195 protein-coding genes (1 of these 195 cut by a window edge) are annotated in these 230686 nt (G+C 33.8%); 115 read left to right on the top strand and 80 right to left on the bottom strand.

The genetic code is table 11. The features are described 5' to 3' along the window. From lacZ to PK35_RS02660, 16 genes are all read left to right on the top strand, one after another. A protein-coding gene (gene lacZ / locus PK35_RS02735; RefSeq protein WP_044625081.1) for a beta-galactosidase, LacZ type crosses the window boundary here: on the top strand, window positions 1-97 show its 3' end. The gene continues 3032 nt to the left of window position 1, outside the view; 97 of the gene's 3129 nt are visible here — the last part of the coding sequence; its start codon lies off the left edge, out of view; it ends in the stop codon at window positions 95-97. Window positions 98-225: 128 nt separating this feature from the next. Further along, entirely contained in the window at window positions 226-3468 is a 3243-nt protein-coding gene (locus PK35_RS02730; RefSeq protein WP_044625080.1) for a SusC/RagA family TonB-linked outer membrane protein, read from the top strand. A 12-nt stretch (window positions 3469-3480) separates the two neighbouring features. After that, the gene (locus PK35_RS02725) at window positions 3481-5448 is read left to right on the top strand and encodes a RagB/SusD family nutrient uptake outer membrane protein (protein WP_044625247.1); all 1968 of its coding nucleotides are present in this window, start codon (window positions 3481-3483) and stop codon (window positions 5446-5448) included. 14 nt (window positions 5449-5462) lie between these two features. Then, window positions 5463-6680, top strand: a complete 1218-nt coding sequence (locus PK35_RS02720; protein WP_044625079.1) for a DUF4959 domain-containing protein — start codon at window positions 5463-5465, stop codon at window positions 6678-6680. A gap of 18 nt (window positions 6681-6698) precedes the next feature. After that, a complete protein-coding gene (locus tag PK35_RS02715; RefSeq protein ID WP_044625078.1) occupies window positions 6699-7892 on the top strand; it encodes a DUF4998 domain-containing protein in 1194 nt (397 codons plus the stop codon). Between the two features lie 127 nt (window positions 7893-8019). Next, entirely contained in the window at window positions 8020-8808 is a 789-nt protein-coding gene (locus tag PK35_RS02710) for a glycoside hydrolase family 16 protein (protein WP_052825801.1), read from the top strand. 15 nt (window positions 8809-8823) lie between these two features. Continuing rightward, a complete protein-coding gene (locus tag PK35_RS17055; protein WP_052825800.1) occupies window positions 8824-10041 on the top strand; it encodes a fibronectin type III domain-containing protein in 1218 nt (405 codons plus the stop codon). A 108-nt stretch (window positions 10042-10149) separates the two neighbouring features. After that, the gene (locus tag PK35_RS02700; protein WP_044625077.1) at window positions 10150-12582 is read left to right on the top strand and encodes a glycoside hydrolase family 2 TIM barrel-domain containing protein; all 2433 of its coding nucleotides are present in this window, start codon (window positions 10150-10152) and stop codon (window positions 12580-12582) included. Window positions 12583-12606: 24 nt separating this feature from the next. Continuing rightward, window positions 12607-14766, top strand: coding sequence for a glycoside hydrolase family 43 protein (locus PK35_RS02695; protein ID WP_044625076.1), 2160 nt, complete (start codon window positions 12607-12609; stop codon window positions 14764-14766). A 9-nt stretch (window positions 14767-14775) separates the two neighbouring features. Beyond that, window positions 14776-15834, top strand: a complete 1059-nt coding sequence (locus tag PK35_RS02690; protein WP_202903799.1) for a glycoside hydrolase family 43 protein — start codon at window positions 14776-14778, stop codon at window positions 15832-15834. A 2-nt stretch (window positions 15835-15836) separates the two neighbouring features. Then, window positions 15837-17726 (top strand): family 43 glycosylhydrolase, encoded by a 1890-nt coding sequence (locus PK35_RS02685; RefSeq protein ID WP_082048497.1) that lies wholly within the window; start codon window positions 15837-15839, stop codon window positions 17724-17726. Between the two features lie 130 nt (window positions 17727-17856). Then, window positions 17857-18399 carry a hypothetical protein gene (locus tag PK35_RS02680; protein WP_044625075.1) on the top strand — a complete coding sequence of 181 codons (543 nt, stop codon included), beginning with the start codon at window positions 17857-17859 and terminating at the stop codon, window positions 18397-18399. 175 nt (window positions 18400-18574) lie between these two features. Continuing rightward, entirely contained in the window at window positions 18575-19564 is a 990-nt protein-coding gene (locus PK35_RS02675; RefSeq protein WP_044625074.1) for a glycoside hydrolase family 43 protein, read from the top strand. A 10-nt stretch (window positions 19565-19574) separates the two neighbouring features. Beyond that, window positions 19575-21416 (top strand): NPCBM/NEW2 domain-containing protein, encoded by a 1842-nt coding sequence (locus tag PK35_RS17660; RefSeq protein WP_044625073.1) that lies wholly within the window; start codon window positions 19575-19577, stop codon window positions 21414-21416. A gap of 36 nt (window positions 21417-21452) precedes the next feature. Further along, window positions 21453-21986 (top strand): hypothetical protein, encoded by a 534-nt coding sequence (locus tag PK35_RS02665; RefSeq protein WP_044625072.1) that lies wholly within the window; start codon window positions 21453-21455, stop codon window positions 21984-21986. A 64-nt stretch (window positions 21987-22050) separates the two neighbouring features. Then, window positions 22051-23067 (top strand): glycoside hydrolase family 43 protein, encoded by a 1017-nt coding sequence (locus tag PK35_RS02660; protein WP_082048496.1) that lies wholly within the window; start codon window positions 22051-22053, stop codon window positions 23065-23067. Here PK35_RS02660 and PK35_RS02655 read toward each other — a convergent pair. Beyond that, on the bottom strand, window positions 23064-24485 hold the full coding sequence (locus tag PK35_RS02655) for a DUF1593 domain-containing protein (protein ID WP_044625071.1): 1422 nt from the start codon (window positions 24483-24485) through the stop codon (window positions 23064-23066). The two genes, PK35_RS02660 and PK35_RS02655, sit on opposite strands and share 4 nt — an antisense overlap. A 267-nt stretch (window positions 24486-24752) precedes the next feature. Here PK35_RS02655 and PK35_RS02650 point away from each other — a divergent pair, with 267 nt between their 5' ends. Next, on the top strand, window positions 24753-27212 hold the full coding sequence (locus tag PK35_RS02650; protein ID WP_044625070.1) for a glycoside hydrolase family 2 TIM barrel-domain containing protein: 2460 nt from the start codon (window positions 24753-24755) through the stop codon (window positions 27210-27212). Between the two features lie 124 nt (window positions 27213-27336). Here the strand turns inward: PK35_RS02650 and PK35_RS02645 are convergent, their stop codons facing one another. The 4 genes from PK35_RS02645 to PK35_RS17050 form a co-directional block, all read right to left on the bottom strand. Next, a complete protein-coding gene (locus PK35_RS02645; protein ID WP_117624641.1) occupies window positions 27337-29955 on the bottom strand; it encodes a glycoside hydrolase family 31 protein in 2619 nt (872 codons plus the stop codon). A 10-nt stretch (window positions 29956-29965) separates the two neighbouring features. Beyond that, window positions 29966-30337, bottom strand: a complete 372-nt coding sequence (locus PK35_RS02640; RefSeq protein WP_082048495.1) for a DUF1349 domain-containing protein — start codon at window positions 30335-30337, stop codon at window positions 29966-29968. Next, window positions 30298-32559: an alpha-L-fucosidase gene (locus tag PK35_RS02635; protein ID WP_082048494.1), complete on the bottom strand. Its 2262-nt coding sequence runs from the start codon at window positions 32557-32559 to the stop codon at window positions 30298-30300. Before PK35_RS02635 ends, PK35_RS02640 begins: the two co-directional genes overlap by 40 nt. A gap of 147 nt (window positions 32560-32706) precedes the next feature. Beyond that, window positions 32707-36303, bottom strand: a complete 3597-nt coding sequence (locus tag PK35_RS17050; protein WP_162182420.1) for a family 43 glycosylhydrolase — start codon at window positions 36301-36303, stop codon at window positions 32707-32709. 208 nt (window positions 36304-36511) lie between these two features. On the opposite strand from PK35_RS17050, the gene PK35_RS02625 reads away from it, so the two are divergent. Then, on the top strand, window positions 36512-40303 hold the full coding sequence (locus PK35_RS02625; RefSeq protein ID WP_044625068.1) for a LamG-like jellyroll fold domain-containing protein: 3792 nt from the start codon (window positions 36512-36514) through the stop codon (window positions 40301-40303). A gap of 93 nt (window positions 40304-40396) precedes the next feature. Further along, on the top strand, window positions 40397-43066 hold the full coding sequence (locus PK35_RS02620) for a 3-keto-alpha-glucoside-1,2-lyase-like domain-containing protein (protein WP_044625067.1): 2670 nt from the start codon (window positions 40397-40399) through the stop codon (window positions 43064-43066). Window positions 43067-43268: 202 nt separating this feature from the next. Here PK35_RS02620 and PK35_RS02615 read toward each other — a convergent pair whose 3' ends face one another. Further along, on the bottom strand, window positions 43269-44984 hold the full coding sequence (locus tag PK35_RS02615; protein ID WP_044625066.1) for a LamG-like jellyroll fold domain-containing protein: 1716 nt from the start codon (window positions 44982-44984) through the stop codon (window positions 43269-43271). 356 nt (window positions 44985-45340) lie between these two features. On the opposite strand from PK35_RS02615, the gene PK35_RS02610 reads away from it, so the two are divergent. From PK35_RS02610 to PK35_RS02580, 7 genes are all read left to right on the top strand, one after another. Further along, complete coding sequence (locus tag PK35_RS02610; RefSeq protein ID WP_044625065.1) at window positions 45341-48133, top strand: LamG-like jellyroll fold domain-containing protein; 2793 nt, start codon at window positions 45341-45343, stop codon at window positions 48131-48133. Between the two features lie 8 nt (window positions 48134-48141). Continuing rightward, on the top strand, window positions 48142-50151 hold the full coding sequence (locus tag PK35_RS02605) for a DUF2264 domain-containing protein (RefSeq protein ID WP_052825792.1): 2010 nt from the start codon (window positions 48142-48144) through the stop codon (window positions 50149-50151). 6 nt (window positions 50152-50157) lie between these two features. Further along, window positions 50158-54195 (top strand): FG-GAP-like repeat-containing protein, encoded by a 4038-nt coding sequence (locus tag PK35_RS17045; protein WP_052825790.1) that lies wholly within the window; start codon window positions 50158-50160, stop codon window positions 54193-54195. A 16-nt stretch (window positions 54196-54211) separates the two neighbouring features. Continuing rightward, window positions 54212-58237 carry an FG-GAP-like repeat-containing protein gene (locus PK35_RS02595; RefSeq protein ID WP_044625236.1) on the top strand — a complete coding sequence of 1342 codons (4026 nt, stop codon included), beginning with the start codon at window positions 54212-54214 and terminating at the stop codon, window positions 58235-58237. 54 nt (window positions 58238-58291) lie between these two features. Beyond that, entirely contained in the window at window positions 58292-59143 is an 852-nt protein-coding gene (locus PK35_RS02590; protein ID WP_044625064.1) for a PPK2 family polyphosphate kinase, read from the top strand. A gap of 256 nt (window positions 59144-59399) precedes the next feature. Further along, the gene (locus tag PK35_RS02585; RefSeq protein ID WP_044625063.1) at window positions 59400-60803 is read left to right on the top strand and encodes a M20/M25/M40 family metallo-hydrolase; all 1404 of its coding nucleotides are present in this window, start codon (window positions 59400-59402) and stop codon (window positions 60801-60803) included. A gap of 23 nt (window positions 60804-60826) precedes the next feature. Then, the gene (locus PK35_RS02580) at window positions 60827-61375 is read left to right on the top strand and encodes a hypothetical protein (protein ID WP_052825788.1); all 549 of its coding nucleotides are present in this window, start codon (window positions 60827-60829) and stop codon (window positions 61373-61375) included. 19 nt (window positions 61376-61394) lie between these two features. On the opposite strand, the gene PK35_RS02575 is transcribed toward PK35_RS02580, so the two are convergent. Together PK35_RS02575 and lysA are read right to left on the bottom strand one after the other, a co-directional pair. Next, a complete protein-coding gene (locus PK35_RS02575; RefSeq protein WP_044625062.1) occupies window positions 61395-62576 on the bottom strand; it encodes an acetyltransferase domain-containing protein in 1182 nt (393 codons plus the stop codon). Window positions 62577-62730: 154 nt separating this feature from the next. Next, window positions 62731-63966 (bottom strand): diaminopimelate decarboxylase, encoded by a 1236-nt coding sequence (lysA, locus tag PK35_RS02570; protein WP_044625061.1) that lies wholly within the window; start codon window positions 63964-63966, stop codon window positions 62731-62733. A 196-nt stretch (window positions 63967-64162) separates the two neighbouring features. Here lysA and sucC point away from each other — a divergent pair, with 196 nt between their 5' ends. Next, window positions 64163-65353 (top strand): ADP-forming succinate--CoA ligase subunit beta, encoded by a 1191-nt coding sequence (gene sucC / locus PK35_RS02565; protein WP_044625060.1) that lies wholly within the window; start codon window positions 64163-64165, stop codon window positions 65351-65353. A 41-nt stretch (window positions 65354-65394) separates the two neighbouring features. On the opposite strand, the gene PK35_RS02560 is transcribed toward sucC, so the two are convergent. Then, window positions 65395-65703 (bottom strand): DUF1456 family protein, encoded by a 309-nt coding sequence (locus PK35_RS02560; protein ID WP_238320861.1) that lies wholly within the window; start codon window positions 65701-65703, stop codon window positions 65395-65397. Between the two features lie 327 nt (window positions 65704-66030). Between PK35_RS02560 and PK35_RS02555 the strand changes: the two genes are divergently transcribed. Beyond that, on the top strand, window positions 66031-66444 hold the full coding sequence (locus PK35_RS02555; protein ID WP_044625058.1) for a hypothetical protein: 414 nt from the start codon (window positions 66031-66033) through the stop codon (window positions 66442-66444). 96 nt (window positions 66445-66540) lie between these two features. Here the strand turns inward: PK35_RS02555 and uvrB are convergent, their stop codons facing one another. Then, entirely contained in the window at window positions 66541-68544 is a 2004-nt protein-coding gene (gene uvrB, locus PK35_RS02550; protein ID WP_044625057.1) for an excinuclease ABC subunit UvrB, read from the bottom strand. 247 nt (window positions 68545-68791) lie between these two features. On the opposite strand from uvrB, the gene PK35_RS02545 reads away from it, so the two are divergent. Continuing rightward, window positions 68792-69148 carry a hypothetical protein gene (locus tag PK35_RS02545; protein ID WP_044625056.1) on the top strand — a complete coding sequence of 119 codons (357 nt, stop codon included), beginning with the start codon at window positions 68792-68794 and terminating at the stop codon, window positions 69146-69148. A gap of 60 nt (window positions 69149-69208) precedes the next feature. Next, complete coding sequence (locus tag PK35_RS02540) at window positions 69209-69763, top strand: response regulator (RefSeq protein ID WP_044625055.1); 555 nt, start codon at window positions 69209-69211, stop codon at window positions 69761-69763. Window positions 69764-69886: 123 nt separating this feature from the next. Here PK35_RS02540 and PK35_RS02535 read toward each other — a convergent pair whose 3' ends face one another. From PK35_RS02535 to PK35_RS02515, 5 genes are all read right to left on the bottom strand, one after another. Then, a complete protein-coding gene (locus PK35_RS02535) occupies window positions 69887-74767 on the bottom strand; it encodes a T9SS type B sorting domain-containing protein (RefSeq protein WP_044625054.1) in 4881 nt (1626 codons plus the stop codon). Window positions 74768-74907: 140 nt separating this feature from the next. After that, window positions 74908-77349: a T9SS type B sorting domain-containing protein gene (locus tag PK35_RS02530; RefSeq protein ID WP_044625053.1), complete on the bottom strand. Its 2442-nt coding sequence runs from the start codon at window positions 77347-77349 to the stop codon at window positions 74908-74910. A 3-nt stretch (window positions 77350-77352) separates the two neighbouring features. Continuing rightward, window positions 77353-80061 carry a T9SS type B sorting domain-containing protein gene (locus tag PK35_RS02525; protein ID WP_044625052.1) on the bottom strand — a complete coding sequence of 903 codons (2709 nt, stop codon included), beginning with the start codon at window positions 80059-80061 and terminating at the stop codon, window positions 77353-77355. Window positions 80062-80090: 29 nt separating this feature from the next. After that, complete coding sequence (locus PK35_RS02520; protein ID WP_044625051.1) at window positions 80091-80915, bottom strand: ABC transporter permease; 825 nt, start codon at window positions 80913-80915, stop codon at window positions 80091-80093. A gap of 7 nt (window positions 80916-80922) precedes the next feature. After that, window positions 80923-81825, bottom strand: coding sequence for an ABC transporter ATP-binding protein (locus tag PK35_RS02515; protein ID WP_044625050.1), 903 nt, complete (start codon window positions 81823-81825; stop codon window positions 80923-80925). A 121-nt stretch (window positions 81826-81946) separates the two neighbouring features. On the opposite strand from PK35_RS02515, the gene PK35_RS02510 reads away from it, so the two are divergent. Continuing rightward, the gene (locus PK35_RS02510) at window positions 81947-83008 is read left to right on the top strand and encodes a hypothetical protein (protein WP_044625049.1); all 1062 of its coding nucleotides are present in this window, start codon (window positions 81947-81949) and stop codon (window positions 83006-83008) included. A gap of 6 nt (window positions 83009-83014) precedes the next feature. Here the strand turns inward: PK35_RS02510 and PK35_RS02505 are convergent, their stop codons facing one another. The 7 genes from PK35_RS02505 to PK35_RS17330 form a co-directional block, all read right to left on the bottom strand. Next, on the bottom strand, window positions 83015-83533 hold the full coding sequence (locus PK35_RS02505) for an IS1096 element passenger TnpR family protein (protein WP_044625048.1): 519 nt from the start codon (window positions 83531-83533) through the stop codon (window positions 83015-83017). Window positions 83534-83570: 37 nt separating this feature from the next. Beyond that, window positions 83571-84524, bottom strand: a complete 954-nt coding sequence (locus tag PK35_RS02500) for a COX15/CtaA family protein (RefSeq protein ID WP_238320876.1) — start codon at window positions 84522-84524, stop codon at window positions 83571-83573. Between the two features lie 87 nt (window positions 84525-84611). Beyond that, a complete protein-coding gene (locus tag PK35_RS02495; protein WP_044625046.1) occupies window positions 84612-85076 on the bottom strand; it encodes a GNAT family N-acetyltransferase in 465 nt (154 codons plus the stop codon). 2 nt (window positions 85077-85078) lie between these two features. Then, window positions 85079-86497, bottom strand: a complete 1419-nt coding sequence (locus PK35_RS02490) for a CCA tRNA nucleotidyltransferase (RefSeq protein ID WP_044625045.1) — start codon at window positions 86495-86497, stop codon at window positions 85079-85081. Between the two features lie 68 nt (window positions 86498-86565). Beyond that, entirely contained in the window at window positions 86566-87126 is a 561-nt protein-coding gene (locus PK35_RS02485; protein ID WP_044625044.1) for an L-threonylcarbamoyladenylate synthase, read from the bottom strand. A gap of 2 nt (window positions 87127-87128) precedes the next feature. Continuing rightward, on the bottom strand, window positions 87129-88079 hold the full coding sequence (locus tag PK35_RS02480) for a glycosyltransferase family 2 protein (RefSeq protein WP_044625043.1): 951 nt from the start codon (window positions 88077-88079) through the stop codon (window positions 87129-87131). After that, on the bottom strand, window positions 88058-88837 hold the full coding sequence (locus PK35_RS17330) for a glycosyltransferase (protein WP_157841051.1): 780 nt from the start codon (window positions 88835-88837) through the stop codon (window positions 88058-88060). The genes PK35_RS02480 and PK35_RS17330 overlap by 22 nt, the downstream gene beginning before the upstream one ends. 358 nt (window positions 88838-89195) lie before the next feature. On the opposite strand from PK35_RS17330, the gene PK35_RS02475 reads away from it, so the two are divergent. Continuing rightward, entirely contained in the window at window positions 89196-89954 is a 759-nt protein-coding gene (locus tag PK35_RS02475) for a lipopolysaccharide kinase InaA family protein (RefSeq protein WP_044625042.1), read from the top strand. On the opposite strand, the gene PK35_RS02470 is transcribed toward PK35_RS02475, so the two are convergent. Beyond that, window positions 89951-90712, bottom strand: a complete 762-nt coding sequence (locus tag PK35_RS02470; protein ID WP_044625234.1) for a glycosyltransferase family 2 protein — start codon at window positions 90710-90712, stop codon at window positions 89951-89953. The genes PK35_RS02475 and PK35_RS02470 overlap by 4 nt on opposite strands. Before the next feature lie 41 nt (window positions 90713-90753). Between PK35_RS02470 and PK35_RS02465 the strand changes: the two genes are divergently transcribed. Both PK35_RS02465 and PK35_RS02460 read left to right on the top strand, forming a co-directional pair. Further along, entirely contained in the window at window positions 90754-91578 is an 825-nt protein-coding gene (locus PK35_RS02465) for a glycosyltransferase family 2 protein (protein ID WP_044625041.1), read from the top strand. Then, complete coding sequence (locus PK35_RS02460; protein ID WP_044625040.1) at window positions 91571-92395, top strand: glycosyltransferase family 2 protein; 825 nt, start codon at window positions 91571-91573, stop codon at window positions 92393-92395. Before PK35_RS02465 ends, PK35_RS02460 begins: the two co-directional genes overlap by 8 nt. Here the strand turns inward: PK35_RS02460 and PK35_RS02455 are convergent. After that, window positions 92392-93447: a glycosyltransferase family 9 protein gene (locus PK35_RS02455; protein ID WP_044625039.1), complete on the bottom strand. Its 1056-nt coding sequence runs from the start codon at window positions 93445-93447 to the stop codon at window positions 92392-92394. The genes PK35_RS02460 and PK35_RS02455 overlap by 4 nt on opposite strands. An 83-nt stretch (window positions 93448-93530) precedes the next feature. Next, the gene (locus PK35_RS02450) at window positions 93531-94346 is read right to left on the bottom strand and encodes a 2,3,4,5-tetrahydropyridine-2,6-dicarboxylate N-succinyltransferase (RefSeq protein WP_044625233.1); all 816 of its coding nucleotides are present in this window, start codon (window positions 94344-94346) and stop codon (window positions 93531-93533) included. Window positions 94347-94664: 318 nt separating this feature from the next. Between PK35_RS02450 and PK35_RS02445 the strand changes: the two genes are divergently transcribed. From PK35_RS02445 to PK35_RS02420, 6 genes are all read left to right on the top strand, one after another. Next, window positions 94665-94964, top strand: coding sequence for a hypothetical protein (locus PK35_RS02445; RefSeq protein ID WP_044625038.1), 300 nt, complete (start codon window positions 94665-94667; stop codon window positions 94962-94964). Window positions 94965-95056: 92 nt separating this feature from the next. Further along, window positions 95057-95467, top strand: a complete 411-nt coding sequence (ruvX, locus tag PK35_RS02440) for a Holliday junction resolvase RuvX (protein WP_044625037.1) — start codon at window positions 95057-95059, stop codon at window positions 95465-95467. 52 nt (window positions 95468-95519) lie between these two features. Then, complete coding sequence (gene def, locus PK35_RS02435) at window positions 95520-96110, top strand: peptide deformylase (protein ID WP_044625036.1); 591 nt, start codon at window positions 95520-95522, stop codon at window positions 96108-96110. 50 nt (window positions 96111-96160) lie between these two features. Further along, the gene (locus PK35_RS02430) at window positions 96161-96589 is read left to right on the top strand and encodes a DUF5606 family protein (RefSeq protein ID WP_044625035.1); all 429 of its coding nucleotides are present in this window, start codon (window positions 96161-96163) and stop codon (window positions 96587-96589) included. Between the two features lie 122 nt (window positions 96590-96711). Further along, complete coding sequence (locus PK35_RS02425; protein WP_044625034.1) at window positions 96712-97392, top strand: Crp/Fnr family transcriptional regulator; 681 nt, start codon at window positions 96712-96714, stop codon at window positions 97390-97392. A gap of 64 nt (window positions 97393-97456) precedes the next feature. After that, window positions 97457-98326 carry an anti-sigma factor gene (locus tag PK35_RS02420; RefSeq protein ID WP_044625033.1) on the top strand — a complete coding sequence of 290 codons (870 nt, stop codon included), beginning with the start codon at window positions 97457-97459 and terminating at the stop codon, window positions 98324-98326. 46 nt (window positions 98327-98372) lie between these two features. Here PK35_RS02420 and PK35_RS02415 read toward each other — a convergent pair whose 3' ends face one another. The 5 genes from PK35_RS02415 to PK35_RS02395 are packed head-to-tail and all read right to left on the bottom strand — an operon-like array spanning window position 98373 to window position 102757. Then, the gene (locus tag PK35_RS02415) at window positions 98373-99059 is read right to left on the bottom strand and encodes a lycopene cyclase domain-containing protein (RefSeq protein ID WP_044625032.1); all 687 of its coding nucleotides are present in this window, start codon (window positions 99057-99059) and stop codon (window positions 98373-98375) included. Between the two features lie 2 nt (window positions 99060-99061). Further along, the gene (locus PK35_RS02410) at window positions 99062-99511 is read right to left on the bottom strand and encodes a sterol desaturase family protein (RefSeq protein WP_044625031.1); all 450 of its coding nucleotides are present in this window, start codon (window positions 99509-99511) and stop codon (window positions 99062-99064) included. A gap of 10 nt (window positions 99512-99521) precedes the next feature. Then, the gene (locus PK35_RS02405; protein ID WP_044625030.1) at window positions 99522-100361 is read right to left on the bottom strand and encodes a phytoene/squalene synthase family protein; all 840 of its coding nucleotides are present in this window, start codon (window positions 100359-100361) and stop codon (window positions 99522-99524) included. Further along, on the bottom strand, window positions 100358-101827 hold the full coding sequence (locus PK35_RS02400) for a phytoene desaturase family protein (RefSeq protein WP_044625029.1): 1470 nt from the start codon (window positions 101825-101827) through the stop codon (window positions 100358-100360). The genes PK35_RS02405 and PK35_RS02400 overlap by 4 nt, the downstream gene beginning before the upstream one ends. Before the next feature lie 39 nt (window positions 101828-101866). Continuing rightward, entirely contained in the window at window positions 101867-102757 is an 891-nt protein-coding gene (locus PK35_RS02395; protein ID WP_316930158.1) for a MerR family transcriptional regulator, read from the bottom strand. 554 nt (window positions 102758-103311) lie between these two features. On the opposite strand from PK35_RS02395, the gene PK35_RS02390 reads away from it, so the two are divergent. The 18 genes from PK35_RS02390 (at window position 103312) to PK35_RS02305 (ending at window position 123262) form a co-directional block, all read left to right on the top strand. After that, on the top strand, window positions 103312-104667 hold the full coding sequence (locus PK35_RS02390; protein WP_044625028.1) for an undecaprenyl-phosphate glucose phosphotransferase: 1356 nt from the start codon (window positions 103312-103314) through the stop codon (window positions 104665-104667). A 10-nt stretch (window positions 104668-104677) separates the two neighbouring features. Then, window positions 104678-105148: a UpxY family transcription antiterminator gene (locus tag PK35_RS17040; protein ID WP_131474389.1), complete on the top strand. Its 471-nt coding sequence runs from the start codon at window positions 104678-104680 to the stop codon at window positions 105146-105148. 243 nt (window positions 105149-105391) lie between these two features. Then, entirely contained in the window at window positions 105392-107668 is a 2277-nt protein-coding gene (locus PK35_RS02380; protein ID WP_044625027.1) for a GumC family protein, read from the top strand. 78 nt (window positions 107669-107746) lie between these two features. Further along, on the top strand, window positions 107747-109087 hold the full coding sequence (locus tag PK35_RS02375; protein WP_044625026.1) for a UDP-glucose dehydrogenase family protein: 1341 nt from the start codon (window positions 107747-107749) through the stop codon (window positions 109085-109087). Between the two features lie 36 nt (window positions 109088-109123). After that, a complete protein-coding gene (locus PK35_RS02370) occupies window positions 109124-110248 on the top strand; it encodes a glycosyltransferase family protein (protein ID WP_044625025.1) in 1125 nt (374 codons plus the stop codon). Between the two features lie 63 nt (window positions 110249-110311). After that, window positions 110312-111472 carry an acyltransferase family protein gene (locus tag PK35_RS02365; RefSeq protein ID WP_044625024.1) on the top strand — a complete coding sequence of 387 codons (1161 nt, stop codon included), beginning with the start codon at window positions 110312-110314 and terminating at the stop codon, window positions 111470-111472. Beyond that, window positions 111462-112421: a glycosyltransferase family 2 protein gene (locus PK35_RS02360; protein WP_052825781.1), complete on the top strand. Its 960-nt coding sequence runs from the start codon at window positions 111462-111464 to the stop codon at window positions 112419-112421. Before PK35_RS02365 ends, PK35_RS02360 begins: the two co-directional genes overlap by 11 nt. Further along, a complete protein-coding gene (locus PK35_RS02355; protein ID WP_044625023.1) occupies window positions 112421-113227 on the top strand; it encodes a glycosyltransferase family 32 protein in 807 nt (268 codons plus the stop codon). The genes PK35_RS02360 and PK35_RS02355 overlap by 1 nt, the downstream gene beginning before the upstream one ends. 29 nt (window positions 113228-113256) lie before the next feature. After that, the gene (locus PK35_RS17035) at window positions 113257-114168 is read left to right on the top strand and encodes a glycosyltransferase family 2 protein (RefSeq protein WP_052825779.1); all 912 of its coding nucleotides are present in this window, start codon (window positions 113257-113259) and stop codon (window positions 114166-114168) included. Between the two features lie 81 nt (window positions 114169-114249). Beyond that, window positions 114250-114792 (top strand): acyltransferase, encoded by a 543-nt coding sequence (locus tag PK35_RS17925; RefSeq protein WP_044625022.1) that lies wholly within the window; start codon window positions 114250-114252, stop codon window positions 114790-114792. 51 nt (window positions 114793-114843) lie between these two features. After that, a complete protein-coding gene (locus PK35_RS02340) occupies window positions 114844-115749 on the top strand; it encodes a glycosyltransferase family 2 protein (RefSeq protein ID WP_052825777.1) in 906 nt (301 codons plus the stop codon). 166 nt (window positions 115750-115915) lie between these two features. Beyond that, a complete protein-coding gene (locus tag PK35_RS02335) occupies window positions 115916-117175 on the top strand; it encodes a glycosyltransferase family 4 protein (protein ID WP_238320858.1) in 1260 nt (419 codons plus the stop codon). A 6-nt stretch (window positions 117176-117181) separates the two neighbouring features. Further along, window positions 117182-118516 carry a membrane protein gene (locus tag PK35_RS02330; protein ID WP_044625020.1) on the top strand — a complete coding sequence of 445 codons (1335 nt, stop codon included), beginning with the start codon at window positions 117182-117184 and terminating at the stop codon, window positions 118514-118516. 13 nt (window positions 118517-118529) lie between these two features. Continuing rightward, complete coding sequence (locus PK35_RS02325) at window positions 118530-119705, top strand: glycosyltransferase (protein WP_044625019.1); 1176 nt, start codon at window positions 118530-118532, stop codon at window positions 119703-119705. After that, complete coding sequence (locus tag PK35_RS02320) at window positions 119702-120892, top strand: glycosyltransferase (RefSeq protein ID WP_044625018.1); 1191 nt, start codon at window positions 119702-119704, stop codon at window positions 120890-120892. The genes PK35_RS02325 and PK35_RS02320 overlap by 4 nt, the downstream gene beginning before the upstream one ends. A 26-nt stretch (window positions 120893-120918) precedes the next feature. Beyond that, window positions 120919-121491 carry a WcaF family extracellular polysaccharide biosynthesis acetyltransferase gene (locus PK35_RS02315; RefSeq protein ID WP_044625017.1) on the top strand — a complete coding sequence of 191 codons (573 nt, stop codon included), beginning with the start codon at window positions 120919-120921 and terminating at the stop codon, window positions 121489-121491. Window positions 121492-121536: 45 nt separating this feature from the next. Then, on the top strand, window positions 121537-121953 hold the full coding sequence (locus tag PK35_RS02310; protein WP_052825775.1) for a VanZ family protein: 417 nt from the start codon (window positions 121537-121539) through the stop codon (window positions 121951-121953). 61 nt (window positions 121954-122014) lie between these two features. Further along, window positions 122015-123262 (top strand): WcaI family glycosyltransferase, encoded by a 1248-nt coding sequence (locus PK35_RS02305; RefSeq protein ID WP_044625016.1) that lies wholly within the window; start codon window positions 122015-122017, stop codon window positions 123260-123262. 258 nt (window positions 123263-123520) lie between these two features. On the opposite strand, the gene PK35_RS02300 is transcribed toward PK35_RS02305, so the two are convergent. The 3 genes from PK35_RS02300 to PK35_RS02290 are packed head-to-tail and all read right to left on the bottom strand — an operon-like array spanning window position 123521 to window position 129562. Further along, on the bottom strand, window positions 123521-128317 hold the full coding sequence (locus tag PK35_RS02300) for a fibronectin type III domain-containing protein (RefSeq protein ID WP_044625015.1): 4797 nt from the start codon (window positions 128315-128317) through the stop codon (window positions 123521-123523). Beyond that, window positions 128314-129045, bottom strand: a complete 732-nt coding sequence (locus PK35_RS17030) for a hypothetical protein (protein ID WP_131474388.1) — start codon at window positions 129043-129045, stop codon at window positions 128314-128316. Before PK35_RS17030 ends, PK35_RS02300 begins: the two co-directional genes overlap by 4 nt. Before the next feature lie 4 nt (window positions 129046-129049). Then, window positions 129050-129562, bottom strand: a complete 513-nt coding sequence (locus PK35_RS02290) for a T9SS type A sorting domain-containing protein (RefSeq protein WP_044625014.1) — start codon at window positions 129560-129562, stop codon at window positions 129050-129052. Window positions 129563-130194: 632 nt separating this feature from the next. On the opposite strand from PK35_RS02290, the gene PK35_RS02285 reads away from it, so the two are divergent. From PK35_RS02285 to PK35_RS02255, 7 genes are all read left to right on the top strand, one after another. Beyond that, window positions 130195-131724, top strand: a complete 1530-nt coding sequence (locus tag PK35_RS02285) for an MATE family efflux transporter (protein WP_044625013.1) — start codon at window positions 130195-130197, stop codon at window positions 131722-131724. A gap of 31 nt (window positions 131725-131755) precedes the next feature. Then, the gene (locus PK35_RS02280) at window positions 131756-132730 is read left to right on the top strand and encodes a polysaccharide pyruvyl transferase family protein (protein ID WP_044625012.1); all 975 of its coding nucleotides are present in this window, start codon (window positions 131756-131758) and stop codon (window positions 132728-132730) included. 33 nt (window positions 132731-132763) lie between these two features. Next, window positions 132764-133675 (top strand): glycosyltransferase family 2 protein, encoded by a 912-nt coding sequence (locus PK35_RS17025; RefSeq protein WP_052825771.1) that lies wholly within the window; start codon window positions 132764-132766, stop codon window positions 133673-133675. A gap of 60 nt (window positions 133676-133735) precedes the next feature. After that, on the top strand, window positions 133736-134548 hold the full coding sequence (locus PK35_RS02270) for an LbetaH domain-containing protein (RefSeq protein WP_044625011.1): 813 nt from the start codon (window positions 133736-133738) through the stop codon (window positions 134546-134548). A gap of 9 nt (window positions 134549-134557) precedes the next feature. Further along, window positions 134558-135778 (top strand): DUF2264 domain-containing protein, encoded by a 1221-nt coding sequence (locus PK35_RS02265; protein ID WP_052825769.1) that lies wholly within the window; start codon window positions 134558-134560, stop codon window positions 135776-135778. Window positions 135779-136098: 320 nt separating this feature from the next. Continuing rightward, a complete protein-coding gene (locus PK35_RS02260; RefSeq protein WP_044625010.1) occupies window positions 136099-137142 on the top strand; it encodes an acyltransferase family protein in 1044 nt (347 codons plus the stop codon). A gap of 126 nt (window positions 137143-137268) precedes the next feature. Next, the gene (locus tag PK35_RS02255; protein WP_044625009.1) at window positions 137269-138417 is read left to right on the top strand and encodes an acyltransferase family protein; all 1149 of its coding nucleotides are present in this window, start codon (window positions 137269-137271) and stop codon (window positions 138415-138417) included. Window positions 138418-138565: 148 nt separating this feature from the next. Here PK35_RS02255 and PK35_RS02250 read toward each other — a convergent pair whose 3' ends face one another. The 10 genes from PK35_RS02250 to PK35_RS02205 form a co-directional block, all read right to left on the bottom strand. Next, a complete protein-coding gene (locus PK35_RS02250; RefSeq protein ID WP_044625008.1) occupies window positions 138566-138982 on the bottom strand; it encodes a DUF6691 family protein in 417 nt (138 codons plus the stop codon). Window positions 138983-138986: 4 nt separating this feature from the next. Further along, complete coding sequence (locus PK35_RS02245; protein WP_044625007.1) at window positions 138987-139544, bottom strand: YeeE/YedE family protein; 558 nt, start codon at window positions 139542-139544, stop codon at window positions 138987-138989. 73 nt (window positions 139545-139617) lie between these two features. Further along, window positions 139618-140637, bottom strand: a complete 1020-nt coding sequence (locus PK35_RS02240) for a cytochrome d ubiquinol oxidase subunit II (RefSeq protein WP_044625006.1) — start codon at window positions 140635-140637, stop codon at window positions 139618-139620. 2 nt (window positions 140638-140639) lie between these two features. Beyond that, entirely contained in the window at window positions 140640-141941 is a 1302-nt protein-coding gene (locus PK35_RS02235; protein ID WP_044625005.1) for a cytochrome ubiquinol oxidase subunit I, read from the bottom strand. Between the two features lie 123 nt (window positions 141942-142064). Beyond that, complete coding sequence (locus PK35_RS02230; protein ID WP_238320857.1) at window positions 142065-142433, bottom strand: rhodanese-like domain-containing protein; 369 nt, start codon at window positions 142431-142433, stop codon at window positions 142065-142067. Window positions 142434-142442: 9 nt separating this feature from the next. Continuing rightward, window positions 142443-143852: an MBL fold metallo-hydrolase gene (locus tag PK35_RS02225; protein ID WP_044625004.1), complete on the bottom strand. Its 1410-nt coding sequence runs from the start codon at window positions 143850-143852 to the stop codon at window positions 142443-142445. Window positions 143853-143930: 78 nt separating this feature from the next. Beyond that, window positions 143931-144740, bottom strand: a complete 810-nt coding sequence (locus tag PK35_RS02220; RefSeq protein WP_044625003.1) for a sulfite exporter TauE/SafE family protein — start codon at window positions 144738-144740, stop codon at window positions 143931-143933. Window positions 144741-145016: 276 nt separating this feature from the next. After that, window positions 145017-145646 (bottom strand): Crp/Fnr family transcriptional regulator, encoded by a 630-nt coding sequence (locus PK35_RS02215; protein WP_044625002.1) that lies wholly within the window; start codon window positions 145644-145646, stop codon window positions 145017-145019. A 202-nt stretch (window positions 145647-145848) separates the two neighbouring features. Further along, window positions 145849-147456: a M56 family metallopeptidase gene (locus PK35_RS02210; protein ID WP_044625001.1), complete on the bottom strand. Its 1608-nt coding sequence runs from the start codon at window positions 147454-147456 to the stop codon at window positions 145849-145851. A 1-nt stretch (window position 147457) separates the two neighbouring features. Further along, the gene (locus tag PK35_RS02205; RefSeq protein WP_044625000.1) at window positions 147458-147817 is read right to left on the bottom strand and encodes a BlaI/MecI/CopY family transcriptional regulator; all 360 of its coding nucleotides are present in this window, start codon (window positions 147815-147817) and stop codon (window positions 147458-147460) included. A 221-nt stretch (window positions 147818-148038) separates the two neighbouring features. Here PK35_RS02205 and PK35_RS02200 point away from each other — a divergent pair, with 221 nt between their 5' ends. Continuing rightward, window positions 148039-148989, top strand: coding sequence for a calcium/sodium antiporter (locus PK35_RS02200; protein WP_044624999.1), 951 nt, complete (start codon window positions 148039-148041; stop codon window positions 148987-148989). 98 nt (window positions 148990-149087) lie between these two features. Continuing rightward, the gene (locus tag PK35_RS02195) at window positions 149088-149513 is read left to right on the top strand and encodes an META domain-containing protein (protein WP_044624998.1); all 426 of its coding nucleotides are present in this window, start codon (window positions 149088-149090) and stop codon (window positions 149511-149513) included. A 110-nt stretch (window positions 149514-149623) separates the two neighbouring features. Here PK35_RS02195 and PK35_RS02190 read toward each other — a convergent pair whose 3' ends face one another. Then, window positions 149624-150646, bottom strand: a complete 1023-nt coding sequence (locus tag PK35_RS02190) for a glutamine synthetase beta-grasp domain-containing protein (protein ID WP_044624997.1) — start codon at window positions 150644-150646, stop codon at window positions 149624-149626. A 253-nt stretch (window positions 150647-150899) separates the two neighbouring features. Here PK35_RS02190 and PK35_RS02185 point away from each other — a divergent pair, with 253 nt between their 5' ends. The 3 genes from PK35_RS02185 to PK35_RS02175 all read left to right on the top strand — a co-directional run bounded on the left by PK35_RS02185 (window position 150900) and on the right by PK35_RS02175 (window position 155380). Beyond that, the gene (locus PK35_RS02185) at window positions 150900-153086 is read left to right on the top strand and encodes a glutamine synthetase III family protein (protein ID WP_044624996.1); all 2187 of its coding nucleotides are present in this window, start codon (window positions 150900-150902) and stop codon (window positions 153084-153086) included. A gap of 71 nt (window positions 153087-153157) precedes the next feature. Next, the gene (locus tag PK35_RS02180) at window positions 153158-154336 is read left to right on the top strand and encodes an AIR synthase related protein (protein WP_044625222.1); all 1179 of its coding nucleotides are present in this window, start codon (window positions 153158-153160) and stop codon (window positions 154334-154336) included. 75 nt (window positions 154337-154411) lie between these two features. Then, window positions 154412-155380, top strand: a complete 969-nt coding sequence (locus PK35_RS02175; protein WP_044624995.1) for a DUF3078 domain-containing protein — start codon at window positions 154412-154414, stop codon at window positions 155378-155380. Window positions 155381-155407: 27 nt separating this feature from the next. Here PK35_RS02175 and PK35_RS02170 read toward each other — a convergent pair whose 3' ends face one another. Continuing rightward, window positions 155408-155698: a hypothetical protein gene (locus PK35_RS02170; RefSeq protein ID WP_044624994.1), complete on the bottom strand. Its 291-nt coding sequence runs from the start codon at window positions 155696-155698 to the stop codon at window positions 155408-155410. A 93-nt stretch (window positions 155699-155791) separates the two neighbouring features. On the opposite strand from PK35_RS02170, the gene prfA reads away from it, so the two are divergent. After that, entirely contained in the window at window positions 155792-156868 is a 1077-nt protein-coding gene (gene prfA / locus PK35_RS02165) for a peptide chain release factor 1 (RefSeq protein WP_044624993.1), read from the top strand. Window positions 156869-157027: 159 nt separating this feature from the next. Beyond that, complete coding sequence (gene pyrF, locus PK35_RS02160; RefSeq protein WP_044624992.1) at window positions 157028-157837, top strand: orotidine-5'-phosphate decarboxylase; 810 nt, start codon at window positions 157028-157030, stop codon at window positions 157835-157837. A gap of 6 nt (window positions 157838-157843) precedes the next feature. On the opposite strand, the gene PK35_RS02155 is transcribed toward pyrF, so the two are convergent. From PK35_RS02155 to PK35_RS02135, 5 genes are all read right to left on the bottom strand, one after another. Beyond that, a complete protein-coding gene (locus tag PK35_RS02155) occupies window positions 157844-158248 on the bottom strand; it encodes a response regulator (protein ID WP_044624991.1) in 405 nt (134 codons plus the stop codon). Further along, complete coding sequence (locus PK35_RS02150) at window positions 158241-159533, bottom strand: phytochrome family protein (protein WP_131474387.1); 1293 nt, start codon at window positions 159531-159533, stop codon at window positions 158241-158243. The genes PK35_RS02155 and PK35_RS02150 overlap by 8 nt, the downstream gene beginning before the upstream one ends. A gap of 543 nt (window positions 159534-160076) precedes the next feature. Next, window positions 160077-160223: a hypothetical protein gene (locus PK35_RS17575; protein ID WP_157841050.1), complete on the bottom strand. Its 147-nt coding sequence runs from the start codon at window positions 160221-160223 to the stop codon at window positions 160077-160079. A gap of 77 nt (window positions 160224-160300) precedes the next feature. Further along, window positions 160301-160504: a Lacal_2735 family protein gene (locus tag PK35_RS02140; RefSeq protein WP_044624988.1), complete on the bottom strand. Its 204-nt coding sequence runs from the start codon at window positions 160502-160504 to the stop codon at window positions 160301-160303. 89 nt (window positions 160505-160593) lie between these two features. Continuing rightward, window positions 160594-161301, bottom strand: a complete 708-nt coding sequence (locus tag PK35_RS02135; protein ID WP_044624987.1) for a DUF4197 domain-containing protein — start codon at window positions 161299-161301, stop codon at window positions 160594-160596. Window positions 161302-161391: 90 nt separating this feature from the next. Here PK35_RS02135 and PK35_RS02130 point away from each other — a divergent pair, with 90 nt between their 5' ends. Beyond that, complete coding sequence (locus PK35_RS02130) at window positions 161392-162519, top strand: TlpA family protein disulfide reductase (RefSeq protein ID WP_044624986.1); 1128 nt, start codon at window positions 161392-161394, stop codon at window positions 162517-162519. 38 nt (window positions 162520-162557) lie between these two features. Here the strand turns inward: PK35_RS02130 and PK35_RS02125 are convergent, their stop codons facing one another. Next, window positions 162558-163652 carry an OmpA family protein gene (locus PK35_RS02125; RefSeq protein WP_044625221.1) on the bottom strand — a complete coding sequence of 365 codons (1095 nt, stop codon included), beginning with the start codon at window positions 163650-163652 and terminating at the stop codon, window positions 162558-162560. A 143-nt stretch (window positions 163653-163795) separates the two neighbouring features. Further along, window positions 163796-164650, bottom strand: coding sequence for a formyltetrahydrofolate deformylase (purU, locus tag PK35_RS02120; RefSeq protein WP_044624985.1), 855 nt, complete (start codon window positions 164648-164650; stop codon window positions 163796-163798). Between the two features lie 141 nt (window positions 164651-164791). On the opposite strand from purU, the gene PK35_RS02115 reads away from it, so the two are divergent. The 3 genes from PK35_RS02115 to PK35_RS02105 all read left to right on the top strand — a co-directional run bounded on the left by PK35_RS02115 (window position 164792) and on the right by PK35_RS02105 (window position 169380). Beyond that, window positions 164792-168325, top strand: coding sequence for a methylmalonyl-CoA mutase family protein (locus PK35_RS02115; RefSeq protein WP_044624984.1), 3534 nt, complete (start codon window positions 164792-164794; stop codon window positions 168323-168325). A gap of 88 nt (window positions 168326-168413) precedes the next feature. Continuing rightward, window positions 168414-168917 carry a type II RES/Xre toxin-antitoxin system antitoxin gene (gene parS, locus PK35_RS02110; protein WP_044624983.1) on the top strand — a complete coding sequence of 168 codons (504 nt, stop codon included), beginning with the start codon at window positions 168414-168416 and terminating at the stop codon, window positions 168915-168917. 7 nt (window positions 168918-168924) lie between these two features. Then, window positions 168925-169380: an RES family NAD+ phosphorylase gene (locus PK35_RS02105; protein WP_044625220.1), complete on the top strand. Its 456-nt coding sequence runs from the start codon at window positions 168925-168927 to the stop codon at window positions 169378-169380. Window positions 169381-169390: 10 nt separating this feature from the next. Here the strand turns inward: PK35_RS02105 and PK35_RS02100 are convergent, their stop codons facing one another. Further along, window positions 169391-169786, bottom strand: coding sequence for a hypothetical protein (locus PK35_RS02100; protein WP_044624982.1), 396 nt, complete (start codon window positions 169784-169786; stop codon window positions 169391-169393). Window positions 169787-169909: 123 nt separating this feature from the next. Between PK35_RS02100 and PK35_RS02095 the strand changes: the two genes are divergently transcribed. Then, a complete protein-coding gene (locus PK35_RS02095) occupies window positions 169910-170353 on the top strand; it encodes an Lrp/AsnC family transcriptional regulator (protein ID WP_044624981.1) in 444 nt (147 codons plus the stop codon). 8 nt (window positions 170354-170361) lie between these two features. On the opposite strand, the gene PK35_RS02090 is transcribed toward PK35_RS02095, so the two are convergent. The 3 genes from PK35_RS02090 to PK35_RS02080 are packed head-to-tail and all read right to left on the bottom strand — an operon-like array spanning window position 170362 to window position 173040. Further along, on the bottom strand, window positions 170362-170838 hold the full coding sequence (locus PK35_RS02090; RefSeq protein ID WP_044624980.1) for a hypothetical protein: 477 nt from the start codon (window positions 170836-170838) through the stop codon (window positions 170362-170364). A gap of 22 nt (window positions 170839-170860) precedes the next feature. Next, on the bottom strand, window positions 170861-171829 hold the full coding sequence (locus PK35_RS02085; protein ID WP_044624979.1) for a YpdA family putative bacillithiol disulfide reductase: 969 nt from the start codon (window positions 171827-171829) through the stop codon (window positions 170861-170863). Further along, the gene (locus PK35_RS02080) at window positions 171805-173040 is read right to left on the bottom strand and encodes an MFS transporter (protein ID WP_044624978.1); all 1236 of its coding nucleotides are present in this window, start codon (window positions 173038-173040) and stop codon (window positions 171805-171807) included. Before PK35_RS02080 ends, PK35_RS02085 begins: the two co-directional genes overlap by 25 nt. 269 nt (window positions 173041-173309) lie before the next feature. Between PK35_RS02080 and PK35_RS02075 the strand changes: the two genes are divergently transcribed. Continuing rightward, window positions 173310-173915 carry a DUF1684 domain-containing protein gene (locus PK35_RS02075; protein WP_044625219.1) on the top strand — a complete coding sequence of 202 codons (606 nt, stop codon included), beginning with the start codon at window positions 173310-173312 and terminating at the stop codon, window positions 173913-173915. A gap of 1 nt (window position 173916) precedes the next feature. Here PK35_RS02075 and PK35_RS02070 read toward each other — a convergent pair whose 3' ends face one another. From PK35_RS02070 to PK35_RS02055, 4 genes are all read right to left on the bottom strand, one after another. Beyond that, window positions 173917-174894 (bottom strand): hypothetical protein, encoded by a 978-nt coding sequence (locus tag PK35_RS02070; RefSeq protein ID WP_044624977.1) that lies wholly within the window; start codon window positions 174892-174894, stop codon window positions 173917-173919. Window positions 174895-175068: 174 nt separating this feature from the next. Next, complete coding sequence (locus PK35_RS02065) at window positions 175069-175692, bottom strand: hypothetical protein (RefSeq protein ID WP_044624976.1); 624 nt, start codon at window positions 175690-175692, stop codon at window positions 175069-175071. A 118-nt stretch (window positions 175693-175810) separates the two neighbouring features. Continuing rightward, window positions 175811-177259 carry a glyceraldehyde-3-phosphate dehydrogenase gene (locus PK35_RS02060; RefSeq protein ID WP_044624975.1) on the bottom strand — a complete coding sequence of 483 codons (1449 nt, stop codon included), beginning with the start codon at window positions 177257-177259 and terminating at the stop codon, window positions 175811-175813. A 152-nt stretch (window positions 177260-177411) separates the two neighbouring features. After that, a complete protein-coding gene (locus tag PK35_RS02055; protein ID WP_044624974.1) occupies window positions 177412-178821 on the bottom strand; it encodes a trypsin-like peptidase domain-containing protein in 1410 nt (469 codons plus the stop codon). 202 nt (window positions 178822-179023) lie between these two features. On the opposite strand from PK35_RS02055, the gene dapF reads away from it, so the two are divergent. The 5 genes from dapF to PK35_RS02030 all read left to right on the top strand — a co-directional run bounded on the left by dapF (window position 179024) and on the right by PK35_RS02030 (window position 183034). Beyond that, a complete protein-coding gene (dapF, locus tag PK35_RS02050; protein ID WP_044624973.1) occupies window positions 179024-179797 on the top strand; it encodes a diaminopimelate epimerase in 774 nt (257 codons plus the stop codon). Further along, window positions 179794-180318 carry a GNAT family N-acetyltransferase gene (locus tag PK35_RS02045; protein ID WP_044624972.1) on the top strand — a complete coding sequence of 175 codons (525 nt, stop codon included), beginning with the start codon at window positions 179794-179796 and terminating at the stop codon, window positions 180316-180318. Before dapF ends, PK35_RS02045 begins: the two co-directional genes overlap by 4 nt. After that, entirely contained in the window at window positions 180319-181362 is a 1044-nt protein-coding gene (gene mltG / locus PK35_RS02040; protein ID WP_044624971.1) for an endolytic transglycosylase MltG, read from the top strand. Window positions 181363-181365: 3 nt separating this feature from the next. Beyond that, on the top strand, window positions 181366-182262 hold the full coding sequence (locus tag PK35_RS02035; protein ID WP_044624970.1) for a DUF2279 domain-containing protein: 897 nt from the start codon (window positions 181366-181368) through the stop codon (window positions 182260-182262). A gap of 115 nt (window positions 182263-182377) precedes the next feature. Further along, a complete protein-coding gene (locus tag PK35_RS02030) occupies window positions 182378-183034 on the top strand; it encodes a peptidoglycan-binding protein LysM (protein ID WP_044624969.1) in 657 nt (218 codons plus the stop codon). Between the two features lie 14 nt (window positions 183035-183048). Here PK35_RS02030 and PK35_RS02025 read toward each other — a convergent pair whose 3' ends face one another. The 3 genes from PK35_RS02025 to dnaA are packed head-to-tail and all read right to left on the bottom strand — an operon-like array spanning window position 183049 to window position 185656. Then, window positions 183049-183762, bottom strand: coding sequence for an SAM-dependent methyltransferase (locus tag PK35_RS02025; RefSeq protein ID WP_044624968.1), 714 nt, complete (start codon window positions 183760-183762; stop codon window positions 183049-183051). 1 nt (window position 183763) lies between these two features. Beyond that, window positions 183764-184216 (bottom strand): low molecular weight protein-tyrosine-phosphatase, encoded by a 453-nt coding sequence (locus tag PK35_RS02020; RefSeq protein WP_238320856.1) that lies wholly within the window; start codon window positions 184214-184216, stop codon window positions 183764-183766. A gap of 12 nt (window positions 184217-184228) precedes the next feature. After that, on the bottom strand, window positions 184229-185656 hold the full coding sequence (gene dnaA / locus PK35_RS02015) for a chromosomal replication initiator protein DnaA (protein WP_044624967.1): 1428 nt from the start codon (window positions 185654-185656) through the stop codon (window positions 184229-184231). A 193-nt stretch (window positions 185657-185849) separates the two neighbouring features. Between dnaA and PK35_RS02010 the strand changes: the two genes are divergently transcribed. Then, window positions 185850-186257 (top strand): acyl-CoA thioesterase, encoded by a 408-nt coding sequence (locus tag PK35_RS02010; protein WP_044624966.1) that lies wholly within the window; start codon window positions 185850-185852, stop codon window positions 186255-186257. Here the strand turns inward: PK35_RS02010 and PK35_RS02005 are convergent. Continuing rightward, window positions 186250-186858 carry an IMPACT family protein gene (locus tag PK35_RS02005; RefSeq protein ID WP_044624965.1) on the bottom strand — a complete coding sequence of 203 codons (609 nt, stop codon included), beginning with the start codon at window positions 186856-186858 and terminating at the stop codon, window positions 186250-186252. The genes PK35_RS02010 and PK35_RS02005 overlap by 8 nt on opposite strands. Window positions 186859-186863: 5 nt before the next feature. Further along, window positions 186864-187847 (bottom strand): bifunctional diaminohydroxyphosphoribosylaminopyrimidine deaminase/5-amino-6-(5-phosphoribosylamino)uracil reductase RibD, encoded by a 984-nt coding sequence (gene ribD, locus PK35_RS02000; RefSeq protein WP_044624964.1) that lies wholly within the window; start codon window positions 187845-187847, stop codon window positions 186864-186866. Window positions 187848-187880: 33 nt separating this feature from the next. Between ribD and PK35_RS01995 the strand changes: the two genes are divergently transcribed. The 4 genes from PK35_RS01995 to PK35_RS01980 all read left to right on the top strand — a co-directional run bounded on the left by PK35_RS01995 (window position 187881) and on the right by PK35_RS01980 (window position 192045). Further along, window positions 187881-188372 carry a GNAT family N-acetyltransferase gene (locus PK35_RS01995; protein ID WP_044625217.1) on the top strand — a complete coding sequence of 164 codons (492 nt, stop codon included), beginning with the start codon at window positions 187881-187883 and terminating at the stop codon, window positions 188370-188372. Further along, window positions 188369-189226, top strand: a complete 858-nt coding sequence (gene prmC / locus PK35_RS01990) for a peptide chain release factor N(5)-glutamine methyltransferase (RefSeq protein ID WP_044624963.1) — start codon at window positions 188369-188371, stop codon at window positions 189224-189226. Before PK35_RS01995 ends, prmC begins: the two co-directional genes overlap by 4 nt. Continuing rightward, window positions 189223-191223, top strand: a complete 2001-nt coding sequence (gene ligA, locus PK35_RS01985; RefSeq protein WP_044624962.1) for an NAD-dependent DNA ligase LigA — start codon at window positions 189223-189225, stop codon at window positions 191221-191223. The genes prmC and ligA overlap by 4 nt, the downstream gene beginning before the upstream one ends. 75 nt (window positions 191224-191298) lie before the next feature. Continuing rightward, entirely contained in the window at window positions 191299-192045 is a 747-nt protein-coding gene (locus tag PK35_RS01980) for a hypothetical protein (protein WP_052825766.1), read from the top strand. Here the strand turns inward: PK35_RS01980 and PK35_RS01975 are convergent. Beyond that, window positions 192042-192407 carry a DoxX family membrane protein gene (locus tag PK35_RS01975; RefSeq protein ID WP_044624960.1) on the bottom strand — a complete coding sequence of 122 codons (366 nt, stop codon included), beginning with the start codon at window positions 192405-192407 and terminating at the stop codon, window positions 192042-192044. The genes PK35_RS01980 and PK35_RS01975 overlap by 4 nt on opposite strands. Before the next feature lie 165 nt (window positions 192408-192572). Here PK35_RS01975 and PK35_RS01970 point away from each other — a divergent pair, with 165 nt between their 5' ends. After that, window positions 192573-193358: a hypothetical protein gene (locus PK35_RS01970; protein ID WP_044624959.1), complete on the top strand. Its 786-nt coding sequence runs from the start codon at window positions 192573-192575 to the stop codon at window positions 193356-193358. Here the strand turns inward: PK35_RS01970 and PK35_RS01965 are convergent. Then, complete coding sequence (locus PK35_RS01965; protein ID WP_044624958.1) at window positions 193350-194267, bottom strand: bifunctional metallophosphatase/5'-nucleotidase; 918 nt, start codon at window positions 194265-194267, stop codon at window positions 193350-193352. The genes PK35_RS01970 and PK35_RS01965 overlap by 9 nt on opposite strands. Before the next feature lie 5 nt (window positions 194268-194272). After that, window positions 194273-195028 (bottom strand): 5'-nucleotidase C-terminal domain-containing protein, encoded by a 756-nt coding sequence (locus PK35_RS01960; RefSeq protein ID WP_044625216.1) that lies wholly within the window; start codon window positions 195026-195028, stop codon window positions 194273-194275. A 58-nt stretch (window positions 195029-195086) separates the two neighbouring features. Between PK35_RS01960 and PK35_RS01955 the strand changes: the two genes are divergently transcribed. The 13 genes from PK35_RS01955 to PK35_RS01895 all read left to right on the top strand — a co-directional run bounded on the left by PK35_RS01955 (window position 195087) and on the right by PK35_RS01895 (window position 207644). Beyond that, window positions 195087-195605, top strand: coding sequence for a DUF6913 domain-containing protein (locus tag PK35_RS01955; protein ID WP_044624957.1), 519 nt, complete (start codon window positions 195087-195089; stop codon window positions 195603-195605). A 2-nt stretch (window positions 195606-195607) separates the two neighbouring features. Next, window positions 195608-196486, top strand: a complete 879-nt coding sequence (gene dapA / locus PK35_RS01950; protein ID WP_044624956.1) for a 4-hydroxy-tetrahydrodipicolinate synthase — start codon at window positions 195608-195610, stop codon at window positions 196484-196486. Between the two features lie 117 nt (window positions 196487-196603). Next, a complete protein-coding gene (locus PK35_RS01945) occupies window positions 196604-197449 on the top strand; it encodes an outer membrane protein assembly factor BamD (RefSeq protein ID WP_044624955.1) in 846 nt (281 codons plus the stop codon). Window positions 197450-197463: 14 nt separating this feature from the next. Further along, window positions 197464-197790 (top strand): DNA-directed RNA polymerase subunit omega, encoded by a 327-nt coding sequence (locus tag PK35_RS01940; protein ID WP_044624954.1) that lies wholly within the window; start codon window positions 197464-197466, stop codon window positions 197788-197790. An 11-nt stretch (window positions 197791-197801) separates the two neighbouring features. Beyond that, window positions 197802-199013 (top strand): bifunctional phosphopantothenoylcysteine decarboxylase/phosphopantothenate--cysteine ligase CoaBC, encoded by a 1212-nt coding sequence (coaBC, locus tag PK35_RS01935; protein WP_044624953.1) that lies wholly within the window; start codon window positions 197802-197804, stop codon window positions 199011-199013. Continuing rightward, window positions 199006-199893 (top strand): type IX secretion system protein PorD, encoded by an 888-nt coding sequence (gene porD, locus PK35_RS01930; RefSeq protein ID WP_044624952.1) that lies wholly within the window; start codon window positions 199006-199008, stop codon window positions 199891-199893. The genes coaBC and porD overlap by 8 nt, the downstream gene beginning before the upstream one ends. A gap of 96 nt (window positions 199894-199989) precedes the next feature. After that, entirely contained in the window at window positions 199990-201642 is a 1653-nt protein-coding gene (gene recN, locus PK35_RS01925) for a DNA repair protein RecN (RefSeq protein WP_044624951.1), read from the top strand. A gap of 84 nt (window positions 201643-201726) precedes the next feature. Further along, window positions 201727-202545 carry an enoyl-ACP reductase FabI gene (locus PK35_RS01920; protein WP_044624950.1) on the top strand — a complete coding sequence of 273 codons (819 nt, stop codon included), beginning with the start codon at window positions 201727-201729 and terminating at the stop codon, window positions 202543-202545. A gap of 212 nt (window positions 202546-202757) precedes the next feature. Continuing rightward, window positions 202758-203765 (top strand): glycosyltransferase family 2 protein, encoded by a 1008-nt coding sequence (locus PK35_RS01915; protein ID WP_044624949.1) that lies wholly within the window; start codon window positions 202758-202760, stop codon window positions 203763-203765. Next, the gene (locus PK35_RS01910; RefSeq protein ID WP_044624948.1) at window positions 203762-204721 is read left to right on the top strand and encodes a YbbR-like domain-containing protein; all 960 of its coding nucleotides are present in this window, start codon (window positions 203762-203764) and stop codon (window positions 204719-204721) included. Before PK35_RS01915 ends, PK35_RS01910 begins: the two co-directional genes overlap by 4 nt. Next, window positions 204718-205299 (top strand): dephospho-CoA kinase, encoded by a 582-nt coding sequence (coaE, locus tag PK35_RS01905; protein ID WP_044624947.1) that lies wholly within the window; start codon window positions 204718-204720, stop codon window positions 205297-205299. Before PK35_RS01910 ends, coaE begins: the two co-directional genes overlap by 4 nt. 69 nt (window positions 205300-205368) lie before the next feature. Further along, window positions 205369-206937 (top strand): sensor histidine kinase, encoded by a 1569-nt coding sequence (locus PK35_RS01900; RefSeq protein ID WP_238320855.1) that lies wholly within the window; start codon window positions 205369-205371, stop codon window positions 206935-206937. 2 nt (window positions 206938-206939) lie between these two features. Then, window positions 206940-207644, top strand: a complete 705-nt coding sequence (locus PK35_RS01895; RefSeq protein ID WP_044624945.1) for a response regulator transcription factor — start codon at window positions 206940-206942, stop codon at window positions 207642-207644. A 171-nt stretch (window positions 207645-207815) separates the two neighbouring features. Here PK35_RS01895 and PK35_RS01890 read toward each other — a convergent pair whose 3' ends face one another. The 4 genes from PK35_RS01890 to nhaC form a co-directional block, all read right to left on the bottom strand. Further along, on the bottom strand, window positions 207816-208073 hold the full coding sequence (locus PK35_RS01890) for a DUF6952 family protein (protein WP_044624944.1): 258 nt from the start codon (window positions 208071-208073) through the stop codon (window positions 207816-207818). After that, a complete protein-coding gene (locus PK35_RS01885) occupies window positions 208054-208368 on the bottom strand; it encodes a thioredoxin family protein (protein ID WP_044624943.1) in 315 nt (104 codons plus the stop codon). The genes PK35_RS01890 and PK35_RS01885 overlap by 20 nt, the downstream gene beginning before the upstream one ends. Window positions 208369-208383: 15 nt before the next feature. Next, on the bottom strand, window positions 208384-209022 hold the full coding sequence (locus PK35_RS01880) for a peroxiredoxin (protein ID WP_044624942.1): 639 nt from the start codon (window positions 209020-209022) through the stop codon (window positions 208384-208386). Between the two features lie 202 nt (window positions 209023-209224). Beyond that, complete coding sequence (nhaC, locus tag PK35_RS01875; protein WP_044624941.1) at window positions 209225-210694, bottom strand: Na+/H+ antiporter NhaC; 1470 nt, start codon at window positions 210692-210694, stop codon at window positions 209225-209227. 219 nt (window positions 210695-210913) lie between these two features. On the opposite strand from nhaC, the gene PK35_RS01870 reads away from it, so the two are divergent. Continuing rightward, on the top strand, window positions 210914-211201 hold the full coding sequence (locus PK35_RS01870; RefSeq protein ID WP_131474386.1) for a hypothetical protein: 288 nt from the start codon (window positions 210914-210916) through the stop codon (window positions 211199-211201). On the opposite strand, the gene PK35_RS01865 is transcribed toward PK35_RS01870, so the two are convergent. Further along, window positions 211187-212386 (bottom strand): aminotransferase class I/II-fold pyridoxal phosphate-dependent enzyme, encoded by a 1200-nt coding sequence (locus PK35_RS01865; protein WP_044624939.1) that lies wholly within the window; start codon window positions 212384-212386, stop codon window positions 211187-211189. The genes PK35_RS01870 and PK35_RS01865 overlap by 15 nt on opposite strands. A 190-nt stretch (window positions 212387-212576) precedes the next feature. Between PK35_RS01865 and PK35_RS01860 the strand changes: the two genes are divergently transcribed. The 6 genes from PK35_RS01860 (at window position 212577) to PK35_RS01835 (ending at window position 216929) form a co-directional block, all read left to right on the top strand. Next, window positions 212577-213035 carry an Lrp/AsnC family transcriptional regulator gene (locus PK35_RS01860; RefSeq protein ID WP_044624938.1) on the top strand — a complete coding sequence of 153 codons (459 nt, stop codon included), beginning with the start codon at window positions 212577-212579 and terminating at the stop codon, window positions 213033-213035. 448 nt (window positions 213036-213483) lie between these two features. Further along, a complete protein-coding gene (locus PK35_RS01855; protein ID WP_044625215.1) occupies window positions 213484-214110 on the top strand; it encodes a CPBP family intramembrane glutamic endopeptidase in 627 nt (208 codons plus the stop codon). A gap of 68 nt (window positions 214111-214178) precedes the next feature. Further along, window positions 214179-214700 (top strand): hypothetical protein, encoded by a 522-nt coding sequence (locus tag PK35_RS01850; protein ID WP_044624937.1) that lies wholly within the window; start codon window positions 214179-214181, stop codon window positions 214698-214700. After that, complete coding sequence (locus PK35_RS01845) at window positions 214697-215416, top strand: hypothetical protein (RefSeq protein WP_238320854.1); 720 nt, start codon at window positions 214697-214699, stop codon at window positions 215414-215416. Before PK35_RS01850 ends, PK35_RS01845 begins: the two co-directional genes overlap by 4 nt. An 11-nt stretch (window positions 215417-215427) precedes the next feature. Continuing rightward, window positions 215428-215991, top strand: coding sequence for a hypothetical protein (locus PK35_RS01840; protein ID WP_238320853.1), 564 nt, complete (start codon window positions 215428-215430; stop codon window positions 215989-215991). A gap of 230 nt (window positions 215992-216221) precedes the next feature. Further along, the gene (locus tag PK35_RS01835; protein WP_044624936.1) at window positions 216222-216929 is read left to right on the top strand and encodes a hypothetical protein; all 708 of its coding nucleotides are present in this window, start codon (window positions 216222-216224) and stop codon (window positions 216927-216929) included. A gap of 84 nt (window positions 216930-217013) precedes the next feature. On the opposite strand, the gene PK35_RS17570 is transcribed toward PK35_RS01835, so the two are convergent. Further along, on the bottom strand, window positions 217014-217229 hold the full coding sequence (locus PK35_RS17570) for a hypothetical protein (RefSeq protein WP_157841049.1): 216 nt from the start codon (window positions 217227-217229) through the stop codon (window positions 217014-217016). Between the two features lie 329 nt (window positions 217230-217558). On the opposite strand from PK35_RS17570, the gene PK35_RS01825 reads away from it, so the two are divergent. Next, window positions 217559-218425: a sensor histidine kinase gene (locus PK35_RS01825; protein WP_238320852.1), complete on the top strand. Its 867-nt coding sequence runs from the start codon at window positions 217559-217561 to the stop codon at window positions 218423-218425. 193 nt (window positions 218426-218618) lie between these two features. Here the strand turns inward: PK35_RS01825 and PK35_RS01820 are convergent, their stop codons facing one another. The 4 genes from PK35_RS01820 to PK35_RS01805 all read right to left on the bottom strand — a co-directional run bounded on the left by PK35_RS01820 (window position 218619) and on the right by PK35_RS01805 (window position 222882). Then, window positions 218619-219320 (bottom strand): RluA family pseudouridine synthase, encoded by a 702-nt coding sequence (locus PK35_RS01820; protein ID WP_044624934.1) that lies wholly within the window; start codon window positions 219318-219320, stop codon window positions 218619-218621. A 17-nt stretch (window positions 219321-219337) separates the two neighbouring features. Beyond that, window positions 219338-220156 (bottom strand): 3-methyl-2-oxobutanoate hydroxymethyltransferase, encoded by an 819-nt coding sequence (gene panB, locus PK35_RS01815; RefSeq protein ID WP_044624933.1) that lies wholly within the window; start codon window positions 220154-220156, stop codon window positions 219338-219340. A gap of 78 nt (window positions 220157-220234) precedes the next feature. Beyond that, window positions 220235-221524 carry an acetylxylan esterase gene (locus tag PK35_RS01810; RefSeq protein WP_044624932.1) on the bottom strand — a complete coding sequence of 430 codons (1290 nt, stop codon included), beginning with the start codon at window positions 221522-221524 and terminating at the stop codon, window positions 220235-220237. Between the two features lie 11 nt (window positions 221525-221535). Beyond that, complete coding sequence (locus PK35_RS01805; RefSeq protein ID WP_044624931.1) at window positions 221536-222882, bottom strand: rhamnogalacturonidase; 1347 nt, start codon at window positions 222880-222882, stop codon at window positions 221536-221538. 124 nt (window positions 222883-223006) lie between these two features. Between PK35_RS01805 and PK35_RS01800 the strand changes: the two genes are divergently transcribed. After that, complete coding sequence (locus PK35_RS01800) at window positions 223007-223474, top strand: nuclear transport factor 2 family protein (protein ID WP_044624930.1); 468 nt, start codon at window positions 223007-223009, stop codon at window positions 223472-223474. 1 nt (window position 223475) lies between these two features. Here the strand turns inward: PK35_RS01800 and PK35_RS17020 are convergent, their stop codons facing one another. Both PK35_RS17020 and PK35_RS01790 read right to left on the bottom strand, forming a co-directional pair. Beyond that, window positions 223476-223976, bottom strand: a complete 501-nt coding sequence (locus tag PK35_RS17020) for a hypothetical protein (protein ID WP_052825764.1) — start codon at window positions 223974-223976, stop codon at window positions 223476-223478. 103 nt (window positions 223977-224079) lie between these two features. After that, entirely contained in the window at window positions 224080-225501 is a 1422-nt protein-coding gene (locus tag PK35_RS01790) for an L-serine ammonia-lyase (protein WP_044624929.1), read from the bottom strand. A gap of 300 nt (window positions 225502-225801) precedes the next feature. On the opposite strand from PK35_RS01790, the gene dnaK reads away from it, so the two are divergent. From dnaK to PK35_RS01770, 4 genes are all read left to right on the top strand, one after another. Then, entirely contained in the window at window positions 225802-227712 is a 1911-nt protein-coding gene (gene dnaK, locus PK35_RS01785; RefSeq protein WP_044624928.1) for a molecular chaperone DnaK, read from the top strand. A 199-nt stretch (window positions 227713-227911) separates the two neighbouring features. Beyond that, the gene (locus PK35_RS01780) at window positions 227912-228433 is read left to right on the top strand and encodes a lipocalin family protein (protein ID WP_131474385.1); all 522 of its coding nucleotides are present in this window, start codon (window positions 227912-227914) and stop codon (window positions 228431-228433) included. 16 nt (window positions 228434-228449) lie between these two features. Continuing rightward, on the top strand, window positions 228450-229358 hold the full coding sequence (locus PK35_RS01775; protein WP_131474384.1) for an alpha/beta hydrolase family protein: 909 nt from the start codon (window positions 228450-228452) through the stop codon (window positions 229356-229358). 100 nt (window positions 229359-229458) lie between these two features. After that, complete coding sequence (locus tag PK35_RS01770; protein ID WP_044624926.1) at window positions 229459-230682, top strand: class I SAM-dependent rRNA methyltransferase; 1224 nt, start codon at window positions 229459-229461, stop codon at window positions 230680-230682. Window positions 230683-230686 lie beyond the last annotated feature (4 nt).

The following is a 230686-nucleotide window of genomic DNA, read 5'->3' as shown; positions in this document are numbered from 1 at the left end:
TTATCCGCACAGGCAATATCGTTTAGAAAATGACACCTACAGCTTTACCTTTAAAATAGAATTACTTAATAAACAAAATAACTTTAACAATTACTAAACTAAATTTAAAAACAAGCAAACAAATGAATTAAAAAACAAAGACTTAACTAACAAACTTGCAGCAAAAAACTATTGTTGCATTAATTAACAAAAGAAAATTAACTAAATATGATAAAACTAACTAACATGAAAAAAAGTTTATCGTCTGTTACATTTAGTGTGAGGTGTAAATATGTTTTAGCACTTTTTATAAGTATTCTCACTTTAAATATACACGCTTTTAACGATTCTGATATAGAGAGCACGCCGCAACAGCGTGTTATTACTGGTGTAGTAAAAGATACAGGAGGTATGGTTTTACCAGGTGCTAACGTACTGGTAAAGGGAACATCAAATGGTATTATGACCGATTTTGATGGTGAATTTAAATTAGAAATCGACGACAATGCCAAAGTATTGGTAGTATCGTACGTAGGTTTCGAAGATCAAGAAGTAACAATTGGAAGTAAATCGGTATTTACAATCATACTTAACGAAAGTCAAGAAGCCTTAGATGAGGTAGTGGTTGTAGGTTTTGGTACTCAGAAAAAGCAAAGCTTAGTAAGTTCAATTACTTCAATTAGCCCTAGCGAAATAAAAGGGCCAACCAATAACTTAACCAACATGCTAGCTGGTAGAGTTGCAGGTATGGTTGCGTTTCAGCGTAGTGGTGAACCAGGTGCCGATAACTCCGATTTCCTTATTCGTGGTTTAGGATCGTTTGGTTCTGGTAAAGTAGATCCTTTAATTTTAATTGATGGTATAGAATCAAGCGTTACCGATATGGCGCGTTTACAACCTGATGATATTGAAAGTTTTTCGGTATTAAAAGATGCTGCTGCAGCTGCTGTATATGGTGCACGTGGTGCAAATGGTGTGGTACTTATTAATACTAAAATGGGTAAAGCGGGTAAAACAAAATTTGCGTTTCGTACCGAATCACGTATGTCTACCAATACCAGAAACTACCAATTGGCCGACAATTTAACATATATGAATTTGGCAAACGAAGCGGTTCTTACCAGAACACCAGCCGCATCGGTGCCTTATAATCAAAATAAAATTTATAGAACATCAATTGGTGACGACCCGTTGTTATATCCAAGTAATAACTGGATTGATGAAATGATTAAAGATTACACCATTAACCAAAATCATACCATAAGTGCACAAGGTGGTGGAGAAAAGGCAAAATATTATATTTCTGGAACGTATAATGTTGATAATGGTGTGCTTGATGTAGACCCATTAAATAACTTTAATAGTAATATTAAACTTCGTAATTATTCTATACGTTCTAACTTAGATTTAAATCTAACTGAAACTACAAAAGCAATTTTTCGTGTGTACGGTCAGTTTGATGATTATACAGGGCCAGTTGGTGGTGGTTCACGCTTATTCCAAATAGCGTTAAGATCTAACCCAGTAATGTTCCCGAAACGTTATCCTACTAGTTATTTACCTTTTATCGATCACCCATTGTTTGGTAGTGCTCAAGCTAGAGTTAGTGGAACTTTAGGAGGTGATATTTTGGTTAACCCTTATGCAGAAATGGTAAGAGGTTATCAAACGAGTAAGGCCTCAACCATTCAAGCCCAAATAGATTTGAAACAGGATTTGGATATGGTTACTGAAGGTTTGGATGCTAATGTTATGGGCTATGTGCGTCGTTATTCGTATTATGCAGTATCAAGACAATATAACCCATTTTACTATCAAGGTTATATAAATCCATCTACGGGCGATTTAAATATTGGGGTTTTAAATGATGGAGGTCAAGGAAGCATTGGTCTTCCTGGAACAGAATATCTTAATTATAGTGAGGGTGCTAAAAATTTAGATTCTCGTATTTGGTTACAAACCTCTTTAAATTATAACCGTACATTTAACGAAAAGCATGCTGTAACTGGTATGTTAGTTAATGTGTTATCTAGTTACGAACAAGGAAATGCAGGTAACGTTCAATCATCGTTACCACAAAGAAACCATAGTTTCTCAGGGCGTTTAACTTATGGTTACGACGATACTTACATGTTCGAGTTTAACTTCGGTTATAACGGTTCTGAGCGCTTTGCACAAGGTAAGCGTTATGGGTATTTCCCATCGCTTGGTTTAGCGTATCGCATATCTAACGAAAATTATTGGAGTGGGTTAAAAGATGTCGTAACCGATTTTAAATTACGTTTAACTCATGGTTTAGTAGGTAATGATGCTATTGGAGATGTTAACGACCGTTTCTTTTATTTATCTACAGTAAATTTAAATAACGGTACGTATGGGTCTGTGTTTGGAGAGCAATTTGGATATTACAGACCAGGTGTATTTACGTCAAGATATGCTAACCCGAATATTGGTTGGGAAGAATCTAAACAAACCAACGTTGGTGTAGATCTTGAGTTTTTTAATTCATTAACGTTAATAGTTGATGCCTTTAAACAAAAAAGAACGAATATATTAGAGACTCGATCAAACATTGGCTCAACCTTAGGGTTAACGGCTACACCGCAAACAAATTTTGGTGAAATGGAAAGTAAAGGTCTCGATGCAACTTTAGAGTTTAATAAGTCTTTCAATCAAGATTGGTACACGCAATTACGAGGTAACTTTACTTATGCTACCAGTGAAATACTTAAAAAGGATGAAGTTTCTTATCCAGATGAACTAGCTCACCGTTCTGCAATTGGTAATAGTGCTGCACAAGCCTATGGGTATATTGCTGAACGTTTATTTGTTGACCATGAAGAGACTTTAAATTCACCAAGACAATTTGGAGAATATACTGGAGGTGATATTAAATATCGCGATGTAAATGGTGATGGCGAAATTAATGAAAACGATATGGTACCAATTGGTTATCCAACTGTTCCAGAAATTGTTTATGGTTTTGGTGGTACTGTAGGGTATAAAAATTTCGATTTTAGTATCTTTTTCCAAGGTGCTGCTCGCACATCATTCTTTATAGATTCAAATAATATATCGCCTTTTGTTACTGGTTATATAGTAAATGGAAGTGGTGCACGTGTGGCTGACGGTTTAGGTCAAAACGGTTTATTACAAGTTATTGCCGATAGTCACTGGTCTGAAGCTAATAGAGATTCTTATGCCTTTTGGCCTCGTTTAAGTGATACGCCTATTGAGAATAATAATGTTCGGTCTACTTGGTGGATGCGCGATGGTTCTTTCTTAAGATTAAAGACTATTGAGGCGGGCTATAATTTCCCAGATGCGCTTATAAGCAAAGTCGGTTTACAAGCAGCAAGATTATACTTTAGTGGTAATAACTTAGCAGTGTGGAGTAAATTTAAATTATGGGATCCAGAAATGGGTGGTAATGGCTTAGGATATCCTATTCAAGCGGTTTATAATTTAGGTTTAAAACTTGATTTCTAAAAAAATATGAAAATGAGAAAATTTAAAAACAATATAAAATTAAAAACCATAAAGCAAAAATGGTTTAGCATGTCGCTAGTCCTTATAGCTTTATTTGGTATGCAATCGTGCGACGATACGTTTTTAGATGTTGTTCCAGATAACGTTGTAACTATCGATCAGGCATTTAATTTACGTAACGAAGCAGAGAAATATTTATTTACCTGTTATTCATACTTGCCTAAAAATGGTGATGCACTGTATAATATAGGCTTTTTAGCGGGTAATGAAACTTGGATTCCTCCTAACGATGCAGCACTTAACAGTTATGCATTCGATGTGGCTCGTGGTTTACAGCGTACATCAAATCCATACATGGATGCATGGGAAGGACGTTACCAAGGTGGCGGACCAGGAGATAATTACCCAATGTACGATGGCATCAGACATTGTAATGTGTTTATTGAAAACATGGAAGATAGAAACAACGTTCCAGATATTAATGAAGCAGAACGTTTACGTTGGATAGCCGAGGCTAAATTTTTAAAAGCCTATTACCACTATTATTTAATGCGTATGTATGGCGCAATTCCAATTATTAAAGAGGTTATCCCTGTTGATGCACCAGAAGATCAATTACAAGTTTCTAGAGATCCTATTGATGAAAGTGTAGATTATTTAGCAACATTGTTAGATGAGGCTGCAGCAAACTTACCACCACAAATTTTCGATACGCAACAAGAATTAGGTCGAGTTACGCGTCAAGTAGCTTTAGGAATTAAAGGTGAATTGTTACTAATGGCGGCAAGTCCATTATTTAACGGTAACCCAGACATGGCTAACTTTAAAAATAACGATGGTACGGTATTATTTAACCCAACTTACGACGAAACCAAATGGCAAAAAGCAGCCGAAGCTATTAAGGCAGCCATCGATGTAGCTGAAGCTAACGGGCATCAATTATACTACCAAAGTGAGTTTGTTTACGATGTGTCACAAACAGCGAAAACAAAAATTGATATCAGACAAGCCATTTGCGAGCCATTTAATAACGAAGTATTGTGGTCTAACACAAACAGTCGTACTTGGCAATTACAACGTATTTGTATGATGCCATTGTCGGTTGAAGTACCTCATAGAAATGCGAGAATGATTTTTTCTCCAACCATAAGCTCAGCTTCAAAATTTTATACAAAAAATGGTGTGCCAATCGATGAAGATAAAACGTTAGATTATTCCGATATTACAGATTTAAGAGAAGCAGGAGCAGAAGATGCTTTAAACATTGCTGAAGGATACAGAACGTCTATTTTAAACTTCGATAGAGAACCACGTTTTTATGCCGATTTAGGTTTCGATGGAGCTATTTTTTACAAACAAGATAGTAATGCCGATGAAACAGCGTTTCATATCGAATCAAAATTCCAAGATTATGCAGGTAGTTTTGATGCCTTCGATTTTAATATCTCTGGTTATTTCATTAAAAAATTAGTAAATTGGGAACAAGCATTTACAAGCGATGGTGGATCGTCGTATAAAGATTATGCTTGGCCAGAAATGCGTTTAGCCGATTTGTATTTACAATACGCCGAAGCATTAAATGAAGTGTCAGGACCAACGGCCGAAGTGTTACAATATGTAGATGCTGTACGCGAAAGAGCCGGTTTAGAAGGTGTAGCTACATCTTGGCAAAATTTCTCATCAAACCCTAATAAATATACTTCAAAAGAAGGGATGAGAGAAATAATACATAGAGAGCGCACTATTGAATTAGCTTACGAAGGAAAAAACTTTTGGGATGTTAGACGCTGGAAAGAAGCTGTACGAGAATTTAACCAACCCGTACAAGGTTGGAATGTTTTTGGCACATCTGAAGCGGCATATTACCAAGTTTTAACGTTACACCAACAACGTTTTGTGTCGCCAAGAGATTACTTTTGGCCAATTTACGATTTGACATTAATACAAAACCCTAACTTGGTTCAAAGCCCAGGTTGGTAAAAAATTAAATTATTATGAAACAAAAATTAATACAATCCAGCTGGATTATAGTTTTTACGCTTCTTATAACAGTATTTAGTTGTGAAGAAGAGGTTGGGCCACAACCACTTGAAAATAATACAACGCCTCCTGGTATGGTAGAAAATGTTATTATCGAAAATTTACCAGGAAAAGCAAGGTTAGAGTATACACTACCCGATGATGACGACTTATTATACATATCAGCTCGTTATACCCTAGAAAACGGTACCGATATGGAGGTGAAAGCGTCTTATTATCAAAATTCATTACTGCTAGAAGGTTTTAGAGGTCTTTCTCAAGTTGATGTTAATATTTATGCTGTAAACCGAAGCGAAACGAAATCGGCACCAGTAACAGTTACTGTAGAACCTCTTGAAGCGCCTATTTTTGATGTGTATAGATCTATTGAAACAAGTCCAGATTTTGGAGGAATGCGTTTAGAAGCCGATAACCCAACAGAAGAGGATATTGCACTTTTAGTAATGCAAAAAAACCTTCAAGGCGATTGGGAGCCACTACCTAGTAGTATTTATACCTCGGTTAGCGAAATAGGTCAAAGTTTACGTGGTTTCGATACTATTCCGCAAGATTTTGCATTGGTAGTAAGAGATAGATGGTTAAACGTAACCGATACACTTTTTACTCAAGTAAAACCACTTTATGAAACTTTAATGCCTCGTGAAAACATGGCACCAATTACATTACCAAACGATGCCGAATTAATTGCATCGCATACCGAAGTAAGAGACCTATTTAATGGTGGTACTTTAGAGTGGTACGATAGTTATTTTACAAGTCGTACTATCGATGTGGGTAACCACTTAGTAACTTGGGATATTGGTACACAAACTAAATTAAGTCGTTTGCATATTTGGCAATTCTCTGAGCCTATTGGCGGCCAACGTCTGTACTATTACTTAGGCGCTATGCGTAAGTTTAGGATTTGGGGAGCTAACGAGTTAAACGATGGTAATTTAGAAGATGGTACTTGGACAATGTTGGGAGAATTTGAAGTTATTAAACCTTCAGGATTACCTTATGCGCAAGAAGATAATAACGATTTGGTAGCTGCTCAAGATGGTGCCGATTACGAAATTAGTATCGATAAACCTGCAGTGCGTTATTTACGAATAGAATGTATGCTAAACTGGGCAGGCGGACAATATATGGCCGTGTCGGAAGTGGAAGTATATGGTAACCCAGATTTTTAATCGAAAAACATGTTGAAAATGAAAAAACTAAAAAATATAATAACAGCTTGCTGTATTTTGGTTATGGCGGTTGTAATTTATTCGTGTACTAGCGATACCGAATATTTAAAATATACCGAAGGTGGTGAAATTTCATATACGGCGGCTATTGATTCCTTAGAAATTTTTTCAGGACAAAATCGCGTTAGGCTAGAGGGACTTATTATTGGAGATCCTAAAGTAACCGAAGCTAGAGTGTATTGGAACAACAATAGTGATTCTATTTCCATTCCAGTAAGTCGTACTGGAAATGTTGATGCTGTTTCTCAAATTATTGATGGTTTAGATGAGAGTATCTATAATTTTGTAGTGAAAACTTTCGATGCTGAAGGAAATAGTTCTATTCCTGTCTCTCAAACCGCCGAGGTTTTTGGTGATAGATACATTGCTTCCTTATTTAACCGTCCGTTAATTAGTAACATTTTAGTAGGAAATGAACTTGTTATCAACTTTGCTGAAATGGATTTAAATTCTGGTGTAGTTGGTTCAGAAGTGCAATACACAAATACTTCAGACGAATTAGTTACTGTGTTTGTAAATATTACTGAGCCTAGTTTAACTATAACAGATTTTAAAGAAGCATCATCATACCAATATCGTACGGCATTCGTTCCTGTTGAAACAGCAATCGATAACTTCTTTACTGCTTTAGAAGAAGTTAAGCCAGTACCAACACCTGTTTTACAAAATGCAGCAGTACCATTTGTGGCTGCCGAATCTAGCGGTCGTTGGGGAACTCTAGCTGCACCTTGGATAACAAACGATGCTGCTAAAACCCATGATGGTTTAGGTGGCTGGGACGAATGGAACGGTAATGTATTTAATTTAGAATCTGGTTGGGGTGCACCTCATTTTACCGATGGTAAAATTTACCAAGTGGTTAATGCAGAACCAGCAACTTTTTATTTAAAAGTTGAAGTTTTAGGTACTAACCATGCATCAAACGCTGATGGCGCTTATTTTGTAATAACTAAAGGCGATGGTATTCCTAATACTGCCGATGTTGAAACAGCTCCAGAAGTTTTAGGTTATAAAAAAATAGCAGGAGCCGGTTCGTATACAGTAGAATTTACTGTTGATGAAACAACCGATATTTCTGTAGGACAAGTTTCTACCCAAAATGGTGATCATTTCTGTAATATCACTTCTTGGGAGATTATTGTAGCAAATTAGTTTAGTTGCTAAAGTTAGTTTAGAGAAGGATATAAAAAACACTTTTTATGTTCTTCTCTTTCATGTTACAACCATAATGAAGAGAAAAAAAGTTTTAATTTTTACCTGTTTTTGTTTCATTTTTACGATGCCTTCTTTAAAATTATGGGCATTTCAAAAAACAGAATCGAATACCATAAAAACTGTGGTTTATGCCGATGCTACAAGTTTTTCTTCAAAAGAGCAATTTCACTCCAAATGGAACATGCTTTATCCTTGGGGTGCCGAACATAATGGTTCGGCGAAAATGTTTCCTGAAAATGTAAACGTAAAAAATGGAGTTTTAACCATTAAATCGGAATACAATCAAGGAGCAGACGATGGCACGAGTAAACACAATCCGTATTTAAAAATTAATTTTCGCTCTGGAGCAGTTCATTTAAAAGAGCAAATAGTAGTCAATGATAGTTTACCTTATTGGGAAATTAGTGCCGATTTTAAAGCACCAATAGCCTATGGTTCATGGCCTGCATTTTGGATTACAGGGGCTAATTCTTGGCCGCCAGAAATCGATATCCTTGAGTTTAAAGGAAATACAACCTGTCTTCAGAATACAGTTACAGGCCCCGATTGGCGAAATACTATTTGGACGACTGAAACAACAACAGTAACCGATGCCCATACAAAATGGCATAACTACAAACTCATCATAAAAAAAATAGATAGTATAAATACCGAAGTACTCATGTTTATAGATGATGAATTAAAGTCTAAAGAAGTAAAAGACTTTACAAACAAACCTTTCTGGCTCATTATAAATATGCAAATGGAAGGTGCTAGTGGACGCACAAACGAAAATGCCATAGTAAAAAAAGAACCGCAATATTTTTATACAAAAAACATCTACGTAGCAGGAAAAACTAAAATAAAACCTTAACAAACAACACTAAAAATGACTAAAATAAATAAAATTTACTGGAGCATTTTTGTACTATTAATAGCGATATTTTATGCTTGTTCATCAAGTGAAACAACAGATGAACCTGATGAAGAAGAACCAAAAGTAGTTATTAGTATTCCAACTTTAGAAACCTACGATGCCACAAATATAGAATCTACTTCGGCCGCCATTTCAGGAAAAGTTTTAGATAATGGAGGCGAAAGTGTTACCGAACGTGGTATTTGTTTTAGTCAACAAGAAAATCCAACATATGCCGATACAAAATCTTTAGCATCTTCGGTTAGTGGTTCGGGTCAATTTTCAGTAAATATTTCCAATTTAGAAGCTGGGAAAGTTTATTATGCAAGGGCTTATGCGGTAAATAGTGCAGGAGTTGGCTACGGTACTCAAGTTAGTTTTATTACAACGGCAATTATTCCGCCTACACTTAAATTTGGTGATATAAAAGTAGCAGCTGTACACGATATTTGGTTAGATGTTGAAGCACAAAGAGGCGATTTAAATTTCACCGAATTAGGATTAGTTTATAGCGCAAGTTCTAACCCAACGGTTGATGATAATAAAATAACAACCAACGTCGCAATTACCAATTTTAAACAACGTATTACAGGTTTAGATGAGGAAACCCTATATTATTTTAAACCTTATGCCATTACAGAAAACGCTATTACGTATGGCGATGAATTTGCAATTAGCACTATAAAAGCAGGTAATTTTACTTGGTCTTTTTGGTGGGAAGACGATAATGCCGATGCAGAAACCAAAGCAGCTTTCGACAGAATTCGTGATGCATTTGACGAAGCCACTTGGTATTATAATAACTTTACATCTATTGTTAAACATGTTAATGTAAATTACAATACTGGTACGCCAACTGCCGATGCTAATTTTGATGGTTGGATAAACATGGGGCCTAATGCCAGTTACCAACGCACTGGTACAGCAATGCACGAAATGGCACATACGGTTGGTGTTGGTACACACTCAAAATATTGGGAACTTATGCAAGGAACTTGGGAAGGGAGTCGAGCGAACGAAATTTTACAAATGATTACAGATGATGCTTCTGCTACCGTTCGAGGCGATGGCACACATTTTTGGCCTTATGGCATTAATGGCGCTCACGAAGACGATGGGAGCGAAAGTCTTTACATCACACATGCACTAATCATTCAAGGGATGAAACAAGATGGTTTGCCAAGTAACTAAATTTCAGTCGTTCATCCTAAAATGCTAGAATAGTACATAAAATAGGTGTCAAAATCCATATATAAAAATACTAATAAAACATATTTTTGCTTTCAACAAACAAAATTCATGCAATCATTAAAAAAACTTGTATTAGCTGCTTTTATTTCGGTTAATGCGCTCTCTTTTGGTCAAATTTCATTTGGCAAACCAGAAAAAATAAACACCAATTGGAAATTTACGCTTCGCGATGATGTGTCATTTAAAAACCCAGAGGTAGATGACCAAAAATGGCAAACGGTTAATTTACCTCACGACTGGAGTGTAAAAGGCGATTTAAGCCCAACATTAGCAAGTGCAACAGGTTATTTACCAGGAGGTATTGGATGGTATAGAAAACAGTTAGACGTACCTGAAACTAAACAAGGCGAAAAGGTCTTTTTATATTTTGAAGGTGTTTACAATAGAAGTGAAGTTTACATCAACGGACAATTATTAGGCGCAAGACCTAATGGTTATATCTCATTTGCTTTTGATGCCACCGAGCACGTTAAATTTGGAGAAACTAACATCATTTCGGTAAAGGTCGATCATAGCCAAAGTGCCGATTCGCGTTGGTACACGGGGTCGGGTATATACCGAAACGTTTGGTTGGTATACGCGAATCCAATACATATAGAACAATGGGGCGTTTATGCGTATCCTGAAGTTAAAAATAACCGAGGGTCGTTACACGTTGAGGTTGCTGTAAAAAATGAAACAGCTTTAAATGCTAAAATTTCTGTGGTAAATGAATTAATGGATGCTAACGGAAAAACTGTAGCAAAATCTTCAAATGCTATTCAGGTTAATTCAGCTTCAAATGGTTCTATAAATACCGTTTTAAAAGTAAAAAAGCCAAAGTTATGGCAGGTTGAAAATCCTAATTTATATACTCTAAAAACTTCAGTTTACAAAGGTAGTATTCTTATTGATGAAACAGTAACGACCACGGGATTCAGAACTTTTACATTTAACCCCAATAAAGGTTTTGCTTTAAATGGCGAGTGGATGAAAATAAAAGGCGTGTGTTTACATCATGATGCTGGAGTTTTGGGATCTGCCGTACCCAAAGAGGTTTGGAAAAGCAGATTGCAAACCCTAAAAGAAATCGGCGTAAATGCCATTCGTACCAGTCATAACCCGCAAGCGCCAGATTTATACGATTTATGTGATGAAATCGGGCTGTTGGTTTTAAACGAAGCTTACGATGAGTGGGAATTCCCTAAACGCAAGTGGTTAGAAGGGTGGAATGTAGGCACTCCAGGTTTTGAAGGTAGCTATGATATTTTTAAAGATTGGTCTGAAACCGATATCGAAGATTTTGTACGTCGCGATCGCAATCATGTTTCCGTATTTGCTTGGAGTATTGGTAACGAGGTTGATTATCCAAACGATCCATATTCGCATCCTGTTTTAGGTGGTGCAGATACTGGTTTTTCACAGGCTATTTATGGTGGTTACAAAAAAGATGCTCCCGATGCTATGCGATTAGGCGATATCGCAAAACGCTTAGTAGCTGCGGTTAAAAAATACGATAAATCGCGACCTACAACGGCTGGTTTAGCAGGTGTAGCCATGTCTAACGAAACCGAATATCCTGGTGCTTTAGACATTACAGGATATAATTATACCGAAAGTAAATACCAAACCGACCATGAGAAATATCCAAACCGCGTAATTTTTGGAAGTGAAAACAGACACGATATCGAAGCGTGGCAAGCGGTAACGGAAAACGAGCATATTTTCGGGCAATTTTTATGGACAGGTATCGATTATTTAGGTGAATCTGGCCGATGGCCATCACGTGGGTTTTATTCAGGATTAGTCGATTTTTCTGGTCAAATTAAACCTCGTGGTTATTTTAGGCAATCGCTTTGGGCAAGTAAACCTATGGTGTTTTTAGGAACGTACGAAGTACGCAATTGGAACAGAAACAACCTCTCGAAAGATGCATGGCCTTTATGGAATTACGAGCCAAATAAAACGATTCGCGTGGTGTGTTACACCAATGCCGCTTATGCAAAACTGCAATTAAATGGAAATGAAGTTGGCAAATTAAAGCCTTACGATGCAAAAACGGGTATCATTCATTGGGACATTCCGTTTTCTGAAGGCGATTTAGAAGCCGTAGCTTACGATGAGAACAAAAAAGAAGTAGCACGTTATAGCATCAAATCTTCAAAACGACCGTTTAAAATAAGCGCTTCGGTTGATGACGAATTAATCAACAAAAATAGAGGTGTAAAACAAATTCATGTTGAAATTTTAGATGAAGATGGCGTGCCAGTAAAAATATCGGATAACGAAATTACATGTCGAGTGCGCGGTGCAGGTAAATTGTTAGGCTTAGAAGCTGGAAATAATAGTGATATGACAGATTATACCGATAATCATCAGCGTGTTTTCAAAGGAAAAATTAGCGCTTACATTGAAGCTTCAGGAAACGAAAACGACACTATTGATATTGAGTTTTCAAGTCCGTGGTTAGAGTCAGCAACCATTCAACTTAAATTAAAATAAAACCAAAAATACGATATTAGTCTTATGAAAATCAAAATCAAAATCAATCGCCATTTCAAACATTTGTCGGCCGCTTTACTAGCCTTATGTCTTTTAGGTTGCGGAAGCGCAAAACCAGAATATAAAAACTATCTGTTTTCATATTTTACAGGAAATGGTCCAGGTGAAGAAGCCATTCGTTATGCTATTAGTAGCGACGGATTTAACTACTACGCACTTAACAACAACGAAGCTATTTTAGATTCTAAAACCGTAAGTACGTCGGGTGGTTTACGCGATCCTCACATTTTACGTGCTAATGATGGCAAAACCTTTTACATGGTAGCAACCGATTTGTACGTGCCAGAACAAGGTTGGAATAATTTTGCTATGGTTTTAATGAAATCGACTGATCTAATAAACTGGACATCATCAAAAATCAATATTCCAGAAACTTATCCAGATGAATTTGGCGATGTGAAACGCGTTTGGGCACCACAAACTTTTTACGACGAAAAAACCGATAAATACATGATTTATTGGTCTATGTTAGGCGATAAAGGTCCAGATATCATCTATTATGCGTATGCAAACAAAGATTTTACAGCGCTTGAAACTGTGCCAAAACAGTTATTTTTTAGCCCAGCGAACAGTGCTTGTATAGATGGAGATATTGTGTATTATGAAGGCAAATACCATTTATTCTTTAAAAATGAGAGTCATGGCGGTGGTATAAAAAAGGCAGTTTCAGATAAATTGACAGAAGGTTACGAGCAACAAGAAGGATTTTATGATCAAACCGATGCGGCCGTTGAGGGTGCAGGAACGTTTAAACTTATAAATTCTGATGAATACATTTTAATGTACGATATGTACACTTCAGGGAAATATCAGTTTACAAAATCAACCGATTTAGAGAACTTCTCTGTGGTTGATGATGAAATCACGATGAATTTTCATCCACGACACGGGTGTGTCATTCCAATCACACAAAGCGAAACCGATGCTTTACTGAGCAAATGGGGAACTTTAGACAAAGCGTCGTTTTTAAGTTTTAATAACGAAAACATTAAAAAAATAAATGTTGATGTAAATGATGAAGAGAATACCATAACAATTCCTGTAAACTTAAACACCGATGTATCTAATTTAGATATCGATTTTAAAACAGTGCCATGGGTATCATCAACGTTTTCGGGAGCTAAAGATTTTTCAAAAGGAAGTTTGCCTTTAACAATTTCATCAGGAGATAAGGAAAAAACTTATCAGGTTTCAGTTGAAAAAGTTAACAATCCGGTATTAAACGGTTTCTATGCCGATCCTGAAATCATCTATTCTAAAAAAGATAAAAAATACTATTTATATCCAACGAGCGATGGTTTTCATGGTTGGTCAGGAACCTATTTTGAAACTTTTTCATCGCCAGATTTAGTAAACTGGACACCAGAAGGCAAGATCTTAGATTTACTAACCGATGTAAGTTGGGCAGATCGCAATGCGTGGGCGCCTTGTGCAATCGAGAAAGAAGTTAACGGTGAGTATAAATATTATTACTACTTCACGGCAGCTCAAAAAATAGGTGTAGCTGTGGCCGATAATCCAACAGGGCCATTTGTAGATTCTGGGAAACCAATTATAGGAAAAAAACCGGAAGGCATCAACCGCGGACAAGAGATTGATCCAGATATTTTTACCGATCCTAAAACTGGTAAAAGTTATTTATATTGGGGAAATGGTTATATGGGGGTTTATGAGTTAAACAACGATATGGTAACGGTAAAGGAGGATAGCTTTAAACGACTACGTCCAGACCATACCTTTAGAGAAGGTACCGAAGTGTTTTACAGAAACGGAACCTATTATTTTTTATGGTCTGAAGATGATACCAGAAGTCCTAATTATCGTGTGCGTTATGCGACTTCAAATTCACCAACCGGACCGCTTAATATTCCTGAAAACAACTTAATTTTAGAGAAAAAGCCAGAATTAGGTATTTACGGTACAGGACATAACAGTGTAATTCAAGTTCCCAATACCGACGAATGGTATATTGTTTATCACCGTTTTAACCGACCAAAAGGTATTACAATGGGTGGCGATGCTGGATTTCATAGAGAAGTTTGTATTGATAAAATGGAATTTAACGAAGACGGTAGCATAAAACCAGTAACACCAACAGTTTCAGGAATTACAATAACTAAATAAATATAAAAAATGACAACTACTTTTAAAACCGCCATTTTATTGGTTGCAACCGTGCTTGTAACGAGTTGTGGTACCAAAAAATCTATGAATAAAGAAGATTTAAGCGCCTACGTAATGGTGTATTTTAAAGATAGTGACCACAGTTTGCATTTAGCGTTAAGTACAGACGGAAAAAGTTTTACCGATGTTAATAAAGGCAATGCCGTTGTGGCGGGCGATACTATTGCGAGCCAAAAAGGTATTCGCGATCCGCACATTACTCGTGGGCCAGATGGCGCATTTTATGTGGCTATGACCGATTTGCACATTTTTGCAAAACAAAAAGGTTATCGTGAAACCGAGTGGGAACGCCCTGGTGAAAAATACGATTGGGGAAATAACCGTGGTTTTGTACTTATGAAATCGTACGATTTAATAAACTGGACACACAGTAATTTTTTGTTTGATGAAGGGTATGAGGGCTTTGACGAAATTGGTTGCGCTTGGGCACCACAAACCATTTACGATCCTGAGGCTAAAAAAATGATGGTGTATTTTACCATGCGCATGGGGCATGGGTTAACCAAATTGTATTACGCTTATGCTGATGATGATTTTACGAAACTCACAACCAAACCAGAACCGTTGTTTGAATATCCCGATGAGAAAATTCAAATTTTGGATGCGGATATCACACCATTACCAGATGGCAGATTCTGCATGATGTATGTCGCGCAAGAACGACCAATTGGTATAAAAATGGCATTTTCAAACCATGTGAATAAAGGTTACGAATACAATGATGCATGGGTCGATAAAGAACCAGGATCGTGTGAAGCTCCAAATGTTTGGAAACGCTTAAATAGCGATAAATGGGTGTTGATGTATGATATTTATAGTATCAATCCGCATAATTTTGGATTTGTAGAAACTTCCGATTTTAAAACCTTTACCTCTATTGGTCATTTTAACGAAGGCGACATGAAAACCACTAATTTCACCTCGCCAAAACACGGCGCTATAATTCATTTAACCAAAAGTGAAGCCTTGAAATTAGCTAAACATTACAATTATAATATTGAGTTTTAATCATGAAACCGCTTATCACTTTAGTATTTATTGGTGTTATTTCGGTATCCATTCATGCACAGAAAAAATCGTTTGAAGGTTATTTGTTTGCCTATTTTGAAGGTGATTTACAAAACAGAAAACAAGAAGAGCAACTGCGTTTTGCAGTAAGCGACGATGCCGTGAATTGGAAAGCCTTAAATAACAACGAACCTATATTAAATTCTGATAAGATTTCACAATCTGGAGGCATTCGCGATCCGCATATTTTACGAGGCGAAGACAATCATTTTTACATGGTTGCAACCGATATGTCTACTGCCGCAAACGGCTGGAAAGAAAACCCAGGAATAGTGCTGTTATCCTCTAAAAACTTAATGGATTGGAAACATAAGAGCATCAATTTATCAAAAGATTACCCAGGGAAATTCGCTAATGCGTATTGGGTTTGGGCACCACAAACCATTTTCGATCCGGAAGCAAAAAAGTACCTTATCTATTTTACGGTTAAGTTTAAAGACGATGATAAATTAGATTTTTACAGTGCTTATGCCAATAAAGATTTTACAGGCTTCGAAGCAACGCCAACACTTATGTTTTCAGCAAAACATGGCGCTATCGATGGTGATATTATTTATAAAGATGGTTTGTTTCACATGTTTTTTAAAGGGAATACCAAAGATGAAAATGGTAAAGAATTTGAAAATGGCATCAAGCAAGCAACAAGCAAATCACTTCAAGGCCCTTGGGAAGAGCATTTTGAATATTTAGACTTTTACGCGGATAAAAAAACAACGGTTGAAGGTTCTTCAGTTTTTAAACTAAATAACAGCGACGAGTATATTTTAATGTACGATTTGTATTCAAGCGGACGCTATGAGTTTCAACGCTCTACGGATTTGTTCAACTTTACAAAAACACCAGAATCGTTTACCAAAGATTTTCATCCCAGACATGGTAGTGTTATAGGTATTACCAAAAAGGAGATGAATAGACTAAAAAAAAATTGGGGTAATAAACCCAAAACGTTTGTGCCTACTGGCAATCCTATTTTTACGCATAAATACACCGCAGATCCTGCCGCTATTGTAGATGGTAAAACCTTATGGTTATATACAGGGCACGATTATGCAGGCGGACAAAAAGGTTACAATATGAAAGATTGGTTGGTGTTTTCAACGAATGATATGAAAACTTGGACAGAGCATCCGGTACCTTTAAAAATAACCGATTTTACGTGGGCAACAAGTGGTGACGCGTATGCAGGTCATGTGGCAAAACGAAACGGCAAATATTATTGGTACATTAGTACAAACTGGAATGGTATTGGTGTGGCCGTGGCCGATAAACCTGAAGGCCCGTTTAAAGATGCACTTGGAAAACCATTGTTAACAAACGATGATTGTTTTGCTTCAACTCACGCTTGGGCGTGCATCGATCCAGCTATTTTTGTAGATGATGATGGGCAACCGTGGATTTTCTGGGGCAATGGCCAATGTTATTATGCCAAGTTAAAGGATAACATGATTGAAATTGATGGCGATATCAAGCAAATAAATTTTGATGGTTTTAGCTTTACCGAAGCACCTTGGGTACACAAACGCAAGAACAAATATTACCTAACTTATGCAACTGGTTTCCCTGAAAAAATAGCCTATGCCATGGCAGATACTGTTGAAGGACCATACGAGTACAAAGGTATTTTAAACGAAATAGCAGGTAATAGTAATACCAATCATCAAGCCGTTGCTACTTTTAAAGGGAAGGACTATTTTATTTATCATAACGGTGGTATTCAAACCGATGGCAGTAGTTACAGTCGCTCGGTGTGTATTGATAAATTAGAGTATAATAGTGACGGCACCATTAAACCAATCATCATGACCTCAAAAGGCATTTCAGCATCAAAGTAAAAGCATTGGTTTAATTGCTAAATAGCTCAAACGCATAAGTTTTTGAGAGTCTATTTTTTATTTATGTATTTTAAGTGTATATTTCACACTTACTTCTATTGCAAGATCCACTAGGTTAAAAAGTTTTAGAATGAACGAATATAAAATCGAACAACACATACATCTGTTTTCAAGTTGGGCTGCAGGAAGAGCTTCGAGCGTTCAAGGTAGTAGGTTTAGGGTAGAGATTGGACAAAAATTACTTAGTAGTTCAAAAGTTAAAAGTTTTATTATGAACCCAGATTTGTTGCCAAATAATAGGGAAGAATTTAATTTGGAACACAGGAATTGGAGGTTAGAAATTATCGATTTAGCGACAAAAGAGGGATTTAATTTTACGCATGGAGTTAGCGCAAAATTAATTAATGTTTATTTAAAATCAATCATAATTTGTGGTGGTTATTATAATCATCCGAAAGCAAAGTTTATACATCCGCCAATAGATAGAGTTCTATTAGGTGAACTTGCGGAAGTAGATTTTAATGCTAATAGAAAATTTTGGAATGATTATAAAAAAATTGCTTGGTCTAAATTCAATTCGGAACAATATGAAAAAGTGATTTATGAAATTCAAAAAGGGCTTATTGATTCTCCTCTATGGTTAATTGAAAAATATTGGAAAGGATATCAGTAAATTTTGGAGAATCATTCTAAGAATTGGAGCTTAATATTGATTAGACCATTTCAATAAATATTTCCCTTTAGGTTGATTTAATATTGTCAATTTAAAATACAAGGAATTTGTTCTAGACTTTAAATATGCATTTCAGGAAAAAGGAATCAATTAAACTAAAATAATAAAATCACTCATGAGGTTAAAAAAAGTATTTCAATCCACTTTAGTTATCGCCTTAGCTTCAACTTTCACTATTGAAGCCCAAAACGATAAAATCATTCATACTTGGAAGCCAACAGGAAACCCAGTTGTAACACATAAATATACGGCCGATGCTGCAGCCTTAGTGCATAACGATACCTTATACATTTACACAGGTGAAGATTTTGAGGGCGGGCAAAAACGATACAATATTTTAAATTGGTGCGTGTTTGCAACCACCGATATGAAAACCTTTTGGGAATATAAAACACCATTAAAAGCCACCGATTTTGCTTGGGGTGAAAAAAATGCAGCTTGGGCAAGTCAAGTTATAGAGCGTAATGGTAAATTTTACTGGTACACGAGTTCGCAAACTACGGGTATTGGTATAGCGGTTTCCGATAGGCCAGAAGGTCCGTATAAAGATGCCATTGGCAAGCCGCTTTTTACAAACGAAGATAGCTTTGGTAAAACACACAGCTGGCGAACTATTGACCCGAGTGTTTTTATTGATGACGATGGTCAGGCTTGGATTTACTGGGGAAATGGAGCCTGTTGGGTAGCAAAATTAAACGACGATATGGTCTCGTATGACGAAGACTACGGTATTAAAATGATTGATATTAAAGGCGAAATGGATTTCCCATTTACCGAAGCACCTTGGATTCAAAAACGCAACGGAAAATACTTGTTGTCTTTTGCCATAGGTTTCCCAGAGCGCATTGCCTATGCCATGAGCGACAAACCTGAAGGCCCTTACGAATACAAAGGCATTATAAATGAAATTGCAGGAAATAGTAACACTAATCATCAGGCGCTTATCGATTTTAAAGGCGAATCGTATTTTATTTATCACAATGGTGGCATCCAAACCGATGGCGGAAGCTTTAGTCGTTCAATCTGTATTGATAAATTAGAGTATAACGACGACGGAACTATCAAACCAATAATCATGACCACCACGGGTGTTTTCAAAAAATAATTCATAATCTATGACACTAAAATCAGTTATCAAAATAGCATGTCTTGCCCTAGTTATAGTGGCTTGTAACAGCAAAGAAAAATACGATCCAAATTTTAAAAATTGGGCAAAAACGCCACCAATGGGTTGGAATAGTTGGGATTGTTTTGGTCCATCGGTGGTTGAAGATGAAGTAAAGGCTAATGCCGATTACATAGCAAAACACCTTAAAGATTTTGGTTGGGAATACATTGTAGTCGATATCCGTTGGTATGTCGATAATCAAACTACAGGGCATTATAATGCTTATGATAAATCGGATTTTATTTTAGATGAATATGGCCGTTATATGCCATCACCAACACGTTTTCCATCATCGGTAAATGGTGCTGGTTTTAAACCATTAGCAGATTATGTACACAGCTTAGGATTAAAATTTGGTATTCATATTATGCGTGGTGTACCAAAAGAAGCTGTGTTTAATAAAATGCCGATAAAAAATTCTGATAAAACTGCTGCCGATATTTATTCAACCGATTTTGAATGTACATGGTTACAAGACAATTATACCGTTTTAAAGGATAAACCTGGAGCGCAAGAATACTACAATTCTATGCTCGATTTATATGCAGAATGGGGTGTGGATTTTATAAAAGTTGATAACCTTTCGAGACCATATCACACAGATGAAATTGAAATGCTTCGTACAGCCATCGATCAAACTAAAAGACCAATCGTGCTAAGTATGTCGCCAGGAGCGACGCCAATTGATGAGCACGAACATGCTACCGCAAACGCTAATATGTGGCGCACTATTGACGATTTTTGGGATAACTGGGCGCAATTAAATTATTCTTTCGAGAAATGTGCCGAATGGGCGCCGTACATCACTCAAGGCGTATGGCCAGATGCCGATATGTTACCGTTGGGTAAGTTTATTCGTGGTGAACGTGCTACAAACCGTTACACTAAATTTACAAAGGATGAGCAATACACGTTGATGACCTTGTGGACGATGTTTAAATCGCCATTAATGTTTGGTGGAAATTTACCCGATAACGACGATTTTACAAATACACTTTTAACGAATACCGAAGTTTTAGAAGTTCATAGCAAATCTATTAATAACAAAGAATGGTTTAATACAGGCGATGTTATTGGCTGGACGGCTGATGATCCTGATTCTGAAGATAAATTTGTTGCCGTTTTTAACAGTGCAGGTGATGGTTTTGTAACCACTAAAAACTTGTTGTACCGCAGCGGAACGGTGTCTCATTTAACCGATGGTTTTGGCAAAGATATTGATGTAGAGTTACCTGAAGGCAGCACCGATTTATATTTAATTGTAAATGATGGTGGCGACGGTTACAGTTGGGATCATGCGAATTGGATTAACCCAACGATTCATTTAGAAAATGGAAAAACCGTTAAATTAACCGATTTAACTTGGGAAAAAGCTGTTGCAGGTTGGGGAAAAATAGGCATTAATAAAAGTATTTCTGGTGGCGAATTAAATGTAAAAGGAACCGTTTACAACAATGGTATTGGTACACACTCGCAGTCTATAATTCATTATAAAATTCCTGAAAATAGTACACGATTTACAGCTTTTGCAGGCTTGGATATCGCTGGAACCAACACTAAAGAAGGAACAACAGTAGAGTTCATGCTTTCAACCGAAGATCCAACACCTTCCAACGAAGCACCAACCGAAATACCTGTAAATCTTGAAGAATTAGGTGTTACAGGAGCATGTACCATTCGCGATTTATGGAATAAAAAAGATTTGGGGACATTCTCAGGTTCAGAGTTTAAGCCAGTAATCAATTATCACGGAGCAGGATTGTACCGTATATCGCCGCAAACTAAATAATTAAAAATGAACTATTAAACCAATAAAAATTAGTTTATGAAAGCCATTAAACACGTTGTATTTTACGTTGCTTTTTTACTTCTTATTGTTTCTTGTTCAAACCATAAAGAAGTTGTAGTTATATCGAAAATAGAACAATCAAAAAACTTGGTAACAAATGAAGAGGTAAATGCTGCTTTGAGACATACCGCTTTTTTCGATAAAGACTCTTTGGTTAGGTTGCAGGCCGTTAAAAATCTTAATGATGAACCAACTTTAAAGCATGTAGCGTATTTCGATTCTATTGTTTCGGTAAGAATGTTGGCAACCAATAAAATAACTAACGAAGTGTATCTTAAACATATCGCTTATTTTGATGAGGAAGAAGCTGTTAGATGTGCTGCTGTAAACAGAATAAACTCAGAGGCATATTTAAGACATGTTGCTTTTTTTGATGAATCTTCTAAAGTGAAATTATTGGCAATAAGTAAAATAAAATCTGTAAGTACGCTATCTCATATTATAAAATTTGATGAAGATGCTGAAATAAAGAAAGAAGCCATTAATCATTTATCGAATTTAAAAACATAAATATTTTTTTAGTAAATGCAATAAACTGTGTTAGTATACCAACCACAGAATACAACTTTAAACTATGAGAAACAACATATTTAGCCGCTTAAAAGTGGCTTTTTTTTTCGGTTTTACATGTTTTGTTATTGTTCCATGCCTTAGCCAAAACAGAAATAGAATTAAAAAGAACATTCCGTTAGATTCAATTGTATTAAGCGATCCAGCTATTTTAGCCGATAAAGCCACAAATACGTATTACATGACTGGTACTGGCGGCAAGCTTTGGAAGAGTAAGGATTTAAAATTATGGACAGGTCCATTTACCGTTGCCGAAACAAATCCTAATTCTTGGATGGGGCCAAAACCCATGATTTGGGCAGCAGAATTGCATCAATATAAAAACAAATATTACTATTTCGCTACGTTTACTAATCGCGAGGTGAAAATCGATACGGCCTACGGTAATGTAATTGAGCGACGTGCGAGTCATATCTTGGTAAGCGATAAAGCTGAAGGGCCATACAAACCTATGCAAGATGACATTTATTTGCCTGAAGCTAAACCAACCCTTGATGGCACTTTTTGGATTGATACCGATGGAAAACCTTATATGATTTATTGTTACGAATGGCTTCAGAATAATAACGGCACCATGGAAAAAATTGAGTTAAAATCTGATTTAAGTGGTTCTGTTGGCAAGGGAAAATTATTATTTAAAGCAAGCGAATCACCTTGGAGTAAAGAGAAAGACAGCAACGGTAATGAAAAAGCTCATAAAGTTACCGATGGTCCATATCTTTTTAAAACCAAAACAGGGCGCTTGGGCATGATTTGGACCAGTTGGCAATACGATGTGTACGTACAAGGTGTGGCGTATTCTAAAAGTGGCATGCTAGATGGCCCGTGGGAACACGAAAAAGACATTATTACACCTCCTAATTTTGGTCATGGTATGTTGTTTAAAACTTTTGAAGGTAAAACACTTATGTCGGTTCATAGTCATAAAAAAGTAGATGGACGCTATCATCGTATCCCGCATTTGTTTGAGATTGACTTATCTGGCGATAGGTTGAAGGTTGTTAAACCATACAAACCTTAGCCTATTATAGTTATTATAATACGTTGATACCGCGTTAAACTAGGTGTTCCAGAATCTGATACTTCACAAACAATATGAATGGTATCTCCAATTTTAGCATCTTTAGGAATGGCAATTTTTGTTTTTGATTTATTCGAAGAATTTAGTGTAGTGCCTTTATAAGCATCTGCTTCATTGTAATGCCACCATTTAAAATACAGTTTATCACCGTCAGGATCGGTAGTTTTGCTAGCATTTAATTTAATTGTTGAACCTGCTTTAGCTTCAATATTTAAAGGGGTGTTTTTTAAATGAATTTCAGGATGATGATTTGCTGATTCATAATCTTTAACACACCAATCGGCACGGGCAGCAAAATCGTTTTGAAGATCATCTAGCCAGCGCCAAATAGGTTTAAAATAATTGGTTCGAATACTTTTTTTGTATTCATCGGTATCGTTTTCCATTTTTTTAGACCAACTGTTATGAAATCCCCATTGTCCTTTAGGATGAGTGTAAGTTGAGTCTGGAACAGGATCCATCCAAACATTTTGTCTTACTTTAACATAACGACCGCCCCAACCACCGTTACTAGGCAATTCCATACTTCTTAATCCGTTTGGGATGTTATAAAGAAACGAAGGTGTATCGCCTTCAGCATTAAAGGCACCATGGTTATTTTCATAAACCGAACATAATTTACCATGATTATTTATGATATTTTTTGTCATCCATTCACTTTCAAAGTAGGGTTTAATATGCTCTGGAAGCACTTTAGGCCAAATGTATGCCATACAATCAAATTGATCTGAAATTATGGTAGGAATATTAAACTTTTCCCAATTTGGGCGTATGTATTCTTGGTAAGTTTCATCTTGCTCCCAAATTAGAAAAAGTCGCATTTTTTTCGCTACTTCAGACATTTTTTCGGGATAATCTTCTTCAATTATTTTTAAAGCTCTGGAAATAGTATTGCAACCACCCCAAGTCTGAATCCAAATTGGGCGATTATCATCTTCATCTAGAAGAATCTCAGCAATAAATTCGGCGCCTTCCGTTCTTATTTCATCTTCACCAATAGCATTTATATTCCCAACTTTCCATTTACTCAATAAATATTCAGGCGAAGGATAATTATTGTCGTGAATTTTTAAATTATCAAATACTTCGGCATAGTATCCAATGTATTCTTCAACCCATTCTACTGGGTGAAAGGCATGCCAACCTTCACCTCCAACCCAATGAAATTGCGAACTACTATTTATTATAGCTTCCACATCAAATTCATTGGTGCTTAATAAAAACCGAACCATTGAGGCTCTATCATCGGCTTCTCCATCAGTAGTTATAATTACTCTGGGTTTATTAGTTTGACCTTGCACAGAGGTGTTAGCAAGTATTAAAAAAATAATTAAAATTAAGAGTTTGGGTAATTTCATTTTTTAGCGCAATAATTTATTGGTTCTTGAAGCTAAGTTATTTAAAATTTTATCAAGAGTTAGGGGGTAAATCAACTTTTTTTGTGGAGTTTATAAGTTTGCTTTTTATGGAACCTCGTAATTTTTTTCCTAATTTAAACCTGTTAGGTAATTTGTATCTCTTTTTGTATAATTTATAACCCTTATTTGGGTTTTTGATTTTGTAATTTGACAATTTCTGAGAGATTTAGAAGACATTAAAACAACAACTAAACCAACTAAATTTACATGAACAAGATTATATTAGTTTTATTTACAGCTTTTCTTATTAATTCTAGTTATGAGACCTTTTCTAAAGAAGAAACTTATAACAGAAAACAACGCTTTAATTTCGATTGGAAATTTAAGTTAGATGATTCTGAAGAATTTAGTCAAGCAAATTTTAATGATGAAGATTGGAGAAATTTAAATCTGCCTCACGACTGGAGTATTGAAGGTAAGCCAGAAAAAGACAATGTGAGTGGGGTAGATGGTGGATTTTTCCCAACAGGAACAGCGTGGTATCGTAAAACCTTTCATGTATCAAAAGCATTAAAAAATAAAAAAGTTTCTATTTATTTTGAAGGTGTTTACATGAATGCCAAAGTGTTTATTAATGGCAAACGTTTAGGTGATCAACCTTATGGCTACACTTCATTTTCGTTTGATTTAAGTTCTTATCTAAATATAGATGCAGAAAACACCATTGCAGTTCGTGTTGATAATTCTCAACAAAAAAACAGTCGTTGGTACACGGGGTCTGGTATATATCGTAACGTTTGGCTTATGGTAACCGAACCATTACGAATAGAACAATGGGGCGTTACGGCGGTTACAAAATCGGTTGTCGATAATGTTGCCGAAGTTGCCGTAAAAACCATTATTAAAAACGAAACGAATGAAGATAAAGTAGTTCTGGTTGAAGCTGACTTTCTGTTCAACAAAACTTTTAAAAACGGAAAGCGCATTTATCAATCAATTTTAAAAGAAGAAGTTGTGTCTATAAAGGCAAAGTCTCAGGTTGAGGTAAACCAAATAATAACGATTCAGAACCCATATTTATGGTCGCCAGTGCATCCTAATTTGTATGATTTAAACATAAATTTATACGAAAATGGAGGTGATAATACTAAAATTGATAGCCTGTCCTTATCCCATGGGATACGAACTATTGAATTTTCTTCGGAAGATGGTTTTGTTCTCAACGGAAAGAAAACATTAATAAACGGCGGTTGCGTACATCACGACAACGGAGCCTTAGGTGCTGCTGCGTATGATAGAGCTGAAGTGCGAAAAGTAGCATTAATGAAAGCCGCAGGTTTTAATGCTTTGAGAACGTCTCACAATCCACCATCGGAAGCCTTTTTAAATGCCTGCGATAGTTTAGGAATGCTGGTTGTTGATGAAGCTTTTGATGGTTGGCGTGAAATGAAAACGACCATTTCGCCAATAACCCACGATTATGCTTCCATTTTTGATAAATGGTGGAAACACGATTTGCAAGCCATGGTAAAACGCGATAAAAATCACCCAAGTATCATTATGTGGAGTATTGGTAACGAAATTATAGAACGAACCAAACCTGAAGCCGTTGAAACCGCTAAAATGTTATCGGATGCTGTAAAAGAAATTGATGCCACACGGCCAGTAACTTCAGCAATGACCAGTTGGGGACAAGGTTGGGATATTTTCGATCCGTTGATGGCAGCGCATGATGTTGCGGGTTACAATTACCAATTACAACATGCTGAAAATGACCACGAGCGCGTACCTTCGCGCATTATTGTAAATACCGAATCGTATCCTAAAAATGCATTTTTTATCTGGAATTTAGTCAATAAAAATAATTACATAATTGGTGATTTTGTGTGGACAGCTATGGATTATTTGGGCGAATCGGGTATCGGGCGTTATTATTACCCAGGCGAACCCGATGGCGAGCATTGGCAAGCTAATTTATATCCTTGGCACGGTGCCTATTGTGGCGATGTCGATTTAATAGGTTGGCGTAAACCCATTTCGCATTACAGAAGTATGTTGTATAACGATACAGAAATGTTGTATATGGCAGTAAAAGAACCAAACCCTGAAAATGGTGAAATAAAAACAACGTCTTGGGCGGTATGGCCTACTTGGGAAAGTTGGACGTGGCCAAATCATGAGGGTAAGCTTATTGATGTTGAGGTGTACTCAAAATACCCGAAAGTAAGACTTTATTTAAATGATCAACTTGTAGGAGAAAAATCCACAACGGTTGCACAAGAATTTAAAGCCACCTTTAAATTACCTTACAAACCTGGAATTTTAAAAGCAGTAGCGGTATCGAAAACAGGAAAAGAAAAGGAATCAACTATTTTAAAAACGGCAGAAGCAGCATCGAAAATTAAATTAACAGCAGATAGAAAAGCGATACGAGCTAACGGACAAGATTTAGCATACATAACCGTTGAAATTACCGATGAGAATGGTGTTTTAAACCCAACAGCAGCCAATAAACTTGACTTTTTAATTTCTGGTCCTGGTGAAATTATAGGCGTTGATAATGCCGATTTAAAAGACACAAATTCTTACTACTCGAACACCAGAAATGCATGGCATGGTCGTGCTTTGGTTATTGTTAAAAGTGGTCGCAAAGAAGGGAATATTCAACTCGAAGTTTCTTCGGAAGGTATAGTAGCCGAAACCATTAATATACTTTCTAAGTATTAAAAATGAGAAGTGTTAGCGTAAAGTGAGTAGGGTATATAAAAAAAGGGTCTCGCTTAATTCTGCTAAACCCTTTTTTTATATTTTAATATTGTATGTTGCATAAAACAAGCCTTTTAAAATTGTCTTATTGAACAATTATTTTTTTCTTGCCATCATATTTCACAAGCTTATTAACGGTTCCTTGCTCTAGGCCAATTCCGTTGTGCTCATTTACCCACACAATTTTGAAGGTTTTTTCATTTAACATGCCTTTATAGCTACCTTTTCGTTTGCCAATTTCTAATGTTTTTTTGTCTTCATTCCATTTAAAAGGAATAATGCTATATGCTCCTTTTTCATAGTTATAATTGGTTCCTTCATCCTCATATAATTCGAAGGAACAACTAGCCCCGGTATAAATCCGAATTTCAATGGGCTTAACTTGTATTTCTTCAGTGTTCTGAACCTGTTCTCCCATTGCTACGATTGACCCCGCTTTTACGTATAGTGGCAGAGTTGAAATGGAGGCTTCCGTCTTGATCGTTTGATTTCCTGAATAATGTTTTCCCGTCCAAAAGTTAAACCAGCCAGCTTGATGATTTGGTAAGTAAACAGGCCAATTTTCAACACCTTTTTCTAAAACAGGCGCCACTAAAAAAGAAGGGCCAAACATGTATATGTGGAGCTGTTCGAGTGCTTGTTTATCGTAAGCGAAATCCATTACCAATGGACGCATTATGGTGCCGTTTTTTAAAGTAACATTTGCAGCTTGCGAATAAATATATGGAAGCAAACGGTATCTTAAATTTAAATATTTAAGCGAAAGTTTTTCTACCTCAGATCCATAGCGCCAAAATTCAGTGTTTGTTTGGTAACCATGCACTCTTTGTAAAGGTGAAAAAGTTGCAAATTGAAGCCAGCGCAAAAATCTTTCATGAAAATCTTTATCTGTGTACTGACTTTTTCCAGGGCGGAAAAAACCGCCGGCATCGAAGGTCCACCACGGTATACCAGTTATAGAGGTGTTTAGTCCTGCAGTAACTTGTCGCCGTAGAGTTTGCCAATTGTTTCCTATATCGCCAGTCCATAATGCAGCTGCATACTTTTGTTGACCTGAAAACCCACTTCTAGTAAGAATAAAAGCTCGTTTATCTGGAGCGTCTTTACGTAAACCTTCATATACCGTTTTAGTTACGAATAGAGGATATACGTTACGCATCCATTCGCCTGCAAGGGTGTTATTGTTAATTCTTCGCCCAACAAGGTCGTCGTTTTCAGGTTCTGTTGCATCTTGCCACCATCCATCAATTTGATACGGTTTTAGTAGTTTGTTACTAAAGTTTTCCCAATAAAACTTTGAGGCCTCAGGATTGAAAAAGTCGACCCATTGCGTATTTGGTATGTAGTAATTTTTGTCGTTAAAAGCTTTGCCAAGTTCAGATGCCTTGTCTATTTTAGACCACACTGATAGCATTAGGCGTATGTCCATATCATGTAATTCGCGAACCATCTTTGCTGGGTCGGGGTAATGGTCTTCATCAAATTTCATTGAGTTCCAGCCGTGTTTGCCCCAATATTGCCAGTCTTGTACAATTAGGTCTAAAGGTATGTTTCTTTGTCTAAATTCCGATGCATTTTCAAGCAGTTCTACTTGGCTATGATACCTTTCCCGACAGTGAATATAACCCAATGACCAGATTGGCATCATAGGAGCTTTTCCGGTTAAGTCTCGATAGGTAGATATCACGTCATCTGCGTTTCCGGCAAAAACAACATAGTCCAACACCTTGGCTACGGGAGAACTAAAAACGGTTTCATTTTTTACTTTTTGAAAATACAGACTTGGCTTATCGTTCTTTTCGCCTTTAAGCACAATATTGTGTACTCCTTTCTTCAAATCAACGATAATGCTAGTTGTTGGTGGCAACCAATGGTTTTTAAAATTTATAACATCTTCCCCGTTGATTGTTAGCTGCCATTTTCGCGCCATTTTTTGTCCAACATCTATGAAAAAAGCATATTTTCCAGCTTTATTAATATTCAGCATACCTGTAAATACACCATCTTGCCGTTTTTCTGTTTTTGTTCCTTCGGTAGTTGTGACTTCAAGAGTTACAGCTTCCCCTTCCGTTCCTAATGATTTTAAATTAATTGCTTTAGTGGCAGGGTTAAAGTCGGTAAGACCATAGTTGTGCCAAAGTAACCCATATCCTTTGTTAGATAATATAAAAGGTATTGAAATTTGGCTGTTAACTTGTGTAAGTCTTCTGGGCAAGCCTTTAATATTTAGGTAGCCATCTTGGAACTGTCCGGTTCCGTATATAAATTCATCCTCAGGGGCGTGGAAACTTTGTGCTGCAATATAACATGCTTCACCCTGAACACTACTTTCTTTTAAAATTCTACTATCAACTTTTTCTTTTAAGATTACTTTATTGTTGGCATTGTAGTAGCTTAAAACACCATTTGCTTTGTTTACCAAAACTTTTAATTTTGGCATTATTACTGTTAAGGAAGAATCAGATTTGACCGTTTTAAATTTGATTGGTTTTTTTTCAGAAGTTAGAACTAATTCGTCAATTTTAGGCACGGTGCCTTTGCTGAATTGTACCCTAACAGCATTATTTGATAAAGGGGTTAGTTGTAATTGACCTTCATTAAGTTGAAGTATTACTTTTTCTTGGGTTTTTTGGTAGCCTTTTATAGCCTGCCCCCAACTTATAAAGGGTATGATTGCCAGTAAGGCAAACAATTTTTTTATCATCTTACTTTTTCTAGTTTTGATTAATAATAACGTTTTTGAAGAGAACATTACAAAATTTATCTTCATTATGGCTGCAAACGGCTAAACCTATTTTTACATTGGAAGCGAGTTCTGCTGTGGTAGAACCTACCAGCATCCAATGCTGTCCATCTTCAGATTGAAAGGCTGTAAATGTATTTCCTTTTCTTTCTAATTTAATCCATCTTGGTGCGCTTATCTTATGCGTTTGTGCGAAACCTTCTGATTGTCCAAACTTTGTTTTTCGTCCTTGTAGGGCAACACCCTCGCTAGGTGTGACAAAAGCTATGAGGTGACTGGATTCTGGATTGAGTGTTTCGCGAATCATAACACCAGCTTTAGCCCATGAAGACGTATTATCCATGCTTCTACTTTTGTAATTATGCTACCGTCACCAGATAGGTTGCTGTATGCAAAATAAAAAGCATCCTTTGTGCTCCAAATATCGTTTCCGGCGCCTTTCATTAAAACGGTGTTTTTAGATTGGGTAATATTTCCGTTTAGGCGAACGTCTCCAATATTGGCCGTATTCCAATTGTGGTTTTCATTTGACAATAGAGCGGCTACGGGTTCAGAGAGGCTAGAAAAATGTTGTCCTACTTTGGCTGTAATGGTGTAGTAATATAATTTTCCCTGCTCTGCAATTGAGTCTTTCCATTCGGGGGTTTTTAGATGGTCTGCCACTGTTTTATAAGGTCCATCTTTGTGCTCTGCTCTCTTAACAATATAATAGTCTGCATTTTGGTAGGACGCCCAACTAAGACCTATGGAGCCCTCTTTGTTGTTTGCTTTCACATCCAGCGGGGCTTTAGGTCTAACAATTGATGCAGGCCCTATTTTAAAACCTATAGCTGTTTTTAAATTCGTGTTCTCTGGAAAAGTAATATGAAGAGCGTCTTCTTTTTGTTCCCAATTTACATCGCTTTCATAGCCCAAAAGAGTAAGTGATGAGATAGGCTCTGTCAATCTATTTTCATTGAGGCCAAGCGAGGTTATTTTGACTACCTCTCTTGTTTTCGGAACGCTCATAACCCAAGCATATAGAGAGCCGTCTTTGCCAACGGTAAAACGAATGTCGGAAGTTGAAAATGGGTGGTTGGCTTGCCTATCTCCAATTTTGCCGCCTGGTAAAACATTTAATTGACCATTGATACCTTCACCCAGTTTTTCCCAAGCATGACTACCGTAAATACCTTCTCCGTTTATTTTCATCCACGCTCCAATTTCCTTGAGCATTTTTGTGCTGCCTTTGTCTAAAGAACCATCAGGTAACAAGGAAACACAGATACCAATATTACCATCGCGAGATACTTCTTCCAGAAGGTACCGAACTACAGCATCTGAACTATAATTAAAACCTGGACCGTAGAACCAGTCTCCAACGGGAGTTTCGGCTATCCAATCCTGGTCTGTTTTTATGTCTCCGGGAATACCTCCTTCTTGGGTGTTTACGGTTCCATTGGTTTTGTTTCTAAATTTAATAATGCTGAACACATCTATCTCGCCACGACGCGCAAGTGTTTTGTTATAGTAATCGGCGATAACACGTTGAATGGCATCACTTTTATAGCCAGTTCCGGTTCCAAAACCGCTAAAAGGTTGTTGGTCGGTACCATCGGTATAAATAAAATCGGGTTGGTATTTATCAACGGCATCCATCATCCGTAAGGCCCACCACTTGGCATACCAATTAGAAAATTTTAAGTGGTTTTTAAATATGCCTGCAGGAGGAGGCGACCAAGGCGAATTAGCTGCTGCTGCCACCCCTTTGTATTCGCGTAAGTTAACGCCATACAGGTAACGGGGGTCCATGCCTTCCCACCATAGTCCTTTACCATCGGCCAAGGTTAAATTGCCGTCATAAGGAATACTAGCTAAATTACCAGTGGTATCACTTTGAAAAGCTGTTTGCCACCACCACCAAGAATATTCATGATGAAAAGTGATGCCAAAACGTATATTAGCTTCTCGAGCGGCTTTTTGCCATTCTCCAACCAAGTCGCGCTTGGGGCCGAGATTCGTAGAATTCCAGGGTTGGTATTTTGAGTCCCACATATCGAATTGATCATGATGGACACCTTGAATAATAAGGTATCGTATCCCGGCATCTTTATAGATTTTAACCAATTTTTCTGGGTTTAGCTTATCGGGATTCCAGTCACGAAGTACTTCTTTATAGCCTATTGTTGATGGATGACCGTAATTTTTAAGGTGGTTTTTGTAGGCATTAGTTCCAGGAACATAAAGTCTTCGAGCATACCAATCTCCACTTTCGCCAACTGACTGAGGGCCAAAATGTACCCACAAACCGAGTTTAGCCTCCCGAAGCCATTCTGGTGTGCCTGGATAATTAGTTTCTATAGACTCCCAAGTAGGGTCGAATGGACCTTCCGAAACAGGTAAGTCCAATTTCACTTCTTTAAAAAGGGATGCGTCTGCCATGTCTACGGAGTTTTCGTCTAGTAATTCAGGAACATCAGGAATAGGTTCAAGTTTATAGGTTAAAGTTGAGTTTTGTTTTTCTTTCTTTTTTGCACATGAAATAAAAAAGGCTCCAATAAAGACTGCGAAAAGAATATGTTTCATTCTAACTTAAATTTAGGATATTTTTTGTGTTAATTTATCAAATGAGTATGGTAGGATAGGCTCAATCATCAATATATCGCATAGGTGGAAACACTTAAAATATAAATACATTGGCAATGATAAGATTTCAAACTTTTTATTATCCAATTAAGGGGTGTTTTTATATATTTTTCTTGTAGAGATCGTTCCGTTTTCATAAAATGCCTTTATAATGTAGAACCCTTTTTTAAGTGGTTTTAAACTATTTCCTAAAAATTGCCCAGAGAAATTATAAATCTCTCTTTTTAAAAGTTTGAGATTAGTATTGTTATCAATTTCTGAAACACTTAATGCATTTGCAACATGATCTAAAATAACGGGAGTAATACCTTGTCTGGTTGGTGTTACAGGTTTTATAGTACCATCGGGATTAAACTCTAATTTGTCAATGCATACTTCTCTATGTGTTCCAGGATCAGAGTTAATATATTCAGCATTAATGCGATGATACACAAGGTACCATTCATCTTTACCCGGAATTTGTAATACGGAGTTGTGACCTGTTCCATAAATTTTATTCGTTGGATCTTGAATGATGACAATTGGTTCACTTGCAACATTTATAGGACCTGTTGGTGACGTAGACGTACCGTAAGCGACGTGGTAATTGGCAGAACCTGTATCATCAACAGACCAAAGAAAGTAATACAAACCATTTCTATAAAATACGTAAGCTGCTTCACGATAATCGTAAGTGCTCAGGTTTCCTCCAGCTGGTGTAATAACAGATGTCGTATTCGGTTTAATAGAAACCATATCATCATTTAGTTCGGCAACAGCCAAAAATCCGTTTCCGTAATAAAAATAGGTTTTCCCAGAAACAGGGTCTTCAAAAACGTCACCATCAATAAGTTGTCCGTTCGCACCAGTTGGCAATTGCGAAATTAATGGCGCACCCGAATCTACAAATGGTCCTGTTGGACTGTTAGCAACGGCAACCCCTATATTTTTGGTGCTTCCAGTATCGCCACTAAAATAATAGAAGTATTTATAGTCACCATTAATCTTTTTTTCAATGATGGCAGGTGCCCAAGCGTTTCCGTAAGCCCAAGAAACTTGGTTGCTGCTTAAATCGAGTATTTCACCTTCATTGGTCCAATGCACCAAATCTGGTGACGAAAACGCATTAAAGGTATAACTACCCCAACCAGGAAAACCATCGTTAGTTGGATAGATGTAAAAACGACCTGTTTTTTCGGAGTAAAGTATTTCTGGATCTGCTTTAAACCCTTCAAGTACAGCATTAACTTCAACGGTTACAGAAACCGTATAATTTACAGTATTTCCGTTTATAGAACATTGATAATTTACAGATCCCGAACTAAAATCTTGTTCGCCAGTTGGCGAAATAATTGTTCCTGGTGCTGCAAATAATTCAGGATTAAAATTTGTTATATCTGTGCCGTAATTCACAGCAATATTTATGGTTTGGTTCGAGGTATCTAAATCAAATCCGTATTTTTTAATAGCTTTATTTTTTGCGCCTTCGGGTGTTGGGTTAAGGGCTGCACTTGGCCACTTTGTAGTTAATCGAGCAGCTTCTTCGCGAGTTATGGCAATGGTTGTTCCGTGGCGTGCATCCATGTCGTAATTATCTCTTACAAAGCTAAAATCGGTTAAGTTTGTACTGCTACAAAACTGATAGTGACCATTAGAATAGCAATCGTACATTAAAATCCAATTATTGGTATCGATTAACCTGAAAACACCAGAACCCTCAACGGCTTTATTGGTTTGTTGTACTGGTGGCGAAGGGTTACTCCATTGTGTGCCTTCTTGTCCTAATGGCGCTGTAAGTGTTGTCGACGTGACTTTACTTATACCGCCTAATGCTTCATTTTTAAAGAACATGTGGTATAAATTATCTTGTTCGTTAAATACAATATCGCCATCAATGGTTGATGTACCTCTATCAAAAAGTATTTTAGGTGTTCCAATTAAATCGGTAAAATCTTCATTGGCATAGCAGTAGTAAATTCTGTCGTAAGGAGCATTACTGTCATTGCTCCACAGTGAGAAATAAACCATATATTTTTGTTCAACTGGGTCGTAAATGGTTTGTGGTGCCCAAACACGTAATACATTACCCCATTCGGTTGGCCATTTTGTTGGGAAATGCACCGTTGAATGCGTCCAATTAACTAAATCGTTCGATTTTAATAAAACCATGCCTCGGTTGCTACTCCAACCTTCGGCAGATTTCATATCGGTAACAACCATATAAAAGGTTTCCCCATCTTCACCTCGTAAAATATGCGGATCGCGAACCCCTTTTTTAATAGAAATGGTATCGGAACTTATTATAGGTTGCCCATTGTTTAAAGGTGTATAATGGTAGCCATCGTTGCTCACGGCAAACCTAATTTGTTCACCATTGGCATCGTTACCAGTAAAATATGAAAATAGATAAGCGTCTCTGTTTTCTTTTTCGGCGACCCAAACGGTAAAGGTTTTAGTGCCTTTTTCATTGTTTTTTATAAGTGTTGCGGTTAGCATAACCTGTTTTTTGCCATTACCGTAAGCCGATAATTGCTGCACTTTTCCAACATTGTTTAAATAATTAGGTTCATTTGATGACCAAACCACCATCGAACCTTCTTGAGTAGTTGTTGGTAAATGAATGGCATCGCGAATATTTGTAGTATTACCACTTAGTGTTAAATTATCCAGATCTATTTGAAGGCTTTCAATATCCGAATATAATGGAAGCACCGTAACGTTAAATGTTTTGGTTACGGTAACGCCATTTAATTGTAAGGTTGCCGTAAGTGTTAAGCTTACAGGATTTGAGCCTACAGGAGGTCTGGTTACAATACCGCTTGATGAAATGGTATTACTATTTGAAGATGCCCAACTAACCGAAATACCGTGAGCAAGTTGTGTTGGTAAAATTAAATTCGATTTTATGGCATCTGCATTTTCAATCGTTAATGCATTTGCAGCGTCGTTAAGTAATAACGAATTTAGGGTGTTGTTTAAAGGCGTTATAGTTTCAGCTAAGGCATCAATTTCATTATTGGTTAAAGCACCGTCGTATACAATAAAGTTATCATATTGTGCTGTTTTTAAATATTTATCGGTATTATAACAAGAGCGTCCTAAAAAATTAAAAGGTGTAGCCCCAATATTGCTCGGTGTTAAATTAACATTGGCCTGAGCCATAAGATTGCCATCAATATAGATTTTTCCATTACCGTTAAGCTGTGTGTAAATAAGGTTTATCCAGCGTCCTTGTGGTAAAGTTTGGTTTAAATCTACGGCTTCTTCGGTTTGCCAATGGGTTGTACTTATGGCATATCTGGAGCTTATGGCACCAAAAAAAATATTACCATTAGCAGTGGCAGCCATGTTTGTTGAATTGGCAAACGTCCATACAAAATTACCAAAGTTGCTAATGTTATAAGAGCTCGAAATGTACAAGTTTGTAGAAATACTAAAATTGTCTAATTGAGCTATAATGCTTCCAAAATTTGAAGAAAAATCGAAATACCCATCGTTATCTCCTAAAGCCAAAACATGATGACCTTCATACGGTAATAAAGTAGCACCGTTTTGTAAGCTTCCCGTAAATGTGTTAGAGGTATCTTGCGTAGAATCAAAATCAAATTGAGCTAATTTAGGTGTTTGCGCACCAATAAAAATTGAAAAAAATAAGCTGATTGAACAAAAATATTGTCTGCTTTTTGTAGTGAAAAAATAGGTCACAGTAATGTCTTTTTTTAGTTGTAAAGTGGTCGTTTTAACAATATTAATAATTTTATTGTACAGCAAGTCTTCATTTTAAAATTTGGACATTTATTCCCTGTATAAATACCATTTTGTACCCTGTTACTGCCAAATAGTTTTAAGAATTTTATAAAACCATTAAGTGTTTATTGTACACTTATAGAATTAAACCAATTGAAACTATAAAATGAAAAAAAACTACTCGCTATTTTTAACTCTTCAGTTATTCTGTATTTATTTTTTACAAGCGCAATCTCCATTAACGGTTTACACCGAAGATAATTACTCTGGAGACTCGCAAACCTATGCCATCTTTACAAGACACTATAATTTAGGTGTTTTCGATAATAACATTAAATCGTTTACGCTACAACAAGGTTATATGGTAACTTTGGCCACAAGTACCGATGGTACGGGATATAGCCGTGTATTTAGAGCGGATGATGCCGATTTAGAAATTGCTAGCCTACAAACAGAGTCGCCGTATTTAAATGAAACCATATCATTTATAAGAGTGATGGCTTTAAACGATTTTGTAACCAAAAAAGGATGGGCCGGTTGGATTCAAGATGAATGGACCGCAATAAATGCGTCATGGCGCTACGATTGGTCGGCAGGAGGTAATTCTAGCACTAATCTTGAATATGTTCCTATTAAGCAGAACTTGGGTTGGCCAGGGTGGGGCGAAATTGAAAATAAAGCCAATGTTACTCATGTGTTGGGTTATAATGAACCCGATAGACCAGATCAATCTAATCTTGAAAATGAAGTTGTAATTGATAACTGGAAGTATTTTATGAATAGCGGATTGCGTTTAGGATCACCTGCACATTCCGATCCTTATAACGGTCTTTCCGGATTTATGGCAGAAGCTGAAGCTAATAATTATCGTGTTGATTTTATTGCAATACATTCGTACTGGTCGCGCGATCAACAAGATTGGTCGTGGCGTTTAGATAATGTTTGGAACGCTTATCAACGTCCTATTTGGATTACCGAGTGGAATAACGGTGCTAACTGGACTACCGAAGCTTGGCCTAGTGGAAATCGTTTAGCTACCGATGCTAATGTGCAAAAGCAACTAGAAGATATTACATATATTGTTGACCTTTTAGAAAGTAAACCTTATGTTGAGCGTTATTCGTTTTACAATGCAGTTGAAGATTGTAGAGCAGCCGTTTTAATTATAAATGATTGTTGGAAAGCAAATAACCCCGATTGGGAAAATTATACTTGGTTAGATGATGCTTATGTAATTTCCACATGGACAGATGGCTGCGGAGAAAATACTAAAGTACTCACGCCAGCAGGAGAGTATTTACGTAACAAAAATTCGGCTAAAGCGTTTAATCCAGCTACCGAATATATTCCTACTTGGACACCTTACACCGAAACTTTAAGCTATACCATTTCCGAAGATTTTCAAAATGTGGTTTTACACTGGGAAGGTCGTAATGGCGAATTGGTTAATAATTATGTTGTAGAGCGTCGATTAAGTGGCGAGTCTACTTGGTCTTCATTTTACGATTCACCAGATTATACGGTATTATCAGCATCCGATGCTATACCAACTTATGCGCTCTATCAATTAAAAACAGTAGGTAAAGACAATGCTGAAACAACCTCGCCGCAAATAGCTATATCGTTATCATCTTTAATTGAAGCCAAAGCGACTTCAGCTAAAAAAATAGAATTAGATTGGACAGCGGTTGAAAATGCAGTGTCTTATAATATTAGACGTGCAACATCTTCTGGAGGGACTTACACGCTTGTAGCCTCAGAAGTTTCAGATACAAATTATCAAGACACAAATTTAAGTCCGAATACAACTTACTATTACAAAATCTGGCCTGTAAATGCTGGTGGTGAAAGTGGTTTTTCTTCACCTGAAGCTATGGCAACAACATTTTCATTAAATGCACCTAATGCCACAGTTCAAAATATTTTGGTAGGTTCTGGCGATAATCAAGTAAAATTAAAATGGGATATAATTCCCGATGCTCAATTTGATGTTAAACGATCTACGTCGGCTGTTGGACCCTTTGTTTCTGTGGGTACAACCGGTTTTGAAGAAAATGAATATACAGACCAAACAACCGTAAATGGAACGGCATATTATTATGTTATCACGCCTTTTAACGATGCAGGATCGGGATCCGATTCTAGTACCGTAGTTTCGGCGCCAAATACAGGACAACATTTGTATTACGATTTTAATGAAGGCTTTAGTACAAATCCGTACGACCGATGGGGTGTTTATCAAAGCACACTTTATCCAGCCGTTAGTGGTGGTACAGGCAAAGGTGGTAGCGGTATTAATTTCACAGGAGACGACGACTCTTACATGCAAATAGAAAATGGCGTAGTTAGTAGTTTAACCGATTTTACTATAGCAACTTGGGTAAAATTAAATTCAAGTTCTAATTGGATGCGTATTTTCGATTTTGGATCTGGTTCGGCAACCAATATGTTTTTAACACCACAAAACGGAAGTACAGGAAATTATCGTTTTGCAATTAAATATAACAATGGTACGGAGGAACGCATAGAGTCTTCAGTAGCGCCAACACTAGATGTTTGGACACATGTTGCCATAACCATGAATGGAAATGTTGGTATAATGTATATTGATGGGGTAGAAGTGGGACGAAAAGAAGATTTTACTTTAACGCCTTCAATTTTAGGCGAAACTACTCAAAATTATATTGGAAAATCACAATATCCAGACCCTATTTTAGATGCATCACTTGATGAGTTTAGAATTTATAATCGAGCCTTAAGTGCTGCTGAAGTTACCAGTTTATATGGTGAAGATGTGTCGGTTCCAGAAGAATGTCCGTTTACGTTATTGTATTCCGATAAAACAAACTTAACACCCGATCCAGAAATGAATGCTTTTAATTCGTATCAAGGTTGGGGAGCTTCAAATCAAGTATTGGAAACGGCCGATGTTTATTGTGGTGCTAATGCCATGAGATTAAACGGCAGATGTTCTACCTCGCTCGATGTTGCTGTAAATTGGGAAGCTAATACTGTTTATCGTGTAAAATTTGCAGCAAAAACAGTTGGAGGAACTGCAAAAGTTGGGTTTACAAACACCGATGGAGCCGATGCTTATGTGTTTAATAATTCCGATTGGGATATTGTAGATTACACCTTTACAACGGGAGCAAATGCTTCATCTGGTCTCATTTTTATTAATAGTTGCGAATCGGAAACAGCAACACAAATTTTAATAGATAATTACGAATTGTATAACATAGGAAATGCAGTTGTGATCGATAATAACGAAGATTGTAGTTTTGTGCCTTTATACGATGGCGAACAAAATTTAGCTCCTAACCGCGCTTGCGACGATTTAAGTTTATGGCAAGGTTGGGGAAATAGAGAAGTGGTAACCGATAATGTTGATGCGCATTGTGGCGATTATATTAAATTAACTACCAATGGCTGTAACGCTGCACTCGATATTAACCCAATAAATTGGGCGCCAAATGCGACTTATCGTTTACACGTATATATTAAAACCATTGGAGGTAGTATTGGGTTTATGGCAAATAATGTAGACCCAACATTGGTTGAAACTTTTGATACTGGTGGCGCATGGCAATTAATAGATTTTACCTTTGCAACAGGAGCTAATCCGTCGGCAAGTTTCATTTCTTTTAACGGTTGCGATGGTTCTCCTAGTGGTACCGAAGTTTGGATTGACGATTACCAACTTTACAGAACTGACACGATTTTGGGCGTAAATGATGTTGCGTTTTCTACAGAAACCCAAGTTAAAGCCATTGGCGATAATGTATATATTACTAATGTAACAGCAAAAACCGAACTAAAATTATATAGTTTGTCAGGAGCTTTAGTTAAATCTGTAAATACAAAAACCGATACACATTTTAGTTTTAAATCAGGACTATGGATTGCGGTTTTAAAAACCAATAACGGTCAAAAAGCAGTGAAATTAATAGTGAAATAATGCGCAAAACTAAATAAGAATAAACCACATTTAAAAGCAACTACAACATCATGTTAGTTGCTTTTTTTGTTTTAAACGTAAAACAAATTTATTATGAAAACATTTTTAAAAATAATAACCGTATGCTTATTTGTTTCTTGTAATCTAGTAGTTTCGCAAGTAACTTATAGCATTGATACCGAACAGGTAGAACATCAAATAGACATCAACGTTTACGGACAGTTTTTAGAGCATATTTACAATTCAGCAAACAATGGTTTGTGGGGCGATATGGTTTGGAATAGAAGTTTTGAACGTTTAAGTGGCACTAGTGGTGATTGGCATATTTCGGAAAATGAAATTATTCAAAATTCTTTAAATGAAAATGTACGATTGACTTTTGGAGATGTCGTTTGGCAAGATTATGAAATTAATTTACAAGCAAAAAAAACAGGAGGTAACGAAGGTTTCTTGGTAATGTTTAGGGCTAACGGAGATAATTTTTATTGGTTAAATATAGCAGGTTGGGGAAATACGCAACACGCCATTGAAAAAGGTAACGTTGGAGGTGGTCGTTGGAGCGTTTATAACAATTTAACTAGCCCAGGAAGTATAGTGAATAACGTTTGGTACGATATAAGAATTCGTTGTGAAGGCAATCATTTTCAAGTGTGGTTTGACGGTACACTTCTTTTCGATTTTATAGATAACAACGCACATTTAACGGGGCAAGCCGGAATTGGTACTTGGGCTACTTCGGCTAGTTATAGAAATATTGTGGTGTCAGAAATTCCAAGTGGGAACACAATCTATAACCAATTACCTGAAATTGGTGAAGCTGCATTTGCTAACTGGGAAAAATCAGCAAATGCAACTATTTATAAAACTCAAGATGCTTTAAATAGTAATTTTGCTTTACAATTAACCAATAATGAAGCTTCCGAAGCCTATATTCAGCAACACGATTTTAATATTATTCCTCAAAAGTACGAAGGCTCAATTTGGGCAAAAGGAGCATCAGGTACATCTTTATCGGTATCATTAAACAACGGAAATTCGGTGCTAGATCAAACTACGGTTATCACAGCGAGCAACGATTGGGAAAAATTAAATTTTGAGTTGAATTCGGTAACTTCAACAACAAACGGAAGTTTAAAAATTAGAACATCAAATACTGGAACCGTATTAATCGATCAGGTGAGTTTGATGGGACAAGATGCTTTAGATAATAATGGGTTTAGACCCGATTTATTTCAAGCTGTAGATGACTTACAAGCTCCAATTATTAGATGGCCTGGTGGTTGTTACGTATCGGCTTATTTCTGGAAAGATGCTATTGGGTCGCAAGATAATAGGGTTGTTTATCCCATGGAATTATGGAACGATGCCGATGTGAATTCCTATGGTACCGACGAATTTATGACCATGTGTAAAATGACAGGTTCAGAACCTTTAATTGTGGTTAATGCTGGTGTTTTAGATAGAACTTGTGGTGTTACCATTCCTAAAAAATTGACGCCAGAACAATACTTGCAAGATGCACTCGATTGGATGGAATATTGCAACGGCGACGCAACCACCACTTGGGGTGCTGTAAGAGCGGCAAATGGTCATCCAGAGCCTTATAATGTAACCTTTTGGGAAATTGATAATGAAACTTGGAGTGCGGGTATTAACGCTTATGTAGATATAGTTAAGGAGTTTGCTCCTGCAATGCGTACCAAATATCCAGATATTAAAATTATTGCTTGCGGAAGTGGTGGTTACGATTATAATTGGAATGAAACCTTATTAAACGAATGCGCGCATTTAATCGATTATATAAGTGTGCATCATTATGAAAACGAGAATAATTTTAAAACAGGTGTGGCTACTTATGAAACATTCATAGAAAATTTATCTAATAGTATTAGTAATTCATCAAATCCAAATGTAGAAATTTATATGTCCGAATGGAATTTATGGGGACCAATAGATTGGCGTATCGGTTTATATGCTGGAGGTATGCTAAACATGTTTGAACGACAAGGTGAAAAATTTACCCTTGGTGGGCCAGCATTGTGGTTAAGACATACATCGGCAAATGCTTGGAATAATGCCTTTATAAACTTTAATAATTCCGACTGGTTTGCAGCCCCAAATTATGTGGTTATGAAATTATGGCGAGAGTATTATGCGCCTAATTATATAAAAACTGGAGGCTTTAATAATAATTTAGATGCGGTTGCTACACTTAGCGATGATGGTAATACCATGTATTTTAAAGTCGTTAACACTGCGGCTTCTAATACCAATATTAACTTGGTTGTAAATAATGAATTTGTTCCAGAAATGGCAAGCGTAAAAAGTGTTGCTTCAGCTTCAATTTATGATGAAAATACCTTTTTACAGCCTAATAAAATTGGAGTTTCTACACTTGAAGCCATGGTAAATAATCAGAACATTTCGTTTACAGCACCGGCATATTCGGCAAATGTTGTTATGGTAAAAAAAGATGAAGCTTTAAGTACACAAGCATTAAATAGTAAGTTAATAACCTTTAAAAATGTGCCCAATCCATTTCAAAATAAAACCAAAATAATAATCCGTTTAAAAGAAGGCTTTCAAGCTAATTTACAAATAGTGGATATTACAGGAAGAGTGGTGAAAACAATTGCCACTGGTTATTTAAATGAAGGTTTAAATGAGTTTAATTGGGAAACGAGTAATATAAAAAGCGGTATATATTTTTGCGAATTACAAGGCGCTAAAACAACATCGGTTATTAAAATGATGGTGAATTAAGTTTCTTTTAAAAGAATATGAATAAAAAAAGAGGCGTCTTAAAAGTGAAAATCTAGCGAGTTTAATACTGTAATCTTTCCGAAAATATACGGAATAGCATTTTAGATTTTATAACTTTTAAGACAGCCTCTTAAAATTAGAATGAATTAATTGAAGCCATAGTTCCAAATAAATATTCTAACATGGCTATTAATCATGGTTGTTATTTTACAATAAGTTTTGAAGTAGCCGAATCGTTAATTTTTACAATATAAATTCCAGCATTTAGTTTATGGTTTACTTCAATAGTTTTAGAGTTTGAAACAAAATCTTTATTTATTACTTCTTTGCCTAAAAGGTTAAATACTTTAACGTTAACAGCACTGTCAAAATCGTTTAATGCAATTTTAAAAACATTGTTAGTTGAAGGGTTAGGATATAATTTGAAAGCAACATTATTTAATTCAAAATCATCGGCACTTAAGGTAGACATATCGTAAATTTCAAAATTGTCTATATAAGTGTAAGTCGCATTTGAAGCAGAATCACATTTATTAAATGAAATAAATCCGTCGGTTGTTGCTCCTGCACCAGTAGTAAATGTAAAGTCTTGTAATTCCCATACGCCATTTGTATCAATAGAATAATCAAACGTTGGATCAGCAGCACTTACTCTAAAGCCAATATTTCCATCTACAGTTTTAACCATTACTCTAACACGGTAGGTAGTTTCTGGTTGTAAAAATGTCGCAGGGTTAATATCTAATGCAGCATCACAACCACTACCTCCATTACCTAATTTTAATGAAGCTCCTCCACAGTATGTTTCTGCTAAATCATTCGTAACACTAACGCTTCCCCATCCTTGGTAAACAGATCTATCTGCGCAATAAGGGTCTGGTACAAGGTTGTTTGCACCAAGTGGCATAAAGCACTCTTCTTGTATGCTTAAATTATAGGTTTTAGTTGTTATACCATCAGAAGCTGTCACAGAAATACTGGCAGTTCCTTCTCCATCGGTTAATGTCAAAGTACCAACACCTGAGTTAATTGTTGCGCTTCCATCTTCAGTGGTTGCACTAATATTAACCGAAGTTGTTCCTGCAGGTACAGAGACACCGTAAGATATAACTCCAGCATCAAATGTTGGAGTTAAAGTACCTGGGCTAACTGTTAAAGTCGCTAAATTAGCATTTGTACCACCCAAAAAAGAGGCAGCTCTTGAGCTTACTGTTGTGGCATCCATAGCACCGCTATAAATATTAAATTCATCTATAGAACCGCTCCATAATGGATCATTCATGTAAGTGGAATAACCTAATGATGCAAATGTGTTTCCAATGTTAGATAATACATTGTCTCCCGCAAGGGCCGTTGTTCCAATTAATGTACCATCTAGATATAAGGCCATTTCATCAGCCGTAATAGTAATTACGGAATGGTGTACATCTTCATCTGTTATTTCAGAAGTGTCATTAATACCTGTTTCTGTCGCCCAAGGGTTTGTGGTGTTGTTACAAGATATTGCGGCTCTTAAAACATCATCGGCTCTAGCGGGTTGTAGCTGTACATAATCTGAACCTAAGCTTCCTTGAGTACCAAAAGCAAGTAATGTATGAAACCCTGTTTGTCCTGCAGTTTGATTAAATACAACTTCAAAAGTAATACTCGTATAAGAAGGAACATCAATAACTCCTGCATCAAAAGTTAAATAGCCATCATTTAGGTTGATTTTTCCATCTGGAGAAAATGTTGCTCCGGTAGCAGATAGTGAGCCATTAGCCGAACCAGTTCCATCGTTAGCGTTTCCATTAAATGTGTACGAATGCATTAAAGTTTGTGCATTCGATATAGTTGCAAATGCGAATAACAAGAGCGGTACTAACGCAAATTTTAAAAAATAGTTTTTTCTAGTTTTTGAATGTAATAGTTTTTTCATGTCTTAAATAAAAGTTTAGTTAATTTAATTAATTATAAGTGTTGGTTATACACTTTTACCAAATATAAAGATTATTAGAGATTTAGGAGGGTTATAAAATGATTTTTTACGGGTATAAAATGACTTTTATTTTTTCACACTTTAAAACTTATTTTTAAATTTAAACTGATGTGATGATTCACTAAACATTTAAATGTTTTACAATTTTTATGTGTTTTTTAGGATTCAGGCATTTTATACCCTGTTTTTGGATAATATTTCCCCTGTTTTTAAGGCTTCAATTTTATAAATTTGTATTTACCAAACAAGTGTGTTATTTACACTTTTATTTAAACTAGACTAAAACTAATCTTATTATGAATATTCATTTTAAAGCAACTTTGCTTTTTATGGCTTTAACTTTTGTGATGAAATCAAGCTATTCGCAAGTGTCGAGCGCAAGCGATAATTTAAAGGCTCAACCTATTTCAGACCGTTCCATAGTGTTTAATGTAGAAGCTACAGGTATTGCAAAACCAATTACTTGGGGTTTAGATTTAGCATGGTTATCCGAGAGAAATATTATTCGTGGTATGGCTTTTATGGAGGCCAATAATGTGGATGTTATCCGTTCATCATTTATGCCAACACAACCTTTATTAAATGATGAGACACTTCAAGGTGATGCTTTAACAAATACAAATTTAAGAATAGACATTATTAAAAATAATTTGGGCGCTGGAACAAATGTGGTTTTAAATTCCGATCATCCAAGTGTTAACGATTATTTTAAAGGTAATGCGGCAAATTGGGCGAAATTAATTGAGGTTACAGCACAAATGCATGAAGCCGAAGGCTTTAATATTGTTACAGTATCTCCTTTTAACGAACCAGATTTTACAAATACGGGACAAGGAACCATGCAAGATTTTTATAATATTTGCGGGCAGTTAAAAAGTAATTCGTACTTCGATAATATTAGAGTTTCTGGAGGTAATACACTTAATACAGATGAAGCCTTAAATTGGTATAATTATTTAAAAACTCGGTTAGATGAAGGCAATACCCATCAATTAGCAGGAAGTTTCGATAATTACGCCAACTTTTTTCAAACGGTAAGTTCAGATGGTAATCATGCTACTAACGACGAGCTTCATAATGTTATGGAAGCCATGGTTGGTGTAGAGTACGGTTTACAAACAGGTATTTGGTGGGGCACTGCAGAACTTGCTCGTGGTGAGTTTGTAAAAGCTAGTGATGGCGTTCGTTTAGGGTATGCCGAACATCGTCCAAATTGGACTTCCGCTTCGGTATATCGTCATACAAATGGAAAAGTACAAGCTTTTGGTGGTACTTCCGAAAGGCAAGCAAGACCAACAAATTATACTTTTTTATCGAAAGATAGAGTGGTGTATTACGATGGTGTTGGGCCACAGCGAGAATATGTTATGGAGTTACCAGCAGACCCAAATGGAGCTTACCAAACAGCACTTCAACGAAATGCAGAACGTGTGGTAAATATATCTTGGGGCGAAGATGTTCAGCCAGAAATAAATGGCGAATACAAAATCGTAAACAAAAATAGTGGCTTGGTCATGGAGGTTAGCGGATCTGGTGATGGCGCTAACGTTCGTCAAAATAATTACGTAGGTTCAAGCAGTCAAAAATTTACCGTCGTACCTGTACCGATTGATATTGGTGGCGATTTTAGTTATTACAGAATTAAGGTGCTTTCGGATGCCAATCGATCGTTAGATGTCAATAACTTTTCCTTAGATAACGGTGGAAACATTCATTTATGGACGCAAGCCAATGGCGGAAACCAACAATGGTATCTCGATTACCAATCTGATGGCTGGTTTTTAATAAGAAGCCGAGAAAGTTCGCATTGTATTGACGTTTATCAAGCAGGAACAAATGCAGGTGCAAATATTGTTCAGTGGGAAAAAAATGGAGGAGCCAACCAAGAATGGCGTTTTTTACCAGTTGATGCACCTATAGAATTTGATGCGCCAAGTGCACCAACTAATTTAGAGGCTACGGTACAACCCACTTCTGTAAGATTAGATTGGGATGCAAGCCCCGAAACCGATGTTGCAGGTTATCATATTTATAGAGCGGAAGCTGAAAACGGCGCGTACAATACCATTGCAAGAACGGTTACTAACACCGCGTTTATAGATAATACCGCACTTTCAGGTATAAACTATTTTTATAAAATTAAGGCTATCGATGGTTCTTTAAACCGTTCGGAATATTCAAATGTCACGTCGGGAACTGCTTCTGGAGCGCAAAGTTTGGTTGCTCAGTTTAATTTTGAAAACAATACACAAGATGCATCTACAAACTTAAATCATGCGGCAACTGCAGGAACTATATCTTTTGAAACTAGCGAAAACGAATCGCAAGCTATAACACTTAATGGTTCTGATGCTTTTGTGCAATTACCGCCAGATATTGCAAGCCACCAGGAACTAACAATGGCAACGTGGGTAAATTGGAATGGCGGCGGCGCGTGGCAACGCATTTTCGATTTTGGTAATAACACGAACGAATATTTATTTTTAACACCAAGTTCTGGAGCTGGAACTTTACGCTTTGGCATGAAAATAGGCAGCGGCGAACAGTTTATAGAGTCGTCGGTATTACCAACAGGCGAGTGGACACATGTGGCTGTAACCATTAGTACTAGCGGTGTGGTTTTATATGTAAATGGTCAGCAAGTAGCGCAATCTACCAGTGCTTTTGGTAGCCCATTAAATATTAAACCAGCATTAAATTATATTGGTCGAAGTCAATTTCCAGATCCGTTATTAAATGGTAGTGTAGACGATTTTAGAGTATATAACTACGCTTTATCTCCAGCACAAGTGGAAGCATTGGCAGCAGGAACTTTATCTGTAAATACTACTAAGTTGGAAGATGCTATTGGTGTTTACCCTGTGCCTTCAGATGATGCTTTACATGTTAAAATAAATAAATCAAACTTAAAATTAAATACGGTTAATATTAAAATTACCGATATTAGAGGTGTAAAATTACAAGAAACAAAAATTACAAATTCTGATCATTTTGTAGTGAATACTGCGCAAATGTCATCGGGCATCTACGTTTTAGAAATTGAAAATAAAGGTGTTTCCGTTAAAAAGAAATTTGTAGTTAAACATTAATCAAAAACATGAATTTAAACAAGAACCTACTTTTTTTATTGGTATTACTTAGCGTGAATTTTTATGGATTTGCTCAAAAGGAATTAGAGCCCTTTCAAATAAACAATCCCGATTATAAGTTAAGTCCGCACACAGGAATGACGAAGCAGCACTGGGAAGATGCCGCAATGTATTTATTAAAAGGTGCTTTTAGTTACATAAATACTTTGGATGACCCAATGAAGTTTCCGAAGCAACCTGGTAAAAGTTATCCGCATGATGAGGGCAGAGTACCGACAGAAAAATTAGAAGGTTTATGCAGAACGTTATTTGTGGCGGCGCCATTGTTAAAGGAAAATCCAGATTTAACCATAAACAATATTAAGGTTGCTGATTATTACCGTTATCAAATCGGGTTGTTGGCAAATCCTGAAAGTCCTTCGTACATAGTACCACGATCAAAAAATGGTGGGCCAAGTCAAAACTTAGTAGAGTTTGGGGCATTAGCCGTATCGATGTTAATCAATCCAGAGGTGTTGTGGCACCCGTTACCAGACGATCAAAAGGCGGCTTTATCAAAAATTATGCTGAGTTATGGCGATGGGCCAACGGTAGATTCTAACTGGAAATTCTTCAATATTTTCGTTTTAAGTTTTTTTAAAGAGCAAGGTTACAAAGTCAACGAAAAATTGTTGGTTGAGTATTTAGAGCGTTCTTTAACACATTATCGCGGACAAGGTTGGTACAACGATAGTCCTGCCTACGATTATTACAGCATGTGGGCATTCCAAATGTATGGCATGGTGTGGTCGGAATATTTTGGTAAAAAATACTATCCAGAAATCGCAGAAAAATTCATTAACAATTTTGAGGATTTAAAAGATAATTACCCGTATTTATTCAGTAAAGATGGAAAAATGATTATGTATGGGCGCAGTATAAGCTACCGTATAGGTTCTGTAATTCCGTTTCCTTTAATGGGCTTTCAAGATGATGATACGATCAATTACGGTTGGATGCGACGTATTTCGTCAGGCGTCATTAAACAATTTTTTACGCATCCCGATTTTATAAAAGATAACGTGCCAACCTTAGGGTTTTATGGCGCGTTCGAACCCGCAGTGCAAAATTACAGCTGCCGCGGAAGTGTATATTGGATGGGAAAAGCCTTTTTAGGTTTGTTAGTGCCAGATGATAATCCATTTTGGACAGCCACCGAAAATAACGGCGCATGGGAAGATGAGCTTAAAAAAGATAACGTTTACAATAAATTCCAAGAGGCTTCAGAAATTTTAATAACCGATTATCCTAATATTGGTGCTTCAGAAATTAGAGCGTGGTGCCACGAAAAGGTTAAAGATGATTGGCAAAAATTCCGTTCTACCGAAAATTATAATCGTCTGTCATACAACAGTGCGTTTCCTTGGCAGGCTGATGGCGAAGATGGAGAAGTAGCTATGAACTATCTCATTAAAAACAAAAATAAAGCGTGGGAAGCATTTAGGCTATACGATTTTAAACGTTTTGAAGATGGCATGTATTTCCGTGATGTTGTTTTAGAAACTGATGAGTCCATCAAATTTAACCTTGTAGATATTCCTTTAGCAAATGGTATTTTAAGAGTCGATAGAAATGTAAGTGATAAACCATTAGATATACGCTTAGGGCATTACGCTTTGCCAAAATTTGAAGCAGGTATAAAAGTAACCACGAAAAAGGTTAAAGGTTATGAAGCTACAATAATCGATAATGGAAGTTATCAATTAGCGATGATTCCAGTATTAGGTTGGGATAAAACCGAAGTTGTACTCACAACAGGTTTGCATCCAGAAAGTAACGAAAGCGCTGTAATTAACGTTACAAAATCCGAAACTGATAGCGATGCAAACAAAGTGTACGCCACATTGATGCTTTGGAAAAAATCTGGTGAAAAATGGACTAAAAACGACCTTTTTCCATTAAAAAATATCGAAATATTGGGCGATAACGCAATATATATTAATTTTAAGAACCAACTAACTAAAACTATTAATTTTTAAACCACGATGTGGGCTAAAAATAAGGCATTACTCACCACCACCTTATTTATTGGCTTTCTAATCTTAGGAGCCAACAGCGTTTTGTATGCCCAAAAATTTGATCGCGTTGAGGCTTATGCGGGATTAAATCTTTTACAAGAAAACAACGGTTGTGCACTTGCCGATTTTGATGCCGATGGCGATTTAGATTTATTTGTTGTTGCCAAAGCTCAAGACCAAAGCACTAGTGAAAAAACACAGAGTAAATTATTTAGAAATAATAATGACGGTACTTTTACCGACATTACGGCAAATTCAGGTTTAGTAAATTTATTTCCAACAACCGAAGAATCCGAGTATACAGATGCTTTAAATGGCCACAAATTTGGTGCATTCTGGGGCGATTATGATAATGATGGTTATCCTGATTTATTCCTAACAAATACCTTTAAAATTCAACTTTTTCACAACGAAAAAAACGGTACGTTTAAAGATGTTACCCTTCAAGCGGGTTTCAGTAAATTCAACAGAAATATTAATACTGGCGCAACCTGGTTCGATTATAATAATGATGGCTTTTTAGATATTTACATGTCAGACTGGGGATCAGATTATGATGGTAATCGACTCTTCAGAAATAATCAAAACGGTACTTTTACCAATGTTACGAGTATCATTTCGGGAGTAACAAAAAACAAACATTCTTACCAAAGTATACCATTCGATTTTAATGGCGACGGATGGATGGATTTGTATGTTGCTAACGATTATTCCGATGAAACCAACGATTTATACATCAACAATCAAGGTAATGGTTTTACCGAAAGCGCTGCGAGTTATGGTTTAGATTATGCCAAAGACGACATGGGCATTGCTATTGGCGATTACAATGGAGATGGTGCGTTCGATTTTTACGTAACCGCTATTGGCGACAATCAGTTATTCGAAAATCAAGGTAATAATACTTATGTTAATTTAGGCCGATCGTTAGGAGTTTACAATACAGGTTGGGCTTGGGATGCACGTTTTGCTGATTTCGATTTAGATCGTGATGAAGATTTATTGGTACTCAATGGTTTCGAGTTTGGGAGTTCTGGAAAATATGTAAACACTTATTATAAAAATCAATTAGAAAATTTTAAATCTACGCTTGTAAATAGTTCTGAAGCGGTTGGTTTAGGAGAAGCAACAATTAGCGTTAGTGAAGCCGTTTTCGATTTTGATAACGATGGCGATTTAGATGTTTTTGTAACCAATAACGATGGACCATCTTACCTCTACGAAAATAAAATCACCGATTTTGTTCAACCTGCAGAAAACTTAAATTGGTTTAAAGTAAAACTGCAAGGAACAACATCAAATCGAGATGCCATTGGTACAAAAGTTTTTATAAAGACTGCAACTGGTTTTTTAACGCGATTTTATACTGGGAAAGGCTTTTTAGGTCAACATTTAAAACCCGTGCATTTTGGTTTAGGTACAGACAATGAAATTTTAGAACTTACCATTACATGGCCTTCAGGTTTAATTGAAACTCACAAAAATATTGCTGCAAACAATACCATTTTAGCCATTGAAGGTAATGGTTTTCAAATATTAGATATTGAACCAAGTGTGAAACCTTATGGTTGCACCGATGAGAATTCATGTAATTATAATCCTTTTGCAACCACAAGTACAGGCAAATGCAATTATTTAAAAACGAAGAAAATAACAGGAACTGTTAAGGCTTTTTATGGTAGTGTAGAGTCGTATAGTTATCCGTTTTCTGAGAACGAATCGCTTACATGGCAGGTAACCGGTGGAGAGATTTTAGAGGAGCAGAATAATGGTTCCATCATTGTAAAATGGGGAAGAGGCAGTACGGGTAAAGTTTCAGTGGTTGTTAAAAATTCAAAATGTATTAGTAAATCGGTCGATTTAACTGTAAAGCTATCCGAATATGATGTCGATTTCAGAGAGCAATCGGTAGCACGATTATGGAATGAAGTTTTATTAGAATTAATAAGAAAAGATTACGCGCGGCCAACAGTACACGCCCGAAATTTGTTTCATACCAGTGTGGCTATGTACGATGCTTGGGCGGTTTACAACGATAATGCATCACCGTATATTCTAGGGCAAAATGTAGGTGCTTTTCAATCCGATTTTGAAGGTTTTACTACGGAAGAAACAAAAGCTAAAGCCGAAAAGCAAACCATTAGTTACGCAGCTTACACGTTGTTATCACATCGATTTAAACATGCGCCTAATCCTGCGCTTGCCCAAAACATCTTAGATGAAATTATGGCAGCATTGGGTTACGATATTTCTATCACAACCACAGATTACAGTACAGGAGATCCAGCAGCACTAGGAAATTACATTGCTTCTCAAATTATTACGTTTGGTATGCAAGATGGTAGTAATGAAGCTAATCAGTATCAAAATAAATACTATCAACCGGTAAACGAAGCATTGAGCTTGTCTTATCCAGAAGCTATTGAAAATATCAATCCCAATCGTTGGCAACCATTGAGCTTTAATAATTTTATCGACCAAAGCGGCAATGTTATTGGTGGTGTTACGCCAGATTTTTTAGGTCCAGAATGGGGGAATGTGCAGCCTTTTTCTTTATCAAAAGATGATAAAACCACTTTTAATCGATCTGGTCATAACTACCAAGTTTATCACAACCCAGGCGAACCGCCTTACAACGATTCTAACGATTATAAATGGGGCTTTTCACTGGTTTCTAAGTGGAGTGCGCAATTAAATCCTGATGATGGTGTGTTATGGGATATCTCACCAAAATCTATGGGGAATATCAGTAGTAATGATTTCCCAGAATCATTCAATGATTATCCTTCATTCTACAATGAAATTGAAGGTGGCGACATAGGAAAAGGACATGATATTAACCCAATAACCTTATTGCCTTATCAAGAGCAAGTCGTTCCAAGAGGTGATTATACAAGAATTCTAGCCGAATTTTGGGCAGATGGACCAGACTCCGAAACACCACCAGGGCATTGGTTTACTATTTTAAATTATGTAAACGATCATGAATTATTGCAGAAACGTTTTGAAGGAGAAGGCGATATTTTAAGCGATTTGGAATGGGACGTTAAATCATATTTTATTTTAGGTGGCGCCATGCACGATGCCGCTGTAGCTGCCTGGGGCGTTAAAGGTTGGTATGATTATATTAGGCCAATTTCGGCCATTCGCTATATGTGCGAAATGGGGCAGTGTACCGATACTAGTTTGCCAAATTACAGTACATCTGGAATTCATTTACAGCATGGTTTGGTTGAGATTGTAGGCGAAAATGATGTTTTAGCAGGTGTAAATAACGAGCATGTTGGAAAAATTAAACTCTACGCATGGAGAGGTCATAATTTTATTGATAATCCTGACGAAGATGTTGCTGGTGTGGGTTGGATTTTAGCCGAAAACTGGTGGCCATACCAACGCCCAACCTTTGTAACACCACCATTTGCGGGTTATGTTTCTGGGCACTCTACATTTTCTAGAGCTGCGGCCGAAGTTTTAACTTTGCTTACTGGAAGCGCTTATTTTCCTGGAGGTATGGGAGAATTTGTGGCCAAAAAAGATGATTTTTTAGTTTTTGAAAAAGGCCCATCGGTTGATGTAAAATTACAATGGGCAACCTATCGAGATGCATCAGATCAATGTAGTTTATCACGAATTTGGGGCGGTATTCATCCTCCTGCCGATGATATTCCGGGTAGAAAAATTGGAGAAAAAGTGGGGATTGAAGCGTTTCATTTTGCAACGCAATATTTTTCAAAGTCCGAAAATATTCAAGAGGAACCTTCAATGAAACGGATTGTTTATCCAAATCCGCTATTGGCGTCAAATAAATTATTCGTATCAAATACCAACGCTAATGATGAATTTAAAATATTCGATTTAAACGGAAGATTATTGCAAATTCCTGTTAAGACCTATTCAGAATCTAACCGAATTACAGAATTGAATTTTTCTAAAACATTGTCGGCAGGAATTTATATATTGAAAACCAATAATCAATCCGATAAAATCGTAATTATTGAAAAGTAACCGAGTTGGTTTTTATATGAAAAAGAAACTTTTTATAATTCCTGTAATTGTGGTGCTTGTTGTGTGCAGTGTACGCAAATTAACAGCGCAAACATTCCAACGCATCGAAAACTATGCAGGATTAAGCCTTGTGGAACAAAATAATGGTGTTGCTGTGGCCGATTTTGATGCCGATGGCGATATCGATATGTTTGTGGTTGCCAAAGCGCAAGATGTTGCAAATGTTAAGGTAACGCATAGCAAGTTATTCCAAAACAACAACGATGGTACTTTTACAAACGTGACGGAAGGTTCTGGACTCGAAAATTTATTTCCCGAGGAAGAAACAGGCGAGGTGTCTATTGCATTTACGGGGTTTAAATTTGGGGCGTTTTGGGGCGATTATGATAACGATGGTTTTCCCGATATTTTCTTCACGCATACCAATAAAATGCAGTTGTTTCATAATAATCAAGATGGCACATTTACCGAAGTAACGACGCAAGCGGGTTTTAAAAAATACAACGATTGCATCAATACAGGTGCCACGTGGTTTGATTATAATAACGACGGACTTCTAGATATTTTCGTTGCCGATTGGGACAGCGATTGCGAAGGAAATAGATTGTATAAAAACAATGGTAATGGCACGTTTTCAAACGAAAGTCGCATCATCCAAAATGTGGATAGCAAGCATTCTTACCAAAGTATTCCATTCGATTTTAATAATGATGGTTGGTTAGATTTGTATCTCGCAAACGATTTTATTCCTGGGCCAAACGAACTTTTCATTAATAACCAAGGTGAAAGCTTTACCGAACACGCCGCAGGTTACGGTTTAGATACTTCTAAAGGCGATATGGGTGTTACCATTGGCGATTATAACAACGATGGTAAATTCGATATTTATGTGACAACCATTGGAGATAATGTGCTCATGAAGCAAACCGAAAATAATAGTTTTGAGGAGATGGCACGAACCTTTAATATTTACAATGCAGGTTGGGCTTGGGATGTGTCTTTTTCTGATTTCGATTTAGATCGCGATGAAGATTTATTTATAGTCAATGGATTTGATTACCCAAATTCGGGCGACAGACACAATGTGTATTTCGAAAACTTATTAGAATTAGGAAGCGAAGGTTTTAAAAACAGTTCTGAAGCTACCGGTTTAAACGATGAAGCGATAAGTGTTACCGAAGCTGTTTTCGATTATGATAACGATGGCGACCTCGACATATTTGTAACCAATAATGATAGAACCTCGTTTTTCTACGAAAATAAAACAACGGATTTTACACAACCAAATCCCATTGTAAATTGGTTTAAAGTAAAGTTACAAGGTACAACCTCAAACCGTGATGCAGTAGGAACAACAGTTTCTGTAACTACGGCAAGCGGTACATTACACCGGTTTTACACAGGAAAAGGCTTTTTATCGCAACATTTAAAACCGGTACATTTTGGTTTAGGAGCCGATACCGAAATATTAGAACTTACCATAAAATGGCCTTCAGGAATTGTGGAAACCCATAACAATATTGCGGCTAATACCAATATTTTGGCTATTGAAAATAACGGATACCAAGTAATCAATCCTGAGCCAAGTAAAAAGGTGTATGGTTGCACTAATGCGAGTGCTTGTAATTATAATCCTTATGCAACAATTAGCACGGGAGATTGCAATTTTTTAAGTACCGCTGCTATTTCCGGTGTAAATCAAGTGTATAAAAATAGTATTGAAAGTTACACATATACATTCGATTCCGAAATTGAATTAACTTGGATGGTTACTGGTGGTGAAGTTCTTGAAGAAAACAATAATACCATTGTGGTACAATGGGGAAATGGTGAAAACGGACAAGTAAGTCTCATTGCAAATAATGAAAACTGCACCAGTTCGCCAGTAATTTTGGATGTGACGCTTTTTGAAGAAGATAGGGTTATCGAAACACACTCCATTGCGAGAATTTGGAATGAGACGTTATTAGAACTCATCCGAAAGGATTATGCGCGACCAACGGTTCACGCTCGTAATTTATTTCATTCTAGTGTGACCATGTACGATGCTTGGGCGATTTATAATGAATCATCGCAACCATATTTAATTGGAAATGAGGTACACGATTTTAATAGTAATTTTGAAGGTTTTGAAACCACAGAACCCAAGGAAGAAGCAATCGATAAAACCATAAGTTACGCCATGTATCGTTTGTTGGTCTCTCGGTTTAAAAATGCACCAAACCCAACTTTGTCTAAAAGTATTTTAGATGAAGCAATGCAACAATTGGGTTATGATACCACGATAACCAATACCAATTATACCATAGGAGATCCAATAGCGCTTGGGAATTATATCGCCGAACAAATTATAGCTTATGGTTTGCAAGATGGCGCAAACGAAGCAAATGAATATAATAATGATTATTATCAACCCGTAAATGAGGCTTTGTTACTCGACACACCATCAAGCATGCTTGAAATTAATCCGAATCGTTGGCAACCATTAAGTTTTAATACGTTTATCGATCAGGCAGGAAACGTAATAGGTGGTGTTACACCAGACTTTTTAAGTCCAGAATGGGGTAATGTTGAGCCCTTTTCACTTACAGAAACCGATAAAACAACATTCACTAGAAACGGAAATAACTATCACGTCTATCACAACCCCGAAGCACCACCAACCATAGAAGACGACAACTACAAATGGGGATTTGCATTAGTCTCAAAATGGGCATCGCATCATACACCAAACGATGGTGTTGTTTGGGATATTTCGCCAAAATCTATGGGTAATATTTCATTGGAAGCATTACCACAATCATACAACGATTATCCTGATTTTTACAATGAATACGAAGGCGGCGATATAGGAACGGGTTACAACCTAAACCCTGTAACCCAACATCCTTACGAATCGCAAATGGTTCCTAGAGGCGATTATACCAGAGTTTTAGCCGAATTTTGGGCAGACGGTCCAGATTCCGAAACACCTCCAGGACATTGGTTTACCATTTTAAATTATGTAAACGACCACGAACAGTTTGAAAAACGTTTTGCAGGGGAAGGCGCTATTATTTCTAATTTAGAATGGGATGTAAAGTCCTATTTTATTTTAGGAGGAGCGATGCATGATGCGGCTATTTCGGCTTGGAGCATCAAAGGTTGGTATGATTATATTCGCCCAATTTCGGCAATTCGTTATATGGCGGAAATCGGTCAGAGTTCAAATCCTTCGCTATCAAATTATCACCCTAATGGAGTTCCTTTAGATGAAGGTTATATTGAAGTTATAACTGAAAACGATGCTTTGGCAGCCGAAAATAACGAGCATGTAGGTAAAATAAAACTCTACACCTGGTTAGGACATAGCGGAATTTTTAACCCAGAAACCGATCAAGCAGGAGTAGGGTGGATTTTAGCCGAAAACTGGTGGCCATATCAGCGTCCAACCTTCGTAACACCACCGTTTGCAGGGTTTGTGTCAGGGCATTCTACTTATTCTAGAGCGGCGGCAGAAGTGTTAACTGCTATTACAGGAACCAAATATTTTCCAGGAGGAATGGGCGAATTTATTGCCAAACAAAATGAGTTTTTAGTGTTTGAAGAAGGGCCATCGGTTGATGTGAAATTACAATGGGCAACTTATCAAGATGCTTCCGATCAATGTAGTTTATCACGAATTTGGGGTGGCATTCATCCACCAGCCGATGATATTCAAGGACGCATAATTGGCGAAAAAATTGGTAAAGAAGCTTTCGCGTTTGCTTCCGCTTATTTTAAAGCTTCAAACGGAAATGAAAATCCGAAACCCAATACTTCCGAAGTTAAAATTTATCCAAATCCAATTGCAACACATCAAGAGTTGAGTATCACTAACACTTCAGAAACCACTCAAATTCAGCTTTTCGATGCCAACGGCGGATTGCTTCAAGATTTGAAAAACAACTTCAACGAAAACACAAAGTCATCAACAGTTAGTCTTCCGCAAGGCACCGCTTCAGGAATTTATATTTTAAAAATAGATAGCAAGTTTAGTAAAATTGTGGTTTTAGGCAATTAACAAATCGTTTTTATAGCCAAATCAGTTTGCTTATCTTTAGCAATAAAAACAAACATGAGCGATTACAAAGTATCCAAACCCATAGCCTTAAAGGATTTTGAAACCAAAGTTGTTATAGACGACGCCAAGAAAAAGCTGAAAGACGTTCGTAAAGACCTTGGCGATTGGCAAAACACCATGTATGCGCACAATAAATATGCGGTTTTGGTTTGTTTACAAGGCATGGATACGGCAGGAAAAGATAGCCTAATTCGCGAGGTTTTTAAGGAGTTTAACGTGCGCGGAATTGAGGTGCAAAGTTTTAAAGTACCAACCGATTTAGAACGCGATCACGATTATCTTTGGCGTCACTACATTGCTTTACCAGCTCGCGGTAAATTTGGCGTTTTTAACCGTACGCATTACGAAAATGTGTTGGTAACGCGCGTGCATCCCGAGTACATTTTAGGTGAAAATTTACCTGATGTAAACACGGTGGAAGATGTTAACGAAGCCTTTTGGGAACAGCGTTTCGAACAGATTAATAATTTCGAAAAACACATTGCGCAAAACGGTACCATCATTTTCAAATTCTTCCTAAACTTATCAAAAGATGAACAGAAAAACCGATTATTACGTCGACTTGAAAAACAGGAAAAAAACTGGAAATTTTCACCAAGCGATTTAAAGGAGCGCAAACTTTGGGATGCCTATCAAGATTGCTACGAGGATGCCATCAACAAAACCTCGAAACCGCATGCGCCGTGGTACGTCATTCCTGCCGACGACAAACCTACAGCCAGATATATTGTCGCAAAAACCATCTACGACGAGCTCATGAAATACACCGATATTGTTGAGCCTGAGCTAGACGACGACATCAAAGCCAACCTCGAAGCTTACAAAAAACAGCTCAGTAGCGAATAATTCTTTTGGGCGCTTTAACACGCTTTCCGCTATATCTTTATGTAAAAAGAGAGGTTAATCATAATGTGCTGTGAACTATAAAATACATTTGGTTTTAAAACTGTGTTTTAGGGTTTTAGATTTTACATAAAGGATGCCGCTGCAATCGTTAGCGCGAATTAGCGTTTTCAAAATAAAAGTCTTAACACAATTTTAAGCATGGTGTTTCCATATAGAATCCACAGAAATATTATTTTTAAAGTTTAATATGGTAAAAATGAAAAAACTAACCTTACTAACATTAGTATTCGCTTCAATTTTAGGGTTTTCGCAAACCGACGAAACCGTTTTACGAACCATTTACACACAATCATTAACCAACGGAAAAAGTTACGATTGGTTAAATCATCTTTCTAATCAAATAGGAAGCCGTTTATCAGGCTCATTAGGTGCCGAAAAAGCGGTGGCTTACACCAAAGAAGAACTTGAAAAACTGGGATTAGATAAAGTGTGGTTACAACCCGTAATGGTACCGCGTTGGATTCGTGGTGCTAAAGAATACGCCTTTATTGAAAGCAAACCAGGAAAAACCACCGATGTAAATATTTGTGCGCTTGGTGGCTCTATTGCAACACCTGCTTTAGGTTTAAAGGCAAATGTGGTTGAGGTTCATAATTTTGAAGAATTAGAGAAATTAGGAAAAGAAAATATTGAAGGTAAAATTGTGTTTTACAATCGACCAATGCAAGCCGATTTAATTCAAACGTTTAATGCTTATGGCGGTTGTGTAAATCAACGTTACGCCGGAGCTTTAGAAGCGGCAAAGTATGGTGCTGTTGGCGTTATTGTACGTTCTATGAATTTACGACTTGACGATTTACCACACACAGGAAGTATGACTTATGGCGATCTTCCTGCAAACAAACGCATTCCTTCAGCAGCAATAAGTACTAACGATGCCGAATTGTTAAGTACCATGCTTACGCTTAATAAAAATATTCAGTTTTATTTCAAACAAAGTTGTAAGCAATTGGCCGATGTGCAATCGTATAATGTTATTGGAGAAATTACAGGAAGCGAATTTCCTAATGAATACATGATTGTTGGCGGACATTTAGATTCTTGGGATTTAGGTGATGGCTCTCACGACGATGGTGCTGGTGTTGTACAATCAATGGATGTGTTACGATTACTAAAAGAATCGGGCATAAAACCAAAGCGAAGTATTCGTGTGGTGTTGTTTATGAACGAAGAAAACGGATTGCGAGGCGGAAATAAATATGCCGAAGTTGCTAAGCAGAAAGGCGAAAATCACATTTTTGCTTTAGAAAGCGATGCAGGTGGATTCACGCCACGTGGTTTTAGTTTCGATTGTACTGATGCGGCTTTCGAGCAAGTGTTGAGTTGGCAAAAACTTTTTAAACCATATTTAATTCACTTTTTCGAAAAGGGTGGAAGTGGTGCCGATGTTGGTCCGTTAAAAACAGACAGTAATGTACTTTGCGGTTTAAGACCAGATTCGCAACGCTATTTCGATCATCATCATGCAAGTAACGATACCTTCGATGCGATAAACAAGCGCGAATTGGAACTTGGTGCAGCCACCATGACTTCACTTGTGTATTTATTTGATAAATATGGGGTTAATCCAATTTCAAATCCTTCAGAATTAAAAGATTAATCTATTTGTACAAAAAAAATCCTATGAAAAAGTTATTGTTTGCACTAACCTTAATGGTTTCAGTTTTAAGTATGGCTCAAGATAAATTACCGTATTATGAAATTCCAGATCCTGCCAAAAGTTATACCGCAGGAAGCATTGCTGCGCGTATGGTTGATGGTTTAGGCTTTCGATATTATTGGGCAAGTGAAGGATTACGAGCTGAAGATTTAAGTTATAAAGCTGCAGAAAGTGCTAGAACAAGTGGAGAAACTATCGATCATATTTTGGCTTTGACCAACGTGATTTTAAAAAGTGTTTCAGATGAAACTATTGTAGATGTAAAGACCTTAACGACATTTGAAGCTAAACGAAGTCAAACGTTATGGAATTTAAAAAAAGCGTCAGATATTTTAAACGCCACCGAAGACATTTCAAAATTTGATAACGATAAATTCCCGTTCTGGAACATAATAAATGGCCCAATTGCAGATGCGATTTGGCATTGTGGACAACTCGTGACTTTACGACGAGCTTCGGGAAATCCGTTTACATCAAATGTGAATTTGTTTACCGGGAGGCTTAAGAAATAAGCTAAACTAAGTTATGTAATTACAAATAGCTTAACCACCATTTCTCTTTATTTTGGGTTTTGTACTTCATGTACATTTTACTAGGGAAATAAAGTAGAATAATTATAGCAATCCAAACCAAGTAAACCACAAAAAGAGAATAGCCGTAATTTATAAGTTTAGCATTTAAAAATACATCAGAGTTTAATATCATATGCTGCCAATTTCCGCCAAAAATTAAAATGCCGATAATTGCTAAAACATGAATTAAAAAGATGTGCGAAAAGTAATAAAACAACGGGACGCGGCCGAAAACCAAAAAGAAGTTAGTTGTTTTATTTTTAACCGATTCTATAGCATACAAAAATAAAAGTGCTGGCCCTAATGTTATCAATAAAAAGCATAACGAAGGTGGATATTTAGAAACTTTAAAAAACGACATGATGGTTTTTGCCATTGTATCTTGTGTTTCCCATGGCACTAAATCGCCATAAATATTTAATCCACGAATAATAAAAAATGCAACTGTAGCACCAATACCTAGTATTAACAAGTACTTTTTTCTAATACTTTTATTGAAATCTTTCTTATACAAAATGCCAAAACAATAGCCCAAACAAATAAGCCCAAACCAAGGAATTATAGGGTAAAAAAATGCAAAAAGCGTATTTCCTATTTGAATAAATTGCTGTTGATGTAAAATATACCAAACAATAGCTTTAAAGCTATTGCCTTGCATGGTTATACCATCTAAAGTATTATGTCCTGCCACTAAAACAGCCCCTATTATTAAAATATATTTTATGGGTAAAAAGATGATGACCGATAATAAAATCATGCACAACCCAATAGCCCAAATAACTTGTAAAATTATGAAGCTATAAGTAATATCGAATTGCCAAAGAAAATTATTGATTACTACTGAAAGTATAATTAGCCATACTCCGCGAGTAATTAAAAACTTAAAAAGCTGACTTCTTGTTTTTTTAGAGCCATATAAAAAAGCTGAAGTTCCTGCCAAAAATATAAATACAGGCGCACAATAATGTGTAATAAATCGTGTAAAAAATAGAATTGGTGTTGTAGTTTCTAAATCTGTAGGATTAGAAAAAAACGAACCGTAATGAAAGTAAGCGCGAACATGATCTAATGCCATAATTACCATAACAACGCCTCTTAAAATGTCTATTGATTCTATACGGGTGGATTTATGGTTTGTCATTTTTTTAACAAGTATTTAAAATTAAGTGATTATGATTCTAAATATAGTTAAAAAATAACTAAAAAACTGATTTGCAGGTTTTTATGTTGTGTTGAATAAAAAAGCTCAACAAAATAATTTGTTGAGCTTTTTTTATAACTAAGATGTAAATCGTTTATTTTGCTAGTGCTTTTTTAGGTTTAACCGAAAAATCTACTTCAATTTGGTTTCTGGTTAAATCTTCAAAAGTTTCTCTTTCTCTAATTAAATGCAGTTTGTTATTGTACCATAAAACTTCGGCAGGTCTAAATCTTGAGTTATAGTTACTTGCCATAGAAAAACAGTAAGCACCTGCATTTTTAAAGCATAACACGTCACCTTCATTAATTTCATTAATACGTCGATTACTTCCAAAAGTATCAGTTTCGCAAATGTAGCCAACAACTGTATAAAAACGCTCACGGCCTTCAGGATTCGAAATATTTACAATATCATGATGCGATCCATAAAACATTGGGCGAATTAAATGGTTTAAGCCAGAGTCAATTTGAGCAAAAACAGTTGATGTTGTTTGTTTCACGGCATTTACTTTTACTAAAAAGCTACCTGCTTCGCTAACCAAAAATTTCCCAGGTTCGAAAGCTAAGGTTAAATCTTTACCGTATTCTTTACAGAAATCGTTAAAACGATCTCCTAATTTTTTACCTAATTCTTCAATATTAGTTTCAATATCACCAGCTTTGTAAGGTACTTTAAAACCAGAACCAAAATCGATAAAATCTAGGTTTTTAAATTGTTTAGCGGTTTCAAATAAAATTTCGCTAGCGTATAAAAATACTTCAATATCTAAAATATCGCTACCAGTATGCATGTGTATACCGTTAATAGTCATTTTAGTATTTTCAACAATGCGAAGAATATGAGGAATTTGATGGATAGAAATACCAAATTTAGAATCGATGTGTCCTACCGATATTTTACTGTTTCCACCCGCCATAACATGAGGGTTAATACGTATACAAACCGGTGTTTTTGGGTACTTAGTACCAAACTGCTCTAAAATAGCTAAGTTATCTATATTAATTTTTACACCAAGTTTCGCAGCTTCTTCAATTTCGCTTAGCGATACACCGTTTGGTGTAAAAATAATTTGGTCTGGACTAAATCCAGCGGCTAAACCTAATTGTACTTCCTGTATAGAAACGGTATCTACGCCAGAACCTAAACTATTTAATAGTTTTAAAACAGAAATGTTCGATAATGCTTTAACAGCATAACTTATTTTTAAGTTTTTTACACTTTTAAAAGCGTTTGTAAGTCTTTTATATTGAAACTCAATTTTTTCGGCGTCGTAAACGTACACTGGGCTGCCAAATTCTTCAACAGCTTTAAGTAATTGATTATTGGTCATAACTTTAATTTTGCGCAAATATATTCCTTTAAGTGATATTAAAAATAAAAATATCAATTATTAGTAAAATTAAACAATGAGTTAATTATTTAACAATGTAAAATTAGTTATAAATATTATAATATTTTCAATGGTAAAATTGGGTAAGTAAACCCTATTAATTACATTTGCCATACTTTAACTATATAATGTCATTATGAATTTACACGAATATCAAGGAAAAGATATACTAGCAGGTTTTGGAGTGCGTGTACAACGCGGAATTGTAGCCCAAAACGTAGACGAAGCAGTAGAAGCTGCAAAAAAATTAACCGAAGAAACCGGAACAGGATGGCACGTAATAAAAGCACAAGTTCACGCTGGTGGTCGTGGTAAAGGTGGCGGTGTTAAGCTCGCTAAAAACTTAGATGAGGTTAAAACCATTGCTGGACAAATTATAGGAATGGATTTGGTTACACCTCAAACTTCAGCCGAAGGGAAACGTGTACACCAAGTTTTAGTAGCCGAAGATGTATATTATCCAGGTGATAGTGAACCAGACGAATTTTATATGTCTGTATTATTAAACCGTGGTACAGGTCGTAACATGATTATGTATTCTACCGAAGGTGGTATGGATATTGAAACTGTTGCAGAAGAAACGCCACATTTAATTTTTACAGAAGAAGTAGATCCTGCTGTTGGTTTATTACCTTTTCAAGCACGACGTGTAGCCTTTAATTTAGGATTATCTGGATTAGCATTTAAAGAAATGACAAAATTTGTTATGTCTTTATATACGGCTTATGTAAAGTCTGATTCTTCTTTATTTGAAATTAATCCTGTTTTAAAAACTAGTGATGATAAAATTTTAGCTGTTGATGCTAAAGTAACTATAGATGATAACGCATTATACCGTCATAAAGATTACGAAGCTTTAAGAGATTTACGTGAAGAAAACCCAATTGAGGTTGAAGCTAAAGAAGTAGGTTTAAACTATGTAGATTTAGATGGTAACGTAGGTTGTATGGTAAATGGTGCTGGTTTAGCAATGGGTACCATGGATTTAATTAAGCATTCTGGTGGAGAGCCAGCAAATTTTTTAGATGTTGGTGGTACTGCTGATGCTGCTCGTGTAGAAGCTGCTTTTAAAATTATTTTAAAAGATCCAGCTGTAAAAGCTATTTTAATTAACATTTTTGGAGGTATTGTACGTTGCGATCGTGTAGCGCAAGGTGTTATTGATGCTTACAAAAACATGGGTAATATTGAAGTGCCAATTATTGTACGTTTACAAGGTACTAATGCCGATATCGCTAAAGAATTAATTGACAATTCAGGATTAGCTGTATTAAGTGCTACTGAGTTTCAAGAAGCTGCCGATAAAGTTCAAGAAGTGTTAGCGTAATAAATACTTCTTACTTATAATATAAAGAGCAACTAATTGTTTTAGTTGCTCTTTTTTTGTGGCTTTATTTGAGGTTTGTGTTTTGACTTTTCACCTTTTTTAGGCATTGGTCCTCTAAGGTGAATAACCAAACCATTTAAAAAATTACGTAAAATTTGGTCGCCGCACTCCACATATTTTGGGTGATCTTCTCGTCTAAAAAACGCACCTAGCTCACTTTTAGAAATTCTAAAATCTACCAAAGCGAGTATGTTTACAATATCGTCGTCTCTTAATTTTAAGGCGACTCTTAGCTTCTTAAAAATATCGTTGTTTGTCATATTAATTATAGGGCACTTTAGCCCGTGCATTTCATCGATTTTTAATATTGGGTATACCTAAATTAGCGTTTTTTAATATCAAAAAATCAATCTTTATAAAAAAAATCTATTTTTAATAAATGTCAATAAGTTAATTAATTGATTTTGAGTTATTTGTGTCGTAGTTTTTTGCTTTTTAAAAGCAGGTTAATTAAGATGAAAAGCACTTTTTTTGGTTCATTGCTTCGAGTTGCTTGATGAACTTATTAATATTTACGATTAACTACCATGCGGTTTTCGATGAGATGCCTTTTATGCGGGATTAATTTATGGCCTTTCTGCTTAAATTTATAATGTAATTAAATCGTCCCCCGTATTATGGTTAATAGAATAGAAAAATTGAGTCTTTTATCTGAAATGATAGCATTTGCTAAACATGATAAAGACATACAAAATATTGAATATAATTTTTTGTTGGGTGTAGCAAAACAACTCGGAATTTCGAGAGAGGATTTTGATTATTTAATTGAATATCCTGTGACTTACACACATTTAAAATCGCATAGCGAACGTATTGTACAATTTCATAGATTGGTATTATTAATGAATATTGAACAGGAGCATAGCGATATTGATGATAATAAAAGCGTTGCAAAACTTTATAACTTTGGGTTACGTATGGGCTTAAGTCACGAATCAATAACTAAAGTATTATATTTAATGGAAAGTTTTCCAAATAAAATTGTACCACCAGATGTACTCATAGATATATTTAAAACGCAATATAACTAACCAAGCGCGTTGTCTCTCACATATATCTTGTATTAAGTTAAATTTAAGTGTTAATTAATTAAATTTATCGACAATAAATAACTAAAAGCTAAGGGTTTATACTTTTAGCTTTTCTATTTTATCTTGGTAAATTTTAATTTCGTCACGAAGTTTGGCAGCCACAATAAAGTCTAAAGCTTTGGCAGCTTCTTCCATAAGTTTACGTTTTTCCTTAATTTTCTTCTCGAGTTGCGGTTTGCTTAAGTATTCGCTTTCAGGTTCGGCAGCCTTTGCTGCTTCTAATTCGTAATGGTAAGTACTTACCGAATTTTTGCTTAGCGCATTGTCTAAACTTTTATTAAGCGCTTTGGGTTTTAAATTATGTTTGGTGTTATAGTTTATTTGTTTTTCGCGCCTGTAATTAGTTTCATCAATGGTTTGTTGCATGCTTTTGGTAATTTTATCGGCATACATAATAGCCATTCCATTTAAGTTTCTAGCGGCTCTACCAACAGTTTGTGTAAGCGAACGTGTAGATCGTAAAAAGCCTTCTTTATCGGCATCTAAAATAGCCACTAGCGATACTTCGGGTAAATCTAAACCTTCACGAAGAAGGTTTACGCCAACCAAAACATCAAACAAACCTTTTCGTAAATCCTGCATAATTTCTACGCGCTCTAAAGTATCTACATCGCTATGTATGTAGCGGCATCGAATTTGAATTCTATCTAAATATTTAGTCAATTCTTCTGCCATACGTTTGGTAAGTGTGGTTACTAAGGTGCGTTCATCTTTTTCAACCCGCTGTTGAATTTCTTCAATTAAATCATCAATTTGATTTAAACTAGGGCGCACCTCAATAATAGGATCCAACAATCCTGTGGGGCGAATAATTTGTTCTACATAAACGCCATCCGATTTTTGCAATTCGTAATCTGCAGGTGTGGCACTAACGTAAATAACTTGATTTTGCAAGGCTACAAACTCTTCAAATTTTAGTGGACGGTTATCCATAGCTGCAGGTAACCTAAAACCATATTCAACCAAATTTTCTTTTCGGCTTCTATCGCCACCATACATGGCGTGTACTTGCGAAACGGTAACATGACTTTCGTCTACAACCATTAAATAATCGTCTGGAAAATAATCTAGTAAACAGAATGGGCGCGTACCTGGTTGTCTGCCATCTAAGTACCTCGAATAGTTCTCGATACCCGAACAATACCCGAGTTCGCGAATCATTTCTAAATCAAATTCGGTACGTTCTTTTAAGCGTTTGGCTTCAAGATGTTTACCTATGTCTTTAAAATAATCGTGTTGTTTTACTAGATCGTCTTGAATATCTTTTATGGCGTTTTGTAATACTTCGGGCGAGGTTACAAACATATTTGCCGGATATATATTTAATCTATCGTATTTTTCAATTATTTCGTTGGTTTGTATGTTAAACGATTCAATGTCTTCAATTTCATCTCCAAAAAAATGAATACGAAAGGCATCATCGGCATAACTCGGGAAAATATCAACCGTGTCACCTTTAATTCTAAAATTACCGTGGTTAAATTCGGCTTCGGTTCTCGAATATAAACTTTGTACAAGTTTATGTAGCAATTGGGTACGCGATATTTCTTGGTCGCGTTTTAAGGTGATCACGTTTTTTTGAAATTCAATGGGGTTGCCAATACCGTATAAGCACGATACTGAGGCTACTACAAGCACATCGCGCCTTCCAGATAGTAGGGAAGAGGTGGTACTAAGTCGCATTTTCTCGATTTCTTCGTTTATCGATAAATCTTTTTCAATATAAACTCCAGAAACAGGAATATAAGCCTCTGGTTGGTAATAATCGTAGTACGATACAAAATACTCAACCGCATTATCTGGAAAAAATTGTTTAAACTCTGAATATAACTGGGCTGCTAAGGTTTTATTATGCGCTAAAACTAATGTAGGTCTTTGAACTTCTTGTATAACATTAGCTACGGTAAAGGTTTTACCAGAACCTGTAACCCCAAGTAAAGTTTGGTGTTTTTCATCTTGATTAATACCGTTTGCAAGCTGTTTTATGGCTTGCGGTTGGTCGCCAGTTGGATGAAAATCAGAGTTTAGTTTAAAATACATAGTTTTTATATTATATTAGCTATAAGAAAATACGGGCTTTCTAAATGCTGTTAAAAATTAAATATCTACTTTTTATAATGGTGCTTTTTAGTGCGGTGCAATTTACTTATACATGGCAAGAGCAAACCAATAAAAAAACAAATTGATAGCATAAAAAAAAAAGGTAGATTCTTTACGGTATTCTCAAGGGCATTTTATTGGTAAAAATACAGATTCTTTAGAAATAGCCACCAATGGTGGGTTAAAGTTGGCCGATTCTATTAATTATGTAAAAGAATCGTACCAATTACGAATGAATTGGGCACGTCATAAATTTATAAAGGGCGATTACGACGGAGTTCATGCTATGTATTTGGAGATGTTAGCCAAGTATAGCCATTTAAAAGAAAAGAAAAATTCAGGTATTATAAACTGTAAATTGGCATTAACAGCTAGAATTAGAGGAGAATATATGAGCGCGTTTAGATTTGTACAGGAAGCCAAGAAAAATTTTGCCTTGTCTGAAGATAAAAGTTTGCGTTACGATTACATGGCTAATAAGGAATTAATCGATATATATATCGATTTAAAAAACTACCAACGTTCCATTGAAAATTTACAATAGCTAGAACAAATTTATATTGAAGGAAATTTGAGACGACAACTGGGTGAAACCTGTAATTTTATGGGAAGGGTTTATGGGTTCCAAAATGTTTTAGATAGTGCTAATTATTATTTTAATAAAGCTGAAGCAAAGTTTATTGCACTTGGCGATAATAAGGACTATAATCCTGGTTACCATTTAAGTCAACTTTATGTAGATAAGGCTATGGCTAATGTTGAGCAAGATAGTATTGCTATTGCGAAAGAGGCTATTGGTAAACTAACCCCCGAGTTTAAAGAAAATAATACCTTTATTTCGCAAGCTTATTATATTGAAGGTTTAATTGCATTTAAAGAAGGAGAGCTTAAAGAGGCAGAACAACTATTAAGAGTTGCGGACAAAAATTCTACCCAAAAAGAAAAAATTGATATACGCGCCAAAATAATTAAGCTATTATTAGAAATTAGTAAAATTGAAAAAAATGTAAATGAAATTATTCAGTTTTCTGATGTTTGTGTCGATATGTTTACAGAAGTAAATCCCGATATTATTTTAATGGACATACAAATGCCCGTTTTAAATGGGTATATGGCGACAAAAAAATACGAGAAATACAAAGTTATAACATTCCAATAATTGCTGTGAGTGCTGGTATTTTAGAAGGTGACGAAAAAGAGCTGTCTAAAAAAGGAATTTTAGATTTTGTTGAAAAAACAGTGGATACTCTAAAATTAAAACAAAGTATTTTAAAAGTATATCCTAGCGTTTTAGTGTAAAATGGCCTTTTAGCTCAAAGTTTTCACCATTTTGAATTATTTTGGCAACATACCAATAATCATCGGCGGGCATGTTTTGTCCGTTAAATGTACCATCCCAACCATTTGAAGTATCCATTAGAGTTTTAATAAGTTTGCCATATCTGTTAAACACATAAACCACAGTTCCTGGAATTTCACTAATACCTATAATATGCCAAGTATCATTATAGCTATCGTTATTCGGTGTAAAGTACTTAGGAATGTCAATTACCATAACTTCAGTGGTTACATCGTCGCAGCCATAAATATCTCTTATGGTTACAATATGCGGACCGTAGGTCACATTTTGAAATACGTTTGATGTTTGGGGTTCACCATCATCTAAAATAAATACATAATTTCCAATACCATTAACATGTACTGTAATACTATTGGGATCTTCAAAATCTACCTTTGTAGTAAATTCTAGATTTGCAGCTTCCGATTCTACAACAGTGAAGGCTTTTGTAAAAGTACATACATTGGAGTTTGTATGTGTTGTGGTTGCCGTTACCCAATAATCGCCCACACGACTTGGGTCGTTTAGTTGTATTTCCGGAGTTGTTTCTCCAGTAGACCATAAAAAGGTATCGTTAGGGTTTCCTGTTGAAGCGTTTAATATTAACGGTAAATCGTTAACGCATAATGGTACAATATCATTTATAGTAACTTCGGGTAAAGCATCAACATAGGTGTTAAATTGTGTGGTGCCATAACAACTTGTTTGGTTATTTTGTAAGCGCACAAAAATAGTTTCGCCATTAAAAGCGGTATAATTAGTATTTACTGCATTACTTGCGGTATTCGCATCATCTAAATTATTGTAATAAGTAATCGTATATTCCGAAGGGTTTAATCCATTTAAAATACTTGAATTTTGACTCGTTAAATCGAATTGTAGTTCGCCATCAAAATCATCATCACAGTCTATCAGTGCATTTGGAGCATTGGGTTGTGGGTTTTCATTTATTTGTAAGATTACTGGAATGGTAATATGGCAGCCATTATTTGGATTGGTTATTCGGTAAAAAATATCGTGAGTACTTGCTGTATAATTGTATGTGCTATCAATGGGCGATTCGTTGTTTTCTGCATCGGTAAAATTACTGTGATAACTTATAGTAACTGCTGATGTATCGTTAACCAACATATTATTTACTTGCGATAAATCGAAAGTATCAGTGTCGTTATCACAAATTTGAATAGGTGCAATTTGATTGGTTGGTGGTGGTAAATTTACAATTAATTCCACGGTATTAAGGCTATAACAACCGGTTAATACATTGGCAACCTTAATGTAAACTGTTTTAGCAACCGAGCTAAATGACGTAGGATCGGGTATTTCGTTCGAGTTATCTAAGCCATCGTTTGGGTTAATGTCTTCAAAATTTTCGAAATAATTAATAGTTAAATTACTTTGTACGCGATCTAAAATTTCATAATCGGCAGTGGTTAAATCGAAAATGGTTTCACCATCATAATCGGCATCACAAGCAACAAGTGGTGCTGTAACTGGGGTAATATCTGGTGTAGAAATAATATTAATACCTAATTCTTCTACCACAAAACATAGCGAGTCTTCACTTTCAATGCGCACATATAAACTTTGTGGGTTGGCGGTATTAGTATAATTATGCGGTAACGGATTATCGCTATTTTCGGCATCAATGCGGTTGGCATGAAAGGAAATATTTAAATTATCGGGCGAACCTTGCGATATTTGGGTTACTTTTTCACTCAAATCAAAATTATGGATACCATCATTACTATCGTCATCACATATAAGGTAATCAATTATAGGATTGTAAACCGGATCGGGCGAAACCTGTAAAATAAAGGAGTTAATACCATAGCAACTAGGGTCTGTAATATTTTCTACTCTAACATAAATAGGTTGCGGGCTCGAATGGTTTCTATAAATGGTATTTTTATCTATAGGAATAGTTAATGCGGCATCTTCAAAATAAAAAACTTCTTTTCCTGTTTGTCCATTTAAAATTTCTTCATCTTTTTCAGAAAGTAAAAAATCGGCAAAGGCATCGCCGTCGTCTTCACATATCTGATAGTTACTAATTTCGGGGAAATCGGGAAGTGTATTTACAATGACTTCAAATGCAACTATGGTGTAGCAATTGGTGCCACTTATTACATCTTCTACCCTTACATAAATGGTTTGAGTATTACTGTTATAGGCGCTTCGTTGTGAGGTGGGAATGGTGTTTTGGTCTAAATCGGCATCTTCAAAACTGGTAAAAAAGTCAATTTCTAGCCCTGTTGTGCTTGGTGCAATTTCGGCAATTTTGTCGTTTAAATTAATTATTGATTCACCATCTTGATCATCATCACAAATTATAATATCGTTAGGTTGGTTTGCCGACGGGGCCGTGTATACTTCAATTCTAAAAGGGTTTACTGTAAAACATCCCGAATTTGTGCCTTCAATTCTGGCATACAATGTTTCAACCGGATTAGTGTTGCTATAAAAAGGAGGTAATTGATTTTGATTAGTTTCGGCATCGTTTTCACTTTCAAAATAAGTTACTTCAAAATTGGTATTGTTATTTCTAATAATATCATCTAGCGAATGTAAATCGATGCTTGCAATACCATCGTCATCATCGTCGCAATAGGGTAAAATCACATCTTCGAACAGTAAAATAGGGTTTACTAATAATGTAATCTGAGTGTTTTCGGTACATTCTCCATTGTCTAAACTAATGTATAGTGCTTGCGGACTAGTAGCTGCAAATAACTGCGATTTATCGAGTGCATTTACGTTATTGTCGCGATCGTCTTCAGTTTCAAAAAAGGTTACTGTAACGGGGAGCGGTAAATCGTTAGATATGTATGTTTCAACGGTTAATAAATTAAAATTAAGGGTATCGTTTTCATCATCATTATCATCACATAACGCATAATCACCAGTATTGGTTCCTGTTAAAAGTAAATTGGTGTGAATTTCGAAGGGTACAATACTGTGGCATCCTGAGGCGTCATCAACAATTCTTAAATAAATAGTTGCAGAACCAGGTTCGTTTATGGCATTTGTGTATTGGTAGTTGGTTTCGTTCGCAATAGGGTTGTTGCCTGTTTCGGCATCATCATGTGAAATATGAAAGGTGGTAGATACTCCTGTTAATCCATCAAGAATGGCTGCGATTACTTGGGTTAAATCAAACGTAGCCGATCCATCCAAATCAGAATCACAGGCATCAATATATTGCGTATCGCGGTTTACAATTGGGCTTACCGTAACATTTACATTTAAAGTTGTTGTATTTACACATCCAGTTCTGGTATCGACCACGCGAACATAAACCATTTCGTTTGGTGTTGCGCTATTTATATAGGGAATTGAAATGGGATTATCGCCTGTTGTAACATCTAAACTATTGTAATGATAGGTAACGTTATAGTGCGATTCGCCTCCGGTTATTTCATCGTTTTTTTCTGATAGATCAATTATAGTGAAACCATCGGGGTTATCGTCGCTGTCACATACGTTAAAATCTGATGGTGTAGTAATTTGAGGTAAAGGATTTACTACTAAATTAAAGGTGGTATAGGCAAAACAGTCGCTATCTAAATCATCAATTCTAACATAAATGAGTTGTGGATTTGATGCGTTTGAAATTGGTGTTAAAATAGGATTTACATTATTTCTGGCATTGACATCGGAATAATGATATGAAAAATCGTAATTGGTAAACGGTATGTTTGCAATAAGTTCGTCATTTTTGGTCGATAAATCGAAAACTTCGGTGTTGTCTTCACTTGGGTCGTCACAAAGTTCGTAGTCCGAAATGGCGTTTATAGGCTCTTCCGAATTAAGTGTAACCACAATCTCGTCCTCTTCAACACAATTGGTGCCGTTAACAGGAACCGAAACTTGTACGCTGTAAGTACCGCTTTGTGTGGCATTGTAAGTAGGCAGTGTTGCACCACTAATTAAAGTACCATCTAAATACCAAGCATAAGAAGCCAATGGGTTGTTAATGTTAGCATCGAGTAGGGTTGAAGCGGCACAAGTTTCTATATCTTCACCTAAATTTAGAATTCTAAAGCTATCACCTTCAATAAAAACGGCCGAATCGAAAGTGCCATCGGTTTGGTCGGCAATAATCAGTTTTATATGGTAGGTTACATTGGGCTGAATGCTTCCTGAAGCTGTTAAAACTGTAGTGCGCCCATTGTAGTTGGTATCTCCTACATTATATCCATCAAAATATTGATCGTTTTGAGCCGGACAAACTCCAAAAATTTCGTCGTGTATGGTATTTGTATTTACTGGAGTTGTGGTACCAGGTATCAAAGCAATGTTTTGATAAGGTGCGGGAGAGCCAGCTTCTTTAATCAAAAACACAAAACCATCGGAAAATTGGCATGGGTTTATTTCGTAATATTCTTCGGAAGCTAATAAATAGTTAAAACTAAATTGATTTGAAATAGATAAAAAATCGAATTCAATAGATGTGGCATTTACCGTATTTGTTATACCTAAAGCTGTTTCTAAATCGGGATCGGTTCCCCAATTTGATGAGCCTTCACTAAGGGTTGGTGTGCGTACTGCATTACCTCCAGACTCGGCACCACCAGTAGATAACATAATGCCACTGGCAAACGGAAAGTTAGAGCTTGCCCGCTCAAAATAACCATAGCTTGGAAACCCATTTGACGTACCGTTTACAGTAGAATTAATGTTTGAAATATCGACACAGCCATCCACTAAATTGTTTTGTATTAAGGCTTCTAAACCTACAGAACTGTCTATTGATATTTGTTGAGAAAAGCTAAAATTACTACTGCATAATAGTATAAATAAGATGTAGTAAAAAAATCTCATAGCTTTGTAGGTTTTGTTTTTATATTTTCTGGGGTTTAAAAATACATCGTAATTTACGAAATAAATTTTTTGAAAAATAGGCTAATTCTATTAAACGCGCAAAAAAATGAGGTTATTGTAAGGATAACTTTGATTAAAGGTTAAATTTTTAATGAAAAGTGATTTTTAAAGGTTCGGCCGTCTTCAAGTTTAATAGAGAACCAATAATCGTCGCTAGGAAGTTTTTTTCCTTTAAATGTACCATTCCAACCTACTTCGGTTGGACTTAGTTCTTTTAAAAGTTTGCCGTACCTGTCGAAAATTAAAATTTTAGAATTTGGTTGAAACATGCCAGAAACTCCTGTTATTTGCCAAGTATCGTTTACACCATCGCCATTTGGCGTGAAATATTTAGGGAAACCAATAACCGAAACCAGTTCGTTTACTTCGCCGCAATCGTTTTTGGTATCTATAACCGATACAGTGTAAATTCCAGGAGCGATATTATCGAAATTATTTTCGTTTTGATAAGGCCATATTACATTGCCTTCAACATCTAATAACGCGTATTGGTAAATGCCTTCTCCTTGGGTAAAAACAGAAATACTGTTGCTTTCTGAAACATCAATAATTTCGATATTTTGTATGCTTGCGGTATTTGAAGGCTCAATAGTAATTGTGCGATTTTTAGAGCAACCATTGGCATTAGTAACGGTAACATTGTAATTGCCTGTTTGGTTTACTTCAATAGTATATGTTGTTTCTCCAGTAGACCAATTGTAGGTATGGTTTGCAGGAGAACCAACTAAAAGATCTGCATTAATTGAAATTGTATCTGGAAAATTATTAAGACAATAAAAGGCTAATACTTGAGTGTTAATTTCAGGTAGTTTAGCAACATTAAGTGTTACTTCACTTATACCATAACAGTTGTTGTTGTTTTCTACACGGGCAAAAATGGTTTGTGTATATGCCACTGTGTTCGTGTAAGTACTATTTAATTCGTTTTGCTCTAAAAGGGCATTATTGTAAGTTTCAAAATAAGTTATGGTTAATTCATTAGGTAATCCCCTTAAAACCTGCGTATCGGCATTGTTTAGGTTAAAAATATGATAGCCATCTTCGGTGCCATCATCGTCGCAAATTGGTGTTAGGTTAACATTATCGGCTTGTGTTACGCTTACTTCAAGGGTGAGTTGGCATGCACTGGTGCAATTCGTGGTGTTATCAATAACATCAACAAAAATTGTCTGTGGGTTCGAAGTATTGGAGAAGTTAGATCCATCATTCACCATATTTGTTTTAGAAGCATCTGTATAAAACACAGTTGAATAGTTTGATGCTCCTCCTGTTAAAACATTATTTGCCTCATTTAAATTAAATAGTGTTAACCCATCAGATATGCCATCTTCATCGCATTGTAATAAGGTGTGGTTAAAGGCTTGTGGCGTTGCATTAACCTTTAAAATTAAGGGTACAATAGTATTACAGTCTGGATATATATTATCTTCAACCCTAACATAAACCGTTTCGTTAAATGGTGTGTTGTTATAGTACATACTTGTTATGGCGGCGGTTTTATTTTCGGCGTTTGTTTCACTAGTGTAGTAGCTAATGTTATAGTCGGTGGCAGGAAGTCCGTTAAGTATTTCGGCGTCTTTTGTAGATAAATTAAAGGTAGTTTGCCCATTTTTATCGTTGCCATCTGCTAAATCATCACATAAAACATAATTTGACCGTGTAGCTAAATTTGGACCTAAAGTGACATTTAATTGAAATTCACTTACCTCAAAACAACCTGTTATGTTATTCGTAATTCTGGTATAAATAGTTTGGGTTATTGCCGTATTGGTGTAAGGCGAATTTAATGCATTTATGCCAATGTTCGCATCGGAAGCGGTAGCGTGATAAGTTACAGTAACATCGGTTTGTGTACCAACAATGGCAGGTGTATTTTGGTTAAGGTTAAAAGTTGTAAATCCATCTTTAAAAGGCGCGGTAATGTCGCAACTTTCTAAATCTAATGGGGTTCCGTTGGAATTGGCTGTATTATTTGGTGGATCGGAAAACTCAGCTGTACCTGTCCATGTTAAATGAAAAGGACTATTACCAATTGGTCTATCTATTACAATAAAATAGGAGTCTCCTGCCGTAACATCGAGCCATCTAACAAAACTATCTCCATTTGGGCCGGGGCCTTCAAACTCATCGGTAGAGGTGCCATTCATACCCGTAGTATTATTTCTTGCTCCTGCAGCTTGTGGGTTTGTGGTAGAGCAACGAATGGTATTTCCTAAGTTATCACAAGTTACGTTGGGTCCAAATACAAAAAAGTCGTAGTCTTCTGTAATAGAAGTGCTATTGGGTGTTAAGGTAAATCCTAAAGTGCCATCGGTAACAACGGTAACCTGAAGCCAAACACTGTGGTTTTCGTTACTTGAGCAAGAGCCAGCAAAATCTTGAATTCCAGCTCCGCTAACATCTAAAGTGATATCAGAATTACCACAAGCAATAATCGCATCAACACAATCATTTTGCGAAAAAAGTGATATACCGTTTAACAGAATAAATAAAAATGAAAGTTTTTTTATAATAGAATTCAAACTTTAAAGTTTAAGTGAAAAATGATTTTTAAAGATACGACCATCTTGAAGTTTAACAGAGAACCAGTAATCGTCGCTTGGAAGTTTTTTTCCTTTAAATGTACCGTTCCAGCCAGTTTCTGTTGGACTTAACTCTTTTAAAAGTTTACCGTACCTGTCGAAAATTAAAATTTTACTATTAGGTTGAAACATACTAGATACCCCTGAAACTTGCCAAGTATCGTTTACGCCATCTCCATTTGGTGTAAAATATTTAGGAAAACCAATTACAGAAATAAGCTCGCTTACTTCGCCACAATCGTTTTTGGTATCCTGAACATAAACGGAGTAAATACCAGGAGAAATATTCTCGAAAATATTACTGGTTTGGTAAGGAAAAACGATATTATTTTCTTCATCTAGTAAGCTATATTCGTATTCACCATCGCCCGACGCCAAAACGGTAATGGTATTGTTTTGTGTTGCATCAATAATGTTAATCGTATTTATTTGTGCTACGTTTGAAGAATTAACAACAATGTTTCTCTCTTTAGAGCAGCCATAACTGTTTGTAACTGTAACATTATAGTTCCCAGGTTCATTTATTTCAATCTCATAAGTGTTTTCTCCATTGGACCAACTATAAGTGTAATCGCTTGGAATGCCTTCTAAAATACCAGCATTAAGCGTGATGGTTTCAGGATAAAAATTAACGCAATAATTAGTTATATATTCTGTGTTAATTTCTGGTAATTTATTAACGGTTAGTAATACTTCGCTAATACCGTAGCAATTGTTTGCGTTTTCGGTTCGGGCATAAATAGTTTGAGAATATGGAGTTGTGTTGTAATAGTTGGTGTCTAAAGGGGTTTGCTCTAAAAGAGCATCATCATAATTCTCGTAATAACTTATTGTTAAATCTTGCGGATGACCATTAATAACTAAGTTATCAGCGTTACTTAAATCGAATAAATAAATTCCATCTTCTATACCATCATCATCACAAGCTGCGGGTAAAGCCACATTATTTGCGTTAGTTAAACTTACAGTTAAAGTTAATTCGGCAACACTTAAGCAGCCTGTGTCATCATTAATAACTTCAACATAAATAGTTTGAGGGTTTGTTGAGTTGTTAAAGCTATCTGGATTTACTTCCGTAGTCCTAGAAATATCACTATAATATTTGGCGCTTCTATTTGTTTCGTTATCAACTAATGTATTAAAGGCTTGCGTTAGGTTAAAGGTAGTTAAACCATCGGTTACGCCATCTTCATCACATTGTAAAAGGGTATGGTTAATTGCCGTTGGGTTGGGATTATACGATACAAAAGCAGAACCTTCGAGCGCACAATCACCATTATTAGGTTCTATATAAACTTCGTATTTCCCCCCTTCACTTACAAGTAAATCGTAATCGGTTTCAGAAATAATAATGTTGTCTTTTTTCCAGATATAGGTTGCTCCTGGAATAATTTCGGAAGTTAATGTATAATTGTCGCCATCGCACAGGGCTAGGTTAATTGAATCTTCTCCGTTCTTTATAATATCAATTTGCGTATTAAAAAAGGATGAAATAAACGGTGGTAATCCTTGGGTAGAACGCATGGGAGAAATATTTACTGCGTGATGATTGTAATTACAACCAGTACCTATAATATTGGGATTTTCGATAGCACCTAGGTAGGATGCTCCATTTTCATAGGTAATACTTAACGCTCGGTAAATTTTTCCGTTAGGCCCAAGTTGTAAACCGCCCCTGTAAAGTTGACGATTATCAATTATAACTTCAGAATTTGGTATATCGATTTCGTTTAAATTGTATTGCGCTAAAATAGCATTATGTCTCGATGCATCGTCGTTACCTACACCAAAATAATCGTTGGAATAATTAATGTATAGTAGTTTGCTATTTGGTGAAAACTCTAGCCCATACGGTTGATAATTTCCTGATGAGTTTTTAATTAGTATTTGATTGCTAACAATACCTGTATCTGCATCAAAATCGTATAAATAAATACCGTAGTCCACATTGGCACAAGCCATTTTAGTTCCGTCGGGCGATAATTTTAGGTAACCGCGACCTTCGTAAATACTTAGAGAGCTAAAGGTGGATTTTACGGGTGTTAAATTTACGCCTGTTGTGTTAACTTCAAAAGCAAAAAAGGTGTTAAAGGTAGATCCCACACCGCTTTCATCGGCAAAGGTAACTACCCAAAAGGTATCGTTAATACAATCTTTTAAAACAGCCGTTACTTTTTCGGAGCATTCAGGAACTAGATTAACATTTTTAACGGTAATAGCGCCTTTGCCACCATCTAAAGTCATGTCGACTTCAGAGTAATTTAAGCCTAAATTTACGGGGCTATTTTGAGTTACTTGGTCATCAACCGTAAAGATGTAATAAATGTTTGGGTCTTGTGGTTTAGGAACAATAATGGCCGATTGCGTACTAGACTCGTCTCCAACTAGCCCTGTGCCATTATCCATAACATTATGATCACTGTTGTACACAATCGAGCCATCGGTATAAAATAATAAATTACCATTTTCATCTGATATTGATGTACAGCCTTCTCGGGTATTTAAATTTCCGCCAGTTACCGGTGTTACGTTTCCTGTTGTTGTATTAAAGTTAATACCAGCATTTTCACCAAAATACCAGTTGGCTGCTTCGTTTTGAGCGTACCCATAAATTATATTAATTAGAAAAAGGAATAAGAATAGTTTTTTCATCTTTTAAATAGCGATTGCTACCAAAGATATTATAAATCTCGTTGTTTTAGTAATCTATAAGATAAAAAGACAAATAACGCCGTCCAGCCTAAAACTATAACCATTTCATACCCATGTACAGCATAATCGTAAACCAACTCGCTTTTTTCTGGAAATTTACTCATTGCTATACGTTGAAACGGTTGATCGATAAGTTTATACATGGCTTTTAAAGGGAAAAAGTTCTGAATTTTTTCAGCAAAATGATGATCGGATTGCCAAGTAATTAAACCAAAAATAATCCACTCTAAAATATAAAGAATAAACAAAAAGGCTAGTGCAAATGCTGATCGTTTTACTAGCATACCAAAAAATAGACATAAGCTAAAAAAGCCAACTAACTTAATAAAATATGCTAGTAAAAAGTTGGTTTGCTGTACGATAATTGAAAATTCGTTATAACTAGAATAATACAAACCAATACATAGCGAAATGAGTGCAATTAAAACCGTTGAAACTAACGAAAAGAATACAATGGTGTAAAATTTTGATAGAATAAATTCCTTTTTACTTAAACCATCAATAAGGTTTTGTTTTAGGGTTTTATTACTATACTCGTTACCAATCATACTAACTACAACAATGGCGAAAAAGAACTTAAATTGTGAGGCAAAAAAGGTGGTTAAATGCCAAATTATAGGAAAATTAAATACGCCTAATTCGCCAAGTTCAAGAGTGAAAAAACCAAATACATTAATTTTTAGTGATGATAATAGTATGACGAAAAATGGCAATATAAACGATACAAAAATTAATATTTTACTGGTGCGGTTTAATAATAACTTTTGTAATTCTAAATTTAAAAGTCGAAACATAATGCGGTTAGTTTTTTTGATTGTCGGTTAGTTTTAAAAATTGTTCTTCAAGGCTTTCTTTGCGTTGTACCAAATGGGTAAGAACGATACCTTTATCGAATAGGAATTTGTTAAAATCGTCCGACTTCATCGGTTCATTTAAAAATGCTGTAACTAAGTCGCCAGTTACTTTTATGTTACCAAACATGTTGCTGCTTTCTAAAACTTCAACTAAAGCCTCTTGATTATTACATTTTAATTCGAAAAATCCATGACTGGAAATCATTTCATCTACACGTCCCGAATAAAGTTTTACACCTTTACGAAGTACCACAACGTGCGAGCACACTTTTTCAACTTCATCAAGTAAATGCGAAGCCAATAAAATGGTAGTGCCTTGAGCTGCAATTTGTTTAATAATTTCTCTAATTTGATGAATGCCCTGCGGATCTAAACCATTTGTAGGTTCGTCTAAAATTAAAATTTCCGGATCGTTTAAAAGGGCAGAAGCAATGGCTAAGCGTTGTTTCATGCCTAGCGAATAGGTTTTAAATTTACTGTCTTTGCGCTCTAAAAGCCCAACAATTTCGAGCTTTTCGGTTATTTTGCCATAATCAACACCTTTAATTTTACAAACTAATTTTAGGTTTTGTTCGGCAGTCATATATGGGTAAAAGTTTGGGCGTTCAATTATGGCGCCAACTTTTTTTAAGGCATCATGGGTTGAGGTATTACCATCAAACCAACTAAAATTGCCTTCGGTTTTATTTACAACATTTAAAACAATGCCTAAAGTTGTCGATTTTCCACTTCCGTTAGGGCCTAAAATACCATAAACATTACCTTTTTTTATGGTAAACGATAGGTTGTTTACGGCGATTAAACTGCCAAATTTTTTTGTAAGGTTGTTAATTGTAAGAATTGATTCCAAACTATTAAGGTTTGTTTACCAAAATAAATTGATAAAGGTTAGTTTAAAGTAAGACGACGGCCTTTAATTTTTGTTACACGAAAATTTAAAAGCATTCCAAAAAAATAAATAACTTTACGTTATGCAAGATTTAAAAATTTCGAAAAGAAAACCGTCGTTTCCTATAACATCGCAGTTGAATAATTATTTAACCGAATACAATCGGAATATAAAAATTCCGATTTTTTATGATGATTTGTTGCGTTTTCAAGGCTCGATCGTGGTTTATGATAAAGATGATAATGACACGTTATGGATTCGCGTTTATTATAATGAATTTGAACGTGAAGAAATTGATTTATCGTTAAAAAAGGTTTACACTATTTTACATTCTGATGGAAATGAAGACACCATACCTTTTTTAAGTGTTGATGCTATTGATTATTGCACATTTGGTAACTCCAAACCATTCCGCATAAAGGTGCGAAATATTTTAAACGATAATTACACTTATTTTTATGTGAAAACGGCCGATGCATCGCGAGTTTATGGATTGGAATTAGAGCATATGCTATCGCCCTATAATTTGAATTTTTTGGTGTATAATAATACCTTAATTGAAGAACATATTGCTGGAATTCCGGGAGATGAGTTTATTAAAAATCATTTAGATAAATGTGATAAATCTGAAAAATCCCAGATTGCTAAAGAGTTTGTAAAGTTTAACGAGCGTTGTATGATACGACTTTTAGGTGATATGCGTTCGTATAATTACGTGATTGTACCAACGCACGATTTTGATCATGTGGTTTATAAAATTAGAGCAATTGATTTTGACCAGCAGTCTTACGAAGGAAAATTTAATATTTATCGTCCGCAATTTTTTAAAGAGAATTTAAAAATGGTTGAATTGGTTTCTGGAAGCATGCAAAAACTATCTATTGGACAATATAAAACAGAGGAACGTTCTATTTTAGTAAAACGTCTTAAAAGTTATCACAGCCGTATAGGTGAGTTGCTAACTTGTATGGAGGCCGATAAAATTTCGACCGACGAAAACATAAAATTACTCACCAATAAAATATTTGATTATACCCAAGATATCAATTTTAAAAATTGCAAGGGCATGGGCGAAATATTAAAATATTCGTTGGAGTTTTTAACCAGAAATTACGAAAATGTGAGTTTAGATAAACTGAAGTAGCTTCAACTAGTTCCAATGCTCATCAAAGTCTAACGAATCGTAATCATCTACATCAAGACCGTCTTCAAACTCGTCGTTAAAGTCATCATCTAAATCGGCTTCAAATTGGCGGTCTGGAGCATTATCTGGCACTTGCCCTTGCACAAACATTAGGTTAGGGTAGTCGTGGCCTTCAGATTCATCAACAATTTCAGCCAATTCAACGTAAAACGTCCACATACTTAAAAAATCGTACACATAAATGAGTTTAGTTTGCGCTTCGTGTACTACGCTATCTAAAGATGTTTCATTCATTAAACGTGCAGAACCATCATCGCTTAAATCGAAAAGAGAAATTTCTTCACCTTGTTCCCACGCATCATTACTAATGTAAAACGAAGCCATTTCGGTACCGTCAAAACCAAAAGATTGGGTGATGATGTTGTGTAATTCTTCAAGCGAATCGGTTTCGCGAATTTCTAAATCGCGAAAAACATCTTCATCGGTAGTATCATTGTCCAGTATAACTCTAAACCTGTAAATCATGCGTAAAAAATTAGGCTACAAAGGTAGTACTTTTATGTTATTTTGTAAACCTGTGCAGTGTAAAAGTTATGGCGGTTAATAAGAAAAATGCACCTATTTGATGTGCAACACCTAACCAAACAGGAACCTGTAACATTATGGTTAACACACCTAGTAAAAATTGAAAAAATACAATGACTAAAAGGCTATTTACAGCGCGGTTTTGAATTAAAGTAAGCGTTAGTTTTCTCGATTTTAAAAATAGTGTAATTATGAAACCAACCACAACATAAGCTAAACAACGGTGCACAAATTGAACGCCGCTTTTTCCTTCAAAAAAGTTTTTTATAACAGGTGATTGTTCAATATAAACGGTTTCGTGCATAAATTTGCCATCGCTCATCATAGGCCAGTGGTTGTGAATAAAACCAGCATCTAAACCTGCCACAAAGGCACCATAAATAATTTGTAATACAATAATTATTAAGGTGAAACGTACAAAGTTTCTAAACGGAATATCGATTTCTTTTTTATTAGGATATATTAAATCGAGCGCTACCCAAAACGTGTAAGCAAAGGTTAAAAAGGCGGTGGTTAAATGTGCGGCGAGCCTAAAATGACTCACATCAGGGTTGTCTACAAGTCCGCTTTTTACCATATACCAGCCCAAAAAGCCTTGAAAAGCACCCATACATAGTAATACAATGGCTTTTTTAATAGTCGGTTTACTAAGTTGTTTGGTACTTAAAAAGTAAACAAAAGGCAGAAAAAACACTAAACCAATAAAACGACCAATTACGCGGTGCAACCATTCCCAGAAATAAATATCTTTAAAATCTTGAAGGTTAAAGTGGTTGTTCAGTTTTTGATATTCGGGATATTGCTTGTATAAATCGAACGCTTCTTGCCATTCGGTGTTATTCATTGGAGGTATGGTGCCCGAAATAAGTTTGTAGTTAGAAATGGATAATCCAGAATGTGTTAAACGGGTAATGCCGCCCACAATTACCATAATAAAAATGAGTAAACACCCTGTAAATAACCAGTAAACTACTTTTTTGTTGTCCTTTTCTTTAACCACGAGTTTATATTTTTGTTTCTAGTTTTCTTTTTTAGCGAAATCTTTTTTAAAACAAATGCTATTATCCACTCCAATATACTGCCCGTAGTTAGGAATAGTGTAATAATTGTTTTTAGTATAAAAGTTTACTGCTTCTGTTTGTCTTTTGCCAGTTTCGAGGATAGCGGCGTTATAGTTTTGTTCTGTAGCCCAATCTTCAAGCGTTTTTAAAATAATTGAAGCAATGCCGCTATTTCTGGTTTCGGGTAAAGTAAACATTCGTTTTATCTCCACGGTATTGTTATCAAATGGTTTAAAAGCACCACAGCCAACAGGTTTATTCTCTTTATAAGCAATAACGCAATGGTTTAAAGCATCAATTTTATTGAATTGATTGTAAAAATCATGTTCATCACCATCTACAACAGATAAATAGTTGTCAAGTTGTTTTACAAGCTTTATAAAATCTGAATTGCTGGAATTTGTACGAACTACCTTTATCATACCTAAACCGTTGGTTTTAATCCTAACTTTTCGCCTTTTTTCAACATTAAATCATAAGCCGCATCACGCTCGTTAGGTATGTCGCCTTCAAGAATAGCTTCTTTAATGGCTTCTTTAATCACCCCAATTTGGCGGCACGGTTTTAAATTGAAGGTTTCCATAATTTCTTCACCAGAAATTGGCGGTTGAAAATTACGAATATGATCGCGTTCTTCAACTTCAACAATTTTTTCACGAACTATTTTAAAGTTGTTATGATAGCGTTTAAACTTCTTCGGATTTTTAGTGGTAATGTCGGCTTCACAAAGCGTCATTAAATCATCAACATAATCACCTGCATCAAATACCAATCGGCGCACCGCAGAATCGGTTACTTCGTCGTTAGCCAACACAATGGGGCGCGAACTCATAAATACCATTTTTTGTACAAACTTCATTTTGTCATTTAAAGGCATTTTTAAGCGTTTAAAAAGTCTATACACCATTTTTGAACCTTCAAATTCATGTCCGTGAAAGGTCCAACCCACTTTTTTACTGAATTTTTTGGTAGGTGCTTTACCAATATCGTGTAACAAAGCCGCCCAACGTAGCCATAAATTATTGGTGTGTATGGCAATATTATCAACTACTTCAAGGGTGTGATAAAAATTGTCTTTATGGCGTTGGCCTTCAACTTCATCAATACCTTTTAAAGCGGTAAGTTCTGGCAAAATATATTTTAAAAGACCTGTTTTTTCGAGTAACAGAAAGCCAATTGATGGTTTTTCACTTTCCAGAATTTTGTTAAGCTCGGTAACAATGCGCTCGTTGGTTATAATTTTAATACGGCTATTATTACGAGTAATGGCTTTTAGCGATTCGTTTTCAATTTTAAAGTTTAATTGTGTTGCAAAACGAATGGCGCGCATCATACGAAGTGGATCGTCGCTATAAGTAACATCGGGATCGAGTGGTGTACGGATTATTTTTTGTTCTAAATCTGAAATACCACCAAACGGATCGAGTAGTTCACCAAAATTAGTTTCGTTTAAACTTAAAGCCAAAGCGTTTATGGTAAAATCGCGACGGTTTTGGTCATCTTGAAGGGAGCCATTTTCAACGGATGGGTTTCTACTGTTTTCGGTGTACGATTCTTTTCTGGCACCAACAAATTCAACTTCAATATTGTCGTAACGCAACATGGCTGTGCCATAGGTTTTAAAAACCTGAACTTTTGGTTTTGTTGGTAGGTTTTTAGCAACTTGTTTTGCTAATGCTATACCGCTACCAATGGCAACCACATCGATGTCTTTGGCATTACCACGTTGTAAAATGTAGTCGCGTGCAAAGCCACCAATAACGTAGCTTTCTAACTCCAACTCTGAAGCTGATTTAGAAATTATGTTGAAAATGTTATGCTTAAGGGCTTCTTTATAATTCATAATAATCAAATTTCAAGCACCAAATTCCAACTCGTTTTTTTGGATTTTGGGATTTGATAATTTGGGAGTTATTCTCGAATAATTTTAAACACACCGTTGTTACTAATTTTAATAATAGACGATGGTTTATCGCAAATTTTTTCGCGGTGCAAATTTACAACATAATCAACGCCATTTAAAATATCTGGGCTTATTTCTTTAAACGATTTTGGTGTGGGTTGCCCACTAATATTTGCCGATGTAGAAACGAGTGCGCCGTTAAGTCTTCGAGTAAGCCAATAGCAAAAATCATCATCGGGAATGCGAATGGCAATACTGCCGTCTTCTGCGATTAAATTTGAAGCTAAATTTTTGGCTTTGTCGTAAATTATAGTGGTAGGTTTTTCGGATACTTCAATTATGTCTTGCGCTGCTTTTGGTATTTGCGAAACGTGATTTTTTAGCATGCGGTCGTCTGCAACCAAGCAAATTAAGGCTTTGCTATCTTCACGTTGCTTTAAGCCGTAAATTTTTTTTACAGCTTCTGGGTTCGTAGCATCGCAACCAATACCCCAAACGGTATCTGTTGGATAAAGTATAATGCCGCCTTCTTTTACAACTTTAAGAGCGTTATTAATTTCGGTTTGCATGATTATAAGGGATTAATTTTTTGTTTTTGTTTAAGGGATAATGAAAGTGGAGCACCTGCTAAAAGAACAAGCCATAATTTCCAATATTTAGGTTTTATAAGTGATGAGAAAAAATATCGTATAACAAAGTGTGTGTTTAGAATTTTTTTTGCAAACCAACCATGATGCTTTTCGATATAGTAAAGTAGTGCTATTTTTTGCTCTATTTTTATATTTATATTACGCTGTATGCTTTTACTTTTGTAATGAATATATTCGGCATCAGGTATTAAATAGGTATCTTTATTTAAATTTTTTAATAGCCTTAAACTTAAATCTGATTCTTCATAATATAGAAATAAGTTTGTGTCAAAACCTCCAATTTTGTTAAAAGATAAAGCATCGATAAACATAAAAGAGCCTTGAACATAATTCACTTTTTGCGGTGATTTGTATGTAGTTTTTCTATTTAGGTATTTTGAAGGAAATAGCTTTTCTAGAATAGCTCTTTTTAAAATTTCTCTTGGTAATGAAGCAAAGTGATCTATGGTTACTCTAAAATTCTTGTTTTCATCTAACATTTGAGGAGAGCATATGCCTGCATTTGGGGTGTTTAGCATAAAATCTCTTAAAAGTTTCAAACAATTTTTTGTGACTTGTAACGTGTCATTATTAATAAAAGCATAATAACGAGAATTACTCGCATAATGAACTCCTAACATATTTCCGCCACCAAAACCATGGTTAAAATTGCTTCTAATTAGTTTAACACAATCAGAATTTAATATGTTTATTTGACTTTCAAGGTGCTCAAAATCATTTTTTTCCGAATTATTATCAATAACAATTATTTCAAAAGTTAAGTCTATGGCGGTATTGTTATCTATAATTGATTTCACCGCTTCAAATGTATATTTTGCGGTGTTGTAGTTTATAATAATACAGCTTACATCTATTTTAGGATAGTACTCCATCTTTTAGAAATGTTTTGTAAAGTATATTTTTTCGCTTCAATAATATTGGTTTCAGACATTTCAATATTAAAAGATTGCTTCATAATATGGTCTAAAGTTTCTATTAATTCATTTTCATCAAATAAAAAGCCATTTTTGTTGGAAATGATTTCAGAAGGCCCAGAGTGGTTGGTTGCAATAGGTATTAACCCTAAAGCCATACTTTCAATTAAAACAATTCCAAAAAGTTCTTCCCAAGTTTTTGTTTTTTTTGAGTTTAGAATAAAGTATTCGTGACTTTTATAATTGTTTATTAAAGCATCCGTATTACATATAGGTTCCTTATAATTAATGTTTTTGCATTTATTTGCATATTTTAAAACCAATTCTTTACTCTTACCATCGCCAATAATTGTTAAGGTAGCGTTTTGATTATTTTTAAAATATTCTAAAATTTCTTCGACCCCTTTTTGAGGTAAAAGTCTACCAACGTAAATAAAGCTATTTTTTTTTCTTTGGTAACTGTAGCGTTTATAAAATTCGTTTTTATTTGAATGGTAAACGATGCTAATTTTATCTGAAGATAAGTTGTAGTTATTTAAAAGCTCTTGTTTTGTTTTAGAGGTTACAGCAAAAATATGTTCGGTATTTTCTTCTAAAAATGTTTTCCAAACTTGAAAACACTTAAGATTATTTTTTTTGTTTTTAGGATGAAAATTTTTATCCCAACATATCCAAGAGGTGTGATAAAATATTTTATGGCTTTTAAGAAATAGCAATAGATACTTTAGCTTATAATCGAAAGGAGCAATGCCTAAAACAATTTTTTTATTACTGCTGAAAATTAAATTGACAAAAAAAGCAATATTAATGAATTGTTTATTTAATCGTTTAAAATCTAATTTTATAAGAGATTTAAATAGAGAACTAAAAACTGAAAATTCCCTGTGTTTTAAAATAATACTGTTTTCATTTAGTAAATGGTTGAGAGCTACATAATGCCCTTTTGCACCATTTTTGTGGAGAATATAAATTACTTTTTTCGACATTTATTATTTACAAACACTAAAGAACAAATATATATAACTTAAATTTATAATTTTGCAATCAAAAGTTTTAATAGATATAAGTTAGATTTTGCTTAAACAAATAAACAATAAATTTAAATCTGAAACAGAGGTTTTAAATAATATTATCAGGAATTTTGATACCACAGGTGAGAACTTTGGAAATCAAGATAGAAATAGTTTAAAACTATTTAAATTAGATGGGAAGGTTATTAATGTAAAATCGTTTCGCATTCCCAATATTATAAATCAAATAGTTTATAGGTTTTTTAGAAAAAGCAAAGCCCAACGTTCGTTTGAGTATGCTAATAAGTTGGTAGAGTTAAATATAGGAACGCCTCAACCTATTGCCTATTACGAGTTTACTACACCTTTTTTATTTAAAAAGAGTTATTATGTAAGCGAGCAGTTACATTGCGAGTTAACTTACCGTGAATTAACAACAGACTTAAGCTATCCAAATCACGAAGCTATTTTACGTGCTTTTACCCGATTTACTTTTAATTTACACGAAAAAGGAATTCATTTTCTCGATCATTCTCCAGGAAATACATTAATTAAAAAAGAAGCCGAAAATTATAAGTTTTATTTAGTTGATTTAAACCGAATGGAGTTTAAATCTTTAGATTTCGAAACCAGAATAAAAAACTTTGCAAGATTAACTATTCATAAAAGTATGGTTAAGGTCATGAGTGACGAATACGCGAAGTGTTCTGGGGCAGATTATAAAAAGGTTTTTAATTTAATGTGGCAAGAAACTGAAGCTTTTCAAGAAAAATTTTATCGAAAAAAGCGTTTAAAAAAGAAGCTTAAGTTCTGGAAACGTTAACTCGCCTCTTTAATTAATTCACGCAATTTAATGTACTTTAAAAACCTAATATTGGCGGTTTGTACCGATATAATTAATCCGTTTAAACCATCTAAAAAACCTAACTTTAAAAAGTAAGATTGAATAAACGCCCAAGTCGGGTTAAAAATAATTTTATAAATAGGTGCTTTTTTACCCAGTTTAAAATTAGATTCGGCCGAAATGCTTGAAAATTTCTCAACACGTTGGTTAAACTCACTGTAACTTTGGTAAGTCTCGTGTAAAATATCACCTTTTAAAAACCCAGTTTTGGCTGTAGGGCTATGTAATTTAACTGAATCGTGCGGATTTATACCGCCCCATTTTGCTTTTCTTCTATCAAAAACACGTAATTTTTTATCAGGATACCAAGTAGTGTGCTTAATCCATTGTCCGCAAAAATAATTTAAGCGTTTTGCAACGTAGCCATCGTAAACCCAATTGTGCTTTAAGTTTAAAATAGACATTTTAAGCGTTTCAGAAAGCGATTCATCGGCATCTAAAGCTACAATATAGTCGTAACTCGCTTGATCTACACCAAACTGTTTTTGTTCTTTGTAACCTAAAAAAGGTTGTTCAATAAAGGTAACGTTGTATTTGTTGCAAATGCTTTTGGTGTTATCGGTAGACAGTGAGTCTATCACAATAATTTCATCTACAACATCTATTAAAGATTGTAAGCATTTTTCAATCTTTTTTTCTTCGTTATAGGTTATAATTACACCAGATAGTTTAAGCATTAATGCGTTTAATTTTCGGTAAAAATACTTAATTTTACCGTATGAACAAGCCATTAGCATCGGTAATAATAACCACGTATAATAAGCCTGAATTTTTAAAATTAGTACTACTGAGTTATACGCTGCAAACCGAAAAAGATTTCGAAATAGTAATTGCTGATGATGGTTCTTCTACTGAAACAAAAGCTGTTATTGAAAGCTTTAGTTCAAAACTTAAAACACCAATAATTCATGTTTGGCATGAAGATGATGGCTTCCGGAAAACCGAAATTTTAAACAAAGCCATTGTAAAAACAACGTCGAATTATCTCATTTTTACCGATGGCGACTGTATTGCAAGAAACGATTTTGTTGAAACGCATTTAAAATTAAGAAAAGAATATTGTGCGCTTTCTGGTGGATATTTTAAATTAACCGAAGACGTTTCAGAAAAAATAACAAACGAGGTTGTTGAAAAACAGCAATGTTTTAATAAGCATTGGTTGTTTAGCTATAATCAACCAAAATCCTTCAAATTAAATAAACTAACCACGAGTGCGTTAAAAGCAAAATTTTTAAATATCGTAACGCCAACTAAAGCAACTTTTGATGGGATGAATGTATCTTGTTGGAAAAAGGATATGTTGGCTGTAAACGGATTTAATGAACAAATGAAATACGGCGGATTAGATCGTGAAGTAGGCGAACGCATGATGAATAACGGTATTCGTTTTATTCAAATTAGATATAGCGCTATTTGCGTACATTTGCACCACGACAGACCTTATAAAGATGAAGCATTAATGCGGTTGAATAAAAAGATAAGGCAAACCAATAAAAAACAAAATATAACTTTTACGCCCTACGGAATTAATAAAAATGAATAAGACAGAAATATCAGTAATAATAAGTACTTATAACGCCGAAAAATGGCTTGAAAATGTCATGTGGAGCTACCATAAACAAACGTTTAAAAACTTTGAAATGGTAATTGCAGATGATGGTTCTAAACAACCAACGTTCGATTTAATTGAGCGCATGAGAAACGAAGTGGATTACCCCATTATTCACGTATGGCACGAAGATAACGGATTTCAAAAATCGCAAATTCTAAACAAGGCGGTTTTAAAATGTAACGCCGATTATATTTTAATGAGCGATGGCGATTGTATGGCGCGTGAAGATTTTGTGCAAGTACATGTAGATAAAAAAACACCAGGATACTTTTTGTCTGGAGGTTATTTTATGTTACCAATGCAGATTTCGGAAGCCATTAAAAAAGACGATATTTTAAACCAAAAACCTTTTGATATTGATTGGTTAACTAAACTAGGTTTGCCATCATCTTTTAAAAACAACAAATTAACAGCTAAAGGTTTTAAAGCGAAGTTTTTAAATACGGTTACGCCAACAACACCGAGTTGGAATGGGCATAATGCTTCGGGTTGGAAAAAAGATATTTTAGCGATTAATGGCTTTGATGAACGTATGCAATACGGCGGGCAAGATCGTGAACTGGGAGAACGTTTATTTAACTATGGTATAAAATCGAAACAAATAAGATATTCTGCAATTTGTGTGCATTTAGATCATCCTAGAGGATATAAAACCCAAGAGTCTATCAATAAAAATTTGGCTATACGAGCAACTACAAAAAAGGAAAAGTTAGCTTGGACAGATTACGGTATTGTTAAAAAAGATTAATTTTTTAAAAAAGCTTTTAGCTTATTTGAAATTAAATCTGGCGTAAAAGCTTCATAATAAATCCTGTAACTGGCTTTTATTTCTTTTCGTTTTTTATCAATGTAAAGCTCAGGTTTTACATCGTTTAGGTGAATGGAAACATGTTGTTTTCCATCTTCAAACATATTCCACGCAGCTTTAACAATCCATGGTGAAAAAATAGTGAAAGTCGATACATTTAAAGCTTTCGCCATATTTACAGCGCCACCTTCGTTACCAATTAAAGCAGTGCAATGTTTTGTTATGGCCATAAATTCGCGCAAGCTTTTTCCAAAGACATCAAATTTTATATGCTTTTGGGTTTCGGGTTTGCATAAATTATAAATCGCCTGTGCGTCTTTAATTTGATTAGGAATGTAATTAAATAATATTTGCGCGTTAGTGGTAGCGACAACATCATCAATTAAAGTTGCCATATAATCAAACGGATAGGTTTTGTTCAAGCCACTTCCTAAAACGCTAATCATATACAACGGTTGTGATAAATTGATGTTATTTTGTTCTAAATAGTGTTTTGAGTTTTTAAGTTCTTCCGAAGTTAAATATATTTTAGGCTGAATTATTTCTGGAGTTTTGTTTAAAATGGGTTTTAACAGCTCTAAACGATTTTCTATGGCTAACCCAGCAATGGTTTTCGGGATTTTAGATTCCTTGAAAGTATGCGAATATATAAAAGAGGTGTACCATTTATATTTCGATATTTTAAGTTTTGCACCAGATAGCGCAGTAATAAAGTTGCTTGAGAATTTAGAATAAACATCAATAACCGCATCGTACTGCGTTTGTTTTATAGTTTTCGCAAGTCGAAATAAAGCGCGTTTACTCTGTTCTTCTGCTTTTGTGAAGAAAATAAAATTATCAATAAACGGATTTTGGTCTACAACAGGGTAGGTGTGTTCGTTAATCAAGTAATCTAATTGGGCCTGTGGAAATTCAAGTCGTAAAGCTTCAAAAAGAATGCTGGTGGTTAATACATCACCAATCATTTTTTGTTGTATAATTAAAATCTTCATGTGGGTTAAAAATCAAATAAAAAATTCCAAATTCCAATGATTATAGTTTGGAATTTGGAATTTACATATAAGGTATTAAACAATTAAACCGCTACGTCGTTATCACGAAGCGCATCGTTTAAAGAGGTTTTCTTATCGGTACTTTCTTTACGTTTTCCAATAATTAAAGCACATGGTACTTGGTATTCTCCAGCAGGGAATGTTTTAGTGTAACTACCAGGAATTACAACAGAACGTGCTGGTACACGACCTTTCATTTCAACAGGTTTGTCCCCAGTAACATCAATAATTTTAGTACTCATGGTAAGTACAACGTTGGCGCCTAAAACAGCTTCTTTTTCAACGTGTACACCTTCAACCACAATACAACGTGAACCAACAAAAACATTATCTTCAATAATTACCGGAGCAGCTTGTAATGGCTCTAAAACACCACCAATACCAACACCTCCAGAAAGATGTACGTTTTTACCAATTTGCGCACAACTACCAACAGTTGCCCAAGTATCCACCATAGTACCTTCATCTACATAAGCACCAATATTTACATAACTAGGCATTAAAATGGTTCCTGCAGAAATATAAGCACCGTGTCTTGCAACGGCATGTGGTACGACACGAATACCTTTTTCTTTATAACCTGTTTTTAAAGGAATTTTATCATGGAATTCTAACGGACCACATTCAATGGTTTCCATTTTTTGAATTGGGAAATATAAAACTACCGCTTTTTTCACCCATTCGTTTACTTGCCAACCATCGTTTGTTGGTTCGGCAACGCGTAATTGTCCTAAATCTAGTTGGTTTACAACTTCACGAATAGCGTTAATAGTTGTTTCTTCTTGTAAAAGCGAACGGTTGTCCCATGCTTTTTCTATGATTTGTTGTAATTCAGTCATTGTAATAATTAAGTTTTTGGCAAATATAACAGGTATCATTAAAAAAACACGTTTAAGTGCATCACAAATGTGCAGTTTATGGATAAAAAAGTGCAGAATTTTTACTCAATAAACAGCAAGTTTGTCTTTGAATGGCAGTTTTCGTTCGGTTAATGGCAAAGTAGGTGTATTTCGTCTGCAAAATGGCGTTTTTTATCAGATAAACGGGTGAATTATACCGCTGGTCTTATAAACGAAAATACCAGTGTTTACAACTATTTTTTTGCATTTGAAGCTTCCTGTCGATATATCTTTGAAGTGTCAAACAACAACAGACCCATGAAAACAAATTTATACATATTCTTAGTTTTATTATTAAGTGTTTCTTTTGCTTCAGCTCAAAACACTTCTGAAGTAACTACTATCGAAACTGTAACTGTTGTTTCTGTTGAAAATGATAACGATACTATCGCTACCGAGGTTAACACTGAAAAAGAAACTTTGTTAATTGATGCTGCTGAGTTAAAACAAACTATTGCTCGTGGTGCTAGTGATATTAGAAAGTACTTAACTAGAGAAAGAAAAGCTGGAAATATCACTGTTGTATTTCCTAAATCTAATAAAGCTGTAAAGGCTTAATAACAATGTTCAAATATTAATAATTTAAGGTTAACTAATTAACTAGGGCTGTTTGAAAAAACAGCCTTTCCTATTTTTATTACTTTTGTTTTATGGGACGAATTTTAGCAATAGATTTTGGTACAAAGCGTACAGGAATTGCAGTAACCGATGAGTTACAAATAATAGCTTCGGGTTTAACAACAGTAAATACAAAAGATTTAATTTCTTTTTTAAAGGAATATACTAATAAAGAAGCCGTAGATTTATTTGTAATTGGTGAGCCTAAACAAATGGATAATACTGCTTCACAAAGCGAAACATATATTAAAGAGTTTATTGTAAAGTTGGAAAAGGCAATACCTAATGTTGGTATACAACGTGTAGACGAACGTTTTACCTCAAAAATGGCGTTTCAAACCATGATAGATAGTGGCCTAAAAAAGAAACAACGTCAAAATAAAGCATTGATAGATGAAATAAGCGCTACTTTAATTTTGCAGAATTATCTATATTCAAAATAAAATTGTAACAATACACTTAAGTTAGTATTTTTGCGCGAACAAAAAATAAAGCATGATATTACCCATTGTAGCATACGGCGATCCTGTATTAAGAAAAAAAGCAACTAACATTTCGGAAGATTATCCAAAACTAAATGAGTTGGTAGATAATATGTTCGAAACTATGTATAATGCTTATGGAGTTGGTTTAGCGGCGCCACAAATAGGTTTGCCAATTAGAATGTTTCTTGTTGATACAACACCTTTTGCCGAAGATGAAGAGTTGACAAAAGAAGAACAAGCCAGCTTAAAAGGATTTAAAAAAGTGTTTATTAATGCTAAAATTACTAATGAAGAAGGTGAAGAATGGGTATTTAACGAAGGGTGTTTAAGTATTCCAGATGTTCGCGAAGATGTTTCAAGAAAACCTAAGATTACTATTGAGTATGTTGATGAAAACTTTAAACAACATACCGAAATATACGATGGCTTAATAGCTCGTGTCATTCAGCATGAATACGACCATATTGAAGGTGTTTTATTTACCGATAAGCTATCGAGTTTTAAAAAACGAATTATAAAAGGAAGATTAGGAAACATATCGAAAGGTAAAATTCGAGTAGATTATAGAATGCGTTTCCCTGCCGAAAAAAAGAAAAGATAACTTGCAAATTTTGAGTAAAAAATTAAATTTGCAGCCCAAAAAATAACTTAATGAGTTTAGAAAAAGTTTTAGCCATTTCTGGCAAGCCAGGTTTATACAAATTAGTAGCACAAACACGTGGTGGTTTTGTAGCCGAATCGTTAATTGATAGTAAACGTATATCGGTAACCATGCAAAATAATGTAAGTGTTTTAAGTGAAATTGCCATTTATACTTTAGCTGAAGAAGTGCCATTACACGTGGTTTTGAAGAAAATTAAAGACAAAGAAAATGGCGAGATAGCATCGGTTAAACCAAAGGATAGTAAAGATAAATTAGAAGAATACTTTTTTGAAGTATTACCTGATTATGATGAAGATAGAGTTTATGCTAGCGATATTAAAAAAGTTGTACAATGGTATAATTTGTTGCAAAAACACAACATGTTAGATTTGTTGGAAGAAGAAGTTAGCGCTGAAGCTACCGACGAAGAAGAATAAAATATTACAACAACAATATAATCTAAGCCTCTTATTTAAGAGGTTTTTTTATGCCTTTTTCTGAAAGTTTTGACCGTTAACTACGACCATTTTTACAACTAATTATCAAAACAAACAACAACATGAATACACTTTGGTTTTTCGAGGATGTAAATTTGTTTAAAATATTATGTCCGCATAAGTTTAAGGAATACAAAACCGAGCATGCCTTTAATGCTTATAATAAGGAAGATTATATTTACTTCGCAGAAGACTCCTCCAATAAAGTGTTTCTTATTGAAAAAGGTAAAGTAAAAATAGGTTACTATAATGAAGATGGTACCGAAGTAATAAAAGCTATACTATCAAAGGGTGAACTTTTTGGTGAAAAAGCTATTTTGGGAGAATATAAACGCGATGAGTTTGCGCAATCTATCGAAAATACTACAAGTATTTGCCCAATAAGTGTTGATACTATGCACGATTTAATGCGAAAAAACGAAACCTTTAGTTTTAGGGTGTATAAATTTATTGGCTTTAAATTTCAAAAGTTAGAGCGTCGTTTAAAATTATTAATGTACAAAGATTCTAAAACGAGATTACTAGAGTTTTTAGAAGAATTGTGTCATGAATATGGTTACGATTGTAAACATACTGGCGATCGCATTATTCACCACCCATATACGCAAAAAGACATTGCGAGTTTAATTGGTACATCAAGGCCAACTTTAAATACATTATTAAACGAATTAAAGGAACAAAATATAATTGCTTTTAGTCGAAAACAAATTCGGTTATATAAAAATATGGCAAATGTTAGCTAGCTAACATTTTAAGTTATTGTTGAGATATACTTTTGAAAGTATAATAACTATAAAGTATACAACAATGAAAAAACTAATTTTGGCAGTTTTAGCAATAAGTGTTTTTGCAACTGCATGCAGTAATGATGACGACAACACTCCAGCCACAGCTCAATTAACTTTAAATTTATCAGGCTTAGAAGCTTTAGGAAACGATTTTGTTTACGAAGGATGGCTTATAGTAGATGGCGCTCCAGTTTCAACGGGTACTTTTTCTTCAGTAAAATTCCCGCAATCGTTTACGGTTGATGCGATGCAACTTGAAGAAGCAAGTACGTTTGTACTTTCTATTGAACCAGCAGTTGATAGCGATCCTGCTCCTGCGCCAACAAAAATTTTAGCAGGCGATTTTTCGGGAGATATGGCCAATGTAAGTTCCAATGGAATCGTGGCCGATTTTAGCGCAGCTTCGGGAACATACATTTTAGCAACACCAACCGATGGAGCAGATAATAACGAATTTAGCGGTGTTTGGTTTTTAAGTTTAGAAACAGGTTCGCCAACAGTAGGTTTAAATCTACCGGCCTTGTCGGCAGGCTGGAAATACGAAGGGTGGGCGGTTATTGATGGAACACCAGTAAGTACAGGAACTTTTAGTAGTGCTTCTGGGTTTGATGATAATGCTTCAACGTCTATGTTTAAGGGCGATATGGGTGATGGCCCCATGTTTCCAGGAGAAGATTATATTCAAAATGCACCTTCAGGATTAACCTTTCCAACCGATTTACGTGATGCGACTATTGTAGTTTCTGTGGAACCTTACCCCGATAATAGCGCAGCACCTTTCACTTTAAAACCTCTAGCGCATCAAGTACCAGCAACGGCAAACGATCATGAAGACCTTACTTTAGGAAACGGACCAGTAATGAGTTTGTCGGGTACAGTAAGTAGATAACTAATAAATTTTTTGATTTAATATAAAATTGAGCATAGTTGAAAAGCTATGCTTTTTTTATTTTGAGATGATCAATAACCAATAAGTTTATCAGAATCATGGAAAAGGCGTAAATAGCATCTTCAACAGGAATGGTGAACATTCTAACACCTAAATTTTCATTGTTGTTATACCACACCACTTCATTTTTAATAAAACTTCCAGTTAATGTGCCGTTTACAATAAAAAAGGGTATAAGCATGACTAAAAAAGTTAATAAATACGTTTGAAGAATTTTTGGAGACTTTAGGATTGTAAAAATTATTAAAACACTTGCTAAACTAAAGTTTACAAAAGTGTACCATTTGTTTGTATTTAAAATAGCAACGCCCAAAAAAAATATAAATAACAGCTTTCCTAATAGTTTAGATGTTTTGAGTGACATTCTTAATTGAGGGAAATAGTACAATAAAGCGAAATGAGTGAAAACGCAGGCGTAAGGAATGCAAATAAAAAATAACCATTCTTCTACGGGTAGGTTTAAAAGTGTAATTCTTAAATAGTAATTGCTATTAAATCCCCAAATACCATATTTAGTAAAAATAACATCCCACGGAATAAAGATAAACATACTAATTACAATGCTTATAAATAGAGGTTTCCAGAGTTTATAAAACTTTAATTTAGGGTGAAAGCTAAATAAAAAAGGAACAAGTAGTGAACCTATATTGAGTGCTAAGTACAAATATGACATTGTTACTTTTTAAAGTATTTAAAAGGTACAATTAACATACCAAAACATTCACCATCAGTTTTACCAAGGTGTTTGTGATGCATTTTATGGGCGCGTCGTACACCTTTAGCATAACGGTTATTGGTGTTTCGGAATATTTTAAACCGTTGGTGAATAAAAATATCGTGAACAATAAAATAACACAGACCATAAGCAAAAATGCCTAGGCCAATAGGTAAACCGCCCCAAAAAATATTGTATTTCCAAAGCAAAAAGAAACCTATGCTAACCACGGCATAAAATATAAAAAAGGCATCGTTACGCTCAAACCAATTGTCGTGATCTTTTTTATGATGATCTTTATGTAGACGCCATAAAAACCCATGCATAATGTATTTATGGGTAAACCAAGCCATAAATTCCATAAAGCAAAACGTGCCAAAAAATATTAAAAGCCACAATAGCGTTTGCATAATTTTTATATTACAATAAATTTAGTTGATATTTTACATAACTGCGCATTAAGAGCTCTACTTTTTTAGGGTTAGAAACTCTAATTCTAGATTCTTTAATTTTTAGAGCGGGCGTTTGTTTTAGTTTGTCAAGAAGCTGTTTGTAGTATCTATATGCAGTAAAAACTCCAAATTTAGCTTCAATAGGAAGTTTTTTTATACCGTTTAAACCAGCTTTAAAATCGTTTTCAATATCATTTATAATTTCAGTTTTATCAAGTTCGTTTAAGTTTTGTAAATCTGTATTCGGGAAGTAACTGCGATTTAAATTATCGAAATCGGCTTTTAAATCTCTTAAAAAGTTAACTTTTTGAAAAGCAGATCCTAGCGCCATGGCACTTTCTTTTAATGCTTCATAATTGTTGTTGTCACCTTTAACAAATACCTTTAAACACATAAGGCCAACAACGTCTGCAGAACCATAAATATAGGTTTTAAATTCTTCTTGGTTTAGGTAAACGCTTTTATGTAAATCGGTTCGCATACTTTTCATAAAGGCATCTATCAAACTTTTATCAATATTGTATTTGTGATACGTGTACTGAAAAGCATTTAAAATTGGGTTTAAGCTTATTTTGTTTTTTAAAGCAAGTTCTAGATCTTCTTCAAATCTGTTAAATAAATCTTCTTGTTGGTAGTTGTGAAATGAATCTACAATTTCATCGGCAAACCTAACAAAACCATAAATATTATAAATATCGCTTCTAATGGTTTTATAAAGCATTTTTGTAGCTAAAGAAAAGGATGTGCTGTACGTTTGTGTAACTAGCTTGCTGGAGCTGTAAGACACCGTGTCGAATAATGCTTTCATGATGCGTTATGGTATTTAATAATTAAATCGGCAACCAATTTACCTGAAATTAAGGAAGGAGGTACACCAGGACCTGGTACGGTTAATTGACCGGTAAAAAATAAATTATCTACTTTTTTACCCTTTAATTTTGGTCGTAAAAAAGCGGTTTGTAATAAAGTATTGGCCATACCGTAGGCGTTACCTTTGTAGGAGTTGTAATCTTTTATAAAATCGTTTACACAGAAGCTTTCTTTAAAAATGATATTGTTTTTTACATTTTGAGAGGTTAAATTTTCAAACCGTGAAATGATTTTTTCAAAATAAGTTTCTCGCAGTTGGGGCGTGTCGTTTAAGTTTGGAGCAAGCGGAATTAAAAATATACCAGCTTCTTTGCCTTGTGGAGCAGCATTTGCGTCTGTTATGCTCGGGAAACTAGCATAAAATAGCGGATTTTCAGGCCATTTTGGGTTGTCGTAAATTGCTTCGGCATGTATATCGAAATCAACATCGAAAAATAAGGTGTGATGATTTACATTTTTTAGTTTTTTATTGAAGCCAACATAAAAAAGAAGCGAAGAAGGAGCAAAAGTTTTCTTTTCCCAATAGGCTTCAGAGTATTGTCTGTATGCTTTATCGAGTAAAGTTTCGGTATGATGATAATCTGCACCGCTTAAAATGATATCTGCTAAGTATTCTTTTCCGTTCGACAAAATTCCGATTGCTTTTCCATTATTTACGATAATTTTATCAACGGGGTTTTCTGTTTTAATGTTTACTCCTAGTTCTTCAGCTAAATGCTTCAAAGCTAAAATAACTTGGTACATGCCTTTTTTAGGATGAAATGTGCCAAGACCAAAATCGGCATAATTCATAAAATTATAAAATGAAGGGGTATCACTTGGTTTTGCACCAAGAAATAGTACTGGGAATTCTAGAATTTGAACGAGCTTTTTGTTTTTAAACGCTTTTCGAACATCTTTTTTTATAGTACTAAAAAACTGATTAAGCTTATTTATTGTTGCAAGCGTTACGAGTTCTAAAGGAGATTCGCCAGGTTTATAAACCAAATCTTTTATAGCAATATTATAATTGGTTTTAGCTTTGTTTATAAAGTATTGTAGCTTCTTGGCGCTTCCTTTTTCTTCTTTTTCAAAAGCAATTTTTATTTTTTCAAGGGAGTCTTCAATAGTGATAAAATCATTTTTATCAAAATAAACACTGTAAGCTGGGTTGAGTTTTTCTAGAGTATAGTAGTTGGAAGGCTTTTTGTTAAAATCAGCAAAAAAGCGTTCGAAAACGTCAGGCATCCAGTACCAGGTTGGGCCAATATCAAAAGTAAAACCATCCTTTTTTAGTTGTCTAGCGCGCCCGCCTATAGTCGGGTTTTTTTCAAAAACAGTTACATCGTAACCCGCTTGCGCTAAGTAACATGAAGCAGCTAACGACGAAAATCCAGAACCAATAATATTTACTTTAAGTTTCATTGTTTAACAAATATATAAAAAAGTTAAACAATATTTAAATTAAAGTTGATTAATGAAGTTTTTAATTGAATTTGAAACGGAAATAGATTTAGGTAAATGCTCAGGTAAAATAGTTTTGGCTTTTTGTCCTAAAACAAATAGTTTATTATCTTGTTTTAATAGTAGTTTGTTAAATTCAGAGAGGTATTCGGCTATTTTTTCTTCTTCAGGTGCGACGGTAAAATACGTTACAAATGTAATGTGATTAAAAAAGTCTAATAAGTAAGATAGGTTATTCATTGGGATGCTTTCTCCTAAAAATATAGAATGATAACCTTTACTGCGAAGCTTGTAATTTATAAATAATAGTCCAATATCATGAATTTCGTTTTCAGGTAAAAATAAAATATATGTTCTCGAATTTGGTTTTGGCTCTAAAAGTTGAAGGCGTTCAATATTTAATAAAATTTTTTGTTTTATATGAATAGATAAAAAATGTTCGTGAGCAGGCGTTATGGTGCTAGTTTGCCATAATAAGCCAACTTCGTTTAAAAGAGGTAAAAACACGTTATAAAATATATTGCTGAATGATCGGGTTTCAATTAAACTATTATAGGTGTTGTAAAATAATATTTGATCAAAATTAATCATTGCCATTTTAAAGGTGTTAATGGCATGGTCTTCTAGTTTTTCTCGAGAAGCAATTTCGCGAACATGCGCTGCAATTTCTTGGTTAGATAGCTTTGCGATTTTAGAAACTTTAATACCGTGTTTGTTTAAAAAAGAAATGTTTAGTAATTTTTGAAGACTCTCTAAACTGTAGTATCGTATGTTGGTATCGGTTCTGTTAGGGGATAACAGGTTGTAGCGTTTTTCCCAAATCCTTATAGTATGGGCTTTTATTCCCGACAAGTTTTCTAAATCTTTTATACTGAAGTTGGATTTTATCATGTTTATGTTTATGGTTTTTTTATTAAACAAAAATAACATATTATTTGTGAACGGAATAATTGAGAAAAAGATTTTGAGATTCTAATGGTATCGATTTAAATTATTTGATTAAATAAGATAAGTTTTATCAATGAATTTAATAATACTATAATTTAAGTTTTAAATTCACCTAAAAACGCATGTGAATAAAGAAGTGTTTTTGATTAAGGTATTCAATTTGTGTGAAAATATTTGTTGTTATTGAGGGAAAATATGGTGTAAATGAAAAAAATATCGATAAAATGAATGTTAAAATTTCTTTAAAATCTGGATATGGTATTTTAACGAATATAATAGCTATGTATAGAAAATTTATTCATAGTTCTCTAATTCTGTGTTCTTTTGTAAGAGAATTTTAAACAATTAACACCAAGATTTGATTAATAGCACGAAAATCAAAAATATGGTCATAAAAATGTTTTAAACATTTTTACTGTATTGAGATTTAAAGAAACTTAACCTTTAATGTTATTTTGTTTTCGTTTTATGCGGAAATAATTTACGTAAGTTGCTATATGAAAACTAGGAGTTACTCTCATTTAATAATCCCCTTTTCAATACTTGTACACTTAAGTATTATTAATGGCGTATTATATTTTATGACTCCCGATACATATTTAAATGTATTGAGTGTTATCTTCTATAATGTTGCTTGGTTACTTATTACCTATAATTTAAATTACTACCCAACGGCTCGTAAAGAAACCTTTATGACCAACATTAAAAAGATGTTTTACCTATATATTATTTATGGGTTAACATATTTTTCGTGGTTTGGTGTAACAGGTGTTCAGCCGGAGTTTATTCAATATCATTTAATTATATATTTAATTATATGTGCGTTACTTACCCTTTATAGATGGATATTCTATGTGTTTATTAGGCATTATCGCTCTAAAGGAGGTAACCATTTAAATGTTGTTGTTATAGGTCGTGATAAAAATTTAAAGAAAATTAGAAAGGTTTTTGATAATCCTTATTACGGTTATAGATATTGTGGTTTTTTTGATGATGAAACATCCGAAAGCCCAACCTATCTGGGGGAAATTTTAGACTGTTTTAAGTATATTATCGATAATAGGGTTGATGAGGTATATTGTACCGCAGCTAAACTTACAAAATCGGATTTACAAAATCTTATAAATTTTGCTGATAATAATTTAATAAAGCTGAAGATCATCCCGGATAACAAAGATATTTTTACACCAGCAATGACGGTGCAAAAATACGACCAAATACCAGTTTTAGATTTAAGAACAGTGCCGCTTGATGCCGATTTAGGGCGGGTTGCAAAACGTGGTTTTGATATTGTTTTCTCGTCGTTAATTATTTTGTTTTTATTATCGTGGTTAGTACCGTTGTTATATGTTTTAATAAAATTAGAATCGCCAGGGCCGCTATTTTTCACTCAAAACCGTCATGGATTAAAACGAAAAACCTTTAAGTGTATAAAGTTTAGGTCTATGACAACTAATTCAGATGCCAATTCAAAAATGGCAACAAAAAACGATAGGCGTGTAACAAAAATTGGTCGAATAATTCGAAAAACTAGTATTGACGAGTTACCACAGTTTTTTAATGTTTTTATGGGAGATATGAGTGTTGTTGGCCCGCGACCACATATGGAGCAACACACAAGCGATTACGAAATTTCGGTCGATAAATATTTAGTGCGCCATTTTGTTAAGCCAGGAATTACAGGTTTAGCGCAAATAAAAGGCTATAGAGGTGAAATAATTAATCCATCAGATATATTAAACAGAATTCGTCTAGATATTCTATATGTAGAAAAATGGTCATTTCTGTTAGATTTTAAAATAATTCTTTTAACCATTTTTAACGCTATAAGTGGCGAAGAAAAAGCATACTAAAAATAATATTATGAGTTGGTTTGTATTATCAGTTAAAGAAAAGCAAGAAGACAAAGTTGCAAAAATGCTAGAAAAAATGGATTTTGAAGTATTCAATCCTCTTGTAAAAGAAATTAAATTTTGGAGTAATAAGCAAAAAATAGTGGAAACACCATTGTTTAAGTCACATATTTTTGTAAATATTCCAGAACCTTATCGTGGCGTTGTTTTTGCTTTACCAGATGTAAAGGGGTATATGTTTATTGATGGTAAACCAGCCAAAGTTTATAAAGAAGAGGTGGATACTATTAAAGGGTGGCTAGAAAATGGCTCGCATGATTTAGTATTACTTTCTAAATTAATTTCAAGAAAAGAAATACATTTAAAAAATTGGTTAAGTAAAAATAATGCTGGCGTAAAATGGATTGGAGAGCAAAATGTAACCACTTTAATAAAAGAAATGAACGTAATTGTTGAACGTAAATTAAGAAAGGTTGTGTAGCCCTTTTTATGGTGATATTTCAATATCTTAAATAAAACAATTAATTTAAATAATATTAAAATATTCTTCACGAAGTTTTGTTTTAATTTTAAAACTTACTCCAAAATAAATATCTAAAACACATATCTTTTGAATTTAAACTAAAAACTTGTTTCTTTACGTTTTATCTTAATTAACAAATTTTTAGTGTTACAATTTTAAAAAAAATAACCCCTCAAATATATTATCATCTTACCTTAAATTATGGAAAAAAACGTCATAAAAATTATAGCCGGTTATTTAAAATACTGGTATCTGTTTTTAATAGGAGTTCTTATTTGTGTGACACTAGCTTTTTTTTATGTTCGATATAAAATTACTCCAGAGTATTATATTGGTGGAAAAGTAATGCTTAATGATAAAGAGCAGGGTGGAGGATTACAAGATTTCAATAATGTAGGGTTAATTAAAAAGTCAAGTAATATTGAAGATGAAATAGGAGTTTTGCGGTCTTACGATTTAATGAAGCAAACTATTGAGGAACTAGGTTTGATGATTGGTTATTATGCTGAAGGTCGATTTAGTGAAATTGAATTATATGGTCGAGAAGTGCCATTTAAGCTTGATTTAATTGATAGTGTACCAATTGCGTATGGAACTTTGGGAAGTATAATTTCTGTAGATGAATATTCTTACCGCATAGAAAAAACAGATAATGATGATGATGTAGTGTCCAACGAAGTGCATAATTATGGAGAGTTAGTTGAAACTAATTATGGGACTTTTAAAATTGAATTAAAGTCTGAGGATTTTAGTGCATATGGTCCAGTTATTGTTCGGTTTAAGAACCCACAGGGTGTGGCGTCAAAATTTAATGCTAAAATTCAAGTTTATTCAATAAATACTAATGGAGGTTTATTGCAATTAGGTTTAACTGATTCAAAACCTCAACGAGGTTTGGATTTAATTAACAAACTTGTAGATGTTTATGCGCAAAATTCTGCCGATAATAAAAACTTTTTGGCTAAATCAACCCTTAAATTAATTGATGAAAGACTAGAATTATTAACTGAGGATTTAAATTCTGCAGAAAGAGATGTTGAGAATTTTAAACAAAGCAATGATTTAACAAATGTAGAGTCCGATGCAGGTCGATTTATTGCATTGGCAGATGGAACTGAGCGAGAATTAGCAGATTTGCGTTTAAGATTAAATGCAATAGGAGCCTTAGAAAGAGGTGTTGTGGGGGCTTCAACAGGTGGTGCCTTTAAGTCAATATCTGCCTACAATATAGATGATGTTATGTTACGAAATGCTATTGCAACATATAATTTAGAAGCAGAGCGACGTAATAATTTGGTAAGTAATACGGGTACAGGAAATCCTTTATTGCCTGAAATTGACAGTAAACTTAATCAATCGTTAAGCTTAATTTCTCAAAATGTAAAAAGTATTAAAATTGAGTTAATAAAACTTCAAAAGGAACTTTTAAATAAATTAGCGCAATATAGGTCGCGTAAGGCGTCAGTTCCAACAGCCGAAAGAGCACTTTTAGAGATTAATAGGGATCAAGGAATAAAAAATAACTTGTATTTATTCTTATTACAGAAGCGAGAGGAAGAAGCTTTGTCTATTAGTGTGCCTTTTTCAGATGTTAGAATAGTTGAAGCACCTAAAGCAACAGGATTTCCTGTTAACGGTGCAAAAACGCCTGTTTATTTGGGAGCTGTATTATTAGGGTTGTTTGTTCCTTTTGCATTTGTGTTTATTAAAGACATAATGAATACAAAAATCTTTACAAATGAAGACATTGAAGCTAAAACAAATACACCAATAATAGGAAAAATATCAGAGAATAATAGCAAGGATGTATTGGTAGTATCTTCATCTAGTGTTAGTCCTATTGCAGAACTATTTCGCTTAATGAGGCATAATCTTAGATTTTTATCTCAAAATAAAGAGAATAAAGTAATTATGGTTACATCTACTAAGCAAGGTGAAGGAAAAACATTTGTTTCTATAAATACAGCGGCGAGTTTAGCTTTAACAGGAAAAAAAGTCGTTGTCGTAGGATTTGATTTAAGAGTACCAAAATTAATGAAAGAAATTGGTATGAGTTATGATAAAGGCCTTTCAGACTATATAATTGATGAATCCATTGATGAAGAACAAATTATTTCTTCCTATGATAAACAAGACAATATGTTTTTTATTGGTGCAGGATCAATTCCTCCAAATCCAGGGGAGTTAATGTTAAGTTCGCGGGTAGAACAATTAATAACTTATTTGAAACAAAATTATGATTACGTTATAATTGATACGCCACCAATTGGAAAAGTTTCGGATGCCTATTCGTTAGCGCCATTTGTAAACTCCACACTGTTTGTTGTGAGATATAATTATACAAAAAAAGAAGAATTGGCCATTGTAGATGAAATATCGCGTAACGATAAATTAAATTCTGTTATGATAGTGTTTAACGATGTTAAACTAGACAAAACATCAAACATATATAGTTATGGTTATGGACAACAAAATTAAATTTATTTTATTTTGATGCACCTCAAATGCGGTTTAAAAGTTTAATAGAATAAAGAATATTCAAAAGAAATTATAAATATGAAAATTACAGTAATAGGAACTGGTTATGTTGGTTTAGTAAGTGGTACTTGTTTCGCCGAAATGGGTAACAAAGTCACATGTATTGATGTTGATGAAACAAAAATAAGTAAGTTAAAAGAAGGTATAATACCTATCTATGAACCAGGTCTTGAAGTTATGGTTGCTAAAAATTTCGAGCGTAAAACACTTAATTTTAGTACCAAATTGTCAGAGCATTTAGATAATTGTGATATCGCTTTTATTGCTGTTGGAACGCCCATGGGCGATGATGGATCTGCCGATTTAAAATACGTGCTTCAAGTAGCTAAAGAAATTGGTCAACATATGTCTACACCTTTAATTGTCGTAGATAAGTCAACCGTTCCAGTAGGAACAGCTGATAAAGTTAGAGCTACTATTAATTCAGAGTTAGAAAAAAGAGGTGCAGATATAGATTTTGATGTTGTTTCAAATCCTGAATTTTTAAAAGAAGGTGATGCAATAAGTGATTTTATGAAGCCTGATCGTGTTGTTATTGGCGCCGACAGAGAAGATACAGCAGAAACTATGCGTACGTTGTACTCGCCATTCTTTAGAAGTGGTTCTGCGCGTTTAATTGTTATGGATGTTCGTTCGGCAGAAATGACGAAGTATGTTGCCAATGCAATGTTAGCTACTAAAATTTCTTTTATGAACGAAATAGCAAATATCTGTGAATTAGTTGGCGCAGATGTTAATGATGTTCGAATAGGCATTGGTTCAGATAGCCGTATAGGATACAGTTTTATTTATCCAGGTGCTGGATATGGCGGCTCTTGTTTTCCTAAAGATGTAAAAGCATTACACCGTACTGCTAAAGAATATGGTTTTAACGCCGAATTAATAGGCTCTGTTGAGGCTGTTAATGATAGACAAAAATTAGTTATAGCCAAAAAGGTTATTAATCGATTTGGTGAGGATTTATCAGGAAAAACTTTTGCAATTTGGGGATTGTCTTTTAAACCAGATACAGATGATATGCGAGAGGCTCCAGCGATTTATATTATAAAAGAATTAGTAAGTAGAGGGGCAAAAATAAAAGCTTACGATCCTAAAGCAATGCATGAGGCACAAGAATGCTATTTAAAAGGGGTTGAAAATATAACTTATTGCAATTCTAAATACGAGGCAATTGTAGATGCAGATGCTATGATTTTATTAACAGATTGGAAAGAATTTAGAATTCCCGATTTTGAGGAATTAAAAACTCAATTAAAAGAACCTGTTGTTTTTGATGGACGAAACCAGTATAGCGATAAAATGATGAAGAAACATGGTTTTGAGTATTTCCAAATAGGTAAGCAACCTTTGAAAGGTTAATATTAATCACAAGTTACTCTTTCAGCCGATAATAGTATGAAGATAGTTTTTATTTGTGGAAGTATTGAATCAAATAAAGATGGTGTTGGAGATTATACACTTAGGCTTTGCGAACAATTAAAATTGCAAGGAATATCGGTGGGGGTCTTAGCATTTAACGATGGATATGTAGAAGAGGTTTGTGAGGAAAACATGGAAATGAATAAGATGACATTCCCTGTGTTTAGAATCCCTTCTGGATTAGAAGCAAAAAAGAAAATTAGTCACGCTAATATTTGGTTAGAAAAATACAATCCTGAATGGTTAAGCCTACAATTTGTGCCCTATTCTTTTAACGTTAAAGGAATTCCTTTAGGTTTAAAAAAACAACTATCTAGTATTTCTGGTAATAGTAAGTGGCATATTATGTTTCATGAGCTTTGGTTGGGGTTAAGAAATAATGATTCACTCAAGTATAAAATTATTGGAGCAGTTCAAAAATTTATTGTGAAGTCGTTAGTAACCTCATTGAAATTTAAAGTGGTTCACACTCATACGCGGTTTTATTTAAAAGTTTTAAAGAGAATTAACATAAATGCAATATACCTGCCTATTTTTAGTAATATTCCATTAATTGCAAATGTTCTTGATTTAAAAACTAAGTTAAACAGTAGCTCGATAAAATATGTGATTTTTGGAACAATTCACCCTAAAGCTCCAGTTGACGATTTTATTAAAGAACTTTCGGCATATTACACACACAATAACCAACATTTTGAGCTAATTTTTATTGGGCGTTCTGGTTTTGAGTTAAATAAATGGGAGCAAACATTAATAAAGTATAATGTTAGTTATAAAATTAAGGGAGCTAGTTCAGTGAATGATGTGTCTAAGGAGCTGCAAAATGCTCACTTTGGAATTACAACCAATCCTAAGTTTGTTTTAGAAAAAAGTGGTACGGTGGCAGCCATGAGAGAGCATAAGCTTCCCATTTTAATTGTTGCAGAAAATACAAAGCCAAAAGCTAACATTAACGTTAATTTGACTTCCGATTTTTTCGAGTATCAATTAGGTAATTTCAAAGATTTTGCCTCCCATAAATTTGAATTTACTAATAATTTAGGTGTGGTAAATACGGCTAATCAATTTATTGAAGATTTGCAAATAGTAAATTTTAAATAGAAATAAATCTGTATTTTAAAAAAGTTAAACTTCTTTTATGGATTAAAAACAAAATGTTAAGTAATGAGATCTAAAGAACAAATTAAAATATTAGACAGTGCAAAGGGACTTAGTATTGTGCTTATGACACTAGTTCATTATCCATTTATTCAAAAAAAGAACGTTTATGCAATGGTTAGTTTTTTATTAGATGATGTTTTAATGATTTTTATTTTGCCTATTTTTATTTTTATATCTGGTTACTTTTTAAATGAGGGTTTAACTTTTAAGGGGTATTTGTTTAGTAAGTTAGATAGTTTGATTAAACCTATATTAGGATTTAGTATCTGTTTAACAATCCTAAAAATAATCTTATATATGATAACTTCTTCGGAGTTGACTTTGCAAGGGATTATGAGATATATTAATGCTATACCAGCTGCTTTTGTTTTTGGAGATTTAGGCTATATAAATTATGCGTTGTGGTTTGTAGTAGCCCTGTTTTGGGGAGGATTAAGTTTAAAAGGTGTATTAGAGCTAAGCAAAAATAAAAAACTTTTAAATTACTTTTTTCTTTGTTTAATTCTTTTAGTTCTGATGTTTTTGACTTTTACAGAGTCTAAATTTTATTATTTTGCATATACACCAATTTTTTTTACCTATTTGATTATTGGGTATGGTTTTAAAAAAATTTCTACTCGTTATTTTAATGGGGTTTCTGTTTTTTATAATAAATCGTGGGTAATTTTTTTTGTTTTATTTATTATATCTTGGTTTGTTTTAAGAAAGTTTAATTTAAAAACAAACTTAAATTTGTTTGGTTTTAATTTTAATTATCATTACTTTCTTTTATTATCAGTACTAGGAATATTTGCCATTTTATTTTTATGTCTTTACTTTGAAAAAATACCTGTTTTTAATAAAATACTTATTGAATGCTCAAAGGCTAGTTTTTTTATTTTAGGTTATCATGTGTTTGTTTTAGATGTTTTTAAGTATATATTTGACTTGAAGGAATATAGTCCCATTATACATTTATTTTTATTTGCTACCAATATATTCTTGTGTTATTGCATTTACCGAATAACTATAAAAACCCCCTACTTAAGGATTCTGTTTGTGCCTTTAAGAGGAATAAAATTTAATTATGGGGAAATAAGGTTATTAAGTTTTAAACCAATTTATAGTCTTATTCCAAATGAACTTTTTGATATTGTCAAGTTAGAGCGAAACAATGATAGATAAACAAGCAAAAATTAATTCATTAGTTTCTATATGTATACCAATGTATAATGCAGCAAATTATGTTGAGGAAACATTACAGAATCTTATTAACCAAAGTTATAATAATATTGAAGTTATTATTGTAGATGATGGTTCAACAGATGCTTCAGTTAATATAGTAAAGCCTTTTTTAAACGAGGTTATAAAATTATATCATAACCCTAATAAGGGGGCAAATGCTGCTCGCAATTATGCCTTTTCAAAATCATCTGGACAGTTCATTAAATTTATGGATGCCGACGATTTTTGTTCTCCTAAACTTATTGAAAAGCAGGTAGATTTATTACAAAAACAAGGAACTTCTCTTTCTTTAATTTTTTCACCACTTAAAATGCTTTATTCAAATGGTGAACTTATTGATCCAATTCGAACTATAGATAAGAATTACAATCCCGCTATTGGTCTATTAATTGATATCTGGAATGGTGGAGGATTTAATTGTCCGTTATGTCATTTAATACCCAAAGATTTGGTACAAGTTTCTGGTGGTTGGGATGAGACTATTTTGAAAAACCAGGATGGCGAGTACTTCGCAAGAGTTTATAAACATGCAGATAAGGCTTTATCACTAACAGATGAATATGTGGTTTGGCGACAAACAGGAACGGGAGTAAGTTCAGCTTTATCTCCAGCAGCAATTAACTCTGTTTTAGTAACATATGATAAAATAATAAATATTATTCTTAGTCATAAGGATAATTCAAATACTAGAGAAATTTGTGAAAGGTACCTTGGACTGTTTGTTTACGAAAATTATGCCCATGATAAAGAACTGGAAATTAAATTGAACAATATTCTTAAAAAGTATAATTTAAGTTTGAAGCTTCCAGATAGAAAATTATTAAACATCTTAAGAAGTTTTTTAGGATGGAAGCGAAGTCTAAAATTAATTAGAAAATATAATTTATAATGATTCCAAAAATAATCCATTATTGTTGGTTTGGAGGTGGTGAAAAATCGGCTTTTATAAAAAAATGCATTCGTACTTGGGAGAAATATTTACCAGAATTTGAGATTAAGTGTTGGTCTGAAGAGAATTTTGACATAAATACTAATGAGTTTGTCAAACAGGCTTATATTCAAAAAAAATGGGCTTTTGTGACCGATTATGCGAGGTTTTATGCACTTTATAAGGATGGTGGTATTTATATGGATACAGACGTTAGAATTCTTAAACCTTTAAAAAAAGATTGGTTGACCTATGATTTTTTTAGTAGTATCGAATTTTTACCGCAAATGTATGAAAGCCATAAGTACTTATTAGATTCAAGTTTTAAACCTATTAATAAGGAGAAGAGGATGCATGGGTTGGGTATTTTGTCTGCGTTTATGGCTGCTATACCAAATCATAAGTTTGTAGAAGATTGTTTAGAGATGTATAATGCTATTAAACCTGAAAAGGTAAACGACGAGGTTGATTTTAATAATTTTGTTATTGGATCTTATATTACAAAGTGTGCAGAAAAATATGGATTTATCTATAAAGATAGCGAACAGCTTTTAAAAGAAAATATGTTGATTTTACCAAAAAATGTTCTTGCCGGTAATGAGTTGTTTATAGATAAGGACTCTTACCTTATTCATTTATGTAATGGAAGTTGGACAGATAATCGCACAGTTTTCGAAAGTTTGCTTTATAACCTAAAAAATAAATATCCCGCTTTTGAAAATGTAATTACTCTAATTCAAAAAGTATATAACAAAATAAAAAGATAATAACATATTTTAAGTTTTTAATAATTGTTATGGTTAAAAAAGATGAAGCAATAAAAGTAACGGTAGGAATTATGAGTTACAATAATGCTGAATTTATAGTAGAAGCTATAGACAGTGTTATTAAACAAACATATAAAAATTGGGAGTTATTTATTGTAGATGACTGCTCAAAGGATAATACCTATGAGCTTGTTAAGCCATATTTAAAAGATTCGAATGTAAATTTTGTAAAACACGAAGTTAACAAAGGTCAAGCAAAAACATGGAACACCGTATTAAATTTTGGTAATGGTGAAATTATAGGCACCCTACACGCCGACGATAGTTGGAGTAATAATATGCTTGAAAATGTGGTAAATAGTTTTAGAGAAAACCCAGAGTTGGATTTAGTGCATACTAACTGGTCTTTTATTGGATCAACCAAAAAAGGGCCAGTGGAAAACAGGCTAGGATCAGGAATCGATGTTCTTAAAGATGAAATAGAAAAATTTACAATTTTACCTTCTGCTTCGTTTTTAAGTCGTAGAGTAATAAAAAAGGCACCATCACCTATTTGTGATTATAGGGCTGCTGTAGATACTTATTATTTTTATAGAATATTAATCCATGCCAATAAGGTCAGATCATTGGGAAACGCACTAACTAATTATCGAATACATGATAATAATGAAACTGCAATATCTAGATCTCAGGGCTATGTGTTTGAAGAATGTATTGATAATTTAAGAAAATTAAAAAAAGATTATAAATTACATCATTTATCGGGTTTAATTAATAGACAAATTGCTGAAATTTTTTTAATTCTTGGAGTAGAACGAATTAAATTTGGTGACTCTAAAAATACTTGGAATTACCTGGGTAACGCCGTGAATAGTAGCTTTATGGGGTGCTTAACGAATAGGCATCTGTATAGATTATTGTTTTATCAATTCAAATCATAAATTTATAACAACCCGATGGCATTTTTTTTACATCGGTTTGTGTATCAATGAAACTATTGTAAATAACATACTAATTTTAACATGAAGAAACTAAGAAGTGTTTTATTTGAATTGAGACTGTATTTATGTAATAATATTATTGCTGTAATACCTAGCCATAGTATTCGAAATTGGTATTATAAGAATATTATGGGGTTCATTTTAGGTAAAAACAGTACTTTTTTGATGAGATGCCAATTTGATTTTAAAAAGGGGATTGTAATGGGGGTAAATTCGGCTGTAAACGCCCGTTGTCGATTAGATAATAGAGGAGGAATTTATATAGGAGATAATGTTTCAATTTCTTCCGATGTTAACATTTTAACGGCCGATCACGATATGGATAGTCCCGATTTTGCAGGAAGATTACGAGCTGTTCACATAAAAGATTACGCTTGGGTTGGTACAGCGGCAATTATTATGCCGGGAGTAACTATTGGTAAAGGAGCGGTTATAGCAGCGGGCTCAATTGTAACAAAAGATGTAGAACCATACCATGTAGTTGGCGGCATACCGGCAAAGTTTATTAAAGAACGTCAAAGAAATTTAACATATACACCAACTTACAGGCGGTTGTTTCAATAAAAATAGATATTTGATCTATTAAATAATAATATGTAATTCAATACTTACACTATGAATATATCAATTTGTATCCCTACCTATAATAGATTAGAGCATTTAGAACAGGCCATTGATTCCTGTTTAAAACAAACCCTTAAACCATTTGAAATTATAGTTAGCGACGATTCAAGCAATGATGAATCTGAAAAATGGATGATAGAGCTAGCAAAAAATTATCCAGATTTTACAATTAGATATAAGAGAAATCAACCAGGGTTAAGACAAGTTAAAAATGTGAATCAACTTTTTAGTATGGCTAAAGGCGATTTTATTGTATTGTTACATGATGACGATTTACTGCATAAAGATGCTTTGGAGCTTTTTAAGTCCATACTAGAAAAGGATTCGTCTATAGATATTGTATTTGGTAAACAATATATTATTTATGATGATGGTACATTGGATATGAAGAAGTCTGAAGAACTTAATCAAGGGTACTACAGAACCTCTTATTACGAATCCAATCAATTAAAACCTATCGAGGCTGGTTTAGTTCAGCAATTTCCCAATGATTGTTATATTTTGAAAAGTTCTATTGCAAAAAAACATGGGTATAGTGCAGAAGCTAAAGACGCTTGTGATTTTGAGTTTGGTTTACGTTTAGGAATTAATAATTATAAGATGCACTTTGTTGATAGTTATACGGCTTATTATCGTTTAAGTTCGGAGTCTATATCAACTTCAAACAACGATTTTGCATTAATGGCCTACGAGATAGCAAAACAAACTGAAGTTCCAGAATCTTCTTTAGAATTAAAAAATAGATGGATGGTCTTACAATCAAAAGTTGCCTGTTATTTGGCCATAAAGTTACGAAGTAAAAAGGAGGCATGGAGCTTGTATTTTGATCCTTGGCATCGTAAAAACATATTAACTTTTGGAGGTGTCAAACGTTTTTTTATGTTATTATTAAAGTAAACTGTTGATAGTATTTTTGTTATTCGTATTATTGATAGTATTTCATTTAAGTTCTTTCATATAAATAAAAAATTATAAATTTTCTAGTTTTATAGGTAATAGATAAATACAATTTAATAAGGTTCGGAAAATATGAAAGTAAATTAAATAAAACGCAAATTTTAAATTGCACGTTACAAGCATGAAAATAATTATAAGTCATCCAACCAGTAATCAAAATAACCGAGCTGCAGTTAAAGGTTTGTATTCAGCAGGAATTTTGGAAAATTTCCACACGACTTTAGCAACATTTCCAGGAGGATTTTTTGATAATTTAAGCAAGTTCAATGCTTTTAAAGATTTTTCGAGAAGACGTTTTGATATTGAATTGAAACCTTATACTAAAACACATAATATTGGTGAAGCTGGTAGAATTTTAGCTAGTAAATTTGGTGTAAATTCGCTTATTAGTAAAAAAACTGGTGTTTTTTCTATTGATAATATGTATACAAACCTAGATAAACGTGTAGCACAGCAAATTAAAGAAAAATGCGTAGATGCTATATATGCATATGAGGACGGCGCATTTTATTCGTTTAATCAAGCAAAGAAATGTAACGTGAAATGTTTGTATGATTTGCCAATTGGTTACTGGAAATATGCGATAAAATTATTGCAAGATCAAATTAGTATTTGGCCAGAATGGGCGCCTACGTTAACAGGGTTTTCAGATTCTCAAGAAAAACTTAGTCGCAAGGACGCTGAATTGGCTATGGCAGATAGAATATTTGTAGCAAGCTCTTTTACAGCAGAAAGCTTAAAGGAATATGACGGAAATTTAGCGCCTGTCGAGGTGATTCCGTACGGATTTCCAAAAGCTATAAGTACAAGAAGTTATAGTATAAAAAATAGGCCATTAAAATTACTCTTTGTTGGAGGCTTATCGCAGCGAAAAGGAATTGCAAATATGTTTGCTGCAGTCGAAAAATTAGGGAATAATGTAGAGTTGACAGTTGTTGGTGGAAAAATATCAGATGACTGTAAACCTTTAAACAATGCTCTTACTAAGCATAACTATATACCAAGTTTACCCCATGACAAAGTTCTTGAATTGATGAGACATAATGATGTGTTACTCTTTCCTTCTTTGTTTGAAGGATTTGGCTTGGTTATTACCGAAGCTATGTCGCAGGGAACGCCTGTAATTACTACAAATAGAACGGCAGGCCCAGATTTAATTAAACATAATGTTAATGGTTGGTTAATAGATGCTGGATCTACCCAAGCTTTACAGGAATGTTTAGAAAATCTAATTAAAAACCCTAAACAGGTTGCAGATGCAGGTAAGGCAGCGTTGGAAACGGCTAAGAAACGACCTTGGTCTGTATATGGCGATGAATTGGCAGCTGCTATTTTAAGGAGTGATAATAGTAAAAATGACTTATAAATTACTATGGTGTTAACTTTAGAAGAAAAACAAAAGAGAGTAATAAGTTATCTAAAACTAGGGATTTGGACATATTTTCTATTGTTAATTTTTGAAGGGGCTCTACGTAAATGGTTTCTACCTTTTTTGGCAACACCATTATTGATAGTTAGAGATCCTGTTGCTATTTGGCTTATTTATACGACCTGGAAGCATAATCTTATGCCGTCAAATTTTTATCTATATGGGATGTCGTTTGTAGGGATTTTTGCCGTTATAATGGCGTTGCTATTTGGTCACGGTAGCCCAGTAGTTGCTATGTACGGTGCACGTATTTTACTATTTCATTTTCCTGTGATGTTTATTATGGGGGCAGTTTGTAATCAAAATGATGTTATAAAAATAGGAAAGGCTCTCTTATTAATTGCCATTCCTATGATTGTACTCACTGCATTACAGTTTTATAGTCCTCAATCGGCATGGGTAAATCGTGGTATCGGTGGAGATACAGCTGGTTCAGGTTTTGCAGGAGCTATGGGGTTTTTTAGACCACCTGGCACTTTTTCATTTACTAATGGAAACACGATGTTTTTTAGTTTAGTAGGCTGTTATGTTTTATATTTTTGGATTAGTAAAACTTCCATTAACCGAATTGTCTTAATTGGAGCTACTTTAGGTTTACTGGCCTCCATTCCGCTCTCAATAAGTAGAACTTTATTATTTACGGTGGTAATTACAATGTTTTTTACAATGTTTGCGGCATCAACAAAGTCCACATATTTTTTAAAAATTTTAGGTGTATTTATAGTTTTAATATTGCTATTAATGGTGCTAAGTCAATTTGAGTTTTTTAAAACTTCCACAGAAGCTTTTACTTCTCGTTTTGAGGATGCTAGTGCCATTGAAGGAGGATTAGAAGGAACCTTAATGGACCGATATTTGGGGGGACTAGTAACGGCTATATCAAACAGTACAGATAAGCCATTTTTTGGATATGGTATTGGTATGGGAACAAATGCAGGAAGTAAGATGTTGACAGGGAGTGTCTCTTTTTTAATATCAGAAGAAGAGTGGGGTCGATTGATAGGGGAAATGGGAGCACTATTAGGATTAATGGTGATTGTTATTCGTTTAGGATTTTCTTTTAAAATTAGTATGGCAAGTTTTAAGAAAATGAAATCTGGTGATTTTTTACCTTGGATTTTATTAAGTTTTGGGTTAATTGTTATACCGCAAGGACAGTGGGCGCAACCTACAGCTTTGGGCTTTAGTACATTAATTGGGGGGTTAATTATGGCGTCATTAAATTCAAATGGTACAGAGGATAAAAATATGAATACTGTAAATTATAAACAAAAGTAAATTAATTGTAATAATGAATATTGTTTTTTTCGCTCATCCCGATTTTTTAAACCATCAAAGTATGCCTCGTTTTACCAAGTTGTTAGCCGATGGTATGAAAGCCAGGGGACATAAAATTACAATATGGATGCCTGAAGCAAAGGCTATTAAATTATCGAAAAGTCCAATATTAAAGAAATGGTTTGGATACATAGACCAGTTTTTCTTTTTTCCTAAAAGTGTTAAACGTAAATTGAAATTATTATCAGACGATACACTTTTTGTTTTTACAGATCATGCCTTAGGACCCTGGGTTCCTTTAGTGATTAACAAACCTCATGTTATTCATTGTCATGACTTTTTAGCGCAAAAATCTGCGTTGAATCAAATTCCACAAAATCCTACCAGTTGGACAGGAAAACAATATCAAAAATATATCCGTGATGGTTATTCTAATGGTAAGAACTTTATCTCGGTTTCAAAAAAAACAAAAGAAGATTTACATCAGTTTTTATCTAGTAAACCGCAATCCTCAACATTCGTTTATAACGGTTTAAATCAAGTGTTTGTACCTCAAAACAAGAAGGATGTAAGGGAGCAATTATCTAAGGATATTAATATTAATCTTAACGCAGGATATATATTGCATGTTGGGGGGAACCAATGGTATAAAAATAGAGTTGGATTGATAGAAATTTATGATGCATGGAGAAATATTGCATCATCTAGTCTTCCCTTAATTTTAATAGGGCAAAAACCTGATATAGATTTAGCAAAGGCCGTTGAAGCTTCACCATATAAAAAGGATATACATTATTTATCTGGAATGCCAGATTCTATGGTAAAGAAAGCATATGCTGGAGCGTCTTTATTCTTGTTCCCATCGTTGGCAGAAGGTTTTGGTTGGCCAATTGCGGAGGCTATGGCTTCAGGTTGTCCAGTAGTAACTACTAATGAGGCTCCAATGAGCGAAGTAGGAGGAAATGCAGCATTTTATATACCTTTAAAACCAATTCAATCTGATGAAATTGATGTCTGGAGTTCAGAAGCTGCAGCTGTAGTAAATAAAGTAATAAGCTTGTCTTCCAGGGAATTAATGACTATAGAACGTAAAGGTATTGAAAATGCGGAACGATTTAATCAGGATAAAGCTCTTGACGCTATAGAGAGGCAATATATAGAAATATTTGAACACTTCAAGAAAAGATGAAAGTATTACATGTAATAGATAGAATGGATCCCGAATATGGGGGTGTTTGTCAAGCGGTTAGAACAATTGTAAAGGGCTTAAGTGATTTTGAAGTAGTAAACCAAGTTGTAAGTTTAGATGACCCGAAAGATTTGTTTTTAGAAAATGATCCTTTAACTATTTATGCCTTAGGGCCTGCGCATAACCCATGGAGTTATAGTAAAAACCTAAAACCATGGTTGATTGAAAATGTTAAAAATTTTAATGTCATTATTATTCATGGTTTATGGCAATATCATTCATACGTGGTCAATAAGGTTTGTAAAAACTTAAAAAATAAACCTAAAATATTTGTTATGCCTCACGGGATGTTAGATCCTTATTTTCAAAGGGCTGCTGGACGAAAGTTAAAAGCGATTCGAAATATTTTATATTGGAAATTTTTTGAAAGACATGTTGTAAATAATGCTTATGGTTTGTTGTTTACCTGTGAAGAAGAACGTAAACTAGCACATAAACCTTTTAAGCCGTATAAACCCTTACAAGAATTTGTTGTAGGTTTAGGGGTAGAATTACCTCCAGAATTAAAGCCTATAATGTTTGAAGCATTTTATAAGAGATGTCCTGAAGTTAAAGACCATAATTATATTTTATTTTTAAGTCGTATTCATGAAAAGAAGGGGGTTGATTTGTTATTACGTGCATATGAACAATACGCTCAGTGTAATGAAAAAAGTGAGAATAAAAATAACGAAATTCCAAAATTGGTAATAGCAGGACCAGGAATTGAAACAGCTTATGGTAAAAGTATACTTAACTTAGTCGAAAAAAGTAATTTTTTAAGACACCATGTGCATTTTCCTGGGATGTTAAAAGATAATGCCAAATGGGGAAGTTTTTACGGTTGCGAAGCATTTATTTTACCAAGTCATCAAGAAAATTTTGGAATTGCTGTAGTAGAAGCTTTGGCATGTAATAAACCCGTACTTATTTCAAATCAAGTAAATATATGGACAGAAATTGAAACGTCAAAAGGAGGTGTGGTTAATGCTGATACCGTTGAAGGAACTTATAAAATTTTAAAACAATTTTTAAACAGTACTAGTTTTGAAAAGGAGGAATTAAGTATGAATGCTCGACAATGTTTTGAAACTTATTTTGCTGTTGAACCTGCTGCAAAAAAAATGTTAATAGCTGTAACTAATTAATTAAGAGTTTTGTAAAGTATTACTAAATGCAAAAAGGAGTACATAAAAGTAGAGTCACATTGGGGCGTTTTGATAGTTCAAAGGGTTTAGATAGAGGTTCAAGTAAGCTTAAAGAAATTTTATGGTATTTGATTAAAGTTGTGTTTTTTTTATCAGCTTTTCCTTATCCAAAAAGATTAAAAATAGTGCTATTGAAATGTTTCGGAGCCAAGGTAGGTAAAGGGGTAGTAATAAAACCTAGAGTAAACATCCATTTCCCTTGGAAATTATCAATCGGTGATAATGTTTGGATAGGTGAAGAGGTGTTTATTCTTAATTTCGAGGAAATTGTTATAGAAAATAATGTATGTATTTCTCAAAGAGCATTTTTGTGTGGAGGAAATCATGATTATTCCGATCCTTGTATGCCATATAGAAATGGCCCTATTCATTTAAAAGAAGGCTGTTGGGTTGGGGCAAATGTTTTTGTAGGGCCAAATGTAATTATAGGTTGCGATACTGTTATTACTGTTGGCTCAACTGTTACTAAAAATGTTGACCCCTACTTAGTTTGTCATATTAGTTCGGAGGCCTTCGAGAAACAACGTTGGAAAGATTAATTGTTTTGTTTCTCGATTTAATTAATTTATTTTTTATAAGAAAATATGCGCATTTATTTTTATATACTTCTTTTAGTAGGTACGTTAGCTGTACTGTATTTGAGTTGGGTAAGTAGTCCAGCAATTGGGAAGATGGCATTCATGCCTTCTTGGATTTCAAGTTGGGTAGATAGTTATCGTTTTAGTGCTTTTCGTACTTCCATACCATTAGTCGTATTAGGTGTCTTGGTAGGAGTTTATCTTAATTTTGAAAAAAAAACTATTTTATGGTGGTATATGGCATGGGGTTTATTAACGCTCTTGGTGATATTAGCAGAAATAGGTCAATATTTCAGACCGTTGCGTCGATTTGATTTTAGAGATATTTTTTGGGGATCGGCTGGAGCCGCACTTGGATTACAAATAATTTTTTTTCTAAAGCAGGTTAAATGTTATATATGGCGAAAGAAAAAAAAGTGCTAAATAATTTTTGACCCTAGAGATATATCTTCTTATTTTAAAGAAACATAGCTGTAAATATAATATGAAAAAACGAGTTTTACTTATTGGATATAATTTTACACCTGAGCCAACGGGAATAGGAAAATATAGTGGAGAGATGATTGATTGGCTCGCAAATCAAGGGCATGATTGTTACGTAATAACGACTTATCCATATTATCCCTATTGGAAAGTACAGAAGCCATATAACAAGAAACGGTTTTGGTTTACTAAGGAATTTAAGGAGGTACACGAGGCTAATGGTACTATTACAACTTATCGGTGCCCTATGTATGTTCCTACTGTGCCAACAGGTAAAAAAAGGATGCTTTTAGATTTGTCTTTTATGACTTCAGCTTTTTTACAATTACTTAAATTTATCTTGTTAAAAAAGAAGTGTGACACTGTTATTACAGTTGTACCGTCGTTTCAATTCGGCTTGTTGGGCTATATTTATAAAATATTTACTGGAGCAAAATCTGTTTATCATATTCAAGATATGCAAATTGAGGCGGCTCAAGATTTAAATATGATTTCTTCGGAAAAAGTAATAAGAGCATTATATAAAACTGAACAATTTATTTTTAAAAACACAGATGTTATTAGCAGTATATCTGAAAAAATGATTGCAAAAATTTCAGAGAAGGCATCAAAAGATGTGTATTTATTTCCTAATTGGTCCGATACAAAATTTTTTAAACCACATAAAGATAGAAATCAACTAAAACAAATATTTGGTTTTAAAACTACGGATCAAATTGTATTATATTCTGGCGCTATTGGGGAAAAGCAAGGTTTAGAAGCAATTGTATATGCGGCTGATAATTTTAAAATGAATCCAACGGTAAAGTTTATTATTTGTGGTACTGGCCCATATAAAGAAAAATTGCAACAACTCGTTCAGAGTTTAGGCCTTGAAAATATACTTTTTTTTCCTCTACAACCCATGGAAAAATTTAATCAGTTTTTAAATATGGCTGATGTACATTTAGTAATACAAAAAGCTAAAGCCAGCGATTTAGTTATGCCTTCTAAATTAACGACAATATTGTCGGTAGGCGGTTTAGCCCTTATTACAGCAAATCCAGATTCAGGATTGTATAGTTTAGTTGAAAAATACCAAATGGGTGTTTTAGTAAAGGCAGAAAATCAAGAGGCTTTAAATAAGGGTATTGAATCGGCATTACGTAGGGATAACCATAATGAAACTAGACAAAATGCAAGAAAATATGCTGAAAATTATCTAGACATTGATACTATCATGACGAATTTTCAAGAGGCGATGTTATAGTTATGTTGGTTGTAAAAGAATCAGATTGATTTGGTTAAATCTACTTGTCTTAATCCGTTTAACAGATCATTGAAAAAAGTTGCTTATTTGGTCTATTAGTTTAGTAAATGAAATACACAATAATTTAAGTACAGGGTATTTTCTTGATAAGAATCTAGATATAGATCATAACGTTTTTTCAATAGTTTCTAGATTGGACTCAATCTACCAAAAGAAGGAGGGGATTTCTGCAAATTAAACCTTATTATATTTGAAAAACTAATGTGTTACTAATAATTGAGGGTAAGGGTTTGGTGCTTCGTCAAGTACTGTTATGGTGTCGGTTAGGTAGCCTTTAACCACTATCATTTTATTAAAAGTTGGCTCGTTAGGCATACTTGTATTTATTATCATCGCTAAACCATCTTTGTTTGGTACTGTACCTAATATAGTAGAATTTGTTGCATATAATTGATTTGCTCCTGCACCAGAAAATAAAGGTATTTCATCTAGTAAATCACTATCATATAAGCCAGCGTTTGAACCAAAATAATAAGGCACACTATTATTTTCAAAAAGACAAGCTATATAAGACAGACTAGTTGAACCTTTTGTTAATGGTTCTGTGCCACTTGTATTTCTAATAATAGAGTTAACCATTTGCCCAGTGTTTTGCTTATTAACATGGCATACAACCTCGCTACCATCAAATAGACAATTAACAAAGGCGTTTAAGTTATTAGGCCTTATATCTGCATTCAAATAAATAGCTTTAGTTACATTAATAAATTGACAATTGTAAAAAAATGTTTTGTCTACAAAATTTGATGCGGTTGATGACCATGTAGTTAGTGTTGGGTCGGTTTCTGATAATGGTTCTTGATGAAACCCTATAGCGTTATTCACAAAATATAAATTCTCGAAATGATTATTATCTAAACCATAAGTGTTGTATAGATTAATGCCCTCTTCATTATCTCTAAAAATAATATTTCTAATACTACAATCTGAATAATATGCACTTCCTGGAAATTCCGCAGCGTTAGAATCGACATTACTTGTTAATTGAATACCGTATTTACCACCTTGTAATGTCATGTTACTAAACGTACACGCGCCTGTTTTTGAGCCTAATTCCATAACATCGTGGCTCATTTTTATTAATGGAAAATCGTCAGTTAATCCAACAATAACTGTTTTACCTGTGCCTTCTCCTACCAAGCCATAATTCATTGGCATTACAATAGGCTCACTTATATAGTAAATACCTTCAGGCAAGTTTGCTATACCTTGTGTATCTACCAAATTTTGAATATAAGCATGGCTATCTGGTTTACCATTTCTTTCATTTGCCCAATTAGTACCTAATGGGTCTGGTAACGTTGTTAGTGTTGGTTTTGCCCATGGGGTACGCTGTGGCATTAAAAGTACTTTGTGTAAACTATCTATTGTAGCTTGGTTTGTTATTGGTGTAGTTACATCTACATTATTAAGTTGAGCTAATTGGTTATCATGAAGTAATCTTAAATCTTCGCCTAATGTTTTAGCAAAATCTTTTCCTCCTGTTGCAATAGAATTACCTTCAATTATATTATTTGGGTTTATAGATGCTACAGAAGAAGAAATCATAGTGTTCTCCGATTCAATATGAAAGGCAGGTAAATTATAAGTTTGATTTATAGCTGCACCTTGAAATCCGTGAATCCTTATATTGCCTGCATTTAAAATATGTAGGTTCGCTAAATCTATATCGTTGTTATCCCAATTCCAAGATTCCATATCTATACCTACAAAAGTCATGTCATCTACATTATCAATATACGCACCAGTTGAGCTTGCTGTTAAATAATTTACCCAACAAATAGTATTACCAAAGCTTGGGTTGACATCGTTACCTAACATATAATGTTGAGCATACTGATAAGCGGTATTGTTTTGAAGGGTATGCTTTATAAATTTATTGTTTCTAAAATACCCCGAAGCACTCATATCCCAAATAATTTGAGAATTTCTAAAACCTATAAACTCACAATTTTCTATTTGTGCACCTGTGGCTCGTACAGGTGTAAAATCTATAATGCTAAGTTTACAATTGGTTATAGGTGTACCAGCTTCAAAAGTAATACCGTTAGTTCCTGAATAGCCACAACTTACCGAGCTAATTTCAACACCTGTACTACCTGCTGCAATGGTTATATTTGGAACTTTAGAAATTGAAGGATGACCAAATAATTTTTGATTGCTTGTTAAGGTTATAGCATTAGCATTACTACCCCAACCATAGTCGCCTGCTTCTAGTCTCACACAACCATAGGTGTCAAGTGCTTCTTGTAGCTCATTTTTACGTTCTATGGGTAGTAAATAGCAGTCAAAGTATTCGTCTTCGTTTGTTAAATTAGGACCTTCATCTAGAGTTGTAAAGGTTACAATATTACTGTCAGATGATTCATTATTTGCAGCATCGATGGCACGTACAGTTAAGCTATAATCTGTTTCAGGTAGTAAATTATTTAGGTAGTATATTGTGTCGTTAGCGGTGCTATTTATCAATAAAGTATCACTACTGTAAATACGATAATCAGTAACAGCAATATTATCGGTAGATGAGTTCCATGTTAGTGTTGCGCTATTAAACGTTATGTTACTGGCCACTAAATTTAGAGGAGCGGTTGGAGCTTCATTATCTGGTGGTGTATCTGTTGTGAAATTTACAACATTACTATCGCCCGATTCGTTTGCTGCATCATCAAATGCTCTTACAAATACATTATACTCTGTACTTGGATTTAAATTTGTTAACGTATAACTTGTAACGGCTTCGGTAGTTGCAATTAAAGTAACACCATTATAAATATAATATCCTGCGATTGCAATATTATCACTAGAAGCTGTCCATGTTAAATCGGCCGTGGTTTCTGTAATATTATCTACTATTAAATCGGTAGGTTCAGTAGGTGATTCGGTATCTGGAGTTGGAGCTAAAACAGTAAAACTAACGGTTGTTTCTCCAATTATTGTTCCAGAACCGAAGGTTGAAGACCATGCACGAACTGTTAACGTATAACTGCCTTCAGGTAAATGATTACCAGCATTGAATTCGGTGCCGTTGTCTCCAAACAATGAAAAAGGTGCCGAGTTTTCCGATCTGTTAGTTGTAACTGGCCCAGTTAAGTTAAAACTTACACTAGCTGCTGTACGCGACGGAATAGCATTGACATTAAAATCTCTAAAAACGTCCTCATTTGCACTATACCCATTTGATATATTTGCGACTACTGAATTGTTGCCCGCATTTATATGTTCTAAAGTAAAATTAACTTCGGTAAATAATGTGGTAAATGACACCTCATTACTATTTTGGGAACGGTTTCCGGAATTATCGAAGGCCACTAAGCTTATTTGATAATTCGTATTTTCAGTTAAATTAATAAGGGTGTAATTGGTAACGTTGCTTACAGATTGGATTAATGAATTCCCCTGGTATATAGAATAACCTGCAACAGCAATATTATCAGACGAAGCCGTCCAAGTTAATTCAGCTGTTGTTTCAGTAATATTTGTTACTACTAAGTCTAAAGGGGTAGTAGGTGATTCGGTATCTGTTGTTACAACTGCTTGCGTTTTAAAGGCGCTCGTGTTACTTGTTGCAGATTCGTTACCGGCAGCATCAAAAGCAGTAACTGATATATTGTAATTGGTATCTGGACTTAAGCCGGTTAAATTGTAATTTGATGTTGTTCCTGTGGTAGCTAGTAAGGTTGTATTATTGTAAATGTTATATCCAGTTACCGCAACATTATCTGTAGCATTATCCCAATTTAAATAGGAAGTGGTTTCAGTAATATTGCTAACTGTTAAGTTTATAGGAGATGTAGGTGGGGTAATATCAGTGGTTGTAAAGGTTTCGGTATTACTTGAGTTTGACTCGTTTCCTGAGGCATCAATAGCAGTAATATTTACACTGTAAGTTGTTGCAGTTGTTAAATCATTTAAAATATAAGAATTAGTATTGCTCAGGGTTTCTATAAAAGCATTATTTACATATAGATTATAACCAACAACAGCAACATTATCAGTCGAAGCGGTCCAATTTAAGTCAGCCGAGGTTTCCGTGATATTAGAAGCCACCAGATTAATAGGGGCTGCGGGAGGCGTACTATCTATGGTTGTAAATGAAACAGAATTACTATTACCCGATTCGTTTCCAGCAGCATCGAAGGCTGTAACCGTAAAGTTGTAAGTTGCATTAGTAGTTAAATTAGTTAAATTATAAGTTAATACTGTGCCTAATGTAGCAACTAGAGTGTTGTTATTGTATACGTTGTAGCCTGTTACACCTACATTGTCGCTAGAAGCGGTCCAACTTAATGTAGCTGTAGTTTCGGAAATGGTATTGGCAACTAAATTTATAGGTGAAGTTGGAGGCGTAGTATCAACAGTAGAAAAAGTAACGGTATTACTTGCTGTTGATTCGTTGTTAAAAGCGTCAATAGCGGTAATGTAAACGCTGTAATTTGATGCAGCAGTTAAATTAGTTAAGGTGTATGACGTGATATTGTTTAACGTTTCTCTTAAAACGCCGTTTAGGTATAATTTGTAACCAGTTACAGCAATGTTATCGGTTGCAGCAGTCCAATTTAAATCGGCCGTAGTTTCAGTGATATTTGAAACGGTTAAATTTGTTGGTGTAGATGGTGTAGTACTATCTAAAGTAATAAAGCTTTCGATATTACTGTCTTCAGATTCGTTTCCAGCGGCATCAAAGGCCCTAACAATTATATTGTATGTGGTTCCTTCAGTTAAACCAGTAAGTGTAAATGTTGTTTGATTATCAACAACTTGAATTAATGATAAATTATTATAAATATTATAACCTACAACAGCAATATTATCTGTTGCGTTCGTCCATCTTAAATCTGCCGAAGTCTCGGTAATGTTTGTTGCCGAGAGATTAAAAGGCATGGTAGGAGCTTCGGTGTCGGCTTTTTCTTTAGCCTTATCGATAGCATAAAAATAGTTTTGCGAACTAACTACCGATGCACTGAAAAGTAATAATATTATTAAATAATTTTTCATTGTCCTGAGATTATGTAGGCATTATCACCAGATTTTCTAATCATTCCAAAACGAACATTTCCTAATTCACTAATAAATTGGGCAGTTCCTTCTACAGTGTAATTTAAAGAAACATCAGATGCTGCTGTAACGGTAAGCGTAGCACCGTTGTGAGTTTCTAGGTTTATGGTGTCACCAATTTCCATAGCGTTAAAATTGGCGGTTAAATTTAATGTGGCATCTCGTGTACAAGCAATTGTGTTATTAACTTCGGCAACCGAAAGATCTCGAGACTCTGTTAAGCTAATTATAGCCGCTCTTGGCGCGGAAATGGTTCCTGTAAAATTATCGGCTGTTTTAGCGTGTAAAGCAAATGGTACACTTAAAAGTTGTGTAACACCAGTTAAGTTATAATTTGATCCTCCTGTGGCATCTACTTGAGTTTCAACAAAAAATACGCCATTAGCCCAAGGTATATCGCTAAAACGTCCTGTTATGGCAGATCCTGTCCCTATTTCAATAGAAACTAAACCGTTGGCATTAGTTGTGGTACTATGGTTTTCTTCAAATACAATATCGCCAGTGCTTTCGTCTTGACGAATAATAATTTTTAAACTAACATTAGAGTCGGTAACTACCGTGTTATCACTTGCTCTAATAATAGCTTGGTAGCTCATTTTTTCAGGAGTTTGTGCAAAAACCGAACCTGTTAATAACAGGAGCATGAGTAAAGTAAGTGTATATTTCATGGTATTATTGTTTTACTATTTTAAATGTGTTCCATAGTTGATCATCAACAAATACTTGAATTAAGTATAGGCCAGAAGTCACATAATTTAAATCAATTTTAGTTTCATTAAGTTTTATTGGGCTTTCTTGAATAAGTTTGCCTTGATAGTTAAAGATACGATAAGCATTTAACTTGCTGAAATTTAACCCTGCAGCTTTTAAAGTAACAAAATCGGTGGTTGGGTTAGGGTATATTACCATATCAATAGCAACTTTTTCCGAATTATTATCTTCATTACTAGTATTTATAGGTACTAGCATTTGTTGAACACCTTCGTTTAAGTTAAAGTTTGAATTACTTGTTGAAGCATAAAATACTTGACCTATAGAAAAAGATATAGAGCCAGAGTTATTGTCTACACTATGCCCTGCAGCATTTATACTGAGTAAGCCGTCTTGGGAATAGCTATAACACGAAATAAAAACAAAAAGTTTTAATAAATATCGTGCTTTGGAGTTTAAGTAGGAATTTTTCACAGACACTTTGGGGTTAAATGATAAAATCGCAATGCAATACTATGGATAAAAAAAATAAAATCGACAAGATAATTGGTTTTTTCGATGAAATGCATTAAGTTTTATTTAGTTAAACGTTTTTGGTCTGCTTTTTTTAACAACAATTTAACTACGATATAAATTAGTGTTTGGATGTTTAGGCTTAAAAAAAACTTTAAATAGTTAAAAACGAGATTTTTAATGCCGCTAAAATAGGTATATTTTTATGCAAATCAATTATCGTTTGATAGTTAAATTTCCACAATTTGAATTTTTATGTAGTTTATAACGATCGCGTTTTTTATCGTGTTTTTACGTATTTAAAAGATAGTTTTATTGAAAACATGATAATATTTTGTTGGTTTAATAAGTTGAATTGACTGAAAAGTGATAATAGCGATGTTCTTAATTGCTAATGAGCGTTTTAAGTTAAAGCTTGAATTTTTAAACAATTAACTAAAAAAATATCGCATTTAATATGTTATTAATGAGTTATTAATAGATAAATTACAGATAATAAAAAAAAGTATAAGGGATGGTTGTTTTATTTTCTAATACAAATAAAACCAAGTATTTTGCAATGCAATTAATTTGTTTTAATGAAATTTTAATTTATGTCAGTATCTGATGATAATAAGCGCATAGCAAAAAATACTATGTTGTTATACATACGTATGTTTTTTACTATGGGAGTTGGTTTTTTTACCTCAAGGATTGTATTAGATGCACTTGGTTTTGTTGATTATGGAATTTACAATGTGGTAGGCGGTATAGTATCTACTTTGGCTTTTATTAATGGTTCTATGGCTGGGGCTACGCAACGCTGGATAACTATCGCATTGGGTAAGGGTAATTTAAGTTTTCTTAAAAAAGTGTTTTCAATAGGATTAACAGCTCAATTAATTATTGGTGTTTTAATTTTTATAGGTTTAGAAACTGTTGGGTTGTGGTATTTGTATAATTATGCCGTGATCCCAGAAGAGCGTATGAATGCTAGCTTCTGGGTGTTTCAAATTTCAGTTATAACAGCTACATTAGGAATTTTAAATGTTCCTTTTACTGGAGCTATAATGGCGCATGAAAAAATGGGTGCTTTTGCCGCATTTTCAATCATTGATGTCGTTATGAAATTAGTTATTTGTTATGCACTGTATGTAACTAACAAAGATAAATTAATAGTGTACTCGATACTACTGTTAATAACTTATTTAATTAATTTTATAATAAAGCAAATTTATTGTTTCAAGAAGTTTGAAGAAGCTCGGTTTAAACTCGGTTGGGATAAAGAAATCTTAAAACAAATGTGGAGCTTAGCATTTTGGTCTATGTCGGGTAATTTGGCATATTTAGGGTATACTCAAGGAATTACCTTATTAATTAATTTGTTTTTTGGTCCAACAATGAATGCAGCTGCCTCTATAGCTAATCAAGCTGGAAATATTATTAATCAGTTTAGTGGGAATTTTCAAACAGCAATGAATCCCCAAATCACTAAAAATTATGCTAGAGAAAATTATATTGATATGCATAATTTAGTGTTCCGGTCTGCTAAATTTTCTTATTTTTTAATGCTTATTTTTGTGGTGCCTTTATTTTTTGAAGCAAATATATTATTAAGTATTTGGTTAAAAGAAGTGCCTGAGCATTCGGTGCATTTTTTGCGTTTAGGTTTGTTTATATCAATGTTTATGGCAGTCCGTAACCCGTTAATTGTTTCTGCTCAAGCAAATGGTGATCTTAAAAAATATCAGTTCGTTGTCATACCCATTTTATTGTTGGTTACTCCTGTGAGCTATGTTATTTTAAAATTAGGGGGTATCCCTGAAACAACATCTTATGTAATGCTTGTTGTTATTATAATTGCAGTTTTTGCAAGTGCATATATGTTGCGTGATATGGTTAAGCTAAACTTTAAACAATTTGTAAATCAAGTAATATTTAAAATCACGATAGTTACTTTTGTGGCTTTCATATTACCAACAATTGTTTTTGTTTTTATGGAAGAGGGCTTTAAACGATTTTTTGTATTAGGTGTTATATCGGCACTATCTTGTGTGTATAGTATTTATAAATTAGGTCTAACAGTTACAGAACGAATTTTTATAATATCTATGATTAAATCAAAATTACGATTCAAATCTTAACAATATAGCGTTAATAAACATTACAAATAATATGAATTCAGAAACAAAAGTAAAAGAATTAAAAAAAATTATTACCGATGTCTTAACTCCAATTATTAATAATGACTATGTGTATTTAGATTTACCATACCATAATAATATTGGAGATACATTAATTTGGAAGGGTACAGAAACCTTTTTACAAACGATACCTCATAAATGTCTTTATAAAGCATCTTGCGAAAATTATATAACTCCAAAAATCAATGAAAGTGTTATTATTCTTCTTCATGGTGGGGGGAATTTTGGGGATTTATATGAAATTCATAACAACTTTAGGCTTAAAATAATTAAAGAGTTTCCAAATAATCCTATAATAATTTTACCGCAAACAATATATTACAAAGATAAAAGTAAGTTGGAGAGCCATAGCCAAACACTTGCTAATCACAAAAATTTAACTATTTGTGCCAGAGACCATAGGTCCCTTAATATACTTAGAGATAATTTTGAGCAAAACAAACACCTCTTATTGCCAGATATGGCTTTTTGTATAGACTTATCCTTCATTGAAAAATACAAGTTAACAGAAACAAAAAAATATTTGTATTTTAAGCGTTCTGATAAGGAGTTTAGAGATATAGAGTTCAGTAATTATTTTAAATTGTCAGAGAGTCATGATGCTCAAGATTGGCCAACTTATGAAGTTGAATTAAAGGAATATAGAAATTTTTTACGTTTATTGAATTTAAAAAATAAAGTTTCAAATATTGAATTTATGAATAAAATTATTTGTAAAATAATGGATTTGTATATACTAAATGTGTTTTTTCCAAAAATATTAAAATTAGGAATTGAATTTATAAGTACTTATGAGCACATTTATTCGACAAGGTTACATGCAGCAATACTATCTATATTATTGGATAAAAAAATTACATTTTTAGATAATTCATACGGTAAAAATAGTAATTATTACAAAAGTTGGTTATATAATTTAGACTCAATTGAAATGATAAGTAATTAGAAGAAGTTTTGTTGTTTTTTTAATAAATTTTTTATGAATAAACCATTAGTAAGTATTCTTATTCCTGCCTATAATGCCGTTTCTTTTATAGAAGAAACTCTATATTCTATAAAAATTCAGTCTTACACCAATTGGGAGGCTATTATAGTTGAAGATGGAACAGATGATGGGACCAAAGATATTGTTGACACTTTTAAGGCAACCGTGTCTCAAAATGTAGTTTATTTCAAAAATGAAGTTAATTTAGGGTTGCCAGCAACCCGGAATGTGGCTTCAACATTGGCTAAAGGAAGTTGGTTTGCTCTATTAGATAGTGATGATTTATGGCATAAGCACCATTTAGAAACTTTAATTACTACTGTCAACGAAAACCCTGAACATCACTTTATATACAGTACAAACATAAAATTTTATGATAATATTGATAAAAATCTCTTAGATACTGAAATAGAGAAGAAGTTAAAGAATCCTCCCTATTTATCAAAGAATATTGCCACAGCAATTTTTAAGGGCTATATGGTTCAGCCTTCTGCTACTATGTTTTCTTCTGAATTATTTGAGAGCATCGGAGGTTTTGATGAGAGTTTTCGCTGTGTTGAAGATTTAAACTTTTATTTTCGAATTTTGATTAGAGGATATAAATTTATTTATACAGGAAATAGTACATCATATTATAGGCAAAACCCTAATGGATTGTCTACAAAAAGTATTCCTATAATTCTTACTACTGCTAAAATACGAGAAGAAGTTTTAGGGTGGGACTGGGGTGAAATCGATAAAAACACCATGCTAACGAAAACATCTGAAGCTTGGTTGTCTACTGCCCGTTTATCTAGGAAAAGTGATTTAAAATTAGCAAAGTATTCAATAAATAAGGCCATAAAATATAGATTTAATTTTAAAACACTACTTTTTTGGTTGTTAATTCAAAGTAAGTTTTGGTAATGATTGGTACTTTTTTTATGAAAATTTTTAGATATTAAGTTTTATGATTTGATTTTATTTATGAAGTTTAAAAAGTTACTCAATAAAATTGTCTTCGAAAAACGTTGGCGCTATTTACTAACAGGGTCTAATGTTACTGTAGAGAAAGGAGCGGTTTTTAAAGTTGGCAAAAAAACTAAAATAAAAAATTGTAATATTTATGTAAAAAAAGGAGATCGTCTCATTTTAGGTAATAATATTAATCTTCGAAATGTAGGATTAACACTGATGGTGCCTTGGGGATTTAATGATGTTAAAATTGGTGATAATTGTTCTATAAGTGATTATGATATTAATGTAACTAAAGGGTGTATAGATATTGGAAGTTATAATATTCTTGATAAAGCCGATGAAGCTAAGAAACCTACTCTAGAAATTTTCGGAGAATTTTCTTTAGGACATTACAATCGTTTAAGGTGTACGGTTAAAACACGTTTTATGGGTAAGGTTAAAATAGGAGATAGGAATGCCATCAATGAGCGTACCGAAATTAGAAGCGATGAGGCTATAAATATAGGGAGTTATAATCAAATTTCATACGATTGTGTTTTTTGGGATACCAATACACATAATTTGTATAAGGCCGAAAAACGACGAGACATTACAGACGAACAATACCCCAGTTTTGGGTTGGAATATGAAAAACCGAAAACAGCTCCCATAAATATTGGTGACGACTGTTGGATTGGTAGAGGCGTTTCAGTTTTAAAAGGTACCAATGTTTCTAATAAATGCGTAGTTGCTTATGGCACCTTGTTAAGTAATATTACTATTGAAGAAAATAAAACCGTTTTCAATCAATCGAGTTTAAAAATTATAGATAATCAAATTTAAAGCTTCGGTATGCGCGAAAATTGGGTAAATTATTTACTAAAAATAGCACATCCAGTATTACATGCTGCTTCTAATGATAGTTTGAAAGTAGAAATGCCTGTTTTTAATGAAGAGCGAGAAGATGTACAATATCTTGAAGCCATTGGGAGGTTGTTTTGTGGTATGGCACCATGGCTTAATTCAGATGAAATAGCTATTGCAGATAATCAAGAGCAAAAAGAGTATTATAGGCAGTTATTTTTTAAAAGTATTGCCAATTTGGTAGACCCTGAAGCTAAAGATTATGTTGACTTCGGGAATGCGCCACAAGCCTTGGTAGATACCGCTTACTTAGCACAGGGTTTTTTACGAGCTCCTAAAATATGGGCTGCATTAAATCCTCAAATTAAAACGCAACTCCTTTTTGAAATAAAAAAAACACGAGGCTTTAAACCGCCTAAAAATAATTGGGTGTTATTTGCGGCCATTATTGAAGCATTTTTGTTGGAATACGATAATTATTTTATAAAAAAGCGTCTTTATTTTGGTGTGGAATATTTTGTAAATACTTGCTATATAGGTGATGGATTTTATGGTGATGGTAGAGAATTTGCGATGGATCATTATAATAGCTTCGTTATTCAGCCTATGCTTACGGATATTCTTGCCGTAATGGTTAAGCATAATTTAACCAAAGCCATTAAACTTCAAGAAAAACATTTGAATAGATTCAAACGTTATTTAGAAATTCAAGAACGGTTAATTTCACCAGAAGGTACTTATCCAGTATTTGGTAGAACCATGATTTGCCGATTTGGTACGTTTCACGCTTTGGCACAGGGCGCTTTACTGCAATTGTTGCCGGAAGGTCTTGTGAATGGCCAAGTGCGTGGTGCTTTAAATGCCGTTTTGAAACAACATATGCATAACCGAAATAATTTTGATAAAAAAGGGTTTTTAACCATTGGGTTTAATGGGAATCAGCAACAAATGGCCGAAAATTATGTGTCTTCTGGAAGTCCATACCACTGTACCACCATATTTTTACCGTTAGGTTTACCTCGTAATCATTCTTTTTGGCTTGATAAGGGTGAAGATTGGACTTCGGTAAAAGCCTTTACAGGAAAAGTATTTTTATCAGATCATGCACAAATAGAAATAAGTAAGGCTCAAAAATATATGATACCATATGTTTACAAATTAATCTTTTGGTTTCGAAAAATTAAATCTGTTTTTATCAAAACCAATTAGCTAAATTTAAAAGTACAGTTGAGAACAGTTTAGTTTAATATAATAAATTTAAAAAATTTTTATTTAATTAAATTTTTTTTCAAAAACATTCATTTTATGGTGTCTTTTTTTAGAAATAATTTATGTTATTCAAATAATAGTAGATTAAGTACTTATTAAAAGTATTTCATTCTAATTAATTGAAAATAAGTTGCTCTATATAACGATAATTACGTGATAACGCATTTATTTACTTATAAGCAATTTTATTTTAGATTTTAGTCAAATTTACTTTTTCTTTATAATTGGTTCCATCTTGAAATTATTTGAAATATTTATATATGAAAAAAGAAAAGTTAATTGGTTTACAAATTTTAAGAGGTATGGCTGCTTGGTTAGTAGTGTTGCATCATATAAATCAAGTATATTATAATTATAATCCACCGTTTCAATTGTTATCAATTTTTAACTTTGGTAATTTTGGTGTTGATATATTCTTTGTTCTCAGCGGTTTTATTATGTATTACTCGGTTAAAAATAATAGTCAGGGAGGTATCGTGTTTTTAATTGATAGATGTTTTAGAATATTTCCAGTATATTGGGTTATGACGGCATTGTTATTAATATCTAAGATTATACTTCCAGCAAATGCTTATGGTACATCGTTTACATTTGAAAGCTTAATTAAGTCGTTGTTTTTAATTCCTCATGCGAATCCTAGTGGTTTTGGCTTTTTTCCATTTTTGGCAGTTGGATGGACTTTAGTTTACGAAATGGTATTTTATATCACTCTGTCATTTGCCCTTATGATTTATCAAAAAGGGGCCTTAATTATATCTTCCTTGTTTTTACTAATTCTATTGTTATTTGGAAAAAACAATATTTTTGGATCCTCCAATTTACTGTTATTGGAGTTTGTATCTGGAATAGCTTTGGCCTATTTATTTATTCGAATTAAGGTGACGAATTTTTTTTTGGTTTTAAGTAAGTCCTTTTATTCTGTTAGTGTTTTAGTGTTAACAATTATTTTTACGTCCCTTTTAATCTATAAGTTAGGTTATTTAATAACAAAAATGATTTGTGCGGTTTTGATAGTTTTTAGTTTTCTTTTGAATGAAGAATTGTTTAGGAAAAAATTAAATAAAAGTTCTTTAGGCGTAGTTCTAGGCGATATTTCTTATTCCACTTATTTGATCCATACTATAATTTTAGGCTGGTTTATTATACCTTTTGGTAGTGCGCAGAATGTGATTTTAAAGGCTATGATTGTTTTGGCGGTTCTATTTTTAACTTACTTTTTGTCGAAACTTTCATTTTCTAAAATAGAAATTAGTAAAAATATTGGAAGTTTTAGAAGCAAAATCAAAGAGTACTTAATTAAGTAATACTGTTCTTACGGAATAATTTAATTTAGGTAATAAAATTAGTTAACTATTATATGGTTTTGAAAATTTGATATTTAGACTTTAAATTTTACTAAAAAATCTAAATAATAATTTTTAATCAAGTCAATGGAAAAAGCTAAAAATCGTATTGAAATTTTTGATATAGCGAAAGGCCTTAGTATTATTTTAATGACACTGTCTCATTATCCTTTTGTTAAAATTGACTCACTAGTATATCCTAATTTTATGTTTTTTAATGAGTTTAAAATGGTATTTTCCATGCCAATGTTTATTTTTATATCTGGCTATTTGTTAAGTGACAGGCTGCGTATTAAAGAATTTATTTGTCATAAGATAGATGGGTTAATAAAACCTATATTTGGTTTTGCTATAACTTTAACAGTACTAAAAATTTTATTATATGTTTTAACTGCTGAGGTAGTTACCTTTCCAGGTGTAATGAAGTATATTAATGTGTTGGCGAGTATTTTTCCTCAAGGCACTTTTGGTCCAATTAATAATACGCTGTGGTTTGTTGGTGCTTTATTTTGGGGGCAACTAGTTTTTAAAGGAGCCTTGGAAATGATTAATGTAAATAAACCATATAATTATCTGCTATTACTATTTTTGTTAATTGTTTTAATAGTAATTAGTAACATTAGTTTTAGTTTTTATTACCTAGAGAAGATTCCTGTATTTTTTACCTATTTATTATTAGGTTACAGTTTTAAAAAAATAAGTCAACGCTATTTAAAAGGCACTTTGTTTTTTTATAGTAATAAAATGATTTTATTTCCGATTTTATTTTTTGTCTCTTGGTTTTTGTTAGAAACTTTACAAGTTAAAGTCCAATTAAATCTATACGATCATAAGTTTAATTATCATTACTTATTGTTGTTATCTATTTTAGGGGTGTTTTCAGTGCTTTATGTTTGTCGTTTTTTTGAAAAAATACCATTATTAAATTCATTTTTAGTGTATTGTTCAAGGGCTAGTTTTTTCATTTTAGCGTATCATATTTTTATTATTGATGTTTATAATTCATTCTTTAAAATGCAAACTTATAACCCTTTATTACATACCTCTTTATTTATATTAAATATAATAATTTGTTGTGGTGTTTACTTTTTAATAAAAAAGTTACCATATGTTCGTATTCTTTTTTATCCTATAAAAACGATTCCTTTAACAGAAGGTGAAATTAAATTATTAAAATCGAAGTATGTTTATAGGTTTATTCCAAGAGAAATACTTAGAATTACAAATATTGCTTAAATATTATAATAAAAGTTGGTTTAGTTTATAAAGTAGGCTAAATGTAATGGCCTAAAATGTGTTTTGGACTTTAAAGTTTAGTTTAAATATTAAGTTTAGGTTTAAACTATTTGGTTTATTTAGAAATAATATAAGCGTTAAACATTTATCAATGCGGTAGCTTATCCTTAAAAACGCCATACAAATAGGTGCCTAAAAGCGCAAAAACGATAACGACTAAAATATTAAAAAATCCTGCGCCAAAAAGCACATACATTGGTCCAGGACAAGCTCCAGCAAGTGCCCAACCTAAGCCGAAAATGGTTCCGCCGATAAAATAACGGTAAAAGCTTTTGTTTTTTGCAGGTATTACTATGGCTTCTTTGTAAAACGATTTCAGGTTTTTTCTCTTAATAATTTGAACAAAAATAATGCCTAAAACCAAAGCAGAACCAATAATACCATACATGTGGAACGATTGAAATTTAAACATTTCGTAAATACGAAACCACGACGCTGCTTCCGATTTAAACAGTGTAATTCCTAATAATATACCAATGGCTAAAAATGTAATATACTTTTTCATCTGTTTAAAAAATAAAAGGAAACAAAAGGTGAATCATAACTAAACCACCAACAAAAAAGCCAATAACGGCAATTAATGAAGGTAATTGCAAATTACTTAATCCTGTAATGGCGTGTCCCGAAGTACACCCACCAGCGTAACGTGTGCCAAAACCAACTAACAAGCCACCAAGAGCCAGAATTAACAGTGATTTGAAATTAGTTAATTGAGACAAGTCGAATAATTCGGTTGGTAAATAGGCTTGTCCTGCACTATTAAAACCGAGTTGGTTTAAATCGGTTATGGTTTGTTCAGATATGGCAACATTTAAGTTGTTAGAAAGTAAGTGAGCGGCTATAAAACCACCAATAATAGTGCCTAAAACTACAGTTAAATTCCATTTTTGAGCTTTCCAATCGAAATTAAAAAAAACTACTTTTTTGCCTGCGCCTAAAATAGAACACATCGTTCTAAGGTTGCTCGACATTCCAAAGGTTTTACCTGCCAATAACAGTAAAAACATACAAATGGCTATTAATGGGCCAGAAACATACCATGGCCAAGGTTCGAGAATAAAATTCATATTAACTATAATTTTTTAGCAAATTAAAGGGAATTTTTGAAACTAGTTAGTAACAATTGTTACAGGCCCCAAATTAAAGGTCTAAAACCTTAATTATTTTAAAAGATTTAAATAAATGAAACAAGCCAGGTAAAATTAATGTTCCACCAATTATTAACGCGATGCCTAAACTATTAATTACCCTGTTTGGCGCGATACTATCTAATAAACCAATCTCGGAAGTTGAGGTAATTATAATATGCGGAAAATGGGCTATTAACGCCGCGGTTAAAATTAAAATAACTTGAGCGCCAGCTAAACCACGACTCATTATTTTGTGTCCTTTTTTTATGCTAATTAATAATGGAATAATTAAAATACCAGATAATAAAATGAGGTAGTTTGAGTAGCTGTTTTCGATAAAATCGGTTACAAAAGCAAAATCATTTAAATAACCATAAGTTAATGTGAAGAATCCAGACAAAACCACTAAAATGGTTGCTACAATCGATTTTTTAAGGTACATATTAATATCTTCTTTTTTAGCTTCACCAATTAAAAGTATTGCCGAAAGAAATGCACATAAAGCCATAAAAAATAATCCTATTAGTAAGGAAAATGTATTACACCAAGGGGAGATAAACACATCATAAAAACTATAGGAAGCATAATTGGTAGTAATAATTAATTTACCAGAAACCATGGCACCAAAAGTTAAACCAATAAAAATGGGTGTAACCAAACTGGAAATTCGAAACATCCAGTCATATAATTTGTGCAATCGGCCTTTGTAAGCATCATAATGTCTAAATACAAAAGCGACACCCCGAAGTGTTATTCCCATTAAAATAAGGGTCAGAGGTATGTGTAAATACACGGTTAGTACATTGTAAAAATCTGGAAATGCAATCCATAAAATAACAATGACTATAATAATCCAAATATGATTAGCTTCCCAAATGGGACCCATAACGCGGTATACTGTACCTTTGGTAATAATTCTACTTTCTTTCGATGAAAACAACTCTACAATACCCGCTCCAAAATCGGCTCCCGCTAAAATAACATAGAGTAATAATGAAAAGAAAAGAAAAAATAAAACAACGTAAAGCATAATTATAATTTTGTGGCGTTTAAAAATTGAATTTGACGACGCATTAACCAAGTAACAGCAATGGTAAGTATGGTATATAGCACTACATAGGTGTAAAAACTATAAATCATTCCAGGCATTGGCGTAACAGCGTCTTTGGTGCGCATAATGTTGTGAATTATCCAAGGTTGTCGTCCCACTTCGGTAACAATCCAACCAGCTTCTAAGGCAATAAATCCTAAAGGAGCCAATAATACAAAAGCCAGCCAAAACGCGTTTTTTTGCCACCAAGCTTTCTTTTTTAAGCTCACAAAGAAAATGATACCTGCAAACATGAGCAACGTACCAATACCAACCATAATTTGAAAGGCGTAATGTACCATAGCAACATTGGGGTGATTTTCTTTTGGGAACTCGTTTAAGCCTTTAACTTCGGCATCAAAATCTCCAAAAGCTAGAAAAGATAAAGCTTTAGGGATTTCAATTTTATAAGATACTTCTTGGTTTTCTTCATCTACAATACCACCAATAAAAAGAGGTGCGCCTTTTTCTGTTTCAAAATGGGCTTCCATAGCGGCGAGTTTAACTGGTTGGCGTTTAGCAATATCTTTAGCCGATAAATCACCACTTATAGGTTGTAAAATAGCTGCTACAGCAGCAAATGTAATCGCAATTTTAAAAGCTTTTTTATGTAATTCAACCTGTCTCTTTTTATAAATTTGAAACGCGTGAATGCCAGCAACTGCAAATCCAGTAGCCGTAAATGCTGCTAAAACCATATGTAAGGCTTGGGTAAACCATGCGTCGTTTAAAAAGGCTTTTATTGGATCGATATTTAAAAACTTACCATCAATATAATCGAAACCCGAAGGCGCATTCATCCAACCGTTTGCTGCAACCACTAAAATTCCTGAAGCCACTCCCGAAATTCCAATAATAACGCCTGTGAACCAATGGAATTTTTCAGGTAATTTATTCCAACCGTACAGGTAAAATCCAAGTGCGATGGCTTCAATAAAAAAGGCTGCGCCTTCAAGCGAAAACGGCATACCTATTATGGGGCCTGCATATTTCATAAATTCAGGCCAGAGTAAGCCTAGTTCAAAAGATAAAGCTGTGCCAGAAACTGCGCCAGTAACAAAAAAAATAGCGACACCTCGCTGCCAAGATTTGGTTAAAGTTAAATAAACAGGATTTCTTGTATTGAGCCATTTTTTATGCGCAACAATCATAAAAAAAGGCATAACCATACCTACGCAAGCAAAAACAATATGAAAAATTAAGGTAAACGCCATTTGCAGTCTTGCTGCATCTAAATTATCCATATTATTGTGTTTTTTAGGTGTTTTACAAAGATACGTATTGCTTCATTTTTTGGCATAAAAAAACAGCCAAAATCCTATGTTTTTTTGACTGTTTTTTAGCTTTCAATATTGTAAAATCTGTAATTAGTTTTTAATCCAATTTAAATAGCCTCCTTTTAAATCGTAAATGGTTTTAAACCCCAAACTATCCAATTTTTTGGCGGCCTTATTACTGCGTTTTCCCGAACGACAATAAACGAAAACGGCTTTATTTTTGTCTAATTTATTAAATGCTTCAATAAACTTAGAATGATTAAAAACATCAATATTAATGGCGTTGTTTATATGTCCCGATTTATATTCAACAGCGGTGCGCACATCTACAAGTTGAACATTATTTGATGACATAGCTGATTTAAATTCCGATTTATCAAGTACTGTTACAGATTTTGGCTGTTGTGAGCATCCAAAAAGAAATGAAAATATAGACATAATTACAATAAAATGTTTCATGGTTTTTAATTATAAAGTTGACGGACAAACATAATCTGTAACGTCTACACCAGCTTCTTTTATGGCTTTAAATCCGCCTTTTACATCAATTAAGTTATGAATACCTCTGCTTTTTAAAATAGAAGCAGCAATCATACTACGATATCCGCCTGCGCAGTGTACATAAAAAGTGTCTTTATCTGGAAATTCTGAGAGATGTTCGTTTAAATAATCGAGAGGTGTATGGTTGGCATCTAAAACATGTTCAGATTTGTACTCGCCATCTTTTCTAACATCAAAAACAGGCACTTCACCATCATTTAAAGCATTTTTAAAAACTGAAGCTTCTACCGAACTTACAGTATCATATTCTTTTGAAGCATTTTTCCAATTTTCGAAACCACCATCTAAAAATCCAATAACTTGATCGAACCCAACACGCGATAAGCGGGTAATGGTTTCTTCTTCTCGTCCATCGGGAGTTACCAATAAAATAGGTTGTTTTACATCGGCAATTAAGGCGCCAACCCATGGTGCAAATCCGCCATCTAATCCAATAAAAATTGAGCGTGGTATATGGCCTTGAGCAAAGTCATTTTGATGTCGAACATCTAAAATAACCGCATCCGTATCGTTAGCAGCAGCTTCAAAAGCATTAGGAGATAAGGCCTGTGCACTACGTTTTAACACTTCGTTAAAATCATCGTATCCTTCCTTGTTCATTTTTACGTTTAAAGGAAAATATTGCGGTGGAGGCAATAAACCATGAGTTACTTCCTTAATAAATTCAGCTTTCAGCATATCTTCGCGTAAAGCGTAATTTGTTTTTTTCTGATTGCCTAATGTATCAACTGTGTCTTTACTTAAATTTTTACCACATGCCGAACCAGCACCATGAGCGGGATAAACAATAACATCATCTGCCAAAGGCATAATTTTATTTCGTAAGCTATCAAATAAATAACCTGCCAAATCTTCTTCGGTAATTTCGCCTGCTTTTTGGGCTAAATCGGGTCGACCAACATCGCCTAAAAATAGGGTGTCACCGCTAAAAATAGCATGATCTTTTCCGTTTTCATCTTTAAGAAGAAACACGGAACTTTCCATAGTGTGTCCTGGTGTGTGTAATACTTTTATAGTAATGTTTCCTAATCTAAATTCTTCGTTGTCTTTGGCTATAATTGCTTCAAAACTTGGAGTAGCTAAAGGCCCATAAATGATTGGTGCACCAGTTTCTTTTGATAAGGTAACGTGGCCGCTAACAAAATCAGCATGAAAATGCGTTTCAAAAATATACTTAATGGTGGCATTGTTTTTCTTTGCTTTCTCAATATACGGTTGTACCTCGCGTAATGGGTCTATTATAGCAACTTCGCCATTACTTTCAATATAATAAGCGCCTTGAGCTAAACATCCGGTGTATATTTGTTCTATTTTCATAGTATTAATTTTTTAATAGGGTGTAAAATTACTAATAGTGTTTTGTTTTTATGGTAACAAAGGTTACTTATTGGGGTTTTAAATTTTTGGCGTAAAAAACTCCATGTAAAAAATAAAGAATGCCATTACAAAAATAAAATAGCCGAAGCCTTTTTTTAGTTTATTACCATCTATAAAATTGCTTAAAAAGCTTCCAAAAAAGATACCAATAAACGACAGTAAGGTAAAAAGCATTAAAAAGTTCCAATTAATAGCCATGGTTAAAGCGTCTCCTAAAAAGAATCCCATGAGCGATTTAAAAGCGATGATAATTAAAGAGGTTGCTACGGCAACTTTCATTTCTACGTTAGCTAAAATAACCAATGCAGGAATTATTAAAAAACCGCCGCCAGCACCAATGAGTCCTGTAATACTACCAACAATTAGGCCTTCTAATAAAATTAAGGGATAATTGTAAGTTACTTGCCCAGTAACAACTATGGTTTCTTTATTTTTTAGCATTGAAAACGCTGCCGGAATCATTAATGCTGCAAAAAGCCCGAACATAGCCATACGGCGTGTAAAATTAAAATTACCAATACTAAAAATTACATCGGGTAAAGCAGGAACCACATAATGTCTAACAATGGTTACGCCAACAATAGCTGGTAGCCCGAAGACTAAAGCCGTTCGCCAGTCGACATAACCTTTAAAATGTTGTTTTATGCCACCAATTAAAGCGCTTGCACCAACAATAAAAAGCGAATATGCCGTGGCAACTTTTTCGTTTATTGCGAACAGGTAAGCTAATACCGGTACGGCTAAAATAGAACCGCCACCACCAATTAATCCAAGGGAAATACCTATTATAAAAGCACCAACGTAGCCAAATATATTTAAAACATCCATGTTTATCTTTTTAGCAAAAGTATACGTGGTTTTATACCTGTGCAGTAACATTGGTTACATAGCAATGGAAGTTTTTAATTTTTTGTTGAGAGTTGGAAAATTGAAGTGCGGAGTCGGGAGAATTATAATTATTTTTTTATTAATAAAGATTGCTTCGTATCTCGCGATGACGGAACTAAATAACTTTCACTTCCAAGAAATTGCCTTTGTGTCTTTGTGCCTTAGCGAGCGCAAGATTGGTAATAAACAGATCGCTTCGTGCTTCGCGATGCCGTTTTATTTTACCAGCGTGATATAATTTCGATGCAATTTAATTTCTCCTAAGTTTTCAAGCTTTTTTAAAAGTCGGGAAATCACTACGCGAGAGGTATGTAATTCGTAGGCTATTTCTTGGTGAGTATTTTTTATGATACCATCTTCTGAAACTCGCGCTTTTTCATTTAAATATTTAAGCAAACGTTCGTCCATTTTTAAAAAGGCAATACTATCAATAGTATCGAGCATTTCATTAAGTCGGTTATGGTAGCTTTCAAAAACAAAATTACGCCAGCTTTTATATTTCGCCGACCATTCTTCCATTTTCTGAATAGGAATCATTATGAGTTTAGCATCGGTTTCTACTATAGCTTTTATTTCACTTTTGGTTTGCCCTAAGCAGCAGGTAAGCGTCATGGCACAAGTGTCGCCTTTTTCAAGAAAATAGAGTAGGAGTTCGTCGCCATCATTGTCTTCACGTAAAATTTTAATGGCGCCTGAAATTAAAAGCGGCATAGATTTTACATATTCACCAATGTTTATCATTTTAAAACCTTCTGGCACTTCTTTAAAGGTGCCTACTTGGTTTATTTCGGTTAGTAAATCGTTTTCAAATAAATGGCCGTAATTATTTTTTAATTCTTGAATCATAACGCTTAATTGTGACTATAAAATTAAGACTTTAAATAATTAACAAGTGTAACAAGGGTTACATAATTTTTAGTTTAAACAGAAGAGGCCGTTTAAAAAAGTGTAAAATCTGTCGTTCTGAATTCATTTCAGAATCTGAAACAAGTTCAGATTGACAAAAAATATGACTTTTTAGACAGCCTCTATGTAAAGCGTTATTCTTTTACTTTTTGGTTTCTATAATAATAACACCATTTTTACCCTTAGCGCCATAGGTCTCGATGGCTTTATCTCCTTTTAACACTTTAATTTCTTGTATGTTTTCTGGTAATAACTGAGACATATCCGTTTTACTAATTATTTCTCCGTCTACCACGTAAATAGGGTTTTCGTTGTTAGTGTTAATAAAAAGCATTTCTTTTTTTTGAGGATCATCGGTGTTAATTATCTTAATTTCATCTTTGTTTATTATCTTAATTTCGTCAGAGGTAATTATTTTAGATTCAGGAGTTACTTTAACTACCTCACCATTTCCAATTTGTACTACTCTAATTTCCTGATTGTTATTATTTATAATTAATTCGTTGTCTTTGTCTTTATCTGAAACGGTATAACTATATGTGCTAATTTTTTTAGTAGATGTAGAATCTGGAGTGTTATATACTATTTTAACAACCTTTTCTTGAGCTGTTGCAGCACCAATGTTTATGGTATCTTCATCTTTATTAAAGGTAATTTGTATTGGGGTTATGCCGGTATCTTTTTTTATATTGTAATTGGCCTTAGAGTTTTTAGAATTAGCTTCAATTTTTATGGTAGTAATATCACCAGAGCTATTTCGTTTAATAGTTTTAAACTTTAAGTTAAGCCCCATATTTTGGAGTTTGCTTTTAATATTTTGTAATTCTGCTTCTGTGTTCGATTTCGAGATAATTACCGTAATTGTATTCTTTACGTTAATTTCAGCTAAATTTAAGTTGTCTTGTTCAATGTAAACAGTTTCGGTATTAAAGCTCATTAAAAATAGAGCCAATAAAGGCAGTACAAAAGTAAACTTAATTAAATTGATGTTTTTTGATTTTGATTTGTGTAACATAACGATTCGTTTTTTGATTAATGAATTATAAAATGCATTACTTAAAGCCAATTGATGATTTGGCAAACTTGTTTTAAGTAATGTGTATTGGTAATGTTTTTTGCAGTGCGATGCTTTAATTGCATTGTAATCTGCTAAAAACTCTAAATTTTGCTTCAATTGTTTGTTGTATAGCCATATAACTGGGTTAAACCAAAGCACTATACATGCTATTTGAGTTAAAAGTACATCAATACTATGGTATTGCTTCGCATGAATTTTTTCGTGGTTAATAATTTGTTTTAACTCGGCATCATTAAATTGTTTTGGGTTGTAAACAATCCAATTAAAAAAGGAGAAAGGTGCGATGTGGCTGTTAGTTTCTACAAACGTATATTTGGCCAATTTTTGCCTTTTACTTTGGAAAATAAGTTTAAATAATGTAGAAATTTGAAAAATAAATCTAACCAAAAAAAACACGACACCTATAAGGTATAAGTAAAATATAAGGTTGGTAGTGTCTAAACCATTTTGCATCGTCTCATTAACAGTTTGGGAAGATTTAAAACCTGTAATTTGTAAGGCGGTAACTGTTACATAATCTTTTACAACGTACATAGGCACTAAAAACGACGCCATTAAACCCAAAAGTAAATACCATCGGTTTTGTTTAAAAAAGGTATCCCGTTGTAAAAACAGTAAATAACACAGATAAAAAATAGCAATAACAGCACTCACTTTTACTAAATATTCCATATTAATCCTGTTTTTCTATTAAGGCAATAATTTCTTTAAGCTCATCTACACTAATCTTTTCTTCTTTAGCAAAAAACGAAACCACATTCTTGTACGAGTTGTTAAAATAATTGTTTATCGCAGTGTTCATAAACTTTTTACGATACGCTTCCTTGGATACAATTGGGTAATATTGGTGCGTTTTTCCGTAGGCGTTGTAGGCCACAAAACCTTTATCTTCTAATTTTCTTATAATAGTCGATAAGGTGTTGTAATGCGGTTTGTCTTGGGTTATTTCGGCCATAACATCTTTAACAAAAGCTTTTTCAAGCTTCCATAAAATCTGCATTATTTCCTCTTCTTTATTTGTAAGTTTTTCCATGTTTATACTTTTTGGGCGTTCGGGCGGCTTTCAGTAGTCGCTCTCTGCGAGGAGCTCCAACAATACTTCAATCCCTAACGCATTCAAATATATAACTATTTTTATAGTTTTAAAACTGTTTTTATAGTTATTTAACTAAAAATTAAGTTTTCAAAAAAACTTGTTCCTTTTTACAACACAGTTTTCACTTTGATTTATCTTCGCAAAAAATTAAGGTTTTTATGAGTTTACTTTGGGTAATATTAGGCTTTATGCTTTTGGTAATAGGAGGTGAGTTTTTGGTACGATCGTCGGTGGCATTATCATTTAAATTCAATATTTCTAAAATGGTAATAGGTATGACGGTGGTTAGTTTTGCAACCTCCGCACCCGAATTATTGGTTAGTTTGCAAGCAGCACTTTCTGGTTCTCCGGCCATTGCCATAAATAATGTAGTGGGATCCAATATAGCTAATATTGGTTTGGTATTAGGTGTTACCGCCATGGTTGGAGCTATTGCTGTCGATGCTTCGTTTTACAAACTTAATTGGCCAGCAATGATGGTGTTTTCAATTGCTTTGTATTATTTTTTGAAGAATGATAATTCGTTATCAGCCACAGAAGGTGCGATACTGTTTTTAGGTTTAATAGTATTTTTATTCATTTTAATAAGAAATGCGAAACAAGATGGCATACCAGAAGAAGTAGACGATAAACTTGCAAATACATCAAACTTTAAAATAGTTATTTGGTTATTAATTGGTGCTGCAGCACTTTATTTTGGAAGTGAATGGTTGGTTAATGGCTCTAAAACCATAGCACGTTCTATTGGTGTTAGCGAAGCCGTTATTGGTGTTAGTTTAATTGCCATTGGCACCAGTGTGCCAGAATTGGCGGCATCGGTAATTGCTGCGGCAAAACAAGAAAAGGCCATTTCGTTAGGTAATTTAATAGGCTCTAATATTTTTAATATTGCTTCGGTATTAGGGTTAACAGCTATTGTAAAACCAATTCCTGTTACCGAACCACAAATTTTAAGCAGTGATTTTTTCTGGATGCTCGGGTTTGCTGCAATTTTAATTCCTTTAGTGTTTATTCCTAAAAGACTTCAAATAAGTCGTATAAAGGGTTTTTTGCTAGTTTTAGCCTATGGTATTTTTATGTTTTTGGTATTTACCAAAGGAAAGTTTTAAGAGTTAAACAATTATTAAAAATAAGGGATAAAATAAGTTAGCTTACCGTTTTTTATATCTTTAGAAGAAAACAGTTAAAATAAAAATTTTCTAAAGCTATGAAATTATTACATTTATACTTACTAATTATTGCAATTACATTAGTGTCTTGCGGCTCTAATAAGCATACAGATAGTGAAAAACTCTATAATACAACTTGGGAATTAGAATATATTTCTGGCTCCCGTATTGCATTCAACGGACTTTATCCAGACAAAAAGCCAAAAATTAAGTTCGATAAAACTACAGGAAAAGTAACTGGAAATAATAGTTGTAACGGATATTCTGCAGATTATACCCTGGAGAACAATAATATTTCATTTGGCGCACCTGGACCAACGACTATGATGTTTTGCGGAAGTGGCGAACAGCAATTTTTAAAAATTATAAAACAGATAAATACATTTAGTTTTAACGATAACGGAAAGCTAAACCTTTTGTTAGACGATGTTGCCATGATGCGATTTAAAAAAGTAGAAAACTAAAAGTTCTTTTGTTTTATTATAAAAACGGAGCGGTCAATAAAAATAAAAAAGCACTTATCGTAAAAATAGATAAGTGCTTTTTTTTTATGAATAAAACAGATTTTTAAATCTTAAACGTCAGCAGACTTTACAGTTTTAATAATTCTAGCTGCGATTTTGTACGGATCACCGTTTGATGCAGGACGTCTATCTTCTAACCACCCTTTGTATCCTTTTTCAACAGTGATTAAAGGAATACGAATCGATGCACCTCTATCAGACACGCCATAAGAGAAATCGGTAATAGCCGCAGTTTCATGATCACCAGTTAAACGTTGGTCGTTAAATTCACCGTAAACAGCAATATGCTCGTCAACAACAGGTCTAAATGCTTCACAAATTTTCTCGTAAGTTTCTTTAGAACCACAAGTTCTTAAAGTTGTGTTAGAGAAGTTTGCGTGCATACCAGAACCATTCCAGTCCATATCTTTACCTAGTGGTTTTGGGTGATACTCAATGTAGTAACCGTATTTTTCAGTTAAACGTTGTAATAAGTATCTAGAAACCCATATTTCGTCACCAGCTTTTTTAGCGCCTTTTGCGAATAATTGGAATTCCCACTGTCCACAAGCAACCTCTTGGTTAATACCTTCAAAGTTTAATCCAGCAGCAATACATTGGTCCGCATGCTCCTCAACTAAGTGTCTTCCGTGAGTGTTTTTTCCACCAACAGAACAGTAATACATACCTTGAGGCGCAGGATAACCACCAACAGGGAAACCTAATGGTAATTGAGTTTCAGTATCCATAATAAAGTATTCTTGCTCGAAACCAAACCAGAAATCATCATCTTCATCATCAATAGTAGCTCTACCGTTAGAAACGTGTGGTGTACCGTCAGCATTCATAACTTCAGTCATTACTAAATACCCATCTTTTCTGTCTGGATCTGGGTAAATAGCAACAGGAACTAATAAACAGTCAGACGAACCACCTTCAGCTTGTCTTGTTGAAGATCCATCAAAAGACCAATTTCCTAATTCTTCTAAAGTACCTTTAAAATCCTCATGTTCTTCTACTTTTGTCTTACTTCTCAAGTTTTGAGTTGGGAAATACCCATCTAACCAAAGGTATTCCAATTTAATTTTTGCCATAATGTATGTTTAATTATTAAATCAAGTTAGTTATATCTCAACAAATATAATTTTTTATGTGCTTACTCTATGTTTAATAGGGGTGTTTTAACGAGGTAGTAATATATTTTTATTTAAACCCTATTTTTTTGAGGGATATATTGAAATAATTCAATTTATTTTTATGAAAACTGAAAAAGTGATAATAATAATTTTTTGTTTTTTAAATCAACTTTAGTTTTTCGTATGTATTTTTGCCAAAAAATATCATACAATGTCTACACTTCGTTTTCATGCTTTAAAAAAGACTTTAGCAAACAAACCCGTTTTGTTTGAAGATAACTCGCCACGCTCCGAACTGTTTGCAAAAAACGTATTTAACGAAAATACTATGCAAAAGTATCTCACTCAAGATGCGCTTCAAGGTGTATTAAATGCTATTAAGCGTGGTAAAAAAATAGAACGCGGTGTAGCCGACCAAGTAGCAGCTTCAATGCGCGATTGGGCTTTATCAAAAGGTGTTACACATTATTCGCATTGGTTTCAACCTTTAACAGGAAGTACGGCCGAAAAACACGATGCTTTTTTTGAATTAACCGAAAATGGTTTGGGTATTGAAAAGTTTGATGGAAGTTCATTAGTACAACAAGAACCTGATGCGTCAAGTTTCCCTAGTGGCGGTATTCGTAATACGTTTGAAGCCCGTGGTTATACCGCTTGGGATCCTACTTCTCCTGCATTTATTTATGGTACAACGCTTTGTATACCTACTATTTTTGTGGCTTACACAGGTGAAGCGCTCGACTATAAAACGCCGCTGTTAAAAGCACTACATGCTGTTGATGAAGCTGCGACCGATGTTTGTAAATATTTCGATAAGAATGTTAAAAAGGTAACTTCGTCATTAGGTTGGGAGCAAGAATATTTTTTAGTAGATAAAGAGCTAATTGCAAGTAGACCAGATATTCTTTTAACGGGGCGTACCTTGCTTGGGCATTCTTCGGCAAAAGGGCAGCAGTTGGACGATCATTATTTTGGAGCCATACCAACACGTGCTTTTAATTTTATGAAAGATCTTGAGCACGAATGTATATTGTTAGGTATTCCTGTGAAAACAAGGCATAATGAAGTGGCGCCAAATCAATTTGAACTGGCTCCCATTTTTGAAGAAGCCAATTTAGCCGTCGATCATAATGCACTGGTTATGGACATTATGGGGCGTGTGGCTAAACGCCATAACTTTAAAGTGTTATTGCACGAAAAGCCATTTGCAGGTATAAACGGTTCGGGGAAACATAACAACTGGTCGTTATCGACAGATACTGGAATTAATTTATTGTCTCCTGGAAAAACACCAATGAGTAACCTACAATTTTTAACCTTTTTTATAAATACAATAAAGGCTGTTAAAGATTATGAGGCCTTATTAAGAGCATCAATAGCATCGGCTAGTAACGATCATCGTTTGGGAGCTAACGAGGCACCACCAGCAATTATGTCGGTGTTTATAGGCGAACAATTGTCGAAAGTTTTAGCTGAATTAGAAGGGGTTACAAAAGGTAAATTATCACCTGAAGAAAAAACCGAATTAAAACTAAATGTTGTTGGTAAAATACCTGATGTTTTATTAGATAATACCGATAGAAACCGAACCTCACCATTCGCATTTACAGGAAATAAATTTGAGTTTAGAGCGGTAGGTTCGCTGGCCAATTGTGGAAACCCCATGACGGTTTTAAACACTATTGTTGCAAAGCAATTAAAAGATTTTAAAGTTGAAGTCGATAAGTTAATTGATAAAAAAGATTTAAAAAAGGACGAAGCTATTTTTAATGTGCTTCGCGAATACATAAAAGAAACTAAAGGCGTTTTATTTGAAGGAAATGGTTACGGTAAAGCATGGGAAGACGAAGCAGAGAAAAGAGGATTAAGTAATAATCGTACCACACCAGAAGCTTTAAAAGCTAAAATTACAGATAAAAATATTGCACTTTTTGAAGAAATGGGCGTAATGAGTAAGGTGGAAACCGAAGCACGTTACGAAATAGAAATGGAAGCTTACGTAACCCATATTCAAATAGAAAGTATTGTTTTGGGCGATATGGCTAGAAATCAAATTGTACCTACTGCGGTAAAATATCAAAATACATTAATTGAAAATGTGCAAGGTTTAAAATCTATTTTTGAAAAAGATTTCGATAAATTAGCAAAAGAACAAATTAAGTTAATAGAAGAAATATCGAAACATATAGAAGGTATTAATAACAACGTAACTAAAATGATAAAGGCAAGAGAAAAGGCTAATACCAATCAGCTAGCTCAACAAAAGGCCTTGGTATACTGCTTTGAGGTTAAACCGTTTTTCGATAAAATTCGTTCGCATTGCGATAGTTTAGAACTCTTGGTTGATAACGAAATTTGGCCATTAGCGAAATACAGCGAATTATTATTTACACGATAAAAATTAAATCCCGTAATAAAAAGCGGGATTTTTTAATGCAAAAAAGTAAATTTGCAGCACAATACAACATTATGAGTCAAGAAGTTTCTAAACGATACGCACAGCGAGGCGTTTCAGCATCAAAAGAAGATGTTCACAATGCTATAAAAAACATCGATAAAGGTTTGTTTCCTAAAGCATTTTGTAAAATAGTTCCAGATTATTTAACAAACGATAGCGATTATTGCTTAATCATGCATGCCGATGGCGCAGGTACAAAATCCTCTTTAGCTTATATGTATTGGAAAGAAACAGGCGATGTATCGGTTTGGAAAGGTATTGCGCAAGATGCGTTAATTATGAATATTGACGATTTATTATGTGTTGGTGCTACCGATAATATTATGTTGTCTTCAACCATTGGTAGAAATAAAAATTTAATTCCAGGAGAAGTTATTTCGGCCATTATTAATGGTACAGAAGAATTGATTGATGAATTGAAAAAATTTGGTGTCACCATTCACTCAACAGGAGGTGAAACAGCCGATGTTGGCGATTTGGTGCGCACTATTATTGTAGATTCTACAGTTACAGCACGTATGAAACGTAGCGAAGTTGTTGATAATGCAAACATTACACCAGGTGATGTAATTGTTGGTTTAGAAAGCTTCGGGCAAGCCACTTACGAAACCGAGTATAATGGCGGAATGGGTAGTAACGGATTAACTTCGGCGCGACACGATGTATTTAATAAGTATTTAGCTGAAAAATATCCAGAAAGTTTTGATGCTTCGGTGCCAGAAGATTTAGTGTATTCTGGTAATGTAAAATTAACCGATGCTGTTGAAAATTCACCAATTGATGCTGGTAAATTAGTGCTTTCGCCAACTCGAACGTATGCGCCAATTATAAAAGCCATTTTAGCCAAATATAACAGCGAAACTATTCACGGTATGGTACATTGTTCAGGTGGTGCGCAAACTAAGGTTCTTCATTTTATTGAAGAAAATCATGTGATTAAGGATAACTTGTTTCCAATTCCGCCGTTATTCAAATTAATACAAGAACAAAGTAAAACCAATTGGAAAGAAATGTATCAAGTTTTTAATTGCGGTCACCGTATGGAACTTTATGTTTCTCCAGAAGTGGCTGAAGATATTATTTCAATTTCTAAATCTTTTAATGTTAACGCTCAAATTATTGGACGCGTAGAAGCTTCAAAAGAAAAAAAGCTTACAATAAAAAGTGAGTTTGGGGAGTTTAACTACTAAAGTTTATTCAATCCTAATTTTTTGGAACGATTGTTGATAAGTTTTGTAACTTAAACATTAACTAAATACAACCAGATGAAATATTTAATTTTTGTACCAGCTTTTTTCATTGCAAGTGTATCGTATGCGCAACCTAGTTTTTTATTTAAAAAAGATAAGGATAAAGAAGAAAAATATGCAGGACCGCAATGGGATCAAACTAATAAAGCATCGGTTTATTTAAGTCAAGTTTCTTTTGTAAACTGGAATGCTGGTGGTACTAATTCTATTTCTGGGTTGTTTGCTTTCGAAACAAAAGCCAATTATAGCGATAAATACTTTAGTTGGAACAATAACGCTTTAGTGCGATTGGGTATCAACAAGCAACAGTCTAAAGACTTACAAAAATCAGACGATTTAGTTGAGATAAACTCAAATTTAGGGTATCAGCCCGATGTAACTTCAAACTGGTTTTATTCGGCTCGAATGAATTTTAAGAGCCAGATGTTTAATGGTTATAAGTATCCAAATACCGATGAGCCTATTTCGCGTTTATTAGCCCCAGGTTATTTGTTTTTTGGTGGTGGAATGGAATACGGTAAACATATTGATAAATTATCGTTTTACTTTTCTCCGTTAACATTAAAGGCAACCTTTGTTTTAGATGAAGATTTATCGAATTCGGGAGCGTTTGGCGTAGAACCTGCGGTTTACGACGATAGCGGTAATTTGTTAACACCAGGAGAGCGTGTAAGAAAAGAATTGGGTGTTTTGGTTACTAATACTTATGAAACCGAGGTGGTTACAAATATTAATTTAAAAAATCAGGTGAGTTTATATTCCGATTATGTAAATAATTTTGGAAATGTTGATATTGATTGGAGTGTTGACTTCGATTTTAAAGTAAATAATTATATTAAAGCGACTTTAGGATCTCATATTCGATACGACGATGATGTTAAAACCAAAGTGCCATCAACCGAAGTAGAAGGCGAATTCGATGAAGCTGGCGCTAAAGTACAGTGGAAACAATTTTTAGGAATTGGTGTAGCTGTAGACTTTTAATGATAACCTCTTCTTTTTAAAAAAAATCTAAATAAATCCTTTTATTAAGGCTATAAAAGCGCAAGTAATAAAGCTATCAATTAAAAATATAAAGGAGAAGAATTTAAAATTCGAAATACCACTTATTTTATAAAAATTTAAACGCTTTCTTAAGTTTCTATCACTTAGCATAATCCAAAGTAAAAGTGTTAAAAATAACTTAGTACATAAGGCTAATATTACCATAGGGTTAATAATGGTAATAACAATGGTTATTAAAAACGACCATAATGCTAATGGTTTGTAATAGTTAAGTATGGAGGTTATTTGTTTTAACATACTTCATTTAACGTTTACGCTATTAAAATTATTTTGCATTCTTAATAAATCCGTAAAAAGTTGTACTTTTGGTTTCCAATTTTTTGAAGAGAGATGTTAGAGAAGTTACAGATAGTAAAACAACGATTTGATGAGGTTAGCGATTTAATTATTCAACCCGATATTATTTCCGACCAAAAAAGATATGTTGAGTTAAACCGAGAATATAAAGATTTGCGCGTACTTATGGACAAGCGCGAGCAATATATTGAGTTAACCAATAATTTAGCCGAAGCTGAAGAAATTATTGCAGATGGTAGTGATGCCGAAATGGTTGAAATGGCTAAAATGCAATATGATGAAGCCAAAGAAGGTATTCCAAAATTAGAAGAAGAAATTCGCGTACTTTTAATACCGAAAGATCCTGAAGATGCTAAAAATGCAGTGGTAGAATTACGTGCTGGTACAGGAGGTGATGAAGCCAGTATTTTTGCAGGGGATTTATATAGAATGTACAGTAAGTATTGCGAAAGCAAAGGCTGGCGCGTTGATGTGGTAGATTTTAGTGAAGGTACTAACGGCGGATTTAAAGAAATTCAATTTGAAGTTTCTGGCGAAGATGTTTACGGTACTTTAAAGTTTGAAGCTGGTGTACATCGTGTACAGCGTGTGCCACAAACCGAAACTCAAGGTCGTGTTCACACCAGTGCAGCAACTTGTATGGTATTTCCAGAAGCAGAAGAATTTGATGTAGAAATTGACCCAAAAGATGTGAGAATTGATTATTTCTGTTCGTCTGGTCCTGGTGGGCAATCGGTAAACACAACTTATTCTGCTGTACGACTTACGCATATACCAACAGGTTTAGTAGCACAATGTCAAGACCAAAAATCGCAGCATAAAAACAAAGAAAAAGCCTTTAAGGTATTACGTTCTAGACTTTACGATTTAGAATTGGCTAAAAAAATGGAAGAAGATGCGGCTAAACGTGGCAGCATGGTAACCTCGGGTGATAGAAGTGCAAAAATTAGAACGTATAATTACCCACAAGGGCGTGTAACCGATCATAGAATAGGTTTAACGCTGTACGATTTGCAAAATATTGTAAATGGTGATGTTCAAAAAATAATTGACGAATTAATGCTTGCCGAAAACACCGAAAAGTTAAAAGCTAGCGACGAAACAATATAAATTTAATAGAGGCTCTCTAAAAAGTCACATTTTTGTCAATCTGGACTTATTTCAGATTCTAATGTGTTTTGAAAATAATTTGTTAAGATTCTGAAATGAATTCAGAATGACAGATTTTACACTTTTTAGACAGCCTCTTTTTTTAGAAATATAGTACAAGTGACAACAGAACAACTCGTTTCAGAAATTAGAAAAAAGAAGTCTTTTTTATGTATAGGATTGGATGTCGATTTAAATAAAATTCCAGAGCATTTATTACAAGAGGACGATCCTATTTTTGCATTTAATAAAGCTATTATTGACGCAACACACCATTTATGTGTGGCTTATAAACCAAATACGGCATTTTACGAAGCTTATGGTATTAGAGGATGGCAAGCGTTACAAAAAACCATAGCTTATTTGAATGAAAATTATCCTGAAATTTTTACAATTGCAGATGCTAAACGAGGCGATATAGGAAATACGAGTACTATGTATGCGAAAGCGTTTTTTGAGGATATGGCTTTCGATTCGGTTACCATAGCGCCTTATATGGGAAAAGACTCGGTAGAACCTTTTTTAGCTTTTAAAGATAAACACACTATTCTTTTAGCATTAACATCCAATCAAGGCGCATTCGATTTTCAAACCAAAAAAATTGATGAAAACGAATTATATAAAGAAGTTTTAAAGGTATCGAAAACCTATAAAAATGCCGAAAATTTAATGTATGTGGTTGGTGCAACTAAAGCCGAATATTTGGCCGAAATAAGAGATATTATTCCAGAAAGTTTCTTGTTAGTGCCAGGGGTAGGAGCGCAAGGAGGTAATTTACAAGACGTTTGTAAATATGGTATGGCTAAAAACGTGGGCTTATTAATTAACTCGTCTAGAGGTATTATTTATGCTTCAAAAAATAGCGATTTTGCCCAAGCTGCAGCATTAAAAGCTAAAGAAATGCAAATTGATATGGCGGCTCTTCTATAAAAGGGTTTATTTTTCTTGAGTTTTTAATTTTAATGCCTTAATTAAATCTTTTGAGGTTATGGGTTTAATAATATACGACTTAACCTCTTTAATAATTTTTGCTCGTTCTATATCTTTTGTATCAACCGAAGAGGTGATGATATAAATCTTAGGCAAATAATTAAATTTTTTTGATAAATTTTGAAGTAAATTTATAAACTCCCAACCATTAACTTTAGGCATGTTAAGGTCTAATAAAATAATGTTTGGCAAAAGGCTCTTATCTTCAATATTTTCGATAATGTAGTTAATAGCAATTCTTCCGTTTTCAAGCAAAATAATGTTAGACTCTTTAAAACCAATATTTACTAAAAGTTGTTTGGTAATTTTTCTAAAAAGTAAATTATCATCAATTACAGCAACTTTATTCATGGTTTAGTTTTATTCTAATTAGGTTCCCTTTATTTGAATTATTAAACAAATCTATTTTTCCATTTAACTTCTTAATGTAAAGTTTTAAAAAATATAAGCCGTAACTATTATTGGATCTGTCGTTATTATAATTCTTTAATTTTTCCGAAGTATTGTCAATAATTAAATTAGTAGTTTGTTGATTTAATTTGGTACTATTATCGCGATAAATTATGTTAAAATATTTTCGAGTTAAATATGTTGTAATATCAATTTTTAATTCATTTTCCTCAACATTGTACATATATGAACTGGTTAATAAGTTATTAAATATGTTGTTTATATGTGCTTCTGGTAATTTTATATCGGCATTTAGTTTAAAGTTTAAAGTTGTATTTGTTGGTTTTAAGTATTCAAGAGATTTTAGTGTTTTTTTTAAGCTTTTAGAAAACGAAATGTTGTCTAAAGTTTTATTATTTAAGTTTTTAATAAAGTCGTGATAATTAATTAATAAGTTTAATCCGTAGTTTAAATTAGTAACGTTACTTTGGTACATTTGCTCCACTTCTCTTAAATTTAATTTTCCATTTTTAAACGATTCCTTATAATAATTTTGCAATTCTTTTAGGGCAATTATGGGTTCTCTTAAATTATGCGAGGTAATAGTAGCAAAGTCCTCTAGGTATAAGTTTTTTTCTTGAATTTCGTTGTTAACCTTATTTAAGGTTTTATTGGCATTATATAATTCCTTGGATTTTTGAGAAATAACTTTAAAAAAATCTATAAATCTAAAAGTGTAAAGGAAAATACTAAATAAAATTAAAACATTTAAAAACAGGAAAATAATATAAACACCTAAAGTCTTACTAATAACATTGTAATAAATTATGGTTGAAATAGCCATTATTACAAGAATAGGAAGTAAAAAGAAATAAGGGAAATATTGATATGGATGGGTTTTTTTATAAGGCGTAATTTTGAAATTATATTGTTGAACATTTTCCATTAAAACAACTTCAAAAAGTGCAATTGAGTTTATAAAAAATAATATTGAAGTATTCCAGCTTAAACTTTCAAAACCAAAAAACGAGGATACCGAATTTTTATTTAATAGGTAAAAAAATATGGCAAATGAAGAAATTAAATAAAGTAAAGAAGTTGTTGTAATAAAATAATTTTTAATGGCAGAAATATTAATAAAAAACGCAGAAAGGTAGGCCAAACAAAACATAAAAATAGTTGCCACAGATGAAAAACTATAAATACCAGTTAATTCAATTTTTAAGCCTATTCCTATTAATTGCAAGATTTGAATAATAAATCCCAATATTAAAAAAACTTTGGTTGGAGTTTTTTTTAAAAAAAAAGGTACTGTTAATATTAAAAAGCTAACGCTTGTTACAGGCTTCATTGTTGCGTTGGCATTAATAATATAACCTGTAAAAAAGTTATTTATATGGTTTGTAAACCAAGAATATAAATTTAATACCGCTAAAACTATTGTTACAAAAATTGTAAACTTATAAGCGAAAAATGTTTTATGCCTAAAATGTTTAGTTGTTGTTAGGTACATGATATAGTTATAAATCTTGTTTAAATTTAATTTATAATAAAGTCAATATATAGATTTAAGGGAGAAATGAAATCAATTAAATTTACGACTAAATTTTAATTAAGTGAAGAAAAATCGTAAAAACTGATCGTGCATAACATTTTATTTCGATAAAAGGTAGGTTAATATCGAAATAAGGAAAGGAGATTATATTTTGTTAATGATGTACGCGGTCTTGTTATGTAAAAAAGCAAAATCATAAAAACCTGAAAAACAGTTTGTTGTTCTGTTTTCAGGTTAAGATAATTTAGTGATTGCTTGTTTTAAGTCAAGTTTACTTACATCTTCAACAAAATTTTCAATTTTAGTTTCAAGTTCTTTTAAGCTTAAAAACTTATTTAGGTTGGGCTTAATTTTGCCAACTTTACAAAAATGTGTGTTCATAATTACGTTCTTTTTAATAAAGTACGTGTTAAACCTTAAATTAGACGTCATCGAATGGTTAAAAAATTGCAAAAAAATTATGCCATAGGTTGTTCTTGGTGTAAATCTCTGGAAAGATATTTTAGGCGATTCATTTTATTTAGGAGTTTAATGGCTCTAAATTCAAAAAAATCACTTAGTGCAGAGTCGGTTTGTTTGTAGTTGTAAGCCCGCTCTAATAGCTGTTTGTGTCTGCGGCTAAGTTTTTTTAGCTGCAACTGGATGAGTTCAATTCTATTCATTAGTTCGTTGGTTTAGAAGAACTTAAAGATACATTATTTTTTATTAATATAAAAATGTGATTTAAACCAACTGTCAATAAATTAATTATTTAGTCTTGCAAAGCAAAAACACGCTTTAATAAATCGGTAGTTCTAGACGATACATTATTGCGTATTTCTTTTTCTTCAACGGCAATCATTTTATAAACACCACTTAATGCTTCACCAGTTACATAATCGGTTAAATCTGGGTTCACATTTTTTGTAAATGGTATGTTGTTGTATTTAGTAATTAGGTTGGTCCAAATTTTATCGGCACCAACTTTAGCAAACGAATTATTAATAACGGGTTGAAATTTGTTATAAAGCGAAGTTTGCGTTTTTGTAGTTAAGTATTGCGTGGCCGCATCGTCGTTACCTAACAAAATGTTTTTTGCATCGGCAAAGGTAATACCTTTTACAGCATCAACAAAAATAGGTGTAGCTTCTTTTACGGCGTCTTCAGCAGCACGATTTAATACTTTTAAGCCTTCATCTGCCAAATTACTTAATCCAATATCTCTTAAGGCTTTATCAACCTTTTGTAATTCTTCTGGTAAGGTTATTTTAACCAATTCGTTTTTAAAAAAACCGTCGGTTTGTGTTAGTTTGGTAACTTGTTTATCAATACCCAAATTTAATGCTTGAATTAAGCCCGATGCTATTTGTTCGTTACCAATACTTGTATTTTCTTGCGGAAGTTGGTTTACTACTTGTTGTAGTTCGGCACAGGCAGTTAAGTTTAAAACAAAAACGGCTAATAATATTTTGCGTAACATAGATTTGGGTTTTATTTTCAAGGGCAAATTTAATATTTAAATACTATTTTAGCACAGTATTTGTTATTAATAAAGTTAAATATTAATAAAATGAATCACTTTGCTCCCAAATATATAGCCTTCATTTTCTTTTGCTTATCTATATCGGCATTTAGTCAAATTAAATTATCACATCATATTCAAGATTCTAAACTTTCAAAAAGCAATAATAATGCTTTGTTTTTTGTTGATTTTTGGGCAACATGGTGTAACCCTTGTATTCATGTATCGAAATATTTAGAAACTTTACAAAAGCAGTTTCCCGAAAATTTTTATGTTTTATCCTTAACTCAAGAAACTCCAGAGGTAGTAACTAAGTTTTTACTTAAACATGACATAAATTTGGCAATTGCAATAGATTATGATGGGGAAACTTTTAAAAAGCATAACATTTACAGCTTACCACATGGTATTTTATTTAATGCTAACGGAGAAAAACTTTGGGAAGGTCATCCTGCAAATTTTAAAAAGCAACACCTAGAATCCTTTTTAAAAAAGCATACAAAGTTAGCCTCAAAAAGTTCTTTTTTTAAAATAGAAGCTTATGTTGAAACTTCAAATAATCAAAATGAAAATAACACAAAAGATTTCGATTATTCTATTTTAGAAAACTTTACCCCGTTTTCTGCTGTTCAAATTCTTGAAAACGATGATTTTATTGCATTAAGCGGCAGTTTACAACAAATTTTAGGGTATGTTTTAAAAGTTAATACTAAACAAATTGTAGTTAATAATTTGGATAATATAAATTACCTTATGCGCTTTAATAAATATAGTCATGCCTTTATAAATATGAAGCATACCATTTTTGACGCTTTAAATTTAAGCGAAACTATTAATGACGATAGTGGTGAGATTTTAAGTGTTTCATTAAATCAAACTAATTTCTGGGATAATAATCAAATAAATTGGGAAGGAAATAATCAAAAATTCCTAATTGGAGACTCCGAATTACAAGCCGATAATGTGAGTTTTAACGAATTGCTGTATAAAATTTCGAATCTTATTGATATTCCTGTTATTTTAAGTCAAAATTATGTAGATGCTTCACTGCACGATTGGCAAATTCATTATAAGTATTTCGAGTTTATGGTGAGTAACTTTGAAGATTATGGTGTAAAAATTTTAAAGAAAAAAGGCAGTTATCCAGTCTATAAGATAACAAAAAAAGCACCCTAATTAAGGTGCTTTTTATAATTAATTGCTAATATTAGTTCCTAGTTTAAAACTCTAAACTCGGTTCTTCTGTTTTTTTGATGATCAGCTTCAGAGCAATCTACACCATTTGAGCAACGGTTTACTAAACGCGTTTCGCCATAACCTTTAGCTGTTAAACGATTTCTAGAAATTCCCTTTGATACTAAGTAGTTAACAACAGAGTTGGCACGTTGTTGTGATAATGACATGTTAAAATCGTCGTTTCCTCTAGAATCTGTGTGAGACATTAATTCGATATTTACAGGTTTGCTATTTAATAATGGTAATAAAGTTTCATCTATAATTTTTTTCGATGCTGGCGTAATTCTAGCGCTTCCTAACTCATAAAAAATGGGTAAAACATTGGCGCTTAATAAACCACAATCTACTTCTTCCCAGGTTGTTATACCTCCTTTTTTAGCTAAAACCGTTTTGGTTACAGTTTGCGTTTTTGCAGGAACTGTTACGCTTGTGGTACTTGCAGGTTTATCTAATACTTGTTTTTTAATAGTAGCGTATTCGGCAGGAATTTCAATTTCATCCATTCTAGCAGGTGTTTTTATAACACGCTTTTTGTATGAGGCACTCGTTTCGGAAACGGGTATATTTTTAGTACTCGCATCGCTCGCTAAGGTTGTAAAGCTAACATCTTTAGATTGCGATGGGTATTCTACAAAACAAGCAACAACACAATCTTCTTTATTCGGCGAGTCGCAAGCTGTTTCTTTATATTCCCAACCCGACGTAGCTGGATACACTTCAAAAGTTTTTGAATCTGATCCAAAACTGGCTGGAATTACCTCTAAGTTTGTTCGGCCTTCTTTTTTTACATAAGAAACATCAACAGTTTCATAAGTTGCAGGAACATAAACAAACTTTTTTGATGCTTCTTTTACTAAAACACGCTCTTCAACGGTTTTGTAGGTTGCTGGAACTACCGTTAGTTTTGTGTAAGCAGGATACACCTCAATAGTTTCTTCAACATCCTTAAATTCATCCTTGGTAATACATTTAACATAACACTTTCCAGGTTCGGGGTTCGCAGGTAAACTTTGTGCGTTAACAAAGCCAATGCCTAATAATAACATTAGACCAAATGATAGATTTTTTTTCATTTTTTTTAATTTAGTTAATGGATAATTTTTTATTAATCTTCGTCTGTTTAGACACATAAAAAATTAATTAGTCACTAAATTTATAAAATGACAGCTCAAAGTTTGTTAAGAAGACTTTAACTTAATGTAAGTTAAGATGTTGATTAAGTAAATATTATGGTTTTATTGTTAAATACCATTACTTTTCTGTTAGCATGTAGTTTTACTGCGTTTGCCAATACTATTTTTTCTAAATCGCGCCCTTTTGCTATTAAATCTTTTATGGCATGGGCATGGGTAACTCGTGTTACATCTTGTTCTATAATTGGACCAGCATCGAGCTCTTCGGTTACATAATGGCTTGTAGCACCAATAATTTTTACACCACGTTTATATGCAGAATGATAGGGTTTCGCGCCTACAAATGCAGGTAAAAACGAATGATGAATGTTAATTATCTTGTTTTTATAAACATCAATTAATTTACTTGAAACAATTTGCATATAACGCGCCAATACTATAAAATCGATGTTATGTGCTTTTAAAAGTTCTAGTTGTTTTGCTTCAGCTTCAGCCTTTGTGTTTTTAGTAACTGGAATATGATAAAACGGAATTTTAAAATTATCGGCAATATGCTTTAAATCCTTGTGATTACTTATAATAAACGGAATTTCTAAATTTAATTCGTCCGAATTATATCGTGCTAATAAATCGTATAAACAATGGTCGTATTTTGAAACAAAAATTGCCATTTTGGGTTTTGCTTCCGATGAGTATATGCGCCATTTCATAATAAACTTATCGGCTAATGAAGCTTTAAAATCAGCCTTAAAATCATCAGTTGTAAAATCTTCTCTAGCAAATTCGCTTTCTAAGCGCATAAAAAATATGTTTTGCTCTCTATCTACATACTGATCAATATAAACAATATTGCCTTCATTTTTAACAATAAAATTTGTTACCGAAGCAATAATATTTGGTTGATCGTTACAGTGAATAAGGATGGTAATTTTGTTCATTTTTTTTGCTTAAAAAGGTAAAATTAAATTAAAATCGCTTGAAACTATGTTTAAATTTATTTTTTGAATAATTTTACGTAAAAGTTCTGTTTTATTGAATTTTTTACAAACCAATAAGCTAAAACTGATTATTTATTAACAATGAAACACCAATTACCATACAAACCAAATCATAAAGTACGTATTGTAACCGCAGCATCGCTTTTTGATGGGCATGATGCTTCTATAAATATTATGCGCCGCATTATACAAGCAACAGGCGTAGAAGTTATTCATTTAGGTCATGATCGTAGTGTAGAAGAGGTTGTAAATACCGCAATACAAGAAGATGTTAACGCTATAGCTTTAACCTCGTACCAAGGTGGGCATAACGAGTATTTTAAATTCATGTACGACCTTTTACATGAAAAAGGCGCAGGACACATCAAAATTTTTGGCGGTGGCGGCGGTGTAATTCTTCCTTCAGAAATTAAGGAATTGATGGATTACGGTATCACCAGAATTTATTCACCAGATGATGGAAGAGAATTGGGTTTACAAGGCATGATTAATGATTTAGTTGAAAAAGCAGATGCCCCTTCCAGCTTCCCCAAAGGGGAAGAGCCAAAAGTATCTAATCAGGACGCGTCAGCATTATTGAGCTTAAGTACTGAAGACTTGCAGAAAGAATTAAAACATAAAAGTGTTAATGTTATAGCTAGGTTAATCTCTCTGGCAGAAAATAATCATGATGATTTTGAGATTTTATCTTCACGTCTGAGTATGAATTCCTCTCCTTCGGGGAGGTTAGGAGGGGTTGTTTTAGGTATAACAGGGACTGGTGGCGCAGGAAAATCTAGTTTGGTAGACGAGCTAGTGAGACGTTTTTTAATCGATTTTCCAGAAAAAACTATTGGAATAATTTCGGTAGATCCATCAAAACGAAAAACTGGAGGCGCATTATTAGGTGATCGCATTCGTATGAATGCTATTAACTCACCTCGTGTGTATATGCGAAGTTTAGCAACGCGTCAAAGTAATTTGGCATTATCAAAATATGTTAATGAAGCGGTTGAGGTTTTAAAAGCTGCAGAATACGATTTAATCATTTTAGAAACGTCTGGTATTGGTCAATCTGATACAGAAATTATAGAACATTCTAACGTTTCACTTTACGTGATGACGCCGGAATTTGGTGCTGCAACACAGCTGGAAAAGATTGATATGTTAGATTTTGCCGATTTGGTAGCCATCAATAAATTTGATAAACGGGGCGCTTTAGATGCTTTAAGAGATGTGCGTAAACAATACATGCGTAACAATAATCTTTGGGATCTACCGCAAGATAAGCTACCTGTTTTTGGTACCATTGCATCACAGTTTAACGATCCAGGAATGAATACGCTATACAAAACAGTAATGGATAAATTAGTTGAAAATACTGAAGCCGATTTAAATTCAACGTTTGAAATTACAGAACAAATGAGTGAGAAGGTATTTGTTATTCCACCAAATCGTACGCGTTATTTGTCTGAAATTGCCGAAAGTAATCGTGATTACGATAGCACTGTTGAAGTTCAAGTTGAAGTCGCTCAAAAATTATATGGAATTTATAAGACGATATGCTCAGTTGGTGATGTCACATCGAGCGCAGTCGAGATGTCTTTTTTAGGAAAACAAGGTTTAGATCAAGATGAAATTTTGAAACATACTTCGACTACGCTCAGTACAGGAGTTCAGGATGACAAAAAGGATTTCATCAAAATGCTCATCACAGAATTTGACCGTGTTAAACTAAATTTAGATCCTTACAATTGGGAAGTAATCACAGGTTGGAAAGACAAAGTAAACCAATACAAAGCTCCAATTTACAGTTTTAAAGTTCGTGATAAAGAAATAAAAATAGAAACACATACCGAGTCACTTTCGCATTTACAAATCCCAAAAGTTGCTTTGCCAAAATACCAAGCTTGGGGAGATATTTTAAAATGGACGTTACAAGAAAATGTACCCGGAGAATTTCCGTACACCTCAGGATTGTATCCATTTAAACGAAAAGGGGAAGACCCAGCACGTATGTTTGCTGGTGAAGGCGGGCCAGAACGTACCAATAAACGTTTTCATTATGTAAGCCAAGGTTTGCCAGCAAAGCGTTTATCTACAGCGTTTGATAGTGTTACGCTTTACGGTAACGACCCCGATTTACGTCCAGATATTTACGGTAAAATAGGTAATGCAGGTGTTAGTATTTGCTGTTTAGACGATGCAAAAAAATTATATTCAGGGTTTAATTTAGCAGATGTAAAAACATCGGTAAGTATGACTATTAATGGTCCTGCTCCAATGCTGTTGGGATTTTTTATGAATGCAGCTATAGACCAACAATGCGAAATTTACATTAAAGAAAATGGTCTTGAAAAAGAAGTGGAAACTAAAATTACTAAACTTTATAAAGATAAAGGTATAGAGCGACCACAATACCACGGAGATTTACCAGAAGGTAATGATGGTTTAGGGTTAATGTTATTAGGTGTTACTGGTGATCAAGTGTTGCCAAAAGCGGTTTATAACGATATAAAAAAAAGAACAATAGCTCAAGTAAGAGGAACCGTTCAGGCAGATATTTTAAAAGAAGACCAAGCGCAGAATACCTGTATATTTTCGACAGAGTTTGCCTTGCGTTTAATGGGAGATGTGCAAGAATATTTTATAGAGAATAATGTACGGAATTTTTATTCGGTATCTATTTCTGGTTATCATATTGCCGAAGCTGGTGCAAACCCAATTACCCAATTGGCATTAACTTTATCTAATGGTTTTACTTACGTGGAATATTATTTAAGTCGTGGTATGGATATTAATAAGTTTGGACCAAACTTATCATTCTTTTTTTCTAACGGAATCGATCCAGAATATGCTGTAATTGGTCGTGTAGCAAGACGTATTTGGGCAAAAGCTTTAAAGCATAAATATGGAGCCAATGCTAGAGCACAAATGTTAAAGTATCATATTCAAACTTCTGGACGTAGTTTACATGCGCAAGAGATAGATTTTAACGATATTCGTACCACATTACAAGCATTATATGCGATTTACGACAATTGCAATTCATTACATACTAATGCGTATGACGAAGCGATTACAACACCAACCGAAGAGTCTGTGCGTCGTGCAATGGCAATTCAATTAATAATAAATAATGAATTAGGATTAGCAAAAAATGAAAATCCGTTACAAGGCGCGTTTATTATAGAAGAATTAACCGATTTAGTAGAAGAAGCAGTATTAGTTGAATTTGATAGAATAACAGATCGTGGCGGTGTTTTGGGGGCTATGGAAACCATGTACCAGCGAAGTAAAATACAAGAAGAAAGTTTGTATTATGAAACGTTGAAACATAACGGAGACTTCCCAATAATTGGGGTAAATACTTTTTTAAGTAGTAAAGGTTCTCCAACGGTTTTACCAATGGAAGTGATTAGAGCAACCGACGAAGAAAAGCAAAATCAAATTAAAACTTTAGAAAATTTACATAAAGGAAATGAAACGGAAGACTTATTAAAAAATCTTCAGCAGAAGGCTATAAACAACGAAAATATGTTCGAAGCTTTAATGGAAGTTTGTAAAGTGTGCAGCTTAGGACAAATTACTTCGGCGTTATTTAAAGTTGGCGGTCAATATAGGCGAAATATGTAAAAAGTTTTTGCTCGAATAAAAAGAAAAAATGAGAGGGAAATTTTGACAACACGACAAAAATACGTAAATTTGTGTAAATTGTCGTGTCATGAAATCGTATACAACATCTTCAGAAATTAAAAATTTAGCTCAAGAGCCTAAAGTATTTTATGGTTTAAATAATAAATACGATCGTATTGTAAGCGTATTGGGCGGTAGTGTTGCTGTTGGGCAATCTATAAATAATGATCTTGACTTAATCGAAATAACCCGTAAAGGTTTACCAAAATCGGTGTTACAAACCTTAAGTTCAATTTTATCTATTTCTATGGAACAAATGAGCCAATTGTTGCATGTATCGCACCGTACAATTCAACGTAAAAACGATACCGATTTACTCAATGTATATTCTACCGAGCAAATCCTAGAAATTGCCGACGTTATTTCAAGAGGAATTGAGGTGTTGGGTTCGCTCGAAACATTTACGGCTTGGTTGCATACCGAGGTACGCCATCTTAATTATAAAAAACCTATTCATTACCTCGATACTAGTTTTGGTACTAATTTAATTAAAGATACCCTTGGTCGCATCGAGTACGGTGTTTATTCATAATTTTATTATGCGGGTTTTTAGAATTGCTAAAAAGAAGCATTTAAAGGATTTAAGTGGCGAAGGAGCGCGACTTTTTGGTGGCCGATGGAATAAACCAGGCACTAACATATTATACACCTCCGAATCGTTGGCGCTTTCAGTTTTAGAATTATTAGTTCATATTGATTATAAGTTCGTAAATGAAGATTTTGGGTTTATTGAATTAGATGTGCCAGATTCGCTAACTATTTCAACATTAAAACCGTCAATATTAAAAGAAAACTGGCGCGAAAATCCGCCTTTGTCATTTACACAAGATTATGGCTCAAATTGGATAAATAATCAGAAAAATATGGTGTTAAAAGTGCCATCGGCAGTGTTGCCAAACGGATTTAATTATTTATTAAACCCTAAACATGAATCTTTCAAATTAATAAAAATTGTGAAAACGGGTAATTTAGAATTAGATGCGCGCTTGGTTTAATTTTTAAACTTTACAATGTCATCACCCAACTACGTTGTAATTTTTTAAATTTACGCAATTCACTTCGCAATATGGGTAAAAAGTCTTTCCCGTTACTGTTTGATTTTTCTAATCGGTATGAGTTTTTGTAAAGTCTGTTCGTTAATCTTTTTAAAGAAGCTAGATGTTTACGTTTTTTGTAAGAACAACGTTCAGATTGCGCATTAGCAATTTCAGGTGCTAGTGAATTAGATTGTTGAACAATATCTCCAGAAAAGTAAATGTTGTTATCTTCGGTACCATCTGAATTAAGAGCAGATAAGTCATCGTTTAAGTATAATGATATACTTTGCGAAAGTGTAAAAATTTCTTGCGCTTTAATATAAATCGGTAATTCCGATAGATTTAGTGGGGTATTAGCAGACATTTGTTTGTTTTCTTAGCAATTACATCAAAATTACAGACATCTAGCTGTAATCTTCTTTAGAATTTAAAGTAAAATCGTATATTTGATTTAAATTTTAATTTTTTGAATTAATATTTCTTTTAAATGAAGTTAGATACGCTTAATGGTAAGATTTTGAAGTGTTTACAGGAAAATGCTCGCCTTTCGAATGCCGAAATTGGTAGACGCGTTGGTATAAGTTCACCTGCAGTTTCAGAGCGTATAAAAAAAATGGAAGATTTAGGTATAATTGAAGGTTATAAAGCCATTGTATCGCCTTATGAAATAGGTTATCAGTTAAAAGCTATAATTACACTTCGTGCTTTTATGGGTAAACTGAAGCCTTTTTTAGAAAAAGTTAAAACCTATGAGGAGGTAATAAACTGTTACCGCATTACAGGTGATGAAAATATTGTTATGGAGGTTGTTTTAAAAAATAACAAACATCTAGAGAGTTTTATAGACCAATTAATAACCTATGGCGAATCGAAAACCCAGATTGTATTATCGCGTGTAATTAAACAAAAGGAGGTTATTCCGTTAAAATAATTGGTGAATTAAAGCAGGTCCTCAGGGTCTACATCATCGTAGTTTACACCAGGTGGATTAAAAAGTCCCCATCTATCAATAATGTAATTCCAGCAATCAAAGGTCTTTACCCATTCGGCAAAAAGTACTCTAAATTCCTCAACTTCATGTCTTAAAATATCTAAATATTCGGTGTCTTTAAATCCAAACATTTGTATACCTCTAATATCTGTTATTAGCTCTCGAGCAGCTTTTCTAATAATGGCGGCGTTTTCCATTTTTATATCATAGAGCATATCCTCATCGGCAGCACCAGCTATTTTAGCAGGAATAATTAGTGCATTCTCTTTTAAATACTCAATATTTCGTTTAACCATTTCAGATTCAACCTCTGATTTGAAATCTATATCAGTGTTTTCAACTGTTTCAGTAATGTGTAGTACAATATCTTGTATTTCTAATGCCTTTTTAAAAATTGGCAATTTTTCCCATTTTTCAAATATCATGGCTTCAAAATTTTAAAAACGATTATTTTAATTGTTTTTCAATATGTTCAGCAATGAGTTTTGCATGAATTCTCGAGTTTTCAATAAACCATTTGTGTGTTTCTTCGCCACCACAAATTACGCCAGCTAAATACAAACCTTTTACATTGGTTTCCATCGTTTCTGGGTTGTAAATAGGTATGCGTTTATCTTTTGATAGCGCAATACCATTGGCTTCTAGCATTTTAAAATTGGGTAAATACCCAGTTAGAGCGACAACGTAATCGTTGGGCAGGTTTACGGTGTTTTCAGGGGTTTTGATAACCACGGTTTCTGGTTTAATAGCTGTAATCTCACTATTAAAATAAGCCGAAATACTACCTTCTTCTATACGATTTACGATATCGGGGCGCACCCAATATTTAACACGTTCTCCAATGGATTCTCCACGAACTACCATGGTAACATGGCCACCTTTTCTGTAAATTTCTAAAGCGGCATCGACTGCCGAATTACTCGCACCAACCACTACAACATTTTGCAGGGCGTAATTGTGGGCTTCTTTATAATAATGAGTCACTTTAGGTAAATCTTCACCAGGAACATGTAATAGTTTCGGAATATCATAAAAGCCCGTTGAAATAATAACATGTTTGCCTGAATAATTGCCTTTTGTGGTTAAAACGGTGAAATCATTTTCATTTTTATCAATTTTAGTAACTGTTTCGTAGAGATTGATATCTAATTTATTAGAAGTTACCACGCGACGATAATACTCCAAAGCCTCATCTCTATTCGGTTTTGGCTTGTTACTAATAAACGGAATACCATCAATTTCTAACTTTTCTGAAGTTGAAAAAAACGTCATGTTTTTTGGGTAATTGAATAGCGAATTGGTTAATGCGCCTTTTTCAATAACAATATAGCTCCAGCCTCTTTTTTTACATTCTAGTGCGCAGGCAATGCCAATAGGGCCACCACCAATTATTATGATATCTTTTTTGTTTTCCAAGATGTTTTTGTTTTGTTTGTTTTTAAATTTTCTTTTAAAACGAATAAAATAATGGCACAAATAACAGCAATACCAGTAATAATGTACCACGTGTTGTTAAAACCAACGTTTGCTGTTAGTTGTAAACCAGCGTTATGACCAAAAATATGAGCGATTGAAAATGAAATGGAATACAACGCCATGTACTCGCCTTGGTTTCCTTTTTTTGCACGTTCTACAGCGAATGCGTTAGAAAACGGGAAGGTAATCATTTCCCCAAATGTCATAAGCAACATGCCAATAATTAAAATTCCAGACCAAGAGGTTAGGTTTAAAATAAATAAACTTAAACCTGTTAAAACAATCCCAAAAAACATGAGGCCAAGTTTAGTAAAGCTTGTGTTTTCTAGCCATTTAATTAAAGGCATTTCGAATACAAAAATAAGAAATCCGTTAAGTCCTAAAAGAATACCAATTTCAAATTCTGTTAAAACATGCACATCTTTGTAGTAAATGGTTATGGTTGAAAAATATTGTAAAAATACAATACCAAAAAGAGCCATGGCTACCAGGAATACCAAGAAAATACCGTCGCTGTAAGCCGATACAGGGTTTTCCACTTTTACTTCATCTAAAACTTTAGCTTTCTTTGGGTGTAAAACTTTTATCATAACCAAAGTAGCAATAATACAGGTAATACCATCAACCCAAAATAGTCCGCCATAACCTAAACCTGTAATGATTAAACCCCCAAGTGCAGGACCAGCCGAAAATCCTAAATTTATAGCTAACCGAATGAGCGTAAGCGAGCGTATTTTATTTTCGGGTTTGCTGTAGGCATTAAGCGCTACAAACATCGCTGGTCTAAAGGTATCGGCAACTAGCATTACTACAAAAATACCCAAGCAAATGGTTGCAAACGTGTTTAAAAACTGAAGTCCGATAAACAAAACACCAGTTGCCCACAAGCTATTAACCATCACTTTATAGTACCCAAAAGAGTCGGTTAATTTACCGCCTAACCAAGAGCCTACCACAGAGCCTAAACCAAATGCGCTCATTACCCATGCAATATGGCTTACCGTAAATTGCAAATCTTCTTTTAGGTAAAGTGATAAAAATGGAATAACCATCGTGCCTGCACGGTTAATTAAAGTAATTAAAGCCAACCACCAAATTTCGGTAGATAAACCTCTAAATGTGTTAATGTAGTTTTTAAATAGAGTTGCCATAGCTTCTGTAAATTCTATCTTTTATAGAATATTTATTGGTTAGGTATTAAAATAAAAAAGTCCGACAGTGATGTCGGACTTTTATGAAATATTGTATTATTACTTAGTTAAATCACCGCAATACAAAACAAGTCCAACTGTTCTTCATCGAAGAATAGGTTAGTTGCTTTTTACAAATTGTGATGTTTACGCGCATTTTGTTTCTGTTTGTTACTTCAAAACTAGGTAAAAAAGTTTTAAGTTGTATTTTTGAATTGAAAAAATTTACCATGCGAACAATAATACTATTCCTTGCTGTGCTATTTTGTTTAACGAGCTGCGCACAAAAAAAGCGCTTTATAAAAGGAGAAACCGAATTTCAAAAGGAAATAAACGCCGAATATAAAGATGCAAGTACATCTCCTTTAAAAAAGGCAGATAGAAAAGCTTTTGAAGGTCTTGATTTTTTTAAATTAGATTCATCGTTTGTGGTAAATGCAAAATTAGATCGTACACCTGATAGTAAATGGTTTAATATGAAAACCACCACAAGTCGCTTGTCTAAAGAGCGTGTGTTTGGAGTTTTACATTTTGAATTAAAAGGAAAAGCATTTCAGCTTAATGTTTATCAAGGTAAAGATTTAATGCAAGAAGAAGGTTATGAAGATTACCTTTTTCTGCCGTTTCTAGATGAAACTAATGGCGATACAAGTTATGGTGGCGGTCGCTATATCGATCTTCGTATTCCTGCAGGAGATTCTGTAACTATTGATTTTAACAAGGCGTATAACCCTTATTGTGCCTACAACGATAAATATTCTTGCCCTATAGTGCCACGAGTAAATTATTTACGAACTAAAATTGAAGCTGGTGTAAAGGCCTTTGACAAGCATTAAATTACTTGGTATAAAACCAAACTTTCGATTGAAAAGGATCGAAAATAACTTTTTTGCTATCCATTAAAAAGGATGCGCCTAGTTGTGCTGCAGGAATTTTCCAAGTACCAATACCTCCACAAGTTTGTGCTTCGGGTGGTGTTTGTTTTAAAAATATATTAACATCGGAGGTTAAAAATATAGGAGAACCATCAATTGAAGTTATTGAAAATTGTACACCTTCAGGTAATGTATAAGCTTTTACTGCTTCACTGTAATAACTTACGCAAGTACTTAATGTAATATTTGCTGAAGGGTTTTCAACTAAATAAATATCAGCATCAATTAAAGCATTAAAAAAAGCTTGATTGATGTTAATGGAATGTTGGTATTTCGCATCATCGTAGCCAGAATCTATTTGAGCCGTGGCACTAATTTTTCCAATTTTAACAGGAATTGTAGGGATGTTTGCGGTACAATCGTTGTTTAATTTACTATAATCATTAGCGTAGTAACCAATGGTTGATGCAGCTTTAAAACCTAAGCTATCTAATGTTTTGTTGGTGTAAAATTGAGTGGAGTTAGATTTATAAATGGCTTTGTTTTGAAAATCTAAAGTGTAAATATTCGTGGTTAAAAAATCAGTTCCAATTATTCCAGCTTGTTTAAAATTGTTCAAGCCATTAATATTCGCATGGTTTTGATGGTATAAACTCACCGTTCCCCATGGCCCTAAAAAATTAAAATTTGCATATTGGTTGCTTGTATTTTGTGTAGCAAACGGTTTACCGTTTATAAAATTATTGGTATCAATAGTACTATTTGTTGTGCCGAAGTCTACCAAAAAATAACCCTCAAAGTTGCCTACGCTAGCTTTGGCGTAAGGTGTTGTTTGGCCAAGTTTTAAAGGATATTTTTCGCCAAAACCACCTTTGTTTTGGGCACACGCTGTAGCTGAAATAATAATTAAGATTGCGAGAAGATGTAGAGGGAGTTTCATAGTTTAAGTTTATTAAAGCTATTTTTAAACATAAAAAACCACCGTCTAAAAAGCATGAAATCTGTCAATCTGAACTTGTTTCAGAATCTTAAATAATTGATTTTCAAAATACATTAGAATCTGAAACAAGTTCAGATTGACAAAAATGTGGCTTTTTAGATAGCCTCTTATAGGTTAAGCATTTTTTTGCTTGTTTATTTCGTCTTGTAGTTGTCGACGAACTTTTTGTTCGCGTTCTAAAGCTACTTTTCGGTGTTGCTCAAATTCTTCTTCGGTTTCGGCCAATGCTATTTTTGCGCTTTTTGTAATGGCATTACTATTTTTAAATTTATAGATAAATAGTAACAATAGGGCTAATAAAGCGGCGATAATTATCCACATTAAACTGTTGTAGCCTGTTTTACTCATCGATATTCCAAAAAGCGACATGCTGTCTTTTTCGGCATTTGTAGCATCTAAGTTACTTTGTGTGTTGCTTAAATTCGATTTTAAAGAAGCAATTTCTTTAGCTTGAGAAGCTACAATGGCTTTTGTATCGGTTAGGTTTTTATGTACCGTTTTTAACGAATCAATAGTATGCGCGCGTAAAGCGTTTATCATACTCAACTTTACAGCTTCATAAGGTTGCCCATTAGTACCTTTAAAGTTTCCAGATTTCCTTAAAAGGTATTCAAATTGGTCGTTAATAGTACCTGTATTTATAGATTGCGTTTCTTCGTCGTCACTATTTTGGGCAAAAGTAGTTGTTGAAAAAAGGCAAATTAATAGTAAGCAAAAGATGGTTTTAGTAGTCTTCATTTAATATGAAATATATGTAGTTATGTTAGGTTACTAATTTATAAAATTAAGTTTAAATAAAAAGCCTCAAATTAATGAGGCTATCTTATATACGATAAAAATCTAATTTTAGATGCTATTAATAATAAGTATAACGCCTAACTTTAGCTACATATTTTGCTAAACGAATAACTTGATGGCTATAACCATATTCATTATCGTACCAAATATAAAGCACAACATTTTTTCCGTCTTTGCGAACAATGGTGGCTTTACTATCGTAAATTGATGGGGCAGAGCTTCCTATAATATCAGATGAAACTAGCTCGTCACTTAATTCGTATTTAATTTGTTCAACCAAATCACCTTCTAAAGCATATTTTTTTAAAATAGTATTTACGCCATCAAGCGAGGTTTTATTTTTTAATTCTAAATTTAAAATAGCTAAAGATCCATTAGGAACAGGAACTCTAATAGCATTCGATGTTAATTTACCTTCTAAACTCGGTAACGCCTTGGCCACGGCACTTCCTGCTCCAGTTTCGGTAATAACCATATTTAAACCTGCGGCTCTACCACGGCGGTATTTTTTATGAAAATTATCGACTAAATTTTGATCGTTGGTATAGGCGTGAATGGTTTCTAAATGACCACTTTTTACGCCAAAAGAATCTTCAACAGCTTTTAGAACTGGAGTAATAGCATTTGTGGTACATGATGCTGCCGAAAAAATATTTAATTTATCGGGGTTGTAAGTTTTGTGGTTTACGCCATAAACAATATTAGGAATACCTTTTCCTGGTGCTGTTAATATAACTTTATCTACACCTTTTGCTTTTAGGTGTTTGCTTAAGGCGGCTTCATCTCTAAAAGCACCTGTATTATCGATTACTAAAGCATTATTAATTTTAAATTTGGTATAATCGATACTTTCTGGTGTGTTTGCCGAAATAATTTTAACCGTAGTACCATTAATTATTAAGGCTTGGTTTTTTAAATCGATGCTAACTGTACCAAAAAAATCACCATGTACAGAATCGTTACGGAGTAATGAAGCACGTTTTTCAAGAATTTGTTCATTTATCTCACCTCGTGTTACAATAGCACGTAATCGTAATTGGTTGCCTTTACCTGTACGCACCATAAGTTCGCGAGCTACTAAGCGACCAATGCGTCCAAAACCATATAAAACTACATCTTTTGGTGTAATATCACCATTTTTGCTGGCATCTTTTAACTTTGATGCTACAAAAGCCGTGGCATTATTATGAGTGTTTTCTTCTAAATGATACTCGTAAGTAAGTTTGCCAATGTCGAGTTTTGCAGGTGGTAGATTTAAGGTTTTTATTGCCTGAGCAATTTCAACCGAATCGAAAATAGAAACAGGTTTTTGTACAAATTTGCCAGCATAATCGTGTAGATTTAAAATCTGACTAACATTTCTATCAATTAATTGATTTCTAAAAATAACCAGTTCAATTGCTTTGTCGTACCAAAGGTCGTTTACAATTCTAATAAATTCTACGGTGGCTTTTCTTCGGTCGGCTTGAAAGGCTAATTCTTTTTCATAAGCTTTGTTAAAACTCATAATCTTATTTGGTTTAGTTTAATGTTTGATATAGGTAAAAATACTACATTTCAAACGTTTTCGTAAGCGATTTGTCGAAAAAAATAACCCTCCAAAAATGATTATTTCATTTTGAAGGGTTATTGGGGTAGAAAAGAATTTTCTTTTACAAATTATCTAAAATTATAACGTTCTTTTTCGCCGCTACTATTTATAAGTTCAATACGTAATGGTTCGTATTGCGATTTATTTTTTAGCGCGTTTTTAACGTCGTCAATGTTATTTATTTCAATATCGTTTATGGCGGTAATTATGCAACCTTCTTTAACACCGTTCTTTTTCCAGTAGGTTTCATATTGACCATCTAAGTCAGTAATTTTTACACCGTTTTTAGCGTTTAATCGTTTTAAATCTTCTTTTTTGGCATTTTTAACCATACCAACTAATGGCATTGTAAACGTTTCATTTCTAGTGAGTGTAACAGGTATTGTTTTTAGTGATCCATTTTTATAAACAGTAAGGTTAACAACATCACCAGCACGTTTGGCTCCAATATGGCCAGTTAAGTCGGCGAATTTCGATACTTTAATATTATCGATTTCTTTAATAATGTCACCTTCTTTAAGACCAGCTTTATCCGCTCCAGAATCTTCAATAACGTTAGCGATGTAAATACCTTCGGTGTCATTTATGCCTAATTCTTCAGAAAATTTACTGTTTAAAGCACCTCCACTAATACCTAAAATACCATTTTGCACGTTTCCGTATTCCATAATATCTTCAATAACACGACGTGCAATATTACTAGGCACTGCAAACGAGTAACCTACGTAAGACCCTGTTTGCGATGATATAGCGGTATTAATACCTACTAATTCGCCATTGGTGTTTACAAGTGCACCACCAGAGTTTCCAGGGTTTACTGCGGCATCGGTTTGAATAAACGATTGTAAAAACGTTCCTGTTTGGTCTAAATTTCTTGCTTTGGCACTAATTATTCCAGCTGTTACGGTCGATGTTAAATTAAACGGATTTCCAACAGCCAAAACCCATTCACCAATTTTAGCAGTGTCGGAATCTGCAAAAGTTACATAAGGTAAATCTTCGTCAGATTCAATTTTTAAAAGCGCAATATCGGTTTTGGGGTCTGTACCCACAATTTCGGCTTCGTAAGTTTTATTGTTATTTAAGGTAACGGTAAGTTTGTCAGAATTATTAATAACATGGTTGTTTGTAATAATGTAACCATCGGCATTAATAATAACACCAGAACCTGTTCCTTCTTGAGCCCGTTGTGGACTTCTTCCTAAAAATAAATCTTGAAAACTCATTTGCCCGGTGCTTATGGTAATGTTTTTTACGTGAACCACAGCATTTACGGTGTTTTCGGCAGCTACGGTAAAATCTACTTTATCTTCTGCACTGTACAATGCGTTTAGGTTTGTGGTGGGTAAAAAAGACGGGGTACTATCGGTTGTACTAACCACTACGGCATCATCTTTCTCTAAAAATAATTTGTAAGCACTTAAGGTAAAAATACCTCCCAGAGCAGATACTAAAACAAGTGTTAAAACCTTTTTCATAATTTAAATGTATTTTACTTAAAGTTATTTATTATTAAAAACAATCACTTAAAATTGTGAATGCTTTATGTTTTTTGTTAAGAACGATTAAAATTAATTATTTATTGAATTTCATTTTACCTTTTAACTATTTTTAACGTCGTTTTTAACGCCTTTTAACAACAATAAAAATGGTTTTATATTTATATATTTGTGTTTCGTTATGACGCAAACTTTTTACAAATATCAAGGTACAGGAAACGATTTTGTGATGATTGATAATCGTTCACAAACATTCGACAAAAATAATACCAAACAGGTTGCTTTTTTGTGCGACCGACGTTTTGGCATTGGAGCCGACGGACTAATTTTACTTGAAAATCATCCCGATTTAGATTTTAAAATGGTGTATTACAATGCCGATGGTAACGAAAGCACCATGTGTGGTAATGGCGGGCGTTGTTTGGTGGCGTTTGCAAAACATCTTGGAGTTATTAAAGATAAAGCCGTTTTTGAAGCTATTGATGGTTTACACCATGCTACTATAAAAGATGATATTGTTAGCCTACAAATGCTAGATGTTGATGTAGTTGAAAACCATAAATCGCACGTGTTTTTAAATACAGGGTCGCCGCACCATGTGCAATTCGAGGAGACTATTGAAGCTTTTGATATTAAATCGTTAGGCGCTAAAATCCGCTATGGCGCACCGTACAATCAAGCTGGTAGTAATGTGAATTTTGTTAAGAAGCTATCCGATTCTAATTTTAGGCTACGAACTTACGAACGTGGCGTTGAGGATGAAACTTTATCTTGCGGAACAGGAGCTACAGCAGTAGCCATTGGCATGCATTACATTGGCGAAACCGAGAAGAATTTAATCGATTTAAATGTTGAAGGAGGAAAACTGCAAGTATCGTTTGATGTTGATAATGGCGTTTATAAAAATGTTTGGTTAATAGGGCCAGCAAAATTTGTGTTTAAAGGCAATATATGATAACCTTAAAAGGAGAACATATTTATTTACGTGCGCTAGAACCTGAAGATTTAGAGTTTATTCACGACATTGAAAACGATGAAACCATTTGGGAAATTAGTAACACACAAACCCCATATTCTAAATACTTAATAAAACAATATTTAGACCATGCACACAAAGATATTTTTGAAGTAAAACAGTTGCGTTTAGCTATTTCAAATTACAACAAAGATACTTTAGGCATGATTGATATTTTCGATTTCGATTTTAAAAATTCTCGTGCCGGAGTTGGCGTTTTAGTCAAAGAGATTAACAACAGAGACAAAGGTTTTGGTAGCGAAGCTTTAAAATTACTTGTTAATTATTGTTTCACGCATTTAGGATTGCATCAATTATATTGTAACATTACTGAAGACAACCAAGCCAGTATAAAGCTATTTACCAAACAAGGATTTAAAAAGGTAGGTCTAAAAAAAGATTGGACTAAAATTAACGGTTCTTACAAAAACGAATACTTATTTCAGCTAATAAAAAACTAAATGTACATTAAAAAAATACTTATTGCTATTGCGTTAATAGGGCTTGTAGCAGCCGCTTATTTTGCAAGTTTTGTGTATAAAGCTATGATAAAGCCAAATACCGCTTTTAACAACGAATCGGCTTATATTTTTGTACCAACTCATGCTAATTATGAAGAAGTTAGAAGTCAGTTAGAGCCTTTATTAGCAGATATTGAGTCTTTTGATGTTTTAGCTGAACAAAAAAAGTACACTTCAAATATTAAAGCAGGACGTTTCGAAATAAAAAAAGGAATGAATAATAACGATATTATAAATTCTATTAGAAGTCGAAATTTACCAATTAAACTGTCGTTTAACAATCAAGAAACTTTAGAAAAATTAGCAGGACGCATTGCCACTCAAATTGAAGCAGATAGCTTGTCGTTATTAAATGCAATGACTGATGCTACATTTTTAAAAGAAAATAAATTTAACAAAGCTACGGCATTAGGAATGTATTTGCCTAATACTTATGAGTTTTTCTGGAATACTTCGGCAGAGAAGTTTAGAGAAAGAATGTTAACCGAATACAAGCGTTTTTGGAACGAAGCTAGAATAAGAAAGGCCAATGCAATTGGTTTAAATCCTAATCAAGTTATTGCCTTAGCATCTATTGTTTACGAAGAATCAAAACAAGCTACCGAACAACCTCGTGTTGCAGGTGTTTATTTAAATCGTTTACGCATTGGTATGCCTTTGCAAGCGGATCCAACTTTAAAATTTGCAGCATATCAATTGCCTAAGTATAAAAATACTGTAATTAAACGTGTGTTGAATGTGCACAAAGAAATAGAGTCACCTTACAATACTTATAAAAACTTAGGATTGCCACCAGGTTTAATCGCAATGCCCGATATTTCTGCAATCAATGCAGTTTTAAATGCAGAAAAACACAGTTATCTTTATTTCGCGGCTGATGCAAAACGAGTAGGTTTCCATAAATTTGCTAAAACATTAACGCAACATAATGTAAATGCACGCGAATATCAACGTTATTTATCTTCACAGGGCATACTTAAATAATGTATGAATTTTTCAAAAAAATATGGTGTACTTTTAATTTTATTACCATTTTTAGCGGTTTCGCAATCTAAATTCAACACATTTTTTAAGGCAAGCGACACTTTAAATAAACCACGACGCAATACTGTTTTGGTTTCCGAAGCCGCTGTTTCTACACTAACTTTAGTAGGCTTAAGCCAACTTTGGTATGCCGATTACGAGCAATCGAAATTTCATACTACAAACGATAATAACGAATGGTTACAACTCGATAAAGTTGGGCATGCCTTTACGGCTTACCAAATGGGGAAACATGGCGCACAATTATTAAACTGGAGTGGCGTTAATAAAAACGAGCAGCTTATTTATGGAGCCACTTTAGGGTTTACATTTTTATCGGCTGTTGAGGTTTTAGATGGTTTTTCGAAAGAATGGGGCTTTTCATGGGGAGATATTTTAGCCAATGCAACAGGAACTGGCTTATATGTTGGGCAAGAATTACTGTGGGATGAGCAACGTATTAGTTTAAAATATTCGTTTCATCATACAAATTTTGCTAGTCAAAATCCAAACAAACTCGGAAAAACGTATATAGAGCAATTTTTAAAAGATTATAACGGGCAAACGTATTGGTTAAGTTTTAATTTACAGTCATTTTTTAAAGAGAGTCAATTGCCAAAGTGGTTAAATTTGGCATTAGGTTATGGGGGAGAAGGAATGTTATCGGGAGTTGAAAATACAAGTTTTATAACGGATAGATACCGACAATTTTTTATAAGCTTCGATGTAAATTTAAACGCAATTAACACTAATTCAAAATGGTTAAGTACACTTTTTGATGTGTTTAATATGATAAAAATACCATTTCCAACTTTAGAATTTAATAAAAAAGGAGGTGTATTTCATCTATTGTACTATTAAAATAGGTTTTTTAACGATAAATTTTGCAGATACTTTAAAAACTCTTACTTTTGCACGCTCAAATTTAAAAAGGTGGTAAAACTTGCTTTTTTCACCTTTGTAAAATTTAGAAGTTATGGTAAGAAATATTGCAATTTACATTACAATAGCACTTACAATTTGTGTACTTATTAATGTGGCCTTTCAAACAACTGAAACGCCAAGTTTGGGTGATTACTCTACAAAGGGTTTAAACTTAAGCTACACTGTAGAAGATAATACCGATGTATTGTCTTTAGCTACAACCGAACAAGAAGACTACGAATTTTCTCCATATTTGGGTAAATCGTTTGTAGGTTTTAAAGAAGCTCTTGCATTTAAAGAGTCTGGTGGAAATTATTTTTCAGTTAACACTTTTGGATATTTGGGGAAATATCAATTTGGTGCTGGAACATTAAAACTTATTGGAATTAATAATCCTAATGAGTTTTTAAAAAATCCGAAGTTACAGGAAAAGGCGTTTATAGCAAATGTAGCCCGTAACAAATGGATTTTACGTCGAGACATTAAGAATTTTGTAGGACGACGTATAAATGGTATAATAGTTACCGAATCTGGAATTTTAGCGGCAGCACATTTAGCAGGTCCAGGAAGCGTAAAAAAGTATTTACGAAGTTATGGTCTTGATAATTTTGCCGATGGTTACGGAACTACTGTACATTATTATATGAAGCGTTTTTCGGGTTATGATACGTCTTTTGTAAAGGCGAACAAAAAAGCGAAAGCGATATAGTAAAAGAAGGTTAATTAGTTTTTATGAATGATGAATATGGTAGGTCTTTTATGAAGGTCTACCATATTTTTTTTCCAGTAATGTGCCGTTTGTGTTTTAATAAATTCGGTTGGTAATGTAATGTCGCAAGCAACGCAAACATTAGTGTTAGAGTCGAGATAGTTTGCTAAATCTTCAAGCATTTTATTGTTTCGGTATGGTGTTTCAATAAATAATTGCGATTGGTTCTGCTCGAGCGATAAGCGTTCCAGACGCTTAATCTCATTTTTTCTATCACCTTTATCTATTGGTAAATAGCCATTAAAGGCAAAACTTTGTCCGTTCATTCCAGAGCCCATCATAGCCATTAAGATGGAAGAAGGTCCAACAAGCGGAATAACCTTTATATTTTTTTGATGTGCAATTTTAACAATATCCGCACCAGGGTCGGCAACACCTGGGCAACCAGCGTCAGATAATAAACCTACATTTTTGCCTTCTAAACAAGGCATCAAAAAGTTTGGTAATTCACCTGGTTCTGTGCGTTTGTTTAATTCAAATAATTTTAGTGAAGGCTGCGATTTTTCAGGGCATATTTTTTTAATAAATCGGCGCGCAGCTTTGCTGTTTTCAACTATAAAATAATCGATGTTTTCAATAGTGTTTTTTACAGTGATTGGTAAAACGTCTAGCGGATTGTTATCACCTAAAGTATTAGGAATTAAATATAATTGCCCTGTAACCGTCATATTATTCCGTTAATTTATTGGCTATAATACTGCATGCTTCATCAAGCATTTTGTATACGTTTTTAAAACCATCGTCGCCACCGTAATAAGGATCGGGAACGTTATAATTTTCGTTAGGATAAACTTCATTTAAAATCATGGCTACTTTAGCAATATCGCTGTCGTTTCGTGCGAGTTTAACAACGTTTTTAAAATTTGAATCATCCATTACGTAAATCAAATCAAAAGCATCAAAATCTGATACTTTAAATTGGCGTCCGCGTAAATTTGAAATATCTAAACCATTTACTTTGGCAATAGCAACAGAGCGCCTGTCGGGAGCATCGCCTATATGATAGTTTGATGTTCCCGCAGAATCTACTGTAAAATGTTCTGGCAATTTGTCTCTTAAAATACCTTCGGCAAGCGGTGAACGACAAATGTTGCCCAAGCAAACCATAAGAACTTTAGTCATTTTAATAGTATTTTAAACCGATAGTTTTTTGGTAATATCTTCAACGTATTTTCTAAATTGTTTATCGGTAGAAGATAGATTGTCAACCGTTTTGCATGCGTGTAAAACCGTTGCGTGATCACGTTTTCCAATTTGAGATCCAATACTAGCTAATGATGCTTTAGTGAATTTTTTGGCAAAAAACATAGCTAATTGTCTGGCTTGTACAATATGGCGTTTACGTGTTTTAGATTGTAAGGTTTCTATATCCATTTGGAAATAATCTGACACTACTTTTTGGATGTAATCTATAGAAACTTCGCGCTTGGTATTTTTTACAAATTTTTCAACAATTACGCGTGCTAAATCAATAGTAACTTCTTTTTTATTGAAAGATGCCTGAGCAATTAAAGAAATAATAGCGCCTTCTAACTCACGAACGTTACTCTTTATGTTTTTCGCAATATAATCTACAATATCGTCAGGCATTACTACACCATCGCGATAAAGTTTGTTTTTTAATATAGAAACACGAGTTTCAAAATCGGGGTTGTGTAATTCTGCCGATAAGCCCCATTTAAAACGAGATAATAAGCGTTGCTCAATATCTTGCATATCAACAGGTGCTTTATCACTAGTTAATACAACTTGCTTCCCGTTTTGGTGTAAATGGTTAAAAATGTGGAAAAATACATCTTGAGTACCACTTTTTCCTGATAAAAATTGAACATCGTCAATAATTAACACATCTATAATCTGATAGAAATGAATAAAATCGTTTCTATTATTCTTTTTTACAGCTTCAATGTATTGTTGTGTAAATTTTTCGGCAGAAATGTATAACACTGTTTTTTCAGGATATTTATCTTTAATATCCACACCAATAGCATGAGCTAAATGCGTTTTTCCTAAACCAACATGTCCAAAAATTAATAACGGATTAAAAGACGTGCCTCCAGGTTTTGAAGCTACTGCTAAACCAGCACTTCTAGCCAATCGGTTAGAGTCGCCTTCTAAAAAGTTTTCAAAACTGTAATTAGGATTTAGTTGCGATTCAATTTTAACATTTCTAATACCAGGAATAATAAAAGGATTTTTTAATTCTCTACTTTTATTATTTAAGGGTATATCTACATCTTGTGATTTTACCGCAGTTCTGTGCGAACTTGGTATTTTTTCGGTAAAGGGTTGTTTATTGCCGTAAGTGTTTTCCATTTTAATAATGTACACTAGTTTGGCAGTTTCACCTAATTCTTTAGTAAGTGCTACTTTAAGAATTTTCACATAGTGCTCTTCAAGCCATTCGTAAAAGAATTTACTAGGTACTTGAATACTCAACGCGTTGTCTGTGAGTTTAACTGCGACTATGGGCTCGAACCATGTTTTGTATGCTTGGGGCTGAATATTATCCTTTATGAATAGTAGACAATTATTCCACACCGATTTCGCAGTTTTACTCATTTGTTTTTAAAATTTCTTTAGGTTTTTTGTTAGATAAGAATGATTGAAATGAAATTTCAATTCCCCCTTTTATAGTGAGGCAAATATGTGAACAAAATTCTAAAAAAAAAAATGAATACCTCTTGAATTTTAAGAATTTTTTTCTCATGTTTAGCCAGCAAGGAAAGCTACAAAAAAATATTTAAAACACAGTATGAAATTCGACGAAATACAAATAAGAGTGAGGTATGGTGAAACCGACCAAATGGGGGTGGTGTACCACGGAAACTATGCATTATACTTAGAGATGGGGCGGGTTGAATGGCTGCGAAGGCTAGGTATTTCTTACAAATCGATGGAAGAAAACGGAATTATGCTGCCTGTTGTTTCGTTAAACATAAATTATAAAAAATCCGCAGGTTACGACGAGTTAATTACTGTTAAAACCATGTTGAATAAAAGGCCAACATCGAAGATAGAATTTGATTACGAAATTACTAATGAGCAGGGAGAAATATTGACCTTGGCAAGCACTACCTTAGTGTTTGTAAATATGAAAACTTTGCGACCTGTTAAAGCACCCGATTATGTTATGAATTTAATAGATGAAGACGTTAAATAACGTCAATTTTAACCTCGAACAACGTATTAAAAATTTCAAAGATTTTTTCTGATTCTGATTTTCGTACAGATATGGTAATTTGGCAATCGAGTTCTAGTTTTTGGTTAATAACATCAATTTGATGTTCTTTTATTTTGCGCATCACTACATTCATGTTTTTGTACTCGAAAGTGATTAAAAAATGAACATCTATGGTCTTTTCAATAATTGATGCGCTTTCAAGAGCCATTTGCGCAGAAGTACGGTAAGCATTTATTAGTCCGCCAACACCAAGTTTTACGCCACCAAAATAGCGTACTACTATAATTAATATGTTGGTAACTTTAAAAGACTGTATTTGTCCGTAAATAGGCATGCCAGCAGAATTGCTTGGTTCGCCGTCATCGTTGGCACGATAAGTGATTTGTTCGGTGCCTATTTGGTAAGCGTAACACCAATGTCTCGCTGAATGGTGTTCTTTTTTAACAGACTCTAAATGTAATTTTACGTCATCTTCATTTAAAACAGGAAAAGCGTAGCCAAAAAACTTGCTGTTTTTGTCTTTAAACAAAACAGGTTCTGTGGCATTTTTTATGGTTTGGTATGTGTCTTCGGTAATCAAAAAAATTAAAGGTTTTCGTAAATTTCTAGGTTGTCACCATCAATAGTTTCAGTTGAAATTAATTTTCCTGAAAATTTTGGGGCTTCAACACCTTCAGAAAAAGTAACATGTCCTTTAAATACTCGGGCTTCATCCCATAAACCTTCATTTATAAAAGCCTGCAAGGTTTTGCTTCCGCCTTCAATAATCACGGAATTGATATTGGCTTCAAAAAGTGTTTTGCAAATAGTTGATGGATTGTTGTTCGGTACTACCAAAGTTTCAGCTTCATTATTAAAAACAGCTAAATCTTTTGGTAACGATGCTTTTTTATCAATAACTATTCTAATAGGGTTTTTACCAGTATAATCTCGTGTGGTTAAACTTGGGTTGTCAGCTACAACTGTATTATAGCCAACCAAAATAGCTTGTTCTTCGGCGCGCCATTTATGAACCAGTTGTCTGGAGTATGTATTGGTAATCCAGACTGGTTTTTGCTCGTTTTTTGTTTTAGGCGCAATAAAACCATCAGCCGATTGTGCCCACTTTAATATAACATAAGGTCGTTTTTTATTGTGAAAAGTAAAAAAGCGCTTGTGATGTTGCTTGCATTCAGCTTCTAAAACACCTACAGTAACGTTGCAACCCGCTTCCATAAGTTTTTTTATCCCTTTTCCAGCAACTTGCTCGTTATCGTCAATACAACCAATAACCACGTTAGGGATGTTGTGATGAATAATTAAATCGCTACAAGGCGGTGTTTTTCCGTAATGCGAACAAGGTTCAAGCGTTACGTAAATCGTTGCGTTTTTTAATAAATTTTTATCTGAAACTGCGTTTATAGCATTTACTTCGGCATGATTACCGCCATAAGCACTGGTAAAACCTTCACCAATAATTTTATTATCGCAAACAATTACGGCGCCAACCATTGGGTTTGGTCTGGTTGTTCCTAATCCGTTTTTGGCAATTTCTATACAGCGTTTTATGTATTTTTCATGTATCTTCATCCCGTAAAATATCTACAAAAATATCATTTTAAAGTGAGTAAAGATAGTATTGTTATTCGACAAATAGAACCACAAGATAATGAGCAACTTGAGGCTGTTATACGTGCGTGTTTCCATGAGTTTAAAATTCCATTAGAAGGCACTGCATATACCGATCCGGAAACCAAAAGTATGTATGAAGCCTACCAAAATGACAACGATGTGTACTTTATTATTGAAGATAATGGTGAAGTTTTAGGCGGTGGCGGCGTAAAGCCGTTACAAGACTCGAATGGTGCGATATGCGAAATTCAAAAAATGTATTTCTCCCCAAAAGTTAGAGGTAAAGGCTATGGTAAAAAGCTTTTTGGTGCTTGTGTTGAAGCGGCGAAACAACTTGGGTATAAGCAATGCTATTTAGAATCGGCGTCGCAATTAAAGGCTGCGATACATATTTATGAAAGTTTTGGTTTTAAGCATTTAGATGGTGCTTTGGGTAATACTGGTCACTTTTCGTGTGGCGTATGGATGATTAAAGATTTATGAAACTAAAACCACTACAACATACCTTTGCAGAACGCTTACAAGCATTATATTCATCTGAAGAAATACTAGCTTTTTTTTATGAATTGATAGATTCATTTTACGGTGTTTCACGAATTAATTTGGCTTTGAATCCTGATATTGAAGTTGAAGACGCTTCAAAATTAACTGATGCATTACAACAATTAGAAGTCCAAAAGCCCATACAATATATAATTGGTAAAACAGAGTTTTTTGGTTTGAATTTTAAAGTATCAGAATCGGTGTTAATTCCAAGACCTGAAACTGAAGAATTAGTAAGTTGGATATTAAGTGAAATAGGAATTCAGAATTCAGAAGTTAGAATTTTAGATATAGGTACAGGAAGTGGTTGTATTGCCATTTCTTTAGCTAAAAACTTACCCAATGCTAAAGTTTACGCCTTAGATGTTTCCGCGGAAGCGTTACAAATAGCAAAACAAAATGCAGAATTAAATAACGTGAGTATTGAATTTATCGAAGACTCCATTTTAGATGTCAAGAACTCAAAATTACTATCGGAAGATTTAAAATTTGATGTGATCTTTTCCAATCCGCCATACGTTCGGAATCTCGAAAAAGAATTAATGAAACCCAATGTGCTAGAAAACGAACCGTATTTGGCCTTGTTTGTAGACGACAATGACCCATTAATATTTTATAGAGCGATTTCAAATTTTGCTGTTAATAAGTTGTGCGCTCATGGTGTGTTATTTTTTGAAATCAATGAGTATCTTGGTCAAGATATGGAAGATTTACTGCAATTAAATTTTAAAAATGTAGTGCTTAAAAAAGATATATTCCAAAAAGATAGAATGATAAAAGGTGTTTTAAAATGAATGATGTAAAGCAAAAAATAGAAACTTTAAGAAACGAATTACGCCAACATAATTACAATTATTATGTGTTGGATAATGCTACTATTTCCGATTACGATTTTGATATTAAGTTGAAAGAATTGCAAGCGCTTGAAGATAAACACCCTGAATTTTTCGATGCCAATTCGCCCACACAGCGCGTTGGAGGCGAGGTAACAAAGAATTTTGAGACCATTCCGCATGAGTATCGTATGTATTCGTTAGATAATTCATATTCTAAAGAAGATTTGGAAGATTGGGAAAAACGCATAAAAAAACTCGTTGATGGCGATATTGCTTACACTTGCGAATTGAAATACGACGGAGCTTCTATAAGTTTAACTTACGAAGATGGAAAACTAGTAAAAGCCGTAACTCGTGGTGATGGTTTTCAAGGTGATAATGTTACTGCAAATGTAAAAACCATAAAATCGGTACCGTTACAATTAAAAGGTGATTATCCAGCAAAATTCGACATTCGAGGTGAAATTATTTTACCGTTTGACGGATTTAATAAAATGAATGAAGAACGTATTGAAATAGGCGAGGAGCCCTACCGAAACCCACGAAATACAGCTTCAGGAAGTTTAAAATTGCAAGATAGTGCCGAAGTCGCTAAACGCCCGTTAGAGTGTTTACTTTACAACTTAACAGGGACAAATTTAGGTGTCGCTACGCAGTTTGAAAGTTTAGACAAAGCGCGTGAATGGGGATTTAAAGTGCCTAAAGCTGCAAAATTAGCTAAAAGTATAGACGACGTTTTGGAGTTTATTGATTTCTGGAACGAAGAACGTCATGCCTTGCCTTACGAAACCGACGGTGTAGTAATTAAGGTTAATAGTTTGCAACAACAAGAAGAATTAGGTTATACGGCCAAAGCGCCACGTTGGGCGATGGCTTACAAGTTTAAGGCAGAGCAAGTTTCTACGAAATTAAACAGTATAACTTATCAGGTTGGGCGTACAGGAGCGATTACTCCTGTGGCGAATTTAGAGCCTGTTGAATTGGCGGGCACAACCGTAAAACGTGCCTCTTTACATAATGCCGATCAAATAGAAAAACTAGACATTCGTGTAAACGATACGGTTTACGTAGAAAAAGGAGGCGAAATTATTCCTAAAGTTTTGGGTGTAGATATGTTGCAACGCCCTTTAGATTCGCAACCTACGCAATACATTACCCACTGTCCGGAATGTAACACCGAACTCATTAGAAAAGCAGGTGAAGCACAACATTATTGTCCAAATTACAATGGTTGTAACCCGCAAATTATTGGCCGTATTCAGCATTACATTTCTAGAAAAGCGATGGATATTGAAGGCTTAGGCGGCGAAACTGTAGCGCTTTTGGTTAATAATGGTTTAATAAATAATTATTCTGATTTATATGAGTTAACCAAAGATCAAGTGATTCCATTGGAACGTATGGCGGAAAAAAGTGCCGAAAACTTAATAAATGGTATAGAAAAATCGAAAAGCATTCCTTTTGAGCGTGTGCTTTATGCTTTGGGTATTCGCTATGTTGGTGAAACCGTTGCAAAAAAATTAGCGAAACATTATAAAAGTATTGATGCTATTATTGAAGCTACGGAAGATGCCTTGGTTAATGTAGATGAAATTGGGATAAAAATAGCCGAAAGTGTAGTGGCATTTTTTCATTCAACAGACAATAAAACAATTGTAGAACGGTTAAAAAGCTTTGGGGTGCAGTTGGAATTATCTGAGGAAGCATTGCAAGGACAAACAAATATTCTTGAAGGACAAACTATTGTTGTAACTGGTGTATTTGAAACCGTCTCGCGAACCGAATTAAAGAAGCTCATTGAAGACAATGGCGGAAAAGTAAGTAGTTCCATTTCATCTAAAACCAGTTTTATTGTGGCAGGCGACAAAATGGGACCAAGTAAAAAGGAGAAGGCAGAAAAGTTGAACATAAATCTAATTAATGAAGCTGAATTCTTGCAAAAAATAGAAAAATAATCGGTAAAAAGTAAATTTTATTGGTTAATATGGGTTTTTTGTTTATGTTTGCGTCAAGTTTAGATGATTCTAACTATGAAAATTTCGAAAGTACTTATTGGTTTTGTAATACTGCTTTTTGTTCTTTTTGCTTTTTTTGAAGTAATTGGAGAGTATGATGCTTCATTTTACTTAAATTGTTCCATTATACCGACCATTGCGCTAATTTATTTTTTATTTGTAAAAAATAGAAACTTATACTTTCTTTTATTTTTAGTTTTTTATTCAGCAGCCGATGTAATTGGCATGATAACTGAATATTTTTTGTACAATTATGCGCTTGATTTCGAGGCTAATATTCAATATTATGCTTCCGATTATTATTTTTTATCGGCTTTATATATTGGTGCTTATTTCTTTTTATTATTAAAAATAGCCAAATCGTTGTCTTTTGGTTTTGTGTTTAAAAAACTCAAAATTCATTGTGTTGTGTTACTTATTTTAAATGTTTATTTAATTTATGTGATACAGCTTATTGTAGCATCTAACAAAACATACCAGTTTGAATATTGGATCGAGATGGTTTACAATATTTTAATGTTGGCAGTAATGTCTGTAGCTTTGTTAAACTTCTTTTATCGGGATAATAAAAAGTCGTTATTTCTCTTTTTAGGAGCTTTATGTATAGTTTTTTCTGAAGTAATTGATATTGCCATAATATATGTTGCTCCAAAAGATGCTTTAAATATTCTATCTACGGCATTGGCATTGAGTGCATTTTTCTTTTTTTATCAGCAAGCCAGACTAGAAAATAACATAAATAATTTTGTCTTTAATTCTTAATGTTTCTGTTGTTTGCTAATTAATAAAATGATTAGCGATAAAATAAGTGTTATTACAGCTGTTACAAAAAGAATACCTCCGTCGTTTTTTATTTCAATTCCTAATATAGTTAAGTGAGTGCAGACCGCTCCAAGCATTGCTAAAAATGTAACAATTGCTCCAATTTTTACTGTTTTTGGGATAAGTATTAAAAGTCCGGAAATTAACTCAATTATTCCAATACCAATTCTTCCGTAAGGTTCTAAACCAATTTTATCGAAAATATAAACGCTATCTGGGTGCGCGGTAAACTTAAATCGTAAGGTTTGCCATAAAATTACGGCTACAATTAAACGTATAATTAAAAAGCGTTTTTTATTCATTTTTAAAATTCTAATATATAATTAGACGCTTTTAAGGTAATTACTTACGATTTAGTTGATAGTTGCTCGTTGAAATACATGTTTTAATAAAATAATCGATGAAATGTTTGTTTTTAACGTTGAAATAAAAATAAAATGCTACATTTGTATCAACCTACTTATATTATGATTGTGAAAAAATTAGCCCTACCTATTTTTAGCAAACTGTTATTAACAGTTTTAATCGTTACGTTATTAGTTAATTTAATTGGAATATTTTCCAATAATCAAGTTTTAGTACAAGCGTCGTTTGTATTGTTAATTCCAGTTTTTTTAACGGTATTTTTAATGCGTTATAAGAAGCTAAATTTAGCTTTAGTTTCGTTTTTAATATTTTCCTTATTAGGAAATATTAGTAGTGTTTTTATAACAGACCCTAGCTTTGGTTTTATTCCAGATGCCTTTTATTTTTTAAGTTTTGTGTACTTAATTTTAATGATTGCACCAGACTTTAAATTTCAGCGCATAAATAAAGTGATAGGTAGTTATTTAATATTGGTGTTTTCAATAAATTTATATCTATTGTACGCACTTTATAGTTTTTTAGTTTCTATAATTCCAGACGATTTAGGCGTAAATGTGTTTGCTATTAAAAGCTTTGTGTTAATAGTATTAGCTTTTGTGGCTTTGGGCGTTTATTTAAACTACCAAACGCAAAAATCTATTTTCTTTTTATCAGCGGTTGCCTGTTTTGGATTTTCTTTAATGCTAGAATACGTAAATAGTTATTATACAAGTAGTTTTAGTTTTTTAATGATACATAGAATGTTATATATAGCAGGTATTTACTTTATTTTTAGATACGCAACTATAGAAGCGGTTAAGAGTATGAAAGTTAAAGCTAGAATTAAACAAAAGCGAGTTGTTAAAGAAAAACAACAAGCAATTGCCGAAACGATGATTTTAAACTAAAATAGAAGTGCCATTTGCACTTTTGTTTTTATCTGTATCAAAATAAAAGTCTATTTTACCTAAGTATAAGCCGTAACAACCCACTTGATTTACCAATACGTTTTTGCCATCAATATTTTTAGCTACTGTTGGTTTGGGTAAAAACGTATGTGTGTGTCCGCCAATAATTAAGTCAATATTTTTTGTGGCTGCGGCCAATTTTAAATCACTTATTTTACTGCTGTTATTTTTATAATGATAGCCCAAATGCGACAAACAAATAACAAGATCGCAGTGTTCGTTTTCTTTTAAGGTGCGTGTCATGTCCTGGGCTATTTCAACTGGATCGAGGTATTTTGTTTCTTTAAACATGTTGGGGGCTACTAAACCATCAAGTTCTATACCTAAGCCAAAAACACCTATTTTTATGCCATCCTTAACAAAAACTTCATAGGGTTTTACATGTGTATCTATTACGGTATTCTTAAAATCGTAATTGGCACAAATAAAATCGAAATTAGCATGAGGTAATTGGGCGTATAAACCATCAATTCCGTTATCAAAATCATGGTTTCCAATAGTTGAAGCGTCATATTTAAGTTTGCTCATTAATTTAAATTCCAATTCACCACCATAATAATTAAAATAAGGTGTGCCTTGAAAAATATCTCCGGCATCTAAAAGTAATGTGTTTGGGTTTTCTTTGCGGTAGTTATCAATTAATGTAGCGCGTCTTGCAACACCACCTTTATTTGCGTTTCTGCCATCTTCTGGTCCAAAAGCATCAATATGGCTGTGCACATCGTTGGTATGCAAAATAGTTATTTTAGTTGCTTTTTTTTCTGATGTAAACGAAGTTAATCCTAATCCGCCCAAACCTATTAAAGTGGTGCTTGCTGCTGTATGTTGTAAAAAATCTCTACGCTTCATAATGTCTATTTTATTTGGGTGAATCGATCGTCTTGACTAGGTTGAATGGTATCGTTTTTTAAAAAATTATCAATTAAAGCATTTCTAATTTTATAATTTAAAATATATAAAGAATCGTTAGTTTTAAAAAATCGCATATTGTCTCCACCATTGTATAAATAATCGTTTGTGGCTACATAATAGGTTCTGTTTGTAATAGCTTCATTTTTAATTTTAGCATCAACAATTTCAAAATTTCTGTTTAAAGTTAATTTAAGTTGCGAAATAGGGTGTGCTTTTTTCGATTTCGATAAGTATAGCAACATACTGTCAATTTGAGCTTTTTTTAAAGCAACAACTACGATGCTGTTTTCAAAAGGCATTAATTCAAAAGCTGTTCTTTTAGAAATATTTCCTTTGGATAAAATTGAGCGAATACCACCATGATTAAGTAAAACCATATCAATATCGTGTCCGGTTCTCTTATTAAAAATAGGGTTTGCTTCTTGGTAAACGGCATCGGCCATAAAGTTGCCAATGGCGGTGTTAAATTCACCATCCGATTTTGTGTAAGTTTGCGGCGCATACGCAATAATGCTATCTAAATCATTTTGTATGTGTTCTCTAAAAGGTTTAATATAAGCTTCAATTTCGGCATTTTCTGTAATGCTGTTATTAACTTCAATACGTTTGCCTTCAATTTTATTTAAGTGTAATTGATTTTGTTTACAACCAGTAAAACTTAAAAAATATAACAAAACCAATAAAATTGTTATCCTCATTTTTTTACGATATTTTTTGAATGTACTTTTGCTACCTTTGCGAAAAGTATAAAGGTAAATGATTTTACAAGGTTTTAAAGAAAAATCTAATAAAAAGTACTTAAACAAATTGTTATCAAAAAGAAATGTGGAAGCCAATGATAGCAAGGTTGAAAGTCTGGGGATTATTGTAAATGCTGATGAGTTTGATGATGTTGAACAATTTACAAGTTTTTCTGAAGCTATTAATATAAGGTCTAACCGATTGAAAATTATCACTTTTACAGAAAATGAAAATAAGCAAGCTTTATCTTGGGATTCTTGTTTTAATCCAAAAGATTTTGGCTGGAAAGGCACCATTAAAAACGTTGAGTTAGATGGGTTTTTAAATAAAAATTTCGATTTATTAATAAGTTTTTACCAAAAAGACATTACCGAAATTAAATTAATTACCGCGCAAAGTAAAGCCAAGTTTAAAATAGGAAACTTTCAACGCGACGAACGTTTAAACGATTTAATAATTAAAACAAAAACAAAAGAATTTAAGCTTTTTAAAGACGAGGTAGTAAAATACCTTACCATATTAAACAAAATTTAAAAATGAATAATAAGTTTCTTGGAACAGGCGTAGCGTTGGTTACACCGTTTAATTCCGATTTATCAATTAACCATGATGCCTTAGCAAATATTGTAAATTACAATATTGAAAATGGGGTAGAGTATTTAGTAATTTGTGGTACCACAGGCGAAAGCGTTACCATTACTAAAGAAGAAAAAAAGGCCGTTGTTGCCACAGTTGCTAAAGCAAATAATGGTCGCGTGCCAATGGTTTTAGGTATTGGGGGTAATAATACCATGCAGGTTATTGAAGAAATAAAAACAACCGATTTAAGCAGTATAGATGCCATTTTGTCGGTGTCACCATATTATAGTAAGCCAACGCAAGAAGGCGTGTATCAGCATTTTAAAGCCATTGCCGAGGCTTGCCCAATCGATATCATTTTATATAATGTTCCTGGGCGCACTTCAAAAAATATGGAGCCAGAAACTACCATTCGTTTAGCTAACGATTTTAAAAATGTAATTGCAGTTAAAGAAGCTGGTAACAATGTCGCTCAATATTTAACGTTAATTAAAAGTAAACCAGAAGATTTTTTAATTATTTCTGGTGATGACGATTTAGCTTTAGGTATTGTTCTTGCTGGAGGTGCTGGTGTTATTTCTGTAATTGGTCAAGGATTTCCAAAAGAATTTTCAGAAATGATTCGTTTAGGATTAGCAGGAAATGCTAAAGACGCTTATAAGTTACATTTTAAATTAATGGATGTTATTGGTTATATTTTTGAAGAAAATAACCCAGCAGGAATTAAAGCTGTTTTTGAAGCTTTAAACTTATGCGAAAGCACGGTAAGGTTACCATTAGTGCCTGCTTCAAATGCCTTAAAAAGTAAAATTGCAGATTTTGTAAAACAGTTTTAGTGGTGTTAAATATTACTTAAACCTTATAAATAGTGGCTTTTACCTGTTATTTTAGCGCTTAAATAATATTTTTTAAATCCATTTTATTAACTTAATTTTGCAAACTGTTTAAGATTTATGAAGAACGTTTTTTACATACTATTAGCGGTAACACTTTTAACAAGTTGTAGCGAATTTCAAAAGGCTTTAAAGTCTGAAGATATTGCTACAAAATTTAAATTAGGTGAAGATTTGTATAATGAAGGTAAGTTTGGAAAAGCTAACCGACTTTTTGCACAAATTGTTCCTAATTATAGAGGTAAGCCTCAAGCCGAAAAACTTATGTTTTTATATTCTAATTCGTATTATCAATTAAAAGATTATTATACGGCAGGATATCAGTTTGAGCGTTTTGCATCAAGTTACCCAAGTAGTGAAAAACTAGAACAGGCGTCGTTTTTAGCCGCAAAAAGCGCGTATATGCTGTCGCCAGTATATTCAAAAGATCAAACTGAAACAGCTTCGGCCATCGAGAAACTTCAGGAATTTATTAATTTATTTCCAGATTCAGAGTATAGCGACGAAGCGAATAAGTTGGTTCAAGAATTAGATTTTAAACTTCAAAAAAAGGCGTTCGAAATAGCTAAAAAATATAAAGACATTGCTCCAGGTTACAGTAAAGATTTTAATGCAGCTATTAAATCTTTTGATAATTTTTTGTTTGAGTTTCCTGGTTCACCGTTGCGTGAAGAAGCTATGTTTTTAAAATTTGACGCTATGTTTCAGCAAGCTATAAACAGTCGAGAATACAAAAATACCATACAAGAAGGTTTGGTGCATTTGCGTAAAGAACGTTTAGAGAATGCTAAAGAATACTCAACCACATTTAAAAGTACATTTGTAAATTCTAAACACCTAGAAACTGTTAACGAAATGACGGTTTTGCTAGATGAAGAATTAAAAAATTATAGCACAAAAAGTTAAACATTGAAGACGATATGGATTTAAAGAAAACCAATGCTCCTGTAAATACGGTAACGTACGACAGAAACCAAATAGACGAGCCTACCGAAAACATATACGAGGCTATTTCTATTATTGCAAGACGTTCTGAGCAAATAAATACCGAAATTAAAAAGGAACTAATCGATAAGTTAGAAGAGTTTGCTACTTATAACGATAGTCTTGAAGAAATTTTTGAAAACAAAGAACAAATCGAGGTTTCTAAATTTTATGAAAAATTACCAAAACCTCATGCGTTAGCCGTTCAAGAATGGTTAACCGATAAAATTTATTTTAGAAATACTGAAGAAGACGCTCAGTAAAACATTCTAAAATGTCAATATTAAGCGGCAAGAACATACTATTAGGAATTAGTGGTGGTATTGCCGCTTATAAAACAGCTTCACTTGTAAGGTTGTTTATAAAATCTGGTGCCCAAGTGAAAGTGGTGTTAACTCCAAGTGCAAAAGATTTTATTACCCCTTTAACACTTTCAACATTATCTAAAAACCCTGTGTTTTCTTCGTTTACAAATGAAGAAGACGATAATGCTGTATGGAATAATCATGTCGATTTAGGGCTTTGGGCCGATGTCATGGTAATTGCACCTGCAACAGCCAATACCTTATCGAAAATGGCAAATGGCGTTTGCGATAACCTATTGTTAGCAACGTATTTATCGGCGAAATGTCCGGTGTATTTTGCGCCCGCAATGGATTTAGATATGTACAAACACCCATCAACTTTAGCAAGTTTCACAAAGCTTCAATCGTTTAAAAATGTTATGATTCCTGCTGCAAGCGGAGAATTAGCAAGCGGTTTAGTAGGCGAGGGCAGGATGGCAGAACCAGAAGATATCGTATCGTTTTTAGAAAATGATATGTTAAACAAATTACCACTTCGTGGAAAAAAAGTGTTAATTACAGCTGGTCCAACCTACGAAGCAATCGATCCGGTTCGTTTTATAGGGAATCATTCTTCTGGTAAAATGGGCTTTGAAATTGCAAAAGCAGCTGCAAATAATGGTGCTGAAGTTATTTTAATTACAGGTCCAACTCACGAAAAGGTTAATCATAATTTAATTAAAGTTGTTCCAGTTATTAGTGCTCAAAGTATGTACGATGCGGTTCATGAGTATTTTAATTCGGTTAATGTGGCAATACTTTCGGCAGCAGTAGCCGATTTTAGACCAAAAGAAATTGCTACTCAGAAAATAAAAAAGAAAACCGATACGTTAACATTAGAGTTAGAAAAAACAAAAGATATTTTAGCATCGTTAGGCGGCATAAAAAAACAACAATATTTAGTTGGGTTTGCTTTAGAAACGAATAATGAGTTAGAAAATGCAAAAGGCAAACTAAAACGTAAAAATTTAAATTTAATAGTATTAAATTCGTTAAACGATAAAGGCGCTGGATTTAAAGGTAACACTAACAAGGTAACTTTTATTGATAATAAAGACCAAATCACTGAATTTGAGTTAAAAACAAAGGCCGAAGTCGCTAACGATTTAATACATCATATTATAACCAAAATACATGCGTAACCTATTAATTACACTTTCAATATTGTTAAGTTTTGCCAGTTTTTCGCAAGAGTTAAACTGTAAATTAGTAGTTAATGCGCAACAAACTGGTAACGAAAACTTTCCTATTTTTAAAACACTAGAAAAACAACTTACCGAATTTGTTAATAACACAAAATGGACTAATAAAACATTTAAACCACAGGAGCGTATTAATTGTTCTATGGTATTAAATATTAGTAATTACAGTGGCGAAACATTTCAAGGCGCATTGCAAGTGCAAGCTTCTCGTCCGGTTTATGGCTCAACGTTTACTACGCCAATTTATAGTTTTAACGATAAGGATTTAACCTTTAATTACTTAGAGTATCAAAATTTAAACTTCAGTAATACGCAGTTTCAATCTAATTTAATATCTATAATTGCTTACCATGTGTATATTATTTTGGCTTTAGATGCCGATACTTTTGCCGAAAATGGTGGCAGCACTTATTACAAGCAAGCACAAACCATTGTTAACTTTTCGCAACAAAGTAATTTTAGTGGTTGGAAAGTAGAAGATGGTTTACAAAGTCGCTTTACTTTAATCGACAATATTTTATCGCCAACCTATAAGGAATATCGCAATGTTATGTACACCTATCACCGCGACGGGCTAGATGTAATGAGCGAAAATGTTAAAACAGGAAAAGAAGCTGTAGCACAATCTATTTTAAAGTTTAGCACAATGAATAGTCGTAGGCCAAATTCCTTTTTACTCAGAACTTTTTTTGATGCTAAGGCCGAAGAGATTCAGCAAATATTTTCAAATGGTCCTAATGTAAATATTGTGAAGTTAAAAGAAGCGCTACCTAAAATTGCACCGCTTCACAGTAGTAAATGGCAAAATATTAAATTTTAAATTAAGCCTAAACAGAGTTTTTTAGTAAAAACTAAAAATTCCGATAGCTACCAATTACAGAGATCAAAAACAGCAATTTAAAACCGTAAACTACAAATGCTAACCTCTCTTTCAATAAAAAATTACGCGCTTATCGATCATTTAAAAGTCGATTTTAATGATGGATTTTCAATTATAACAGGAGAAACCGGTGCTGGTAAATCTATTTTATTAGGTGGTTTATCTTTAATTCTTGGTAAACGAGCCGATTTAAGCAGTTTAAAGGACGATACTAAAAAATGTATTATCGAAGCTGTTTTTAATATTGAAAAATATAAACTTGAAGCCCTTTTCGCGGCTGAAGATTTTGATTATGAAGCGCAAACAATTATTCGTAGAGAAATATTGCCTTCTGGAAAATCAAGAGCATTTGTAAACGATTCACCTGTAAATTTAAGTAGTTTGCAATTACTAGGTGAGCGCTTAATCGATATTCATTCGCAGCATCAAACCATGCAATTAACCGATAACGATTATCAGTTTCAAGTTATTGATGCTTTAGCAAAAAACGATGCTGTTTTAAAACAATACAAGCAAGAACTAAAGGTTTTAAAAAAGTTAGAAAAAGAATATAAAGAGCTTTTGAATTTTCAGGCAGAAGCCATTAAAGAACACGATTATAATACATTCTTGTTAAACGAATTGGTTGAGGCTAATTTAGTTGAAGATGAATTGCAAGCGCTTGAAGAAGAATATGAAACACTTAATAACATTGAAAATATTCAAGAAAAATTAAGTGAAGCAGAGCAGTTGTTAGGTGATGAACAAATGGGAGCGCTTACAGCGTTAACCACTTTAAAACATGCCTTGCAGAAGCTTTCGAGTTATTCGATTAAGTACGAAGATGTTTATAAACGTGCCGAAAGCAGTTTTATAGAGCTCGATGATATTTTTAGTGAAATCACTAATTTACAAGAAGCGCTCGATGCCGACCCAAACCGATTAGAAGTGGTTGATGCACGCTTAAAAATGCTTCACAATTTAATGCAAAAGCACGTAGTTAGTGAAGTGGCCGAATTAGTTGAAATTAGAAATCAACTTCAAGAAAAAGTAGCGGTTACCGAAAATTTAGACGACAGCATTAAAACCAAGCAAAGTCAAATAGCTTCTAAAGAAAAGGAACTTAATACAGTTGCTGGCGAAATTTCTAAATTACGTAAAGCGATAGTACCAGAATTAAAATCGCAATTAGAAACTATTTTGAGTAGTTTAGGGATGCCAAATGCTCAATTTAAAATAGAGTTAAGTTCAGCCACTACTTTTTTACCAAACGGAAAGGACGAATTAACCTTTTTATTTTCAGCAAACAAAGGCGGCAATTTTAACGAGCTTAAAAAAGCAGCTTCAGGAGGTGAATTATCTCGAATTATGCTGGCTATAAAATCTGTTTTAGCAAATTATATACAGTTGCCAACCATAATGTTCGACGAGATAGATACGGGTGTTTCAGGCGAAATATCAAATAAAATGGGCGATATAATGTTACAAATGAGTAAAACCATGCAGGTGTTTTCTATAACGCATTTACCGCAAGTAGCCGCCAAAGGGCATTCGCATTTTAAAGTGTTTAAAGAAGATGTTAATGAGGTAACACAAACCAACTTGGTTAAACTAAATCACGACGAGCGTATTGTAGAAATAGCACAAATGTTAGGCGGTATAGAAATGTCAAGTTCGGCCATTGCGCATGCTAAAGATTTACTAAATTAGTAAAACTTAAATCGCGTAACTAAAAAGTTTGTTACCTTTGGCGCATCTAAAAATAACAACTAACGATTTTTAACAAAAATAAATATGTCATTTAATTTACTAAAAGGAAAAAAGGGAATCATTTTTGGAGCCTTAGATTCTAATTCTATCGCATGGAAAACTGCCGAACGTGTACATGAAGAAGGCGGAGAATTTGTATTAACCAATGCACCAGTAGCTATGCGTATGGGGCAAATTAACGAATTGGCCGAAAAAACAGGTTCACAAATTATTCCTGCCGATGCCACAAATGTTGAAGATTTACAAAACCTAATCGATAAATCTATGGAGATTTTAGGCGGAAAAATAGATTTCGTACTACACTCAATAGGTATGTCTATAAACGTGCGTAAAGGCAAGCACTACACTGATCAGAATTACGATTGGACTCAAAAAGGAACCGATGTTTCAGCTATGTCTTTCCACAAATTAATGCAAACTCTTTACAAAAGCGACGCTATGAACGAGTGGGGAAGTATTGTAGCGTTAACCTATATGGCAGCGCAACGTGTATTTCCAGATTATAACGATATGGCCGATAATAAAGCCTATTTAGAAAGTATTGCACGTAGTTTTGGTTACTTTTTTGGTCGTGATAAAAACGTTCGTGTTAACACCATTTCGCAATCGCCAACCCCAACAACAGCGGGTAGCGGTGTAAAAGGTTTCGATGGTTTTATAGCTTACGCCGAAAAAATGTCGCCACTTGGTAATGCAACAGCTATGGACTGTGCCAACTATACCGTGGCCATGTTTAGCGACTTAACCAAGCGTGTCACCTTACAAAATCTTTACAACGATGGCGGATTTAGCAACATGGGTGTAAGCGATGCTGTTATGAGTACATTTGTTGGAGAAGAATAATAATTTTTTGCAAGACCTTTCAGGTTTTAAAAACCTAAAAGGATTATTAAAATACATAGCCATCTTTTAAGGTGGCTTTTTTTGTTACATTTGTTAATAAAAATAGGTTGGGCGTTACCACAAGGGTCGGGCTTTCGCAAGTCGCTCTCTGCGAGGAGCTCCAACAATGGCTCAATCCCTAACGCAACAATCAGCGAAGTTTAGTAGCAAACATGAAATTACAGTTTTCTTTTATAATTCCGGTTTACAATCGTCCCGACGAAACCTTAGAACTTTTACAAAGTTTAGCAACATTAAAAGGCAATACCAATTTCGAAATTGTAATTGTTGAAGATGGTTCTACAATAACTTCAAAACATGTTATAGAACAGTTTGATAATAAGTTAAATATTAAATATTTCTTTAAAGAGAACACAGGTCCTGGAGATTCCAGAAACTACGGTATGCAAAAGGCATCGGGTAATTATTTTATAATTCTCGATTCCGATTGTGTATTGCCGCCAAATTACCTCAATGCGGTTACCCAAAGTTTAAGCACAGATTATGTAGATTGTTTTGGCGGACCCGATGCCGCTAAAAGTTCGTTTACAAATCTTCAAAAAGCCATTAATTTTTCAATGACATCGTTTATCACTACAGGCGGTATTCGAGGCGGTAAAAATAGTGTCAATAAGTTTCAACCACGAAGTTTTAATATGGGGATTTCAAAAAAAGCCTTTTTAGCTTCAAAAGGTTTCGGGCGCATTCACCCTGGTGAAGATCCCGATTTAACCATACGTTTATGGCAATTAGGTTTTAAAACAAAACTTATCCCAGAAGCATTTGTATATCACAAACGACGCATTTCATGGCGTAAATTTTATAATCAAGTCAATAAATTTGGTTTAGTGCGTCCCATTTTAAATGTTTGGCATCCTTCAACTAAAAAAATAACTTATTGGTTTCCATCTGTTTTTATCATAGGTTTATTAATGGCAGTGGCTTTATTTTTTATGGGGTTTAAGTGGTTGCTTTTTGTCTATATTTTGTATTTTTTAATAGCTTTTTTATTGGCATTAGTGGCATCAAAAAGCATTATAGTTGCTGGTTTAGCTTTAGTTGCAATTTTTTATCAATTTTTGGGTTATGGTTTTGGGTTTTTAAAATCTACCATAGCCGTTGGTGTGTTAAAAAAAGATCCAGAAAGCTATTTCCCAAATTTATTTTTTAAACATAAATGATTAAAAAACTAAAATCCGAAATAATTAAATCGCACAAAAACAAGAGAATCAATGTGTTCTTCCTGTTTTTATTGTTTGCGCTTATTATTTTAATTTTTACCAAGCTATCTAAAACATATACTAACACGTTAGGATTTACAGTTGTAAAGAAAGATATTCCTCAAGAGTATATCATTTTAAACGATTCTATAAAACTCAATATCACGTTAAAAACGCATGGGTTTAAATGGTTGAGTTATGTGTTTAATGAGCCTAAAATAACCATCGATTTTACAAAAGATGTGTACAAAAAAGATGGTGTTTTTGTTTGGCATAAATCTGCTGCATATTTAAACAGTACACAATTTGATAAGGAGGTTGAAATTTTAAATATTTCGCCAGATACTTTAACTTTTAAATACGGTATTAATCAGGTAAAAAAAGTTCCTGTTACTACAAATGTTCAACTTAACTTTTCACCCGGATATAATTCGCCTAACGCCATTACTATCGTACCAGATTCAGTGGTGGTAGTTGGTCCTAATATTTTAGTATCAGCAATAAACAATATAGAAACTGAAGCTAGAACGTTTAATGATATTCGTTCAAATTTAAATGAAAGTGTAAAATTAAAGCTTCCTAAAAATGCTTCCGATTTAAAATTTTCGGTAAATACGGTCAATTTTAAAGCAGAAGTTGAAAAATTTACCGAGGGCACTTTAAGTATTCCTATTACTATAATTAATAAGCCTAAAAATTTAGAGTTAAAGTATTTTCCTAAAACAGTAAATGTACGTTATAATGTAAGTTTAAGTAACTACGATAAAATTACGACTAAAGATTTTAAAGTAGTTTGCGATTATAATAAATTGGATAAAAATCAAACGGTTTTAGTACCTGAATTGGTTGCAAAACCAAGTTTAGTTAAAAACGCAAAAATTAATAGGCAACGGGTAGAATTTATATTAGTAAAATGATAGTTGTAGGACTTACAGGAGGTATTGGTAGTGGTAAAACCACAGTAGCGAAGCAGTTTGAGACATTGGGAATTCCCGTTTATATTGCCGACGATGAGGCGAAAAAACTCATGCATAAATCGAAAGTTATAAAACGTAAACTTATCGAGTTGTTTGGTGATCAAGCTTATGTGAATAACGAATTAAATCGGCCATTTATAGCCAATATTATTTTTAATGATAAAAGTTACCTAGAAAAAATGAATGCTATTATTCACCCAAGAGTGGCAAAACATTTTAATAAATGGGCTTTAAAACAAAATGCACCCTATGTTATTAAGGAAGTTGCCATTTTGTTCGAAAATGGTGGCAATAAAGCTTGCGATTATGTAATTACCGTAACTGCCAATCGCGAAACGCGTATAGAACGTTTACTAAAAAGAGATAACACCACGATTGAAAAAATAGAAGCTATTATGAAAAATCAGTGGAGTGACGAACAAAAAATTAAGGATTCACATTTTGTAGTCCATAATACTACAATGCAGAGTATTAAAAATCAGGTAGATAAAATTCATAAAAAGCTAATAAATATATAATATGTTTGCATTTTGTTAATGTAAGGTTAAAAATAAAATTTCTAAATGTTAAAATGTTAAATTTGAATAATGAGGAAAAGAATTTTTATCCTACTCATCATTTTAATGAGTTTGTCGCTTATAGGTATTATATCTATTCAGGCTTATTACATAAACGAATCGGTTAAAAACGAGAAGGCGCATTTTAAGTTTATTGTTGAAACAGCATTAAACTATGTGTCTAATATTATTGGCGAAAATGAGATTGAAACCGCGTTTAAAAATGTTCAAAAATTAGAGAAGGAAAAGAGTTTAGATTCTGCAAATGTTTCACAATTATTAGTTTATAGAAAAAACAATAATACTAACGAAACCCTCATTTATAAAAGTAATGTACTTGAAGAGAATTACAAATTATCTTCATCGCTCTTTGACATTGGTTTAGATAGTCTCGAAATTACTAATATAATAGGTAACTCATCTACCGAGATTTATACCGATTTTGGACCATCCGATAAAGATTTAAAAAGTCCTATTACAAATATTATTAGAAGTGGTTCTATTGATGAAGCACAACGTATAAGTTTTGAAAAAAATTATAAAGCTATTTCAAAACGAACTCCAATTCATAAACGAGTTTCGGAAGGTGAAATTAGAAAGCTTTTATCGGAAAAACTAGAAAAAGATGGTGTCGATATCGATTTTGAATTAGCTATTTATAGTAACGATTTAGCAACTAAAGTAAGCAGTGACAATTTTGAGTATAGACCAAATTCAACCTTTAAAGTGCCTATTTTTTATGATGAAAACAGGCAAACACCTTACAGGCTTTTAGTCAATTTTCCAGACGATAAAAGATTTGTACTTTCAGGTGTTATTGGAATGATTTTATTGTCGGTAATATTCACCTTAATTATTATTTTGGCTTACACAAGTGCCATTTTACAATTGGTTAAACAGCGCAAAATATCGCAAATAAAAAGCGATTTCATAAATAATATGACGCACGAGTTTAAAACACCAATTGCGACCATAAATTTGGCTTTAGATGCTATTAAAAATCCTAAAATTATTGGAGACGAAAGCAAAGTATTACGTTATTTAAACATGATTAAAGATGAAAATAAACGGATGCACGCACAGGTTGAAAATGTTTTAAGAATATCTAAACTAGAAAAAAACGAATTAAACATTAGTAAGGAACGCGTTAAGCTACACGACTTAATTGAAGATGCTATTACCCATGTAGAGTTAATAGTTGAAGACCGACAAGGCTATATAAAAACATTTTTAAATGCCGAAAAGTCATCCGTTTTAGCAAACGATACGCATTTTACTAATGTTATTGTAAATATATTGGATAATGCTGTAAAGTATTCTCCAAACACCCCAGAAATTGAGGTTTATACAGAAAATGTAGGAACTAATATTGTTTTAAAAATAAAAGATCATGGTAGTGGCATGAGTAAAGCTGTTGCCAAACGTGTGTTCGAAAAATTTTATAGAGAACACACTGGAAATATACATAATGTGAAAGGTCATGGCTTAGGTTTGGCATATGTAAAACGTATTGTAGAAGACCACCAAGGTCACATATCAGTAGAAAGTGAAAAAGACAAAGGAAGCACGTTTATAATTAAGCTTCCACTAATATCTTAAATATGGAAGAGCAAAAGAAAAGAATTTTACTAGTTGAGGACGATCCGAATTTTGGAACCGTTCTTAAAGATTATTTAATGATGAATGATTATGAGGTAACACATGCTAAAAACGGTATGGAAGGATTCGAAAAGTTTAAAAAAGATGATTTCGATTTATGTATTCTAGACGTTATGATGCCTTATAAAGATGGGTTTACTTTAGCTAAAGAAATTCGTGAAAAAAACACCGATGTACCTATTATATTTTTAACCGCAAAAACCATGAAAGAAGATGTTTTAAAAGGTTATAAAGTAGGTGCCGACGATTATTTAAACAAACCTTTTGATAGCGAGGTGCTTTTAATGAAAATTAAAGCCATTATGCAACGTAAGGCAACCGAAACAATTTCGGATAGTAAACAATTTGAGTTTAAAATTGGGAAATTCGATTTAAACTCTAAGTTACGTTTCTTAAAATTTAACGGTGGTGAACCTGTGAAATTATCACCTAAAGAAAACGAATTATTACGTTTATTAGCCTTACACGAAAACGATTTAATGCCACGAGAATTAGCATTAACAAAAATTTGGCGCGACGATAATTATTTTACATCTCGTAGTATGGATGTTTACATCGCTAAATTGCGTAAGTACTTAAAACTTGACGAAAAAGTTGAGATTTTAAATATACACGGCGAAGGTTTTAGATTGGTAATTAACGATTAAGCTTTTATTAGCAAATCGTTTTTGATATAAGTAAACCTCGATAGTAAATGCTATCGGGGTTTTATTTTATATAGAATAGGTTATTTTTATTGAGAACACATAGAATTTTAAACATGAAAAAGCCACTTAAATAAAAATTTAAGTGGCTTTTGTATTTTAAAGAGATTGATATTATTTATCGATAGATCCAAGTACGCGCGACATAAAAGTATTTAATGCCTCTTTTTTTGGAGCTCCATCTTTTATCATTTTGTTAACCTCAATCGCACCATACATATTAGAAATTAATTCGCCAATAACGTCTAGTTCTTCATCTTTTAATGATGATACTTCGGTTAAATTCTCTAGCGTATCAATGGTTTCTAAAACGTAATCTTCATCGTTTTCTTCAATGAATTGCGTTAATTGTTTAATTACTGGTAACTTCATTAACTAAATCTTTTAAAACGTCAAACTTATTGGTTTGAACTTGGTTAACAAATGCGCCGTTTTTAAAAGTTGCAAAAGTTGGTAAATTATCAACCGTTGCAAGCTTTCTAGATTCTGGAAACTTTTCGGCATCAGCCATAACAAACGTTACATTTTCGTTTTCTGTTGCCAATTTTTTGAATTTAGGTTTCATAATTCTGCAGTTGCCACACCAAGTTGCAGAATATTGAACAATAACCGTATTGTTTCCTGATACTAATTCTGATAAATTATCTTGTTCTAATTCTTTAACCATAATAGTTGTGTTTTTTTAGTTAGCAGAAAGGTACTCAGCAACACCAGCGCGGTCTGCGTTCATAGCTTGTTTACCTTCTTCCCAGTTTGCAGGACAAACTTCTCCTTTTTCTTGTACGTGAGTTAAAGCATCAACCAAACGAATATATTCCCCAACATTTCTACCTAATGGCATGTTGTTAATACTTTCGTGTTGTACAACACCGTCTTCATCAATAATATAAGTAGCTCTGTAAGTTACATTATCGCCTTCAACTTGAACGGTTCCAGTAGCTTCGTCGAAAGTTTCGTTTGTAATATCTAAAATACCTAAAATGCTAGATAAGTTTCTGTTGCTATCTGCTAAAATTGGGTAAGTTACACCTTCAATTCCACCGTTATCTTTTTCAGTGTTTAACCAAGCAAAGTGTACTTCTGGAGTATCACAAGATGCACCAATTACAATAGTGTTACGTTTTTCAAATTCTGGTAATGCAGCTTGAAAAGCGTGTAATTCTGTAGGACAAACAAAAGTAAAGTCTTTTGGATACCAAAATAATACTACTTTTTTCTTATTGTTTACAGCTTCTTCTAAAACGTTTAATTTAAAAGTATCGCCCATATCGTTCATGGCGTCTACGTTTAAATCTGGGAATTTTTTTCCTACTAAAGACATAATATATTTTATTTAAAATTGATTTTCTTACCGCAAATCTAGTTGAAGAATTAACGTTTCAAAATAAATTATAATTATAAAATTTTATGTTACAATAAGTTTTAAAAATGCTGTCAAAAACAGAGGGGTAATTTTAAGAAGTGTTAAGTTTTAACCTTTTTAAATTGTGGATTTGATAATTTTACTATTAAAAACCTGTAGATTACTTTGCACTACTTATTTCTTTAATTTTAATTTTTAATGCGGCGAAAAGTAAGGTGGTAAACGGACTAAGCCAATTGAACATAGCATACATAAAATATTCGCCCACACCAACACCTAAAACACCACTTTGGTAAGCGCCACAGGTATTCCAAGGAATAAGTACAGAGGTAACAGTACCAGAATCCTCAAGAGTTCTACTTAAGTTTTCAGGAGCTAAACCTTTATCGTCAAAAGCTTTTTTAAACATTTTACCAGGAATTACAATGGCTAAATATTGATCGGAAGCGATGGTGTTTAAACCTAAACAACTAATCACGGTACTTGCGAATAATCCGAATACGGTAGTTGCTACAGATAATAATACTTTTGTGATTCTAGCAAGTGCACCAATGCCATCCATAACACCACCAAAAATCATGGCGCTGATAATTAAGTAGATGGTCCATAACATACCGTTCATGCCGCCTGCGGAAAACAATTCGTTTAATTTTTCATTTTCGGTAGCAATTTGCGTGTCTGTAAAAATTGAAGTAATTACTGCACTAAATTTCGATTCGTTCAAGGCCACTAAAACATCCGATTGGAAAATAAAAGCAAACACAGCCGCAATAAGTACACCAGCACCAAGAGCAATTAAAGGTTTTGTTTTTAATAAAATAAGCGCGATTACAATTACAGGAACTAAAAATAGCCAAGGTGTAATGTTAAATGTGCTGTCTATTGTATTTAATAAGTTACTCACGTCGGCATCTCCAGAAACATCGGCGGTTGAGCTCAAAATTGTAAAAACAATTAAAGTTACAATTATGGTAGGCACTGTAGTAACGGTCATGTAACGAATGTGTGTAAACAAATCGGTTCCGGCAACGGCAGGAGCGAGGTTAGTAGTATCGCTTAAAGGTGACATTTTATCGCCAAAATAAGCACCAGAAATAACAGCACCAGCAATCATCCCCGAATTTATACCTAGAGCGTTACCAATACCAACAAGTGCAATACCAACGGTAGCCGAAGTAGTCCAAGAACTACCAGTTGAAATCGATATTAATGCACATATAATTACACAGGCTGGTAAAAATATATACGGTTTTAAAACCTCTAACCCGTAATAAACCATGGCAGGAATAACGCCGCTAACTAACCATGTTCCAGCAAGGGCGCCAACTAATAATAAAATGAGAACGGGAACAAAAATACTTTTTAAATTTTCCCAAACTTCCGTTAGCATTCGGTTTATAGAGACCTTGTTAAACAAACCAACTCCAACAGCAACAGCAGCACCAATAAGTAAGATTAACTGATTGGAATAACCACCAAACATTTCACCATCTGCAAAAAAGATATTATACGCCAATAATGCCATTAATACAATTACCGGAATTAAGGCTTCCCAAATGTTTAATTTGGTGTTTTCGATAATTGATTGCTTGTCGGTTTTTATTTCAGAAATGTTTTTGTCGTCTTGCATTTGGAAAGATTTATAGATGTAATGTTACGATAAACTTAGTTTTTTTACAAATTATGATGAGTTTCAATTTTTAAAACCATGCGACGAAGTTTTGTTTTGAGTGTCTTATTAGTATGAATATCAATTAAAATAATCGTTTTAATGCCTTTGAATAGTTCAGTTATTAATAATTCATTTATGGCTTTCGCCGAAAAATGTCTCGCTGTATTTCATCTAAATATGCATAATTTAGGGGTACAGGCAGATGTTGCAAAGCGAGTAAAACAATTTGTCAAGTCAAAACGAACTGTAAAAAGGAACTGCTCTGAAATTATCAAGCTTTTAATCCTTTACAATAAGAATCTTAAATCGAACTTACAGATGTTAGATTACATTGCCTCACTTGAGGCAGGTATGACTTTAAACTTAAAGACAGAACACTGCGCAGATGTAAAAAAAATGAAAACAAAGTTACAACAAGAAACCATCGTTTTAACCGAAAAAATACAACAGTTAAATAATATGTAAGGATGTCATGCATGCCTTCATCAGGTCGTAAGTACGTTCAATATCGGCATCTAATCCAATAGAAAAGCGTATTAAACCATCGGTTAAACCCATGGCTTTTTGTTCTTTTTCTGGTATTTCTGAAGATGTTGAAGTTCCGGGAGCACTAAACAAGGTTTTATAAAAGCCCAAACTCACCGCTAAATAACCTAAGTTTTTATGTTGCATTAATTCCATGAGTTCGTTGGCCTTGTCTATATTTCCAACATCAATAGTTAGCATACCGCCAAATCCGTATTGCGGATTCATCATACTTTTATAAAGTTCGTGGGATGGGTGCGATTTTAAACCTGGGTATACGGTTTTTAAGCCATCTGCTTCAAATTTTTCAGCTAAATACAAGGCGTTTTTACTGTGTTGTTGCATCCTGATATGAAGCGTTCGTAAGTTTTTTAAAATGGAAGCAGCTCTTAAACTATCCATTGTACTTCCTAAAAGCATAGCAGCACCGTCATTAACGTTTCTTAAATCATTGATAAATGCTTGAGTGCCGCAAACTACGCCGCCAACAGTATCGCTTGAGCCATTTATAAATTTAGTTAAGCTATGAATAACCACATCGGCACCCAAGGTTGCAGGTGAAATAGAAAGAGGTGAGAAGGTGTTATCGACAACCAATTTTAAATGATACTTTTTAGCAATTTTTGCTAAACCTTTTATACCTGCGATTTCTAAAAGCGGATTGCTAACCGATTCACAATACAATATTTTCGTGTTTGGTGTTATGGCAGCTTCCACCGTTTCTAATTTGGTGATGTCAACAAATGAGGTTTCAATATTAAATTTTGGTGTGAAGTTTTTTAAAAATGCGTAAGTGCCGCCATAAATGGTTCGGCTAGAAATAATATGATCGCCCGCATTGCATAATTGCATTAATACTGCTGTTATGGCGCCCATACCCGAGGCCGTAACATTGGCGGTTTCGGTGTCTTCCATAGCTGCTAAAGCCTCACCTAAATATAAATTTGAAGGTGATGAATGCCGCGAGTATAAATAACAACCATCGGCGTTACCCTCAAAAGTATCGAACATGGTTTTTGCCGATAAAAACGTATAAGTTGATGAATCTGAAATGGAAGGGTTTACACCTCCAAATTCGCCAAAATATTGTAAGTCTTGTATGTTATTTGCTGGTTTAAATGCCATGATTATAGATTTTTAGGTTTATGTTAGTTTAGTTTTTGGTTAAAAACTTTCAATCAAAAGTCATAATTATAAGACAAAATGTCAATTAAATATTTATTTTGTAGAATATAAATTGGTATATTGTTGTTTTATATGATTTTTATTCTGTATTTTTCACTGAAATAGATTTGCTTTAGAAAAATTATCACTTATGATTTTCGATAAAACCGATAAAAACCTGTTAGAATTACTACAAACCGATAGCAAACAAACCAATAAAGAGCTTTCTAATAAACTCGGGTTATCGGTTACTGCCGTTTATGAGCGTATTAAAAAACTAGAACGCGAAGGCTTTATTGATGGTTATGTTGCCTTGGTAAACAAAGCGAGAATAGATAAGAATTTTGTGGTGTTTTGTCATGTTAAATTGGTACAACATACGCAGGATTATGTTATAAAATTTGAACGTGAAGTGGCAAAAATTCCAGAAGTTTTAGAGTGTTACCACCTAAGCGGCGATTACGATTATTTGCTTAAAGTTTTAGTGACAGATATGGCGGCTTTTCGAGAATTTATGGTTAAAAAACTCACTTCTATTAGCCATATTGGTAGCACACACAGTATGTTTGTTATTAATGAAGTGAAGCATTCTACGGTAATCCGATTGTGATGAGGGTTGTGAAAGAAGTAAAAGCATATCTTATTACGTTTAAATGGTTTGGTTTCGATTAACTCGTTAATAGACAGGTGACCGTTGACAGTTGATAGTTGACGGAAGACGGAACTGTTAAGAATTTGAATGATGTTTTTTGTTATTTACGCCTTTGCAATAAGAATAAATTCTTCAGTCGTGGGCTTCCTTATGAATGGCAAACAAGAACGTTTCACATGTCATTCCGACACAGGAGGAATCTAAATAACTCCGTGTCTTTGTGTCTCTGCGAGAGTTAAATTTTTAAGTGATTTACGCTTCGTAATAGAAATAGATTCTTCAGTCACATCTCCTTGTGAACAACAAACAATACGATTTAACATATCATTCCAACCCAAGAATTCCAAACAAAACAAAAACGTCTCCACCAAAATCCGTAACTTTAATCTACTTAAAAATAGGTTCCATGAAGTCAAAACCGTATAAAGCTTCCGAGTTTTTTATCATTTTTATATTACTTCCTGTAAGTTTTGTATTTCCGTATGCATCTTGTTTAAAGTTGACTTTAGGAATATTGGGGTTTGCTTATGTAATTTATATGTTATTAAAAGTTGAAAATCAGAAATTTCGAATAAATAAACACCTTAATTGGCGTAAATTCTGGAAAGTCACATTAGTAAAGCTCTTGGTAATAGCCATGGTAACAACACTATTTGTATATGTTACTAATAAAGAATTGTTGTTTCAGGTGATGGTAAACAAACCTAAATTATGGTTTTTCATTTTGTTTGTTTATAGTTTGTTTTCGGTGTATCCACAGGAACTGTTGTATCGTACCTTTTTCTTTGCGAGGTATAAAGCGCTTATTTCGAATACCAATGTTTTAATTGTTTTAAATGCTTTGGTGTTTAGCTTGGGGCATATCTTTTTTAAAAACGTTTTGGTGCTGCTACTTACGTTTATTGGCGGGTTGTTATTTGCGTTTACATTTACCAAAACAAAATCGACACTTTTAGTATCTGTTGAGCATGCCATTTACGGTTGTTGGTTGTTTACCGTAGGGTTAGGCGCGATGTTAGGCTTTCCATCGTAGTAAAAAATTACAGTAATTTTAAAAGTTTTTATTACTTTTAGCCTGCTATTAACCAATACGAATGCAATATGAAAAAATTAGCATACCTTATTTTAGGTTTGATTATTGGAGCGGTTTTAACCTATTATTTTTGTCCGAAGCAATGCGTTGTTGGAGGGCCAGAAAATATGATGGCTAAAGCTCCAAAAGATACCATATCTATTGCTGAAGCAACACAGCTTAGCGCCAATTGGGGAAAATACAATAAAACCGAAATTGATACCTTGTTGGAATTAGAAGGTTCAAGAAAAAAAACGCAATCGGTTTGGTGGTCTATTGATGATATAAATCAATACATCGTCTATGCAAAATCTGGAGCTGATTCTTTAGGGTATTCATTTACAGGTTTACGGGTGTATTTAGGAAATTATGGTAAGGAAGCATTACCACCAAAACGTTACCGTAATACCATGTTTATTGTGCCAACAGGTAACCCAAGTAAAAGTAAAGCGAGTAGTTTAAATTTTATATTACCTCCTGATGATGGAGATATTCCGCTACCACCTTTAAATGATGGAGGTACAGGACAAGGAGGTTACCCACCCAAATGATAAATGATTTTTTATTTGATAACTATAATTATCTTACTTTTTTTGTAGAGAGCTTAGCAGCTTTTACGGGTATTTTATTATATAAGCGGTACTCATTAATAAAAGAATATAAATGGTTTATTTGGTTTTTAATCTATTTAACAATATGCGATTCGGCCGGTAAATATGTGTATTTAATTTACGGTGGAGTATTAAGTTTTTTAGAGGATACAAAATTTGTTTATAACTACTGGTGGTCTACGTTATTTTGGAAAATAGGAGCTGTAATATTCTTTGTATTTTACTATGTAGAAGTTTTAAACAGTACTTTATTTAAGAAAGTTTTAAAATTTTCGGGTATTACTTTTTTATGCTTTAGTCTCATATATATAGTTTTAAATTGGGAAGAGTATTTTGTTAGGTCATTTCCTGTAATAAGTGTTTTAGGAGCATTAATTATTTTTATGTGTACTATATTTTATTTCATAGAAGTATTGAGTAGTAACAGCATATTAACGTTTTATAAAAGCTTAAATTTTTACGTAAGTACAGCTATTTTTATTTGGTGGCTCATTATTACACCTTTGGTATTCTATGATTTATATCACTTTAATGGTGACTGGAATTTTATTTTCTTAAAATGGCAAATTTACTTATTCGCCAATTTATGTATGTATTTCACCTTTACTTTTGCTTTGATTTATTGTAAGCCAGAGGAAACTAAGGTGCTAGAATAGTAATAGTTTGTTTGGAAGATTTTCTATTGAAATATTACAGTTATGTAACCTTTGCCGTTGAGTTTTTAGCAGTAATTACGGGTTTAATTTTATATAAAAAATACAAGCATGCAGCCACCAAGTATTTTATATGGTTTTTAGTGTATTTAACAATCTGTGATACTTTAAGCAATTACGTGCGTTTTATACGTGATGGGTTTTTACATTTTTTACATGGTACCATTTTCGCCTGGAATTATTGGTGGTGTACACTTTTTTGGAAAATTGGAGCTATTGCTTTCTTCATTTTTTATTACCGTAAAGTTTTAAAAATAGAGCGGTTAAGAGCCGTTTTAAAATATGTTAATATTGTTTTTTTAATTTATGCTTTTGGCTGTATTTTATTAAATTTTGATGAGTATTTTGTAAAATCGTTTATTTCAATTTCAATTATTGGAGCTATCATCATCATAATTTGCGCTATGTTTTATTTCTATGAGGTTGTACAAAGTAATTCAGTCTTATCTGTTTTAAGTCTATTAATTTTTACATCAGTGTCTCAATTTTTATATGGTGGTTGGTTATTACACCTTTAATTTTCTTTGATTACTACCATTTTAATTTGGACTTGAGTTTTATTCTTTTAAAATGGCAAGTTTATATATTTGCTAATATTTGTATGTATTTAACCTTTACGTTTGCTTTAATATATTGTAATCCAGAATAAATAATAGGTTAGTTTATAGCAATAATAAAACATCTACACTTTATTTTAGCTTTTATATATTTACAATTTTACCCTAATCATTAATAGCCTTTAGTTTTATTGGAAGCCTTTTTATTAAAGTACTTTACATTTATCACGCATTTCGCTGAGGTTTTAGCGGCCGTTACAGGTTTAGTTTTATACAAACATTATAAGTTGAGTAATGCTAAATACTTTATTTGGTTTTTGGTGGGCGTTGCGTTAGGCGATATTTTTGGAGGCTACGCTTATTTAGTTTATTACGGCTACATTCCGTTTTTAAAAGGTACTGTTTTGGAGTGGAATTACTGGTGGTACACCATATATTGGAAAATTGGAGCTATTTTATTTTTGGCGTTTTATTATCACAAAAACCTAAACAATAGTCGTTTTAAGCTTATTTTAAAATATACCGCAATAGCATTCTTACTGTTTTCTTTAGGCTATATTGGTTTTAATTTTACGGCCTTTTTTAAACGTTCTTTTCCTGTAATAAGCATATTTGGAGCAGTGATTGTATTTTTATGTACCATCTTTTATTTTTTCGAAGTATTACACAGCAATACTGTTTTAAGTTTTTATAAATCGATAAATTTTTACGTAAGTGCCGCTATATTTATTTGGTGGCTAATAATTACACCTTTGGTATTTTACGATATTTATAATTCTCAAGAAGATTGGAATTTTGTTTTTCTAAAGTGGCAAATTTATTTGTTTGCAAACCTAAGTATGTATCTAACCTTTACATTTGCTTTAATTTTTTGTAAAAACGAACTAAAAAAACATTAGTTTTAGAACATGCACGAGTTTTTATTAAAGTATTACAGCTTGGTTATCTATTCAATAGAAGCCTTAGCAGCTTTAACAGGAGTATTACTTTATAGAAAATACAAGCACACAACAATTAAATATTTTATTTTCTTTTTGCTTTACAGTTTTTTGGTAGATTTCGTAGGTGGCTACGCGAGCTATGTTGAAAATAATGGAATTTTCAGTTTTTTTAAAGGTACCAAGTTTGCTCGAAATTCTTGGTGGTTTACACTCATGTGGGGCATAGGAGCCGTTAGTTTCTATCTTTTTTATTTTCATAAAATTTTAAAGCGTAAAACTTTACGTAAACTATTAAAAATATTGGGATTTGCATTTGTAATTTTTAGTGTGAGTTTAATTATGTTTAATACAGATGCCTATTTTAAGGGGGAACTCCCGTTAATAGATAATTTTGGCGCTTTACTCATTTTATTAAGTTGTATTTTTTATTTTACCGAGAAATTATCCAGTAATCAGATATTTTACTTCTATAAATCAATAAATTTTTATATTAGTATTACAATTTTTCTTTGGTGGCTTGTTGTAACGCCAATTAGTGTTTTTGATCGCTACAACACGACTGCCGATTGGGATTACGTTTTTTTAAAATGGCAAATTTTAATGTTTGCCAACTTATTTATGTATATAACTTTTACATGTATTCTATTATGGTGCAAACCACAGAGCGTTTAGCGAGTACCGCTTCCGAACGTTATTTACTCATTTACATGATAGCCGTTTTGGTTATTATTACCTCGTTAGTTATAGTATTTTTTATAGTTTTTCAAAAGCGAAAAAATAAATTATTGCTCGATAAAATTAAGCAGCAACAGGCTTTCGAGCAAGAAATAGCGCAAGCCCAAACCGAAACCCAAGAGCAAACCTTAAAAAATATTGGTTGGGAGTTACACGATAACGTAGGGCAATTATTATCCTTTGCTAGCATGCAGTTAAGTATACTTAAAATGCAAGTTCAAGATGAGGTAAAAGATAAGTTTAAAGATACGACTGAAGCTCTTAGTCAAAGTTTACATGAAGTCAGACAACTCTCAAGAACCTTAAACAACGAAGTGGTACTAAATATTGGTTTCGAGAAATCTATAAACAACGAGTTGAAGCGATTAAAAAAGATGAAGTTCGCTTCCGCGGAATTAAAAGTAGTTGGTGACAAAATAGAGTTTGAAAACCGAAAACACGAAATAATAATTTTCAGGATTTTGCAGGAGTTTTTATCCAATTCGGTAAAATATTCTGAAGCCGAAAATTTAAAAGTCAACTTAGATTATAAACCAGAACGCCTCATTATTACTGCTGAAGACGACGGAAAAGGCTTCGACATGAGTACCATTAAAAAAGGCGCAGGACTCCTAAACATGAAAAGTAGAGCCAACCTTGTAAATGCCAAATTAGATCTTACTTCACAACCTAATGAAGGTGTTCAAATGGTGATTGATTATCCGTTTGTGGTATTATAAAATATACGTGTTGTAAAAGTTTCTGTCATTGCGAGGAGGCACGACGCGGCAATCTTTCAAAGAGAACTAGAATTTAAAAGATAGCTTTACTACGTTCGCAATGACGGTTAAGATTGACGTTTGGTTTTCAATATCTGATTCTGTTTTATGCAATGTTAATCTCATTGCGAGGGGGCACGACGTGGCAATCTTTTTAAAACAAACAAGCCTCCCAAACCGCATCAAGAGGTAAAGGCGCTTCAATATTCAAAGGTTCTTTTTTTACAGGATGTTCAAAGGTTAAATAGCGCGCATGCAGGTGAATACTAGCATCCTTATTACTTCTATCAAATCCATATTTTAAGTCGCCTTTTATTGGGCAACCTATTGATGCTAATTGCGTTCTGATTTGATGGTGACGACCGGTTTCTAAATTAATTTCGAGTAGATAATACGAGTTTAGTTTTTTTATAACCTCGTAATGTAAAATAGCCTTTTTACTATCTTTAACTTCCTTGGTATGCGGGTACGATTTGTTATTCTTTGGGTTTTTCTTTAGCCAATGTATGAGCGTATCTTTAGGTTTTGGTGGTTCATTTTTAACCACAGCCCAATAGGTTTTTTTTGCGTCTTTTTCGGCGAATAATTTATTAAGTCTTGGCAAGGCTTTACTTGTTCTTGCAAACACAACAATGCCCGTTGTGGGACGGTCTAACCGATGTACCACGCCTAGATAAACATTACCAGGTTTATTATATTTTTCGGCAATATATTCTTTAACAACCTCGCTTAACGGTTTGTCACCAGTTTTATCGCCCTGAACAATATCACCAGCACGTTTATTAACCACAATCAGGTGATTGTCTTCGTAAAGAACGTTTAGGTTATTTTTGTTAGAAAGTGTTTTTTTTGCCACAAATTGTAGTTTTCAACCTAGTATTTCTCACTATCGTTAGGGAAATCCTGAGTTTTTACATCATCAACGTATTGTGCGATAGCTTCAGTCATGTCATCAAATAGGTTTAAATAGCGACGTAAAAAACGAGGATTAAATTCGTGTGTCATCCCAAGCATATCATGAACCACCAAAACTTGACCATCAACATCTGGTCCGGCGCCAATACCAATAATAGGAATACTAACGCTTTCGGCTACTTTTTTAGCTAATTCGGCAGGGATTTTTTCTAAAACAATGGCAAAACAACCAATGCGCTCAAGCATTTTAGCATCTTCAAGAAGTTTTTCAGCTTCAGCTTCTTCTTTAGCGCGCACGGTATAAGTTCCGAATTTATAAATCGATTGCGGTGTTAATCCTAAATGCCCCATTACAGGAATTCCAGCATGTAAAATACGCTTAATCGATTCTTTTATTTCCTTGCCACCTTCAAGTTTTACGGCGTGTCCGCCACTTTCTTTCATAATTCTAATGGACGAACGAAGTGCTTCTTTAGGATCACTTTGGTAGCTTCCAAAAGGTAAATCTACAACTACTAAACTTCGGTTTACGGCACGCACAACAGACGAGGCGTGGTAAATCATTTGATCTAAAGTAATAGGTAATGTGGTTTCGTGCCCTGCCATAACGTTACTCGCAGAATCGCCCACAAGAATAACATCGATACCAGCGCCATCAACAATTTTTGCCATGGTATAATCGTAGGCAGTAAGCATTGATATTTTTTGACCATTGGCTTTCATATCAACCAATGTTTTTACGGTAATACGTTTGTATTCTTTTTTTGCTGTAGACATATTTAGTTTGTTTTAGAGTGCAAAAGTACTAAATACTTAATTGCTGAAATAAAAAATTAACAAAGGCTTAAATTTTGCTTATAAACCGGAGGTTTCTTTAAGCCAATTGATGGCTGTATCGTTGGTTTCTCCAAATCGCCAATGTCCTGAAATAGGAGTGATAACAATTTCTTTTGGAGCGTGAACACTATTAAAAGCTGAAAGTACGCTGGTTGGCGAGCAGGTGTTATCATTGTAACCTGTGGAATAAAAACCAGGAGCAGTAATTTGTTTAGCAAAATTTACCACATCGTAATAACGCATGGTTTCAATGTTTTCTTTTGATGAATACTCAGGATAGCTAAACATATGTGGCCATCCGCCAGCTCTATTTTTTAAGTATCCTGAATTATCGCTTAAAGCGGGATAAAATGAAGCTAAAGCCGTAACACGTTTATCTAAACCAGCCGTAATAATAGTTAAAGCACCACCTTGACTACCGCCTGTAACCACCACATTTTTGCCATCAAATTCGGGTAAACTGGTTAAAAAATCGATGGCTCGCGTACAGCCCACGTAAACACTTTTGTAATAATAAGCATCTTTATCGTTTAAATCGATTTTCCAGTAATTACCAATGGCTCTGCTAATATCTTTGTAATCGGTTTTTGAAATTTCAGGAGTTATGCCATGGATTTCAGTAGTAAAACTGATGAATCCCTCTTCTGCAAAAGCATAAACTGGATCAATTTTTTTAACACCAGCACCAGGTGGATGAAACAAAACGGGATGTTTTTTGTCATCTTTCGGTTTGCTTAAATAGCCATAAAGGTGTTTGTTTTTTTTGAAATTTTGTAAGCGTACTAAAAATACATCAACGGTTGGTGTAGAAAGTTCGGGTTTGTATGTTACCACAGGTTCCATGGGGATGGCTTTATTAGCTTCTATGGCCTTTTCCCAAAAGGACACAAAATCGTTTGGTAATTTTAAAGTCGGCTCAATATCAAACGGATTGTAGCCCACTTTTACTTGATCCCGATATGTATAGCCATCAACGGTAACTTTTACTTTTAATTGGCGAAATCCAGGGGCTTTTAAATTACCAATGTTTATCGATGCTTGTCCGTTTTTTAATGACACGGATCCTTCTTTATCAGGTGGCATTAATTCGTTACCATATTGATAACTAACTTCAATGTTAGATAAAGGGACAAAATGCTTTAATACCTGAATTTTTATAACAGCATTTTCGTTTAGTTTATAATTCCAATCGTTATGATTTGGTGTTAAAACAAACTGCACCAATTTAATTGGTGCAGGTGAGTTTTGGGCTTTTAAATTGTAACCTGTAAGAAACAGGATAGTTAAAATTAAAGCGCGGATTTTCATTTGCTTATATTTTATTCAATGATTTTTCCGTTAACTTTTACATTGTTAAATGCAACGCCTTCAATAATCGATTTATCGTATTCAGCATTTTTAGTTTCAATGTCAATATTTTCAAAAGTGAAATTTGAAAGTTTGTCATATTCAGTAATTTTCATATCGTAGAAAATATCACATTCCACATCAATGTTTCTCATGGTAATGTTATCAGAATAGGATAGTGGCACATCTTCACGACCTTTTAAATCGAAAAACTGAGTCCATGGCTTAATGTAAATAAAGCTACGTACTTGCCCTGTAATATCTTCAACGGTAATGTATTCGTATTTTTGCGCTGTATCTGGTCGCATTTTTAGCCATAATAAACGTACGGCTGAATCGACTTTACAACGACGCATGATAATATTTTTGTTGTGGATAGATTCACTACCATTGGTTAACGCACCGTGGCAAAATCCGAATTCGCAATCTTCAATAATAATGTTGGTGTTTTCGCCATTACTCGCATCTTTTTCAGCCCAAGGCCCTTTACCACCTTTTAAGGCAATAGCATCGTCGTTAACCGCCATATAACAACCTTTTACCAAGACGTTAGAACAAACGTCTAAGTCAATCGCATCGGTACTTGGTGCTTTTATAGGTTTGTGTGGCGAGGTAATGCGTAAATCTAATATTTTAACGTAGTTACATTGGTAATAGTGGCTAGACCAAAAGCCCGAATTACGTAATTTAACATCTTGTACTTGAACATTATTACATTTCCAGATGAATACCAAACGTGGTCTGGATACCTCTAAATTGGTACATTTAGGGTTTTCCTCACGACGTTGCCAAAAGGCTTTCCAATAGTTTAAGCCATTACCATCAATAATTCCGTGACCTGTAATGGTAAATCCATCAATACCATAAGCATTAACAAGCGCCGGGAAGTACTCAATACTTTGTCCTTCAATACGCGAAGGCCTAATTGGGTAATCCTCAATATTATCCGATCCTTTTAAAACGCCACCTTCTTCAACATGTAAATGTGTGTTAGGTTTAAAAAATAAAGCACCACTTAAAAAGGTTCCTTTAGGGATAACCACAACGCCACCACCATTACGGTAAGCCTCATCAATAGTGTTTTGTATGGCTTTAGTTTGTAATAGAGTACTATCGTTTTTAGCACCGTAATCGATTACGCTATAAAACTTGCCTAAATCTTTTGGGTTAATTTTAGAATAATCTTTAAACCATTCTGGAATTTCTGTGCCATCAGGAAAAAGATCGATGTTTGTTGCTAAAGTTTCTGTTGTTGTTTTGGTTTCTTGTTTGCAGGAAAATGCTAGAAAGGCTAGCATGATGAAGCAGAAATGTTTCATTAGTATTGATTAAAGTTTATTTAAAAATAGTCGATTGTAAAGGTAATAAATTAAAGTACAGTGTTAAACTTTTGTTTAAATTGTTGAGTAATTATAATTTAGTAGAAAGATTTTATTTTTTAATATGAAGACTTTAGCCTCTGTACTCGTTATTTTATTTTCAGTTTTAACTGAAGCACAAGAATTAACTATTGAAAAGAAAGCGGTAAAAGCTGCCATTGAAATATTTTTTGAAGGCTTTCATAAAGGAGATACAACTTTAATAAAGCAAGTTTTAGCCGACAGAATAGTTTTGCAAACGGCCTATAAAAATAAGAAAGGTGAAGCTATTTTGGTAACTGAGGAGCCTGAAAAACTAATAAAAGCCATTGCCGAAAGGCCCGAAACTCAAAAATGGGACGAACGCTTATTAAGTTTTAATATTCAAATAGATGGCCTTATGGCTCATGTTTGGACGCCCTACGAATTTTGGTTTAATGATGTTTTTAGCCATTGTGGTGTAAACTCATTTCAACTGTTTAAAGATGATGAACAATGGAAAATAATCTATTTGATTGACACGAGGCGAAAGGAAGGTTGCAATCAACCTTAATTTAAAGCCATTCAAATGAATCTATTCTAAAACCAGTAAAACAATCATCTACACAATTATCGGGCACAAATCCACAAGTTGATATTAAACCAAAATCATTAGTTTCAAAATAAATAGTATTCTTGTTTTTATTTACTTTTAAATAGTTTTCCAAACAAGAATCATATAATTCATCGATGGTTAATGGTGGAGAACCTGCATTATTTGAATTTAGGGTTTCAAGAGTTTCTTCAAAGGTTTCAATAATTGTTAATTCTCCAGTTGCACCATCAATTTTAAAAGACTCATAAAACCTTGAAATTACTTGATTATCTTGAATTGTCATAGTAGTTTTACCTCCAAATCCAGCCCATGAACCCCAGCTTGTAGTATATTTATAGGAATTTCCATTATCTTCTTTTAAGCTATTCCAATTTCTTAAGCTTTCATTATAATCTTTCATTTCTTCATTACTACAAGAAAGTGAGCATAATAAAACTAAAAAGATTAGTGTTTTTTTCATTGGTTATTTTTTCTGAAAGATGTAGAAATAGCAAAAAGGTTGCGTTAATTTTAAAAAATAGATATGGTAAAATTGATAATTTTAGAATGATATCTAAAAAACTTTAACAATCGGTAAGATTAACTCCAACCGCCAAACCACCTTCGCTGGTTTCTTTATATTTTGTATTCATGTCTTTTGCGGTTTCCCACATGGTTGAAACGACTTTGTCGAGTGGCACTTTAATATTCTCAGGAGAGGTGTCTAGAGCTAATTCGGCAGCATTTATAGCTTTTATGGCACCCATAGCATTGCGTTCTATACATGGTATTTGTACCAAACCACCAATAGGGTCGCAGGTTAAACCTAAATGGTGTTCCATGGCAATTTCGGCAGCAATTAAAACTTGCTCTGGTGAGCCACCTAAAAGTTCGCATAAGGCACCTGCAGCCATGGCAGAGGATACGCCAATTTCGGCTTGACAACCACCCATAGCGGCACTAATTGTCGCACCTTTTTTAAAGATGCTACCAATTTCGCCAGCCACTAAAAGGAATTTTTTAATATCCTCGAAATTACCATCGTGATTCTCGATAACCAAATAATACATTAAAACCGCGGGAATTACACCTGCGCTACCATTAGTTGGCGCTGTAACCACACGACCAAGCGACGCATTAACTTCGTTAACCGCTAATGCAAAACAGCTTACCCATTTTATAATTTGACGGAATTTAACCTCGGTATCGCGGATGGCAAAAATCCATTCGGTTGGGGTGTTGTAGGTTTTGTTTCCTATAAGTTTTTGGTGCATATCGAAAGCTCGACGCCTTACGTTTAAGCCGCCGGGTAGCGTGCCTTCGGTGTGGCAACCTGTGTACATACATTCTAGCATAACCTCCCAGATGCGTTGCAGTTCGGTATCAATCTCTGTTTCTGGTCGAAGTGATTTTTCGTTTTCTAAAACCACTTGCGAAACCGATTTGTTAAGCGATTTACAAAATGCTAGCAAATCTGTACCGTTATTAGTTGCGTAAGGAAAGCTACATTTTATCTCGGCATTTTTTTTAGCGTTTTTACGTTTTTTCTTTACCACAAAACCACCGCCAATTGAGTAGTATTTTTTGGTTTGTTTTTTATCACCAAAATGCGCTGTAAATCCCATGCCATTGGCATGAAAAGGTAAAAAGGCTTTGTTAAAAACAATATCGGTTTCTGGGTGAAATGCGAGTTGTTTGTCGCCACCAAAATTTATGGTTTTGGTTTCTTTTATGGTATTTACAATGGTATGAATGTCTTCGGGCGCAATAGTAACGGGGTCTTCGCCACTTAAACCAAGCATTACGGCATAATCGGTGGCGTGTCCTTTTCCGGTAAGTGATAAGGAACCGTAGAGGTTTACCGTAATTTTATCGACTTGATTGAATTTGTTACTCGCTTTTAGTTTGTTTATCCAGCGTTCGGCAGCGCGCCATGGGCCTAAAGTGTGCGAACTTGAAGGGCCTATGCCAATTTTAAGCATGTCGAAAACAGAAATACATTCCATAAAATACCAAAAGCGTTATTGTTTGTGAACAAATATAGACGGATTTTACAGGCTTGCAATAAACTTATTGTTAATTGTAGGTTGCGCTAGGGATAGGAGCGGAAAGCCCACAGCGCAGCGCGGACTTGTAGCGTATAGCCCGACCCTTGTGGTAGCGCCCAAATTACAGGTTTTAATGATGGAATATGACACTGTGTCAGTATTTTTTGGTTGGCATAATGATTGACTTATACAAACCGAATTTAAAAAGAACGCAAACTTTCCGTTAAGTCGGAAATCTATAAAACACAAATAAACATTATGAGTAAAATTATTGGAATTGATTTAGGAACAACAAACTCTTGCGTTTCGGTAATGGAAGGTAACGAGCCTGTTGTAATACCTAATGCAGAAGGAAAAAGAACAACACCATCTGTAATCGCTTTTGTTGAAGGTGGTGAAATTAAAGTTGGTGACCCTGCAAAAAGACAAGCGGTAACTAACCCTACAAAAACGGTTTATTCTATTAAACGTTTTATGGGTAACAAATACTCGGAGTCTAAAAATGAAGCAGAACGCGTACCTTATAAAGTAGTAAAAGGTGATAACGATACACCGCGCGTAGATATTGATGGTCGTTTATATACACCACAAGAATTATCGGCAATGATTCTTCAAAAAATGAAAAAAACGGCCGAAGATTATTTAGGACAAGACGTAAGTAGAGCGGTAATTACAGTGCCTGCTTACTTTAACGATAGCCAACGTCAGGCTACTAAAGAAGCTGGTGAAATTGCTGGTTTAAAAGTAGAGCGTATTATTAACGAGCCTACTGCAGCGGCGTTAGCTTATGGTTTAGATAAAAAAGGATCGGATCAAAAAATTGTAGTATTCGATTTTGGTGGTGGTACACACGACGTTTCTATCTTAGAATTAGGTGATGGCGTTTTTGAAGTATTATCTACCGATGGTGATACACACTTAGGTGGTGATGATGTTGATGAAAAAATCATTAACTGGTTAGCTGATGAGTTTCAAGCTGAAGAAAATATGGACTTACGTAAAGACCCAATGTCTTTACAACGTTTAAAAGAAGCGGCTGAAAAAGCAAAAATAGAGTTATCATCGTCTGCACAAACAGAGATTAACTTACCATATATTACTGCTACAGCTAGCGGACCAAAGCACTTAGTACGCACGTTAACACGCAGTAAATTTGAGCAATTAATTGACGATTTAGTAAAACGTACTATCGAGCCATGTGAGTCTGCACTTAAAGCAGCTGGTTTATCGAAATCTGATATTGATGAGGTGATTTTAGTAGGTGGTTCTACACGTATTCCTGCTGTACAAGCAGCTGTAGAGAAATTCTTTGGTAAAGCGCCAAGTAAAGGTGTTAACCCAGATGAGGTGGTGTCTTTAGGTGCTGGTATACAAGGTGGTGTATTAACTGGAGATGTAAAAGACGTATTACTTTTAGATGTAACACCTTTATCTTTAGGTATTGAAACTATGGGTAACGTATTTACTAAGTTAATCGAGGCAAATACAACCATTCCTACCAAAAAATCGCAAGTATTCTCAACAGCAGCAGATAATCAACCTTCTGTAGAGATTCACGTATTACAAGGTGAACGCGCCATGGCTGCCGATAACAAAACTATTGGACGTTTTCACTTAGATGGTATTCCGCCAGCACGTCGTGGTACACCACAAATTGAAGTAACGTTCGATATTGATGCCAACGGTATTATTAAAGTATCTGCGGAAGATAAAGCGACTGGTAAAAAACAAGATATTAGAATTGAAGCGTCTTCTGGTTTAACTGAGGAAGAAATCGAGAAAATGAAAGCTGATGCTGAAGCTAACGCTGAAGCGGATAAAGCTGCTGCTGAAACAGCACAAAAGCTTAATGAGGCTGATTCTATGATTTTCCAAACTGAAAAGCAATTAGAAGAATTTGGTGATAAATTATCTGATGATAAAAAACAACCAATTCAGGAAGCTTTAGAAGAGCTGAAGAAGGCTTACGAAACTAAAGATATTGCTGTAATTACACCTGCTTTAGACAAAATGAATGAAGCTTGGAAAGTTGCAAGTGAAGAAATGTACAAAGCTCAAGCTGAAGCTCAACAAGCTGGTGGTGCACAACCTGGTCCAGATGCAAATGCTGGCGGTAGCGCTAACGAAGGTAGCGATGTTGAAGATGTAGACTTCGAGGAAGTAAAGTAAGCAGTGAACCGCTTTTTGCCTTAGCAAAAAGCGTGTGAATCGCTTATTCCGAACTCGTTTCAGAATTTATAAAAAACAAGCTTTAAGCTTAAAAATAAAAACGCAATCCATTTACAGGATTGTGTTTTTTTTTGCTCTAATTTCTTAAAAACCAGAAAAAAGTATAGTTTAGCGTAGTTAATCAATCCGTTTTAAAACCATGAAAAAAGCTGTTTTCTTATTTATAACCTGTTCTCTCATGTTATGGTCGTGTTCTAGCGATTCTGAGAATAATACCGAGCAAGATACCAATGCACTAATTGGGACTTGGGTTGCTCAAGACATTACAAATACAGGAACGGCCACTTTCGATATTTTAGGCGAAACCATTACGGCTCCAATAGAAGGCCAAGGTTATGATGTTGATTTTACATTGTCTTTTTCTGAAAACCCTGATAATTATACCACTGAAGGCTCTTTCGGACTTGAAATTTCGGTGACATACTTATTTCAAACCATGACAGAGCGCATAGACAATCAGGAGTTTTTAGGAAACGGAACCTGGTCTAAACAAGGTAATACCATTACTATTGTTGAAAATGGAGAAACTACAATTTTAACCATAAAGGAATTAACAAGTACTCGTTTAATTTTAACGGGACATGAAACCGAAGACATCACCGAGGATGGGATTACATATACATCGGAATTTGATTTAGAGGCAAGTTTTATAAAACAGTAAAATGTACATTTTGAATATGAGATGCTTCATATTAATGCTGTTTCTTGTTGCCTTTTCTTGTAAAAAAAGTGTTGATGAAAAAGCGGTTATAAAGGTTAGCGAAATAATTAAATCTGATGATTTTCAATTGGTGAAATCATCAAACGAAAAAGGACTTTTGGTGTTGTTTCCTTGTTTTCCTTGTGATGCAGAAAACACACTTGCAGAATTTAAAATAGCAGACGTAGCTGCAAAAAATGGTTTTTCTGTCTTGGCGCTTAATGTTAACAGAAAGCTATTTCTGTCTGAAGAAGAAAAAGAAGATATCGCTTCGATGCTTCAAAGTATCATTAAAACAAATAATTTAGTTACTAAAAATATTTATTTCGGAGGATTTTCGAGTGGCGGAAATATGGCGTTGCTAATTGGGAATCATCTTAAAAAATATGATAGAAATATACAACCGGATGCTATTTTTGTTGTTGATTCGCCTTTAGATTTATTGGCTTTGTACAAAACAGCAGAAAAGAATTTAAAACAAAAGGTGGCTGAGGTTTCAGTTCAAGAATCGCAGTTTATAAAACAAATGTTTGACGCTAAATTTGGAAGTCCAAACGATAGTTTAGCAGTTTACGAAAAGTTTTCACCTTTTACCTTTCAAACAAAAAATATAGCAAATCTTTCCGCGCTTAAAAATACAAAATTGCGCTTTTATACCGAACCCGATATGGCTTGGTGGAAAGAACAGCGACAAAACGATTATGAGGATTTAAACGCGTATTATTTAAAACAGCTCAGTATTGTCCTTAAGTCTGCATTTGAAGAAACAGATGTAGAATTAATTGAAACTCAGAATAAAGGATATCGCGCTAATGGCGAGCGCCATCCGCATTCATGGTCTATTGTTAATCCTGAAGAATTAGTTTCTTGGATGTTAAAGGATTAATTGGTTGTAATTAATTCGGAATAATATGAATGAAATACACCATATCTAACCAAGTCTCCTTTTAATATCTTTTGTACTTTCGCAACCTCAATGTATTTCAATGCCATTTTCACCCAAAATAAAATCATCACAAAAGCCAAAACGATTGGCTGTAAAGCTGAATGCTAAAGGCGAACAATTTGTTTTAAAGGGGCATCCTTGGGTGTTTTCAAATAGCATTACAAAAATTAACGACGATGCCAACACAGGCGATTTGGCCATAATTTTTAGTAAAAGCAAGAATAAGGTTGTTGGTTTGGGGTTATACGATGCCAATTCGCCCATTCGAATAAAAATGCTGCATAGTGGCATGGAAAAGGTTGAAATAAATGCCGCTTTTTTCAAGAGTAAAATTCAAAAGGCTTTTGCTAAACGCCATAGTTTATTGCAAACTAACACCAATAGTTATCGTTTAATTTTTGGTGAAAATGATGGTTTTCCTGGTTTAATAGCCGATGTTTATGCGTCTGTTTTAGTGGTGAAACTATATTCCGAGATTTGGTTGCCGTATTTAGAGTCAATTCTTCATGATTTACAACAAACTTCTCAAGCCGAAACCGTTGTATTGCGATTAAGCCGAAACTTGCAAAATTCTAAAGCGTATCAATTCACCGATGGCGAAGTTATTTATGGCACTTTAGAAGATGAGGTAGTTGCATTTGTAGAACATGGCGTTAACTTTTCGGCAAATGTTATTAAAGGTCATAAAACAGGCTATTTTTTAGATCATCGCGCCAATAGAAAACAAGTCGGCGAGTGGAGCACAGGTAAAACCGTTTTAGATGTATTTAGTTATGCGGGCGGATTTTCGGTTCATGCTTTGGCAAATGGTGCAAAAGAAGTGACCAGTTTAGATATTAGTAAGCAAGCCTTAGAAATTGCAGTTGAGAACGGAAAATTAAATGCGTACAAAGGCAAACATAAAACCATAGCAGGCGATGCTTTTAATGCGTTAAATACACTCATAAAAAAGAACATAACTTTTGATGTGGTTGTTATCGATCCGCCAAGTTTTGCAAAACAAGCTTCAGAAATTGCTTTGGCACAAAAAAAATACGCGCAATTGGCAGCATTGGGCGAGAAGCTAACGGCTAAAAACGGACTTTTAGTTTTAGCCTCGTGTTCGTCTCGAGTTACCGCCGATGTGTTCTTTGAAATTAACGCTTCGGTTTTAAATGCAGTTAAGCGTCCGTATCAACTTATTTTAAAAACGTTTCACGATACCGATCATCCTGTTGGCTTTCCAGAAGGCGCTTATTTAAAATGTGGGTCTTATCAGTTTTAATACG

The organism is Neotamlana nanhaiensis (assembly GCF_000943555.1).
Lineage (GTDB): Bacteria > Bacteroidota > Bacteroidia > Flavobacteriales > Flavobacteriaceae > Neotamlana > Neotamlana nanhaiensis.
The sequence above is the reverse complement of the archived record's forward strand: the minus strand, read 5'-3'. Positions and strand labels throughout refer to the sequence as shown.

Bases quoted from the DNA above. Each gene is read 5' to 3' on its own strand.
- PK35_RS02730 (WP_044625080.1), top strand. From the start codon at position 226: ATGAAAAAAAGTTTATCGTCTGTTACATTTAGTGTGAGGTGTAAATAT.
- PK35_RS02725 (WP_044625247.1), top strand. From the start codon at position 3,481: ATGAGAAAATTTAAAAACAATATAAAATTAAAAACCATAAAGCAAAAA.
- PK35_RS02720 (WP_044625079.1), top strand. From the start codon at position 5,463: ATGAAACAAAAATTAATACAATCCAGCTGGATTATAGTTTTTACGCTT.
- PK35_RS02715 (WP_044625078.1), top strand. From the start codon at position 6,699: ATGAAAAAACTAAAAAATATAATAACAGCTTGCTGTATTTTGGTTATG.
- PK35_RS02710 (WP_052825801.1), top strand. From the start codon at position 8,020: ATGCCTTCTTTAAAATTATGGGCATTTCAAAAAACAGAATCGAATACC.
- PK35_RS17055 (WP_052825800.1), top strand. From the start codon at position 8,824: ATGACTAAAATAAATAAAATTTACTGGAGCATTTTTGTACTATTAATA.
- PK35_RS02700 (WP_044625077.1), top strand. From the start codon at position 10,150: ATGCAATCATTAAAAAAACTTGTATTAGCTGCTTTTATTTCGGTTAAT.
- PK35_RS02695 (WP_044625076.1), top strand. From the start codon at position 12,607: ATGAAAATCAAAATCAAAATCAATCGCCATTTCAAACATTTGTCGGCC.
- PK35_RS02690 (WP_202903799.1), top strand. From the start codon at position 14,776: ATGACAACTACTTTTAAAACCGCCATTTTATTGGTTGCAACCGTGCTT.
- PK35_RS02685 (WP_082048497.1), top strand. From the start codon at position 15,837: ATGAAACCGCTTATCACTTTAGTATTTATTGGTGTTATTTCGGTATCC.
- PK35_RS02680 (WP_044625075.1), top strand. From the start codon at position 17,857: ATGAACGAATATAAAATCGAACAACACATACATCTGTTTTCAAGTTGG.
- PK35_RS02675 (WP_044625074.1), top strand. From the start codon at position 18,575: ATGAGGTTAAAAAAAGTATTTCAATCCACTTTAGTTATCGCCTTAGCT.
- PK35_RS17660 (WP_044625073.1), top strand. From the start codon at position 19,575: ATGACACTAAAATCAGTTATCAAAATAGCATGTCTTGCCCTAGTTATA.
- PK35_RS02665 (WP_044625072.1), top strand. From the start codon at position 21,453: ATGAAAGCCATTAAACACGTTGTATTTTACGTTGCTTTTTTACTTCTT.
- PK35_RS02660 (WP_082048496.1), top strand. From the start codon at position 22,051: ATGAGAAACAACATATTTAGCCGCTTAAAAGTGGCTTTTTTTTTCGGT.
- PK35_RS02655 (WP_044625071.1), bottom strand. From the start codon at position 24,485: ATGAAATTACCCAAACTCTTAATTTTAATTATTTTTTTAATACTTGCT.
- PK35_RS02650 (WP_044625070.1), top strand. From the start codon at position 24,753: ATGAACAAGATTATATTAGTTTTATTTACAGCTTTTCTTATTAATTCT.
- PK35_RS02645 (WP_117624641.1), bottom strand. From the start codon at position 29,955: ATGATAAAAAAATTGTTTGCCTTACTGGCAATCATACCCTTTATAAGT.
- PK35_RS02640 (WP_082048495.1), bottom strand. From the start codon at position 30,337: ATGGATAATACGTCTTCATGGGCTAAAGCTGGTGTTATGATTCGCGAA.
- PK35_RS02635 (WP_082048494.1), bottom strand. From the start codon at position 32,559: ATGAAACATATTCTTTTCGCAGTCTTTATTGGAGCCTTTTTTATTTCA.
- PK35_RS02625 (WP_044625068.1), top strand. From the start codon at position 36,512: ATGAAAAAAAACTACTCGCTATTTTTAACTCTTCAGTTATTCTGTATT.
- PK35_RS02620 (WP_044625067.1), top strand. From the start codon at position 40,397: ATGAAAACATTTTTAAAAATAATAACCGTATGCTTATTTGTTTCTTGT.
- PK35_RS02615 (WP_044625066.1), bottom strand. From the start codon at position 44,984: ATGAAAAAACTATTACATTCAAAAACTAGAAAAAACTATTTTTTAAAA.
- PK35_RS02610 (WP_044625065.1), top strand. From the start codon at position 45,341: ATGAATATTCATTTTAAAGCAACTTTGCTTTTTATGGCTTTAACTTTT.
- PK35_RS02605 (WP_052825792.1), top strand. From the start codon at position 48,142: ATGAATTTAAACAAGAACCTACTTTTTTTATTGGTATTACTTAGCGTG.
- PK35_RS17045 (WP_052825790.1), top strand. From the start codon at position 50,158: ATGTGGGCTAAAAATAAGGCATTACTCACCACCACCTTATTTATTGGC.
- PK35_RS02595 (WP_044625236.1), top strand. From the start codon at position 54,212: ATGAAAAAGAAACTTTTTATAATTCCTGTAATTGTGGTGCTTGTTGTG.
- PK35_RS02590 (WP_044625064.1), top strand. From the start codon at position 58,292: ATGAGCGATTACAAAGTATCCAAACCCATAGCCTTAAAGGATTTTGAA.
- PK35_RS02585 (WP_044625063.1), top strand. From the start codon at position 59,400: ATGAAAAAACTAACCTTACTAACATTAGTATTCGCTTCAATTTTAGGG.
- PK35_RS02580 (WP_052825788.1), top strand. From the start codon at position 60,827: ATGAAAAAGTTATTGTTTGCACTAACCTTAATGGTTTCAGTTTTAAGT.
- PK35_RS02575 (WP_044625062.1), bottom strand. From the start codon at position 62,576: ATGACAAACCATAAATCCACCCGTATAGAATCAATAGACATTTTAAGA.
- lysA (WP_044625061.1), bottom strand. From the start codon at position 63,966: ATGACCAATAATCAATTACTTAAAGCTGTTGAAGAATTTGGCAGCCCA.
- sucC (WP_044625060.1), top strand. From the start codon at position 64,163: ATGAATTTACACGAATATCAAGGAAAAGATATACTAGCAGGTTTTGGA.
- PK35_RS02560 (WP_238320861.1), bottom strand. From the start codon at position 65,703: ATGCACGGGCTAAAGTGCCCTATAATTAATATGACAAACAACGATATT.
- PK35_RS02555 (WP_044625058.1), top strand. From the start codon at position 66,031: ATGGTTAATAGAATAGAAAAATTGAGTCTTTTATCTGAAATGATAGCA.
- uvrB (WP_044625057.1), bottom strand. From the start codon at position 68,544: ATGTATTTTAAACTAAACTCTGATTTTCATCCAACTGGCGACCAACCG.
- PK35_RS02540 (WP_044625055.1), top strand. From the start codon at position 69,209: ATGGGAAGGGTTTATGGGTTCCAAAATGTTTTAGATAGTGCTAATTAT.
- PK35_RS02535 (WP_044625054.1), bottom strand. From the start codon at position 74,767: ATGAGATTTTTTTACTACATCTTATTTATACTATTATGCAGTAGTAAT.
- PK35_RS02525 (WP_044625052.1), bottom strand. From the start codon at position 80,061: ATGAAAAAACTATTCTTATTCCTTTTTCTAATTAATATAATTTATGGG.
- PK35_RS02520 (WP_044625051.1), bottom strand. From the start codon at position 80,915: ATGTTTCGACTTTTAAATTTAGAATTACAAAAGTTATTATTAAACCGC.
- PK35_RS02510 (WP_044625049.1), top strand. From the start codon at position 81,947: ATGCAAGATTTAAAAATTTCGAAAAGAAAACCGTCGTTTCCTATAACA.
- PK35_RS02505 (WP_044625048.1), bottom strand. From the start codon at position 83,533: ATGATTTACAGGTTTAGAGTTATACTGGACAATGATACTACCGATGAA.
- PK35_RS02500 (WP_238320876.1), bottom strand. From the start codon at position 84,524: ATGGTAATTGTGGGCGGCATTACCCGTTTAACACATTCTGGATTATCC.
- PK35_RS02495 (WP_044625046.1), bottom strand. From the start codon at position 85,076: ATGATAAAGGTAGTTCGTACAAATTCCAGCAATTCAGATTTTATAAAG.
- PK35_RS02490 (WP_044625045.1), bottom strand. From the start codon at position 86,497: ATGAATTATAAAGAAGCCCTTAAGCATAACATTTTCAACATAATTTCT.
- PK35_RS02485 (WP_044625044.1), bottom strand. From the start codon at position 87,126: ATGCAAACCGAAATTAATAACGCTCTTAAAGTTGTAAAAGAAGGCGGC.
- PK35_RS02480 (WP_044625043.1), bottom strand. From the start codon at position 88,079: ATGGAGTACTATCCTAAAATAGATGTAAGCTGTATTATTATAAACTAC.
- PK35_RS02470 (WP_044625234.1), bottom strand. From the start codon at position 90,712: ATGCTTAAACTATCTGGTGTAATTATAACCTATAACGAAGAAAAAAAG.
- PK35_RS02465 (WP_044625041.1), top strand. From the start codon at position 90,754: ATGAACAAGCCATTAGCATCGGTAATAATAACCACGTATAATAAGCCT.
- PK35_RS02460 (WP_044625040.1), top strand. From the start codon at position 91,571: ATGAATAAGACAGAAATATCAGTAATAATAAGTACTTATAACGCCGAA.
- PK35_RS02455 (WP_044625039.1), bottom strand. From the start codon at position 93,447: ATGAAGATTTTAATTATACAACAAAAAATGATTGGTGATGTATTAACC.
- PK35_RS02450 (WP_044625233.1), bottom strand. From the start codon at position 94,346: ATGACTGAATTACAACAAATCATAGAAAAAGCATGGGACAACCGTTCG.
- PK35_RS02445 (WP_044625038.1), top strand. From the start codon at position 94,665: ATGAAAACAAATTTATACATATTCTTAGTTTTATTATTAAGTGTTTCT.
- ruvX (WP_044625037.1), top strand. From the start codon at position 95,057: ATGGGACGAATTTTAGCAATAGATTTTGGTACAAAGCGTACAGGAATT.
- def (WP_044625036.1), top strand. From the start codon at position 95,520: ATGATATTACCCATTGTAGCATACGGCGATCCTGTATTAAGAAAAAAA.
- PK35_RS02430 (WP_044625035.1), top strand. From the start codon at position 96,161: ATGAGTTTAGAAAAAGTTTTAGCCATTTCTGGCAAGCCAGGTTTATAC.
- PK35_RS02425 (WP_044625034.1), top strand. From the start codon at position 96,712: ATGAATACACTTTGGTTTTTCGAGGATGTAAATTTGTTTAAAATATTA.
- PK35_RS02420 (WP_044625033.1), top strand. From the start codon at position 97,457: ATGAAAAAACTAATTTTGGCAGTTTTAGCAATAAGTGTTTTTGCAACT.
- PK35_RS02415 (WP_044625032.1), bottom strand. From the start codon at position 99,059: ATGTCATATTTGTACTTAGCACTCAATATAGGTTCACTACTTGTTCCT.
- PK35_RS02410 (WP_044625031.1), bottom strand. From the start codon at position 99,511: ATGCAAACGCTATTGTGGCTTTTAATATTTTTTGGCACGTTTTGCTTT.
- PK35_RS02405 (WP_044625030.1), bottom strand. From the start codon at position 100,361: ATGAAAGCATTATTCGACACGGTGTCTTACAGCTCCAGCAAGCTAGTT.
- PK35_RS02400 (WP_044625029.1), bottom strand. From the start codon at position 101,827: ATGAAACTTAAAGTAAATATTATTGGTTCTGGATTTTCGTCGTTAGCT.
- PK35_RS02395 (WP_316930158.1), bottom strand. From the start codon at position 102,757: ATGATAAAATCCAACTTCAGTATAAAAGATTTAGAAAACTTGTCGGGA.
- PK35_RS02390 (WP_044625028.1), top strand. From the start codon at position 103,312: ATGAAAACTAGGAGTTACTCTCATTTAATAATCCCCTTTTCAATACTT.
- PK35_RS17040 (WP_131474389.1), top strand. From the start codon at position 104,678: ATGAGTTGGTTTGTATTATCAGTTAAAGAAAAGCAAGAAGACAAAGTT.
- PK35_RS02380 (WP_044625027.1), top strand. From the start codon at position 105,392: ATGGAAAAAAACGTCATAAAAATTATAGCCGGTTATTTAAAATACTGG.
- PK35_RS02375 (WP_044625026.1), top strand. From the start codon at position 107,747: ATGAAAATTACAGTAATAGGAACTGGTTATGTTGGTTTAGTAAGTGGT.
- PK35_RS02370 (WP_044625025.1), top strand. From the start codon at position 109,124: ATGAAGATAGTTTTTATTTGTGGAAGTATTGAATCAAATAAAGATGGT.
- PK35_RS02365 (WP_044625024.1), top strand. From the start codon at position 110,312: ATGAGATCTAAAGAACAAATTAAAATATTAGACAGTGCAAAGGGACTT.
- PK35_RS02360 (WP_052825781.1), top strand. From the start codon at position 111,462: ATGATAGATAAACAAGCAAAAATTAATTCATTAGTTTCTATATGTATA.
- PK35_RS02355 (WP_044625023.1), top strand. From the start codon at position 112,421: ATGATTCCAAAAATAATCCATTATTGTTGGTTTGGAGGTGGTGAAAAA.
- PK35_RS17035 (WP_052825779.1), top strand. From the start codon at position 113,257: ATGGTTAAAAAAGATGAAGCAATAAAAGTAACGGTAGGAATTATGAGT.
- PK35_RS17925 (WP_044625022.1), top strand. From the start codon at position 114,250: ATGAAGAAACTAAGAAGTGTTTTATTTGAATTGAGACTGTATTTATGT.
- PK35_RS02340 (WP_052825777.1), top strand. From the start codon at position 114,844: ATGAATATATCAATTTGTATCCCTACCTATAATAGATTAGAGCATTTA.
- PK35_RS02330 (WP_044625020.1), top strand. From the start codon at position 117,182: ATGGTGTTAACTTTAGAAGAAAAACAAAAGAGAGTAATAAGTTATCTA.
- PK35_RS02325 (WP_044625019.1), top strand. From the start codon at position 118,530: ATGAATATTGTTTTTTTCGCTCATCCCGATTTTTTAAACCATCAAAGT.
- PK35_RS02320 (WP_044625018.1), top strand. From the start codon at position 119,702: ATGAAAGTATTACATGTAATAGATAGAATGGATCCCGAATATGGGGGT.
- PK35_RS02315 (WP_044625017.1), top strand. From the start codon at position 120,919: ATGCAAAAAGGAGTACATAAAAGTAGAGTCACATTGGGGCGTTTTGAT.
- PK35_RS02310 (WP_052825775.1), top strand. From the start codon at position 121,537: ATGCGCATTTATTTTTATATACTTCTTTTAGTAGGTACGTTAGCTGTA.
- PK35_RS02305 (WP_044625016.1), top strand. From the start codon at position 122,015: ATGAAAAAACGAGTTTTACTTATTGGATATAATTTTACACCTGAGCCA.
- PK35_RS02300 (WP_044625015.1), bottom strand. From the start codon at position 128,317: ATGAAAAATTATTTAATAATATTATTACTTTTCAGTGCATCGGTAGTT.
- PK35_RS17030 (WP_131474388.1), bottom strand. From the start codon at position 129,045: ATGAAATATACACTTACTTTACTCATGCTCCTGTTATTAACAGGTTCG.
- PK35_RS02285 (WP_044625013.1), top strand. From the start codon at position 130,195: ATGTCAGTATCTGATGATAATAAGCGCATAGCAAAAAATACTATGTTG.
- PK35_RS02280 (WP_044625012.1), top strand. From the start codon at position 131,756: ATGAATTCAGAAACAAAAGTAAAAGAATTAAAAAAAATTATTACCGAT.
- PK35_RS17025 (WP_052825771.1), top strand. From the start codon at position 132,764: ATGAATAAACCATTAGTAAGTATTCTTATTCCTGCCTATAATGCCGTT.
- PK35_RS02270 (WP_044625011.1), top strand. From the start codon at position 133,736: ATGAAGTTTAAAAAGTTACTCAATAAAATTGTCTTCGAAAAACGTTGG.
- PK35_RS02265 (WP_052825769.1), top strand. From the start codon at position 134,558: ATGCGCGAAAATTGGGTAAATTATTTACTAAAAATAGCACATCCAGTA.
- PK35_RS02260 (WP_044625010.1), top strand. From the start codon at position 136,099: ATGAAAAAAGAAAAGTTAATTGGTTTACAAATTTTAAGAGGTATGGCT.
- PK35_RS02255 (WP_044625009.1), top strand. From the start codon at position 137,269: ATGGAAAAAGCTAAAAATCGTATTGAAATTTTTGATATAGCGAAAGGC.
- PK35_RS02250 (WP_044625008.1), bottom strand. From the start codon at position 138,982: ATGAAAAAGTATATTACATTTTTAGCCATTGGTATATTATTAGGAATT.
- PK35_RS02245 (WP_044625007.1), bottom strand. From the start codon at position 139,544: ATGAATTTTATTCTCGAACCTTGGCCATGGTATGTTTCTGGCCCATTA.
- PK35_RS02240 (WP_044625006.1), bottom strand. From the start codon at position 140,637: ATGCTTTACGTTGTTTTATTTTTTCTTTTCTTTTCATTATTACTCTAT.
- PK35_RS02235 (WP_044625005.1), bottom strand. From the start codon at position 141,941: ATGGATAATTTAGATGCAGCAAGACTGCAAATGGCGTTTACCTTAATT.
- PK35_RS02230 (WP_238320857.1), bottom strand. From the start codon at position 142,433: ATGAAACATTTTATTGTAATTATGTCTATATTTTCATTTCTTTTTGGA.
- PK35_RS02225 (WP_044625004.1), bottom strand. From the start codon at position 143,852: ATGAAAATAGAACAAATATACACCGGATGTTTAGCTCAAGGCGCTTAT.
- PK35_RS02220 (WP_044625003.1), bottom strand. From the start codon at position 144,740: ATGGATGTTTTAAATATATTTGGCTACGTTGGTGCTTTTATAATAGGT.
- PK35_RS02215 (WP_044625002.1), bottom strand. From the start codon at position 145,646: ATGATTCAAGAATTAAAAAATAATTACGGCCATTTATTTGAAAACGAT.
- PK35_RS02210 (WP_044625001.1), bottom strand. From the start codon at position 147,456: ATGGAATATTTAGTAAAAGTGAGTGCTGTTATTGCTATTTTTTATCTG.
- PK35_RS02205 (WP_044625000.1), bottom strand. From the start codon at position 147,817: ATGGAAAAACTTACAAATAAAGAAGAGGAAATAATGCAGATTTTATGG.
- PK35_RS02200 (WP_044624999.1), top strand. From the start codon at position 148,039: ATGAGTTTACTTTGGGTAATATTAGGCTTTATGCTTTTGGTAATAGGA.
- PK35_RS02195 (WP_044624998.1), top strand. From the start codon at position 149,088: ATGAAATTATTACATTTATACTTACTAATTATTGCAATTACATTAGTG.
- PK35_RS02190 (WP_044624997.1), bottom strand. From the start codon at position 150,646: ATGGCAAAAATTAAATTGGAATACCTTTGGTTAGATGGGTATTTCCCA.
- PK35_RS02185 (WP_044624996.1), top strand. From the start codon at position 150,900: ATGTCTACACTTCGTTTTCATGCTTTAAAAAAGACTTTAGCAAACAAA.
- PK35_RS02180 (WP_044625222.1), top strand. From the start codon at position 153,158: ATGAGTCAAGAAGTTTCTAAACGATACGCACAGCGAGGCGTTTCAGCA.
- PK35_RS02175 (WP_044624995.1), top strand. From the start codon at position 154,412: ATGAAATATTTAATTTTTGTACCAGCTTTTTTCATTGCAAGTGTATCG.
- PK35_RS02170 (WP_044624994.1), bottom strand. From the start codon at position 155,698: ATGTTAAAACAAATAACCTCCATACTTAACTATTACAAACCATTAGCA.
- prfA (WP_044624993.1), top strand. From the start codon at position 155,792: ATGTTAGAGAAGTTACAGATAGTAAAACAACGATTTGATGAGGTTAGC.
- PK35_RS02155 (WP_044624991.1), bottom strand. From the start codon at position 158,248: ATGAATAAAGTTGCTGTAATTGATGATAATTTACTTTTTAGAAAAATT.
- PK35_RS17575 (WP_157841050.1), bottom strand. From the start codon at position 160,223: ATGAACACACATTTTTGTAAAGTTGGCAAAATTAAGCCCAACCTAAAT.
- PK35_RS02140 (WP_044624988.1), bottom strand. From the start codon at position 160,504: ATGAATAGAATTGAACTCATCCAGTTGCAGCTAAAAAAACTTAGCCGC.
- PK35_RS02135 (WP_044624987.1), bottom strand. From the start codon at position 161,301: ATGTTACGCAAAATATTATTAGCCGTTTTTGTTTTAAACTTAACTGCC.
- PK35_RS02130 (WP_044624986.1), top strand. From the start codon at position 161,392: ATGAATCACTTTGCTCCCAAATATATAGCCTTCATTTTCTTTTGCTTA.
- PK35_RS02125 (WP_044625221.1), bottom strand. From the start codon at position 163,652: ATGAAAAAAAATCTATCATTTGGTCTAATGTTATTATTAGGCATTGGC.
- purU (WP_044624985.1), bottom strand. From the start codon at position 164,650: ATGAACAAAATTACCATCCTTATTCACTGTAACGATCAACCAAATATT.
- PK35_RS02115 (WP_044624984.1), top strand. From the start codon at position 164,792: ATGAAACACCAATTACCATACAAACCAAATCATAAAGTACGTATTGTA.
- parS (WP_044624983.1), top strand. From the start codon at position 168,414: ATGAAATCGTATACAACATCTTCAGAAATTAAAAATTTAGCTCAAGAG.
- PK35_RS02105 (WP_044625220.1), top strand. From the start codon at position 168,925: ATGCGGGTTTTTAGAATTGCTAAAAAGAAGCATTTAAAGGATTTAAGT.
- PK35_RS02100 (WP_044624982.1), bottom strand. From the start codon at position 169,786: ATGTCTGCTAATACCCCACTAAATCTATCGGAATTACCGATTTATATT.
- PK35_RS02095 (WP_044624981.1), top strand. From the start codon at position 169,910: ATGAAGTTAGATACGCTTAATGGTAAGATTTTGAAGTGTTTACAGGAA.
- PK35_RS02090 (WP_044624980.1), bottom strand. From the start codon at position 170,838: ATGATATTTGAAAAATGGGAAAAATTGCCAATTTTTAAAAAGGCATTA.
- PK35_RS02080 (WP_044624978.1), bottom strand. From the start codon at position 173,040: ATGGCAACTCTATTTAAAAACTACATTAACACATTTAGAGGTTTATCT.
- PK35_RS02075 (WP_044625219.1), top strand. From the start codon at position 173,310: ATGCGAACAATAATACTATTCCTTGCTGTGCTATTTTGTTTAACGAGC.
- PK35_RS02070 (WP_044624977.1), bottom strand. From the start codon at position 174,894: ATGAAACTCCCTCTACATCTTCTCGCAATCTTAATTATTATTTCAGCT.
- PK35_RS02065 (WP_044624976.1), bottom strand. From the start codon at position 175,692: ATGAAGACTACTAAAACCATCTTTTGCTTACTATTAATTTGCCTTTTT.
- PK35_RS02060 (WP_044624975.1), bottom strand. From the start codon at position 177,259: ATGAGTTTTAACAAAGCTTATGAAAAAGAATTAGCCTTTCAAGCCGAC.
- PK35_RS02055 (WP_044624974.1), bottom strand. From the start codon at position 178,821: ATGAAAAAGGTTTTAACACTTGTTTTAGTATCTGCTCTGGGAGGTATT.
- dapF (WP_044624973.1), top strand. From the start codon at position 179,024: ATGACGCAAACTTTTTACAAATATCAAGGTACAGGAAACGATTTTGTG.
- PK35_RS02045 (WP_044624972.1), top strand. From the start codon at position 179,794: ATGATAACCTTAAAAGGAGAACATATTTATTTACGTGCGCTAGAACCT.
- mltG (WP_044624971.1), top strand. From the start codon at position 180,319: ATGTACATTAAAAAAATACTTATTGCTATTGCGTTAATAGGGCTTGTA.
- PK35_RS02035 (WP_044624970.1), top strand. From the start codon at position 181,366: ATGAATTTTTCAAAAAAATATGGTGTACTTTTAATTTTATTACCATTT.
- PK35_RS02030 (WP_044624969.1), top strand. From the start codon at position 182,378: ATGGTAAGAAATATTGCAATTTACATTACAATAGCACTTACAATTTGT.
- PK35_RS02025 (WP_044624968.1), bottom strand. From the start codon at position 183,762: ATGACGGTTACAGGGCAATTATATTTAATTCCTAATACTTTAGGTGAT.
- PK35_RS02020 (WP_238320856.1), bottom strand. From the start codon at position 184,216: ATGACTAAAGTTCTTATGGTTTGCTTGGGCAACATTTGTCGTTCACCG.
- dnaA (WP_044624967.1), bottom strand. From the start codon at position 185,656: ATGAGTAAAACTGCGAAATCGGTGTGGAATAATTGTCTACTATTCATA.
- PK35_RS02010 (WP_044624966.1), top strand. From the start codon at position 185,850: ATGAAATTCGACGAAATACAAATAAGAGTGAGGTATGGTGAAACCGAC.
- ribD (WP_044624964.1), bottom strand. From the start codon at position 187,847: ATGAAGATACATGAAAAATACATAAAACGCTGTATAGAAATTGCCAAA.
- prmC (WP_044624963.1), top strand. From the start codon at position 188,369: ATGAAACTAAAACCACTACAACATACCTTTGCAGAACGCTTACAAGCA.
- ligA (WP_044624962.1), top strand. From the start codon at position 189,223: ATGAATGATGTAAAGCAAAAAATAGAAACTTTAAGAAACGAATTACGC.
- PK35_RS01980 (WP_052825766.1), top strand. From the start codon at position 191,299: ATGAAAATTTCGAAAGTACTTATTGGTTTTGTAATACTGCTTTTTGTT.
- PK35_RS01975 (WP_044624960.1), bottom strand. From the start codon at position 192,407: ATGAATAAAAAACGCTTTTTAATTATACGTTTAATTGTAGCCGTAATT.
- PK35_RS01970 (WP_044624959.1), top strand. From the start codon at position 192,573: ATGATTGTGAAAAAATTAGCCCTACCTATTTTTAGCAAACTGTTATTA.
- PK35_RS01965 (WP_044624958.1), bottom strand. From the start codon at position 194,267: ATGAAGCGTAGAGATTTTTTACAACATACAGCAGCAAGCACCACTTTA.
- PK35_RS01960 (WP_044625216.1), bottom strand. From the start codon at position 195,028: ATGAGGATAACAATTTTATTGGTTTTGTTATATTTTTTAAGTTTTACT.
- PK35_RS01955 (WP_044624957.1), top strand. From the start codon at position 195,087: ATGATTTTACAAGGTTTTAAAGAAAAATCTAATAAAAAGTACTTAAAC.
- dapA (WP_044624956.1), top strand. From the start codon at position 195,608: ATGAATAATAAGTTTCTTGGAACAGGCGTAGCGTTGGTTACACCGTTT.
- PK35_RS01945 (WP_044624955.1), top strand. From the start codon at position 196,604: ATGAAGAACGTTTTTTACATACTATTAGCGGTAACACTTTTAACAAGT.
- PK35_RS01940 (WP_044624954.1), top strand. From the start codon at position 197,464: ATGGATTTAAAGAAAACCAATGCTCCTGTAAATACGGTAACGTACGAC.
- coaBC (WP_044624953.1), top strand. From the start codon at position 197,802: ATGTCAATATTAAGCGGCAAGAACATACTATTAGGAATTAGTGGTGGT.
- porD (WP_044624952.1), top strand. From the start codon at position 199,006: ATGCGTAACCTATTAATTACACTTTCAATATTGTTAAGTTTTGCCAGT.
- recN (WP_044624951.1), top strand. From the start codon at position 199,990: ATGCTAACCTCTCTTTCAATAAAAAATTACGCGCTTATCGATCATTTA.
- PK35_RS01920 (WP_044624950.1), top strand. From the start codon at position 201,727: ATGTCATTTAATTTACTAAAAGGAAAAAAGGGAATCATTTTTGGAGCC.
- PK35_RS01915 (WP_044624949.1), top strand. From the start codon at position 202,758: ATGAAATTACAGTTTTCTTTTATAATTCCGGTTTACAATCGTCCCGAC.
- PK35_RS01910 (WP_044624948.1), top strand. From the start codon at position 203,762: ATGATTAAAAAACTAAAATCCGAAATAATTAAATCGCACAAAAACAAG.
- coaE (WP_044624947.1), top strand. From the start codon at position 204,718: ATGATAGTTGTAGGACTTACAGGAGGTATTGGTAGTGGTAAAACCACA.
- PK35_RS01900 (WP_238320855.1), top strand. From the start codon at position 205,369: ATGAGGAAAAGAATTTTTATCCTACTCATCATTTTAATGAGTTTGTCG.
- PK35_RS01895 (WP_044624945.1), top strand. From the start codon at position 206,940: ATGGAAGAGCAAAAGAAAAGAATTTTACTAGTTGAGGACGATCCGAAT.
- PK35_RS01890 (WP_044624944.1), bottom strand. From the start codon at position 208,073: ATGAAGTTACCAGTAATTAAACAATTAACGCAATTCATTGAAGAAAAC.
- PK35_RS01885 (WP_044624943.1), bottom strand. From the start codon at position 208,368: ATGGTTAAAGAATTAGAACAAGATAATTTATCAGAATTAGTATCAGGA.
- PK35_RS01880 (WP_044624942.1), bottom strand. From the start codon at position 209,022: ATGTCTTTAGTAGGAAAAAAATTCCCAGATTTAAACGTAGACGCCATG.
- nhaC (WP_044624941.1), bottom strand. From the start codon at position 210,694: ATGCAAGACGACAAAAACATTTCTGAAATAAAAACCGACAAGCAATCA.
- PK35_RS01870 (WP_131474386.1), top strand. From the start codon at position 210,914: ATGCATAATTTAGGGGTACAGGCAGATGTTGCAAAGCGAGTAAAACAA.
- PK35_RS01865 (WP_044624939.1), bottom strand. From the start codon at position 212,386: ATGGCATTTAAACCAGCAAATAACATACAAGACTTACAATATTTTGGC.
- PK35_RS01860 (WP_044624938.1), top strand. From the start codon at position 212,577: ATGATTTTCGATAAAACCGATAAAAACCTGTTAGAATTACTACAAACC.
- PK35_RS01855 (WP_044625215.1), top strand. From the start codon at position 213,484: ATGAAGTCAAAACCGTATAAAGCTTCCGAGTTTTTTATCATTTTTATA.
- PK35_RS01850 (WP_044624937.1), top strand. From the start codon at position 214,179: ATGAAAAAATTAGCATACCTTATTTTAGGTTTGATTATTGGAGCGGTT.
- PK35_RS01845 (WP_238320854.1), top strand. From the start codon at position 214,697: ATGATAAATGATTTTTTATTTGATAACTATAATTATCTTACTTTTTTT.
- PK35_RS17570 (WP_157841049.1), bottom strand. From the start codon at position 217,229: ATGAAAATAAAAAAGATAGAAACTAACGGCTCCTATGCCCCACATGAG.
- PK35_RS01825 (WP_238320852.1), top strand. From the start codon at position 217,559: ATGGCAAATTTTAATGTTTGCCAACTTATTTATGTATATAACTTTTAC.
- panB (WP_044624933.1), bottom strand. From the start codon at position 220,156: ATGTCTACAGCAAAAAAAGAATACAAACGTATTACCGTAAAAACATTG.
- PK35_RS01810 (WP_044624932.1), bottom strand. From the start codon at position 221,524: ATGAAAATCCGCGCTTTAATTTTAACTATCCTGTTTCTTACAGGTTAC.
- PK35_RS01805 (WP_044624931.1), bottom strand. From the start codon at position 222,882: ATGAAACATTTCTGCTTCATCATGCTAGCCTTTCTAGCATTTTCCTGC.
- PK35_RS01800 (WP_044624930.1), top strand. From the start codon at position 223,007: ATGAAGACTTTAGCCTCTGTACTCGTTATTTTATTTTCAGTTTTAACT.
- PK35_RS17020 (WP_052825764.1), bottom strand. From the start codon at position 223,976: ATGAAAAAAACACTAATCTTTTTAGTTTTATTATGCTCACTTTCTTGT.
- PK35_RS01790 (WP_044624929.1), bottom strand. From the start codon at position 225,501: ATGGAATGTATTTCTGTTTTCGACATGCTTAAAATTGGCATAGGCCCT.
- dnaK (WP_044624928.1), top strand. From the start codon at position 225,802: ATGAGTAAAATTATTGGAATTGATTTAGGAACAACAAACTCTTGCGTT.
- PK35_RS01780 (WP_131474385.1), top strand. From the start codon at position 227,912: ATGAAAAAAGCTGTTTTCTTATTTATAACCTGTTCTCTCATGTTATGG.
- PK35_RS01775 (WP_131474384.1), top strand. From the start codon at position 228,450: ATGAGATGCTTCATATTAATGCTGTTTCTTGTTGCCTTTTCTTGTAAA.
- PK35_RS01770 (WP_044624926.1), top strand. From the start codon at position 229,459: ATGCCATTTTCACCCAAAATAAAATCATCACAAAAGCCAAAACGATTG.